Raw genomic sequence first — 230,686 nt, forward strand, 5'->3', positions numbered from 1 at the left:
ATTGTCGACCAAATCGCCCGCACTGATCAGAAATTTAGGATCGCCAATATAATCGACTGCTTTCCTAAACGTATCTGCCCACGGTTCAAAATCAGACTTATTAGAAGCCTGCGAATCCGATCCTGCAATAAAGCGGAAAGGTTGGTTAGCTGCTGTATCCGTTGTAAATGAACCAATCGAGCTCCAGCTGCCTTCTTCTCCATTGCCAACTCGGAATTTATAAGCTGTACCTGGTTTCAGCTCTCTTGCGATTGCTTTATGACTAATGAATTTCGTGAAGGTTTTGGAATCACGATCAGCTTCTGTCATAAAGGTTTCAATTTCCTCCGCCGTTCCTTTATAGCTGACTGCTCCATCTGCCGGGAAGACATTCCCTGACATTTTCGAAGCCTCAACGACTTGAACGACAGAGTCTGTCATCGTATCGGTATACCATGCTAGAGCGATACTCGTCTTGGGATCACCGTTAAATGTCATATTGATCATTTTCGGCAAGAACGGCGATTGTTGTATGCTAAAGCTCCATGCCAAATCACGAATCTGAGTCACTTCGTCTGTACCTTTGATTAATGATTTCGGAACAGAGATCGTATACGTTTTGCCATAGCTAAACTCCGGATGATTAATTTTAAGCGTGTTTCCACCTACAACTTCAAGTGAAACACCTGCTAATGGTTTATTCTCATTGTCGACAATGCTTACAGCAGATGCGGTGTCTAAAGAGATAGCCTTATTAAACTTCACGGTCAACGGCGCATCCACCGATACATTTTCAGCCTTGTCCTTTGGAAGCTTAACCAGATCAATAGTCGGTACAGGAATGGCCGAGTTATCTATACGCTCTCCTTGAACCAGAATGTTTCTGATTTTGCTGGAGCCTCCGCCTCCAATTCCATCACTATTGCCATTTGTGTTCTGTCCCGAGCTAACGACCCAGCGAAGATACAGAAGCTCCTGATCATTCGCTTCACTTGGAATCGCAACGTTTTTCAATTTGCATTCATCGTTAGGAGGGCAACTATATACTCCTTTTGTCATTTTAACCGCAGCGTTTGGCACATCCGTCCATGACGCCCGATCCGTGCTCATCTGCAGTTTAAAATCACGCGGGCCGGAGCCGGAAGAAGTTTGCTCCGATGACAAGGTTAAATTTTTAAAGCCTTTAGTCGAGATCGTAGCAAGCCAATATTTTTGGCTAAAATCACCGCTCCAGCCTTGATAACTAAGATCCTTGTTGCTCCCGCTATAGTATTCAAACGTTCCACCGACATTTTGGAACAAGGAAGCCGCTCCGTAAGCACCGCCTGTTGCTATGGAGATGCCATTATCCCCTTCATTCGGAAATATCCATTCCGCAACCTTCTCTGCTCCGTTACTCACAGCTGCTGGTTCATCCGCGGCAGCAACAAAGTTGGAGAAAGTGGTTGTCAACATGATGAACGTTAATAATATACAAGTCATTACATGAAATGATTTTTTCCGTTTGTTTCTGCTATGCATATACTTAACCTCTTTTCTTTTCCATAATGAAAACGAATGACCTAAAAGTCCATTTTTTGAATGCGCTATCATTTATATTTGGTTTTCACAATCACTCTTGGCTCCACCCCCTCATCCAGGACGACTTTGCGCTGTCTCAAAGTTTAAACGCTTTAATCTTCAAAAAAGAGTTTATCCTGTAAGGAAAGTCCTGTCAATCACTTCCAAGGATTTTTCTGCGAATTTCAGAGCTATTTACTTGTCAAATTCAAATTTCTCTCCTTATTTCGTACTTTTTCTCCCCGTTCCTATAAGAAAAACGAATTCATTAATTATTTTAAGTATAAGCGCTTAAATTATTTGTAAATTTTAATAGTGTTGACTTTTCAGATGCATAGACTTCCTAAAATGCTTAAAATATACATTAATTACTATTCGAGTTTTCGAGAAAAGGTGGGTTTAGCTGTGATGAAAATAAGAAGAGTAAGAGGTTTATCTAGTTTTATGAAAGAACGATCAAACACAAGGCTTCCCAGTACCCCCATAAAATGACTATCGTCATATTAAGAAAATTACCTTTATCACTAAATAAGGCATGCCAAAACAATTAAGATAAAAGCATCAAATCGATGAGGTGAGCGAGAAAATGAACGGAAACACTTTTTATATGATGATCACTTTTATAGCCGTTTTAGTTTTGTGGAGAAGGACGAGAAGCATGTACCGTCCTATACGTGGAAACGGGATTCGATTACTGATTCCTCTGTTATTCATAATCCCTGGCCTTTCTTTAATCTTCAACCCTAACGTGAATGAACCGGCTTGGGCATTTGGAATAGCCTTCGGGCTTGGCGTTATATTTTCCATCCCATTGATTTGGACGACTAATTACGAAGTGAGAGAAGACAATTTGATTTATTCCAAGAAAAACTGGGGATTTATCGCAGCTTTCATAGGTATTGTGTTCATACGGTTTGCTCTGCGTCAAGAATTGTCCGACTTGGATCCTCAAGGTAAAACAGCTTTATTCATGCTAGTAGCTTTCGGTTATATCATTCCGTGGAGAGTTTTTTCGTTTATCAAATTTCGGCGTGTGGCCAACCAATTGCAATTGTCTAAAATAAACTAAATTTTGGTTGCCTGTTCTTACACCTAAACTCTCTATTGCAGAATATCACTTGAATACTAAGATGATATCTCTTAATACAATAGCTGATTGAAAGTATGCTCTCTAAATGAGCACATCTGTCAGCAGCGGCTTCATATAAGCGCATAAATGCACTTAGTTAACCAACTCCTTCTCAAATCTGCTCAACTAGATGCATTTGTACTCCTATTTTCATCATTTTCATCTCATTCGTTAAAAACAAGTGCACTTCTGCGCTTATTTACACCATACTATCGGTTCACGCCCAAACCAATCACACAACATGCTACAACATGCACACTGCATACGAGAAAAACCCTTTGTGAATAACCAGTCCAATGAAATGGGAATCTTATACAGGATAAGACTGATAAGAATTTGGAGTGAGCGGAAAATGAAAACGATGACAGCGGCTGGCAGCGCTAACCTGCAAACTGGCGCGACTCAAAAAACAGTAGGCCAGTACTTGTTCGATTGTCTACAGCTGGAGGGCATTACCGAAATTTTTGGCGTTGCTGGGGACTATAACTTTACACTATTGGATACGCTGGAGCGCTATAATGGCATCCGGTTTATGAGTGGACGGAACGAATTAAATTCAGGTTATGCGGCGGATGGTTATGCAAGAGTTAAAGGCATATCCGCTCTTATTACGACTTTCGGAGTCGGAGAGCTTAGTGCTTGTAATGCGATAGCGGGAGCTAACAGCGAGCATGTGCCGCTAATTCATATAGTAGGTGCGCCTCCCGATAAGGATCAAAAGGAACATAAGCTGATGCATCACACTCTAATGGATGGAAATTTTGACGTCTTCCACAAAGTGTACGAGCAGATTACGGCTTATACTGCAGTACTGACACCTGAAAACGCTGAGATTGAAATTCCTGCCGCCATTCGTATTGCGAAGGAGAAGAAAAAGCCAGTGTACCTCGTTGTGGCTGATGATTTAGTGACCATGCCGATCATGACACGAAGTGAGCCGATACCCCCGCGTCCAATATCCAATCTGAAAACTCTTCAGGCAGCAACGGAACATGCCCGCCAACTGCTGGGGCGTGCCCAGCGGCCGGTCATTTTGGTTGATGTCAAAACCATGCGTTTCGACCTTGTAACAGCAGTTCGGCAGCTAGCCGATGCGATGAACGTACCTGTTGCTACAATGATGTTCGGCAAGGGGGCATTTGACGAAACCCATCCGAATTATATTGGGATGTACGAAGGTTCATTCGGAAGTTCTGAAGTCCAAACCACAGTAGAAAATGCTGACTGTGTCATTGCGGTAGGCATGGTATGGGCGGACAATAATACCGCGAACTTCACTGCGAAGCTAAACCCGCTCGTGACAATCAATATTCAACCGGACATGGTCAAGGTCGCAGAAGCGGAATATCCGAATGTGTTCGCAGCCGACATGCTGCTTGCGGTGCAGAATATTGGATACATAGGCCAAGGTTTAGCGGGAAAAACGACATTCCCATACGACCAAATAACTGGCAGTGCCGGTGACCCACTAACTGCAGCCATTTATTACCCACGTTTTCAAAAGATGCTGAAGGAGGGGGATATTGTGGTCGCCGAGACCGGCACGTTTTACAACGGGATGGCGCAGGTGAGACTGCCGCGCAATGCAACATACATTGCGCAAGGTGGCTGGGAGGCGATCGGTTATGCCACACCTTCCGCATACGGTGCCAACGTCGCTGCACCTGATCGGCGGGTGTTGTTATTTACAGGTGACGGCTCCTTACAATTGACAGCCCAAGAGATCAGCACCATGCTCTTTTATAAATGCAAGCCTATTATCTTCATCTTGAACAACGATGGTTACACAATCGAGAAATATTTAAATGTCAAAACAGAGAATCAACAATATAACAAAATTCCGCAATGGTCATACACTAAGCTTGCCGAAGTGTTTGGAGGCGATGCGTTTGCCGTGACAGTACGAACCTATGGAGAGCTTGATCAGGCTATAATCCAAGCGGAGAGGGAATGTACAGGAAGACTCTGTATCATTGAAATGATAGCCGCTGACCCTATGGACGCACCAGAGAATATGCGCAGGATGCGCAATTATTTGGAAATGCAAGAGAAACAACGCAGCCAGAACTAGAATAAGCAGCATCTAGTTTGCTTCTTCTTCCTTCATATACACTGTAAATAATCTCATTATAAGGCCCGATAGACTCGTGAACCAAGCTATCGGGCTTCAACTTTATTTATGGAATGATCAGAGTTAAACAATACGCTGTTACCCATTAATTGAACGTTGTAGGTCACGAATGTCCTTCCACGAAATGAGCTTGATGTTTTCCTTTAGGAAGAGCTGCTTTATATTCAAATCACAGAGTAAGCGGAATTCAATTTCCCTTTCCATACAACAGTTTGTTAATTGCTTCAGTTCTTCAGTAATGATAGACGGATGAACAGTTAACTGGGTGATACCAGGTTTTAGGTTTTTGATCATGGATACAAACTGCGCCTTCACCGTCTCGTACTCTGCATTTGTGCTAAGGCAATACGGAAGAGAAATGATATCATCAATGAGGAAAATACCGCGCCTGTCCGCTGAAGAAATTCGTTCGGAAAACCTCTCCTTTTGCTCTTCGTTTATAAACGGCTGCATTAGAATTCTTCTAGGCAAATTAAAGGGCAGTTGATACTCTTGGCATAAATCTAATGCTATATCCAAAAAATCACGTCCTGTGTTTAGACCAAAGATACTCCCTGCATGACTGTCAAGATGAGTGGGATCAATCCCTTGAGAAATCGCATATGTAATTTGAGCTCGCATTTCAAGCCTAACCTCATCCAGATCAGCATTGGACTCTAAAAATGCGATATCTGTAAAGAATTCATTAGCTGAAGTAACAAGGCTGTGGAGCGGATTCTCATGATACACAGGCTTATATCCTTGATGCTCTGAACTTGATAATGTCAAATGAATTCCGGCGTGCTCGATAGTCTGAATATCACCCTTGCTTAAAGCTTCTTTGGCTGATCGGCAGGGAATCATTATTGAAGTTGAGGTAATGGCAGCCTGTTGAAATAATGTATGAATAGCCTCATTGGTTCCCCATGTTATTCCATAATCATCCGCATTAATAATTAATAATCGATCTGATTCTTTATATCCTAATTTAGAATTCATTTACTCTCCCCCTAATTCAAGTTGAAACATGAATAAGGGCGTAAGCACATTTGTGCCTACGCCCTCAATTTATAGTTGCCTTATTTTAAGAGCCTAAATCAGGTTGATCCAAGAAGCTAACGGTGCTATCCGTCGTTCCATGCAATTCAAAGATAATAATCTCATTATCGCCTTGCTTCAATAATGGACCTGGCACATACAATCTCTTCTGCGGTCCAATATCCCAATAACGACCCAGATTGAAACCATTGATGAACACGACCCCTTTGATCCACCCTTCCAGACTGAGGAAAGTATCACATGGCTCATCCACAATTAAAGTTCCTCGGAAGAAGCTCGGTCCTGTTTGTTCCGTGATGCTCCCGAATTGCAGGCCCGATAAGTCCGTTAGCGGTAAAGTGTACGTCGTCCAATCCGACAAGAACTGGCGTCCAAAACGTACCCCTTCTGTAATCCCTTTCCGGTCTTTCATATAAGGTCCGTAATTAACTCGGCCTAAATTCTCAACAAGGATAGAGACCTCTACTCCTTCCGCAGGCACTTCAAATTCTATCTTCACATCGGTATGAACGCGGTCCAGAACACCAGCCGGCTGTCCGTTAAGGAAAATTTGTGCACGGTCATGCACGTCTTGCAAGAAAAACTGATCTTTAGGACGAGGTCCGCTAATAAACGTACGATAATGGATAAATCCGTAATCCTGCCCCAGCTTTTCCATTGTCTCAGGGTATGCTGTATAAATAGGTGCAGAGATGTTGTCCAAATTAGCCGCTAATGAAGCTTGCTCGGTCATTTCCACTTGTCCATACGCTTTCTTAGCGATAGGAGCTGGCAATTCACATGCAGGTACATCCACATATTTGGAGATAATATCGCGCACCGCATAATATTTAGCAGTCGGTTCACCGGATTCATTTAGCAAGGCATCATAATCATAGCTAGTCACTGTAGGTTCATAGCTATCCGCCGTATGGCCGTTCGCTCCGTTGTAGAAACCAAAGTTTGTTCCGCCATGGAACATATAGAAATTAACGGACCCGTTCAGACTAAGCATTTCATCAAGCACACTTGCGACATCCTCAGCGGGACGGGTATGATGCTCCTCCCCCCAATGATCAAACCAACCATTCCAATATTCCATACACATAAATGGCGCATCCGGTTGATATTGTTTAAGCTTCTCGAACGCTTCTGCTGGCCGAGACCCAAAATTCACCGTTGCCAGAACACCATCGATCATACCGCCTTGCAGCATCGCATCTTCTGGTCCATCGGAAGTGAATAGCAGAACGTCTATTCCACGAGCAATCATGCTTTCTTTTTGATGAATTAAGTAGCGTTTGTCATTGCTGTAGCTTCCATATTCATTCTCGACCTGCATCGCGATGATCGGCCCGCCATTGGTGCATAGGAGTGGTTTTAATTTCGGAAGCAGCACATCATAATAAGCATCTACATGATCTAGAAACGGCTTATGGTAGCAGCGCAGACGCATATCAGGGTCCGCCAGCAGCCAAGATGGCAATCCGCCAAATTCCCATTCCGCACAAATATAAGGCGCCGGGCGAACAATAACATGCAGCCCGATTTCTCCAGCCAGCTCAATAAAACGAACGATATCCGCCATGCCTTCAAAATAAAATTGGCCTTTCTTCGGCTCATGAAGATTCCATGGGACATACGTTTCCACGGTATTGAGCCCGCAGGCTTTTAATTTTGCAAGTCGATCTTGCCAATGCTCAGGTACAGTTCGGAAATAATGAAAAGCTCCTGAGAGGAGACGTATCGGCTGATCATTATAATAAAATGAAGATCCTGAATAATTAAATGTAGTCATTTATTTCCCGCCTTATAAAATAGTTAAATCATTAATTAAGCATAATGACTCGCTATAGCCAGATTGATTCTCTCTCTTGCCGCTAACAGCCATTCCCCACTGCCCTTTGGATAAACAGAGAACGTCAATGGTTCTTGCAAACCCTCTTCCAACAGCTTTATCGTCTGTTCTTTGCCAATTTTCTGCTCTAGCAGCTCGAGTGCGCGCAAGTCTTGCATCGCTTCATAGAGAACTTCCAAGCGAATAGACTCAATTGGCCCCTCTTCGCCAGGATAAACCAAGAAGGAATCTCCCGAAGGAAACGCAAGCTTTGCATCCGTTGACCGATAGGGATCCAGCTTCTGATCGATGGAGTACTGCGAATACCAGAAATTAAAACCCCAATGCAGAAAGCCCTTCAATCCAAACTTATACAACTGAAGCCCAATAATCCGGTTTCTAGAGGAAGGCATGTTAAAAAAACGATTGGACACTTCTTGATGCTGCGCACAGCAATAATAGGTCCATAAATCCGGAACGCCATGCTCCAGAAACGGTTCGATATGATTGTTTCCCGGAATCGGTCTTTGCACTAGACCCCGCTCATACATATCCAAATCAGACAGCGCGTCCATAATAGGATAATCAGACAAATGCTTACGCACGATCTGGCTGGCAGCCTGATAGGATTCCAATTGACTGAGGTCCGGCTCATCCGAAATATGGAACCAGCTTTGCTGATCCAGTCCATTTTCTTTCAAGTAGCGATCAAGACTTGGCAGGAATTGATCCAAGAAGCTTCGATAAGCTTCAGAGGATGCATCCGTCTCCCAGCCGAATAGCTTTTTCTCTTCTCCATGTACCGTTCCCATAATCTTTGGAGCGCATTTTGCTCCCCATTGCGTAAACAAGTGTGAAAACTCAAAGTACTTCACGTCCAGCTTCTTGCACATCGTTACCCACCGCGTAAGCTGATCAAAGCCAAATGTATAAGTATCTCCCTCCACATCAACTTTCACCAGTTGGACAGTTGGACGTTCTCCTCCAACAAGGGTATCGAGCGGCGGCGTAAAGAGTGGCGTCAATACCATGTTCATGCCGTGCTTGACCATCGCGTCCACATAACGTTCCAGAAGCGTCCAATGCGCTTCACTAAAGACTTCGACACCATACTGCGTTGCAATACAATCCACATGAAACCATTCCGTGTGAATTAACTGCTGCGCGGGCAATGCCGCAGGGATGACTGTCAATTGAAATATATCGGATACCGCTAAGGACTCCCCTTCCTCTGATTGAAAGGAGAATTGAATGGAATGAACACCCGCAGCGACAGAATCATCAAGCTCCACGCTCACCCAAATGGAACGCCACTGCTCGGGTACTGCATTAATGGATTGTTGATTCAGCTCATATAATGGATCTGGATATAGTCCCGGTGTCGTGCGCAGGACGTTATCATCTGGATTTTGGAAACAAGGCATCTCCGAAGGAGCCAGCCCAACAGATCTAATCAAAATACGTTCTGCAAGGTCGGAGTCGATGTTTACTTTTATATTTTTTAAGAGAGTATCTGAGGTGTAGGCGACTTGGAAGGAGTAGGTTTCGCCGAAAAGCGCAGAAGCGCTTTGAAAGGCTTGTTCGGTTGGCGTCTCATCTGCGAATACTTTTGTCAACGAGCTTAGTAACTTCGTCTCAAATTGAACTGGATTATTCATACATCTTGCACCTCTTTAAATTAGAATGCTTTCTGCAAAATCTTTGAGATTGATGCTGTTTCCATCCACTCTAGATTGCTCCGCCGCGAAGGCCATTAAATGGCTTTGAACGGATTGACTTGCCGAGGTAAGCCCCTCACTCTTGCCATCTTCTCTTACCAGCTTTAAGAAATCCTTGAGTAAACCCATATCACCGCCGCCGTGGCCAACATGACCTCCCATGTCTTCAAATGAGATTCGCTCAATCTTGCCGCTGCCAAAATGGATCACTTCAATTTCATTTTTCTCCATGGCGCCGCGGATTTCACCTTTGGTTCCCATAAGCTTGATTGTGCGGCTGACATCTCTAGTAAATGCGCTCATCGTAAATGCTGCAGTGACGGAATTCGCAAACTCCAAATTCACAACCTGGTGGTCAACAACATCGTTGTCACAATGATAGACGCATCTGCCGTAAGGTCCTTCCTCAAGCGCCTTATAACGCGCACTATAGCTCAGATCATTACTAATTGCCGAAGTTGGCCAATTCGTATCCTCTGTTAAATAGTAATTAGGCGCGTAGTAGAGACATTCGTCTGACACTGGACACCCGTCTAAGCAGCGTAACGGCGCTCCTGCCGGCGCTTGATCGGCTGTAAAATGTGAGAGTGATCCGAAGGAGGATACACGAACGCATTCCGAACCAGCCAACCAGAGCAAGATGTCCAGATCATGACAGGACTTCGCTAGAATCATTGGACTGGAATCCTCTTTCCGGCTCCAATTTCCTCTTACGAAGCTATGCGCTTGATGCCAGAACCCTACATTCTCATTATGCGTGATAGACATTAATTTACCAATTGTTTCTTTTTCTAATAATTCTTTAATGGTAGAGAAGAAATTCGTATAACGAAGCACATGACAAATCGAAAACACTCGATTCAACTGAGACGCCTTTTCTCCCATAAGCAAACATTCTTTGGCATCGGGAGACATCGGCTTCTCAAGCAGCACATGATAACCTGCCTCAAGTGCTTTCATTGTCGGATCGAAATGCTGTTTATCTTGCGTGCAGATGAGTACGGCATCCGCTAGTTTTGGCATAGCGAAAAAATCATCCCAGTTCTCAAAACACATATTATCTGCAATGTTATGTCTAGCCTGGAAGCTCTTCCTGCGCTCTGCAACCGGCTCTGCAACAGCTACAACTTGCAGCTCATTGGGATGAGCAAGAGCATATTCCAAATAGTTGACACCCCGCAAGCCCGCTCCAATTATGGCAACCGTAACTTTTTTCATAATTAATCTCTCCTCGATGTTGTAAGTCTATCTATTCCTTGACGCTTCCTACGGTCATGCCTTTAACAAAATACTTTTGCAAGAACGGATATACGAGCATAATGGGCAAAGCACCCATAAAAATTTGCGCATTTCGAAGTGTCTTCTCGCTTAAGTTGTCCATCACTTTAAGCTGCTCAATAGACATGGAAGACATTTGGGCATTAATCGACATAATTAATGTAGACAGATACGTTTGCAACGGATACTTTTCTGGTGAATTCAAGTAAAGAATGCCATCAAACCATGAGTTCCAATGCCCAACAATCGTGAACAAGCCAATCGTTGCGATCGATGGAAGCGATACAGGCAAATAAATTTGCCAAAGCACACGCCAGTGTCCCGCACCGTCAATTATCGCTGCCTCATCCAGTTCTCTGGGAATGGATCTGAAGAAATTCAGCATGAGCACCATATTCCATACATTCAAAGCACCCGGCAAAACGAGCGCCCAAATCGAATCAATGATGCCTGTATCTTTGACAATGATATACGTAGGAATCAAGCCGCCGCCAAAAAACATCGTTATCGCAAAGAACCATACATAAGGGGTTCTAAATTTAAACTGATGATTAGATTTCGCAAGCGGAAAAGCGGTAATAAATACAAGCAGCATATTAACAGCCGTCCCAAGCACGACCCGCTGTACGGATACCCATAATGATCGGAAGAACTCAACCTTCTCTCCCAAGTATTGATAGGCATCCAAGGAGAAGCCGACAGGCCAAAGCTTAACTTCTCCCGCCATCGCTGCCGTATTTGAGCTAAGTGAGATGGAAAGTAAATGAATAAACGGGATAATACCAAGCAGCGTGATAGCTGTTAACAACAACGTATTGAATACGACAAAAAGCTTTCTACTGATTGATGGTTTGTGTATCACTGTATTACCTCCGTTCTAGAATATTCTGTAGTTGTTAAGTTTATAAGCCGCATAGTAGGTAATGGATACTAACCCTAATGAAATGACCGATTTAAAGAGGCCGATTGCCGCTGCCGGTCCGAATTGCTGGCTGAACATCCCTAGTCGATAAACGAATGTATCAATGATATCTGCGCCTTCATAAACGGTCGGGTTATACATAATTAGAATTTGTTCGAAGCCAGCATTTAGAATTCCGCCTAAGCTTAATACGCCTAGCAAAATGAGTATCGGGGAAATGCCTGGAAGCGTAATGTGCATCACTTGCTTCCATTTGCCTGCTCCGTCAACCTCTGCTGCTTCATAAAGCGTTGCATTGATCCCTACAATGGCAGCGAGCATAACAATCATATTGTAGCCCATGCCTTTCCACACATCTGATCCAATGACAATGCCTCTGAACCAGTCATTGTCGAGCATAAACATAATCGGCTGAAATCCAATTTCGGTTAATAAGCCATTAACAGGTCCGCTCAGCGAGAACAATTCAATTACGACTCCGCCAAGCACGGTCCATGACAGAAAGAACGGAAGGAAGATGGCAGATTGAATGAAACCTGAGAACCATTTTCTTGTCACTTCATTTAGCAATAACGCAAGAATAAGAGGAACAAGCAAAAACAGGATCATTTTGAAAATCGCAATAATGATCGTATTCCAAAGCACTTGACCAAAATCCGGCAACGCAAATACGTAACGGAAATTGTCAAAGCCTACGAATTCAGATTTAAAAAAACCGGATAATGGTTCAAATTGTTGAAAAGCCATCACTAGGCCAGCCATAGGACCGTATGCATAGATCAATGTAGCAATAACACCGGGCAGTAACATCAAATGTAGTACATATTCTTTTTTCAGCGTTCTCATAGATGACCCTCCTAACCAGCTGCTAATTTTAAAGCGGGAGGAGTTGTCGACTCCTCGACTCGTCTCTCCCGCTTTTGATTGATTTAAGATTTAATTTTTCGCTTGCTCGCCGTACCATGCATTTACTTCTGCTGTAATATCATCGCCGCCTAGCGATTTCCAGCTTGCAACGAACTTATCAAATTCATCAATGGAAGCGCCCATAATGATCTTTGTAAAGGATTCCTGCATGAGCTTATCCAGCTGAGCGCCTTTCTCTACTTGTGTTTTTGTAGGAAGGCCATAGAATTCATTGTTTACAAACGCACCGCTTTCTTTAATTTTACGCGTCGTTCCCCAGCCGCCATCTTTTGCTGCACGGCTGTAATATTGACCCCAATTGACGCCTTTGGAAGCATCTTTTGTATTGCCTGCGAGGAAATCGGTTCCTGCTTTGAATACATCCGCTACATTCTTGTAGTTCTCGTCATCCAGCGTAATTTCAGTTTGTTTAGCGTCGAGTGCTTTGTTTACTTCTGTATAGATGGTTTCAATTTGAGCCGGGTTGTAGATACGTGGATTAAACCAGTTGTATACATAACCATTCTCGGCTTTGTTTTTCTCCAAATATTGTTTATTGCCCATTTCGATATAGAAGTTGATCATTTTAATTGCAGCTTCTGGATTTTTCGCTTTTTTGTTTACAGCGAAAACCTTGCCAGCGCGAATTTTCGGAACGAGTGATTTTGCTGGACCGTCCAGCCCTGGAATTTGAACAGCAATCCATTCAGCCTTCGGATCCTTGTCAATATTTAAATTAAGCGGCCAGTTCGGGTACCACCATTCTCCGTAGGAAATACCTACCTTGCCCGAAGTAAGATCTTCTACTGCTTTGTTCTCATCCTTTAGCGCAAACTCCTTATTGAGAATGCCATTTTGGTACCAAGACTGCAGCTTGCTAAGCGCCGTCTTCACCTCAGGTTGAATAAGGCCCGGTATTAGTTTATCTTCACCATTTTTGATCCAAGCCGTCTGAGCATCACCAATGGATGGGTAAGCTCCGAATCCGTTAAATAATCCTCTTACATCAAAGCCCCAGAAAAACAATGTTTTCTGCAATGAAATACCATAAGTATCATTTTGCTTGTTTTGATCTGGATCGTTTTTCACAAATGCTTCTGCAACCTTCTCCAGCTCATCGATTGTCGTAGGCGCTTGTAAGTTCAGATTATCCAGCCAATCCTTCCGAATCCAAAGCAATTGCGTGGATAGGAATGGATCTTCAAAAGCTGGAATGGCCAGCTGTTTGCCGTCTGCGTTATAAGTCTTCATTGCAAAGCCGCCATCCGATTCCATATATTTCTTAAGTGTTGGCGATGCATATTGCTCATATGCTTCTGTCAGATCAGCGAGCATATCTTGCTTTTTCAGCTTTTCGAAGTTTTTCGGGTCCAGCTCCAAAATATCAGGCAGGTCGCCCGATGCCATCGCAAGTGAGAACTTTTGTTCAAATTGGCTGGAAGGCACGGTCCATTTATATTTCACGTCAATGTTCATCATCTCTTTTAAATCTTTAAAGTAAGCATTTTGATCTGGTGTAATTCCTTTTGGCGTTCTTGAATCCTCAGGTGGATTAAATCCAAGCACTTCTGTAACCGTAACCGGTTCAGCGTATTTACCGAATGGATCTGGCGGAGTGATTTCAGTCTGGTTGTTCTCTGTTGACGGTTTTGATGTGGATGTGTTTCCTTTGTCATTTCCTTGGCTGGAGCATGCTGTAATGGCTGAAGCAGACAGCGATAACAACAAAATCATCTTCATTGTTTTATAATTTTTCATATGGAACACTTCCCCCTTTTGATAATGTTAGTAGCCCTGATCCCTGTGTTTATTATATTTCGAGAGGGAAAGCGGTTTCAATTTCACTTTTTTTACATCGCTTTTGAATTTTTTACTTATTGCGAATTTCGATACTCTTGAGGTGATAGACCCGTCATTTTTTTAAAAAAAGTCGTAAAATACGAAGCCGAGTCAAAACCCGCCTTACTCGCAATTTCATTTAACTTCAAGGAAGTATTCATCATCAGATCGATGGCAACGGTCATTTTTGTAGATTGAATGTACTCTAATAGATTATGTCCTGTGATCTGCTTGTAATAGCGAGACAAATAGGATGGATTAAAATGCACCTCGTCCGCAATAGCCGTTAGAGACACATCCTTGGACAGATTGTTATGAACATATTGATGAATTTGTTCAATAAGCAATTGTTTAAATTCTTCTTGCTTCATCTCTCCGCTCATATCGGATTCACAAGCATTCGATTTATCGTAATCAACAATAACCATTTTTTGACCAAATGCCGCTCTTTTCTGAATCATTGCACGAACAGCTTCCACCTGATGATGGAGCGTATCCCACTTTCCTAACAAATTTCCAGAAATGCCAAATGAAACCGAAGCCGAGAGAACCTCAACACATTCATTCTGTACAAGCTCAAGAATGCCTTTCATATAGGATGCGATGCCTTGCTCCTTCGTATTCTCATCTGGCCCATTCCCTCGAAAACGTCCCAATAATTCCTCATCCGCTTGAAGAATCCATAGAAGTGAGCTGCCATTGTAGATAGCTTTCTCTCTAGCTATGGAAGCCGGCAAATGATTGTCAAAAATCCGTTGCACCGATTCCAACACCTTTAAATTTTCAACCTCAAGCCGATCCACTTGTCCTACCAGGAAGAAAGCGGGGCGCTCAGCAGCAATGCCAAATTCCACTTCTGCATAAATGGACTCAGTCAATAAAGAAGGAAGCGGCTCTCCGCCAAGCATAGCTTCCATCATTTCTTTTTTGAGATAAGGCTCGGCGATTTGAATATGTCTTTGCGCCTTCTCCTGCTGCAGCTTAACGCTTTTCTCTTCTTCAAGCTTACCTATTACCTCTTTTACCGCTTGGAAAATAGGCTCAATGCCTTCTGTTTTCAAAATATAGTTTTCTACGTTTTTCTTTAACGCTTCGTATACATAATCAAATTCGCTATACCCTGTAAGAAAAATGACTCGGCATGCGGGCCAATAGTATACCATCTCATCCACCAATTGCAGGCCATTCTTCTGAGGCATACGAATATCGCTGATCAAAATATCCAGTTTCGTTTTTTTTGCTATTTCAAGCGCTTCACCAGAGGAATAGGCTTTGCATATATCCAGCTCAAAGTCTTTGTTTCCCTGAAAAAGCTGCACTAGGCCATTCACAATGACAGGCTCGTCATCTACGATTAACAATCGGTACATTATTGTGCCCCCTTATTCTCAAGATGTATGATAAGCTCCACTTTTAATCCGCCGTATTGGCTTCGGGAGACAAATAAGCCGCTGTCCGCTCCATAAATTAATTTTAGCCGATTGCTGACGTTAATTAATCCCGTTTTCTCAATCTGTTTCGTTTTGACTGCAAGCTGCTCCTGCAACTGCTCAATTTTATCATCTGTTAATAAACTGCCGTTGTCCTCTACGGTGATGCGTACGATATCATCCTGATAGCTGGCTCCAATATAGACAACTCCGTTCATCGTACCATCTTCAAAGGCATGATCAAATACATTCTCTACGATCGGCTGAATGATAAGTCTTGGAACGTAAACGGTATGCAATTGATCTGAAATCTCTGTGTATTCATACGAAATGCGGTTGGAAAAGCGAATACATTGAATTTCACAATAATCGAGCGCATGCTGAAATTCTTTGTTAAGCAGCACTTCATCAGAACCGCTCCTTGTAATGTATTGATAATAGCTTCCCAGCTTTTGGGAGAGCTCCGCCGCACTATCCGAATCGCCTACCTTACACATCATATAAATGTTAAAAAAGCTGTTGTATAAAAAATGAGGGTTAATTTGAGATTGCAGCTGCTTTAATTCCGAGTGCTGCAGCGCTATCTTTTGTTCATAGTTTTCCTTTATGGAAACCTTCAAGCGATGTGCCATCCGATTAAAGCTTTGAAATAAATAATGAAATTCATCCTTTGTCTTGGATTCGATAACTAAGTTCAGATTATCTGTTTCTATCATACGAAACGCCTTGCCTAGATTGGACAATGGGCGATGGATCATGACGTTAACGGAGAATGAATAAAGCAAAAGAATGATAATGGTAATGCTGAACAGCAGATAATACAGCGTATAAAACTGGCTTAATGATCTAGTGATTTCGTTCTGATTCACATACATAATTAATGACAGATTTAAAGAGCTTACAAAATTATGGATAACAAAATAACGGATGCCGTTTACCTTCTCCATTTTGGACATATTGTCATCTTGCTCATTAGGTAATTTAACCAGCTGTTGCTGTACAGAAATAGCTTGCTCATCTTGCGTCGTCGCAAACACACTCCCCAAACCTTCGCTCCCAAGCAAAACCTCTGACTCCTGATAAAGGGTAGTAATGGTATGCAGCTCTTCCAGCAGCTTCACTTTAGAGATTTCGATATACGACCAAATGCCATCATTATTTGCCGTCTCAATAAAGAAGATCCGATCACCATCTAGGTAAAAAGAGGGCTTAATCGCAACGCCTATAAGCTTGGAAATAAGCTCGTATTCATCATTTGGCGTATTGGTAACCCCATTCGAAATCGAGATGGTTTTCCCCTCTGAAGCAATATAAACGCCTGCATTAAGTACGTACTCGCTCGAATTCATAAGAAAGCTCAATCGATCCTTCACTTGCTCAATGAGTCTAACTTCATCATATTTCCCAAGGCTTCCTCCCCTGAAGCTAAGCTTTTGCAAATCTTCACCGTTAATAAAGCCTAATTGCTGATTGCGAATAAAATACATTTCCTTGTCCAGCTGCTTCGCATAAAAGGATGCTCCCGCTTCGGCGGAATCCAACATTGTATTTTTCGAAAACGACATGCCCTTGTAATTGACCCAAATATTCATCGAAATGAGGGGAACAAGAAATACGATAAATACGATGACAATTTTCTGATAGACGAACCACTTCGCTTTGCCAGCAGCCTGCAATTTCATAGGATATCCCCTTCTTCACCATCTAGGAAAACTTCTCGATGCTAATTAATATAACCAGAATAAAAGAGACTTGGATCAGATTGTGCAACTTATTAACGGAGGGCTTTTGCCGTTAACATTCATAAAGGAATCATACCAAGATTTTATTTAGACGCAATAGATAATTCAACCATGCCAGTCGCCTTTTGAATATAAATCCTAGAGTTCACGCCGATTTTTGGCGTACAACAAATAAAAACCCGACCTTTTATGGTCGAGTTTTTCCATGGTAGAGGCAAGGGCTGCTGCTTCCTCTTATTCCAAATTAACACTGTAATTAACAAAAAAAGGTTAGCACATCAATTGATATGCTAACCTTCCTCTATAGTACTTCAAGAGCGCACGAACCAGTCACTTCCCGCACTTTACATCTAGTAAGCCCAATTCCCTTGATGAAAGACAGGCTCGATTGTGCCGTCAGGCAGTTCTCCATCAATATCGAGATCCGCGCAACCAATCATGAAGTCAACATGTGTAAGACTTACGTTAGCGCCTCGCTCCAGCAGTTCATCTTTGGAGAGCTTCGTTCCACCTTCGAGGTTGACAGGATAAGCACTTCCCAGTGCAAAATGACAGGAAGCATTCTCGTCAATGCCTGTATTATAAAATACTCTATTCAAGTTTGAGATTGGGGAATCATGTGGCACTAATGCCATCTCTCCGAGATAGGATGCACCTTCATCCGTTTCGAGCAATGAAGTTAAATGTTCAAGTCCCGATTCGGCATCATAAGCAACCACTTTGCCTTCCTTGAACGTAAGCGTGATTCCTTCAACTAACCTGCCGTTCAAATTGAGAGGCAATGTGCTTTTTACCGTGCCGTTCACACCGGTACGATGAGGCATGGTGTACACTTCTTCAGTTGGCATATTCGCAACAAAATAAACACCTTTCTCATTTTCCCCGCCGCCGCCACGCCAAATATGTCCTTCAGGCATCTGTACTCGCAGATCCGTTCCCGGCGCGCGATAATGCAGACTCTTATAGCGTTTCGCATTAAGAAGATCCTGGCTTGTTTTCAAATGATTAATATGCTCACGCCAAGCGGCAATAGGATCATCTGTATTTACTCGTACCATGTGGAAAATAGCTTCCCACATCGCATCCACGCGCTGCTCCTCCGGAAGATCGGCATACACTTTATCCGCCCATGCACGAGTTGGCGCCTTGATCAGCGACCAGCTAATTTTGCTATTCCGCGTATACTTTGAATATTCTTCTCGCGCGACAGCCGCGGACTTGACCGCAGCCGATACTTTTGCAGAATCGATGCCGCGAAACAGCTCTGGATTAGGCACTTTAATATGCAGTATAGCTCCGCCCTCTTCAGCAAAATGCACCATGCTGTCGGCAAGCCACTGTGGATAATAATCAAAGGAATCATCTGATGCCTTCTCATACCGAACCCGAGTAATCGCATCGTCATCCCACTCTACAATGACATATTTGGCTCCTGCCTCATAAGCTTTTGCTACAATTAATCGCGTTAGTTCAGCCGTTTCAATCGGGGCATGTACGATAAGCACTTGCCCCACTTGAACGTTCACACCAACCTTAACGACTAATTCAGCATATTTGTTCAACATGAACTCAAACTTCTCCATTCATCAGTCCCCCCCTTGTCACTCGACTTCTTCCAATCCAATTTCTTTTTCCATTATAAAATCATCCATCACAAAACCATTTCCTATATCAGCCACCTGAGTACGAACTGATTTAAACCCTTTTTTCTCATACACAGCAATCGTTGTATCATTGTAACGATTTACCGTGAGCCATATCATACCTAACCCTCGATCTTTGCATATCTCTTCCAAGAACGCCATAGCCTGACTTGCATAACCTTTTCCACGATGCTCTTTGCGTATATAAAACTTGCTTAAAAACAACTTGTCTTCTTCTTGTTTTATCCCTAAGTAGCCGATATTATGGCCATGTATATTCATGAAAAAATATTCATAACCTTGATTTTCAATTTGATTCGTAATCGCATGATCGGATTGGAATTTATCCACCATATAATCAATTTGTTCTTTTGTTATAATGCTTACAAAATATTCATTCCAAATTTCCGATGCCAATTGCGCTAAAGCCGAGACTTCTTCCACTGTCTCTACTTTTGGAAAAACGAGCTCCATAAAGTTTACAAACCACCTTTTCAAATGCATGTCATAATTAATAAATTATCACATTCATCTGAATTTTTCTATTAACCGAATATTTATGTGAAGCCCTACATGAATCAATGTCAATAAATCGAGGGGGGTTCGATGGACTATTGCGTCTTAGATCTACTTAGCATTTTTTCTTTTTTTAATATTGTCTGTTCATATCTTGCAATTTTATCATCCATACGTTCTAATCCTTTTTTCATCTCTTCCATTTTTTTGGCTAGCAGTTTATGCTGCTCGATTAAAAGCTCTTTCCTAGCCCCGATGGTTTCATCACCCTGTTGATACAACGCAACATATTCAATCAAAATCTCAATAGGAAGACCTACACCACGCATGCATTTGATATATTCAACCCATCTGCAGTCTTCCTCCGTATAATCCCTGATTCCGCTTTTATTGCGGTTCACCCGTGGAATAAGCCCGACCCGTTCATAATAGCGGAGCGTGTCCGGTGATAAATCAAATTTCGCACTTGCTTCAGCTATCAACATGCAGATTTCACTCCCTAATTTAAGATCAAGAACGCCCGAAAAAAATCGATCGGGCGTTCTTGTTGTTCCTTATATTAAACACTCATTACATCGTAATAGGCCCAACGACTGGATGTGGAACATACGGCTCTTCCAGCGACGCAATTTCTTCTGGCGTTAGCTTAATGGAAACTGCAGCTGCTGCATCTTCGAGATGCGACATTTTTGTAGCGCCAATAATTGGTGCGGTTACTGGTTCTTTATGTAGTACCCAGGCTAACGCGATCTGAGCACGTGGAACGCCATGTTTTTCGGCAATGGCTGCAACCCGCTCTACAATTAATCGGTCAGTATTTGCAGTCGCATCGTATTTAGATTTTTGAACTTGGTCGGTTTCGAAACGATGCGTTGTTTCTGACCAATCACGTGTCAATCTTCCTGATGCGAGCGGGCTGTAAGGAATGACGCCAATTTTTTCTTCCTTACAAAGCGGCAGCATTTCTCTCTCTTCTTCACGGTAGATGAGGTTTAAATGATTTTGCATCGATACAAACCGAGTCCATCCATTTTTTTCAGCTACATGCAAAGCCTTTAGGAACTGCCATGCGTACATGGCTGAAGCGCCAATGTATCTTGCCTTTCCAGCCTTCACAACATCATGTAATGCTTCCATCGTTTCTTCAATGGGTGTATGGTAATCCCAGCGATGAATTTGATAAAGGTCTACATAATCTGTTCCGAGACGCTTAAGGCTCTTATCTATTTCACTCATGATTGCCTTTCGAGAAAGACCAGCACCGTTTGGGCCTTGATGCATCCGAAAATGAACCTTTGTCGCCAGAACAATTTCATCTCGATTGGCATAATCCTTTAAAGCTTGACCCACAATTTCTTCGCTTGTTCCGTCTGAATATACATTCGCAGTATCAAAAAAGTTGATGCCTAAATCCAGTGCTTTTTTTATGATTGGACGGCTGCTCGCTTCATCAAGTACCCAAGGATGCACCCACCGCTCCGCTACACCAAAGCTCATACAGCCAAGGCAAAGCCGAGATACATCCAAGCCTGTATTACCGAGTTTCACATATTCCATTTAATCGCTCCTCACTTTCAAATAGATATTGTTTCCTTCAGCTGTAGTGTACTCCTTGGAGTTAACTCCAAGTCAAGCGATTGTGCACAATAATGCCCATATGACAGGCTACATCAGTAGATACTGCAGTTTCGGGAGCCTATAAAGCTTATATTCACTGTGTTTGGCAACCGAAATGAATAATAAAATCGTATCTGATGTTTAGTAGAATCGCAAATTTATATTGGTCAAGCTAAAGCTAGTGTCGTGAATTGTATTAAATAAGCGAATATATGGGTTTCTATCTATTTATCCTGAATATTAGGTACGACCTTACTATGCTCAATAGGTGAGGAGAGGACGATTAAAGTTGTCGAGTCTCCAAATTTTCCCATTTCATTAATAACATTTTCCATGGAATGCAATGATTCGCTAATCACCTTAACCAAAAAATTGTACTGACCACTTATACGATGCATCTCAAGTACATCAAGCGAATTTTTGCAATGATCAACAAAACTTTCGCAGCTCTTCGTATGAAATAATAAGTAGGCAACAATCGATTTGTTCAATTTTTCAAGAGAAACAACAGCACGGTAATGATCAATAATGCCTTTTTCCTCCAACCTCCGCACTCTTTCTGTTACTGCTGGCTGCGACAATGCAACGGCTTTTCCTAACTCCGTCATTGAAATTCTTGCCTGATCTTGAAGAATCATAATAATGTTTTTATCCAGTTCATCGACCAAACTAGTCACTCCTTTAATTTCAATGTCAAATAACATTAATAAAACAATTTTAAAGGAAATCATGATACAACACCTTGAATTTATTATGTAAAATAGAACGATTCCATTATAACATTAATGCATAATCAACTGTTAAGCACTGAGGAGGCATAAAGATGGAATCTAATAAATTGCTTGAACAAGTTACGATTGAAAATTGGACGCTTCAATCACGTATAGTCATGGCGCCTATGACTCGTTCCTTTGCCGACAATAAGTCAGGTGTGGTTGGTCCAGATGTCGTAGAATATTACCGTAAACGGGCTGCTGATGGTATTGGTCTGATCATTACGGAGGGGATAAATCCAAGCCCAAGAGCCAAAGGAACATATGGTATATCAGGGCTATACACCAACGAGCAGATCCAAGCATGGAAAAAGGTGACTGATGCTGTTCATTTGGAAGGTGGAACGATCGTGGCGCAGCTTTGGCATGTTGGCAGGCTGACCCATCATGAATTAACGGGAGGCCTTCCTCCTCAAGCGCCATCTAGCATTGCAGCAAATGGACTCGTGCATCGGTTACGCAAACCTTATGAGATGCCTGAGGCGATGTCTCAGGACGAAATTTCCGAAGTGATTGAACAGCATGCTGCTGCTGCGAGAAATGCGATAATTGCCGGTTTTGACGGGGTTGAAATCCATGCAGCCCATGGGTATTTAATCGATCAGTTTAATTCAGAGGTTACAAACACTCGGACGGACACCTATGGCGGGGACTTATCACAGCGTTTAACATTCATGAAAGAGCTGCTAACTTCTGTAGTGACAGAAATAGGGGCGCTAAGGACTATCGTTCGTTTTTCAGAAATAAAAGATGATATTCCGAATTATAGTTGGGATAATCCCGAACAAACAATGGCTGCTTATATACAAATTTTCAAGGCATTAGGCCTTAAGATTCTTCACCCCTCAACCAACCAGTTTACTAAGATATTCACCAAAGGAATGACATTTCATCAAGCTGTGCGCGAACATTGGAATGGTACAATAATCGGAGTAGGAAATTTAGATTATGAATCTGCTGCATCTGCTATAAAAGCCGGAACCATTGATCTAGCGGCTTTCGGGCGCCCACTCCTTGCCAATCCTGATTTTGTTCAACGTCTGAAGGCCGGAACCAACTTAACACCGTATGATGCTGCACTTCATCTAAAATATCTGCTTTAATACGTTACTAAGAAATCACAATAGATTAAAAAAAACAGACTAGAATATGCGTTTGCGATAAACAGCAATCCCCCCTTCCTTAATCACCATAAAAAAACAGAAGCCGCCAGCTCATGTCTGACGGCTTTCTTCTCTGAAGCTAGTAACAACTTAAACTCACATAAATCATTCAGCTGATTAAACTCATAATAAGCACCTCAATGCCCCTTTGAAGGGAATCCGTATTCTTTAGCACGCCACGCGACTAGCAGTGCAAGAACGATAAGAATAAGCAATGACAGCGGGAAAGAACCAACACCTATAGTTTCTATAAGAATAGCGCCCAACACGCCACCAACGCCGATGGCTAGGTTCCATGCCGTCACCAGCATCGACTGGGCCACATCTGCGCTCTCGCCAGCAGCTTCAGCCATGGCTGTCTGCAGCAATGTCGCCGCGCCTCCGAACGTCAGCCCCCATACTGCAACCACTAGGTAGATCACGATCGGTTGGTTATTACTAAAGGTTAATGCGATGGATGCGATGGCGAAAGCAAGCAGGCTGTTCAAAACGAGTGGACGCAGTTTCCGGTCGATCAAGACACCGATGATCCAAATTCCAACAAGCGCTGTTATGCCGAAAATAAGCAGTACCAAGTCTACACGCTGAGAGAGTCCAGCATGAGCAAGATACGGTGCAATATAGGTATACAAGATGTTATGTGCCAGCACCCAAGCAAGAACAACAAACAGTACCGGACGTACTCCTGGCTTACCAAATACCTTATATAACGAGAGTCTTTTACCTGGCGATTCTCCTGGATAGTCCGGTAATTTCCAAACCACCCATACGACTAATATCAGAGCCATAAGTGACATAATCCCGAAGACAAAGCGCCAGCCAACGAGCGAACCAAGCCATGTTCCTGCGGGGACACCAAGCGCCAGTGCTAGAGGTGTACCCACCATGGCCACTGCCATAGCTCTTCCCTTGAGTGATTCCGACACCATGCGGCGGGCATAACCTGCTATCATGCCCCATAAGACACCCGCAGAAACGCCCGCGAAGAACCGAGCGATCAGCGTCAGTGTATAGTTGGAAGAAAAAGTGGTAACTGTGTTAAAGACGAGAAAGCCAAGAATGCACATGAGCAGCAATGGTCTTCTCCGCCAGCCGCGCGTCATGGTCGTTAGGGGAATCGCAGCCAGCAGTGAACCAAGGGCGTACAAGGTGACAAGTTGACCAGCAAAAGCCTCCGATACTCCAAGTCCATGACCTATTTGCAGCAATAAGCCAGCTGGAATCGTTTCAGTTAGGATACAAATAAACCCCGTCATCGCAAGAGCGAGTAATCCAGCCCACGGGAGACGTTCTGAAGGAACTGCGCTGGAAGCACTCTGTGTAACAGAAGCTGGGTTTGAATTCATTATGAAAGTACCTCTCTTTTATTTATGTTTGATCTCTATTTATTAAGCCCGTCATAAACAGCATCGCAAAGGTCAACGGTAAACTGACCTGACATGCCTTCGAGTGCAGTATTGGTGAACGCCACCACACTTAGACGCTGATTAGGATCAACGAACCACGAATGACCATAGGTGCCACCCATGCGCCATGTACCAGGTGATTCAGGAGTGTTTGCTGACACTGGATCCTTAAGCACCGTAATGCCTAGGCCAAAGCCCCTCCCCGGCCAGAAAGCCATTGGCAGATCACCAATCTGGTTTGTAGACATCTCATGAACAAGAGACTGTGGCAGCAGAGGAGCTCCGCCATTCCGTAATGTTTCCAGCAGCACCAAAAAATCGTCTGCGCTTCCAATCATGCCAGCACCCCCAGAAGGATAAGCCGTATCATCAAGTGCCCGGCGCGGGGAAAGACGGAAGCCCGCTGTTCCTTCTAAGAAGGGAATGCTATCGTGCTCAAGCAAAGGCCGTGGTTCTGGAACTTCATTGGTATAAGCAGTAGTAAGACGTTCTGGGTCGATTGCAATAAAGCTAGTATCGCTCATACCAATTGGCTTTGTCACAAGTGAATGCACTGCTTCGCTTAATGGTGTTCCTGTAACCTTCTCAATTACTGCGCCCAGCACATCTGTTGCGATCGAATATTTCCACTCGGTGCCTGGCGTATAAAGGAGCGGTACAGAAGCTAAACGAATCAGGTTCTCTTCCAAACTGATGCCAGGCTGATCCATACCATCCGATACGCCAGCTTGATGATAAGAGCCATTTTCTTCTTGAAAGAACCGATAGGTCAGCCCAGCAGTGTGCGTCATCAAATGACGAACCGTTAATAGGGCAAACTCACCATTTTGGAGACGTGGCTGAAAGTTTGGCAGCCAATGATCAACACGGTCATCCAGCTTGAGAAGGCCTTGCCCAACTAGTGCTAAAGCAGCCGTTGTAACGATAGGTTTAGTAACAGAAGCTAGCCGGAATAAGGCATCTTCACGCATGAGCCGGTTCATTTCACGATCGGCATAACCCGCAGCGCGGCTATAAACCACTTTCCCGTCTATCGCCACTTTAATGACAGCACCGACCAACCGCTTATCAGCAAGCGTTTGATCGATGACCTCATCGATCCGACCTGCTAATCGTTCTGAACTAAATTTGTTTGTATGCAACATACTTAGATGTTCATCCTTTCGAAATAGTTAAAGCCTATTACACTTTACTATTGTAAGTATATTATATAAAATAAGTTATCAAGCATACATAAGGGAACAAAGTTAGATTCGCCTTTTCACGGTTAAAGCCAAGCTAGTTTATAACGGATACCTTAAATTTAAAGGAGTCGATTTGTATGGACCATGTAGATAAGCAAATACTTTATCATCTCCAAAGCCAAGCGAGAATTTCTATGACTGAACTTGGAAAAAGTGTCGGTTTATCGCAGCCCGCAGTAACAGAAAGAGTAAAGCGCATGGAGGAAAAAGGGATTATCAGTGAGTATCGCACCGTTATTTCTCCTGATAAAATTGGCAAACATGCATCAGCCTACATGTTGTTTCATTCAAGAGATTGTCATGCATTCCTTGAGTTCTGCCGCTCTGCTCCTGAAGTCGTGGAATGTTACCGCATCAGCGGAGAACACAATTACTTGTTGAAAGTAATAACCGACTCCACACAAGCTCTTGAAGAGTTCGGAAATCAATGTGACAAATACGGAACCTATACAATCCTAATTGTCATGTCATCGCCTATCGATCATAAATTTCTTATCCCCGCGCTTATAGATGCCAACTCCAATATGCTGAGTTAATCCGTCCCTTTCGAAATAGAAGATATGTCCTTAACTTTGATAGCAGCAAAAAAAATGCGTCCCTAAAATTCCATTGAATAAACCTGAGGTTTGTTTCAATGTCCATTTTTAGGGATGCATTTTAGTCTGATCCAATTTTCTCTTATGTTGTGATCAAGGTGAGAGGCTTCCTCTCCTAAGCATGCTCTGCACTTTTCGTTGTGCATTGTGTTTTTCTATGTGCCAGGTACCTCGCTTACGAACCTAGCAGCTCTTATTTCGCCAATTTATTATGGATGAGAAGTTTAACGAATTCCAGAATCGTTATTTGTTGAAAAACAACTCAAAACACCCCAAACAGCATGCAATAACGTTAATACGGTTCGCTAAAACGTAGGAATAGTCGTTTTCTTCATAATAAGCGTCATACCGTTCGTTAGAGACGCAAGCAGACATGTATCGTTTAAATGCTAATTCGACAGCAAATCAGCATATTTAAATTGTAAGTGATAATGGTTATCAATTATAATGGTGAGATCGTATAGCTCTAACGTACTTCTCCCCGTTTATACGAATCCAATCTTACAGGGAGAAGGATTGGAGATGAAAGCATTATGAAACTGGAAGAACATATTTTGTTATGGAATCATGCAGCTGTAAAAATATTGGACATACGTCACGTTATTATGGAACCAGGCGAGCTGCTTGAGTCTTATCTGCTGCCGGCAAGCAGCTTTATTTATGGTGTTCGAGGCTCAGCAACTTTGCAGCTCGATGGCAATAAGCATGAAGCAAGGCGCTTTCATATGCTGCATGGCGGTAAAGGGATGCGCCTAGATATAGAGGCAAAGGAAGAATTTGAATATTATCAACTGTTCTACAAAACCGGGTATGCATTCACGGTCCGGAAAGAGCTTACACAATTAATGGAGCGTTATCATCCGTTTTCACTGCAATATGCCTTTCGGCCAGAGGAGCCGCTCGCTCTGCTCCGCTGCCTTACCCTTATGAGAAATATATGGCAAGGTGCGCATAGTTTGGATCAGCTTCATATAAAGGGACTCTTTTATCAGTTTCTGCATGAGCTTCTTCGTCAAATGGATACTCAAGGGATTGATGCGCGCAAACCGGATCTTGTATCACAAGCCATCAGGTACATAGATGAGCATTATCAAAAAAGCCTCACACTGGAATCAATTGCTGACACGCTGAATTACAGCCCACGTCATCTATCCATGCGGTTTAAGGAAGAAAAAGGGGTCAGTCCGATCCATTATTTAATTCAGGTTCGGGTAGCTCACGCCATCGAATTACTGCTTGGTACAGATGCTGATATGCAGGAAATCGCACGGGAAATCGGCTATTCGGATGTCTACTATTTCAGTCGCATTTTCAAAAAATATACTGGATTGTCACCGCTCCGCTTTCGGACATCAGAGCGGCAGCGACGAAAAATAGATGATTATCCATTTAATTTAACCAGATTATCCATTGGATCAGGCGGGATGAGGCGTTATATTGGTAACGATGATGATAATCATTATCAATATAAACGTGGAGGGTCTATACAAATGAAAAGACACACAAAACCTGGATTAGCTGTGAGCATATTGCTCAGTTTAACGCTTCTGCTAGGAGCTTGCTCAGCAGGCGGAACGAATACTGGCAATTCATCTTCGACTACTACAAATACCGCAGCTGCATCCAATGCCGCTCAAAATACGAATGGTACCGCTGGCGATAACAATCAAGCGAGTAAATCAACACGTATCGTACCTACTATAATGGGTGAAATTGAAGTGCCTGCAAATCCTAAACGCGTCGTCGTGCTTTATTTACTAGGTGACGTCGTTGCTATGGGAATTAAGCCAGTTGGTGTGTCCGATGTATTTGAAGGGGCTGCTTTTGAAAAGGATCTTGCAGGTGTGAAAATGCTGGGCAGTTGGTTTGAGCCGAACCCAGAAGCCATTATGGCGCTTGAGCCAGATCTCATTATTGTCCCTTCTGAGGATACGTATAAGAAATTAAGCCAAATTGCACCAACCATTCTTGTTCCAAATGAAAAAATGACAACGGATGAAAGACTTGCTTTGCTGGGCAAAACCTTCGGTAAGGAGCAGGAAACGCAAACCCTCCTTGACAACTTTAATACGAAGGTAAAAGAAAGCAAAGAGAAGCTCGCAGCAGCTGGCGTGCTGGACAAAACGGTAACGATTATTGAGGGCGGAAAAAAAGAAATGTCGGTCGTAACAGGCAAGCAATTTGGACGCGGCTCTCAAATTATTTATGAATATTTAGGCATGAAAGCACCAGAGATCATTCAGAAAAAAATTGATGGATCAACGAATGAAGAAGGTGATACCGTTTCTATGGAAGTCCTTCCAGAGTATATTGGCGATTATGTTGTCCGTTCTTCCTATGAAGGAATGGATGATTTGACTGTCAATCCAATTTGGAATAGCATTCCAGCTGTCAAAGAAGGCAGAATGATCGAGCTGAGCTTTAACCTCTCATATTACAGTGATATCTATTCCCTTGATGAACAGCTTGACTTTATCGTCGAACAGTTGCTGGCCACAGCAACAAAAAACTAAACCGGCATGGTCTACGTAAAAGAGCAGCTGGCTTCAAAAAGCCAGCCTACAAACACTTATTTTGCTACCATTATTTTCGTTGGATGCCTGTTAGTGCTGTTGGCTGCTGCAGCGTCCATTTCCTTCGGAGCTGCTCGAATGAACCTATCAACGGCATGGAGCGCTGTCTTTTCTTTTGATCAGAAGCTGACTGAACACCAAATTATTCGTTTCCTGCGGTTTCCCCGAACCATTGCAGATATCATCGTTGGTTCCAGCCTTGCGGTCTTAGGAGCGATTATGCAAGGAAGCACACGCAATCCGCTGGCTGATTCGGGGTTGATGGGAATAAACGCAGGAGCCGCCTTAGCTATGGCAATTGCATTAGCATTTATGCCAGGGAGCCAGTACAGCGTGCTGCTATTGGTATGCTTTATCGGAGCCGGCCTTGGCGCAGGGTTAACGTATTTAACCGCTTCTCTGAGCCGCAAGGGCATGTCACCGCAGCGGCTAGTGCTTGCGGGCATGTCAATCACGCTGCTTTTTGGAGCAATTGGTACATTTATCTCTATTAATTTTAATATCGGCCAAGCTCTTTCCTACTGGACGTCAGGAAGCGTTGCTGGGGCTACTTGGGCGGAGCTCGCACTGACAGCACCTTGGTTTGTGATAGGGTTAGCCCTATCGATGGGACTCGCCCGCTCAATTACCATCCTGAACCTAGGCGAGGAAATTGCACGGGGCGTGGGTCAACGAACCATAGTCGTCAAGCTCCTCTCTTCCCTTGCTGTTCTTCTATTGGCTGGTGTATCTGTTGTGCTCGTAGGCCCGGTCGGATTCGTAGGACTCATTGTTCCGCATATGATGCGGTTCATGGTTGGAGTCGATTATCGGTATATCATTCCTGCCTCGGCTGTATATGGCGGACTGTTTATGCTAATCGCCGATCTAATCGGCCGTTTGGTCAACCGTCCCAACGAAATGGCGCTTGGCATTATTTTCGCCATTGTCGGCGTTCCTTTCTTCTTGTTGATTTCTCGCAGGGAAAGGAGAGCGTTTGAATGAGGCAGCAACTATTACACGAAAGAAGAAATCTGCTTCTAGCAGGGCTGCTGGTGATGCTAATTGCTGGTATTCTTATCAGCATGAATACAGGGAAGATGGCGCTTCACCCCGGAGAGGTGTTGAACACTTTATTTGGACAAGGCACGGAGAGACAAAATCTTGTCGTGTTCAAGTTTCGGCTGCCGCGCATCGTATTGGCTGCGCTTGTAGGCATGGGAATGGCGATCTCTGGAGCTGTTCTCCAAGGACTTCTGCGCAACGATCTCGCTGATCCAGGGATGCTCGGCATCAACGCCGGTTCAGGGCTCATGGTTCTACTGTTCATTACGCTATTCGGCCTTTCTGGATTGTCATCTGCCTTCCTGCTTCCCGTCATGGCGTTTGTTGGAGGACTGCTGGCTGCACTTTTGATTTATATTCTTGCCTATAGGTCACGAAGCGCTCCTTCTTCCACTCGTCTCGTACTGACAGGAGCAGCAATAAATGTCGGCCTCAGCGCCTTAACCCTGTTTCTGACTCTCAAGCTCGATAATGAGCAGTATGTCTTCGCTCAGAAATGGCAGGCTGGTTATTTATGGGGGACGGAATGGCAATATATTGCGCTTCTTGCCCCATGGGTGCTGATACTTGTGTCGTATATCTGGTACAAATCATTAGTGCTCAATACATTGAATCTTGGTACTGAGATTGCTACTGGCGTAGGCGCTCACGTTAAAAAAGAATTTCTAGGGCTCGTCCTAGCCGCGGTCGCCATTGCATCGGGATGCGTCGCACTCGGAGGCTCAATCGTCTTCCTCGGGTTGATCAGTCCTCATATTGCACGCAAACTTGTTGGTCCAGACCATAAGCTATTGCTTCCTGCTTCAGCGCTCATTGGCGGCATTATTATGGTTGCGGCCGATACGATTGCCCGCACCGTTAGTTTTGGAGCTGATATTCCAGCAGGTATTATCGTTACGATCCTAAGCGTCCCCTATTTCCTATATTTATTGATGCGATAAACATGGTTAAGAAAATCGAATGTAATCAGATACATTCCCCTGATGTAAAGAAAGGAAGACCTCGGCCTACTAGGCGCGAGGTCTTCCTTTCTTCTTCAATCAATCATGAATCAGACATATCTACTAAATTTCCTCCTGCGACGCATTGCTCTTTCCGAATCGGATATTGTTAGCTATCGTGTCCTGAAACAAATAAACATCCTGAAATACCATCGAAACCTTGCGTCATAAATCGTTCGGCCCTGTGAAGACAAGTAGCCTGCTGGCCCTAAAGACAAACCATCTATGTTAGAAAATAAAATATTCAATAATGATTCTCATTTACTCATACAGTATATCAAAACTAACTACCTATGAGAACTTATTCTACTAATTAGCTCGATGAACATAACTAGAAGCACTTTGCAGCTGTTTTTTTGATATTTTCCCAAGCTGCCAATCGTATACATTACTCGCTTCAATCATGAAAATATCCAAAATATGTTAAAGGAAAAAACGCGTATTATGTCGAATTTCAATGTATGATGATACAGCTGAAAAATAAAATCACCTTCAAATATGTAGCTATTATTCTATTGTTTCTTAGCGTTCTTCTTGCCCTGCGATGGACATGGTCTGAACTATTTTCTACAGCGGAGCACCCTCGTGCTGTAAATGGCGTACTCGACATGCGCGGCTGGGACTTTAACAACTCAGCTACCATTCCCTTGGATGGCCAATGGGAGTTTTACCCTGCAAAATTAATCCATCAACAGGATGTTCAGACGCTGCAAAACCAGTTCCGTTATATTCAGGTTCCAGGTGACTGGGACAGTGTACTGACCAAAGAGGCAGACATCTCTATCGGGTACGGAACGTACCGATTGCGTATTCTAATCGATCCGCTAGAGCAGCCTGTCGCATTTTGGCTGCAAAACATACAAGCCTCATCAGGCGTAGAATTAAATGGGCTTGTTGAGAACGACTTCGGAAAACCAGCCGACAACGCTGAAGAATACACGCCCAAGAAACTCTCATACACCGCTTCCTACTTTGTAAAAGGCACCAAAGAGCTTGAACTGCTCATTCGTGTTGCTAATTATGACGATGCTTACAGCGGTGGGATTTTACACTCCATTCAATTTGGCTCTCAAGCAGCGATTGACTTTGTGCGATGGTATTCTATTGGCTTTCAGCTCGTCATATTTGTTGTTTTGCTGCTTCACGGCTTGTATGCTACTATCCTTTTCTTATTCAATCCTAAAGAAAAGAGTTTGCTTATCGTTGGTTTATTAACGCTCGCTACTGGTATTACGATCGTTGTCGGCCATGATAACCTGCTTTTGCTATGGCTGCCAATCAACTATACATGGGCGCTGAAGCTCAGGCTGCTCTCTCTGCTTTGGCATTCCTTTTTTATTTTTCTACTATTTAGAAGATTGTCTTCGGCTCCTCCGAAGAACCGATGGCTGCGAGTATTTACAGCGGCGCTCATATTTTATTCCTTGTTTCTAATTGTCGCAAGCGCACAGCTTGTAAATGGATCGGTAGCATTAAAAATATTTTCATTTTTTTATCTATTGCCCTTTGCTTGGTTTGTTTATATAACAGGAACGATGGTCTTCAGGAAGCAAACAGACAACAACGACGTTGTCTTCCTGTTGTTATCCGCGGCAGGCGTTATGTCTAGCTTTCTGTGGAGCTTAATCAACTCAAATAGCCAGGTTTCGGTTGTATATTATCCAATAGATATCATAGCAGCTATCATTGGTTTTTCTACGTACTGGTTAAAGCAATTTTTCCGTAACTCGAAGGAAAACAAAGAGCTGAACGAACAGTTAAAAAAGGCTGACAAGCTGAAAGACCAATTTCTTGCCAATACTTCACACGAACTGCGAACGCCGCTGCACGGTATTATGAATATTGCTCAAACCGTTGTAACGAAAGAGAAAGGGCAAATGAATACAAAAAGCGTTAACGATATGGAGCTGCTTATAAGAATAAGCCGCCGTATGTCGCATATGCTCGGTGATCTTCTAGATGTAGCAAGGCTGAAGGAACACGGAATTGTGCTTCAGCAGGAGCCTTTACAAATTCAATCCATCGTACCTGGCATCGTTAGCATGCTGAAATTTATGATCGAAGGCAAACCTATTCAACTGCATGTGAATATCGCTGAATCGATGCCTTGGGTCATGGCAGATGAGAAAAGGCTTGTACAAATTTTGTACAACTTATTGCACAACGCACTAAAATACACGGAAGAAGGATCAATCACCATTTCTGCGGAGATTCAGAATGGGAATGCCGTCATTCATGTCTCCGATACCGGAGTCGGCATGAATAAAGAAACGCAAGCGCGCGTCTTTCTTCCTTATGAACAAGGGATTTATGGAATCAATGATGGAAGAGGAATTGGGCTTGGTTTAAGCATTTGCAAGCAGCTGGTCGAATTGCATGGCGGAGTACTAAGTGTTCGCTCTGCGCTTGGCAAAGGTTCTGTTTTCAGCTTTCAATTACCGCTTGCCAATATGTCCAGCCTGCCTTCAGCACAGCCCTTGCTTCCTATACGCCATATAGCGGAAGGAACAGAAGAAAGCCATGGTGGATTGATTTTTCCAGACATCGCAATCGACGAAATAGCAATCTCTTCAATTAACCCGCCATTTCTGAATGATGGGAAAATGAATATACTTGCAGTGGATGACGACCCGGTTAATCTGAATGTGCTTGTTGGCATTTTATCTTCCGAGCCGTATAACATTACAACAGCTAATTCAGCACGTGAAGCGTTAGTGTTGCTAGGCAGTGGGCAGTGGGATCTATTAGTTGCCGATGTTATGATGCCACAGATGTCCGGCTACGAGTTAACGAAGAAGGTACGGGAGCAATACTCTGTATCGGAGCTTCCCATTTTGCTGTTGACTGCACGTAGTCAGCCAGCTGACATCTATACCGGATTCTCGTCTGGAGCGAATGATTATGTTACCAAGCCTGTAGATGCTCTGGAGCTCAAATACCGAATCAGGGCGCTGACTATGCTGAAGCAGTCCATTAATGAACGTTTGCGTTTAGAAGCCGCTTATCTTCAGGCACAAATCCATCCGCATTTTCTGTTTAATACCCTTAACTCCTTAATGGCGCTAAGCGATATTGATACAGACAAGATGCGTAATTTGGGCGATTCTTTTGTATCGTTTTTACGGATTAGCTTTGACTTCTTAAATACAGGGGAGCTTGTTGAGCTTTCTCACGAGCTGGAGCTTGTCGAAGCCTATTTGTATATTGAAAAAGAACGTTTCGAGGACAGGTTGACTGTCGTATGGGAAGTTGATGCCAACATCAGCTTGCTTATCCCGCCCCTTTCTATACAGCCGCTGGTTGAAAATGCGATCAAACATGGGCTTCTTAGTCAGAACAACGGCGGCACGCTGCATATACGAATCAATCGCCAGGACAGCTTCATACGAGTTGAAGTCATTGATAATGGCATAGGCATGAATGAAGAACAGGTCATTCAATTGCTCAGTCCAACGATGAAAGGAAAAGGCGGAATAGGGATTGCCAATACGAATCGACGATTGACTCAGATGTATGGTCAAGGCTTATCTATAATCAGTAAGCCTAAGGAAGGAACTACCGTGTCGTTTGTCATTCCAAACAACCGCAATCAGCAGGCTATGGATAATGATTGATTTAGCAGCTGCTAAATAACTTCATCAATACAAAAAAGACGGACAAATAGTTTCTCATTTGTTCGTCTTTTTGTTATTCGAAAAAAAATCGAAATAATAGTGATCCAAAATTTCATTAGCTCCGTTAGGCCTATTAGGAACGTAAAACAACCCCATATGAGGAGAGTGAATAATTCATGAAACTTAAAAGATTGATTGCCCCTGTACTTAGCTTATCATTATTAATCCCTGCGTTTTCTGGCGCGGCTAGCGTAAGTGCAGCGGAGCCGCTGACGCCATCATCCGAAACGCCAGCTGTAGAGCTTCGCGCGACATTGGACTACTCGCTTTCGGAGCATTTCACACTCGCGGTGGATGCGATGATCAAGAAATACGATAACTCGTTTGACGCCGCCGCGGCGCAAGCCGCTTTAGAGAAAAATGCAAAAGATATGATCCCAGCTATCACTTCTGTCTATGGAGATGACGGGGCGAAAGAGTTTGACCGCATTTTTAGCGGACATCTAAACTATACCAAAGATTATGTTACTGCTGTTAAAACGGGCAATGCCGCTGATAAAGCGATGGTCGCGCAAGAAATTGAAGAGTTCGCAGTTGAACTCGGTAACTTCCTAGGGACTGCTACTGCAGGCAAGCTGCCTGCAACGGCAGCGCAAAACGTGCTTCGTACACATGAGAAGCAGGTGCAGCAGGTGTTCGACGATTATATCGCAGGCAACTACAAGAGCTCGCTTGCCAAATATCGTGAAGGTTTAAGCTATATGTTCACGATAAGTGATGCATTGTCAGGTGCGATCGTCACTCAAATGCCTGAAAAATTTAACGGCACAAAATCGGACACTCCGGCCGGCGATCTAAGATCAGCGCTAAATTATCTCGCAGCAGAACATTATGCCCTTGCTGTGTTCAGCATGCAAAAAGGCTCCGATAAGTCCCCTGCCTACAGCGCGATAATCGAGGCCGAAAACGCCAATACATCAGGTTTGACAGCAGCCATCGCATCCGTTTATGGTGCAGCAGGCGGAGATGCCTTCAAAGCGATCTGGCTTGGTGACCATATTAACGCACAAGACGAAATCGTGAAGGCAGCTCTTGCCGGAGATGCCGATGCAAGCGCGAAAGCTAGAGCTAAGCTAAGCAAATTTTCTGTAGATTTCGGTAATTTCCTTGGCGCTGCCACAGAAGGCAAGCTTCCCGCTTCGGCTGCAACAGCTGCTGTAGCAGAGCATGAAAGACTTGTACTTGAAGCATTTGATCTCTATAGAGCCAAAGATGCAAATGGCCTGTATGTCAGCTATGACAAAGGATACAGCCTCATGTTTGGAGTAGGCAAAGCACTGGGCGGTGCCATCGTGGCTCAGAAGCCGGAACTATTCAAAGTACAGCCTCCTGTCACAAAACCGGAAAACCCGAACAATGTTCAAACCATTTGGCTTCAAATCAATGGTTACACCGCTAAAGTTAACGGCAATAATGTGAAAATGGACGTTCCGCCAACCCTTAAGAACGGAACGACGTTCGTATCGCTAAGAACATTGACTACGGCAATCGGCGCTGATTTAAAATGGAATCCATCCACTAGCACGGTTGAAGTAAAAGTAGGTGACGACAAGGTTGTCTTCTGGCTCGGCAAAGATATGGCTAGTATCAATGGAAAGAACGTCAAGCTCGATGCTTCCGTATTCGTTCATAAAGGACGCACACAAGTCCCTCTTCGTTTCATCGCGGAATTGCTAGGTTGGGACCTAAATTGGAACAAGGCTGACTGGTCAATCGTGTTGACTAAAGCCATGTAGATGTAAATACATTCCGAAACTCGCAGCATACTTGTCCTGTTCTGGTAATTCTATACCGGAACAGGATTTTTATATTATAATGAGGGGGTGTGTAAAGGGGGAACAGCTCTAGTATGTCGGATGAACTGACGGATTTACAATTAATGAAGCGTATTGGCCGCAAAGATTCCAATGCTTTGCAGCTTATATACGAAAGATATGAGCGTCCCATGTACACATTCGCCTACCGAATCGTTAAAGATTCCATGCTGGCAGAAGAAATATTACAGGAGCTATTCTTGCGAATATGGAACGCAGCAGAGAAATATGACGAAGATCAAGGTAAGCTATCCAGCTGGATGTTTACGTTAACTAGAAATATAGCGATAGATGGATTACGGCGAAGGCAAATTCGAACCTCGCAGCAGGTTGTTGAGACGGAGCAATTAAACCGAACGCCGGACGACTCGGCGGACACAGAGACTGCCGTGGAAACCAAGGTCATTGGCGAACAGATTCGTGAGGCAATGCGGAATTTAAGCCAAGATCAGCATCAAGTCGTCGAACTTATTTATTTTGGCGGATATACGCAGCAGGAAGTGTCAGTGAACTGCAACATTCCGCTCGGAACGGTTAAAAGTAGAGTTAGGCTAGCCATGAAAGCACTGAAGTTGCAGCTTGAAGATATCGGGGAGGAGGGGCAAAGTTATGAAACAAGAAACAAATCTATGCGATGATGTGGAAATGTATGCGCTTGGCGGTCTTGATGAAGCGGAGGCTAAAGCTTTCGAACAGCATCTTAAATCTTGTGCGGCATGCACCGAGCAAGTCGCGGAGCTTAAAGAAATCGTCGATATGCTGCCGCTATCGTCCGAGCCAGTCGCCGTTCCTACAGGAATGAAGGATCGGATTCTCGGTTCTATTTTACAGTCACAAGAGACGGCTGCACAGCCATTTGAACAACCTAAGTCTGCTATTCCAACTCAAGAACCCGAAAACGCAAAGCGCCCCCTCTCCGTAATTCAAGCCGACGCAAAGCGTCGAAACTACAATAGCTGGTTAAATATTGGGCTTGCGGCAGCGGTGCTTCTATTATGCGTGTATATTTTCACATTAAGAGATCAGGTGTCAGACCTCAGTAATGAGCTCACGCTCGCCCAGATGAATGATCCTCCACAGGGCTTACAGACGAATCAGGCTGTCAGCTTAAGCTCGGCGGCACAAAATATTATTGCCCAAGGCCTCGCTACCATCGTCATTGACAGCAAAGGAACACATTTGCTCGTGCAGGCCGAGAAGCTTCCGCAAATCAAGGAAAACGAAGCATTCCAGGTATGGCTGATGAAGAAAGGTCAGGACGTCGTAAACGCTGGAACCTTCTACCCCGTCGATGGAAAAGGCGGCTTGTATTTCACACTCGACCAGAACTTGAAGGGTTATGATCAAATCGCGATTACCCAAGAACCAGATGCTTTCGGTAAATTGCCGCGAGGGACTGCTGTCTTGACTGCCGAGCTTCATCTATAAGACGAATAATTGAAAATAAGCCAGCTTATTGGACTCGTGCGAAGTCCTAAAGCTGGCTTATTTTTTTGCTTAAACACCGTTTTTTTGTACTTTTTATAATCGTTTCAGCCTCCTTCACGCTTCCTTATCTAGCCAAGCGCACGCAGGACATCATCGATTTTCAGGCTATGGGCGAGGACGCCGTAATTCATCCAGCTCAGAAAATCAACCTCGAATACACGGTTATGACGTACTGCGGGAAGCGATTGCCAAAGTGGCGTCGCGTAAAGCTTCCTTTTCTCTTGTTCTGAAATTTCAAAAGTGACGAACACATTATCAGCATCGATCTGCGCGAGCAATTCTGGTGTTAGCACGGCTGTCCTTGTGCTCTTTGTCAATTGCTTTACAAGCGGATGAGGCGTCATTCCCAGGTCACTATAGAGAACGGGCCCCGTGTATCCCTTATCCGGACCGCCGTACAGCAATATTCCATTGGCTTGAATTCGCAGAAAAACGGTCGTTTGATGATGAATCGGGCGAAGCTTTTTCCGAGCAGCTTCTGCTTTTTTTTCATATTTTGCTATAATATCAACGACTTTTACGTTTTTTCCTCTCCCAATTAGATCTGCCATGATTCGCAAAGTCTCCTGCCAATCCTCCCCCTCATTGGACATTTTGTAGAGCGGAGCCTGTTCCTCCAACAGATGATGGTCCCATTTATCTGGAAAGCCGTTGTCTACCAAAATAAAGTCCGGCTTTATCGGCAGCTGAGCAGCATATTTATCGGAAATCTCTATTGCGGGAATATGCTCAAGCCCCAAATACGACTGTTTTCCCCAATTTGTTATGGAGCACTGCAGGATAGGCGTAACGCCAAGCGTTACCAGAAAATCTTCAAGAAACGGTGCGAATACACGGATCTCCTCTCGATAATGCCTTCGGTATTGTCCTGGCGATATGCCGACCGTCTTCTTGAAGCGGCGGTTAAAATAAAACTCATCGCCAAATCCGGCGTTCTGTGCAATATCGGACAAACGATCATCGGTTGCTTGCAGCAGGTGCTTCGCTTGATTAATTCGAATGCCGGATAAGTACTGCAGCGGCACCTGACCCGTTATCTCTTTGAACAAACGCGAATAGTGTGTGCGGCCAACATCGGTCAAATTAGCCAGCTGGCCCACCGACCATTCGTTGCGATAGTCATGATTTAGTCGATCAATTGTAGCTTCAACCGCTTTCCGACTGTTCTGGGCATGAGAAATGGTCAGATTGTGCATGAGAATATGTCGGAGCAATTGTTGAAAGCATATTTGTTGATCCAAATCGTCCAGCTCATCACTAGTGTCCGATAAGCTAAAGCTATTCAGCCTCTCAACCCACTCCAAGCACTGGGAAAATGGTTGGCACACCACTTCTCCTGTACATGGGAATGAAGTACTCCATTCGCTATCCGAAGCGGCCCGACCATCTTTTCCAATGTAAAGAATCTCAAAGCTCAGTTCATAATGAATGAGTCCGCTGCTGCCGACTTCATTTGTAATGGTTGCCCCTGGCTCGGAAATAAAACATTTGCCGCGCTCGAGCTGGTAACCGCATCCATCTAGAACGAGGCGCCCTCTCCCGTCCATAATGACAAACAATCGATAGCAATCATCTTTTTTCGCTTTTTGTTGTTCATAGGGTTCAGATTCCTTATATTTTACTCCGATTAAGCGATAGATTTTGCTTGGAGATGTATTCGTATTGGCGTCTGTCTCTTGCATAGATTCACAAGCCCTCCTTTCCATGAGAATGATTATCATTAAAATTACTATAAACGATAAAGAAGAGCACTTCAACTGTTCGTTGAAATGCTCTTCCGATAAAATTGTAATTATGGCGCGAATGTTACTTCAGCAAAAATTTTTCCAAATCTTTAATCTTGAGTTGGTTAGCCGTGAAAGCGCCCGTCTGCCAATAGGTCCGATCCACTTGATAAACATTTCCTTTCTTTATGGCAGGGACGCTTTGCCAAATCGGACTATCGAATAGATTTTTAATGGATTCTTGATTCTCGGCCGATGACCAAGATCCATTTGAAGTTAAAATAATGATATGGTCCGCATTAAGATCAGGAAGCTTCTCCATGGAGATCGTATCAATAAAGGCTTCCATATCCGCAACCATCTTTGGCGGAGTTAAGCCTAATTCTTTGTAAAGGATAGAACCAATAAATTTGTTCTTAATTCCAAGAAGATTGAGGTCAGTCTCACCGATATTAAGTCGCAACACAGCAACTGATTCTTCTCCAATCGCTGCTTTCAGCTTGCTTTTTGTATCCGCGATTTGCTGCTCGTAGTCCTTCACCAGCTTCTCGGCTTTCTCTTGTTCACCAATTAGATCAGCAATCTTAAGAAGAATATCGGAGGAGCTGCTCATCAAAATGTCGTCAGGCATCCGAAAGGTCGGTGCTACCTTAGAGTATTTTTCATAGATAGCTGCATCTACAAAACCATCTGTAATAATAAGATCCGGTTCTGCATCTAGCAGCGCTTCAATGCTTCCTGTTATATCAAATGGAGGAACATCTAAATTCAAATATTCCTGTTTGCCCCACATCGGATGGTACCACTGTACAACAGGCTCCACGCCAAGAGTGACTAAATAATCCTCCAAATAGATAGCAGCTATTCGCTTTGGTTTAACCGGAATTTCAACCTCGCCAAAAAAATCCTTCACTACGCGGGTTTCATTCTCATTCGTTTCCACTTCTATGCCATTCTCTGCGGCTTTGTCTGTTTGCGTATTCACAGCATTTTCTTTGTTCGCTGCTTCTTTCTTCTCATCTTGCGGCGTGCTGCATGCCGTGAGTGCCATGAAAACAATCAGTAGAGAAATGAGACCCCTTACGATGAAGCTGCGTGAACCTGTATGCCGAAACATATTTTACCCACTCCTGTATATGTATTGTCGTAACGAAATGTTTTCATTGATTATCATTCTCATTTCGTTCATGAGCAATTATATCATTATGATTTTGGGATACAATGTCCATTCTCATGCGAGTTTTTTATCCAAACATGAGATACCGAACTCGATTCGATCCTAAAAAACATGTCATCTTTATATAAAAAACAACCGCCTCTAGGCAAAATGTTTCGCCCAAAGCCGATTGTTTGTCGCAGGTAATCATTATTTTACCGCACCAGCAGTTATACCAGCTACAATGTATCTTTGAAAAAAAGCATAGACGAGTACAACAGGCACCATTGAAATTAACAGTCCTGCGAACAATGGCCCCCATTCGGTTCGGTACTGCATCTCCCCCTGCATGATCGCAATTCCAACAGGCAGTGTGTACTTGGAAGGCTCATTCACGAAGATCGTCCCCATAATGTACTCATTCCAATTGTTCAAAGCATTCATAATCAAAATAGGAATCATGCCGGATTGAGCCATCGGCAGCATAATTTGAAAAAAGGTTCTAAAATACCCCGCTCCATCAATATACGAGGCTTCCTCCAATTCCTTCGGCAGCGATTTGAAAAAACTGACCAAAACAAATACGCCAAACGGCAATGACCACGCTGTATATACAAGTACTAATCCGTTTAGTTTATTAATTAAGTACAAATCGTTTAGTAGAAAGAACAACGGAACCAGCCCTAAAATAAGAGGGATCATCATTGAGGACAAATAGACCATATACATCAACTGGCTGCCGCTGAACTTGAAACGCGCTATAACATATGCAGTTGTAGCCGATAACAAAATGGATAAACATGAGCTCATTAAAGTAATGTATACGGAATTCAAAAAATAGTCGCCAAAATGATAGGTTTTCCACACATAAGAAAAGTTGCTCCAGTAAAGCGGAAATTCAGGCAGTGACCAAGGTTTGTTCGTTAAAAATTGCGTATTATTTTTTAAAGCGCTTAGTAATGTCCAAAGCAGCGGATAAAGTACAGCCGAGGTCCACAGAAGAAGAACGAGGATGGCTGCTGTCCTAAATATTCGTGAAGGCTGACTGAAGCTCATACATGCATCTCCTCTATGAAAATTCAATGCTATCGCGTCGAAGCACTCGCTGCAAGACTAGCGTTGTTGCTAGGGATAAGATCAAGATCAATACACCAAGTGCTGCAGCGTAACCCATATGAAATTGACGGAATCCCATTTGGTACAAATAGGAACCAAGCACTTGCGTTGAATTATCTGGTCCCCCTTCCGTCATCAATAAAACCATCACGAAGGAGCCGTTTAAAGTCGTCATCACAATATGAAGAATGCTGACCTTAACCTGCTCCCAGATCAAGGGAAGCGTAATTCTCCAAAACTGTCGATTAGGCGAGGCTCCATCCATTTCAGCCGCCTCGTACAAAGAAGCAGGTATGCTAAGAATGCTGGCAACGAGCAGCAGAAAATAAAATCCTACCCCAGCCCAAATCGAGGGCCATAAGATCGACCATAATGCCGTTCCTTCTTCCCCTAGCCAAGGCCTATTGTTATGGGCATTCGTGAATATCCCAAGAAACGAATTCAGAAAGCCGATGCTCGGATTATAAACAAATCGCCATAACACACCTATAACCACAATTGAGATCAAATTCGGAAGAAAAAAGACTAATCTAAAAAACTGCTGCCCCCGCACTCTGAGCCTAGTAACTGCAACAGCGAAGAAAGTAGCTAACAGAATGATTCCAATTACTTTCCCAATGACTAGAAAATAATCGTTGCCAATCGCTCTCCATACGATCGGATCCTGAATCAGAGCCTTAAAGTTGTCCAAACCAATATAAGTCATGTGCTCAGAACTGCCAGACCAGTCAAACAAAGAGATGTATATGCCTTTGGAAATGGGAAACAGTGCAAAAAGGCAGAAGAAGAGGAACGTTGGAATAAGGAATGTAATAATGAATAGCTTTCTTTGTGCTTGACGCGACATTGACGCTCATCCTTTACCTGAAATAACTAGATTGCTAATGGCTTACTTTCTAGCCTTGGCTGCTGCTGCCTCAACCCGCTCCGTCCACTCTTCCGGTGTGATTTTGTTGATCGTTAAAGCTATCGTTGCATCACTCATCACCTTGAATACATCAGCATTAAACACAACTACAGGTGCGACAATCGTATTGTCGCTATTGTAATATTTCATAGCATTTTTGGCCGTATCTCCAGCATTGGAAGATTCCAAATCCACTTTCACGTTCATGAGAGCACCGGTTTTCTCCGCCCAGTTCAAAGACGCTTTTTTGGTGAAAATAAATTCGATGAACGCTTTGGCAGCTTCAGGATTTTTCGCTTTTTTGGCAATCGCCATCGTACTTGTGTACGGCAACGCTATGAATTTCCCGCCCTTCGCTTGGGTTATTGAAGGAACGAACCCATACTTAAAATCAGATGGCGCATCATTTTTCATTTCGCTTTCCAGCCATAGCCCATTCGGAATCATAGCAGCCTTGTGCTGTAGAAATTGCATCTGAGAATCTGTATGGTTAAGCGCAGGAGCACCTTTATCAATTAGACCCTTAGCGGAAATCTCGCTTAATTGACGAAGCGCTTTAAGAACGGGCTCGCTTTTGAAAATGCCTTCTTTCATGTCACCCATGTCTTTCAGAATTTGCCCATTATCTCCGTTCGCCGATATAATCGCTGGATATACGAAGCCGCCAAGAATGTAATCCGGATATACACCTGTATGAATATAAGGACTAATACCAGCAGCTTTTATTTTCTCACTTACCTCCAAGAAACGATCAAAGTCTGTAGGAACAGCCCATCCATTTTTCTCAAACAACGCTGCATCGTAGAATGTGCCATATGAGCCGAATACAAGCGGAATATTATAGGTTTTGCCGCCGTATTGCTCAGGGCTTGCGATCATAACATCAGTAATTTTCTCTCCGTCTACGTTGCTCGCTTCATGAATCCAATCCGATAGATCCAGAAGCTGGTCGTCTTCTACCATCTGCCTCGGATTTGATCCAGCTCCATCTATGTAAATGAGGTCCGGAGGATTGCCTTGAATCCATCTCGGTTTCATTTGATCGTTAATTTTGGGGCCAGCGGATTGCTTGATTTTCAGATCAGGATTTAGCTTCTGGAATTGATCAATAACATCAATCCACCAAGCATCCCCATAACCCCCGACAAAATATTGGATTTCAAACTCTCCCTTAAGTCCATTAGCCACTTCGGATGGCGTGTCAGAAGCTGCTGGCTTTTCCGCCTCAGCACTCCCATTACTTGAACCGCAAGCAGCAACGATAAATAAAATCATGATGAGCAGTGTTACAAATACCGGCCTTTTCATGTTCATAATAAATCTCTCCTTTTGTCATTACTCCCTTTTAAAAATGATCCCCCGCAACAGATTTCGTCACGGAGGATCATACTGCCATTAATTCAAATACAATCTATTTTGCGGGATGATTTGTTTCGCTTGAAGCGGACTCGACCAAGACAGCTTAGCGATGGCGTCTTCCGTATTGTCGTAATATTCAAGCTTAATATCATACTTCTGCCCCGCCGTTAATTGAATCGTTCCAGACCATTCCGTCGTCGCTTGATCCACCCACTTATTAATGATGAGCTGATTGTTCACCCATAGCCGAACCCCATCATCGCTGCTCGTATAAAAAGTATAGGTTCCTGTATATTGAGGCTTCACTTTGCCCGTCCATCTTACGGAGAAGGTATCTGCATCCATACTGGTCATAGGAGCCCCTAAACCCCAATCGAAGTTCACGGTTGCATCGGTTCTAGTCGCTTTTAACGAGGTGAAATCCATGTTGTTAAAGTAATTGGCAGTAAGCCCCGTTCCTTCTGCTTCTCCCGGAGGAAGCTCGCTTGCTGGCGTAAATTTAATCCAATCGTAATACGCCCGAATCGGCGTACCTGGATAGACGAACGGCCCGGTCCAGACTTCAGCAGGTCCTGCGCCTGACCATAAATTGGCCATAATATGACCTGGACTTGTAGGAAGCGCGCCTCGCGAGCCGTTCTCTGTATGCACCAAATTACCATCAACAAACCATTTGATATACGTAGGAGACCATTCGAAGGCATAGTTATGGAAGGCCAAGGAAGAGTCGAATCCAAGATCAATAATCGTGCTATGCTGGCCTACACCGTTTGTGAAGTAGTTCGCTTCCAGCTTAGTCGTATCCTTGCCTAATATTTCAATGTCAATTTCATCGTTTGACGTGTTTGTCGCTTGACCCGAATACGTAAAGAGTGCTGTAACAAGCCCTGTACCCTTAGCCGCTTTAATGCGCGCTTCAACACGACCGTATCCATATTTCACATTCGTTGCATATTCGCCGGAAGCATAATTTTTGCCAGCGCAATTGGTAGGGCAACCCGTATTGTCCAAACGAAGCGCCATAATTCCATTACTAAACTCTTGATTCGCTGCCCGCCAGCCAACGCCAAAGTCCACTCCGTTGCCCCAGCCATCCGACGTATAGAACAAATTATTGTTAATCCCATTCAACGGTTCATCAAACGCAATATCAGCAGCAGAAGTAACAGTCGGCATCATTAAAGAGAGAAGCAGCATACAGGATAAGAGCCATACCATCATTCTTTTTTTGCTATTGCTTGCCTTGTTCATCATTACACACCTCTTTCTCAGATTGGTATTGCGAAAAAAAGTGGTAAACAGGCTTTCCATTTACTCGTTTCCTCTGCTAATGCTTACTTTTCCATCCTTCCGAATGACGTCAGCACCGATCGCATCCGTTAAAACAAGCAGTGGTACGTAAGCATGGCCATTATTCAGAATGACTGGATTTTTCATCATTGTTTTTATCCCATTAATAAAAGCAACGTTCGAATTCACCTTAAAGACCATTTCGGATTTGGACAATTTGTCATTGACGATGATTTCTTGTTTAGCTGCATTCCATTTCACCGTTGCAAATAAACTTTCCATAACAAAACGAAGCGGTGCCATTTCTGTTTGTCCGATTTTGAATACTTTTAGTTCTCGTGCATCTTCAACTAGCAAATCTACTGATTTACCTTGTTTTACAGGTGTTGAAGGATCTACATTCGTTTCAGGCTGCTGCTTCGGCAGCGTATAAGCGATTCGATCCACCTCAGCGATCTGGGTTTTCCCTGGATACACATACTCGTTCGCCCAGCCATTGGTTTTGGTAGCCGGCCACATGTTCGCAATCATATAGCCAGGTGCTGAAGGGAGCTCTCCTCTCGAGCCGGTTTCCGTATGAACGAGCTTGCCATCTACATACCACTTGATTGAATCCGGCGCCCATTCAAAGGCGTAATCATGGAAATCATCCGCTGCATCAAACCCTAGAGGAATGATCGTCGAATGCATGCCAACACCTTTTGTAAAATAATTCGTTTCGAACTGCGTCGTGTTTTTACCTAAAATCTCAATATCGATCTCGTCAGCCTTACCGTCTGAATCAGCGCCATAGGTGAAAAAACCGGTTACGACTCCATCGCCTTTAACCGCTTTCATTCGAACCTCAAACTTACCGTATCCGTAGCGCTGTGTTGTAGAATATTCCCCTGAAGCATACGGTTTATCGGAGCATTGCGCTTTATCCTGTGCACACGGCTTGTCGTCAATCAACAATTTCAATTTCCCGTCTTCAAAGATGACATGATCATCTCTCCAGCCGCTCAGAAAGGTTCCGCCATTGGACCATCCGTTAGAAGCATACCAGCGATCCGAATCCTTCTGGTCCAGCAAATCTATAAATGTTTTACCTAAAGCTTCTGGTGCTTCAGCTTCCTCTGCCATAGCAGCAACCGGCATTGCGCAGAGCACAACAGCGATTATGAATGTTAGCAGCGTGGATTTAAGATTTTGTTTCACAAATGAGCCTCCCATAGTAAATTGTGCTTTTCTCCATTTTTAACCCATCCTAATTGCCGTTACCTGAGGCCCCACCTCCCAACGTAAAAGCTTAGTTTTACTTCGTTAAGTAGATGAAAAACATTCTTTACATTCGTGTCATTCCCACAGCAAGCATTTTGCAATAATAAGTTCTTTACGGTTAAATTTTACAAATAAAAAATATGCTTTTCTCCTCTTTAACGATTATAAAATGGCACTATCCAACTGTTATTTGGCACACGGCCAGATGAAGCGTAGTTTTTAGGCATAAAAAAAACCGTTCGAGTGCTGAGCTCGACGGTTTAATATGCATATAGACTTTTGCTAAGAGAACAAAAGCATTCACTGCACACTTATTTCATTGCTGCTATCCTCTGCCTTCTTAATAGGTAAAGCCATATAAATAGCAACAGCATAAAATATTATTCCTATAATCATGAACAAAATGCTGATAACATGAGGCGCTGTCATCATCGTCTCATCCATAGCAATTGCGAATTTACCGGGCGGATCACTCCATCCCGTCATTTTTCCAGCAAAATTAGCAATGGCTAGAAAGACAATACCAAATAGTAGAGTTCCAGATAGAAGGAATGTGGATCCCGCAATTAAACATACTTTTTTCATATATGATAACCTCCCGATCTGTTATGAAAAAAAGGAGAACCGCTCCAATCAAGCGAAGATCAGAATCAGATCTATTTTCATGTTACCATATATCGGAAGTTTATCCAAAGAACATTGATCATACCGATTATGATTTATTCTTTTATAACAACGAGCTATTCTTTGCTTAACCTTTTAGCCTAGTCTGCATAAATACAACTTCATCAGCTAATTTCTCGATACGCGCAATGATGTCCTCATTTGCAATTTGCTGCTGCTCATCAAAATGTTCATCATGGATATAAACATGCCCCGGTGCTACATAAGCTCTAAAATAACCAGCTATCGGCTTCAGCTGATTTTCAACTACGAGGTAATGATGACTGGTTCCTCCAGTAGCGATAAATCCCATTACTTTATTCGATATTTTGGGTACGGGAACGAGATCAAATAGATTTTTTAATACGCCGGTAATCGAAGACTGAAAAATCGGTGTGCCGATAATATAGAAATCAGCAGCTGCTATCATCTCAATTACCTTTTGTGTATCTTCATTGTAGTCGGATATATTGCTTCCGTCGCAAAATTGTACGTTTTTGTAATGCCGCATATCCAGAAAATCCACTTCAATATCCGGATATTTGTTCCGGACAACGTCTAAGCTCGCATCTACAGCCGCAGCTGTTTTTGATCCCAAAATAGTACCTGAAATGCCCAATAATTTCATCCATTTTCACGCTCCCGCAATTTTATACTGTTTTTTATTCCGTTTTCGATTAAATACTTTTTAAACTATAATGTATATTATATTGAGATCATTTGTTCTTTGTCAATGACCATATCCACAGCGTTGACATGATCTAACAGATAAGATACATTTATTATATATTTTAATATACTATATATAAATAAAAAGGGAGAGAACCTTTCGTGAGCAATGAACAACCAGATCTATTTACAGATATAACGATTATTGGCGGCGGTCCAACAGGGATGTTCGCTGCGTTTTATGCTGGGATGCGGCATGCAAGCGTGAAAATTTTGGACAGTATGCCTCAGCTCGGCGGGCAGTTGGCCGCTCTATACCCTGAGAAATATATATATGATGTTGCTGGATTCCCTAAGGTGACAGCCCAGCAGCTTATTCATAATTTACAAGAACAAATGAATCATTTCCCTGTGCAGGTTTGCCTGGAAGAGAAGGTTCAGCAGGTGATTAAGAAGGACGAGCATCATTTTGAAATCATCACCGATAAAGGAATACACTATAGTAAATCTGTCATTATTACCGGCGGCATAGGCGCATTTGAGCCGCGTCGATTAGAGCTTCCAGAAGCCAAACCTTTCGAGAACACAAACTTGCAGTATTTTATAAGTGACTTGAATCAGTATAGCGGCAAAAGGGTGATCATTAACGGAGGCGGAGATTCCGCGGTCGACTGGGCGCTTATGCTTGAACCGATTGCTGAAGAGGTTACGCTCATTCATAGGCGGGACAAGTTCCGCGCTCACGAGCACAGCGTCGAAAATCTTCTAAAATCAAAAGTGAATGTCATTACACCAGCGGAGATTACAGAGCTGCATGGGGATGAACAAATCGAGAAAATAACGATTACGTTTGGCAAAACAGGAGAAACACGCGAACTCGCATGCGACGCGCTCATCGTTAATTTTGGTTTTGTTTCCTCGCTTGGCCCCATTTTGGAATGGGGATTAGAAGTGGAGAACGGCTCTATCGTCGTTGATACTCGAATGGAAACGAATATTAAAGGGATCTTTGCAGCTGGAGACATTACAAGCTATCCCGGCAAAATAAAGCTTATTGCAGTTGGTTTCGGAGAAGCTCCTACTGCCATTAATAACGCTAAGGTTTATTTGGACCCTACCGCTAAACTCTCGCCCGGCCACAGCAGTAATCTGAAGCTTTAACCACAGAAAAAACAAGAACAGCGAGATATAAATGCTACCTCACTGTTCTTGTTTTTGTCTTTTTTTTATGGAATAGGTACATCTTTGTCCACCCTTGGCAAGACACTCGGATCTCGAAACCTCTACATCGCCCAGCATCGTTTCAAACAGCTTCAATTCACATTGGCAGGCATGCTGATATTTGGTCGCTACTTGCTCAATTGGGCAATTATTTTCTTTCAAAATAAATTGTTCATTGTTGATCTTTTCCCATTCCACCATATATCCATTCTCGTTCTGAATTTCTGCGAGTGCCTTCACTCTATCCTCAAGCTCTTTGCTTTGCATGCTCGATTCGTATTTTTTAGTCATTTTGTTTTTGCGGCCTTCAAATAACGACTCTACCGCCGACGAGCCAAGCTGATGGGTAAGCTCATCCAATAATTCAAGCGTTAAGGTATGATATTTGCGCGGGAAAAATCCGTCTGCATGCTCCGTTAAACAATAAACCGCTGTTGGTCTGCCCATCGCTTGTCTGATGGTTTTGGATGAGATAAGATTATCCCTCTCCAGCGATTGAATATGACGTCTAACGGCCATTACCGTAATTCCCAGCTCTTCCGTAAGATCCTTTGTACTTAAATTACCCTTCGTCTTCAGCAGCTGAAGAATATATTCTCTCGTAGAAAGCTGTCCTTGATCTATGTTGGTCATTCCTAATCACCTTCCGATAATTGTCATATGAAATATTTCATGTCTGAAATGAATACTGCAATAATAACATTTTCTAAAATCAATGTCTCCACTCTGCAATAATTCATCCTGCTATTCATCTTCATTTATCGGAATGGATCATCAAAATTAGATTTGATCTTTTATATACTATTATATATAATAAATTTAATAATTCAACTCCATCCTTTTTTCCAATTCTAAGCGAGGTGTATACATGATGATAGAAATAAGCGAAAAAGCAGAGTCCATTATTAATCAGATGGTTATCGATTCAGGAAATGATCGTACGTTTTTGCGAGTAGGCGTTGAAGATGGCGGCTGCAGCGGATTATCCTATAACATCAAATTAGATGATACCATTACTAATGATGACCACTCCTTGCAAACGGATCATATCAACGTGGTGTGGAACACACAGAGCGAGCCTTATTTGGCGGGGGTAAAAATTGATTATGTGGAGCAAGGCATGACTGGCGGCTTCACGATTGATAATCCCAATGCTAAAGCAACCTGCGGCTGCGGAGCTAGCTTTCGTACGGCGACCTTCAAAGGCAAACGCGAAAAATGCGATGAATAACCCTCTCCTCCCATTCGGAAAGAGGCATTTTTTTATCACACTTATTATACATTTATATTGACTAAGTATGAAATATCATTTAAGCTGTAAGTATAACTTACCAAATCAACTTATGGAGGAATGAACCATGTCACATCAATTACCTGAACTGCCTTATGCAAACAATGCTTTGGAACCACATATCGACGAGCAAACGATGATGATTCATCATGACCGCCATCATAATACGTATGTAACAAACTTAAACGCCGCTTTGGCGAACTATCCTGAGCTTCAGCAAAAAAGCTTAAATGAGCTGCTTCAAGATTTAAAAAGCGTCCCTTTAGATATTCGGACAGCCGTACAGAACAATGGCGGCGGACACGCCAACCACTCTTTATTTTGGGAATCGATTGGACCAAGTGGCGGTGGATTGCCTGCTGGTCATTTGGCAGATGCTATCGATAAAGAATTAGGCGGCTTCGACTCGTTTAAGGAGCAGTTTACGAAAGCAGCTACAACTCGTTTCGGCAGCGGGTGGGCGTGGTTAAGCGTAGATCATAAAGGCCATTTGTTCGTTTCGAGCACGCCTAATCAAGATAGTCCACTTATGGATAATCTGACTCCCATTTTAGGACTCGATGTTTGGGAGCATGCTTATTATCTGAACTATCAAAACAAACGCCCTGATTATATCTCAGCATTCTGGAATATCGTGTTATGGGATGTTGTAGCAAAACGATACGAAGCGGCTATAAAATAAGATGACATATAAAAAGCTAGGCTGCTGCATGGCAACCTAGCTTTTGTCATGCTTATGGCGACTCCAAAATGCTGCCGTCACTGCCGTCGTCAACCTTCGATTCTACGCTTGTCATTGATTTCATTAACTCCGTTACGGTCACGAATTGAAAACCCCGTTTATCCAGCTCGTACAGTATCGTCTCCAAGGCTTTGACTGTCTGCTGAGAACCAGGAATGTAATCATGCAGCAATACGATGTCTCCGTTTCTTGCGTTATTCAAAACTTTGTTTACAATTTTGTTCACGCCAGGGCTTCGCCAATCATTTGTATCTTGATGCCATGACCACATAATCGTTGTGTAACCTAATGTTTTCGCAACCTGAATTGAATTTTCATTATAATAGCCTCCGGGCGGGCGAAATAAAAGCGGCTTTTTCCCCGTCAAGGCTTCTAACGCATTTTCAGTTTTTACAATCTCATCTCGAATAGTCGCTTGGCTTATTGATTTCAAGAAGTAAACATGATTAAACGTATGATTGGCTACCTCATGCCCTTCTGCAATTTCTCGCTTAATTGTTTCCGGGTAAAGCTTCACTTTGTTGCCTAGTACAAAAAACGTTGCTTTCGCATTGTATTTCTGCAACAAATCGAGAATAACTTCCGTTGTTTTCGGATATGGCCCATCATCAAAGGTCAAAGCAATTTTCTTATCCTCAGTAGGAACCTCCCACACAATTTCCCCCCGCTTCTCATAAAAAAAACGGTCCTTTTTAATTGGTGCTGAGAAACCTACCAAAAAAACGAACATGAGCAGCAATAGCAGGCCACGCTTACTAATGGACAACGGTTTTCCTCCTAGCGGCTTATCGATATGTATGACGAGATGGATTCGGCAGCTCCATAAGGAGCTGCCGATATCAAGTCTTATTAACGGAGAGGAGCGGTTATTGCATTGCCAATATCGCGAATCATGATGGTCACGTCATTCGCTAACGTCTTCAATGGATGACCATTAGTCATGCTCGTGTTCATCGTTTGTATTTTCTTATGCATACCTTGATCGGATGTCACATGAATGTTGTACTCAGGGTATTGCCCTTTTAAGGCAGCATGCACTTGTTTCTCAATAATGGCTTTTTTGCCGATGTTATCAACATCTAGGCCTACGATTGCATCTTTATTATGAATGACGACTGTTGCTTTTTTCACACCGCTAACTTGCTTAGCACGGTTAGCTAATTGACCAGCGCTTTTATTATGATCCATTCCGAGGCGATGTACCGTTCCATCGGTGCCATTCATACGATTTGTGCCATTGAGACTGTTGGTTCCATTCATTCCATCACCGTCAATACCATAGGTGCGATTAGCACTATAAGGATTGGCGCTGTATGAATTGTTATTATTCACTAATGGATCGACACCATATGCTCTATTATCCAAATTGTTATATCTTCTATCAGTCATATTAGTGCCGTGAGGAACCATTCTTGATTCAATACGATTCATGTCGTTTTTAGCTCTCATCGATTTTTGGTTCACCGTATGGTTTTGACCACATGCCGATATCGAAAATCCAATAGCAAGCACCAAAACTGAAGTAAGAACCGGTTTTAAATGTTTTTTCACTACATAACACCTCCTGTTTGTTGATAATAAGTTGTGCTAAATGTGATCATTCATACATGGAAAAAATAATTCAAGCAGCAACGGCATTTAAGATAACCTTTTTATTCGTTTATAAAGCACCTCAGGCGTAATATCGGGACTGCCTGCATTAATGCGCGGTATTTCCAATTTATTAATCCCTTTTTTGGCCAAGCCAGGTTTTGTTGTATAGCCATAACTAACGCCTGCCCCCAGCATCGTTGGGAACAAAGTCTTAGAATAGATGCCAAAAGGATAGCTGATCGAATCCGGATTTTTCACTCCTGCTTTTTTCAGAAGGCTTATGCATGCTGCAGTGTCCTGCTTGACGCGTGATTTATGAAGCTCCAGTGCATTTTTCCCGCCGTCTTTTTTATTTACATAAGTTAATGCGCTTTTCTCCCCAACCTTCTGATGCAATTGATTGGTATGGCATTGAAAATCGATACTTGTTGATTTAGCCATCATTTGTTTTAATTGCGTGTAAGACAAATGCGGTATCGTCTTAGATGGCTTCTCTAAATAGCTTGTAATCGTAAAATTAACTGCTGGAATGGATAATTCTTTTAGGATCGGATAAGCCACTTTGTAAAAACTGTCATATCCGTCATCAAACGTGATCAATACGGCATTGCTCGGTACGGCGCCGCCAGCCAAAAAATGACGAAAGTCCTCCAGTCTAATGAACTGGTAGCCCTTGCTCCTTAAATAAATTAGCTGATCCCGAAAGAGCATCGACGAAATCGTCGAAGAGCTTGAATCTTTATCGTGAACATGATGATACATTAGAACAGCGACTTTATCCTTATATACACCTGATGAGCTCTTTGCCGAAACAGAGGAGGAACTTATAAGTATTAGAAAAGCCAGACTCAGCATGAAGGTCATTCGAAAAATGATGTTCATTTTTTCGATTTGCTCCTTTCTAATGAACTCTATATCCTCTGGAGGGTCGTAGTCATAAGGTCTGCAAAGCACCAGCAATCATACATGGTAAAAGTAGCTTCCATTCCTTAAAATAACAGGCTTCCATTCCTCCCAAGCAGGGATGTTTTTTTGCACGCAAAAAAGGAACAGTATCCGCATTCTACATAAGCGGTTAACTGTTCCCTCTACATTTGAATTTCCATCGTTTAATCCTCAACATTTCTTACATCTACAGATACATGCAATATTTGCTCACCCGTGCCTCTATATACACCTTTAACCGGAACAATATCTTTATAATCCCGCCCGTGCCCAAGCTTTACATAACGCTCTCCAACAGGATCAACGTTAGTTGGATCAAAGCTGCACCAGCCGAGTCCGGGTACAAACGCTTCAACCCAAGCATGCGAAGCTTGCTCGAAATCAGCGCTTCCTCCCTGCAAATCACCAACAAAGTGATAGCCGCTTACGTATCTGGCTGGGATGCCAAAAGCTCGGCAGCTTGCGATCATTAAATGCGCAAAATCTTGACATACGCCGCGTTTGCTCAAAAACATTTCCGATGTTTTCGTCTTTACATCTGTCGCTTCAGGATCATAAATGAACTCGCTCCTAATTTTTGTAGACAGCGCGCTTAGCCAATCGAGAACGCTGGCTTGACTACTTGAGCTTGTGCTCAAAATTTCACCAGCAAATTGTTCTACCTCAGACGTAACAGCTGTATATTCGGTCGTAAGCAAAAACTCGGTGAAACGGTTGGCAGCTTCATCTGTTCTTAACCAGTTCCATGCCTGCTCTGGTGGTCGCTTGCTTAAGTATTGTTCACGTTCCTCCGACGTTGGCGCCTGCTTCGTAACAACGGTCATAGATGTTCGAATGGTAAGCCGCTTATGGGGACCATTAACCGAGAACGCATGAACACGATTGCCAAAATAGTCCTCATAGGTGAACAAAGAGGCATTCGGTTCAATTGAAATCGCTTGCTGGTAACAGGACTGTCTTTCATTAGTGCTGGGCGTTAGTCTAATTTCATTGACACTGTCCGTCACTGACTCTGCATACTCGTACTGCGTGACATGTGAAATACTGAGCTTCATGCGCTTGCCTCCCCCATACGAAAAAAGGTTTTGGCAAAAGCCATCCCAAGCTGCTGACAAGCATCCAGCAAATGAGCAACGATCGTTCCATTCCGATCAATGACCATATCCTCTCGCTCAAGACACGCCAAATCCGCTTTCACCTTGCTTACTTGGCGGATGACTTTCTCATGTGCGGTGCGAAGCTGTTTATCCTGCAGTTCAATATGCCGCATATGTTCATCGAGGGTATGCAGTGCAAAATGAAGAGACCGCGGAAACACGCCATTAAGAACTACAAATTCAACGATCGATTCCACAGAGATGCCATCAGCATAATAACGACGAAACGCTTGATAGCCGCTAACCGAGCGCAGTACGGCCTGCAAATAAGGATATGCCCTTGCATTGTCCCAATCCTCGCCGCTAGCTGCGTTGCCCACTGCCTTAATGATGCGCAGCGTATTCTCAGAGCGCTCCAAGTATCGCCCGCATTCAATGAAATGCCATTCATTTTCCCTTGGCATGACGGATTGGCTGACCCCTTGAAAAAGCGCCGTCCATTCCTTGATTCTTCCGAAAAACAAATGTGGAGATTCACGCAGCAAATCATCCGGCTGCTTCTCCCGCAGCCACAAATAAAAAGCATTTGTTGCATCCCACATTTCACTTGGCACCTTCTCGCGCAATGTACGAAGATTGCCGCGAGCATGACTGACGCAGGAAACCAAAGAGTTTGGATTATCACGATCAAGCGTCGTGTAGAACAGAACATCACGTTCATTGTAGCTGCTATATTGCTGTTCATAAGCTTCTCGGCTGCCAAGAGCATCGACGATTCTTGCCCATTTCGAATAAGACACCATCTCATCGCCCTCCAGCTTTCCTTTTAGGCTTGGCGTGTCGTCGTCAACCTGCAGGTGGTAATGAACATCAATTAATCTAGCATGATTCTCAGCACGCTCCATGTAGCGCCCTATCCAAAACAACGCTTCTGCATTCCGGTTCAGCATAGCAATCCCTCCTGTTAATTATCGTTTTAGGACCCACGTATCCTTGACTCCGCCGCCCTGAGAAGAGTTGACCACAAGTGAACCTTCCTTCATCGCAACACGTGTTAAACCGCCCGGAATGACATGAGTCTCTTCACCCATCAAAGCAAATGCGCGCAAATCAATATGCCGGGGCGTCATGCCGCCATTCACCATAACCGGCGCTCGCGAGAGCTTCATCGTCGTCTGGGCGATATATCGCTCAGGTTCCCGCTTAATAGCTTCAGCAAATGCATGAATCTCGGGCAGGGAAGCGCTTGGACCAATCAACATGCCATAGCCTCCCGAAAGCGATGTCTCCTTCACAACGAGCTGATCCAAGTGTTCCAGCACGTAATCACGTTCCTCCTTGCGCGTTAAAATGTACGTTGGAACGTTATGCAAAAGAGGCTCTTCTCCCAAATAGTAACGAATCATGTCTGGAACATACGCATAAACGGCTTTATCGTCCGCCACGCCTGTTCCTGGCGCATTGGCGATCGCTACATTTCCGGCACGATAAGCGTTCATGAGTCCAGGTACACCAAGGAAGGAATCCGGCTGAAAGGCAAGCGGATCAAGAAAATCATCATCGATGCGTCGATAAATAACATCCACTTGACGAAGTCCGCGCAAATCACGCAAATAAATTTTGTGGTCTTTGTATACGAGGTCCCTGCCTTCAACGAGGTGAATGCCCATCTGCTGCGCCAAAAAGGTATGTTCATAATAAGCTGAATTATAAGCACCAGGAGTGAGCAGCACGATCAAGGGGTCACGCTTGCCGCTTGGAGAAAGCGCGCGAAGTGAGCTTAGAAAACAATTTAAGCTGCGGTCAATACTTTGTACTGAACTTGATAAATACAAATCATGAAATAGCTCATTCATTAACGTTCTGCCTTTAAACAAATAAGAAAAGCCTGATGGAGATCGCAAATTATCCTCCAGCACATAATATCGGCCCTTCTCATCACGAATCAAATCAATGCCCGATGCTGTAATATATACACCGCCTGGAACATGTAGACCAGCCATTTCAGGCCGAAAATAAGTATTTGAAACAATCATTTTACGAGGAATGATACCATCTGCTACAATTTTTTGTCCGTGATATACATCATGAAGGAATGCATTCAAAGCTTTGATTCGCTGCCTTACTCCTCGGTCAACGCCATCCCATTCATGCTTCGGTATGACGCGAGGGATATAATCGAACGGAATCGTTCGCTCAAGCGGCTCATTTTGCGCACCGCTGTACAGCGTGAAGGTAATTCCCTCCTCCATCATTCTTTGATTAATCGCGTTTTGCCGGACTGCAAGCTCAGTTGGATTCATTCTTCCGAATAATCGATGAACGCTTTCGTAGTGGTCACGAACTGAAAAGTCCTTATCGAACATTTCATCGTAAAAGGTCTGAGCATCGTAATATTGCGATTGCGACTGTTTGGCCGTCGACATGACAACCGCCTCCTTCATGATGGCCGCTATACCAGTTTGGTACTAGCTAGGTGAATATTCGATCAATTTTGTTGATTTAACGTTAAAAAACTTAACATTAAATCCATATTTATATCGGAATGTTAGGATAATCATACTAAATTCTGAATATTGTGTCAACTTATATAACACGAAAGCAGGAACCCTCAAGTGAGAGAATTCCTGCTTTTTCTGAGCTGCATTTCCTATTCGGATTGGTTTAATTGCTGTAAATCCTTTGTAACTTTATCAACCATATTAACGAATGAAGCCAGTTCTTGGGATCGAGCTGCTTGATTACGGGCCTCAACCGAGGTTTGCTCCGATTCAAGGCGCACTGCGGATAGCTTCTTATCGATTTCCTCAAGCTTTGACTGTATCCCTTCAAGTGCGTTTCTTGATGAAGCGGCCAGCTTGCGCACTTCATTCGCAACAACCTCGAAGCCTCTCCCATTTTCGCCAGCTCTCGCAGCTTCTATCGCAGCATTAAGACCTAACAAATGCGTCTGATCCGATATGCCTCGAATCAAAGTTCCCATTTCGTTAATGCCTTCAAGCTCTTCACGAAGCTCACCTAATAGTGTATGCGTCTTATCCTGAGATTGCGAAGTCGAAATCGCAGTTGCCGCTATCGATTGTGCACCCTCGTCCAATTCAAACATAAGTGAAGCAAGCTCCTGCACAGCACTCGTAACAGTCGTCAGCATGATGGAACGATTGTCCGCCAGCTCTTGAATCTTTTTCTGTTCATGCTGATTGTAAGCTTCAAGCACGAATTGCGAGTCCAGATTGAACAATTTCGTCAAAGCATGCACAACATCCTTCCAGCGTTCAGGAAGAACTCTTTTCAGTACGTTTGTCGATATGTCCAGATAAGTCATATATGTACCCAAATACCAGTCCGTCGTCAGTCCAATTCGGGAATGGACAGCGCCTATTTTTATGCGGTTATCAATGTAAGCTTGGTCGATTACCCCCTCGGTAAGCGACATGTAATACCATATCTGCGTTTCCTTCAAACGTTCAATGGTGCTTACATTAGAAATAATAGCTACAAGCTCCGGCTGCTGGCCTATAGTTTCATAAAACCGGTCGACCACTTCATGGACAATATTTTGAAAAATGGGCTTGCATTCCGCTAAAATCTTGAGATCCTGCTCCGTAATACCCGTGTATTCAATCTGCTTCTTGCGCTCTGCTGATAAATTAATCAAAATAGCCCGACTCCTTCGGTATATAGTAGACCACTATTACCTATTATATCGGAAAATATTCAAGAAACAGTATGATCATCTCAAATTCTTTTTAAACCTACAGGAAGAAAAGAAAAGCCGATAGACAAATGTCTATCAGCTTCTCTAATAATCAGGCCAATCATTTATCGATTAAGCAGGCTTCCTACATAACGGAGCAATTCATTTGAACATACCGAGCAGTAGCTATGCTCATCCATAAGACGTTTCGTTACTTCATTAATTCGCTTCAATTGACTCTCATCCGGTGTTTTTGTAGACGTCGTTATTTTCACAATATCCTTCAGATCAGCGAACAGCTTCTTCTCGACGGCTTCGCGCAACCGCTCATGACTCGTGAAATCAAACTTTTTCCCTTTCCGCGAATAAGACGAGATTCGAATCAAAATCTCTTCGCGGAACGCTTTTTTCGCATTTTCGGAGACGCCAATTTGCTCCTCGATGGAACGCATGAGGCGCTCATCCGGATCCATCTCTTCGCCTGTCAGCGGATCTTTAATTTTTGCCCAGTTGCAATACGATTCAATATTATCCAAGTAATTTTCAAATAAAGTGCGGGCAGATTCTTCATAGGAATATACGAATGCCTTCTGAATTTCTTTTTTCGCGAGCAGATCGTATTCCTTGCGGGCCACCGAGATGAAATTCAAGTAGCGCTCACGCTCATCCTTCGTAATGGATGGATGGTGATCCAATCCTTCCTTAAGCGCACGCAAAACATCAAGCGCATTAATACATTGTGTATCCTGCTTAATAAGCGCGCTGGAAATTCGGTTAATGACGTAGCGCGGATCAATACCTGTCATGCCTTCCTCTAAGTATTCGTTTTGCATTTCCTTCAAATCTGCTTCCTTGAACCCTTCTACTTCCTCGCCGTCGTACATCCGCATTTTCTTCACAAGATCCATGCCTTGCTTCTTCGTTTCCTTCAGCCTCGTTAAGATGGAGAAGATGGCAGCAGCACGCAGCGCATGCGGTGCGATATGGATATGGCGCATATCGCTTTGTGCGATTAGCTTCTTATAAATTTTTTCTTCGTCGGACACTCGCAAATTGTAAGGGACCGGCATAACGATCATCCTGGAATGCAAGGCCTCATTTTTCTTATTGCTTATGAACGATTTGTACTCCGATTCATTCGTATGAGCAATAATAAGCTCATCCGCGCTGATCAAAGCGAATCGGCCTGCTTTAAAGTTGCCTTCCTGCGTCAGTGAGAGCAAGTTCCATAAAAACTTCTCATCACACTTGAGCATTTCTTGAAATTCCATCAATCCGCGATTTGCCTTATTAAGCTCACCGTCAAAACGATAGGCACGAGGATCGGATTCAGATCCATACTCCGTTATCGTCGAGAAATCGATGCTTCCTGTAAGATCGGCGATATCTTGTGACTTCGGATCGGATGGGCTGAATGTGCCAATACCAACTCGGTTATCCTCAGAAATAAACACCCGCTCAACGAGTACGTTTTCAATATCGCCGCTGTATTCCGTCGTAAGCCTCATTTGGCATGAAGGGCATAGATTCCCTTCAATTCGAACACTGAGCTCTTTTTCAATATCAAGCCGAAGCTCATGGGGAATAAGATGAAGCGGATCCTCATGCATCGGGCAGCCTTTAATCGCATAAACGGCTCCACGCTCAGTTCTGGAAAATTTCTCAAGACCTTTTTTGAGCATCGTAACGATCGTGGACTTTCCTCCGCTGACCGGACCCATTAACAATAGAATCCGTTTACGAACCTCCAGCCTGCGAGCTGATGAATGGAAATATTCTTCAACCAGCTTCTCCACCGCACGATCCAGCCCAAAAATTTCTTGATCAAAAAATTTATACTGCTTGTTGCCGCCAACATCTTCCACCCCATGAGATTCAATCATTTCATAAACGCGAGAATGTGCTGTCATGGCCGGGGACGGGTCCTTCCTTAACAAATCAACGTAATCCTTGAATGTTCCTGTCCAAGCAAGTTTCTCGCTCTCAGCCTGATACTCCGATATTCGCTTGAAAATGTCCATACCGTGCCTCCTCCCATCGCTTCCGCATTCCACTTATCATTCTACGCCCGGGATTTGTCTCTAGACGCTCTATCGAGTGGTGCCAACTTTTATTGAGGTATTACATTCCTATGCTTATTCGAGGAGATAATTGCACACTATTTTTGTCCTTCATCCATCAAAAAACGACAAGTGCGCAAAATCCTTTGTTATAATGATTCATAAGCATCAATGGAAATGAACGTGGAGAGGAGTTAGTAAACGTGGCAGTAGCACGCGAAGAAGAGCTCTACAAACCTATAAAAAAGTATTATGAGCAGCTTGGGTATGCGGTAAAAAGCGAGGTCCTTCATTGCGATTTGGTCGCTATTCATCCTGAGCGAGCCGATACGATAATTGTCGAAATGAAAAAAACATTCAATCTCGCCTTGCTTTTGCAAGGGGTTGAACGTCTTCGATTAAATAGCCATGTCGTGCTGGCGGTTGAACGCAATCGAACGAAAAGCGGAGCGCACAACCAGCGCTTTGGCGATTTGACTGAACTGTGCCGAATGCTAGGACTCGGTTTTATGACCGTCACCTTCTATAAAACAAAGCCGCCGGTCATCGATTGGTTATGTCAGCCAGGCGATCCACCGCTGCGCGGAGTAAGGCGCAAGAAGCAAGCACAGCTGCTGACCGAGTTTAAGGAGCGCAGCGGCGACTATAACGTCGGCGGCAGTACAGGTCGCAAGCTTGTTACAGCATACCGCGAGAAGGCTCTGCGCTGTGCTTATGCGCTTCACACCTCGGGACCACTAGCGCCGCGCGAGGTCGCAGCCATTACTGGCTATAGACGCAGCGGCGAAACGCTGCGCAGCAATTATTACGGCTGGTTCGATCGCATTGAACGCGGCAAATACAGCCTGCGCCCTGAGGGCGCGGCTGCATTATCTGAATATAGCAATGTTATCGCTGAATGGTCAGCATCGGTTAGCTCCGCCCCGTAAATTCGCCGATCGCTTCAACAAACCGCAATACGCCTTGTTCTGTACGCGCTCCTGTATTATACGTGTAATTCAACCTTGCAGTGTTGCGCTGTGGATGATCGGCATAGAAAGAGCTGCCCGGCACAAACGCAACCCCTTTTTGAACCGCACACCGCAGGAGCGCCTCTGCATCCAAACCGTCAGGCAGCTCCAGCCATAGGAACATGCCGCCTTTCGGTTTTACCCAAGTGACGCCCTCTATTGCCTGGCGCTCAAGGAGACCATGCATCTCAAGCATACGCTCGCCGTATGACTTTGAGATAAGACGGATATGACCATCGAGATCAAACCCTTTAAGCAATTGACTTAATATTTGTTGATCGATCGTACTCGAGTGAAGATCGGCAGCTTGCTTAGCTTTGGCTACCATGTTGATGACTTCACTGTCTCCGATAGCCCAACCTGACCGCAGCGCAGGTGCTACCGTTTTAGAAAACGTACTCGTATAAAATACCGCGCCGCCCTCTACTTGTCCTTCTAATGAGAACAATGTAGGGAATTGCTCGCTCTCATCAAATTTTATGTCACCATAAGGATCATCTTCAATAATTGGCATTTCGTTTTGCTTGCAGAGAGCAAGTATTTTCTTCCTTCGCTCAACGCTCCATACACGTCCCGTTGGATTGCCGAATGTCGGAACAGCATAAAGCAGCTTCGGACGATACTCGCGAATAAGACGCTCTGCATCCTCAGGAATGATTCCATGCTCATCACTCTCCGCTGCCACTACCTTTAAACCATGAAGAGCAAATACTTGCAAGCTTGCCAAGTAAGTAGGCTTCTCTACCAAGATTACATCTCCAGGCTCTGTAAGTACGCCAACGAGCAAATCAATCGCCTGCTGCGATCCTGTCGTCAGAATCATTTGATCTGGATTAACATGCATTTGCTTAACGGCCATCCGCTCACAAAGCTGCTCCCGCAATGGCAAATACCCAGCTGTCAAACCATACTGCAATGCGCTTGCTCCTGCAGTAAATACTCTATCTGCTGCTTCGCGTACGGCTTGTACGGGGAACAGCTCCTCAGCTGGAAGTCCTCCAGCAAATGAGATCATTTCCTTTCCTTGCGTCAGCTTAAGTATATCCCTAACCGCTGAAGATTTAAGCTCTGATACTCTAGATGAAAAACGATAATTCATATTGATTGCTCCTCCTCGCAAGCTATATTGCTATGCTTATACTCTCTATGTTAACAATGTGTTCACAACTTTTAAAGTTTTCTTTTTTGCCATCGTTGGTTATAATAAAGACAGCATACTTGGAGGTGTCCCACAGATGAACTTTATTATCGTTATGACTGTGTTTGCATTGTTCATTACGGCGATGCTTACCAGCTCTTACAATGATGACAAAACAAAAGGACTATAAGCCTGCTTTATCCGCTTATAGCCAGCGCAACAAAAAAATGAAGCTTCCCGAAGAGCAACAATACTCTTCTCGGGAAGCTTCATTTCGTTATACAGCATGCAAAAACGCTGATTAGCGTTGCAGAACTGCCATTTCTTCCATACATACACCACAAACATAGCGATCCTTGAAATCACGAACTTCAACCATTGAACCGCAAAAAACACACTTTGGACGGTAACGCTCCAAAATGATATGGTCACCTTGGACGAAAATTTCAACGGGATCGCCCTCGTTCATCAAATAACGTTTACGTAATGATTTTGGAAGTACAATACGTCCGAGTTGGTCCACTTTTCTTACTACACCTGCTGGTTTCATCACTTTCACCTCTTCTGTGTCTGGTTTCGCAAGCTATTTTTGAGAAACCTCTGCGTTATAGTCTTTCGATGGCACTTCAGTATTTCCTTCCTAATTTAATAATTTCTTAATATCCTGCAATAATTCTTTTTATTAGAGCAAAAAAATTCCAAAAAATGAGAAATAAATTAACATTTTTAATCGAGTCCTGGAAAATGATTTTGTCTAAGCGCTTCATACACGATAATTGCTGCAGAATTGGACAGATTAAGTGATCGCACTTTATCCGTCATCGGCAATCTAATGCAAGTTTCTATATTCGCATCTATAAGCTCCTGTGGCAAGCCCTTTGTTTCTTTCCCGAATACAAAGAAATCGCCATCCTGATACTCGAACTGTGAATACGTCTTCTTCGCTTTCGTACTTGCGTAGAAGAATCGGCCTTGCGGATAACTTGCGAGCACCTCATCGAAGGAATCATGATACTCGATATGTACCGAGTGCCAATAATCGAGTCCTGCCCTCTTCAAAGTACGATCGTCCGTATCGAAGCCAAGTGGTCTTACCAAATGCAAAATAGTGCCGGTTGCAGCGCATGTACGAGAAATATTACCTGTATTTGCAGGAATTTCTGGTTCTACCAAAACAATATGAAATGGCATAGTTTTGTTTCTCACCTCTCATTTTGCCTATTATACACGAAAATGACGAATATTTTTACACCCACTTTACGTACCGTTAATCTCAAGCATAATTTCAACCTTCATAATAGAACCATAATAGGCGGAAACACATGGAGGAGAGCTGAATCATGCGAAAAAAAATTTTGATCGTGGATGACGAACCATCTATTTCAATGTTGATTGAATTTAACTTAAAGCTGGCAGGTTATGATGTACGTTGTGTAGGTGATGGTGAAGCTGTATTCGAAATGCTTAAACCTTTCCGTCCCGACTTAATTGTTCTAGATCTCATGCTGCCAAAGATGGATGGACTCCAAGTTTGCCGCGAGCTGCGCAAGCAAAGCAATGCTGTACCCATCGTTATGCTGACTGCACTTCAAGACGTAACCGATAAAATAGCTGGTCTTGATAATGGTGCCGATGACTATATGACTAAACCTTTTAGCCCGCAGGAGCTTGTTTCCCGTATTCAAGCTATTTTCCGCCGAGTTCAATCGCTTCCAGGCACTGCTGATGACACTACGTTCAACATTGGCCGCTTGAAGGTTCAGGTTGAACAGCGTGAAGTATTCATAGACGGCAAATCCGTTGAGCTTACGCCAAAGGAATTTGAACTGCTATTGTTCCTATGCCGCCACAAAGGAAAAGTGCTTAGTCGCCAGCAGCTGCTTCACGGCGTTTGGGATTACCATTTCCTCGGTGATACGCGAATCGTCGACGTTCATATTAGCCATCTGCGCGACAAGATCGAGAAAAACGCACGTACGCCGGAATATATTATGACTGTCCGCAATGTCGGTTATAAATTAAACGGTCCTCATATTGCTGAGAGCAGTCTTGCCCAAGCTTAATGAACTTATAACGTCCATACCCAAAAAAACAGCCTGCTTCTATATTAGAAGCAGGCTGTTTCTATTCTAGCAATTATAGGCGTGAAAACAAAACTACTTATTAACCGTTCCGTTTTTGGAAGTCAGCCATGAATTGTGCAAGCGCCTGGCAGCTCTCAAGCGGAACCGCATTGTAAGTTGAAGCTCTTAGGCCGCCAACATCGCGATGACCCTTCAAGCCTTCAAAACCTTCTTTCAACGACTCCTTAACGAACAGAGCCTCAAGCTCCTCCGTTTGAATACGGAAAGTAATATTCATAAGCGAACGGCTTTGCGGCTGAGCACAGCCCGTGTAGAAGCCGCTGCTTTGATCGATAGCGTCATAGATCAACTTCGTTTTGTCGCGGTTGTACTGATCTAGCTGAGAAACTCCGCCTTTTGCCTTGATCCACTCCAGAACCAGCTTCACCATATAAACCGAGAAAGACGGCGGTGTATTGTACAACGAGCCGCTCTTCGCATGCGTGCTGTAACGGAACATCGTTGGAATCGTTTTGTTGCTGCTCTCGATAAGATCCTTACGAATGATGACAACGGTAACGCCTGATGGACCTAGGTTTTTTTGTGCACCGGCATAAATGACGCCAAATTTGCTCACATCAATCGGTCTGCTCAAAATATCACTGGACATATCCGCAATAAGTGGCACATCACCAGTGTCAGGGAATTCTTGGAACTGCGTTCCACCGATCGTTTCATTTGATGTTAAATGTACATAGGAAGCATTGCTCGGAACTTCAATTTCTGACAAAGTCGGCATACGCATAAATTTGTCAGCTTCAGTCGAAGCGGCAATAACCGTTTCTCCGACAAGTTTCGCTTCTTTAAGCGCTTTGTCAGCCCAAGCTCCTGTCATGACGTAAGCGCCTGGCTTGCCAGGCTGCAGAAGATTCAGAGGAAGCATAGCAAACTGTGTGCTCGCGCCGCCTTGCAGCAATAAAACCTCATAGTTTTCTGGAATTCCGAACAATTCACGAAGCAGGGCTTGCGATTGATTGTTCACTTCTTCATACATTTTGCTGCGGTGAGACATTTCCATAATGGACATCCCTGCGCCCTGATAATCAACAAATTGTTCCTGGGCTTGCTTCAGCACCTCAAGTGGTATTGCGGCTGGTCCTGCATTAAAATTAAATGCTCGTGTCATCTTCGGATACCCACCTCTGTTTCTTTATTTATGATATGGATATGATAGCAATTTTGAAGGGCTGCATCAAGTGCATTCCGCATATTAAATAAATTAAAAGTCGAACGTATGACGCAATACTGTCAATAAACATTCGGATTTCGTTCACTATATCTTTACAAACGATAAAAAAACGGGTCCCAGAGGGACCCGTTTCTTATATTTCTTGAACGATTGATTAGCAATCGTAGTAAAGGCTGAACTCATGCGGATGAATACGGATTGCAACAGCTTTAGCTTCTTGACGTTTTACTGCAACGTAGTTGTCAATGAAGTCTTTAGAGAATACGCCGCCTTCAGTCAAGAAATCGGAATCTGCTTCAAGGGCATTAAGCGCCTCGTCAAGCGTTCCAGGAACGCTGCGGATTTCTTTTTTCTCTTCTTCTGGCAATTCGTAGATGTTTTTGTCGAAAGGACCGTAACCAAGAGCTACTGGATCAAGCTTGCGCTTGATGCCGTCCAAACCTGCAAGCAGCATCGCTGCAAATGCAAGGTAAGGGTTAGCCGTGTTGTCCGGTGTACGGAATTCAATACGACAGCCTTTAGGTGTTACAGCTGCAATCGGAATACGAACGGCTGCAGAACGGTTACCTTTTGAGAATACAAGGTTAACCGGCGCTTCGTAACCAGGCACAAGACGTTTGAATGAGTTCGTGCTTGGGTTAGTGATTGCGATCAAAGCTGGAGCGTGGTAAAGCACGCCGCCGATGTAGTGCATAGCCATTTCGCTTAGGTTAGCGTAAGCGCCTTTGTCATAGAACAAAGGAGTATCGCCGTTGAAGATAGAAGCATGAACGTGCATACCGCTACCGTTGTCACCGAATAGTGGCTTCGGCATGAAAGTAGCCGTTTTGCCATATTGGCGAGCTGTGTTGTGAATAATATATTTGAACTTCATAAGATTGTCGGCTGTTTTTGTCAATGTGTCAAAACGGAAGTTGATTTCTGCTTGACCAGCAGTTGCAACTTCATGGTGATGACGTTCTACGCGAAGGCCCGATTCCTGCAATAGGCGAACCATTTCGCTGCGGATGTCTTGTTGGGAGTCGATAGGAGCTACAGGAACATAGCCGCCTTTAACTGGAATTTTCGAACCAAGGTTTCCGCCCTCTTCTTTACGGTTCGTGTTCCAGCCCGCTTCCTCGGATTCAACAACATAAGAGGATGCGTTCATTGTGCTTTCATAGCGAACTTCGTCGAAAATAAAGAATTCAGGTTCTGGTGCAAAAAATGCTGTCGTACCAATACCCGTAGTTTGAAGATACTCTTCAGCCTTTTGAGCGATGCTGCGTGGGTCACGGTCATAACGATCGCCTTCAGGTGTATGAATATTACACATAACGTTCAGTGTAGGATGATCAGTGAAAGGATCAATAAATACGGATTCTGTATCCGGCATCATAACCATATCGGAATTTTCGATACCGCGGAAACCGTGGATTGATGATCCATCAAAAGCTACTCCGTTTACAAAAGTATCAGCATCAACCTCAGCAGCAGGAAGCGTGATGTGGTGAGCCTTACCTAGAAGATCCACGAAGCGGAAATCTACAAACATAATGCTGTTTTCTTTAATATTGTCCAAAACATTTTGAACTGACATTATAATTTCCTCCATTTCCGAACATTAGCGTAGTGTTGAACAAGTATTGTTCAATTATTGCTCCAAATCCATGTCGTTATTATAAAACTAGCCCTCAATCTCCGTCAATAGCTATGTAAGGTATTTTTTGAACTCATGTTAGGTATACTTACAAGTTTGTACGTTTGTTCACAAATCCTCAATAAAAAAAGCTGAGATCCTTTTATTTATAAGGCTTTTTGAGAACGGTTACACAAAAAACAAAAAAACTTTGCCATCCTAAGATGACAAAGTTTGGTTTGATGTTATGTTAGATTTTCCACTCTACAAAGGCTTCTGCTGGTGCTTTTGGCGTATCAAAATGTTTGCCTACGATCGGCGCCAGCTTCTCTAGGTCTTTCAATAGGTTAGCGAATTGGTCAGGGAACAAGGATTGTACCCCATCGCCAGTCATCGAGTTATCTGGATCGGTATGCATTTCAACAATCAATCCGTTCGCGCCAGCCGCTACTGAAGCTTTCGACATAGGCTCAACCAGCTCACGACGGCCTGTTCCATGGCTCGGGTCAGAAATTACTGGCAGATGGCTGAGAGATTGAAGCACTGGAATTGCAGATAAATCAAGCGTATTGCGCGTGTAGGTTTCGAATGTTCGGATTCCGCGTTCACACAACATGACATTTGGATTGCCGCCTGCCAAAATGTACTCCGCCGCATTCAAAAACTCGTCATAGGTTGAGCTGAATCCACGTTTAAGCAGTACAGGCGTTTGAATCGTTCCAAGCTTGCGCAGCAAATCGAAGTTTTGCATATTGCGTGTACCTACTTGAAGAATGTCCGCGTATTCTGCACATACATCCACATATTCTGGCGTCATGACCTCTGTAATCGTCAGAAGGCCGTGCTTCTTGCCCGCTTCCGCCATCATAACAAGCCCTTCCACGCCTACGCCTTGGAAGCTGTAAGGCCCTGTGCGCGGCTTGAAGGCGCCTCCGCGCAGCACCTGTCCGCCAGCCGCTTTTACTAAACGAGCAATCTCGTCGATTTGCTCCGGTGTTTCAACAGCACAAGGTCCGCCCATTATAACAAGATTGCTTCCGCCGATTTTCACGCCTTTTATGTCAATAACTGTATCATCTGGATGGAAGTCACGGCTTGCTAGCTTGTATGATTTCGAAATTTTAATAACGTTTTCCACACCTTTCATTTGACGCAAATGCTCAGCAAGCGTAGGTTCCGCTTTGCCAATAATTCCAATTACCGTGCGATCCGTACCTCTTGATACATGTGCTTGAACTCCTGCTCTTTCAATATGAGCAACAATTTCTGTAATGCGTTCTTCTGCAATATTTGAATTCGTGATAACGATCATAGGGATCACTCCTAAATTTATTGTGGGATTTGGGCAAAAAAATGTACAAACTTTTGCTTAATAAATGCATGGCATCGCACGAAGTGCGCCTCATTTTCTCATCATTCATTGGATATTCACTTTACAGCTTTTATGCTTCGTAGCTTTTAAGCTTCTACGCTTTTAACCACTAAAGTAAATATACAAGAGAAACTCATTTTCGTCAACCCCGTCATAATAAAAAAGGAGATGAAACTCATTCATGATGCTTCTTCTGCATCAATCACTCGTCTCATCTCTCTCTTCATGTTAGCTATTTATTCAGGTTTCTCTGCGGTTGCCGTTGCCGCTGGCGTCGACTTCACTCGAACATTAGGCAGCAGCTTATTCATATTGACCGTACGACGGATTTCCCATGTCTCCGGATTATTATGATCGTACTGCTCTAAATAAGTAATAACCTCTTTCGTAAGCGGCGTCGGCGTAGACGCACCAGACGTAACTGCGACACGATCGATACCTTTCAGCCATTCCTGTTCAATCTCTGACACATCGGAAACGCGGTAAGCTTTCACTCCTGCTATTTCCTCGGATACTTGTGCAAGACGGTTCGAGTTGTTGCTTCGCGGATCGCCAACTACAATTGTAAGCTGCGCTTCGCCTGCTTGCTCTGCTACCGCCTCTTGACGAACCTGAGTTGCCATGCAGATTTCATTATGAACCTCTGCAGTAGGATAACGCTCAAGTAGCTTACTAATCACATGACGAATATCCCATTGCGACATCGTCGTTTGGTTCGTTATAAGAATGCGCCCTTCCGGCACATTAAGCGCAGCAATTTCCTCTTCCTTTTCGATGAGGTGAACCTGCTCCGGCGCAACGCCGATCGCTCCTTCAGGCTCAGGATGGCCCTTCTTGCCAATATAAATAATATGATAGCCTTCCGCCGATTTATCGCGAATGAGATCATGAGTTCTCGTAACGTCAGGGCATGTCGCATCCACAACGGAAAGCCCTTTGTCACGAGCACGCTGACGCACTTCTGGCGAGACGCCATGCGCTGTAAATATAACGGTGCCTTGTTCGATTTGATCCAAAATGTCGAGTCGGTTGGCACCATCAAGCGTAATGACACCTTCCTGCTCGAATGCTTCTGTAACATGGGCATTATGGACAATCATACCTAATATATAAATAGGTCGCGGCAGCTCCAAGTTTTTGACCGTTTGCAAAGCCAGTACCATCGCGTCGACGACGCCATAGCAATAACCACGCGGTGATATTCTAACGATTTCCATTTATTGCACCTGCTTTCTGACCGGATATGCGTAACAGCTATGAATCCTTCATTTCATCCGTTGCTACTATTATAGACGAATGAGACGTGTCAGAAAAGCTAATTGGAAGCCAAATCGTAAACTTCGTTCCATTTCCTTCGCTAGTGAGCACTTCTACAGAGCCTTTATGCTCATCAATAATCCATTTTGCAATGGATAATCCAAGACCTGTACCGACGGTAACTCCCCGTGATTCGTCCGCTCGATAGAAGCGATCGAAAATATGCGGGATTTCATCTGGATTCATCCCAATCCCTGTATCTTGGATAACGAAGCCGATTTGCAAATCCGTTCTGACCGCACTCAGCTCAACCGTACCCTCCGACGTATATTTGAATGCATTCTCAATAAAAATAAATAACAGCTGCTGCAAATAATTGTGATTGGCATTGACGCGTACCCCATCCAGTGCCGATAGATCGCCCAGCTTCCATTCAGCTGTACGCGGGAGCAGCTGTGCTCTGCGCACAACCTCCTCTGTAAGCGGCAGCAGATCAAGCGGCGTCTTCTCCATCGTATAACCCGCATCTGCTCTCGCAAGCGCAAGCAGATCATTAACGAGCGTACTCATACGAATCGCCTCAGCAGATATATCGCTCATCGCTTCTTTGGACATATCCCATCGATCCGAATCCAGTGGCAGCCACTCGCCCGTATCGATATCTCTATTGGTCTCTCGAACTCGCGTCCACATCCGCTCGAGCAGCTCAATATTGCCCCGAATCGTTGTCAAAGGCGTCCTAAGCTCATGAGACGCATCAGATACGAACCTGCGCTGTGCTTTGTAAGCTTCATCAAGCTCATTGTATGCCATCTCCAAACGCGCAAGCATCACGTTTAACGTACTCACAAGCCTTCCAACTTCATCCTTCGGCCCCATGACAGGTATGCGCACACTGAGATCAGCACCATTTTCAATTTGCTCTGTAGCACGAATGACTCGTTCAATTGGACGAAGAGCCTGACGTGCAATTAACAAGCCTATAGTAAAGGCGATAAGTACAACGATTAAAGAGGCGAAAATGAGCGTCGTACGAACACTGTGCAGAAATTTTTCTTCATTGTAAGGGATTGCACCAACCTGAAGAAGCCCAACTAAAGTTCCATCATTTGTATAAATAGGACGTTGATGAATCAGCATATTGTACTTTTTCTTATTGATTTCCACTCGTTTTTCGACTACTCCCTGCTCAGGCTTATCCGATGCTTCATCATAAGGGAGAACAATTCCAAATTGATTTAAATTGTTTGACTGACTAATTGCACCTTCAATATAATTAACGATTTGAATATACATATCTTTCTCTTCAATTTGAGATTCTCGTCCCAAATTCAAATCATATTGATCCCAAAAAGTAGTTCCACCTCTAACAACAAGTTTTTGATCCTGTTTCTTTAATTGCTCCTTTAAATCAGAATAGGTATTCCAATTTAAAAAAACATAAATGGAAACGCCAAAAACAAGAAGTGTTACCGCAAGCAAACCCGAATACCAAAGCGTAAGCCTGAGCCTAATGGACATATGCTTAACCCGCCTCTCCGCGAAGCACATAACCGGTGCCGCGAACCGTCTGAATGAGTCGGTTTTTGCCTCCGTCCTCTACCTTTTGGCGCAGCATCGCGATATACACCTCCAGCACATTCGACTCCCCGCTGAAGTCATAACCCCAAATCTTTTCCATAATTGCATCTCGCGTAAGTACACGCCGAGGATTCTCCATGAATAGCAGCAGCAAATCATATTCCTTGGACGTCAACTCAATACGGCGTCCCGAGCGAATCGCTTCTCTGGCATCCATATCCAAAATCAAATCCTCATAAAGCAGTTGATTGCTTGACTGCTCGATTTTATCTGCTTTGCGGCGCAGCAAGGCGCGTGTCCGCGCAAGCAGCTCCTCCAGCGCAAACGGCTTGACCAAATAATCGTCAGCCCCAAGATCAAGCCCTTTGACTCGGTCATTGATGTCATCCTTTGCTGTCAGCATCATAATCGGTACCGCACTGCCTCCCTCGCGCACACGGCGGCAAACTTCCCAGCCATCCACTTGAGGCATCATCACATCAAGAATAAGCAGATCCGGCTCCGTCTTAAGCAGCACCTTCAGCCCTTCCATCCCATTCGAAGCGGTAGTTACCTCATAACCTTCAAACGCTAGACTTCTGCGAAGCAAAGAAATAATTTTATCATCATCATCTACAACTACAATATGCTGTCTCAACGGCATGTCCCCCTCTATTTGCAGCAAAAAGCACAGAGCCTGCTGTCTCTCTGCGCTTTTTGTTTCTATCCATCATGTAAGGCTTTATTGAGCGCCTGACGTATTTTTATCACCAATCTCAACCTTCAAGTTCATCGCACTGCCTTTGCGCAAAATGTTCAGCTCGATCTTATCGCCAACTTTTTTGGTTTTAATTTGATCAATAAGAGCTTGCGTGTTTGCGTATTTCTTGCCGTCAATGCCGACGATGACGTCGAACTGCTGCAATTCAGCCAAGTATGCTGGTGAATTATAGTATACATTACGTACAATGGAGCCTTCTACTTTATCCATGCCTAATTGCTTCGCAATATCCGCTGTTACATCCTGCAGCTCTGCACCAATGTATGGAGCGGCTGGCTTAGGAATCGTCTTGTTGTTTTTAAGATTTTCCAGCACATCTTGAATCGTGCTCGTCGGAATCGCGAAACCGATGCCTTGTGCTTGCGAGCTTACTGCCGTATTAATGCCAACGACCTCACCGTTCACATTCAGAAGCGGACCGCCAGAGTTGCCTGGGTTAATCGAAGCATCCGTTTGCAGCAAATGCTCATATTTACGCGCTCCCTGTGTATCAGGAATATCGATGGGACGTTCTTTGGCACTTAATACGCCAACAGTAACCGTATGATCGAAGCCGTATGGGTTACCGATTGCAACAACCCAGTCGCCGATATTAATCGTATCCGAGTTGCCAAGTGGAAGCGTTGGGAACGCTTTGTCGCCTGTTACTTTAAGTACCGCTAAGTCTAAGTCATAGCTTGAACCCAGCAATTCAGCCGTGAATGGCTTATCATAGCCTTGAACTATAACTTTGATTTGGTCAGATTCTCCGATTACGTGCTGATTCGTTAAAATATAGCCTGTTGAATCGAAGAAAAACCCAGTCCCAATGCCTGATTGCTGCATGTTGCCTTCTTCATTCTTTTGTCCTGCATCCGGCTGTGTCGTTCCAGGGTAATCATCGCCAAAAAATTGGCGGAAAAATGAATCATCGAGCATGTTGTTGCTATTGTTGCGTTTTGCCGTATTAACGAAGGTTTCGATTTTCACTACTGCTGGACTTGCTGTCTCGAACAATTTAGCAATGTTGTCTGGTCTATCCGCGACTGTAGCCGCACCGCCGTTGCTGGTCGTACCTGCAGAAGCAGTGGAACCCGTTCCGCTAGATTGTGTATTTGATGTTAATGCGGCTTCTTTCGTGAACCAGTTGTTTAAGTCCGCTGTATACATCAAGCTGCCTACTACGAGAACACCTGCTAGAAACGATGAAAAAATGGCCTTAAAGGAAGTCCGGCGCGGTTCCCTTACTTGCCATGGCCCTTTGGAGGACTGCGGCGATGGCGTGAACGTTCGAATTTGGGATTGCATAGGCGATTGTGATCTTGCCCGTTCAGATTCCATCGTTGAATCCGATTGTACATTCACTTCTTCTACACTGGATGCCTGTGCTTGCGTATCGTGTGTATGTGTATTGCCGTACGGCTGATCTTGAATCAGCTTAGGCTTTTCCGATCCGTAGCCAGAAGCTGAAGGATTCCCGCCTTCTTGAGAATTCGCCTTATACGGTCCATACGAATAATAATAAGATGGCTTTGCCGGCTGCTCCGATGACTCATTTGAAATAGGCTGCGCGGAGTCATTTACGCTTTCGCTGTTATCAGCTGAGCCATGTCCCTCTTCATTTTTGCGGAAAAAGTCGTCAAATCCCTTTTTGTTGTTTTGATCGTCCATGTACGTTCTCCTCCTTGAATCTTATTGCATCATGCGTCCAATTGGCATTCTATCCGGAAACATGTTATTTGATATAGTTCTATCATGCACATTCTACCTTAAAACAAACTTAAAAGGAATTTAAACAGAAATAAAAAAAACGCTCCCAAATGATTTTGGCAGCGTTTTTTTGAGTGCTTCTACGATGTGAATCAATGCGGAAAAAGCTGCTCTACTTCATTTAATGCATCCTTTGCGCGATCAATCCACTGCGGCTCTACCTCAGCATCCGGATTCGACGGTGATTGGAATTGATCAAACAGCGCTCCGACTACTCGTACCGATGCTTCCGGATCATTTCCTTCTCTGTACTCATGCTTAAGTACGTAAGGTGTACCGAGTATAATCCTCGCTTCATTATCTTTTTCCCCAACATCAATTTGACCAGCAATGACTTCAAAAGGAATGCGAAGCCAAATCTTATTCGCATCATCAAGCGCGCGGTCAAAGGAACCAGCAGCATACTCCCAGTTGCCGCCAAGCGTGAATTGCTGCGACTCCAGCAGCTCTTTCGTTTCTAAGAAATGTTGCTCCCGTGATTCCAGCACGGACGAAATGGGTATCATGAAGGCGTCTCCTTTGCACTAGCATATTTCTAATCTCTTTTTGCTAGTAGGTAGTATACCCTTCCATTTCCACCTTTATGTGCGATTAGCCCAGCCCTTGCGATGGGCCAGCACTGCAAGCTGTGTCCGGTCGTCAAGCTCACACTTCATCAATAAATTGCTGACATGTGTTTTCACTGTCTTTACACTTATATGCAGCTCTTCTGCAATTTCTTTGTTCGATTGTCCATCTGCGATAAGCAGCAGAACTTCCTTCTCACGTTCCGTTAACCCCTCATCACCAGACTGAGCGGTCTTCTGTCTTAAGCCTCTCGTTAACGCCTGCGATACGTCAGCAGTCATGACCGGCATTCCTTTGAATGCGCCGCTGATCGCATAAATAAGCTCTTCTGCAGAAACGGTTTTGAGCACGTAGCTGACAGCGCCAGCCTCTATCGCGCCATAAACCTTGTCATCTTCGAGGAAACTGGTCAGCATTACGATTTTCATATCAGGAAAATGCGAGATAATCGCCCTTGTCGCTTCAATGCCATCCATACCTGGCATCATCAAATCCATCAAAATAATATGAGGTCTATTTTCATCCGAGCTAGCCTTCAGCAAGTCAATTGCGGATTGTCCATTGCTCGCCTCTGCAATGACATGAAGCTTTGGCTCCAGCATTAGATAAGTACGAAGGCCCGTCCTTACCATATCATGATCATCCACGATCATTACTTTTATTAGTTCAGATGCATTCATTATTCATGCTCTCCCCGCTACATTTTTGGTATCGTAACCTTTACCCTCGTCCCGCTCCCAGACTTGCTCCAAATTTCGGCTGCACCGCCAAGCTTCTGTGCTCTCTCCTGCATCGTAGACAGTCCATATGAGCCGCGTCTTACCTCATCTACCTTGAAGCCAACTCCATCATCCTGCAAAATCATGCTAACCTGCCGTTCCGTATCTGCCATTGTCAGCGTGCAGCCCTTTGCGCTTGCATGCTTTACGATATTCGCCATCGCTTCTTGGACGATAAGAAAAAGCTGATGCTCCTTCGCTTCGGATAAACGCTCCTTCAAGCGCCATTCCAGCTCACCTTGCAAATTGTTTTGGCGGCAATAATCAGGGAACCACTTATCAAGCGCTTCATATAAAGTTCGACCTTCAAGCTCCATAGGCCGCAACTGAGCGATGAAATTCCTCATTTGTTTCTGAGCCAAATTAGACATATTGACGAGCTGCTCGAGCACAGAATCCGCACGTTCGCGATCAACCTGCTGCAGCTTTGGAAGCGATGAAGCGCACATATGGATAGCGAATAACTGCTGGCTTACCGTATCATGCAAATCCCTTGCCAAACGCTTGCGCTCCTCGAGCACTGCCGCTTCATTAGAAGCAGACTCCGTCATCACATACTCTTCGCCGCGTACTTGCAGCCATTTCATCTTTTCTTCCATCTGCTGAGCGAGCTCATTAAACTCGCGGTAAACCTCATTAAATGAATTATGACCGCCCTCAGTAATCCGAACACCGAAGTTGCCGTTTGATGCTTGCTTCAGCGATAAATGAAGCGTATCAATTCGGCGTCCAATGCGCTGTGCCGCCCAGTAACCGAACGCCACGCTGACAAGGAGGAAGACGGAGGCAGCCCCTAGGCGCACTTCCGTCTTATTGACTTCATCTAAGAGTCCATTCCAGACCACCGCTCCAAGTATTAGAGACACAGTTGATGCGATGACAAACATTCCGATGAGCTCCCACTTTCCGCTCCTCAAAAACCGAACCATCATACTCGAATCACCCTACCTTTGTAACACGAACATCTCCGATAAACGTGCTGACGACCAGCTTAATTTTTTTGTTAGCTTCCTGATAAGTTGGCGATTGAATATTGATATTCGTAAACAATCCGCCTTCTTTCTGGCCAAGCACCTTCACATCTCCAATAAAGGCGCTTGATACAACCTGTACGCCTACTTCGTAATCATTCGGAACGTATACCTTTACATCGCCTATAAATGAAGATACATGAATTTTGGTTTCGCCCATGGATACTTGCGCTTTTGTTAAATCAAGCACGGTATCACCGATGAAATGGGAAATATTAAGCGGCTTTAAATCCCAATAATCATGACCGATATGAATATCCCCAATAAACCCGGAGCGATTCTGCACATTGGAATCATTATGGTTCCACCACTCCACATGTTCCTTATGATTTCGTTTCCATTCTTTTTCATTTTTTTTGTATTCTGATTTATGGTGATGTTTCCATTCCTTATACTCTTTCTTGGTGGCAGAAAAATCATCATATGGTTTTTTTGAATCGCTTTCCTGCTTCTCTTCCTTAGTGTGCGTATCCACAGGCTGCTTCGTTGGATCAGGGTGAAGAGGCGGCGCTGGCGGAACAGATGCTTCATCTGTGTAAGGGCGGTATGATTTCCAATCATCTGTTGGCGGAGTTTGGCGTTTTGATCTTGGTCTCCAAATAATATTGATCCCGACCAAAATCACAACGATTGGCCAAATGTAAGGAATGATGTCGCCAATAGACCATGAGAACAAGTTTAAATTGCGTCCCAAAAATACACATCCGATTAATAGGACAATCGCGCCCCACCAGCTCGAACCCGAGCCGTACGTTCTGCTGGACAACAATCCGCGAATACCTACAATCATAATGATTACAGGCCAATAGGTAGAAAATAAATCTCCAATATCGAAGGTCACATGACCCGTTTGATTCAGTAAAAACAAGACGCCAACTGCAATGATGATTAACCCGGTGAATAACCGGTTTGCGAAGTTTCCGTTCATGCGGCACCAGCTCCTTACGATTCCATCGTCGTTTGATATTCTTAGTATAACGGACAACATGCAATAGAAAAAGGGACGACCGATTGAATTGTTAGTCAGTCTCTAGACTGAGCTTTTGTTGATTCTATCCATTTTAAACCTAACATGCGTCATGTAACATAACGCAGAGCGTTGACATTGTTAACGTATTCTATTTATAATGATGAACGGATTATGATAATAGAGACCGCTATACATGAATATTAGGATTAGGAGATGAAGAAATGGACGTTATCGAACTGTCAAAAGGACTAGATACCATCTGGGTCGTTTTGACAGCAGCCATGATCTTGCTCATGGAGGGCGGTTTCGCATTGCTTGAAGCAGGATTTGTCAGGCAGAAGAATGCCGTCAGCATCATCATGAAGGTTTTTGTCGACATCGCTTTCGGCGCACTCGTTTTTTACTTTTTTGGCTTCGCACTCATGTATGGGCAGGACGCAGGCGGAATAATCGGAACGACCGGCTTTCTCATCAACGGAGACCTGTCTCACATAAAACTAAATATTACGCACGAAACCTTTTGGTTATTCCAATGCGCATTCGTTATAGCCGTCATTTCAATCGTGTCGGGCGCAGTAGCGGAAAGAATAAATTTTAGAGCTTATATTTTACTCACTATTGCAATGACCGGCTTCATTTATCCGTTAGCCGGACACTGGGTATGGTCAAGCAGCGGCTTTCTTGGCAAGCTTGGCATGATCGATTTTGCAGGCTCCGCTGTCATTCATGCTTTAGGAGGTTTCTCCGCTCTTGCCGCAGCCATTTTCATTGGTCCGAGAATCGGTAAATTCAGTCCAGACGGCAAAGCCAATATCGTTCCGCCTTCCAACTTGCCGCTTGCTTCTGTTGGTGCATTCATTCTATGGTTTGGCTGGTTCGGGTTTAATGCAGGCAGCACACTTAGCGCTACAAACGGCTCAATCGGACATATTGCGATTACAACGATGCTCTCGGCAGCTGCAGGCGGCGCAACATGTATTCTGTTTACGATGTTCCGCTACAAGAAAGCAGATCCGCCAATGGTCATCAATGGTTCACTCGCCGGCCTCGTAGGTATTACTGCTGGCTGCGCATTCGTATCTGACATCGCTGCAATTGGGGTCGGTGCAGTATCCGGCATCGCGATGGTGCTGGTCACTGAATGGCTGGAACGCAGGCAGATCGACGATCCAGTCGGCGCCTTTGCCGTACATGGCGTCAGCGGCAGCATCGGAACAATTGCAGTCGGCTTATTCGCCCTTCCCGAGCTAACCGAAGGCGTAGGCAAAGGTTACTACGGTTTATTTTATGGCGGAGGCTTCAACTTGCTCGGTATTCAAGTATTAGGGCTCGTAATAGTTTCCTTATGGGGCTTCGCTTTAACTTGGGGCGCACTATGGCTGATCCGCAAAATTATGCCCGTTCGTGTCTCCAAGGATGAGGAGCTCATCGGCCTCGATGTTGGCATTCACGGTGTTCCCGCATACAGCCAGGAGCATGATTTCCTCGATTATGATCGCTTAAAAAACAGCAAATAAACATAAAGAACCGCCCAAGCCGGAATGGCCTGGACGGTTCTTTGCTATTATTTAGAATGATCATTCCATTAATCGTTCATCTCATTGGCCAGCTCATAGGATACCGTTACAATATCGCTTGGAGCCGATACATTCTTGATAGAGCGAGCACTTTCGATTTCCAGACGGAGCGCACGAACCTTCTCCATCGGCTTTCTTACAAAATGAATATATTCAACGGCTAGATGATGATCAGGCTTCCTGCCAGTCAGCATTCTTCGAAGTGTAGACATCGATTGATACGCGCGGTCTTCCATCAGCCTTCTTTTCTCATAACGCTCAACCATCTGTTCAATTTCAGCTATTTCCTGCTCTTTCTTAGCAACGTAAGCATCAATAAAAGGTAAAACCTCGCCCGCTTTACGATGATGGGCAGCAATTACAAAGCCTGAATGAATGATCGGATCTGTCATGAGTATTCACCTGTCTTGTCATGTTATTATTTCTTACATATGTAATCATACAACAAACCGAGGGCATTTGAAAACTGTTTTTTATTAGATCAAATTAACGGTGCGATGAGCAGAGGATAAATAAAAAGAGGAACCGATAACGGTTCCCCTTTGTTTCCTTCTCATGGCATAGCAAAAAAATATTACTTCTCAGCTTTTTGCTGAGCATTGTTTGCCGTTTGTTTGTTAGCAGCATTATTTTGGTTAAACTCTTCTGCGAATTCTGCATTGTATTGATTGTTTTGGGCTTTGTTGTTTTTGTTTTTAGCCATTGTATTCACCTCCCCGTTTCATTGATAGTATGGCATTCTTGCCGCTTATTATACGACTCATTTACGATTCTAAATACGTCTGCGGAATAGGCTTTCCAGCCTCTATAGCCAAGTTGATTTTGTTCAGCCATGCCTGCGAAAGCTTGCCCGTTCCCATACGCAGCACCTCTACATGAACGGTCCGCTTGCCCCACTGCTCGTACACCTGCTTGATCGTTTCAAAATACAAGTCGATGCGTTTTCCCTTAATCGCTGAACCCGTATCAGCCACCACGCCATAGCCATAGCCAGGTATATAGAGCAGCGTCCCAATGGGAAACAGCCTTGTATCCGCCGCAATCGTTGAGACTTGATCCCTGCGTACCTTTACGCCCGAATAGGTGATTCCGTATTGTGGATGCCCAGGCCGTTTGCCGGTCGATTCTACGCCAGCTGTGTAGCCTGTAGCAACAACTTCAACCTTTTTCGGCTTCGTGCGCGCAGCTGCCTCTGATTTGCCCAGGTTGTCGCTTTTGCTTGCAACAGGGCTTTGCTCAGGTGCTGATGCTTCAGCATGAACCGTATTGCCGCCCTTTGTATCTAAACCAATTACGATAACAGTTAGGAGCAGCAATGCCGTTAATCCTTTTTGAATATAAAAAAAGCTTGTAGCCATCTGGGTACTTCCTCCTCAGAAGAATAATGCCCCGATGGCTCAAGCTTTATGCGTTACTTATTATTGTTCTTTGTTTGCGATCTGCTTTTGCAGCTGCGAAATCAGCTCTGCAACTGGAATAGCGCCAAGATCGCCTTCACCGCGTTTCCTTACGGAGACGGCTTCAGCTTGCATTTCATTCTCGCCCACTACGAGCATATAAGGCGCTTTCTCCAGCTGAGCCTCACGAATTTTGTAGCCTAGCTTCTCATTGCGCAAATCACTTTCTACACGAATGCCGTTTTCTTGCAGCTGCTCGGCAACTTTACGCGCATATTCCTCATAAGCAGTCGATACTGGAATAACCTTCGCCTGTACTGGCGACAACCACAATGGAAGCGCGCCAGCAAAGTTCTCAAGCAAGAAAGCTGTCATTCTTTCCATTGTGCTTATAATGCCGCGGTGGATAACGACCGGACGGTGCTTCTTGCCATCATCGCCGACATATTCAAGCTCGAAACGCTCAGGAAGCAAGAAATCAAGCTGTGCAGTCGACAACGTTTCTTCTTTGCCAAGCGCCGTTTTAATTTGAACGTCAAGCTTAGGACCGTAAAATGCAGCTTCGCCTTCAGCCTCGAAGAATGGAAGCTCCAGCTCCTCAACCACTTCACGCAGCATGCGCTGTGACATTTCCCACATCTCATCATTTTGGAAATACTTTTCTGTATCCTTAGGATCACGATAAGATAAGCGGAAACGATACTCTTTAATTCCGAAATCTTCATACACTTTGCGGATCAAGTTAACCACGCGTGCAAATTCTTCTTTGATTTGATCCGGACGGCAGAAGATATGCGCATCATTTAGCGTCATGGCACGTACGCGGTGCAAGCCTGTAAGCGCGCCTGACATTTCATAGCGGTGCATTGTGCCAAGCTCAGCAATCCTAACAGGCAGGTCGCGGTAGCTGCGCATGTCGCTTTTGAACACCATCATATGGTGTGGACAGTTCATTGGACGAAGAACAAGCTCTTCGTTGTCCATAATCATTTTTGGGAACATATCCTCGCTGTAGTGCTCCCAGTGACCGGAGGTTTTATAAAGCTCCACATTTGCAAGCACTGGCGTATAAACATGCTCATAGCCCAGTCTTTCCTCAAGATCCACGATATAACGCTCCATTGTTCTGCGAAGCTTCGCGCCATTCGGCAGCCATAGCGGCAAGCCTTGGCCAACCTCACGTGAGAATGTAAACATTTTTAGCTCACGGCCTAGTTTACGGTGATCGCGTTTTTTAGCTTCCTCGAGGAAGTGAAGATGCTCATCCAATTGTGCTTTCTTAGGGAAAGCTGTTCCGTAAATACGCTGCAGCATTTTGTTTTTGGAATCTCCGCGCCAGTAGGCACCAGCTACGCTAAGCAGTTTAAATGCTTTAATACGGCCGGTAGATGGTAAATGCGGTCCACGGCATAGATCGAAGAACTCTCCTTGGTCATACATCGTAATAACCGAATCAGCAGGAAGGTCACGAATAAGCTCCAGCTTCAAGTTATCATCAAGCTCAGTGAAAATCGCAAGCGCCTCGTCTCTGCTAACTACACGACGACGAATGTCGATGTTTTGCTGAACGATTTTTTCCATTTCCTTCTCGATCTTCACAAGATCCTCTGGCGTCAACGATTGCTCCATATCAATATCATAGTAGAAGCCATCTTCGATAACCGGACCAATACCAAGCTTAACATTAGCATTGCCGTATATGCGTTTGATCGCTTGTGCCAGCAAGTGAGCTGTACTATGACGGTATACCTCAAGGCCGTCTGCCGAATCTACAGTAACGATTTCAATTGCAGCATTGTTGTCGATAGGTGTGTATACATCGACTACTTTGCCATCGATTTTTCCGGCAATTGCATTTTTACGCAAACCCGAGCTGATCGAGCCTGCTACTTCTTCAATAGTTGTGCCAGCCGCATATTCTCTTACCGCGCCATCTGGCAAAGTGATTTGAATTGTCATTTTGGTTCATCCTCCATTTTGTCCGTAAGCGAATTACGCTTCCATTCATCATTTCAAGCAAAAAAGAGCACAAAAAAAGCACGCATCCCTAAAAAAGGGACGAGTGCTTGTGTGCTCGTGGTTCCACCCTACTTCGACTGCTCTTTATTCCTAACGCAGCAGTCCTCGTATTATCTGGTAACGGAGATTTCCGGTACAGCATACTGCTATAGCGCTCAGCTTCATAAAAAACCTGCTATAGGTTGGGCCATACAGCTTCAAAGGGGTACGCCTGTGGACATTGTGGAAGGAAATTACAGCCAAGTTTCCTCTCTCTGGACCAAATATCATAAACAGACACATGTCTTTTTCATTGCCGATTACATCGTATATGTGTGTCATTATAGCTCGACTTACGCGTTTGGTCAAGGCTATAAGCTTCAAATAGACATTAATTTCGTTAATTCGTCTATGGCTGAACGAGTTCATCAAGGCTGCTGCTGCAGGATGCGCATTGCGTGCAAAGCGTGACCCGCTGGTCAAAAATCGTTTGAATCGTTCGAATCACTTGCATATCCTGCTGCCTCGTATGAATCGTAATATGCTTGGGAGATACAGCAATCAGCGAGCTGATTACCATGTCTTCAATGTTCATTTCCGTTTCAAGCATTTCGGCTACGATACGATCGGTTGGAGGGTTCGGATCAAGCGGTTGAAACTTTTCGTCATAGAGCATGAATTCATGACCGCCCTTATGCAGCAAATGCACCATAGGCAGCTTTGTATCTTGAAGAAACACAAAATATTTTAACAGGGAAATAAACTCCTGATATTGTTTATCGAGCACATACTCATCTAATGCATATTCCACGACTTCGGCTAGTTCCTTACGATAGGGCTCAAGCCTGAAGGTTGTAAACCCCTTTACATTAAGCTCCGTATTATCATGCAAAAAAAGCTCGACCTCAGCAGCCACTTTGCTTTTCCTTCTTAGGCGATCCGCATCCAAAAATCTCGTTCCGAGGCTATCCCATTCTTTCCCATGCAGCAAATCATGACAATACCGCTCAATAGCAGCTGTATCGGCTGAACTGTTATGACGATACTTTCTGCGAATAATAGCAGCAAGCATCCCCGGCTCCATCTCACTTACCACAAATTCAGCTATGGCTAGTGACGCCGCTTTATATACAATGTGACCATGCGTTTTTAACTGAAAATGTGGCAACAGCGCTAGACAGCTTATATTTTGATCCGATACCTGCTGAAACTCGATGACGGCTGTTTGCTCCGTTTTTGAGCCAATATGTAAATCGACGAGCGCTTGTTCCTTCAACAATTGAGTTAGTTTATTAACCGACTTTTGGAGACTTGCAGGTAACGATACCGTGAATAGCTCCATCAGCTCACCCCTTTCTTTCCTTATCAGTATATGGTGACGCGTTCGGGTATATACGATGAAGACATTGGAATGTAAGGGAAGCAAGCATACAAAAAAACGTTTGCCGAACCTCCCACTATGCAGCGAGAAGTTCAACAAACGTATTGATACTGCTTATATCGGTCTAAAAAGCATTAATTTTGCATAACAAAATCGAGATCTGCTTTGTCGGATTCATTGTAAACCTTCAAAATATTATATTTCGTATCCCGTTGAGCCGGAATTTTGCCGCACTCGCGAATAAGCTGAAGAATAAGTTCAATGTTCACTTTATGTGTTGTTCCAGCTGCTGAAACGACATTTTCCTCAATCATGGTGCTTCCGAAGTCATTGCAGCCATAAGACAGTGATAACTTGCCCATTTCTGGCCCCATCGTTACCCAAGAGGATTGGAAATTCGGAATATTATCAAGCATGATTCGGCTAGCTGCAACAATACGCAAATATTCCTCTGGCTTTGCTTTCTCAAGCTTCAGGTTTGTATTGTCTGGCTGGAAAGGCCACGAAATAAACGCTAGGAAACCCGTCGAATCATAATTGTTCGCGATACACTCATCTTGAGCATCACGGATGCGCAGCATATGTAATGCGCGCTCTTCAACGGTCTCGCCAAGACCATAAACCATCGTTGCAGTCGTATTCATTCCATGACGGTGTGCAGACTTCATCACATCCATCCAGTCCGTCCAAGAGCCCTTCATGCGGCTGATCTTGCGGCGAGTGCGATCGTCCAAAATTTCAGCGCCGCCGCCAGGCAAAGAATCAAGTCCAGCATCATGCAGTTGTCTAATTACTTCATCGAGGGAGAGGCCGTCTGATACAACCTTCATCTTCTGAATTTCCGCTGGAGAGAACGAATGCATCGTTATGCCCGGGTAATGCTGTTTAATTTTGCGAAGCAGATCCAAATAATACGTAAACGGCAAATCAGGATTCGTACCGCCCTGCATCAAAATTTCAGTCCCGCCCACATCGATCGTTTCTTGAATTTTGCTCAAAATCGTATCGTCAGGCAGCACATATCCCTCTTTAGAGCCTGGAGCTCGATAAAATGCGCAAAAACGGCAATAAACATCACATACGTTCGTGTAGTTTACATTTCGACCAACAACAAAAGTCGTTATTGGATCTGGATGATGCTTGAGCATGATTTGATTGGCTACATGCCCCATCTTTTCAATCTGATCCGAAGCTAATAATTCCATGCCTTCTTCGAGCGAAACACGCTCGCCGCGCAACGCTTTATCCAAAATATGGTCCAACGTTCCCATTCCGCAAGACCTCCTTATTCCCGTTCTATTTATGCTAACCATCACTTCATCCTAACATAGATCTCTAGTGCAAGTCACCCGCCGTATGATGGCATCTCGCCCTGAAATAAGGAAAAACACGGCATGTTCGTTAGAACATCCGTGCTTTCCTTTCTTTTAGTCCCATTTAGGCACGAAGCGCATTATCCAAATCTTCAATAAGATCTTCAATATCCTCTAGACCAACAGAGTAACGCACCAAGCCGTCCGTAATGCCGCGTGCATGACGCACTTCTCTCGGCATTGCTGCATGCGACATCATAGCTGGGTAAGAAAGAATGCTCTCTACGGCACCTAAGCTGACAGCTACTAAAGGAATTTGAACCTTGCTCAGCAATGATTTGGCACGCTCTCCATTTCCAACATCGAAGGATACGACAGCTCCATACCCAAGCGACTGCTTCTCATGTATCGCCCGGCCAGGGTGATTCTCTAAACCAGGATAATAAACCGCTGTTACTTCCTTATGCTCCGACAACCATTCAGCTAGTCTGCGAGCGCTTTGTTCGCTATATTCCATCCGAGCTTTCAATGTTTTCATGCCGCGCATCAACAGCCATGATTCTTGGGCGCTCAGAACCGTTCCCATTCCGTTTTGAAGCTGTTTCAAACGTTTGCCTAGACCTTCATCTGCGGTAACTGCAAGACCAGCCAGCACATCGCTATGGCCGCCTAGAAACTTTGTCGCACTGTGCAGGACGATATCGACGCCATGCTCGATTGGACGCTGATGATAAGGGGTCATAAACGTATTATCAAGCAGTGTAAGCAGTCCATGCTCTTTTGCCCAAGCTGTCGTTTCTGCAATATCTGTGATTTTGAGCGTCGGGTTGGAAGGCGTCTCCATAAATACAGCTTTTGTATTTGGCTTAAGCGCCGCCTTAACCGCTTCAAAATCCGTCATATCAACAAAAGTAGACTCAATGCCCAGGCGATCCAAAATCGTCGTTAGCAAGCGGTAAGTTCCGCCGTAGACATCCTCTGTTACGATGACATGCTCACCTGCAGAAAGCAGCAAAAACGTGGTTGAGATTGCAGCCATGCCTGATGCAAATGCGAAGCCGCGAGCCCCGCCCTCAAGCAAAGCGATATAATCCTCTAGCGCTTGGCGTGTAGGATTGCCCGAGCGGCTGTAATCATATTGCGGCGGATTGAAAATATCATGATGATGGAACGTTGAAGCTTGATAAATAGGTACGCTTGAAGCTCCTGTATGCTCGTCAATTTCTGCTCCGAAATGCAGCAGCTTCGTTGCAAACCGGCGATCTTGAGGTTGAATTTTGTCGTTGCCCATTAGTTGTTAACCTCCTCAATTTCGCGTTTGGCAGCTTCAAGTGCTTGCGCCAAGTCACTGATCAAATCATCTGCATGCTCAATTCCTACGGAGAAACGAAGCAGACGGTCGTCAACGCCTATCGCTTGACGAATTTCAAGCGGAATATCAGCATGCGTCTGAACCGCTGGGTAGGTCATCAAGGATTCAACTCCGCCCAAGCTCTCAGCAAATGCAATGAGCTTAATGTGACGAAGAATTGGCTCCACATAACGAGCGTCCTTTAATCGGAATGAGAAAATGCCAGTATTGCCGGAAGACTGTTTGTTCTGAATTTCATGGCCAGGATGGTGAGGCAATGCCGGATAATAAACATCCTCAACGGCTGAATGCTCAAGCAAATAATTAGCAATTGCGGTAGCATTAAATTGGTGACGCTCCATACGGAGCGCGAGCGTCTTCATTCCCCTCATTAGAAGCCATGAATCCTGAGGCCCGAGCACCGCTCCAATCGAATTGTGCAGGAAGGCCATCTCATCCGAGAGCTCCTTGCCTTTGGTTACAATAAGACCAGCAAGAACGTCATTGTGACCACCTAAATATTTGGTCGCGCTATGAATGATAATGTCAGCACCCAGTTCTATAGGACGTTGGAAGAAAGGCGTAAGCAGCGTATTGTCTACAATAGTAAGCAAGCCTTTTGACTTCGCCCACGCAGTTACTTTCTCAATATCCGTAATCATCATAAGCGGGTTAGTTGGCGTTTCGATAAGTACTGCTTTTGTGTTCGGCGTCCATAATGCCGCCACCGCATCAATATCGTTGGTATCCACATAAGATGCCGTCACACCAAATCTCGACATGATTCGCTCCAACAAGCGATAAGTACCGCCATATAGATCAAGAGATACGATCAAATGATCACCCTGACTAAATAAGGCGAATATCGTTTGCAGCGCGGCCATGCCGGAGCTACAGGCAAATGCCGCATCGCCAGCTTCTAATTGTGCAGCCGCTTCTTCTAATACCGCTCTGGTTGGGCTTTTGGTACGCGCATAATCAAATCCTGTACTCTGTCCCAGCTTAGGATGACGAAATGCTGTTGATTGGTACACTGGAAAACTTACCGCTCCAGTTACAGGCTCTTTAATAGATCCAATCTGTGCTAAATGGCTCTCTATCTTCATCTTTATATAGCGCTCCCTTATTATATGGTTTTAAATGCCTCCACCCAAATCATACGGTGTTTGCTGGTAAACATAATAATTAAGCCAGTTCGAGAATAATAGGTTGGCATGCGCACGCCATGTTGATAACGGCGGGTTAGCCGGGTTATCACCTGGGAAATAATTTTTTGGTACATCTATTTGGTGCCCTTTGGCTTGATCGCGATCATATTCATATTTAAGTGAAGTTGGATCATATTCGGAGTGGCCTGTGACGAAAATTTGTCTGCCGTCTTTTGAAGCCACGATGTATACGCCCGAATCCGCTGATTCCGATAAAATATCGAGGGAATCAAGCTTCTCGATGTCCTCGCGGCGTACCTCTGTGTGACGAGACTGCGGCACAAAAAACATTTCATCAAAGCCTCTCAGCAAATTAACATTGCGTTTTTCTATCGTGTGCGGGAACACACCAAACATTTTGCTGTCCAAGCTGTATTTGGGAACATTAAAGTGATGATAGAGCCCAGCTTGTGCGGCCCAACAAATATGGAAAGTTGAAGTTACGCGCCTTGCGCTCCAATCCATAATTTCTTTCAGCTCTTCCCAGTAGTTTACATCCTCGAAAGGCATATGCTCTACCGGCGCGCCTGTAATGATGAGACCATCATAATATTCATCCGAAATTTCATCGAATGTTTTATAGAAGGATTCCAAATGATCGGCTGAGGTGTTTTTTGATGTATGTGTTCTTGGATGCAGCAGTACAACCTCAACTTGTAGCGGCGTATTGCCGATAAGTCTAAGCAGCTGCGTTTCGGTTGTTTCCTTGGTAGGCATTAAGTTCAAAATCGCAATTCTGAGCGGCCTAATATCCTGATGGTAGGCGATGCTCTCATCCATGACGAAAATGTTCTCGTTGTTTAATACCTCTTTGGCTGGTAAATTGTCAGGCACTTTAATTGGCATAGGTATCACTCCTCTAGAAGCAGTATGACCGCTTGAACATGAAAAAGACCCTTTCTGCTGTGAGAAAAGGTCGTATGCTCAGTAAATAAGCCATCCGCCTCTCTCATCTCTCAGAAACATTAAAGTTTCCGCAAGAATTAGCACCGTGCGTTTTACACGCCGGTTGCCGGGCTTCATCGGGCTAGTCCCTCCGCCTGCTCTTGATAAGAAAGTAGTCTATTCAATTTTCCGCGGTTTCATTTCACCTTCACTTTAATGCATTCTGACAATTGCGTCAAGATCCTCTATTCATATCCTTGACATTTAGATGAAAAAAACGATTGTTTTTAGGCTTGAATGTAAAGCTGACGCGGGAGTATACTAGACAAGAATTATTTCATTTATTTGACTTATAAAGGGGTGCATATGGACATGGAAGGCGACCGACCGAAGCCTGAAAACTATCGAATACGGTTACTGCTGGCCAAGTCCGATTCAGCCGGCAGTTTCCTCTGAAGAAAGAAAGGAGTGACTCCGGATGAAAATCCGCCTTGTTAGCAATGGCATGTTCACCACTATTGAAGATATTAACGAAACACTTATTCCCTCGAAAGAAGGATTTTACTGGATTGACGCTGATGTGGAGGATCTTGCTATTTTACAGCCCCTATTCAGCATGCACGATCTGGCAGTTGAGGATTGCCTCAGTGAAGAGGAGCAGCGTCCAAAAATTGAAATTTACGAAAGCCATTATTTTATTGTAATCAACAGCATACGATTTGATGACGAAGAAATCTTCCTAAGGGCACTCAATATTTTCCTTGGCCGCCATTTCATTATTACGGTCACCAAGCAAAAAATTAACGAGCTTCGTTCTCTAAAGCCTGTGCTGTGGGAACAAGAGGTTAGCCGGCCCGATTATTTCTTGTATCATCTCGTCGACATTGTTGTCGATAATTATTTCCTCGTTGGCGACCGTATTGATACGCGCATCGAAGCGCTTGAAGAAGATATACTAATGCATACTAAGAAATCGCATTTGAACGAAATCATCGGGCTCCGCGGTGAAATATTGTGGCTGAGGAAAGTGCTCGGTCCACAACGCGACGTCATTGCAACGCTTAACAAAAAAGATCTGAAGCTCATTGATGATCAGCTGCAAAAATATTTCAGCGATATATACGAGAATGCCTTGAAAATTGCCGAGTCCTTCGATACGTACCGCGATCTCATGGGCAACTTACGCGAAGCTTATCAGTCCAGCGTATCCAACCGTGCCAATGAAATCATGCGCGTATTTACAGCAATTACGACTATATTCATGCCGCTGACCTTTATAACGGGCATCTATGGGATGAATTTCGATTTCATTCCAGGCCTTCACCTTCGCTTAGGATCATACATTTTACTTGGTATCATGCTGCTGCTTGGCATAAGCATGTTTTATATTTTCCGCAAAAAAGAATGGCTCTAGAGACCTGTGCCATATTCATTGCAGAGCTGCACTCGTACGGGCAATTTATGCCTAACGAGCTGCAGCCTTTTTGCTGTAATGGCCGCTATCCTTTATAATAGTAGAATATGAGTTTGAGCATTAAGTACCTATGAGAGGGGGATTGACGTGAATATTAGTCAGCTTGAAACACTCCTTACGATATCCAAAACGATGAGCTTCAGGAAAGCTGGCGAGCTGCTGAATCTCACACAGCCTGCTGTTTCGGCACAAATCAAAAGCCTTGAGGATGAATTCAAAACGATTCTCATTAATCGCAATCAGCCAGTTACGCTAACGGAACACGGACAAGTTTTTTTGGAGCATGCGGAGCAAGTTCTTTCGATCGTGGAAGAACTGAAGCAGAAGCTTTCAGATATGAACCTTACGCCGCAAGGACACATATTACTCGGAACTACGGCTTCAATAGCGATTCAGATTTTACCGCGCGTGCTATCCTATTTTCAAAACCAATTTCCTTTTATTAAAACAACGATTCATTCCATGCCCTCATCCCAAGTTATGGCCAGTGTCGAGAACGGGTCAGTCGATATAGGGATTACATATCTTTCTGAAAAAAATCCGAACGTTTCCTCCTCCGTCCTTTATTATGATACATTTGAGCTCGTCGTCCCTCCTTCCCATCCCATGAGCAGGTTGACGCATACGACAGTTGATACGCTTAAGGACATTCCAATGATTATGCTTGCTCCAGACACGCTTGGCAGGAGATTTGTCGATCAAATTTTTCGTAAATACAATATTCAACCCAATATCGTAATGGAGGTTTCCAGCAGTGAAGAAGTGAAGCGCATGGTTGAAATTAATTTAGGCGCCGCAGTCGTATCTAAACTTTCGATAGCAAATGAACTCCGTATGGGTACACTAAAAATGATAAAGGTCAACGAGCTTGAAATAAGTCATCCCGTTGGAGTGGTTTATAAATCAGGCCGTTACATCAATACCGCACTGAAGCAATTTTTAAGTGATCTAAAAGGCATGCCTGAGCATCAATTCATTAGCAGCGAATAGTCGACAAGAAGCTTCCACTAGACAAATAACTAGGAGAGATAAAAAATGAAATTCGACTTACATACCCATCATTTTAGATGCGGCCACGCCGACGGCAATATCGAGGATTATATTTTAGCCGGAATTGAAGCCGGGCTTCAGGTTATCGGCATCTCGGATCACTCCCCCTTCTTTTATCATGAGAATGATCAGCCTTCGCCAGGCATTGCAATGGCAAGAAGCGAATTCACCAATTATGTTAATGAAGTATTGCGGTTGAAGGAGCAATACGCAGGCAAAATCGAGGTTATGCTTGGAGTAGAATCGGATTTTTTTCCTAAATATGTAGACAGCTACAAAAAAGCCTATGACGGCGTGCCCTTCGATTATATCATTGGTTCTGTTCATCAAGTTGGCGACATCAGCATATTCAATCGCAATCGGTTTAAAAACTTAAATGAACAGCAGCATATTGAAGTGAAGCAAAGCTATTATGATCTTATCAAACAATCTGCACGCAGCGGCATGTTTGATATTTTGGGACATATCGACGCGATGAAGGGGTATTACCCTGCTTTCTCCGATATACCTGCTAATAAGGAAATTGACGATGCTTTGCAGACGATTGCCGAATGCGGCGTTTCCATAGAGATTAATACATCAGGCAGTACCAAAGATGTAGGCGGATGGTATCCATCGGATGCAATCTTGGAGCGAGCACTTCATTTTGGAGTCAATGTGACGTTTGGTTCGGATGCGCATAAGCCAAGCAGAGTTGGCGAAGATTGGGAGCTCGTACAGAAAAGGCTGAAGGAAATTGGCTTCTCACAGTGGGTTTTCTATCGCAAGCGCCAGCAAGTTATTGTACCGATATAAGAGCACATGAGGGGCTTTAGACAAAAAAAGTGGACCTGCACGTCGCAGGTCCCAAAAGGATATATTAAAAAGGGGGTCTTGTTTATTATAATAGCCCACTAATGTAATGAGACGATAACAGAACTATTTCATTTGTGTAACAAATTTGAGGGGTTGGAAAACGATGTGGCTCATTACAGCCATCAGCAGCGCTGTTTTATTTGGACTAGCAGGCTGGTGGATGAAAGTATCACAAATGCGGGGCGGCTCTACAAGAACGCTGCTGCTCGGATTGTATGCTTCTGGAACGTTAGGTTTTGGGGTGCATGCGGCGCTTGAAGGAACGTTTTTCTTTCTTGCTGATCCGAGGGTATGGATTGCAGGCATCATAATAGGAGCAGGCTCAGCATGGGGAAACGCTTTGTTTATGAAAGCATTGCATTTTGGACCCGCCAGCTTGACCTCTCCCCTAACGAATATGAACATTATCTTAGTTGTCGCTTTAGCGACCTTGTGGTACAACGAGCCGCTCAGCGCTTCGGAGGCAATAGGCATAACTCTGCTTCTGCTTGCTGTCGTCTTTATTGCTCATAAACGAAAGGAACCGCTCACGATTACAGAAAAAAGATGGTTCATTCTCGTCTTTTTGGCAGTCGTGCTATTTGCGCTGCGCAATGGTGGATTAAAAGTCACCGATGAATTGGATCTTCCTAGCGCCCCGATCCTGTTCATTGCTTATGCCCTCTCTCTCTGCTGGTTTCTCATCCCGGTCAAAACGACCGCTGCACGCACCTCAGAGCGAACTGGACTTTGGCTCGGTATTGTTGCGGGTCTGTTCTCATACGGTGGATTGCAGCTTTATGCAGTCGCTATTGCTACCGGACAAGCGAATCTTGCAGCGCCTATCTTTGCTACGAACAGTCTTGTCGTAGCAGCTGGCGCTATTATATTTTATAAAGAGAAGTTGACGATCCTTCAGTGGACAGCCTTTGCTTGTACCATTCTTGGGTTGATTGTTATTCGATTGTAATTCGCGAACGCTTTTCCTGTATTTTCCTAACTTTAATATAGTAAATATAATATACGATCAAACAATCGCATTCCCACTGAAATTAACTTACTTTTAGTTTGTTCGTATGGTACAATAGTATTACAAAAAGCGGGGTGATACGGTTGGATTATTCGACAATGTGCCCAAAGTATGAAGCCGCAGCCGACATTTTAGGCAAGAAGTGGACTGGCAGAATTATTCGGGTATTGCTTGGAGGACCAAAAAGGTTCAAAGAGATTAAGGAACAAATTCCCGAAATGAGCGACAAAATGCTAACGGACCGGATGAAAGAGCTTGAAACATTAACGATTATTAAACGTCAAGTTTATCCAGAAATGCCTGTACGTATTGAATATGAGCTAACCGACAAAGGCAGGGAGCTTCAGCCAGTCATTGAGTCCATTCAAACTTGGGGCGAACAATGGATGTAAGATAAAAAACCGCTTAGGCGGTTTTTTTTATTGCCTTCTCTTCTTTTATCAGGAATTGACAAAGGATTATTTATCTACTATCATTGATAATAATAATCAATATCACAATATGCAAATAAAAAACCCCCGATCAGATCGAGGGTTTCCTATAAATCAATTGGACTACATGCCAAGCCATTTTTTGAATAGATGTTTGGTTGTATCTTTATTGATTGCTGCGATTGAAGTCGTAAGCGGAATGCCCTTCGGACATGCGCGAACACAGTTTTGCGAGTTGCCGCAGCCTTCGATGCCGCCATCTGTCATAAGTGCATCCAGACGTTCTTCCTTGTTCATCTCACCTGTTGGATGAGCATTAAACAAACGAACCTGTGAAATTGCAGCAGGACCGATGAAGCTATTCCGATCATTTACGTTCGGGCACGCTTCAAGGCAAACACCGCAAGTCATACATTTGGAAAGCTCATAAGCCCATTGACGCTTCGTTTCTGCCATCCGCGGTCCAGGACCCAGATCATACGTTCCGTCGATTGGAATCCATGCCTTAACGCGTTTCAAGGCGCCAAACATCCGCTCACGGTTAATAACAAGGTCACGAACTACTGGGAATGTTTTCATTGGTTCAAGACGAATCGGCTGCTCAAGCTTATCGATCAAAGCGCTGCACGCTTGACGAGGCTTGCCGTTGATGACCATTGAGCATGCGCCGCATACTTCTTCCAAGCAGTTGGAATCCCAGCATACAGGAGCCGTGCTTGCGCCGTCTGCCTTTTTCGGATTACGTTGAATTTCCATCAGGCCGCTAATAACGTTCATATTAGCGCGGTAAGGAATTTCAAACTCTTCCGTATATGGTTTGGAATCAGGAGTATCTTGGCGAGTGATGATAAACTTAACCGATTTTGTAGCTACAGTCGTTTCAGCCATCATTATTCTCCTTTCTTCTTGTCGCTCGAGTAATCACGTTTACGCGGCTTGATCAAGCTTACGTCGATATCCTCGTAAGAAATTTGTGGACCTTCCTTCGTCCATTTCGCAATCGTCGATTTCATGAAATGCTCGTCGTCGCGTTCTTGGAAGTCTGGTTTATAATGAGCGCCGCGGCTTTCGTTGCGCAGCAATGCGCCTAGCGTCATCGCTTCAGAGAGCTCAAGCATGTTCCAAAGCTGACGAGTAAAGGCTACGCCTGCATTGTTCCATTGCGCTGTATCGTTAATGTTGATATTCGCATAACGCTGCTTCAGCTCTTTGATCTTGTGGATCGTTTGCTCCAGCTTGTCATTAAAGCGAACTACCGTCATATTGTTCGTCATCCATTCGCCTAGCTCTTTGTGAATGACATATGCATTTTCAGTACCCTTCATATTTACGATGCTGTTGTACTTGTCCGTTTGACGCTTGTTCTCGCGGTCAAATACGGAGGAAGCTACATCTTCAGCTGATTTCTTCAAGCCTTTGATATACTCAACAGCTTTTGGTCCAGCTACCATACCGCCGTAAATAGCGGATAGCAAAGAGTTCGCGCCAAGTCGATTCGCACCATGGTATTGATACTCGCACTCACCGGCTGCAAACAGACCAGGAATGTTTGTCATTTGATTGTAGTCAACCCACATGCCGCCCATTGAATAGTGAACCGCTGGGAAGATTTTCATCGGGATTTTCCGTGGATCGTCGCCCATGAATTTCTCATAGATTTCAATGATACCGCCGAGCTTAACATCAAGCTCCTTCGGATCTTTGTGAGACAAATCAAGGTAAACCATGTTTTCTTGGTTGATACCAAGCTTCTGATCTACGCACACGCTGAAAATTTCACGAGTCGCAATATCACGAGGAACAAGGTTTCCGTAAGCTGGGTATTTTTCTTCTAGGAAGTACCAAGGCTTACCGTCTTTGTACGTCCAAATCCGTCCGCCTTCACCACGCGCTGATTCCGACATCAAGCGGAGCTTGTCATCGCCTGGAATAGCTGTTGGGTGAATTTGAATGAACTCGCCGTTTGCGTAGTTAACGCCCTGCTGGTAAACTGCGCTGGCAGCTGTGCCGGTGTTGATAACAGAGTTCGTTGTTTTGCCGAAAATAATACCAGGACCGCCTGATGCAAGAATAACTGCATCTGCACGAACCGTGTGAACTTCCATCGAGCGAAGATCCTGTGCTGAAACACCGCGGCAAATGCCGTCATCGTCAACAACAGCGCCAAGGAATTCCCAGTGCTCGAATTTGTTAACTAGTCCAGCTGCTTCCCAGCGGCGAACTTGCTCATCCAGTGCATAAAGCAGCTGTTGACCTGTCGTTGCGCCTGCAAATGCTGTACGGGAATGCTTCGTGCCGCCGAAGCGACGGAAATCCAGCAAGCCTTCAGATGTACGGCTGAACATAACGCCCATCCGGTCCATCAAGTGAATGATGCCTGGTGCCGCATCACACATTGCTTTAACTGGCGGTTGGTTGGCGAGGAAATCTCCGCCGTATACGGTATCGTCGAAATGCTCCCATGGAGAATCGCCTTCTCCTTTTGTATTAACAGCGCCATTGATGCCGCCCTGTGCACATACTGAGTGGGAACGTTTGACCGGTACTAGTGAAAACAGATCAACGTGAACGCCAGCTTCTGCTGCTTTGATGGTAGCCATCAAGCCTGCAAGACCGCCGCCTACGATGATAATTTTATTTTTAGCCATAACGTTTCGCTCCTTGTCTACAAACTAACCGATATTCGTAAGTGCCAATGCAGCACTTGCAGCTTCTTTGAATTGATCTCCGCTGAACGCAATAAGCGAAAGAATAAACAATGCTGATACGACTACAAAAACGCCCATGCAAATATATGAAGAGATGCGTTGAGCTTTCGGGCCAATCGTAATGCCCCAGCTGATCAGAAACGCCCAAAGGCCGTTGCTGAAGTGGAAAACAGCTGCTAATACACCAATAACATAAAGTACGAAGTAAGTAGGGTTGCTCGCAATCTGATTCATCGTTGATCCCAGTTCCTCATGCGTGATGTTGCCGAGATAAACTTGAATCCGAGTTTGGAATACGTGCCAGAAAACGAATACAAAAGTAATTACCCCTGTAATCCGTTGTGCGGTAAATGCCCAGTTCCGGCCGTACTTAAAACGCCCCGTATTCGTGTTCGATTGGTAAGCGACATACAAGCCGTAAATACCATGAAACAATAGCGGGAGGTAAATGCCGAAAATCTCGAGCAGCGGCAGCACGGGCATGCTGTTAATGAGAGTTACGCCTTTGTCAAAGCCTTCAGGCCCGCGTTCAAACGCCTGGTAGTTAGTCAGACCATGCACGACGATAAATCCGCCGAGTGGAATGATCCCGAGAAGCGAGTGAAGCTTGCGCGAGAAATACGAATTTCCTTTCATGTCATTCCTTCTCCTTTCAAAACTGTGAGTGCTAGCATGCTTTTTCTTAAAATATAAGAATGTATCGGTTTCCCCTTTATACATTGCTTATATTCCAGCGCAAACGAGGTGCTGTGCAGCCAATGGTTGTCATCAGCAGTTTACGCTTGGCAAATCATTCTACATTGTAACCCCAGCATGTATGTCCGTCAACAAAACTCGACACATATTAGCCACACTTCCCATCCTACTCCTTTTAAGCTTATAATGGAATTGCTTATTTTTTATAATTTCTTATAACAAAATGACATAAGGGGTTTCATTCATGAATGAAGAGATGCATGTCTTTACCGTTATTGTGGAACAGTCCAGTATGAACAAGGCTTCCGCCTTACTAAACCTGTCTCAGCCTGCACTGTCTCGCAAAATTGCCAAGCTTGAGCAGGACCTAGGCTCTCCTTTGTTTCATCGCATCGGAAAACGGCTGGAGCTTACTCGAATTGGGCAATTGACCTATGAATATGCTTTGGAGCTTCGCCAGCTTCATCGCAAATATTTGCAAACCGTCTCTGAGTTCACCTCGGCTGGACATACGACCCTTACCATTGGCGCAAGCTTGACGACGCTTCAAACGACTTTGCCCGATCTCATTCAAAGCTTAACTTCTACCCATCCGGAGATCGACATTAAAGCGATTACCGGCAAGACGCATGAAATCGTATCGCTCGTGCGAGATCACAAAGCCGATATCGGCATTGTCGCCTCTAGTATTGAAGATTCAACGCTGCGGTGCATTCCGCTGTTTGAGGATCATCTATCGCTCGTGGTGCCTCGCAATCAGGTTATTACCGATAAAGGCACGCTGGGTATACAGGATGTGACCGGCATGCCGATGATCTTGTTCTCCAAAGGCACTTGGTACAGGTTGTTGACCGACGAGCTGTTTGACAAATATCATCTTCAGCCGGATGTGCGAATGGAAATTGATTCGTTTGAAGCTATCCTTCGGTTGCTGCATACTTGCCGTGCTGCGACGCTCCTGCCTCAATCGTATATGCGCAATCAACTGCTTGAAGACAATGATCTTACCGTCATTCCCATTCGAGAACTTGAAGATACAAAACGTACCACCTCGCTCATTCATGCGGACTCGGCCGCCCTCAGCCCGTCCGTTCGCCTTTGGATCAACGAGCTTGCAGCAGGCTTCCCCAGCAAAAAGGACAGCAGCTTTTAAAATAGCTGCTGTCCTTCAGCATTTCCAATATTACACTTCCAAATCCATTTCAGCCTAATCTGCCTTTTCTAATGATAAGCCTCTTCCACTACATAAAAAAATTAACGGATAACGGATGCTTCGAAGTCTTCTATTTGCTCATTTGTTCCTATAATAACCATGACATCACGAAGTGAAAGGACATCCGTTGCTGTCGGTGCAATAATGATGCCATTGGGCTTATTTATGGCTACGATGCTGCATCCAAATCTAGCTCGCGGATTAAGATCATGCAATGACTTGCCATCCAAGCATTGCGGTACAGCAAGCTCGGCGATCGTATACTCTTTGGAAAGCTCGATATAATCTAATAGATTTGGGGATACTAGCTGATGCGCAACTCGAATACCCATATCGCGCTCAGGATAGACCACGCGGTCGACACCGATTTTCTCAAGCACCCGGCCATGCAGTTCAGTCAAAGCTTTCGCTACAACTTGCTTCACTTCCAAATCCTTAAGCAGTATGGTTGTCAAAATGCTGGATTGAATGTCATCGCCAATCGCGACAACTCCGCAATCAAAGTTTCTTACACCCAAGGAGCGCAGCGCTTCTTCATCCGTACAATCAGCTGATACAGCATAGGTTAGAATACCGCTCATGTCCTGAACGGCTTCCTCATCCTTATCTATTCCAAGCACCTCATGGCCAAGCTGGACGAGTTCGCGCCCTAAGCTCGAACCAAATCTCCCTAAGCCGATGATGACAAATTGTTTCTTTTTAATTCCCACTTGCAAAGTCTCCTATCCAATCGTAATTTTGCCCTCTGGATGCCGATAAAGCTCTTTCTCTGTACGAGGCCCAAGCGCGTATGCGAGCGTCAGGGGTCCAAGTCTTCCGGCAAACATGGTTAATGCAATGACTATTTTCCCAACAAGGCTCAGCTCTGGCGTAACACCAACGGATAATCCTACTGTTCCAAATGCTGATGTCGCTTCAAACAATAGCTTTATAAAAGCTTGATCCTCCGTCATCGACAAGATCATCGTTACAATAATGACAAGCGATAAAGAGATCAAAGTAATCGTGAGTGCTTTAAAAATTCTGTCTTTGCCTAATCTGTAACGGAAAAGAACGATGTCCTCTCGTCCTCTAATCATTGCAAATACAGCGCCGACCAACGTTGCAAAGGTTGTTGTTTTGATGCCGCCGCCCGTCGAGCCGGGCGAGGCGCCAATAAACATTAATATAATGGTGAAAAACATCGTCGCTTGCCGAATAGCCGTATAATCAAGCGTATTGGCTCCTGCCGTCCGCGGCGTTACCGACTGGAAGAACGAAGACAAAATTTTCCCGCCCCAGTCCAGAGAGCCCAGTGTCTTCGAATTCGAGAATTCAAAAATAAATATGACGAGTGTCCCTACTGCAATAAGCGTTCCTGTCATAGATAGCACGACCTTACTGTGCAGTGACAGCTTGCGGTTTTTGCGGAACTCCATCAGGTCCGACATAACAACAAAGCCGAGTCCACCCGATATGATCAGCATCATAGCTGCAATATTGACGACTGGATCAGATACGTATAAGGTCAAGCTGCGATAGTTCCCAAAAATATCAAAACCAGCATTGTTAAACAATGAAACCGCATGAAAGGCTCCAAAATAAATCGCTTTGCCCAGCGGCATATCAAATGCAAACCTCGAAGCAAACAACGCAGCGCCAATAAGCTCTATTGTCAATGAATACACAATAACGCGTCTAATCAAACGCACGATGCCTTCCATGCTCGACTGGTTCATGGATTCCTGCAGCAAAAGCCGCTCACGCAGCGAAATCCTCTTGCGAAGTACGAGCGCTACCAGCGTCGCCATCGTCATAAATCCGAGTCCACCAAGCTGGAACAGGCACATTAATATGATTTGACCCCATATAGAGAAATAAGTTCCAGTATCAACGACAACTAACCCTGTTACACAGGTTGCCGAAGTTGCCGTAAACAGCGCATCTATAAAAGGCAATCTCTCACCGCTTACCGATGCAAAAGGCATGGATAATAATAAGGCACCCAGCAATATAATAAGAGCGAATCCACTTACCAAAATACGCGGGGGTGACCACTTCAAAACATTCCAACTAACCTTCATCCATTTCCCTTCTTTTTGATTATGTCATATTGTCATTTTTGTTTTTAAGCATAAAAAAAAGCACTGGAAACTCAAGTGCTCGTGCGATGAGTCCTGTTCCAATACGCCTTCGAGGTTAGCTGACGGATTCGGGCCTGGACAGGCAGCCCTATTCAGCGGAAGAAGACGATGCTTCACCGCTAAAATTCACCCCATGCTATCTAATGTTAAACTGCTTTGCTTTCAGCAGGTTCATCCATTTAGACAACTTTATGGTTCCCCCGATTTCCTTAGGAAATTCGGCTATGCTATGCAATTAGTATGACGATAACGATTATAATCCCTAAGCACTCCTGATATAAAGGTGACGTTTATGACAAACAGGACGATATTAGCTCAAATTAGGGCAATGGGACGAACCAGCACATAGCTAGCTTGCTGGACATCGTTATTTCGCATTTTTTTGAAAACAAACGGTCATTTTCATTGGATAATTTAGGGATTCATATGTTAAGGTAATAAAATGAGCTATTTATTATGAAGACAGTTGAGGTGAAACTATGATTGATTCTATTAAACCCAATGAATGGAAACGATTTATATGGGCAGCAGTTGCTTGCTTTATTATTTATGGGGCCGTACAAATCGTTCCCATGATTACGGCTATCTCATCTGGCGAAATGAATACCAAGGTCATAACGAAATCAGCGGCGGAGGATAAGGCGTCTGCATTTGTTGAAAAAGAAACAGGCTTGAAGGTGAAATCGGCTAAAGCCGTACATCAAACCGATAAAATTATGAATGGCTACTTATCTAAATATGAGCTAGTCAAAGCATATACGGATAAATATGACCCTAGGTTTCCTACAGATACGTTTCAGGTTGATCTTAAATTCGCAAGCGGCGGCAGCGGATATGTTTATCTACATATGCATAGCGGGAAAGTCGTAGCTTGGAACTTGAAGCTTGAGGGGGAACAGCTATCAGATGCAGATAAAGCAAAAGAAGCTATTGCCTTCCTAACTGCAGGAAATTTCAGCGGTACTGAATTCATAGGCGGTCAAATATTGCCTAATGGCGACTGGCAGCCTAAGCCTCCTGCAGGTTATTCCATTAAAAATGCTCATCTTAACGTATTGGTTAACGCTCTTGTCGTGAATGACCGTACGATCATTACTAAATATAAACCGATATTCGAGGCTCCATCCGATTACATAAACTATGTAAAGAAACAAGATAAAATAGCTGGATACCTTACCTCTATCGGTTATCTGTTCATGAGCTTCGTTTTATTCGTCTTAGCTATTATTTACTCCGTTTTGTATCGAAAACATACATCCTTTAAATACGGAATCGTATTAACGATCATTTATTTAATTACTTATACGATCATGAATTTAAACGTTCTGGATGGTATCCGGGCTACGCTCGGCGAGACGGATATGGCAGGCGCTACCGTTTCGATCACTGCCATCGTAAGTGTTCTGCTAGCGATTCCAATGGCAGGTTCCATTTATGTATCCATCGTTGCCGGAGACGGCCTCTGGAAGGCGCAGGGCCGCGCTTTATGGCCGCGCTTCGGTCAGAGAGGGTATGGCGATTATGTTTGGCGCAGCGTGGGCTTGTCCTATTTATTCGCGATCATCCTATTCGCAATTCAATCGGTTATCTTTATCGCCTTGAAGCTGTCCATTGGCACTTGGGAAACATCAGATGCCTCACAATCCCCATACAATATGGGCATTCTTTGGCTGATGCCCGTGCTTGCTTGGGCTGCCGCAATTGGCGAAGAAGCCGTATTCCGCTTCTTCGGTATTGGACTATTTCGCAGGTGGTTTAAAAACACGTTTGCCGCAGCACTGCTGCCTACCTTCTTCTGGGCGCTGGGCCATGTGATGTATCCTTTTTATCCGTCCACGACGAGACTGTTTGAGCTGATGATTATCGGACTGTTGTTCAGCTTTATCTTCGTCAGATACGGCTTCATTACAGCCATGTTCACCCATGCCATCTTCAACAGCGTTGCAGTTGGCCTATCCTTGCTCACTATTGGAACAGCACCGAACATAATCTCAGCTATTTTCTTCTCCGTGCTGCCGGTACTGATTGCATTTGTTCTAAAATATTTAAGTCACAAAAAAGAGAAGAAGCCGTCTATGACGACGACTCCTCCCCTAGAGCAGCTATAATTTGCGAAGCTAATTTATCACCAATAGATAGAGGCCGAAAGTCTTCGACTGAGGCCTCTTTTATTTTTTTGATCGAGCCAAAATGCTTGAGCAGCAGCTTGCGTCGTTTCTCGCCAATGCCCGGAATCGAATCAAGCTTCGACTCCACCATGGACTTGGCGCGCTGCTCGCGGTGGAATGTAATCGCAAAGCGATGCACCTCATCTTGAATGCGCTGCAGCAAATAAAACTCCTGGCTGTCCCTTGGCAAAGGAACAATCTCAGCTGGATCTCCAGTCATAAGCTGCGCTGTCTTATGCTTCGCATCCTTCACAAGACCGCAAACGGGAATGTACAACCCAAGCTCATTCTCAAGCACGTCGAGCGCCGCAGATATTTGCCCTTTGCCCCCATCGACTACAATCAGGTCCGGCGGAGCTAATTCCTCTTTCACCACACGCTCGTAGCGGCGCCGTATGACCTCGCGCATCGTTTCGTAATCATCTGGACCTTGTACTGTCTTCACCTTGTATTTGCGGTATTCCTTGCGGTCTGGCTTGCCGTCCGTAAAGACAACCATAGCCGAAACGGGATTCGTCCCCTGAATATTGGAGTTATCAAATGCCTCGATTCGGCGTACTTCATCCAGCCCTAGCCAGCCTGCAAGCGACTCTGACGCTTTAACGCTTCGTTCCTCATCTCGTTCGATGAGCCTGAATTTCTCGTCCAGCATCACCCTTGCATTATCGATAGCCATCGTTACGACCTCGCTCTTGCGTCCGCGCTGCGGCATAAGCACCTTAACCTTCAGCCAGCTGTGCAAGGATGCAATGACATCGTCAGCGTGCGTAGCTGCTGCCTCATCAACTGCTGCCACTCCGCCCGCTGATTCCACCGCTTCCAGCTCAGGCGGTATTGGCAGCAGGATTTGCTTAGGCAATGCCGGATTATCGCTATAATACTGCGTAACGAATGTCATGAAATCATCATACTCTTCCCCGTAATAAGGAAAAGTTGTGCCGTGCCGCTCAATGAGCTTACCCTGGCGCATGTACAATATTTGAACGCACATCCAGCCCTTATCTACTGCAAAACCAAAAATATCACGGTCAAGCGCATCGGACATCGTAATCTTCTGCTTCTCCATGACCGCATCGATTGCAATCAGCTGATCCCTAAGCTCCTTCGCCCGTTCAAATTCGAGCTTCTCGGCTGCTTCCTCCATCTTGCGCTGCAGCTCATTTTTCACGACATCTTGACCGCCGTTCAAAAACTTTGAAATTTCTTGAATCATCCGATCGTATTCGCTCTGCTGCACATCAAATTCACACGGTGCAATACATTGTCCTAGATGATAATACAAGCACACCTTATCTGGGAGTGTCTTACACTTGCGAAGCGGATATAGCCGGTCCAGAAGCTTCTTTGTCTGCTGAGCGGCATAAGCATTCGGATAAGGGCCAAAGTACTTGCCCTTGTCTTTAATGATACGTCTTGTGACCTCGAGCTTCGGATGTTTCTCGTTCGTAATTTTGATATAGGGGAACGTTTTATCATCCTTTAACAGGACGTTATATCTTGGATGGTATTGTTTAATTAAGTTGCATTCTAAAATGAGTGCTTCCATATTGCTAGAGGTTACAATGAATTCAAAATCACGAATTTCAGATACGAGCCGCTGCGTCTTGCCATTGTGGCTGCCGTTAAAATAAGAACGCACGCGATTTTTGAGCACTTTTGCCTTGCCTACATAAATGATGACGCCTTCGCTGTTTTTCATGAGGTAACAGCCTGATTGATCCGGGAGCAAAGCTAGTTTGTTCCGTATCGTCTCTTTTGCCTCTGCAAGCTGCTGCTCTGCCTGCTCCCGATCCGTTTGCTGATGATCCATGCTCTCGCCTCCGACTGCCATATGATTCTGTTCATATTTTATCATAACTCGGCTATACTTTGTTTTACAATTGTCACCGGTTCTGGCTTTACAACTGTTTATCTGTTTGAGTATACTAATATAAGTTGAATAAACCGATACTACATAAAGACGACCGTAAATTGGTTGTTACTTACGCAATCGGTCTTTTTCAAGGAGGACGTCAACGATGGAAAACGTAAGAGACCCGCGCGAGCATTTTAACGAAGAGCCTCGCCATGACTTGATGGACGTCGTTTTCGGCTTTGGCGGCATGCTCGGTTTAATGACCGTCATTTTCGCTGTTGCTGTAATCGTGAAATTCATCATTTCATAAGAAAAAGGAGCAGCTCGCTGCTCCTTTTTTTTGTTGCCTATCAACGATACGCGGCTGATACATCAGATATAATTCCGCTACACTTGTTACTTTCTCATTAAATAAGGATACAAGAAAATAAGTCCGAGAATATAAAGCAATAACGCAAACAACGCAGGTGAAAGATGCAAAAAATCGATATAACCGATGGATAGATGAACACTTAAGCCCGCATAGAAGCCCGGTGCTCCGCCAAGCAGCAGCGTCCACCATATCCAGCGCGTTCCCTGCTGGATTCCCCATAGCGCAATAATAAGAATGGCCAGTGCAGCACAGAACAACGCTCCGCCAAATCCTGCTCTATCATGGGCTATCAACGGGATGAGTTTCAAGTTCGCCCCATTCAGCTCGTTATGCGTCGTATTCAAATAAACCAAATCCGACTGTACGAACACCTCTGTAATCCCAACGCCTGCGATCGTTAAACCGCCTACAGCCAGCGCGAAGCCCAAAACGACAAAACAAAATTGTCCATACATCGCCAAACGCCATATTCGATCATTACGAACATTAACTGGCAAGCGATAGGGCTGATCCGGATTTTTGCGCATGGATAGCAGAAACATCGGGAACAAAAAAGCAGCAGCTAGCGCATGCAGCGGATCGAAATAACCGTAGCCAAGAAATAAGAAAAAGCTTAAAAACCCAACAATACCAGACGTCATCAAAGCCGTTCGAGCCCAGTGCAGACTATGCTTTAATCCATGTCTAGCCAGCTGAACATACAATATTCCAATTGTAATCATCGTTCCGGAAAGCGTAATTCGGTCATGAGACATAAAATGCAGCAGATGATGGTTGACGTGCTTCAGCTCGTCCAACGTCATGTCTATAAAATTCAAATCATAGGACAGCAGCACCGTAGTCGCAGCAATAATCCATGACAATATTCCGCCAATAATCATGCCGATTCCAAGCAGGAGCATCCAGCCCCAATGCTTCCAGAATGATGGAGTCACTTGCGCAGGAAGATCTCGGACCTGCTCATAAATGACAGCTTCATTAATCCGTTTTGGCAGACCAGGCCCTGCATAAATCAGTCCGCTGTGAAGTAGAACGGCGTTAGCGCCTGCTTTCAGCAGATCTAACGCATCCTGCGGCTCATGCACGCCCCCGCCCGCTTTGATTAGCAAGTGGGAACAGTATTCCTTTCGCAGCAGCTTTATTTTGGCCAAAGTAAACGCCTTGGCCTCTTTACCCACGCTTGCGCCATAGCCCTCGTTGTTATCTTCGCAGATTGCTTCTCCAATGACCACGCCTCTCCAAACTCCCTCTGCTGCGTGGATCAGCGAGATTAGGCTGTCATTAGAAAAGTCAGGCGGAACATAAATAAACAAAGGTTTATTAGCATGCGGTTGTGCGGAAGCGTATCCGGCTATACCTTTCAAAATAGTGTGGGCTTCTTCGAGGCTCCTTGATGAATGCAGGACATCAACATAAAAACCAACCGCACCCGCTGCACTTAGCCGCACCAGCATGCTTTTAAGCTCGATTAGAGCCTGCTCGCAAGAAGCATGCGGCATTGGAGCAATTCTCGCAAGCTGCGGCAACGAATGTCCTGGCTTTCCCATACGCTCAGCATACTGCTCTACACCGTCGTTTTCATAATAATCTGGATATCGAATGGTTTCATTTAGGATGTCATTCGTTATAGGCTTATCACTCTTAATTTGCTTGACGGTTATAGGACCATGCTCGATAAAACCAAATCCAAACTGAGCCAGCGCTTTATGCGCCACTCCTTGCGGATCTAGACCGCCTGACAATCCCACACTTGTAGTTAAGGGAATGCCTGCTAGCTTCTGCTCCAAGTGAGGTGATGGCTCCATATGCCCAAGTGTACGAATAACAAAAGTACCGCCTGGGATGCTGCTCAGCGTACCCATTGCTTTTAGAGTCAGTGTTCTGCTAAGCCTAGAAGGAAGCCTGAATAAAAGAGGTCGAAACAAGGACTGATAGGACCAATCCGGCATTAATATTCTCCTTATGGATACTTTTCTTCCAGTATACAACAAACCCAATGCCTGCGCGGCATTGGGTTTGTTGTATATTTATCGAATCTATTAGGGAGCTACTGCACAATTCTAAGCGCTTCGCCCGTTGATGAATTGTCCCGCTGCTTCGATTGCTGTGAAGATTCGGACGGAACCTGCTGCTTCTGAGAGGGACCATCATAACGTGTTCTTTCCGTCCGGTCGATCTGTACAATTCTTCCATCATGAACAGTGATCGTTACATGCCCATAATTAAGACCCGTTACTTGTTCAGAAATACGCTCCAGCCATTGCGCATCTAACTCTAGCGGTTTTGCCATTTCAAACCCCTCCATTATTGTCATTTATTCAGCTTTCTCCGCTGGCTTCTGCGTGCCAGACTTCCACTCTACAATGCTCTTCACGATCATCGTTACAACCGCTAGCATGACGAGCAAAGAAGCAACGGCGAATGAGGCCGAAAATTGATATTCGTTGTACAAAATCTCAATATGCAGCGGCAGCGTATTCGTTTCTCCGCGGATATGGCCGGATACGACAGATACAGCGCCGAACTCGCCCATTGCTCGTGCGTTACACAAAATAACGCCATACAATAGTCCCCACTTGATGTTTGGCAAAGTAACCTTCCAAAAGATTTGCCAGCCTTTAGCGCCTAAGCTTGCAGCTGCTTCCTCTTCTTGGACGCCCTGCGCTTGCATCAACGGAATAAGCTCGCGAGCAACAAAGGGGACCGTAACAAACACGGTTGCAAGTACGATTCCAGGAACTGCAAATATAATTTGGATGCCACGCTCATCGAGCCAAGGACCAAAAAAGCCCTGTGCGCCAAATAACAGCACATAGATCAATCCAGAAATGACTGGCGACACAGCAAACGGCAAATCGATTAACGTAATTAAAATATTTTTACCGCGAAAGCGAAATTTACTGATCGCCCAGGCCGCAGCAATACCAAAGACCGTATTCACAGGAACTGCGATTAATGCAACGATAAGCGTGAGCTTAAGCGCTGACAAAGCATCCGGCTCTGTAATCGAATCAATGTATACGCCTACACCTTTTTTTAATGCTTCAACAAATACCGATGCCAGCGGCAGCAGGACAACTAATCCAAGAAACAGCATCGCAATGATAATAAGCAGCCATTTGACGGGACCTGATTCTGTAATATGCCTCGGACGTTTGGAAGCTTCTGCATTCGTGTGTACTGTAATTGCTCCAGCCATTTGTATGAGCTCCCTTCTTAGTCTGATACTGTGCGGCGATTCATTCGCCACTGCAGTAAATTAATGACTAGCAGCATCAGGAAGGATACAACGAGCATTACGAGTGCAATAGCAGTAGCGCCAGCGTAATCGTATTGCTCCAGCTTCGTCATGATGAGCAGTGGAGTTATTTCTGTTTTCAGCGGCATATTGCCCGATATGAACACGACCGAGCCATATTCTCCGATACCTCTTGCAAATGCTAGAGCAAAACCAGTTAGTAGTGCTGGCAACAGCTCAGGCAAGATGACCTTCCAAAAGGTTCTTAAACGATAGGCTCCGAGCATAACTGCCGCTTCTTCCGTTTCTTTCTCCATATCCTGCAGCACCGGCTGTACCGTACGAACAACAAACGGAAGTCCAATAAATATTAGTGCGATGGTGATACCGAGCGGGGAGTAAGCAACCTTGACGCCGAGCGGTTCAAGCAATGAGCCAATCCAACCATTCGGTGCATAGATCGCAGTTAAAGCAATGCCAGCCACTGCAGTTGGCAGTGCAAATGGCAGATCCACTAAACTGTCGACGATTTTTTTGCCTGGAAACTGATAACGAACGAGCACCCAAGCGATTAATAGGCCAAATACTGCATTTACAAGTCCGGCAAAAAATGCGGTTAGAAAGCTGACTCGATAAGAGGCAACGACACGAGCATTCGTAACCGTGCTCCAGAATTCCGACCAGCTGAGCTCTGCCGTTTTGAAAAAAACGGCAGTCAGCGGAATCAATACAATAATGCTAAGGTAAAACAATGTGAATCCAAGCGACAAACCAAAACCCGGCAGTACGTTACGGGGCTTGGAACCTTTCATGTGAAGTCAGCTCCAATCTTGTTTATGCTTTGCATTATGAGCCTGGTGTGTAAATTTTGTCGAAAATGCCGCCGTCTGCAAAGTGTTTGGTTTGCGCTTCTTTCCAGCCGCCAAAATCTTTATCAATCGTGAGCAATTCTAGAGTTTTGAATTGATCTGCATACTTTGCAGCAACTGTCTCCGAAATTGGACGGTAGTAGTTTTTAGCTGCAATTTCTTGGCCTTCTTCTGTGTAAAGGTATTTCAAGTAAGCTTCCGCTACTTCACGAGTTCCGCGCTCGTCTACCACTTTATCAACTACAGCAACTGGAGGTTCAGCAAGAATACTTAAAGAAGGATATACGATTTCGAATTTGTCTGGACCAAGCTCATTGATCGATAGGAAAGCCTCATTCTCCCAAGCAAGCAGTACATCGCCAATGCCGCGTTCTACAAACGTTGTTGTTGAACCGCGTGCACCGGAATCCAGAACAGGTACATGCTTAAATAATTGTGTAACGAACTCTTGTGCTTTTGCTTCGTCATTTCCATTTTGCTTAAGCGCATAACCCCATGCAGCAAGATAGTTCCAGCGAGCTCCGCCAGATGTTTTAGGATTTGGAGTAATAACTTCAACTTTGTCCTTGATTAGATCGTTCCAATCCTTAATGCCTTTTGGGTTTCCTTTACGAACTAAAAATACGATTGTTGATGTATAAGGAGCGCTGTTGTGCTCAAACTTTGATTGCCAATCCGCATTAATTAGCCCTGGCTCAACGATTGCATCGATGTCATAACCAAGTGCAAGTGTTACAACATCCGCCTTCAAGCCATCAATAACTGCGCGGCCTTGTTTACCAGACCCGCCATGCGATTGTTTAATCGTCACGTCTTGACCTGTTTCCGCTTTCCAATGTTTCGAGAATGCCGCGTTAAATGCTACATAAAGCTCGCGAGTAGGATCGTAGGATACATTCAAAAGCTCAACTGGCGGTTTTGGTTTATCCGTAGGTGCGTCTGTTGCAGCTGTATTAGTTGCCTCGTTAGTAGGCTTATTCGTTTCTTTGTTTGTTTTGTTGTTGCCGCCTTGACCGCAAGCAGCCAATACAAGCACTAATGCCAATAGAATAACAACGGAACGAACATGAGTAATTTTCTTCATCTTTCCATACACCCCTTTTTTAAATTAACAGGCTTTCAGAAACATTTATGAAGTTTACTTCCTGTGAGGATGTTTCTCCTGGATAGGTGTTTACTCCGGTTCGTCCGGTCGGAAAACATTATTCCTACCTGCTTAGTTGGTTATGGAAGAATCTTACCAGCGAGCCCCACTTTCTGTCAATACTTAATTTCAAATAATTGATAAGTCCTATAAGAAAGCTTTATATGCTAGCAGAACGCACGACACAGTATAAAAACAGCGCTCATTCTGAATACGCTTTCAACCATACTGAGATAAAGCTTGATGCTGCTGCCAGCCTTAAACAAAAATAAAAGCTTTGGTCAACAAATTCCTCGAATAGGAATCCGTTAACCAAAGCTTTAATCAATTATTTTTGTCCGCGCTTGTTTTCACCGGTAACCATGACAACTTCAACGTAAGGCCGTATACGGTCCATTATACGCTGTCCCTTATGCAGCTCATCGCCATCCTTGCTCGTGAAGCTAAAATGCCTCTCCAGCGCCTCCAGCTCGTAGTTGGAGGTGTAGAACGTTGGCTTGCGCTGCATCCGATAATTCAAGATCGCGCCTAGTACATGATCGCGAACCCATGGATTTAAATTTTCTGCGCCCATATCATCAAAGATAAGCAGGTCGGTTTCCTTCATCATCTCGACCGTTTCCTTCAGCTTGCCGGGCTCATGCATGAGCGTCTTCAGATCTTCTACAAAATCAGGCATGTAGACGATCACACCGGAATATCCAGCCTTCGCAAGCTCATGAAGCAAATAACACATTAAAAATGTTTTGCCTGTACCAAAGCGGCCTGCCAAATACAAGCCTTCCTCCTGCAAGCCATGCTCTTTCGTGCGATCGATATATTTCTGAACCTGCCCAACCGCCTTTGCACGCTCAAGATCTCTCGTAATAATCTCAGCTGACGAGTAGCCGCGCTGCAGCGCCTTCTCGTCTATGTAGAAGCTTCTGATCCGGCTTCTAATCTGATCCTCATTCTGACGAGCGTTAAATTTCTTGCATGCTACCTTACGGTCATATAACTGCGTTAGACCATTCACCGTATCAGAACTAAGCAGCGTATAGTGGCCTTCAAAATCATTCGGGCAATTGTCTAAGCCCGGACAATTGGTACAGTTCCTGTATTCCGTCACATATTGATAAACCCGATTCAAATTAAGACGGATTGTCTGCTCATCCAAATCCGGATATTTAACGCGAAGCTTCTCAACAAGCGGTTCTGCAAGCAGCTCAGTCAGCTTATGCTCCGCCTTTTCCGTAAAGGCTTTGCCGGAAGGCCAAGCCTTCAGCAATTCGCCCATCGACTCCATCATCTGCTTACACCGCCTTTATCATTTACCGTCTAATTTCCGAGCCAGCTTCAACAGCTCTTCAAGCTCATCGGCCGAAACTGCCGAAGCCGATTGATCTTCCTGTACGATTGGAATAGAAGGCTTACGGGATGTGCCCCTGCTGCCTCCGCTTCTGGAGCCGCCTTTCGAGCCGTTATAGCCTCCGCCAGCGTAACTGGTCGCAGCTTCCTTGCGGCGCTCCTTATCCTGCTCCACCTGCGCTTGCTCTCGCACATAAAGCACTGCTTTCTCGAATGTATCGATTTGTTTCACAAGCATGTTCGATGCTACGGCGTCCAAAAATGTTTTTGTCACCCGCTGCGCATCGTTAGCTCCGATAACATAATGTATAAGTACGTTTATAACGGGGGCAGCTAATTTATAATTGAGGTCGATGCGTTCAAACACTCGTTCAATCCAATCCGGTACTGCTCCGGGGAAAAAGCGCTGAAGAAACCGTGTATGTGGTTCATTTCGCATCAGCATATTATATTGCTGAACATCACAGCGGCCGCTAAGCTGATTTGGAACTTGCAAATAATGCTGCTCTTGCACTTCGTATTCCTCGGTCAATTCATCAGGATCAACCGTCTCCTCGTCCGCAACAACTTGCGTGCGTGACAGCGCTCGCTGCCGTTCGCCTTCCCGCTTCTTGTCCTGCCTATAAAATTGATTAGCCCGCAGTTGAAGCTCATCAACATTAAGTGTGCCGCTCTCTCCAAAAATGCCATCCTCATCAAGTAAACGACATATATCCACTACAGCCAAATTATATTTGTAAGCTACATAGTTCACCTGCGAGAGTTGTTCTTCATCACTTCGCAGCCGCTCCACGAACCGCCGATTTGCGGAATTACGAGGAAAACGCAAAATAATTTCTCCATAAGGTATGCCTGCTGTTGCTTGTGCCGGCCTAGCGGCTGATTGCCGCGATGGCGCAACCTCTGTCAACGCTTGCTCAAGCTCATTATCTACGGACTGCATATTAAGCTTAAACAGCTCATAGAAAGGCACTGATATATTTTCTTTCGTTAATTTCGCTCCTGCCAGCTCATCCGGTTCATTAGCGCCAAATGATTCTCGAAGCGAGATTACCGCATACTTGCCAACCTTATCGCGCAAGAGCATCGTTAAATGCATGTTGCGAAAAAATTCGACTGGCGACAACGGCTGCGACATCTCATATTCATAAATAACATCTGCATTATCAGGAACGCCTAATCGTGACGTTTGCAGCAATCCAACAGCCTCCAGCTTCGAAGCCTGCTCGATAAGATGCTTGCGTCCGCGCTCGTTCATCTCCAGCCCTAAGCCAAGAAATAGCTTGCGCTGCGGCTCAATCGAAGAATAGCCCGAGGTGCCTTCGGCAATGCCATGATACAGCTGCTGGTAAAATGCGACGGCAAATGCGCCAATCATCGGCTGATAGATTAGCGACAGCATTTTGTAGTCGAGGCTGCTTAGCGAAAAATCGCGAAAAATGTAATATCGGTGGTGTTCCGTGTACTGCAATATATTATTGATGCGCATAGCATCAGCTCCATCCTTCACTAACATTCTATCATTTTAACATAAAAACCGATGTTCAGGACGAGTCGGAAAATAGAAAAATCCCCCGAAGGAGGGATTTTTTTTTCAAATATAAGAAGGCATATCATTCGTTCCTTCTGCTTATCTTATATTTCTCCGTCAAAGCTGCTTCAGCATCCAGTGGACGCTGAAGGCGTTTTTGCTTGGCTTAAAACATTTTGTAGCCGCCCTTGCGCAGCGCCTGAATCGCCCATCCGCTTACGTATGCGCCGATTAGCGCTCCAATTACCGGTATGTAATCAAAAACCGTGTAGTGAGCAAAGTTTTCAATCGTCGTTGACGCCGACTGATCCCAAGGAGCCCAAATGCCTAATACAATTAATGCGATAACAAATAAATATATCGGGAACCACGTTGTTTTTAACAACATATTCAAAATAAAGCCAATGCCGAACATCATAACTAAAAACAGCACGGTTGCAATAATTAATTGAAGCATCAAAACTTCCCCTTTCACACTCTCGTTTATTAGTTTAATTAATGGTTAGATGGAAGTCAATTATATGAGGACAAATGTCACAAGACCGCCATTTGCTCACTCCGCCCTCCTTACGATACAATGATTAGAGCATCATTATGGAGCTTGAAGGGAGCATTTATACGATGAGTGAAGCAGCACAAACATTAGAAGGCTGGTACGCGCTGCATGATTTTCGCAGTGTGGATTGGACCGCTTGGCGCTTAGCCGATGAAAGTGAACGCAGCCGCGCGCTGGACGAGCTGCAAACGTTTTTGCAGCAATGGACCACAGTGGAGGAAAATAAAGAAGGCAGTACAGCCGTTTATTCCATCGTTGGTCAAAAAGCAGACTTCGTATTCATGCATTTGCGTGAAACACTAGAGGAGCTTAACGAACTTGAAACGGCGTTTAACAAAACAACGTTCGCAAGCTTTACATATCCGGTATTTTCATATGTCAGCATTGTAGAGCTGAGCAACTACATGGCACAACCGGGCTCTGATCCGATGCAAAACCCGGATATTATCGCTCGATTGAAGCCGACGCTGCCAAAAGCAAACCACATCTGCTTCTATCCGATGAACAAGCGCCGAGATGGACAAGACAACTGGTACATGCTCGCAATGGACGAGCGTAAAACGTTGATGCGCAGCCACGGGATGATCGGTCGTCAATACGCTGGCAAAGTTAAACAAATCATTACCGGCTCTGTCGGCTTCGACAACTGGGAATGGGGCGTTACACTGTTCGCCGACGATGCGTTGCAATTCAAGAAGCTGATTTATGAAATGCGCTTTGATGAAGTGAGCGCTCGTTACGCTGACTTCGGCGATTTTTATGTTGGCAATTTCTTGAACGCAGAAAAATTCCAAGCTTTGCTGAAAATATAATAGAAAGAAGCCCAAGCCTTTTCTTCAAATGGCTTGGGCTTCTTTTTTTTCCGAGAGAATCAACTGAATGAAAAAGGCTTCCGCCTTGGAGCAGTTTCGTTGCTACTCCAATGAGCGAAAGCCTTTATTTTAATTATCGTCGTCGTCATCTTCGTCATTATTTTCAAGACCAAGCCGCTTCGCTTCCAAATACTCTTGCGTAGCTCGGTCACGAGCGCGGCCTTTGTCCTTCAACCGCTCGATCGCCGGCTGAATAAGGAGGTCAACTTCCTTTTGCACCGTATAGGCCAAGTCGTATCGTGTTTGCGATTCTAAGAAGGAGCCGACTTCCATCAATGCATTGTAACGATCCAGCTCATCTCTGGTCAGCAATCCGCGGACTTGTACGCTGCAATGTCTCATTATAGAAACTTCCCTTTGCGAAGTACAAGCGAAATGCCGCCGATGATGAACAGGTAACGAAGGTCGATCGCTTTTTTCAGCCAAGCGGCTACGCGGCCTTTATATTTTTTGCCAAAAGCTACTCCGATTGCTTCGCCTTTGCCAAGTGAGGCTACCGTTCCTTTGTTGCTGAACGTGAAGCTCTTCGGCGGTTGATTGCGAATGGAAGCGACAAGGTTATGTGCGCATACGACACCTTGCTGCATTGCAATTTGAGCAGTCGGCGGATAAGGACGGCCTTCTGGATTAAACATCAGCGAGTTGTCGCCAACGATATAAATGTTCTCATTGCTCGGCGAGCGAAGGAATTCATCCACCTTCACGCGTCCGCGCATCGTTTCGAAGCCAGCTTCCTCAATGAGGCGATTGCCGCGAATACCGCCAGTCCAGATCACGGTAGCCGACTTGATTTCTTCGCCTTCGCCAACGATAACACCCTCTGGCGAGCACTCCTTAATGGCTGTGCCAATCCGGAACGTAACACCCTTCTTGGTCAACACATCCATCCCATACTCTACGAGCTCAGGATCAAAGCCTGGCAGCGCCGTTGGTGCTGCTTCGATGTTGTAGATTTTTACAAGCGCAGGATCTACGTCAAATTGCTTGCACAGCTCAGGAATACGGTCGGAGAGTTCTCCAACAAACTCGATTCCCGTAAAGCCTGCACCGCCAACAACAAACGTCAAATAATCCGTACGATGCGGCTCACGTTTGAAGCGCGCGAATTGGTACTCGATATGCTCGCGAATCAAACGAACAGAGTTGATGCTGCGAATATTCATTGCATGTTCGCCTAAGCCTGGAATTCCGAAAGTCTCAGGCTCGCCTCCAAGACCAATGACCAAATAATCATAAGACAAAGTACCGTCTTCAAGAATCACTTTTTTATCTTGCGGACGAATTTGAACGACCGTTGATTTCACGAAGTCGATTTTAAATTCATCGATCAATTTCGAAATGCTCACCCGTGCATTTTCTGGATTATCCGTGCCTGCCGCTGGCATATGAAGATGTGTTGTAATATAGTGGTAATCATGTTTATTAACTAACGTAACGTCAGCTTCATTGTAATTTAATTCTTTTTGCAGACGAAGTGCGGTCAAAATGCCGCCGTACCCTGCGCCAAGAATAACAATTTTAGGTATGTTACTCATCGTTTAATCCCATCCATTCCTTATTTATCTTTGTATTTATACTTTGTGAAAAATTACACATGCTAAACCGAATATTTATAATGATGAGTTCAGTGTGTTCTAATTAAAGTGCTTTTATCAATGAGCCTATGGCATTAAACCGACAACTTTCGACGTTTTATGCAACCACTCCCATGCATAACATACATCAGAAATTCTACAGAGTTTTCGGGCAAAGTTCAAGGGCAAAATATACGAAATTGTTTAGAACTCTATACAAATTAAATATTTCCTTCTTATATCTGGAAAGTTTATAATTGAAGTCGTAAAGCTTAAAACGTGGAGGTGGCTACAATGTCAAACCCTGAATCAGCAGTAGATCCCGTCGATATTTTAATCATCGGAGGCGGGCCTGCAGGAATGTTTGCTGCTTTCTATGGCGGTATGCGCCAAGCTTCAGTTAAGCTCATCGAAAGCATGCCCCAGCTAGGCGGTCAGCTTGCAGCGCTTTATCCTGAAAAATACATTTATGATGTTGCTGGATTTCCTAAGGTAACGGCACAAGAACTAGTTGACCGTCTACGAGAGCAGCTTACTCATTTTCAGCAGGAAATCTGCCTTGAGGAAAAGGTATTAAACGTAAACAAGCTTGATGAACGTCTCTTTGAAATTATAACAGACAAAACAAAACATTATGCTAAAGCGGTCATTATTACTGCCGGTGTTGGTGCATTTGAGCCGCGGAGGCTTGAATTGCCTGAGGCCGCTGGATTTGAGAAGAAAAACCTTCATTATTTTGTGGGTGATTTGCAGCGTTTTCAGGGGAAAAAGGTGTTGATAAGCGGCGGCGGCGACTCAGCCGTTGACTGGTCGCTCATGCTGGAGCCCATTGCTGAGAGCGTTACGCTAATTCATCGTCGTGACAAATTCAGAGCGCATGAGCATAGCGTTGAGAATTTAATGAATTCGAAAGTTAACATCCTTACACCAAAAGAAATTACAGCGCTTCATGGTGAGGAGAGCATTACGAAAGTCACGTTATCCGACGTCAAAACATTAGAGACAATTGAGCTTGAAGTCGATGCCGTCATCGTCAACTTTGGTTTTATTTCCTCACTCGGTCCGATTGCTGACTGGGGTATTCAAATTCAAGGCGGGTCGATTATCGTTGATACCCGTATGGAAACGAATATTGCTGGAATCTTTGCAGCCGGCGATGTGACTACTTATCCCGGTAAGCTTAAGCTGATCGCTGTTGGTTTCGGAGAAGCCCCTACTGCTATTAACAACGCTAAGGTTTATGTTGATCCCGGAGCAAAGCTGTCCCCAGGACATAGCAGCAACATGAAGCTTTAGCGCATTTATATTGATCATAACGGTAAAAAAATAAACATAAGGGTATCCTAACCTTGGCTTAGCTCATTCATACACCTATTGCATTCATATGCACGGTGAGCCTAGGAGGATACCCTTATGTTTTGTCCTGTTTGTAATGGCTTTCAATATTTGCATGTTCGCTGCTCCTCTTGCGATAGCGCAGTTATCGATTGCGGTCGTGCATCTGATCTGACGAGCCCTTACGCTCCCTATGAACAGATCGCAGACGAGCCGCTCATAAATAGTGTGCATGTGCAAAACTCTTTATCTTGCAAGCATCTTGTATATTGTCAGGCCTGCAAGCTTACTGCCGAGGTTTGGGTGAAGGAAATGTAGTCGCTCTGCTATCTTGAAGAATCGCGACTTTTTATGCTGTAATTTTGATGTTTTCTGGTTTGAGTCGTCTGCGTGTCATTTCGATGGCTAACATTCGAATAAACTCGGGTTCCAATTCAAACTGCACAGCTGCATAATAAGTGTCTACTAACATTTCGTCAGACAGTAGCTCCATACTACACACCCTTTCTTCCATACTTTGGTTACTACTTTTTCATAGTAGCATGGCACTATTAGAAGGACAACAGTCCCGGTTATACACAAGATGTTGTGGATACGATGTGAATAGCATGTGTATATACGTCGAATTTTAAGCATTATCAAGGTGGATAATGTGGATAGAGTTATCCACAGGTCTTTTTTACATCCTCTCAATAAAAAACTTTAATCGCTTTATATGAATCTATTAATGGAATATATTGAAACCTCTCCCTATTTCCTACACTAGCCCACATACAATCACATAAAAAAAGCCCCAATGGGGGCTCATATGAGAAATGATTCCTTACCAATTAAATTCATATTGCTCATTTTCGATCCATGAGGAAGTCGTATAGTCTCTGCCGCGCACAATAATCTTATTTGCGTACACATCAACCTGATAACCTTGGCTGCCCTCTTTGTACTCATCCTCATTCGTCCATAAATAAGCGACAGATGCCGTATTAAATATGGTCGCCGTTTCACCTTTTCCTTCAAAGCAGGTATGTCCAGCTTCCAGCTCCCAATGGGTATGTCCGTTAAACATGATTGTCTGAGGATGCTTTTTCAGTATTGCTTTCAATTCTTTGTCCTGAGTTACACCATACCAGCCCTGCTCCTCGAGCGAGCCGGCAACCGTATCCTTCAGCGGCTGATGCAGGAACAAAAATACCGGCTTTGATGCTGATGCCTGCTCACCAAGACGCTCATCAAGCCAGTCAAGCTGCTCTGTACTCAAATAGGCGAAATCCTTTAATCCTTGCTCCGAGCCAAGAAAAATAAAATGATAGCCCTCCAGCCATCTATCATAATATGGGCCTTTCATGCCGGTGCTAGATTCATAGAGTTTAAGCTGACTGCTCCATTCACCTAAAAAAATATCATGATTGCCATACGTAAGCAGCATCTCTGGCAGTCCTGCTTTGTTTGCTTCCCAAATGCGGGTAAACTCCTCATATTCAGGTCGGAGTCCATGATCCGTCACATCTCCAACATGCATTATGCCTATACTGTTAGAAGCATGTGCCGCAATATCAAGAAGCGCTTGCTCGAAATGCTTATTGTGAATATGATCCCGGTCATTCGTAACATGGGTGTCCGTAATGACTTGAAAACTAATAATTGGAGATAGCATTTTATTCCTCTCCCTTTCTGCTTGCATTTAATGGTTTTTTACACTCATATTCAAGCCCACTACTCCAACAACGATAACAGCGATCCAGAGCAATGAGGTAATAGGCAGCTTTTCATGAAAAATCGTAACGCTGACAATCGTAATGAGAATAATGCCAATACCTGACCAGATCGCATAAGCAACACTCACATTCATATAAGATAGAGCGAAGTTTAGCATCGTGAAGCTGACACCATAAAATAAAAACATGAGTATAGAGGGCCAAAATCGTGAAAAGCCCGCTGAATATTTCATTGAAACGGTTCCCGACAGCTCTAATACGATAGCGAGAAGAAGAAATGTCCATCCCCAGCCCATTTCACTCTTCATTCACTCGTCTCCTACTCGTTAGCTCGCTATAAGAAGCAATAACTTCATCTGCATTAGGAAGCGTCTTGTGGACGCGAGATCCTTCGGCAACATCTGCGATACCAACTTTTACGCAAGCTCCAGCCGCAAGTCCCATCCGCATATCTCCATTAGTGTCGCCTATAATCGCAGCCTCCGAACAATCAATTCCAAGCTTCTGGCAGGCCAACTGCATCATATCCGGAAACGGCTTGCCTCGCTCAACCAAATCAGTGCCGATTACGACATCAAAATAATTGCGAATTCCAAGCCACTCCAAATGTTTATTTGCAGCCTCCGTTTCATCAGCAGTGACAACGCCAAGTCTAATGCCATGCTCTCTGCAGCTATCCAGAAAATCAATGCTTCCAGGCAGCGGGAGAGCTGGGCGCGAGAGCTCCAGCTCAATATCCGCTTGCTTCTTGCAATGCTGAACAAGCTCCATCGCTTCGGCCCACGATACGCCTTGGCTGTACAACTGCCAAGCAAGCACTGCATACAAGTCATTCATCGTGCCCATAGCAAGCGGGCCATTTCGATCATAATCGATGATCATGTTGTCAGCATCATGTTTCGTGCCCCAAAGGCTAGGAATTCGATCAAGCTGAAAAGGAATTCCACGGTGCTCTAGCTGATTCTTTAGCTCAATGAATATGAACTCGCTCCAGCTGCCCCACATCCCGATGAAATCCAGCAGCGTTCCATCCTTGTCAAACAAGATACCTGACACCTTGTATGCTCGATTATTTATCATTAAGTCAGGCATATTCGCCATTCCTCCTATTTTAATCTGTCGAGCTCCTTCTGTGCTGCTTCCTTCGCTTCCTTGAGCGCTTTCTCGGCAGAAACATTTCCGATTTGCACTTTATCAGCTGCAATCTTAAGCGCATCGTTTATTTTGCCGCCTGTCGGGTCCTGGAATGGCGCAGATGCATGAGCTGCCTGCATAAGCGGCACTTTAATTTGAGGGTTTTTCTGGCTGAATGCTTTGTATTCCTCGTCCTCAAGTGCGGATGAGCGAACTGCGATATAGCCCGTACCAATCGACCATGATGCGGTATTTTTCGTTTCAGAGAAGAACGTAAGCCATTTGTATGCCGCCTCTTTTTGTTCTTCACTAACGCCAGCTGGAATGCCTGCCATAATTGCACTTGCAACAGGTTTGCCTGCACCTATGCCGTCCCAGCCCGGTTGCTCCATTGCCCCAACGATATTGAAATCAAGATCACCTTGATCGCCGCTTGAGCCCGTATAGCCTGCAGCTTGTCCCTTCATAACATCGTCGATCGTTTTGTACCAATATTCCCATCCTTGGCCGCCGGAGTGGATCGTCATCACTTTATCTTCATGAATCCATTTGCGGAATATCTCCCATGTCTCTACCCATTCCGGAGAGTCAATCATCACGGTTTTGCCATCATCACTTAGAACGGTTCCGCCTTTGCCTAATACTGCATCCATCATATTTTCCATGCCCCACATCGGCTCCCAGCCGTAGAAGCTTGTTTTTCCATTCGCTTTAATCGCCATCTTCGACGCCGAAGCAGCTAAGCTTTCCCATGTCTTAAAATCTTCTGTTGTAAGTCCGTTCTTCTCAAGTGCGTCCTTGCGATAATACATGACCTGCGTCGTGCCATACATCGGTAGGAAATATTGTTTGCCGTCCAGCTGTCCTTGCTCAAGAAATGTTTGTACAAAGTCTTCTTTATTGAAAGAAGAGTCAGCACCAATTAATTCGCTCATGTCAGCGAATAATCCTTTTTTTGCCCAGTTCATATTAGAGGAAAGAACTGCAGCAGGCGCTTGCTTCGCTGCAATCGCAGCTTGAAGCTTCTGCTCGGTTTCGGAGTAATCCGCTTGGGCGATCCCTTTCACGATTACCTCCTGCTGCGAGTTGTTGAATAAGTCGATTTTTTCCTTCATCGTTTCGCCAAGCTTGCCGCCAAGCCCATACCAGAACTCAATCGTAACTGGCTCTTTAGGAGCAGGAGCTTCGTTTGCCTCATTGGTTGGATCTGCATTAGCTCCATTATTCGTTTTCGTATTTCCTGCTGTTTGTCCACATGCTGCCAGTACCGCAAAACTGGTTACCATCATCAGAGCTAACCCTTGCTTCATTTTCAACATTGTAATTGATTCCTCCACTCGATTTGTATAAAACAACAAGCAATGCCTATTTTCTACCCTTTGTTCACGCCAACTGACATATTGAAGCTTTTCATAATCGTCTTCTGCGCAAAAAGAAACAGCACAAGCAGCGGGATAATCGTAAAAGAACTTGCCGCCATAATAAGCGGCCACTTCAAGCCATAGGCTCCTCCTTCCACAAAGAAGCTTCTAAGGCCGGCCGAGACTAGCTGCAGATTCGGATTTTTCGTGATCAGCATCGGCCAAAAATAGTTATTATAATGTTCAATGAACGTGATAAGAGCGAGCACAATGAAGGATGAACGCGTCACCGGAATAAGAATCGACCATAAAATCCGCATTGATGACGCACCATCGATTTGCCCTGCTTCTACCAGTTCATGCGACACCTGTAAAAAAGCTTGTCTGATTAAAAAAATGGAAAAGACGCTGACGCAGTTGGATAAAATAAGGCCAGCATAGGAATCGAGCAGGTGGAGCTTGGCCAAAATCATATAGCTCGGCAAGTACACCGCTGTGCTAGGAATCATATAACCAAGCATTATGATTGCTGTGATGGCTTTCTTCAATCGAAATCGCATATGCGTCAAAGCATAAGCCATCATCGCAGAATTCAGTGCCTGCAGCAGAACGATGACTGAAGCTACGAGAATGCTATTCGTTAAATACCGCCAGAAAGGCGCTTCTAGCCAAGCCGCCAAAAAATTGCTCCACTGAGGAGAACTTGGCCAGAAGGTGGGCGGGAATTGCCATATTTCATCATTTGTTTTGAGCGCGCTTGTAATCATCCAATAGAATGGAAAGGCCATAACGGCACTGAAGAGCAGCAATAACAAATGCCTGATCGTACGTTGAAAAACATTTTGAGCTTGCATAACAATATTTCTCCTCTCCATCGGTTGACGATTATGGGCTGTAATGAACGGTTTTACGGCTGATGGCAAAGGATACGATCGACAGCACCATACAGATAGCTACGAGCACAACCGCCACAGAGGAAGCTTCTCCGATATCAAACGACTCAAAAGCCGATTGATAATACATATATAGAAGCGTTCTTGTTGAACCGGCCGGGCCACCCTGCGTTAACACGTTAATTTGGTCATAAGCTTGCAGCGCCGATATCGTTTGTACAATAAAAAGAAAAAAGGTCGTTGGCGATATTAGCGGAATCGTAATATATCGAAGCTTGCTCCAGCTTCCCGCCCCGTCCAGCTCTCCAGCCTGCAACAGCTCTCGCGGCAAATTTTGCAAGGCGACTAAGAAAAACACCATCGACCAGCCCATCAGCTTCCAGATGGTAACGATCAGCACCCCTGCAAGTGCCCATCTCGTATCTTGAAGCCAGCCAATTCCGTCAAAGCCGAACCATCTCAGCACCGTATTGGCCATTCCTACTTTAGGCTCGAATATCCAAGACCATACAATAGATACAGCAACCGTTGGTGTAACCCAAGGAGAGAACAATAACGTCCGGTATATAACCGAGCCCTTCATCTTCCGGTTTAGCAACAACGCAAGCGTGAGTCCAAAAGCCATCACCGGAAGCACGCTTCCAAGACAAAAGAGGAGAGTTACGGCAAGCGATTGATAGAATGCTGAATTACTGAATAAATAAATATAGTTTTCAAAGCCTACAAATGTTTTAACGGGACTCATAAAATCCCAATCCGTAAAGCTCAAATAAAAAATAGTTCCCAGCGGGATCAACCAAAATACAATCAATGGAATCATAGCCGGCAGCGTGAACAATAGAGCCTTCCATTCCTTAGCCATATCGCGTTTTATCATCTCCTGGTTATCGTACAATTTTTCCTTAATGTTTGCTATAATTATCATTAATAACTCATTTTCACCTCTATTGTTCAAAAATTATTGTACACTCAGTGTAGAACAGCCACATTATCTGAACGTTAACGTCTGATAAAGATCTTGTAAAAGAGTTGTTTTCCTGAAAGATTCACTTTCATCTAATATTGTTGCTGTATAATGAATCATAAAATCTTAATCTTGTAGGTGATGTTGTGAAAAGAGCTTCCACCAGCGATCAGAATAGTTTGCCCACGACTCAGGAGCAAATAAGAGGAAAAATAATAGACGCTATTGCCCAGACGATGGACTTATATGGTGCTAATTATTCATTCGGACAGCTTTACGGCATCATGTTTTTTGAAGATAAACCAATGACACTTGAAGAAATGAAGCAGCAAATGAATATGAGCAAAAGCAATATGAGCTATGCCGTTCGATCCTTGATGGATTCAAAGATGATAATGAAATTGGATGAAAAACTGGAACGCAAAGATTTATATGTAGCGGAGACTGACTTTTTCCAAGCCTTCCAAAACTTCTTTGCAGCTAAGCTGCAGCGCGAAATCGATGTCATGCTCGGTGCAATAAATGAGGTTATTCCTCCGTTGTCTGAAATTATCTTAGATATTGATACGGAGGCTGAGGAGCGGCTCCTATGCCTAAAGGACTTGAACAAACTGCGCCATGGTATTGAGTATTACAGCTGGCTTCAGCAATTCGTCGACGGGCTTCGTAACGGAGAGTTTTTCCGCCAAAATGAGACCAAGCACGATCTTTAGCTATGATTAAAGCAAAAACGGCTTCGGCACCCTCTGGATGCTGAAGCCGCTTTGACGGAGAAATATAAGAGAAGTATGAGAATATAATCTACTTTCTTATATTGAACAAAAGGATGCTAAGAAGTGATTTCCACTTCTACGCATCCTTTTGTTTGCCTATTATTGCGGCCTTGTATTCACTTCAAATATCCATATTTTACCTTGTTTATCAATGCCGTAATCAAACCCTAGCTGGCCAATTCCGGGGTACTTGGCTTCAAGCACATTTGTCGATAATACGGTAAGCTCACGCATCTTCCGCTTCTTTTCCCCTACCTGTGCTGAAGATAGGGATCTGCTAATCCCGTCTGCTGCTGAAACCAATGTGCCGCCTCGGCATAAATTAGTTACGAACAGCCCTTTTCTAGCAATTCGCCCTACAATTGCACGATAGACCCAGCCGTTATCCGTCTTCACATATTTTACTCGGTAATCAATAGGCCTGCCGTCCACCGTTGCCAAATATATCCCTTTTTGAATAATATAAGCACGGCCTCTACGCTCATTGTTAAGCGATCCTACTAAACCCGCAAAACTAGCGAATCGTTTCGTCTGCGAATAATAAGTATAGGTATACCCATCACCGTCTCGCGTAACCTTAATAACGCCGTGTCCGCCAGCACCGACTACTGGCTTAACAACAACCATTTGATGTGTATCCAACATGCTTCTGAGGTTATTGGCCGTAAATCTCCGTGTTGGAGGAATATGCGGTGCGATGCTGGAATGAGAGAGCAGTATTGCCGTCTTAGCCCATTTGCTAGCTAATTGCCTACCCTGATTATCACCCAATGAAAACTATCCCCTTTCCTACCTCTTCATCCATAGCATATGACAGTACACTATCTGTCTCTTGGATGAATGACATAGGTTAGGAGCCTTTATTACCAAGCTTACCAACAATCGCTAGCCATTTGCCTCGTTTCGTATCCGTAGAACCTTTCACTGGACCAATATTCGTAATCCGTACTGGATTAATTCCACAAAATTGAAGTGTTGCTTTCTTCATTGCGCGATGCCCTGGCTGACCATATACAAAGCGGTTGTACCATACTGGCGTATCCAGTGTAACGATCAAGCGAGCTGTTTTGCCAGACAACAGCTTATCCCAAAATATAGAGCCTTCACGATATTTAAAAGCGAAACCTGGCAGCAGCACCCGATCCAAAAAACCTTTGAGCAAAGCCGGCAGCGTCCCCCACCAAGTCGGATAAATAAAGACGAGATGATCCGCCCACTTAATCGATGCTTGAGCTTCTAGCAAATCCGGTTCAAGCTCTGTACGCTTCGCATAGCCGAAGGCAAGATTAGGATTAAAGCTTAGCTCATGCAGATGTATGATTCGAACCTCTGCGCCGCCCTGCACCGCGCCGTCAGCATAAGCCTTTGCCAAAGAGCTGCAATAGCTGGTAGGGTTGGGATTTCCTTGAATGATAAGTATCTTTTTGTTTGAGCTCACTTTGGCTCCACCACCGTTTCAGTTACTAAAATAATTGTAAGAAATCTAATCATCGGTACTTATCCTTGTCGTGATTCTCTTTGACACTATTCAGAAGTTCCGTCTTGTAAAATGAACAGCATAAATGTATAAAAATCTTCTTTCTCGAATGCACGAGCTGGTGATGAAAGCGTGTCGGCTAACATAATGTTCCGAACGCACATGCCGTATGACAGCATTACGCCTTGCTCCGCAGCTTTACGCGCATCTACGGTTTGAGCAATGAGACCCTCTTTTTGTCCGCTTTCTATCCACTCTAGCAAGGTCGCTGTTGAACGCTCGTGAAATTGCTGCAGCACATTTGCAATACCTGGCTTATCCTTCTGACTAAGCAAATAAGTTAAGATTTGATTAGCTACACTATCCTTCTGCTGAAGCTGATCAAGCCCCTCAGTAATAGCAAGCAATGGAGCTGTAAGACTGCAGCTTTTCTCTATCGTTAGCAGGAAGGAATCATTAATGAGCTCTACTTGCGAAGCCAATATAAGTCCAAAAAGCTCCTCCTTGCTTTTTACATAATGATAGATGGCACCTTTGGACAATCCGGTACTAAGCATAATTTGCTGCAATGTGGTATGTCGGCAGCCTTTTTCCTGAATGAGCTGCTCTGCTGTTTCCAACAATAATTTATAACTCGCGTTTGCAGTGTAATCTACCATAAGCAGCCTCCTTTATTATTACTTGTTTATTATTAGTTGCAATCGACGATAACTTATATAGAAGGTCAGCAGACCGTCGGTCGGTTTGTTGATATCTTTATAATACATACCGCTGGTCGGTTTGTAAAGTGGTACTCTATTTTTTCTTTTCACAAAAAAAACCGGCAAGCAATCTATTTAGGATTGTTTGCCGGTTTTCATTAGTTTATTTACCTGATTGTTTCTCGAGTGCTGCCTTTAGCTTATCTGCCAAGCTATTGGACATTGACGTATTATCACTGTACTGTTCAATCAGTTTCTGGTTTTGCTTGCGATTCACTTTGCCGCTTTGCTTATCGCCAAGCATTTCGATGACATTGCATGGTTTGCATTGTGCAAATTTCCCTGCTTTGCCGTCTTTAATTTCCATTTTCTTATGGCATTGCGGGCAGCGCTTATTGGAGAGCGTTGGCTCTGCTGAACGGCGATAGCCGCATTCACGATCTGAGCAGACGAGCGATTTGCCTCGTTTTCCGTTAATTTCGAGCAACGGCTTCTCGCATTCAGGACAGCGTGAATGGGTCAAATTATGCGGTTTATATTCCTTCGTCTCAGCAATAACCTCAGAAACCCATTTCGCAGCCTGCTGTCTAACATTTTTCATAAAGGCAGCCGGGTCGCCTTTACCTTTCGCAATACGCTCCAACTCCTGCTCCCATTTTGCTGTTAAATCAGGACTTCTGAGCTCGTTTACTACGAGTTCAATCAGCTGCTTTCCTTTTCCCGTTGGCATCAGCTTGTTTTGCGTCCGAGTTATCGTATCTGTTCCGAGCAGTTTTTCAATAATATCAGCTCTTGTTGCCGGTGTTCCAAGACTGTGCTTCTCCATGCGAGTAAGCAGTGTCGCTTCTGTATAGCGTGCTGGCGGCATTGTGCGAAGCTCGCGCACCTTTTCCTGCTTCACAGGGAGCGATTGTCCGATGGATAGCGGCGGAAGCAGCTGAGCAGGCTGTCCGTCGGATTTCCCTTGACCTGATCCCGCTCCGTCGTCGTCATCATCATCTTGAACGGAAGAATAAGCATCTGATTGATAAATTTCCTTCCAGCCCTTTTCTTTCTCGATCTTCCCTTTTGCGTATAACATATCTTTGCCTACAGCAAGCACGACACTCGTCTCATCGTAACGATAAGGTCCATAAAATAATGAAATAAACCGTTTTACGATTAAATCATATAATCTGCGCTCATCATTGCTAAGAGCAGACAAGTTTACGAATTGTTCTGTAGGAATAATAGCATGATGGTCTGTTACTTTACTGTCATCTACAATCCGCTTCGTTATCGGAAGCTGCATTCTGACAAGCTTGCGAGCCAGCTGTGTGTATGGGCCAACAGCAGAGATACTCTCTAAACGACCCTTTAAGGTTGGAACCATATCGCTCGACAAATATCTGGAATCTGTACGCGGATATGTAACCAGCTTATGCTGCTCGTAAAGCTTCTGAAGCACGTTAGACGTTTGTTTGGCCGAGAAGCCCAGACGTTTATTGGCATCTCGCTGCAGCTCAGTAAGGTCATAGGCCTGAGGATGCGGCTCTGATTTCTCCAAGGTGCGAAGCTTGCTTACCTTTGCTGTTCCCTGCTTGATACGAGCGGCGATCGCATCAGCATCAGCACGGCTCCATACTCTTCCATCGTGTGCATCCTGCTCCCGCCAATGCGCAGAGAATGAGCCAAAATCAGCGGACACATTCCAATATGGCTGCGATTGAAACGATTGTATTTCTTGTTCCCGCTCCATCAGCATGGCAAGCGTTGGCGTTTGCACGCGTCCAGCTGCTAGCTGTGCGTTGTATTTGGTCGTTAATGCTCTCGTTACGTTTAATCCAATCAACCAATCCGCTTCTGCTCGGCAAACGGCCGAAGCATACAAATTGTTATAGTCCTTGCCTGGCTTTAAAGTGTTGAAGCCGTCCTTTATCGCTTTGTCCGTCTGAGATGAAATCCAAAGACGCTTAAACGGCTTGCGCCAATGAACAAGCTCCATAATCCAGCGAGCGACTAACTCGCCTTCTCGGCCAGCATCCGTAGCGATGATAAGCTCACTAATATCTTGCCGTTTACATAGCTGAGCTACTGTACGATATTGCTGTGATGTTTCTTTCATAATTTTTAAATTCATTTTTGGCGGAAGCAGCGGCAAATCTTCCAAATTCCAAGTTTTATATTTCGGATCGTAATCCTCAGGTTCAGCCAGTGTCACCAAATGTCCCAGCGCCCAAGTTACAACATATTTAGGGCCTTCCATGTAGCCTTTATGTTTCTGTCCGCAGCCGAGTACACGGGCTATTTCCTTCGCCACACTCGGTTTTTCTGCCAGTACAAGCGATTTCATTCGGATTATTCGCTCCATTCCATTTAGATGCCTCATTCGCATCAATCATTATGACGAAACGATACCATAGGCTCGCAGCCTGCGCAACGCCTGCAGCCTTAACTCCCAGCATGCTGTAAAACGTTTTTGCATCGATTTCGCATCCTTCCTATCGTATTGAAACACTTGGCGATTAGCAATCTATTCCTGCTATTCTTGTGAATTTTACTGCTATAATCTCGGTGTGATATAGTAGGTTCAGCTTATAAGAAAGCAGATTAAGAGCTAGGGAGCGTTGATGGATGAAGCTGCGTGTTGTTGCTATTGTTTTTGGTGTTTTGCTCTTATACAGCGGCATTTCCTTCTATATTGGCTGGAATGGGTGGCTGTTCTTATCTCATTTATTTCATTTCGAAAATGCGACAGTGTATACGATCATTGCTAGTGTCATTGCATTTTCGTACATTATCGGCCGGCTCGTTTACCGTGCGCCTTTTAAACCGGTTGCCGAGATATTGAAGCTGATTGGTTCCTACTGGTTTGCCGTATTGGAATACGCCGTAATCATTTTGCCGCCTGCCAATGTTGTTGCCCTTATCTTAAAAGCAGCTGGCGCTGAAAAATCAATCTATATTGTAGGTGTAGGCGGACTGACCTTGCTTATTATGGCTGTACTCCTTATCCGCGGTTCATGGAATGCATGGAGCCCAATTGTTCGAACCTATCACGTTCAAGTGCCAAAACCTGCTGGAAAATTGAAGAAATTGCGAATCGCCATGGCTTCTGATCTTCATTTGGGTACAATCGTAGGCAATCGGCATTTAGTTAGGCTGGTGAACAAGGTTGAAGAAATTAAGCCGGATCTTATCCTGCTTCCTGGTGATATTCTTGATGATGATATTGAGCCTTTTCTTCGCAAAAACATGTCAACTGAACTTGGCAAGCTCAAAGCGCCACTAGGCGTTTACGCCGTAACTGGAAATCACGAATACATTGGACGGAAAGTGCCGGAATTTATTGCGGCAATGGATGCAATCGGCATTCGTGTCCTTATGGACGAGACGGCGCTCATTGCTGACAGCTTCTATGTCATCGGTCGTAAAGATAAGGCGGCTGCGGGATTCAGCGGCAAAGGAAGGCTGCCTATTCAGGAGCTTGTCGCTCCTCTAGATCAATCCAGGCCGCTGATCATGCTCGATCATCAGCCTTCCGACATCGCAAGCGCAGCAGATAACGGCATCGACATCTCCGTATCCGGCCACACCCATCGCGGCCAGATGATGCCTAATCATCTGATTACGAGAAAGCTGTTTGAGCTCGATTGGGGTTATTTAAAAAAAGGCGGACTGCATGCCATCGTATCATCAGGCTTCGGAACTTGGGGACCACCGGTACGAATTGGCAGCCGGTCTGAGGTCATTCATATAGAGGTAGAATTCACAACCGTTTAAAAGGTTAACGAAAATAGCGGCAGCAATGATGTAAACCACTCTCATTTCCGGCTATCCAGCCTATGACGAGGGTATACACACAATTGCTGCCGCTATTTTTATATCTTTATTGTAGACTCCGTGTTGCGTCTATAACGGTGTGAATCCGCTAATTAACGATTAATCTACATCAGCTATTCGCCATTCAGCACCTTTTTCCTTGCTCTTATGGAACACATACACTGAACTTCCGCTGCTATCTTCATTATTTCTGATCTCCGAAACTTGAACGACAGCCTCAAACAACGACTTTTGCTCTTTTATAGCTATGGGTTGTTCGACCTTTATGCTTGTAATGGTGAATCCTGTAATCCCACTTGATCCTTCGCGTGACTTGCGTGCACTATCCGTGTACAAGTTTAAAAAATCATCCCATTTTTTCTCATGCAAATACTTTATTCGCAAATTAATTAGCTCGATAAGCGGCTTCTCTTCTTCCGTGAAAGCTGAGCTTTCCAAATACGCTGGCTCGAGTACTTCGTTATTCGGCGACTCAGACGACTGCATAGGAATGGGAGTGGAAGACTCGATTATAGGTGATGGCGACATGCTCTGCGTAATCTGCTGTTCTCCGTCTACTTGCTCGTCTGCTCCTTCTTTGCCAGAACCACTCACCGAATACGCATCTTCCAGCAAAGTCCAAATCTTCTTCGTGGATGATTTCCCTAATCGATAAAGCGTTCCAGTATCACCTGGCTTCATGAAATTCCCATGCTCGCTGCTCTTCGATATCCAAAGCAGGTAACGCGAGTCCCCTAAGATTACAGAATAGGGTGGTGCCGCGATATCGACCTTTCCCTTCATCTGCTTACCAAATCGGAATGCATATTCGAATGCTCGAATCGACTCTCGATCCTCCCACACCACTTGCGAGGTCGGCTCTGCCTGCTCGAAATCAAGCATGCGCTGAACGGTAACCTGATTCTCATTTACCCGAAACAAAAACATCAAAATTGCAGCAGCCACAACTACGACGCCAATCAGAATGATGTAACCACGCTTCAAATGCACACTTCCTTTCTCCAAAAAAATTCAACCATTGCTACCTGTTATTTCGTGTCCGATATAGTAAATAGATAAATCGAGTGCGATAACCATTATGACGAAGGTCCATGGTAAAAGGTTCCATACATAGGTCCAGCTTGTTCCACAAACTGTTCCGGTCACCCAAATATAGGAGAATCCGGAAGAATAGGCAGGAATAAACACAAGCATAAATGTAGTCATCGCCGACAATAAGAAAGCCACACCTATGCCGACTAATACGAGGGAAAAGGAATTTACACCTTTTTTCCAAGCAATCAAATAAACCATCATTCGGCAAATGATCATGGCCGAGCAGGACGCAAGAAAAAAGCTTGCTTCGGTTACAAAACAAGGAAAATGGGTAATCATAAGACTGCTGCCAATTAATTGTCGCCTTTATGGAAATAGTGAACATACCTTTACGTAGTATTCTACGATCGATTGCAGTTCCAATGTGATGAGCGTATCAACATCCCATTAGTAAAAACAATGCACTTAAGCACATTATCCCGATTCTAGAGAATGGGACCCTTGGGGCTCCATTGGGCGTGAATATATGATTCGTGAGATGAAACGTTATTTCATCAAAAACGCTACTATTGCATATTGACAAATAATTATTTTTGTGTTATAATATAACATTTTACTATTTACATACATTTTAACTACTGGTACGATGTTACTTGAAAAGAGCAACTCACCTGCAGCAAAAACTTCTAAACAGTAGCGGAGGGTTAAAATGAACATTGCAAGCGGCGTTAATATGATGCCAATATCAGCGGTCATGATGGGTCGAATGGAAACGATTTATCCCACTTTAATTTGGGATAACGACACCGTGATCTTAGTGGATACTGGCTATCCGGGGCAGCTGCCATTAATAAAGGAGCAAATGGAGCGTGCTGGACTTGCGTTTGAGCGTCTTAACAAAATCATTATTACCCATCAAGACCTTGACCACATTGGAAGCTTGCCTGCGATTTTGCAGGAATTGCCTCATAAGGCGGAGGTGCTTGCGGACAAAGTAGAAGCTCCTTACATTCAAGGTGAAGCACATTTGCTCAAAGTTACACCAGAATCGATTGAGCAAGCTGTCAAAGCCTTGCCGGCAGAGGTGCCTGAGGAATGGCGAGCCGCATTCAGGAAGACGCTTGAAAATCCGCCCAAAGCGAATGTCGATGTTATCATTACAGATGGGCAACAATTGCCGTATTGCGGAGGAATTATCGTCATTGGCACACCTGGGCATACGCCCGGACATCTTAGCCTTTATCATACTGCTAGCAAAACGTTAATTGCAGCTGATGCCTTGATCGTTGAAAACGACCAGTTGCTAGGACCGACACCACATTATTGCCTCGACCCGGATACCGCAAAAAAATCCATCAAAAAATTAACGCAATACGACATAAACACAGTCATCTGCTACCATGGCGGATTATATTCTGATCATGTGAATGAGCGGATTTTAGAGCTCGCTGCCGAATAGCGAATAAGGAGCTGCCAACGCAATCGACGTTGACAGCTCCACAGCTCCCTTTTATATATGTCTACAATCCGCCAGCCAGCGCTTTTTTCAAAAACTGTCCTGTATAGGAAGCAGCAATAGCCGCTACTTGCTCTGGCGTTCCTGCTGCGACAAGATTGCCGCCTGTTGCACCGCCTTCGGGCCCTATATCGATGACCCAATCGGATTCCCGGATAAGTTCCAAGCAATGCTCAACCAGAATGACCGTATTGCCGGCATCCACTAATTTATTGAGTAGAGCAAGCAGCCGTTCAACGTCCGCTAGATGCAAACCCGTTGTTGGCTCATCCAGCAAATAAAGGGTATGTTTGTTCGATCTCTTGTTCAGCTCCCTAGCCAGCTTAATGCGCTGACCCTCTCCACCCGACAATGTTTTTACCGACTGCCCCCATTGCAGATAACCTAACCCCACTTCACACAGCAGCTCGGTCATGCTCGCAATCTTTGCTTTATTTTTAAACACAGCTCGGCTCTCTTCAACCGTCATATTAAGCAAATCCGATATCGAATAACCCTCGTAGGTGACTCTCAGCACTTCATCTTTGAATCGTTTTCCTTTGCAAGCCGTGCAGCGAATTTCAAGATTAGGGAGAAAACTCATGTCTACCGATAATACGCCAAGTCCTTGGCAAGTCTCGCAGCGTCCCCCTGGTGTATTAAATGAAAAATGCTTCGAGGTAAGCTGATTGCGCTTCGCCTCTGGCAGCCCTGCATATAAATTTCGCAGCTGTGTAAATACTTCTGTATAAGTCGCAATATTTGAGCGCTGCATACGGCCTAATGGTGACTGATCGACCGTAATTTGATTTCCGATATGCTCAAAGCCCGCAATGCTGTCGCAGCCTGCAATACGTGGTTTCCCCTGCCCTCCCTCCGCAAGCAAATCAAATAACAAGGTCGATTTGCCTGAGCCAGACACTCCCGTCACCGAGATGAGACAGCCAAGCGGAAAAGCAACGTCAAACCCTTTCAAATTACGAGCATGTGCATGGACAATCGACAGCTGTTTACCGTCGCCTGACCTTCTTGTCCGTACCGCCGCTGGCAAGCTTTCCTGACGCAAATAGGTACCTGTAACGGAACTCTCACTTGCGATCAGCTCCTCCAAGCTGCCTTCGCCAACGACGGTACCACCTAAATATCCTGCTCCTGGACCGATATCGATAATATGATCTGCAGCTCTCATGACCTCGATATCATGCTCAATAACGAGTACCGTGTTGCCCAAATCACGCAGCTGCATGAGAACGCGAAGCAAACCTGCTGTATCGCGCGGATGTAGACCTGTTGTTGGCTCATCCAATATATAGAGCACCCCAGTAAGTCCAGACCCAAGAAGTGACGCTAATCGCAGACGCTGAGCTTCCCCGCCTGAGAGGGAGACGGTCTGTCGATCCAGAGATAAATAACTAAGGCCAACATCGATGATTCTCTCCAAACGTATCGGCATATCAGTCATGACAGGCGCAAGCAGCGGCCGTCCCTGTGGAGGCACAGCATCCTGAAGCTGCTTGGTCCAAGAAAGCAAATCCTCCAATGACCAAGTGGATACTTCTGATATCGAAGCCCCTGCCACTAAAGCTGACCGGCTTTCTTTTTTTAGACGCATGCCCTTGCAATCCGTACACCCATCTTGCTTAAAATAATCGTTTTCCTTTTCTGCTGCCCCTTGCTCGCTTTCCTTCTCTTTATATCTTCTCCACATTCCAGTTACAATGCCTTCAAACTTGCCTTTTCCGACTGTTTTTGGCGGCGCAGCAAGAGGAAAATGTCTCATGAATGCATCGCTCTCCACGCCGTAATAAAGCAGATCACGCTGGATTTCCGTATAATCCTTTAATGGCAGGTCGAGATCAAATGTAAATCCATAATGGTCTCCTGCAGCCTTTAAAATGACAGCATAATATTCGAGTTGTACTTCGTACAAGTAAGTCACACAGCCGCTGCGGAAACTCAGCTCTTGATTGAATACCGCTTCTAAGTCAAGCGTGGCAACATGTCCTAACCCACTGCAGGTTTCGCAGGCTCCCTCCGGCTTATTGAAAGAAAAGTGAGCCATTCCGAGCTTCTCATGTTCCTTATCGCAGCCCGGGCATACGATCGTCTGGCGTCCCTCCTCTTCCTCTGCAGCTGCGATATCATTCTCTTCATCGAATACAGGCGGTATAGTTGTATCGCAGCTGCTGCATATACGGCTGCTAAGCCTGGAGTAGACAAAACGCAAATACGTATAAATATCTGTAACCGTACCCACCGTAGAACGCGGATTGCGATTGGTGACGTGCTGACCGATGCTGATGGAAGGAGAAAGTCCAGCTATCGATTCCACCTTCGGCTTGCTTATGGAATCCGACACCATCCCCATTGACTCCATATACTGCCTCTGACATTCCCTTTGCAGCGTGTCCATGGCAAGCGTTGATTTGCCGGAGCCTGAGGGCCCTGTCAACACAACCAATTTGTATTTGGGGATTGAGAGTGAAATGTTTTTCAAGTTATTTTCGCGTGCACCTGTAATGACTATCGTATCGTTCATGCATGTCCTCCTCATTGACAATAAATTTTTGGGGTAAGCAACGCTTCGCCTATTTAGAGCGCTTTTCCAGCATTTATTCCAGCATACTACATTGATGCAAGTGAGAAGGTTAGGCAAATAAACACCCTATTTAAACCCGTTTCGTTGACAAAAAGGTTCCCATGGTTGTTTAATGTTTTTAGAAAAGGTTCGGAGGTGTTTTTTGTGATGATTCGGCCGATCGACATTGCCAGGAGATTAAATATTAGTACGAACGCGTTGAGACACTACGAGGATTGGGGCATCATTCCGCCGGTTGAACGAGGGACAAACGGTTATCGCATATATACAGCAGAACACGTCGCTTACTTTGAGTGCATAAGAGCGATGAATGAAGGTTTTGGAATGACGCTTACCAAAGAAGTGATGATTAAACTGATCCATGGCGAGATTGATGAGGCGTTATGGCTTGTAAACAGCGCACAGGCAGAGCTTCACCGTGACAAAACGATCGCCGATAAAACGATTCTTGCGCTGGAGACCGATGAAATTCATTTGCTGCATAAAGCAAGGAAAAGAAAAGGGATGACCATTGGGGAAGTATCCGAGGCAACAACCATACCAAGTTCCGCTATTCGCCACTGGGAGAAGATGGGTCTCCTTGTTGTTAATCGCAACAAGGAAAATGGCTACCGCATCTTCAGTCCAGCAAACCTGCGTCAAATCTTAATTATTCGCACCTTCAAGGCGGCGGTATGGTCGCTTGAGATCATTCAGCAGGTGCTGAAAGAGGTAGACGATAACCAGGTAGAAAATGCGATAAAAATAGCGCGTGAATCGATGCAATTTCTAAATCGAGTCAATAGAAACCAACTGCTCGGAGCCCATTCTTTGTATAAGCTTCTGCTCGCCATTGAACAAAAACATTAATCATTAGCCCAGATCGCTGACATAGGAAGCTGCACTTGAGCGAAGCAGATCGATTAAATCCTCGTTCATGTATTCGAATTCATCTGGTATATGAAGACAAATTAACTGCTTGCCCGAAAGCTCATGGCCAAACTTGCTTTGCAGCCTTCGAATATGTTTTTTCTCCATTGCAAAAATATAATCAGCCCAGCCAATATGACCTGCTGTCACCTTAATCCGGGCATTCTCTTCCGTACCAGCGGACCTCACCTCATTACCGCCAACACCTTGAAAAATCGTTTCCGCAGTCAAGCTTCGCCACTTGTTTCTGCTGCATACAAACAGTAGGTTTATCGAGAACACACTCCTAATTCATTTTAATTTTATTGGTCAACCAGTTCAAGCAAATTACTCAGCTCATGATATAACTCCAGCTCCGACAATACGCGCTTGCAGCGTCTGAGCATCCGTCTGTCTTCCAAAATTAATTTCTTGTGCTGCGCATCACGAAGGAAAGCAAGCTTTCTCTCCGGGCTTGCCTCTTCAACCATTGCATCGAGCGCCCGCCTATCATCCCAATCAATAGAGAGCGGCCCTTCAGCGGTATAATCAACCTGACCCAAAAGCGGTACAACACCAATCGAATCCAGCGTTTGCATGCAAATCGCTTGCGCCCTTTCCTCACGTACACTTTGTATATACTGTTCCAAGTCAGTAATTTCACGCAGTCCAAAAAGCTCTTTCAGCCTTTGCAGCGCCGCTGAATGCTCATCCGCCAAGCTTTCTTTTTTCTGCTCTCGCAGCTTTTTAAAGAAATCATCAAATGTCGCAGGGTTATTATATAGTAGACTTCTATCTGTAATAATAAGACGAAGGAAATCCTTAATATTTTTGGCAACAAGCCATATTTCTGAATCAAAATCCATTGGCGATACGACAGCTATATAAGCTTGCTCCAAATCTTTGACAGCTCCGAAATCCGTTACAAAACAATAATGAATGCCATCACAACCAGAGCTGGCGAAAGGAATAAAATCGGGCGGCGTACATGGATAGCGGAGGTCATATTTTTGCATGATAAGCCCCAGCTCTAGATCCATTGTTATTCCGAGTTCAGTCTCAAGCTCGTACAGCTGATTAATCGCCTGCGGCACCTCATAGTTGCCATATTGCCGATGAACACGCGGCTTATCCCATTTTTGTTCCGTTTTGACGATCGGCCCAAACGATATTTCCGATGGCAAATTTGCCCTATCGATGCTGGCGTAGGCTTGAATGATATCCGGTACGTATTCACGAGTCAGTTTATGCCCAGACAGAATTTGGTACAGCTGCGTAAGGTCATCTTCTCCCCACGCCGACAAGCTCTCCAACGATATCCCGCCCTTATGACCGGATAAACGCAGAATAATCGCATCAAACTGTGCGCGGTTATCCTCCTTTACGAACGCATATTCTTCCAAAATGAAAGCAATCATCGAATGTTTATCCATGCTCAGCTCCATCTCCCTATCGTAAAACCGATTAAGTATTTTAGGCATTTAATGCTAATTATACCAAATGAACCAGCTGAAAAACTACATATTCATCCTAGTCCAGCTCTCGATATTGGAAATAGCAGCGATTGAAAGCTTGTTCTCGTCCTCTTTTAAACGCAGCTCAAGCTTTGTTTCATAGAGATCGAGCTCAAATAATTGCTCAATATGATAAACTCCTTTTGACAGATTCGAGCTGTATACAGCCATGGCAACCGCAATTGCCGTTTGTGCTGTAATTTCGGCCTCCTCTGTACCCTGCAGCCCATATTCGATTAACGTCTCCACTCCTGATTTAACACCGTAACCTGTGATCTTTACCGCGTAACGAGCAGAACCGACTCGAAGCTTACCGAGCAATTGAATCGCCAAACTTCTCATCGGTTTTAATCGCAGCAGACGATCGAATCCTAATCCCTTAAAGAGTGCTATCGTGCTGGTGACGATCCGCGAATCAAAGCATAACCTCGTAGAAACTGATGGTACGCCTAATGTATGAGGTAGTGTTTCTTGGTCGGAAAATGGGAAGCGATAGGCTGTTCGGACTTTTAAATCAGCGCCAAAATCTGTTTTAAGCCCTTCCGTAAAGCTGCTGACTCTTCGTGCGCTGCCTGATTCCGTAATATGAAATGACCGTGAGAGACTATCGACTGTCCATTCGATTGCTGCTTTGCCATGCGCGTCTCCAAGACCCAGCATAATGCCGATATCAATCCGTTGCACTTCATCCATCGACTGCACGGCCTTAAGCGCCAGCAGATTCGTCAGGCCTGGCGCCAGCCCGACGCTTAATACAGCGGTTCCTTGCTGATCGTTCACGCTTTTATTCAATTGCTCCATCGCTGCAAAAAAAGCACCATTCGCCGATACGTCTACATAGTCCGTCCCAGCGAGCAAACAAGCTTCCGCAAAGGCAGTGTCCATCTGATCCAAACACATCACAACAAGCTTTACTCGTTCAAGCTGTTGCTTCTTAAGCGGTTCTTTCACTGAAATGCGAAGCGGCTTTACCTTCCCGCCCCCGCTCTGGCAAAATTGCTCAGCTCGCGCTAGACTTCTGCCTGCCGCATACACGTTGCCTGGATAATGAATCGCAAGCTGATTGCATATTTTCCCGCCAACATGGCCGTAACCGCCTACTACAATGATGTCTGTTTTCATAGCTGTCCCCTTACCCTCTCTTAAATCAACATAGCCGTCTAATATATAAGCAGCAGCAAAGCTGTTCATCATCCCATCCATTATGTAAAATGAATTAAGAATTATTCTCAATTATAGTGGAGATAAAATAAACAACCATCCCATAAATGTGGGATTTCGAATACAGAAATAAAGGAGATTGCGTATGTCTTTAACTATAGATACGGTCAAGCAGCGATTAAATAAGTTGTCCGTTGCATCAATAACATCAAAGGCTTATCGCGAAGCGGCCTTATCCATCATCAGAGAAGCCGTGCCTTATGCTGGAGCCTGCTGCACTTCTGTTGATCCGATGACTCTGCTCTCGATCGGGGCGACAACAGATGAGGCTGTGGAGGCAATTCATCATCAATTATTTGAATATGAATATTTGCATGAGGATTACAACAGCTATGAGCAGTTAGCCCAGGCAGAAATGACAGCAGCCTCCTTAAGCGAAGCCACTGAGGGCCACTTGGGACGAAGCGGTCGTTACCAAGAGGTTCTGCTGCCTGCTGGATTCGGAGACGAGCTGCGTGCTGCTTTGCTTTGTGAGGGTTCATGCTGGGGATATTTGACGTTGTTCCGTAAGTCAGGAGAGCCTTTTTTCCTTGAGTCTGAAATTTTGTTTATCGTCGCTGTCGCTCCGATTTTAGCCAAAACATTAAAAAAATACGCTTTGGAGCTTCCGTCGACCGAGGGTGTTGCAGGCTTAGAGGAGCCTGGCTTCTTGGTGCTGTCCGAGCAGCTTCAATTCAATTCCTCCAATGATGCTGCCCGCCGCTGGCTTTCCGCCTTAAGAGGCTTAGAGCAAATAGAAGGCGATACACTGCCAAGACCAATCAGAGCTGTTTGCTCTCGGGCGCTGGCGAAGCCAGCCTCTTCTGCGGATGAAACAAAGTCAGCAAAAGTATGTATTCGGATGCCGAGCGGTCATTATTTATCCTTGCATGCGAGTAGGCTGGATGGAACAAATGGTTTGACCCAGCTTGCGGTATTTATCGAGCCGGCTAAACCATCCGATATTGTTCCGCTTATATCAGAAGCATACGCCCTTTCTTCTCGCGAGAAGGAGGTTATAGAGCGGATCATCAAAGCATTTTCAACTAAAGAAATTGCTGAATCTCTTCATATTTCTGCCTATACCGTTCAAGACCATTTAAAGTCGATTTTCACAAAAACGGGGGTAAACAGCCGGCGTGAGCTTTTATGGGAACTGTTTTCCCGTCATAACTAATAACCCGAGGTTGATGTCATCTTCAAGGGGGCTTACAAACTGAGAACGAGATGCTGGCTAACCCTCCTCAGATCACAGCTCTAACGAACTGTATCATGCTTATTGTGAACAAAATTCCATGTTTTGAATTTTAACGAACCCTATTAACGTTATAGCATGCTGTATTGGATGTTTTGAGCTGTTTTTCTCGAAATAATTACGCTGGAGTTCGCTACACTTTTATTTCAAGACAAATGGTTTAAATACGAGTTGCTGAGTTCGTTAACTGAAAATAGTGGTGCAATCCAAATGGTAGGTGAACGCAGCGCCAGCAGAGCAGCGCTTAGGGATTCACGCAGTCTAAGCTCGATTAACAAAACAAAGCAGGGGCTGTCCAAAACGCAGATAAATCTACGTTTAAGACAACCCCTGCATTACTTGCCTATTGCTCCAGATTACCCTTGTTCGATCACACTTGGGTCCATATACACTAGTTCCCATAGATGATTATTTATATCTTGAAAGCTCCAGTTATACATAAATCCATGGTCTATTGGATCTTTAGCAGGTTTACCGCCAGCTTCCAAAGCCTTATTCACAATCTCATCCACTTGCTCTTTGCTTTCGGCGGATAATGTCAGTATGACCTCAGCTGTTTTTGATGGATCTGCAATTTCTTTATCAATAAACGTTTGGAAGTACTGCTCAACCAGCAGCATAGCAAAAATATTAGGTCCGATGATCATACAGGTAGCTTTCTCATCCGTAAATTGGGGGTTGAACTCAAACCCTAATTTAGTAAAAAAATCGACTGTCTTATTTAGATCTTTAATCGGTAAATTCACAAAGATGTTTGCGGACTGAAAAGCCATAACCTATCACCTCTTAATTAGAATGCCCTGCATGTGAATCATCACTATCATAATAACCTATATTCTAGCTTTATTTCTAGTGAATGATAGTTTGACGATTGTTTTTTCATACCAATACACGCTCATTAATAAGCCGTTTCTTGCTTACTTCTCTGTTTTGCCTTCAAAAAACAAAGGACGCTTGCATTCATTAGTTCTCTCCAGCTTGTCAATTTCGACTCCGATTTCCTGAAGCCAAACCTCATCACCTGTCATGCTCGCCATATAGCCAAAATTATATTGTTCGGCAAGTCTTTGTGCGTACTTGGCATTCAATTTCATGCAGGCGTTTAGCTCTGAGCTTTCTTGCTCCGTTAAGCTCCGTTTCTCCTGCAGCAGCCACAGCTCAGCAAGGCGCCAATGAACATTCATCATATCGATCATTCCCATCGTTCTATTAATGACCTTCACCTCTATTCTTTCCCAGTCGTAGCCAAAATAATCTCCTTGCTATTAAAACTCACAAAAAATTAGTAGATTTGCTATAAAAAAAAAGAGTCCGTCCCTAAAGGTCGCTCGCGACCTAAAGAAACAGACTCACTATTTCAGTAATCCTTCATTACAACACTCACTTATTAAAGCATCGTATACCGCGTTTCACGGAACGAAGCTTCACCTGCGCCCACCAGACCAGGCAAGCCTGCAAGGCTGGATACAGCACCTGCAAATACGACTTGATCGTCCAGTCGAATGGTCAAGCAGCCGTTAACGACCGTACTCGAAAGCGTATGCCAGACTGTCCAATCGAAGTCTGCCGCATCTAAAGTAACGCTGGACAAAACAGATGCCTCTCCATCAATGCATGACGATACGGTTACCGAACTGGCGGTACGATTCAACACTGCTTGTACCGAGTTGCGCTCATCCGTATAAGCGGCATAGATGCCATATTCGGAACCACGCTTCACGAGAATATCGGTATCAAAACGGTAAGCTTCGCTTGAGGCAGCATCACCTAGTTTGTCCAATAACCAAGCTGTACGCAGCCCTTGCTTGCTGCGGCAGTGAAGCTCGCCGCCGCTGACACGGCAGATGCCATCACCGCTCGTCCGCTCAAGCTGCTCAGCAAATGCAGTGCTGCTCGCATCCGTTAACGCCAAATGGCGCGTTACCTCAAAACCTGCAAAGGAAGCTGCTGTATAGCGCGTTTGCAAACCTACGCTGCCGCTGGCAATCGGGAATCGCTTATCTATAACGGTAACCTCATCAAGCTGAATACAATAGTTGTCTCCCGTTTTCTCCACACGCAGCAAATGGTATACGGCGAAGTTAAAGCTCTCTGGCAAAGCATGCTCGATTGCTTCATGCTGAATGCCTTTATAGACGGCATGAGCGCGCAATACTCTTCGTCCGACATCCAATAAGACCGACACATAATTGCTTTCGTCCTGATATGCGGCATAAATGCCATATAAACCGCCGGTATGATCCTTCGACCATTTCACGCTTGCTTCAAGAACATAGTGGCTGTATGCAGACTTCGTGACCGCCCCGGCGATAACAGCACGGTTCATCTGAAGCGCTTCGCCATTTGCTCTTGTCCAGCTTCCCGCAGCTGCTTGCCACAACTCGCCTAGTCCTTCTTCACTACCGTCAAATAAATCACGGAATGTTGGCTGCGCCGGCGCTGTCTGCGGCGTATAAGTCGGGCCGGCAATATAGAGCCGATCACCGCTCCAAAGCAGAGGATCTGCTCGCATCGTCCGCTGCTCACGGTCCATGTCAAGAACATCGTCAGCATTCCGGCCGTGGTAAAACACCCATGAATCTACGTTGTTTGGAGCTCTCACCACGGAATTGTGGCCTACGCCCTCGACACCATCATTTTTGCGAAGAAGCGGCTCATATTGATCATCGGAAGGAAATTTGTTCCATTCCAGGCCATGAAGCGGCTGGCCTTTGCTGCCGTCTGCCACCGAATAACCTAAAAAATAATTCGGGCGTACATATGCATTTCCGCTGTACATCATATAGTGCCTAGTGCCGCGCTTCAAATAAAAAGCACCCTCAATCGTATGCCAGTCACGGTTGTCGCCAAACCGATTTTCCTCATAGATTTCCTCATCAATGGTAGGCAATACGACAATTTGCGGATCACCGGCTGGCGTAACCATATCCAGCATTTTATCGACCAAGATGACTGTGCCCGCACGATCACGATCTACGCCTGAATATTCATTATTGGAGTAAAACATATAATAATCGCCTTGCTCGTCCTTCACGACATGCGCATCCAATGAAAACGTGTCATAAAACGTTCGCACGTATTCGAATGGGCCTTCCGGCGTATCTGAAACAGCAACCATCAATCGCTCTTCATGCACATCATCCTCCGAAATCGGCATAGATGATACGTATAAGTAAAAGCGGCCATTCTCATATACAGTTGCTGGCGCCCAATATTCCTTATGCCCTTCCAGCTGAAATCCATAGCCTAAGTGCTCCCAGCTTACAAGATCACTGGAGCGCAGCACAACTACGCCAGCTTTCGCGGTTGCATAGGTATAATAACGACCGTTAAATTTCAAAAGGTAAGGATCGGGATGCACGAGCGTCAGCGGCTCCTGCTGCCCTGCGCCCGCTTCGATCTTCAGCGGATTCAAATACGATGCGCCGCCATGATGCGGCAGTCCGATGTTTTTAGCCATAATAATAGTCCTCCTCCAGCTTATCTAATAGCTCATTAATTAGCTTTTTACAGCACCTGCCGTTAAGCCTGATTTCATTGCATTCTGACCGAACATATAAACAATAATTGAAGGAATAGTCATCAAAATAAGCGCTGCATAAAGCTGTGCGACCATTTCTGGCGTCTGATTTGTTGTACCCGTAAAAAATTGCGTAGCCAGCGTAACGGTATACATCTCTTCATCACGAATGAGGAGCAGCGGAATGATATAGTCATTCCATGAGTAGATAAACGTAAGCACTGCAATATTAATAATAGCTGGAATGCCAAGCGGGATCATGATCGTTCTGTACATTCGGAAGGATGTGCAGCCATCAATCATGCCCGCTTCCAGAATCGCATTCGGAATGGAATCGAAATAGTTTTTGAGAATAAGAAGCATGAACGGTGCGTTGAATGCGACCAATGGCAAAATGACGCCAGAATAGCTATTCATAATGCCAAGTGTTTTTGCTGTAAAAAAGAGCGGTGACATGACCGCTGTCGCAGGAATAGCCAAGCAGGCAACCAGCGAATAAAACAGGACGTTTTTCATTTTGAATTGCATTTTTGAGAATGCATAAGCAGCCAGTGTAGCTAGCAAACCTACTGCGAGAGTTGTGCATACCGCGATAAAAAAGCTATTGAAAACGACTAGGAAATAATTGACCTTTGGGTGATTGATAACGGCAAGATAATTGCCAAACCCATTGATGCCGAGCGATTTAATGACGGATTGTACAAGCGGATACAACCAAACGACCGCAACTATGGCTAACACGGCTTGAATGATCCATTTATCTAATTTGCGTAAATTAATAAACATTTGAGCTCACCCCTTACGGTTATAAATCACGTTGTTGACGGTTCGTATACTGAATTTGCAGCACGGCAAGTATGAGAGCGATGATGAGAATGGTCACTCCTGCAGCAGCGGACATCCCGCCATTAAACTCCTCAATCGCCTTCTTATACACATAGGTAGTCAGAAACTCTGTCGAGCGCCCCGGTCCGCCGCCAGTAAGCAGCGATACGATGTCGAACGTTTTGAGCGAGCCGACAATACCAAGAATGACGAGTGTAGACGTTGTGCCGCCAACGAGCGGAACCGTAATTTTGAACAGCGTCCTCCAGAAGCCGGAGCCGTCAATTTTTGCTGATTCATAGATTTCATCTGGAATGGCTAGAAGCGCTGAATAATAAAGCGTCATACTAAAGCCCATCCATTCAAAAATATTGACGATAATGATCGACATGAGCGCATATTTGGGATCGCCAAGCCAGGATACAGCTAGAAAATCTAGCCCCAAAGCGCGCAATCCTTCATTTAGACTGCCGAAGTTTGTATCCATAATGATACGGAATATAGCTGCAATAATGATCGGTGCCATAATGGTCGGTATGAAATAGACCGATCTGAAGATGGAATGGCCCCGCAGCTTCGCGCGAAGCAGTATCGCCAGCATTAACCCAAGCGCCGCTTGAATGCCCACTGTAAAAATAAAGAACACGAGATTATTCCGCAGTGCGATATGGTAGGACTTATCGTCAAACAGCTTGATATAGTTATCAAAGCCGATATATTTCATCTCCGAGTCAATGCCGTTCCATGAATGAAAGCTCGTATAAACCGTAAATCCTATGCAATAGTACAAAAATAAACCCGATACGATAAGAATTGGTAAAATATATAAATAAGCTCTCCATCCGGAAAGAACAGAACGATTGCCGTTCATGGTGTATCACCCCTTCATTTACCTATCTAATATCCGATTTTGAGTATAAGAAAGAGCATGAATACCAACACGCATATCCATGCTCTTTATCTGCTCTAAATCTTATTGCTTGCTAAAGTTCGAATCTACTTGCGGTCGATGCCGTCAGAAACCTTCTGGATATCTTTAAGCGAGGTTTCAATGCTTTTACCTGCTGCAACATCCTGCATCGCTACACCAATCGCATTCGTAAGCTCAGGGTAATCAAGCAGACGTTTGCCTACTGCATTTTCGATTGCATCTTTCACCGTTTTGATCGCTTCACGCTCGGATTCGAATTTAAATTGATCAAGCGATTGAATTTCAACGCCAATCTTAGCTGGTGATCCTTGAATGAAATCAGCCATAATTTGTTGGCCTTCGCCTTGTGTCATAAACTCAAGCAGCTTCCAAGCCGCTTCCTTGTTTTTGGAGTTCTTGTTGATTGAAAGTGCTGTATCTACGCTGGCAACCGCTTTGGATTCGTTTGGTCCGATTTGCGGAAGCAAGAAAATGCCCGTTTCATCGTTTTCAATCGCTGTTCCGTCTTTCTCTCCGCCTGGAAGGCTGAAGCCTGCATGCCAAGAACCAGTCAAGAACATCGCTGCTTTACCAGAATAGAAGTATTGGTCACGAGCATCTGGGTAAGTAGACAAGCCCAAAGCTCCGTCTTGCATTACTTTATCAGTGAATAGCTTGCTCCATGCTGTCATTGTGTCGACGAAAGCTTGATCGGTCCAAGCTACTTTGCCTTGCTCTGCTTCATAGATTTTGCCTGGCGCGTATTGATTGCTAAGCGCTACGAACATATCAACGTCATGCCAAATGTCCTTCGCTCCGAAAGCTACAGGCACGATGCCGTTGCCTTTCTCACGAATAGTCGCATTTACAGACAACCACTCTTCATACGTTGCCGGCACTTTTGTAATGCCCAATTTATCAAAAATCGTTTTGTTATAAAGAACAAATTCTTGGCCAGTCAAGTTAAGCGGCAGTGCAACCATTGTGCCGTCTTTTGCTCTTACTTGATCGATAGAAGCTTTAACGAACTTGTCCTGCCAGCCAGTACCCCAGTTCGTATCCGCAAGCGCTTCGATAGGCTCTAGCGTGTTGGCATATTGGTTCAGCATGCCTCCAACTTGCATACCAAGAAGATCCGGACCTTCGTTGGCAGCCATCGCTACTTGAAGCTTCTTCTGAAAGTCTGTTTGCTCGCCGCGCCAGTAATCTACTTTAATGTTCGGGTTAGCTGCTTCAAATGCCGCAATCGCTTTCTCCGCTTGTACATCCGTAGGAACCCAAGACCAGAAAGTAACCGTTTGCTGTTCCGTAGAAGTTGATCCACTATTCTTGCCGTTGTTTGTGTCTGTGTTTTTGCTGCCGCAAGCAGCAGCCGTCAATGTTAAACAAATGGATAATGCCAATACAAGCGCAAATCTAAAAGATAATTTTTTCATTGTTCCATCTCCCCTTAGATGTATGTTTGTCATCTTGCCTCTTCATCATAGAAAAGAAGAGCCCACACGTGGACTCCATTATTTTTACATTTACTCTATCTTTTTTACTTTTCACTCAAATAATCTTATTTTTGTTGTTTTTCATATTCGATTGGCGTGTTTCCAGTAGTTTTTTTGAATACCGTAAAGAAATAATTGTAATTGTTAAAGCCAACCTGCTTTACAACATCCTTTAAATCAACATCGCCTGACCTGATCAGCAGCTTAGCTTGTTCCACTCGCACATGGTTGACATAATCAGAGAAGCCTTGACCGCATTCCTCCTTGAACATCCGGCTCAAATAAGAGGAATTGACTCCAATGACATCTGCGGCCTCCTGCAAAGTGATTGGCTCTGAGAATTTTTTCCGAACCCACTCCATAGTGCGGCGGGTATTTTCAGAATAAAGATTGTCATGCACATACGGACGAAGCGCCTCGACAGCTTCTTATACACCCCAACAATCCATTCCTTCAGATCGGAGAGCGTATCAAATTTACCAATCGCCAGGTAAGGATTCTGGTCGCCTTCGAACAAATCCTGATCTGCAATGCCAGCTTCCTTCGCCTTGCGATTAACAAGATGAATGAGTTCTACCGCAACCATTTGAGCCGTTTTATGCGGTGCACGCGCTTCATTCATTCTAGTAAACAGCTCTTCGATTTTGATGACCAGATCCTTTTCATTGGATGCTGCGAGAAGCGACAGCAATGTTCGCTCCAGCTTCACATCTACGGAGAAGCTTGCTCCAGAGTCAGCCCCTGCCTTTCGCTGTATCCCCGGCCAAATGACGACATCGCCGCCCTCATAAAACCTCTCCTGCAGCGCTTTGTCCGTCTCATTGAAGTATTCATGCAGCACATTCACCTTGCTGCACATTTCACTTACGCTGAAGCTTAACATCAGGTTAAGCTGCCGTTTGGCGCTCAATCTGATTCGGGAGAGCGCTTCCGAAATAATCGTGTGCCAAATAAATTTGCTGTTCGTATCAAATGAAAATAAAATAGCAAACTTCCCATTTTCGATCGGCGTCATATAAGCGTTTCCTGTATCTGCAAGGATATTGTCGGTAATATCCATAAAAGTGCCCATAATATAGTCAAGCTCTTTGGCGTTAAATTTATCATGAAGCATGCCGCGGCTATCCCACTCTGCAACGACGACGGTGAGCATCCGCAGGTTCAGAGCTAAATCAAGCTTGTCCATCTGCAAGAGAAGCTCTTCTTCGCTATTGTATGTGTACTGAACAAGACTTCGAATGAACCCCCTGATCAGCGTTGTTTGATTCTGCTGAATTTGCCGCTGCAAATCCAGCGTCTTCGCCTGCTCCTCCTGCTCTATCGCAAACCGCTCCCGTGCGCTTGCAAGGGCAGCAGCCAATGTTTCTGCATCCAGCTCATGCTTCAAAATATAGTCGACAGCGCCCTTTTTCATACTGTTCTTCACATAATGAACATCGCTGTAGCTGCTGATCGCTATCACTTGAATATGCGGATAATGCTCCTCCATATAACTGATCAGCTCTAAACCATCCATTCCCGGCATACTCATGTCCGTAATGACGATTTCAGGCTTGCGTTCATCCAGAAGCTTGATCGCTGCATAGCCGCCGCTGGCTTCTCCGCATAAATTAAAGCTGCCCGCTTCCCAGTTCATGATGTTTTTCAGCTTGCTCAACATAGGCAGATCGTCATCGACCAGCAAAACATTAATCATGCTTGTTGTCTCCCTTCACTTCAATCGGAATACGCACAGTTACCGTCGTGAATAAACCGGGCACGCTCTCGATTTGCAGGCCATAGCCTATTCCATAATGGAGCTTCATTCTCTGCTGTACATTTACAAGCCCAATACCGCTAAATCTAGACCGATTTTTTTCAGTGACTTTATTAAAAATAGTTTCCAATCGCTCTTGCTCGATGCCTACTCCATTGTCTGACACCTGTATTACGATATGTCCATCATCCTCATATCCTTTAACCGTGAGCTGTCCTCTTCCCTTAAGCGGCTCTAAGCCATGAATGAGGGCATTCTCAACAATAGGCTGCAGCAAAAACTTCAACATACGCACCTGCAAAATCTCTTCCTCGATGTCGAATACAGCGACAAACTTATCGTAATAACGAAACTGCTGAATATTCAAATAATGCTCCAAATATTGCTGTTCCTCTTGAACGGTAACATACTCTCCGCCTTTGCCCATGCTGCTATGTAGGAGTGTAACGAGAGAGGTAACTAGCTGCTTAATATTGTCGGCTTTCTGTACATCTGCCAGCCATTTGATTTGATTTAGTGTATTGAATAAAAAATGAGGATTGATCTGCGCCTGAAGCGCTTTAAACTCAAGAATCCGTTTCTGCTCCTCCGTTTGCTTCACATCATCAAGCAGCAGCCGCAAGTTGGTAACCATCGCGTTAAAGCCATGGCTCAGCTCCTCCACTTCATCGCCTGATGATATTGCAATAGGATCAGATAAATTGCCCTCGCTGACCTTCTTCATGGCCTGCCTTAAACGGCCGATATTAATCGTAATTTGATTGGACAAAATCGTAGCAACAAAAAGGGCAACAATGAGGGTCACCATAGGAATAATCATAATCGTATTGGCTGCTTTTCTGCTCTCTGCGAGCAGCTCACCCTGCGGAATTAGCCCCACTGTCGTCCAATTTGTAAAATCGGAAGTATGATAAATAACAAGATGCTTCTCTCCGTTTATGTTCATGCTTAGCTTGCCCGAGCTGCCCTTCAGCTCAGGGAGCACATCTGCATAAGCTGTATCTGAAATCGGCTGATTAATATCCTTGTTGCGCGGCGAGTAGACAAAATTCCCTTTTTCATCAATCAGAAACAGCTGACTTTTATTAGGCAGAGGGGTATTGAAAATACGCTCAACAACCTCATAACTAAAATCAACCATGACGTAACCTGCCGCCTCCGAGCCGTCCATGATTGCCCTCGCAATAGAAACGACGTTTTGGTTCACATAGGAAGACACATAATTAAGTTTTTTATTGGAATGAGTCGTAATAAATATTTTATTCCCTCTTTGCTCGAGCAGCTGCTCGAACCAGCTCGACTCCATAAATTCATTGGTTGGAACCGTGGCCCCCTGCGAGTAGCTGCGGCCTCCCAAACTCGCTACTTGTATGCTCGATATGTAATATTTGTAGCCATATAAACTAGAAATGAAGTTATCAAGCTTACGATCCTTCTCGAGTCGATTAATTAAACTTTCAGAGGGATCAGGCAAAAGCACATCAATCACGTTGGGCCGGTTAAGAGAAATAATCGTACTAATATAATCGATGTCCTTGAGAGTAAGCTCGAAGCTTTTATTTGCATCCAAAATGGTACGGGACATAAAGCTCTCAGCCGAATCGCGCTGGCTATCATAATATTTGTTGTACCACAACACGCTAACTATCGTCAGCGAAACAATGATTACTACAGAGAAGCTTGTGAATATCTTGGTGCGAATGCCGATTCTCATTCCAAATCTCCAATTCTATACATTTAGGCTTTTGGACTATATGATACTCCTCAACCTCGGACAGGACAAGCATGCTTTAAAAAAAGGAAAAGCTGATCGCATCGTTGCGACCAGCTTTTCTTGGCTTTCTATTCGAACAAGCTGACTGCCTTGCCCCGCACTTCTTCGAGCATCTTCTTTCGGGCTGCATCATCAATTTGCGGCACGCTGCCAAAAAATATATGGCCAACTGACTTGATGCCGCAAAATTCATAAATACCCGTATCCGAAGTTTTTTTCAGCCCATCGTACATGCCAGTCCGGCTGTAAATCTCCGAAGGCGTTCCATGTGTATTAATAATAAGCCCCTTCTTGCCCGCAAGCAGCTTGCTGATCGTTCCATCCTCACCATACGCATAAGCGAAACCATACGAGAATACTCGATCAATGTATCCTTTAATAAGTGCGGGCAGCCCCGTCCACCAAATAGGATATACCATCGTAAAAGCATCCGCCCATTTCACATGCTCTTGCTCCGTTTTAATATCCAAAGGTGTGTTGCCTTCGTGCAGCGCCTCAAAATCGCTGGCTTTGAGCACAGGGTCAAATCGCATCGCGTACAAATCTCGGACGACGACCTCATGGCCTTGCTCCTTTAATGATTCAATAAAAGCATCCACAATGGCGTTATTAAAGCTGTCTGGATTAGGATGACAATAGACGATTAAGTGCTTCATAAAAAGGCTGCACCTCCGTAAGTATATAGACATCAGTCCGCATTAGTGTTGCCTAATCATCTTGCAATATGTAATGCCTAAATGCTCTCTTTTCAAATGAAAGCTTGCTTTGGTTTGTTTGCCCGCTTCTAGGCATTCGCACAGTCCAATCGCAAGGGATTGGCATAGGTATAGACAGAAACCATGTATTTTAGGCTTGGAGGAATAGTTATGCACTCGTCTTTCCATACACATAGGTACCAGCCAGATCGGTTAGCAACAGACGAATATTTGCTCGACATGAAACAAGGAGATGTAACTGGTGACGGTATACCTGATCAGATTTATTTAATTGGTCATAAACCGGATGGACCATCCGGTATATTCGCAGATCATATTACGCTAGTCATTCAAGATGGGTATTCACAGCAGCGAACAGTCGTTCCTTTACAAAATAATGCCGGTTATAACGCTGTCCTGCTGCTGGGCGACTTTGATAAAAATCAAATACCTGACATTTTGATCAGTATCGATTCCGGAGGAAGCGGCGGTTACGGCATTTTCTACATTTACTCCTTCGCTCACCATGCGCTTCACAAGCTGTTTGATTCAGACAGCTACAATCAACAATACAAATTTCGAGTCCAGTATGAAGATATGTACAAAGTATCGGTATCAAGTGCTCAGCTTGATTTGCTGTTTATAATTGATATAAGCAGCAAAGGGGCCGCTTATTTAGCCACTTATTACAACGAAAACGGAACGCTGAAGCAACCTCTGCAAGGTGAAGTGCTGGCTATCGCAGCATTAAACCCAATTATTACAGCCGAAAACCGTGCATCCTTTGATCTGCAGGCTCTTCAGCGCATCATTGGACCTACAAACGCTGATACGCTCGGTTATGTAGAGAATCTGCTGACATGGAATGGAAACAGGTTTGATTCCTCTAGATTAAACGTCGCTATAATCGGTAGTCCGCTCCAATCACATTTTTAACTTTTTTCAGATTGAATCGCTGACAATGATCGTTCGCCCAATCGTTGCTAGGTATTTCTGCATAACATGCATTAGCCCAATTGATAAGGAGTGATTTTGCATGGCATTTATGCCTCCAATAGGCCCTCAGGGGCCAATGGGACCGATGGGGCCTTTCGGACCATTTGGACCGCAAGGTCCGCAAGGTCCACAAGGACCGATGGGACCAGGACAACAAGGTCAACCAGGTATGTCGGGTCCGACCGCTCCGCCTCCACAATTCACGCCGCCGCAGCCAGCTGTTTCGTCATTTGCAATTGATCCAGGAGCTATTTCCGGCTGTTTGTTCCGCAACACTTACGTATGGATGGAGAATGGTCATGGTTTCTGGTTTTTCCCTGTATTTGTTGGACGTACATCTGTCTCCGGTTTCCGTTGGTTCGGAAGATCATGGGGTTACACCGGTATAGATTTACGGAGAATCAGCTCTTTCACTTGCTTCTAAATGTTCATATGAACATAAAAAAAACGACTTCTCCTCATTTTCTGAGGAAAAAGCCGTTTTTTTAATTTTATTATGCGTTTGCCCCGCGAAGCATGCTCTTCATGTAGCTGCTGCATGCGGTTATGAAGTACAACGTCTGCATCACGATATAAATGCCTATAACGACGAAAGAGTAAATCCAGTTAGATGATTCCATAATGTTGTCGAGTGCTTTCATCGCGAACAAGGCGTGACAAATGCCAACAATGACGGGAACAAAGAAGACGATGCCGACCTGCGTTACAACAATTTTGCGAATCTCGCCCTTCGTCATGCCGATGCGGACTAAAGCTTTAAACTGGGCTTGGTCTTCTTGCAGCTCGGTGAATAGCTTGAAATAAATCATGCTTCCCGATGCAATGAAGAATAGCAAACTAATGAACATACCGATGAATAAAGTCAAAGAAACCGTTTGATTCATTTCTTGCAGCGTTTTTACACGGCTAAAATCGGTTTGGGATTGAAATTGTTCTGGCACAAGCTTACTAAGCCTCTCAACCGTAGCTGCTGTTTTCTCCCAATTGCTTAATTCATAGCCATACATCACATAAAGCTCATCTTCTGGCACACTCGATAGCAGCTTCATGTAAGAAAAATCGTCCATAACGAAAGTAAAATAGTTGCTTTCGAGATAATTCATAACATGAGCTTCTACCGAGCCGCTAATGTCGAATGCCGCTTCCTTGCCATTAATGCTGCCTTTTACAATACCTGCTTGTTCTCTTTCTTTTGATAAAAAGGACTTTATAAGCGTTAGCTTGCCATTCTCAGGCTGAATGCTCGGCTGACCCGTCAATGCTGCAAGCTTGTTATAGTCTGTAGCTGAAATTACCAAAGCATCATAATCATAATCACGGGCCTCTTCATCTCCCCATTTAACCGAAAAGCGATTCAACAGTACGCCAGCTGCCTTTGCTTCACGCACAATTTTGTAGCCGTCCTCTTTGACTACTTGTCTAAGCTTACCTGGGTCAATAACCTCATGTGTATTCAAGCCTTTTTCACTATAAGCTAATGAGAAAGGAGAGTATTCTATCATATTTTTTTTGGCACCGATGTTCATCACATATACCGTCCCAAGGGCAGTCATAACGATCGCGCTAAGAATAGATACAATAAATAAAATACGCGCATTATCCTTAATCTTATAGCCAAGCTGTGCGAACACGATCATATTGGTCCGTTTATAATAGATCGATGATCTTTTTTGAATATAGCGGAGCAGCAAAATGCTCAGCTGAGTAAAGAGAAAGTACGTCCCGATAACGACAGTAATTAGTATTGGCAAGGCTAAAAGCATGAAATTCCCGTCGTTCATAACCAAAGCCATGCTATATGCAGCCGATAAGCAAACGACAGAAATAGCAACCAGCCAAGGCGAGAATACGAGCTGTCCTTTTGGCTTGCGAGCCGCTTTCAGCAAATCAATAATTTCGGTTCGTCCAATGCGAAGTGCTGTCCAAATGGAGATCAGCATGAACAGAACAAAAAATCCGCCTGCCGTTAAGCCAATGGCTTTGATTGGAGCCGCAAAAGATATCGCTTCCTGCAAATTAAGAAGCACCGTTAGAGCCATAAAAAATAGCTTGCTGAACAGCATGCCAAGACCGATGCCTACAGCAATGGCCAGCGCAGCGATGGCTGCATTCTCGTAAATAACAAGCTTTCGAAGCTGAACTTTTGTCATCCCGAATAAAGAGAACAAACCAAATTCCTGCTGCCTCGTTTTGAGAAATGCTGAATTAGAATAGAGCACAAACAAAAACGAGAATATGACGATAATATATTCACAAAACACCATGCCTGTACGAATTTTTGATGCCGCCATAATGTGGCCGCTCGTTACTTCTGGATGGTATAGAAACGCTGCATAAATATAAAAGATCATAACGGAAAAGACACTGCTCAGGAAAAATGCGCTGTACGATCGCCAGTTGCCCCGAATGTTACTAAGCGCGAGCGAACGGAACGTCATCGAAATTACCTCCCAGCACGCTGAGCGCATCTAGTATTTGTTGGAAAAACGCTTGCCTGTTCGAGCCGCGGCGAATTTCCGAGAAAAACTTGCCGTCCTTGATGAATACGATGCGCTGGCAGTAGCTCGCAGAGAATGGATCATGCGTTACCATCAATACGGTCGCCTTAAAACGCTCATTCATGTCCTTCAGGGAATCCATAACATCCTTAGCTGATTTGGAATCGAGATTGCCCGTCAACTCATCTGCAAGCACGAGCGAAGGCTGATGAATAATAGCACGGGCGATTGCTGCGCGCTGCTTCTGGCCGCCAGACACCTCATACGTCCGCTTATTCAAGATTTGTTTGATTTGCAGCAATTCAGCGAGCGAATCCAGTTTTTGTTCAATTAGCTTCGGTGCCATGCCCTCCATTACGAGCGGCAAAATGATGTTTTCTTTGATCGATAATGTGTCTAGCAAGTTAAAATCCTGAAAGACGAAACCGAGCTCGCGGCGGCGAAATAAGGCCAGCTTCTTATCCGTTAGCTTACTTGGGTTTACGCCGTTGATTTCAATTAAACCAGAGGTTGGTCGATCGATCGTGGACAATAAATTCAGCAGAGTTGTTTTTCCGCTGCCCGACGGCCCCATTACCCCTACGAATTCTCCCGCTTCCACTTGCAGCTCTATATCCTCAAGCGCTTTGTAAGCGACGTTGCCTTTACTGCTGTATATTTTGCCAAGCCCTTCTGCTTTTAGTACGCTCATTGCTTTGTTCCTCCCCAGATCTATCTGTAATGTGCTTCATTACCGTTAGTATAGACGAGGGGAAGAGGTTAAACCCATCGATTTCCCTTTCATTCACACCCTGCCAACCTTACAAATTTGTCACCTAACCTGAGCTTCCGTTACCTCCGCTGCCCATAATATGAATGCCGCGCGGTTTGAATGAGACACTGACCGTCGTACTTTCTCCGAGAACCGAGGAAACAGTCATCTCATGACCTAACCGATTACATACCTGCTTAGCCAAATAAAGCCCCATTCCAGTTGACTCGCCCGCCGTTCGTCCATTCTCACCTGTGAAGAAAGGATCAAAGATGCGTGGAAGATCATGCGGCGCAATACCAATGCCTTCATCGATCACCTGCAGCCTGCCTCCTCCGCCACTGAACGCTTCCAATTGAAAGAGCAGTTTTTTGCCGCCTTCTTTGCTTTTACTATATTTGATTGCGTTGCTAATGAACTGATTGAGCACGAAGTTCATCCATTTCTCATCCGTTTCCACGAATGCTTCCCCCTCGACACGAGGAAAAATGGAGTAACGGATGCAAAGCTTCTTATGGGCGTTGATGACCGAGCGCACAAGTTCATGAAGCGCTACCTGCTTGACATGCAGGTCGATTTCAAACTTATCCAGTCGAGCTGTATACAGCATCATCTCAAGCCCCCGCGTCATCCGATCGGATTCCTCCTGCATACTTAGCGCCAGCTGCTGCTGTTCCTGCTGCGAGGACGAGTTCTGCTGCAAAACCTCCTGAGCGAGCAAATCGATGACAGATACGGGCGTCTTCATATGATGCACCCATTGCAGCACAAAATGATTATGTATTTCCTGCTGCCTTCGATATTTGCCAAGCTCGTTCAAATAAGCCCTGCTCTGCTCCTCCAGCATTTTAGCGACAAGCTTCTGCTCTTGTGTCACAGTAGCTTGTACGATTGTTGAAGCTTGCAGTTCTTCTGACCGTGCAATCGCCTCTAACATTTGCTTAAAGTACGTGCGCTGCCGCAAATAATCGACGACCAGCCACGTCCCTAGCAAAAATAAAGCAATAACAATAAAATAATAAATCGTACCCAGCTCGACTAACCCTGGGTAGCGCTCACGCTCAAGGAGAAGCAAGCTGACGGCGAGTAAAATAATTAAACAAACCATAAATATAAATAACAGACGATCACGTAAAAATAACGCCAGCGATAAGCCTCTCATCGTGACGTTTCTCCTACTGCATTTTCTATTACGAGCTTATAGCCCTGTCCCCGCACCGTTTCAATCGCTTTAGGAAGCCCAAGCTCCTCCAGCTTTTTCCGAAGTCTGGTCACATTGACCGTAAGCGTATTATCATCGACGAATTGCACATCGTCCCAAAGCGCTTCAAGCAGCTGCTCGCGCGAAACAACCATGCCATGCCGCTTCATCAAGCATTCAGCCAGCAGCTGCTCGTTTTTTGTCAGCTCAATGCGGCAGTCTCTCCACTCAAGCTCATTACGGTTCAAGTAAAGACGGAGGTCGCCAGCTGACAGCTCCCCTGCTTGCGAGGCAACGCCCGTTTCTGTTGCTGCAGACCCGGATGCCGCATATTCCCCGTAAGCTCGCCTTAGCACACTCTTCACCTTCGCCATTAATAAATCCAAATGGATAGGCTTTGTAATATAATCATCGCCGCCGTTCTCTATAGCCATAACTTGATCCATCTCGCCAGCACGCGCAGAAATAAAAATAATAGGGAGGCTTGAACGTGTTCGAATTTGTCTGCACCAATAATAACCATCATAGTAAGGCAAATTAATATCGAGCAAAATGACATGCGGATCAAAAGCCTCCAGCTCCGGCATAATTTCTCGAAACTGCGTAACAACGGCTGCCTCAAATCCGTATTTATCCATATTTTTTTTGAGGATTGAAGCAATTTTATCGTCGTCCTCTATGATGAAAATTCGATACATGAAATTCCTCCTATAAGTTTACGCCTTTTCCTTCCAAATTCTTATCTTTAGGAACAATAAGCTTCACCTTTGCTCCTTTGCCAGGCTCCGAAACAATATCTAAATAACCGCCGATGCTGCGAGCTCTCTCCTCCATGCTGAACAAGCCTACACCGTGGCCGATGCGATCAGGACTGAAACCGAGCCCTTGATCTGTTACGCTGACGACGACTTCTTCCTCCAGCTCCTCAACCACCACTTCAGCTTCGCCTACATCGGCATACTTCGCGATATTCGTTAATGCTTCTTGAATGACACGATAAATAGCTGTTTCTTTCATAATGCCCAGCCTGCTCTTTAAATTGCATGTGAGCGTCAATCGAATGCCAAAATGCTGTGAATAATTGTCCACATAAGTTCTAATTGCCGGAACGACACCTAAATCATCGAGAACCGATGGCCTCAGCTCCCAAGCCAAACCACGAATATCCTCCATCACGCCAGATACATCGCTGCGAAGCGCGCCCAGCTCAGAAATGTCATCATGATCGCCGATGATGCGGTCAAGCTGAATAAGCAGCGAAAAGAGACTTTGGCCAATCCCGTCATGCAGCTCTCTCGATATTCGTTTTCGCTCTTCCTCTTGAATTTCAATTACCTTAACCATCATTTCCTTCAGCTCTTGCTCAGCCCGCTTCCGCTGCGTCACTTCACTGCGAATGGCTAAATATTGATAAGGGTTGCCCGCTTCATCAACGAAGGGAACAATCGTCGTGTTAACCCAGTAGTAGCTGCCATCCTTGGCACGATTTTTTATTTCGCCACGCCATACTTCGCCTCTTGAAATAACCTCCCACAGCGTGCGGAAGAAATCGCGCCCATGAAATCCGGAGTTGATAATCCGATGATCCTTGCCTATCAACTCTTCACGGCTGTACTTAGAAATTTCACAAAATTTATCGTTTACATATTCAATGCGCCCTTTATGATCCGTTACCGCAACGATTGACGATTCATCCAGCGCAAACTTCACATCTGCAAGCTGCTTAAGTGATTGATTAACTTGCGTAAGCATCGACTTATCGTCAATCTCATCCTCCAGAACGGATAGAAGATAATCGACGTCTGACCCAATCATTCGCCGAAAGTTGTTACCGCCATGCTTAATCAAAATGCAGCAGCCCCTTCTCTAGCGCAAACTTAATGAGCTCCGGCCTTGTTCTAAGCCCGAGCTTATCCATGACATGGCTTTTGTGAGTCTCGACTGTCTTTACGCTGATAATTAAACTTTCCGCTATTTCCTTATTTGAATACCCTTTGGCGATCCAGCCCAAAATCTCCTTTTCACGCTCAGATAGCGTGTTGTAAGGGCTGTTGTCCTCCCCGCCTTGCTTCAGCTTGATGAGATATTCACTCATCAACCGCTTGGTAGCCGTAGGATAAAGATACGCATTTCCTTGCGCTACCGACTGGATAGCTGATATGAGCTCATCATGAGGCGCATTTTTCAAAATATAGCCTGAAGCTCCGATATGAATCGCACGGAACAAATATTCGTCATCGTCATGCATCGTCAAAATAAGAACCGCCGTCTCAGGCAGCAGCTTCTTCAGCTCCGTCGTTGCTGTCATCCCGTCTTTGCCATGCGGCATACTTAGATCCATCAATACGACATCCGGCACTAATTGCTGTGCCATCTGAATGGCTTCGTCCCCTTCCGAAGCTTCCCCTACTACTTCGATATCATGCTTGCCGTGAAGCAGCATCGCTAGACCCGATCTGACCATGGCATGATCATCACAAATAAGCAGCTTAATCATCTTATTCTCCCCTCACTGGAATGATACCTCAGTCGATATGAGTCTATCATTTCTTTTATCTATACTAGTATAGCTTACATTAGGCAGTGAATTGTATTTACAGTCAAAAAAAGCCATCATCAAACGAGCATTGATGAGAGCTCTACTGTAATATGTGAAGCCTTCTCGAGCTCTTCGGCGACATAGGTCTTCTCCGAGCGTCTACCGATAAGCAGAACGCCGCAGATGCCTTTAGGCGTTTGAATGGGTACGCTTGCAGCAATGCGCAGCTGCTCCGTCAGCAGAATCGGCTCTCCTAACTTGAACCGCACCGTATCGGTCATAGCCGAGCTTGTGCTTGCGGTTCTGCCGGAGCGTATCGCAGTACCGGACAAACCCGCAGACGACTTCTGCTCAACAAGCGGTGTGCGCTCACTTATACTGCCTGATGCCTTGGACCAGCGCAGTTTACGTTTGCCCGTATCGATCAAGCCGAGTATAGCGAAATCGCTGCCTGTCTCCCTCTTCAATCGCTCGATGTATGCAGCGATTTCCGCTTCTATCGTCTTCATCCTCATTCCTCCTTCAGGAAATACAAGCAATCTCTAACCTTATTATAAAGCTAAGCAAATGCTTTGTATGTCAGGGAATTCCCTGAATTAATGCCATCCAAACCATCATTACCTTAAGTGCACAGTGATTTCGGCATAGAAAAAAGGAGCCCTTTTACAGGCTCCTTCTTCGACGGTGTTTGATCGTACGAGTCTTCACATCTAACACTTCACATTGTTAAGATTACTTGGGCACCGCTTGTACACATTCCGTTTTAATGGATTGCGCTTAGCGTGTGTGTTCAGAGATGCTCTGCGACACAACCCCTCGCTTTCATAAAAGCTTAGTGATTAAATAAGTTCCTCCTGCAGCCCTAGCACCAAAAGGTCCAACGGAACCACACCTCTCTTCACACCGTCAAATATAATATGCACATCATTTTACTGCCTTATACCTGTTTTGAAAAATTTTTTGATGTCTGCATTCAATCCCATTATTATTAGAAGTTCTCCTGCAATTGAACAACAATAAGGCTGGATGACTCTTTCTCTGCATCATGTTGAGCGCTCTTCTGCTCCGCTTCATTTTTATTCAGCAAATAGAACATTTCACCTGCAAAAAATACGATCGTAAAACCAATCACTAACATTAGCTTAATCGTCGTCGCTTTATTTCTTTTCATCATTTCATTTTTTTCGGTTTTCATGGTTGTCCATGTTCTCTTGTCCTTTATTGCCGTGCTCGCCAGGTGACCGCAAGCACATTGGATCGGTGAATGGAACGCATAGCCTTCTGAGGAAATCGTATAGTTGTCTGTTTGAACTGTATGCTTTCTATTGCATGATGTGCAGCCTACCTCAATAAACTGTCTATAATCACGAATAAATTTCATGCGCTGTTATCCCCCAAGATGATCGATTTATAGACTCAAAGCCAAACCGACAACAAAAAAAACTTCCGGAATGCATATGAATTTCATACGCATTTCGGAAGATAACATTCACCGCTCGTTATTAGCACTCGCCTGCTGCAGCTGGTTTTCCTGCATCCTTCGCTGTGCGGAACGATGAACCGCAGCCGCAAGTTGCACTTGCATTCGGGTTCTCGATCGTAAAGCCGCCGCCCATTGCCGATTCCTTAAAATCGATAACAAGACCAGTTAAGTATTTGACGCTTTCTCCATCTACAACCACTTTAAGGCCTTCCATATCTAAAGCCTTATCGCCTTCATGCTCTTCATCGTCAAAGCCCATGCCGTAAGAGAAACCACTGCAGCCGCCTTCTTTTACGCCAATGCGCAAAAACATTTCAGGGCCGCCCTCTTCAGCAAGCATTTCTTTTATTTTGTCAGATGCTGTATCACTGATTGTGATCATGCTACATCCCTCCGTTTATCCATCATTCGTTTTAATTGCTGATTACTTTTCACTTACTTATTTGTAGTATACTCCAGTTTGTTCAGTTGCTCAATAGAAGCATGCCCATAAATGAAATTTACAATTTGTGTAAATGCCAATACTTTTCTTATTGCCCCTGCTACGTATGAGGTTTATAATAGTTACAGCTTCTTTAATCGGAAAAGAAAGTTATTTTTTTCACAAACTACTTAAATCAGGAGGCTTAGCCATGAACGTTATAATACCGACAGAGGATACTAAGATGCAGCACATTATTGAAAAAGTGCGTCATGGGCAGCGTTTAACGCTTGAAGATGGTGTTTTCTTATATCAATCAGACGATCTGCTTACAATTGGACAGCTCGCAAATGAAGTTGCCCTGCGTAAAAATGGCAAGAAGGTTTATTTTATTGAAAACATGAGTCTTTACTTTACGAACGTATGTGAAGCCCATTGTGCATTTTGCAACTTCCGCAAGGATGAAGGCGAGGAAGGCTCCTACACGCTTAGCGGCGAGCAAATGATTGAATATGTAGAACAGCATTTCCACCCTGGCGTTCGGGAATTTCATATCGTAGGCGGTCATAATCCGAATGTTCCTTTCCAATATTATGTAGATTCTTTGAAAGCATTAAATGAGCGTTATCCCGACGTAACTCTTAAGGCTTATACTGCAGCGGAGATCGACTTTTTCTCCCGAATCAGCGGCTTGACTTACCGCGAGGTGCTTGAGGAGCTCATGAAAGCCGGCTTGAAGTCGCTAACAGGCGGAGGCGCAGAAATATTATCAGATCATTACCGCAAAAAAATGCGTGTAGACAAAGCCGATGTTACCCAATATTTGCAGGTTCACCGGACTGCCCATGAACTAGGCCTGCGCACGCACACAACCATGCTATATGGTTCAATTGAAACGAAAGAAGACCGCATCCGCCACATGATGCATATTCGTGATCTTCAAGACGAAACAAACGGCTTCCAAGTATTTATTCCGCTTTCCATGCAGCCGATTAATCCAAGAGCTGGCATTCGCAGACGTAATTCAGCATTCGAGGATCTTAAGACGATTGCAATTAGCCGTTTGATGCTTGACAACTTCCAGCATATTAAAGCTTACTTTATTAACATTGGTGTACAGCTTACTCAAGTCGCATTAACGATGGGAGCATCGGATGCGCATGGCACGATTGTGAAGGAAAAAATCAGCCATGCTGCAGGTGCCCTAACTCCTGAAGGCATAACGCGCGAAGATCTCATTTGGCTCATTAAAGGCGCAGGACGAATTCCGGTAGAACGTGATACTTTTTACAATGAAATTAAAGTTTACGAGTGAGTAATCTACAACACGAACGCACAAAATAGACCATCATCTAGAAACGTGGAGTTGGAAATCATATGAGAAAACTTATTATTTTGGGCGGAGGTTATGGCGGTCTTGCCATAGCTAACGAGCTCTTAGAAAAACAGTTGCCGATTGATGTTTCCATCGTACTGATTGACCGAATGCCTTTTCAAGGATTAAAAACGGAATATTACGCGCTTGCTGCAGGAACCGTTTCAGACCTGGAGCTTCGCGTAAAGTTTCCGGTTGATCCAAGAATTTCACTCGCTTACGGCGAGGTCACCGATGTGGATATGGAGCTGAAGCTTGTTCATATCGAAGGTCAAGAATCAATGGAATATGAATGGCTTGTGATCGGCCTTGGATGTACGGATAAATATCATGGGATTGAAGGCGCTGAGCAGTATTCTACGAGCATTCAGACCTTCTCATCCGCTAGACAAACCTACGCTCAGCTCAATGACGTTAAACCCTATGGCCAAGTGTCCATTGTAGGCGGCGGGCTAAGCGGTGTCGAGGTTGCAGCGGAACTGCGCGAGAGTCGTCCTGATCTTAACATTCGCATTTTGGATCGCGGGCCTAAGGTGCTCTCGGCTTTCCCGAGCAAGCTGCAATCCTTTGTAGCGGAATGGTTCGGAGAGCATCATGTTGAAATGCGCGGCCATGTCGGACTTACAAAAGTCGAAGGCGGCATTTTGCATGATGGCAATTCTTCAACGCCTATTTATACAGACGTAACGGTATGGACAGCAGGCATCCAGCCTGTACCGCTTGTGCAGCGAATGGAATTGCCGAAGGATAATCAAGGCAGACTTATCATTAATGAATACCATCAATTGCCGGATCATACCGATGTATTTATCGTTGGTGACTGCGCGGCACTGCCGCTGTCGCCAAGCGGTCAAGCCGCAGGTGCCCAAGGCAAGCAAATTGCCGAGGTCCTGCAGGCTATCTGGCATGATAAGACACCTCGTCTTGGCAAAATCAAGCTAAAAGGCGTTCTCGGTTCACTTGGCAAAAAAAGCGGCTTCGGCTTGATGGGCGGAACCGCGATTATGGGCCGTGTGCCGCGCCTTGTTAAGAGTGGAGTGCTTTGGAGATCTAAACGTCACCTTGGCTAGTACATGGTATTACAAATCATCGAGCAGCTTATCCAGCGCATCTTGATCTGCCTTTTGCTGCTCAATGGCTTTCAAAATATTGTCGTACAGCTCGTCTACCGAGTCTGCGGATACGATTGCACCCTCAACTAACGCAAATGGGTTCAAATAACATTCGCCGCAGTTGCCTAAGCAGCCATATTCGGTTACTTCGTATTCATCATTTTGCTCAAATAATTGCATTATACGATCAGTGCCGTGGTGCATATTACTGGCACAAAACTCAATCATTGTTTTAAACATGAGGCCTCACCTAACTTTACTAAGTTACTATCCATTTTCAATTGCTTCACTTTGTACTATAATAGGGGAGAAAGGAGATGATTGCAATGAGTGAACAAGTACAAGACACAATGTACGATGAAGTATTGGACGTACTCGATAAGCTTCGTCCGTTTTTGCAGCGCGACGGCGGCGATGTTGAACTAGTCGATGTTGAAGGCGGCATCATCAAGCTTCGCCTAATGGGTGCATGCGGAAGCTGCCCAAGCTCGACGATCACGCTTAAAGCGGGTATCGAACGCGCACTTCTCGAAGAAGTTGAAGGTGTAATCGAAGTCGTTCAAGTATTCTAAAAATATAAGAACGAATCATGATTGCTCTAGGCATGACAAATGATGAAGAGTCTTATCGACAGCATAGGAGCTAGCTCCGAAGCTTAACGATAAGACTCTTTTTTTTAATTCCTATAAGATCAGAACATCCCTTTAATATTGGCGACGATTGGATCGAAGCCGCCTGTGACATCAATTACATTGCCCGTCAAGAAATTCGATTGCCGGTCACATAGAAACAGCACCACGCGCGCTACATCCTCCCCAGTACCCGGACGTCCAATCGGCGATTCTTTATCGTAGTCTTCCTCAACCTCGGCTATAGATCGTTCCTTGTTGACGCCCCGAATATCTCCAGGCCCGATTAAATTAACCGTAATGCCATGCGGTGCCTCTTCGACTGCTAATGACTTCGTAAACGAGACAAGTCCTGTCTTCGCTGCGGCATATACCGCTCGATGCGGCCAAGCCCGCGCTTCTCCTGCATGTCCGAAGCCAAAGTGAACGATACGTCCCCATTTGCGCTCACGCATGCCTGGCAGCAGGCGATGATCCAGCAGCATAACGCCTAACAAATTGCCGTGGAGCAGTCTAATAATAGTCTCTTCATCATATTCGCTGAATAGACGCCGCTTGCGGACAAATGGGCCTGCGTTGTTGACCAGTATATCTACGCCGCCAAACGAGCGCTCAGCCTCGTCAGCAAGCCGCTCAACGCCCTCAGTCGTAGCAATATCAGCCTGCACGGTAATTGCCTTTACACCAAGCTGCTCGATCTGTGCCTTTACCTGCTGTGCTTCAAGCTCGCTCTCGTAGTAGTTAATGACAACATTGCAGCCTTGCTCAGCAAGCTGGAGCGCCGTTCGTTTGCCGAGTCCCTTAGCGCTGCCTGTTACTAATGCTGTTTTCCCTTTGAGTCCCACGAGTTTTCCCCCCTCGGGATTATGGTTGCTTGTTTCGCATCAATCCGCATGCGTATTGATACGTGAGCAGTAGCGACTCCATCGCTAAATATAGACCCTGCGTCAAATCAGCGGATTGCTCTGCTACATTTTCCAGCTTGATCTCTTCACCGTACATACGGCTGCTTTGAATAAGATCATCTTGCATCTCCGAGTTCATAAAATGAATCTCGGTATTTCTGCGCTTGCGCATCCTTGTTGTTGATTCCTTGTATTTCTCCTTCACATCATTCAGCTTCCAAGTAAGCCCTGGATGAGCTTTCTTCTCCCTCATGTTGCGCAAAACGGTGAAATAGGAAAAATGCGGCTTGATCCGCTCCGTTCTCATATCGAGCAGCTCATTAAGGAACGTACCAAGCTTATCCAGCAAAGAAAATACACGGATAAAAGCGTTTTTATCAAAGTAGATATAACGATTATAATGGATACGTTCCTCATCTGTCATTTGTTTGAGAGATGAGGAAGTAATTTTATGTTGGAAATGAAGGGCGACATAATGGCTTTGCTCTAGCTCGTCCAATGAAGAACGAAGTCCAAGAGTCCAAATCTCATATTTTCGCAGCTTTTGAACGTCAGCTCCGTTCTCGGCCATTTTTTTGGACAAAATGGAGATGAACTGATCCATGAAACGATACGTTTCTGCAAGGGTTCCTTCCGCTTTTCTTAAGGGTTCATCAAACAGGAAACGCAGCATCATCGAACAGTCCCTTCTACATTTACATGCTTACAGCTGACTTTGATCATTTCAAATGCTTTTACTATCCTTTGCGCCCTTCTCTGAGGCGCCATGAACGAATTAATATGTCCATTAATAATCCAAACAATCCGGTTACAATCAGATTGTGCAATAAATTGGTGAACAGAAACCACTCTGAGTTTGTAATCGTAGCTGTCAAAAGTGCGCCGCTGAAAATTTGAGTAATGACAAGTCCGAGCGTCCACGCAGCAGGCTTCGTTAATCCAGCTCCGCCATGGCTGACCTTACGAATATGGAGATACAATCCTGCAAGGCTTATACCTAGCAGCAAAGCAGCCACACGGTGGATAAATACCGCTCCTGTTGCTCCGCTAATCTCTGGAATTACTTCACCGTTACAAAGCGGCCAGCCTAGACATCCGCCGCCAGACTCCGTATGCCGAATGAATGCTCCCAAATATACAACAACGTAACAAAAGATAGCGGTAAGCAGGACGCGAGGGAAAATTGAGCGCGGTACTTTAAACTCCACTGGCGGTCCGTCTTTCGCTCTAAACGTCCAAATGACTAACAACAGTGTTGCTGCAAAAGCGATTAATGAAATACCAAAATGTATGGCCATAATAGGTGGCGATTGAGGCCACATGACGGCGGCCGCCCCCATTAACGCTTGGATGATTGTGAATAACAATGCACCGCCCGCATAAAAAAGTGGCTCCTTGTAGCTTTTTCGGTTTTGCCTAAATTTACGGAACATTGCAACGGCAGTAGCGAGAACAAGAAGACCTTCAAAACCTGTCACAAGCCGATGTGAATATTCAATCATGGATTCGATTGTATAAGCAGGAATAAATTTGCCATGACACAAAGGCCAGTCATCACCGCAGCCTCGTCCAGAATCCGTATTCGTCACTAATGCTCCGCCGAGCAGTACAAGAAGCATTCCGATGCACGCAGCGAGAGCTAACGCGCGAAAACGCCCGGTTACCATAATAAAATCACCTTATTTCATGTTTTAATAACAGTTCAATTATAGCCATAAAAAAAGGCAAAAGCCATGTTGAAAATGTGACACTTCAAGTAGAAGCACTGAAAAAAAGGAAAGCCCGCGCTGAGAGAATGAATTCTCTAAGGCGCGGACTAACGATTACTTTTGAGCCAGCGCATCGCTGACTTGGATGGCACGATCGACGAATTCCTCGATTTCCTCGCGTGATTTGCGTAGCTTGCTAACGAATCTAACTAGCTCCTTGCTTTCACGGAAAGCGATAAAGCTCGGTATGCCCAGTATGTTCAGTTCGGAGCAAAGATCAGGTAGATCGTCGCGATCCAGCTCGATGAAAGTAACCTTGCCCTCATAATGACGTTCTAAATCCGGCATAAACGGATCGATAAAATGGCAATCCTTGCACCAAGTCGTCTTAAATACTGCAATCGTGAGCCCTTCGCTTGCCACTGCTTCGCGGAAAGCCTCATCTGTCGTTAACTTTTTCATCTCGCACCTCTGCACATCGTTGTATTTAACATGATCTTATGCTGCTTAGACTTCCCGATCCAGCGTAAATATTCTCATGTCTTCGCCCATGTCGACCCAGCCAATCTTTGCTTTTAATGCTGCAGCCAAATTACGCGCTGGAACATAAGTCGTACCATTAATAACGGTTACCGGGAACGCCCATTTTACATTTTTACCGTTAACGACGGCTGTATCGCTGTCATTTTTTAAAACAATGGTCGTATTTGTAGCTCCATCATTAACTTTTAAGCTTTTTGTTTTTGCGTCATACGTCAGGGTAGCACCCAACTGCTCAACCGTATCGCGGAGAGGAATAATTGTAATATTGTCGGCAGTCAAAATGACAGGATTATAATAATCAGAAGGATACCATGTGATGTTCTGCTTGCCGATATGCAATTTATTTTTCAATAAATCATAAGCAAATGATTTTTCATCAAATTGCTTCAATACTTGATAACCTTGCATGCCAAAAAGCTTATCTACAGAAATATCCGTCTTGGATGCTACAGGCGCATCTGCCTTTACATCGCCGTTTACATTCCAAGTTTCGCTTTCAACCTTGATTGTCAGCCCTTTAACCGGCAAAATACCGTATTCTAGATCCATTGTTGGAACATAAGAAAGCTCATAGGCTTGCTTCCGAATATCTAGCTTATTATCGAAATAAACATCTGCTTTGATGGTTAAGTCCTTGCTGAAAATTTCATCTAATGTTTCATCCGGCTCTTCCTCAAGCAGCTTCAGCTCGCCCTGCAGCTCCGATAAGAGAAGAGCGATAGCGTCCGTTGCTTCCTTGATCGCTTCCTTAGGATCCTGAGCATCTAATCCGCTGCCTTCAAATGGGTTAATCGTACCTGCAGCTGCCCATACATTTGGATTGCTCTGAAGAATCTCAAACACGCCTGTTATCATCTTGTCTAAACCAGCACGATCAGCAACAAGTGCATCAACATATTTTTTCACCCATGCCCAAATTTCAGGACCATCGAGGTCAACATGCACTTTCATCAATGAAGTCGGTGAACCATTAATGGATTCATTTACTGGCTTCACTTCAATTCGTTCTGGATTTGGCAGGTTATGTATAACATACGAGCCAATGGTATCCAGCATCTGGTGGCCAAGCGCAGTTAGCGCCGCTTCATCAACAGCCGGAGCTTCAGCAGATGCTGCTCCCGCTGGCAATCCCGTCAAATCTGATACCCCTGTCAAACCAAGCAAGCCCTCGCTCGTCAAATCAAGCACAAAAGGATGCTTTGCTCCCTCAAGCTCCATCACAGCAAGTTTGTCAGACATTTTCAATGAAAATTTAATGCTTGCCGCTTCTCCAAAAACGAGGCTTCCATCCATGGAGATATTTGAGCTGTCCTGCGCTTTAACATGATCCAGTTGAAGCTTCATATTGGAAACCAGCTTCATCATGGCAAGTTCCTCTTCAGGAGCACCTTCATAGGCTTCCTCATCTAGCAAGAGCTTAAATTCTAGCGATTGCTTGCTTTCACTTGAAGTAACTTTAAGCGAGTTTTTGAGCGCCGTATTAAAATCAAGATTGGAAACCGCTTGACAACCGGCAACGAAAATAAGTGTTAAAGCTAATAAAAGAATCAATAACTTGCTTGGTCTTGCAAAAAATGATTTCATCCACTCGTCTCCTTTGTTATCGAACATCAATAAGCAGGTTATTGTTATTCACAAACTCTACTCATTGTACAGGAGACTCTATTTGTTGTAAATGTATGGAAAGCACTAGTTTTGTCGAATTTTCAAGCCTTTTACAAGCAGCCATTACGACTGTTTTGTTTGGATTTCCACTTGCTTTGTATCACGACGCCAATTGATTTTCCAATCATAATAATTTGCAATGTCTCGCAACGCAATCATTTGCACCTCAGTACCAGATTTCTCGGAGAAATGGATGCCAGGAAACTCTTTCTCGTCAATAAACAGCTTAGCAGAATGATCGCCCTTCAACTTACGGAAAAGCTCATCTTCGGTTTCACCTGCTCTTGCCCCATTGATTCGGAAGCCATTGTGATGAAACTTAGAGTTAATGCCTTCTTTCGTCGTAAACGTAATAGGTATACCTACCGCTTTGGTCAGCTCCAGAACTGCTTCACTATAAGCACCATATGGAAACGCAAGCGCACTCACCTTATTGCCGAATTCACTCTTCAGCCGATCCTCAGCCCTAAGCAAATCTTTTTTCAACCGTTCAACGTACTCCGCCTTTGTTTCCATCTTTTTCTTTTGTTTATCATAATTAAGCTTGGACATGACAGGCGCTTCATTTCCGTGTTCATTCACTGCTCCATAACGATGCATATCAAAGGTGTGGCTCATAAAGCTCATTCCCGCTTGCTGCATTTCCCTCATCTGATCCCAAGTCAGCTTAGGCGTTCCCGGCTTCGTACGGTCATCGATCGTCGAGACGATTACAAAATTGACAGCAGGATAACCGTATTCCTTCAGAATCGGATAAGCAAGCTTATAAAAGCTTTCATAGCCGTCGTCAAATGTAATCAACAGCGCATTGTCCGGCACATGGCCTTTTCCTTGCATGAAGTTAATATATTGTTCAATAGTAATAACTTGAAAGCCGTTTTGCTTCACAAGCTGCATTTGTTTTTTAAACCGCTCCACAGTAATTATGCCATCAGACTGAGGTTTTATTGCGATATCATGATACATAAGAACAGCGACCTGCTCTGAATAATAAACACTCTTGTTACTAGAAGACATATTGAATAAATCATACTGCTTGTCAAACGCTTGCTCCAAATATTGCGCCGACACCATCAAGCGGTCGTTTTGAATCATAGCAGGTGCTTGGCCCTCTAGCTTTGTACCATTTACTATCAATTGAACACTGTTTACCTCGTTCTCATTTGAACATCCGGTCAGCAGCCATCCAACCATCATAGCGACAGCAATGACGATTGCTAGCGCTGCTTTTTTCTTTTGATCCATTATGATTTCCCCCTCAACTACCCAACTAATGGATAGTGTAGAGGAGAAATCTTATCGACTGCGTTTATAGCCGCTTAACATATGCTTAAAGAAATCTTAAGTTTCAAGATGCGCCAACGGGAAGCTCATCTCGAATATCGTTTCCTTTGTGGAACTGCTAACCGATATTCGTCCATTTTGCGCTTCGATAATACTTTTGGTAATCGCAAGTCCAAGCCCCGTTCCTCCAGACCCCGACTCAGAAGATCTTGACCTGTCAACACGGTAGAAGCGGTCAAAAATAAATGGAACATCTTGTGCCGGAATTTGCTCGCCGTAATTAATGACTCGAATGACAGCTCGATCCTCTATATTCTCGATCTGCAAATCGATAATTTTGCCTGAGCTGCCATATTGAATGGCGTTGGTCATTAAATTATCGAAGGCGCGCGCCAGCATATTCCCGTCTGCCATAATGAACAATGTATTTTCCTTTGTTTGAATATTGCAGGTCATCTTCGCCTTCTCTAGGCTTGGAACAAACTCCTCGGTAAGCTGAAGTGCGAAGCCGACAATGTCTAGTTCATCAAGCTCCAGCGGCATGCCGTTGTTTAGCTTTGTGTATTCAAACAGATCATCGATCAATCGTTTCAGATGCTTCGATTTCTCATAGGCGATGTTAACGAAATATCGAAGCTCTACCTCATCCTGATAACGATCCTGATCGATCAGTTCAAGGAATCCTAAAATGGACGTAAGCGGTGTGCGCAGATCATGAGATACACCCGTAATTAAATCATTTTTTGATTTCTCGGCATTTCGCTCATCCTGCAGCAGCTGATTGAATTGCTGGCCTAGTCCATTTATGCTGCTTGCTATTTCTCCAAGCTCATCCGACGCTTTGACAGGAATAACATAATCAAGCTCCCCAGCACCCAGCTGCTGCAGGCCAAATCGGATTTCCTTCAAATAGTTAATCATGTTCCTGCTTGTCCAGAAAAATAACGCTAGAAAAAGCAGACATCCAAAAATAGCAATGACAGGGGCAGAACCAATATTGTTTACGATCCAAATTAATGTACGATTATACGATGTGTATTGCATAAGAAAATAGGCAAGCAAATGTCCTGCAATGACGCAGCATAACATAAGACCTAAGCTTTGTAAGAAAGCAATGATAAAGGATAAGCGAATGGTACGGAAAAACTTATAACCCTTCTGATTATCACTCGCCCCGCGCTGGTCAAGCTTCCTGTAGCCAATTACAAAGATCAATAAACCCGCAACAGCTGCGATTGGCTTTGATCCGATGTTCTCAATTGCCCATATAATTGTCTTGTCGTATGGCTTTATATCTAACATAAACCACAGCAGCATCCAGCCAATCACAGCAAACAGCACCGCTGCTCCTAAACTTGCTGCAGCTGCCTTTAAGTTGAATTTTTTCTTTTTCTTCATCATTTCAGCACCTTCATTTGCGAGGTTTGCATCTAAATAGGCAGGTGGAAGACGTGGTTCACACGTTGCCTATAGCGCATCCATTTTATAGCCTATTCCCCAAACGGTTTTGATAAATCTCGGATTTTGGGCGTCCTTCTCAATTTTCTCTCGAATTTTACGGATGTGAACCATAACGGTGTTTTTGGATTCCATAAAAGGCTCGTTCCAAGCGCTCTCATATATCTTGTCCATGCTGAGGACGATACCGCGATTGACTGCTAGCAGGGTAAGAATAGAAAACTCACGAGGCGTCAGTTTAATTTCCTGCCGATCAACGGTTACCGTATGTGTAGCTGTATTTATAATGAGATCATCGATGATGATTTCATTGTCATTATGACTCGCTTTCGAATGAAATTGCTTCGCTCTGCGGATATGAGATTTGACGCTGGCGAGCAGTACCAGAGGGCTGAATGGCTTCGTGACATATTCGTCCGCACCGAGGCTAAGACCCGATATTTTATCAATATCCTGCGATTTGGCGGACAGCATAATAATCGGAATATGGTTTTGCTCGCGAATTTTCATGCATGCTTCAAGCCCGTCCATAACAGGCATCATCACATCAAGTATAATAAGATCCACCTTATGCGTATTAAGCTTCTCCAGCGCTTCAAGCCCATTGGATGCCTTTAGCATCGTAAACCCTTCATTTTTAAAATAAATTTCCATTAAGCTTAATATTTCCTTCTCATCATCTACCATAAGTATCGTTTCTCTATTCATGTCTCTGTACTCCCTCCTGCGGTGTGCTACTTATTAAATATAACATGATCTGTATCCATTGGTTCATTTATGCATGTTACAGAGTGGCGCAGCAAATAAAAAAGGAGCAGACTTCGCTTAATGGCGTAAGAAAGCTCCCCTTTATCATTGATTCCTTACTCCGTTTTGGACGATGCCTCGCTGCTTTCACCAGCAGCTGCGCCATCCGCCCGTTCAGCATCTTCTTTAGCAAGCATTTCTTGGCCTTTAACCTGCAAAATACTAAGTGCAGAGTTTAAATCCTGTGCGTCTTCCTTCACCTTTTTCATCTCTTCCTTAACCGCCTTTGTGAATTCCTCGTAGAAGGTGTCAGGCAGCTTGTCAAAATTTTTGTAGCCATTAAAAGAACTAGGCTTTAAATCATAAAATGCAGCATAATTATGCCCTTCAACATCCGTAATATATTTGGTGCGAACCGGCAAACCATTGTAGTTGTTCGACTTTGATTTTACTCTCGCATAATCATCGCTTGTCACATAGTTAAGAAAATCCCATGCAACCTCCTTGTTTGGAGAGTCTGCTCGAATTGCAAATAAATTATTAAATGACATCATATTCGATTCATCTGGACTTTGCTGTCCGATTGGAGCTGTCGCGATGTCCCAATTTTTTACGATCTTATCTTTTAGGCTTGGATAGTCGCTTGCCTGCTTGATTTGGTTCGTGTAACCAACGTCTTGAATCGTCATCGCCAAACGGCCGGACAGGAAAGGATCTGATAACAGGTAATCCTCATAGGACTGTGACATCGCTCCCGCTTGGCTGCTCATACTTTCAAAATAAAGCGCGTTTGAGTCTACTGCATCCAGCGCCTGCTGAAATACATTTTTCCACGAATCCGTATGTATGGTCATTTGCTTTTGCCCAGCATTCACATAGCTAACCTTTTCAGACTCTGCCAGCATGATGGCCAAATCAAACAGCTCCTCGCGATATCCCACTTTCAAACCGTATACCCGCTCCTTCATATCACCGCCCGTAGGGAAACGCCTCGCCAATTGTATCGTTTCATTCCAGCTCATTCGGTTTCGCGGAAGCTCAATTTTGTATTTTTCAAATAAATCCTTGTTGTAGTAAATAACCTGGCTGTAGAAGCTAGGCGCTAAACCGTATAATTTGCCGCCGCCCTGCTCCTTCAAATAGTCAAGCATACCAGGAATCAATCCCTCGGTTTCGTACTTTTCCTTCTCCATAACAGCATCGAGATCATACAGCTTGCCTTCTTGTGACAGCTTTTGGTACCTCTCTGCATCCAGCATTAAAATATCAGGCTGTTTTTCTTCTATAAATTTGTTAAACGCAGTATCGTAATCTGTATTTTCTTCACTATACATCGACTGATTGCTAATGACTTCAATTTCAACATTTGGATATAATGCCGAGAACACCATACCATAATCTTGAAAGAACATGCCTTCATCGTAATACATGACCTTCAGTGACGACTGCTTCATTTTATTACTATCCTTATTGTCTCCTCCAAAGCTGCAGCCAGTTGCCACTAATGCCAAAACAACGACTGATAAAACAAACCTTGACCTTGCTTTCATCTTCCGTTTCTCTCCCTCTCCGCTTATCCCTAATATGTATCCATATCCTACTGATTTATAGTCTAGAGGAAAAAACTTACTAATTCTCTCTGCTATTTCTTAACATTAGCTTAATGAATGCTTAAGTTTTTCAAAGTTTTCGAAGCAGTAAGGGAGCTCTAACGAAAAAAAGGACACATCCCCCTATAAGGGCTGTGTCCTTTCTTCCATAAAAACTTATGATTATACCGCTTTTTTGTAAAATGGCTTTAAAACAATCCCGAGTAATTTGCGGAGCGGCCCTGGGAACGAGCGCACATCCTCTGGTGTGATAACACGAAGCGCAGCGAGCAATATGAGATAAAGTGAACCTACAACAACAGATGCAACAGCTGCTGCCAAGAAATAGGAAAGCTTATCAGCCCATGCTCCCGTAATAGCCAGCACCCCGTACTCAGCTCCCCAGCCTGCGAGGGCAGGTACAGCAATTGCGATCAAATAGGCCATCCATTTGCCGCCTAGCACGTTCAAGTTAACGTCCTTATTAATGCTTCTTAAATTCAAGTACGTAATGACAACGAAACAAATCGTAGATCCAATAATAAATCCATAGACGCCAAGCAAAGGAGCAAGCGCCAGACTGAACACCACTTTAAGCGCCAAACCAATAAACGTATGGTTCATCGGCAGCTTAGGCTTGTTGAGTCCGTATAGGATCGAATTCGAAATCATCATTGTAATTTGGAAGATCGCTCCGGCTGTAAGCATCGCTACCGTCCCGCTTCCGCTTGGAGTCGTAAACAACAGTCCAGTTACGGAATAAGAGGCTACTGCCAGCAGCAGCGCAACCGGTACGCCTGTAAACAACACAATCCGCATGACGAGCGAGGATTGACGCTGCACTTCCTTCATATTATTCAAGGCAAATGCCGAGGAAATGATCGGTATAATAGACGCGCCAAGCGCAATCGCAAGAATCGGAGGTATACCTGCTATCCCCATCGCCTTCGTGGAGTAATCCGCCAACGCTTTTGTTGCTGAATTTTCATTATAAAAGGATTCCGTCAATCGCATAAATATCGTTATATCAAAAAAGTACAATAGCTGTACCGTCATCGCCGTTACGACAGCAGGAATGGAAGTGCCGAATATTTCTTTATAAATGGTCCGATAAGGTAGGTTGGAGCTTGTCTTTGCCGACTTATCCTTCACATTTATAGCGGATTTGGCATGCTCCGATTGATCTTGTTTTTTCAGCTTCCGCCAAAACCACATCATAACCGAAAATGCACCAATACTTCCGAGCACAGAACCAAACGCAATAGCTGCAGCGCCGTACTTATCTCCCCAGCCCCAGCCGAGTACGATCAGGGCTAGTCCAATTCCACCGATAAGCCTTAAAATTTGTTCCATGATTTGAGAAATACCGCCTGCGGACATGATCTGCCGACCTTGGAAGTAACCTCGCATCATCGCAATAATAGGAAATAGCAGCAGCGCAGGCGCTATAGCTTGCAGCGATAAAGCTGCATCCGGCACCTTCGAGAACCGTTCATAAGCTGGTGCAAAAACAAACATCGCAGTGGCAAGCAATATCCCTGTCACTGCTCCAAACATTAATGCCGCTCGATAAATTCGTTTGGCTTCATCGGGGCGGCCAAGCGCATAGCGCTGAGAAATCATACGACTAATCGATAGCGGTATGCCGCCCGTCGCAATCGTTAGCAGTAATAAGTAAATCGTATTCGCTGAGTTGAATGCCGCCTGTCCGGCAGCTCCCAGCATATATTCGAGCGGAATCCGCTGGAACAAGCCGAGAAACCGGACGACCAGCGCTGCGGCTGCCAGTATAATTGTGCCTTTAATTAATGAGTCTTTTTTTAGCATAATGGTCTGTCAAAGTCTCCCTATCCTTTATTTCCAATGGGCTCCAGCGGCTGATGATTGCCGCGTACGGGCACTGCTGCATGAGATGGAGAAGCCCAACGCACACCATTTTGAATCACTTGCAGCACTTGCGGGTTATAGTAGGTTGGATAAGTCTCATGCCCCGGACGGAAGTAAAAGATTTTGCCTTGGCCGCGGTTAAAGGTACAGCCGCTGCGGAACACCTCGCCGCCTTCAAACCAGCTCACAAAAACAAGCTCATCCGGCGCTGGGATGTCAAAATGCTCACCATACATTTCCTCATGCTCCAGCGTAATGTATTCCGGCAAGCCGGCTGCTATCGGATGCGCTGGATTTACGACCCAAATTCTTTCCTTCTCGCCCACTTCACGCCATTTGAGATCACAGCTTGTACCCATCAGCTTTTTGAAAATTTTTGAGAAGTGACCCGAGTGCAGCACGATTAAGCCCATGCCTGTGAGTACGCGCTGTTGAACACGATCTACAATGGCGTCATCCACCTGGTCATGCCCCATATGTCCCCACCATATTAGAACATCCGTATTGGCTAGGCGCTCTTCTGTAAGGCCATGCTCCGGCTCCTCAAGCGTTGCTGTCGATACTTCGATATCTCCACTTGCGACCCCTTTGGCTAAAGCTTGATGAATGCCATCTGGATATACATTTTTGACTTCCTCATGAATCTTCTCATGCAAAAACTCATTCCATACGGTTACTTTAATCATTGAGCTATCCACCTTTTATTCATTTCATTAAAAGACGAGCCATAGGACAAACACCACGATCATCGCCAGCTGCAAAATTACCTTCACGACTACGCTTGAAAACAATCCTACAACTGAACCTAAACCAACCTTGAGCGATTTGTCAAAACGTGTTCCGATAATCATCTCACCAATGACGGCACCCACAAAAGGACCGATAATAAGGCCAAGTGCTGGGATAACGAAAGGACCAAAGATAAGACCAATTGTACTGCCGATCACTGAGGCTCGCGAGCCTCCAAATCGTTTGACGCCCCAGGCGCTAACCGCATAATCGGCGACAAACAGCACGATTAAAGTTACCGTCTGAATGAACCAGAACCAAAAACCAAATTCACTAAACGAGAAAAATAAGCCATAAACAAAAAATGCGCCATAAATGGCAAGAGCTCCCGGAAGAATCGGATAAATAGCTCCTGCCATCCCTACTACAAATAATAGAATAACTAATGTCCAGCCTAAAATATCCATACGTTTCTCATCCCTTCAGAAGGTAACGTCTAATCACTTCTGCAACTCCATGCTCATTATTCGTAAAAGTAATGAAGTCAGCAGCTTCCTTGACCGTTTCCTGCGCATTGCCCATCGCTACGCCTAAGCCAGCTTCGCGAATCGCCGCAATATCGTTCAAGCTATCGCCAACAGCAATAACTTGCGACATCTCGATGTTAAGCAAGCCGCAAAGCTCTTGAAGTGCGCTTGCCTTTGAAACGCCGAGCGGATTAAGCTCCAAATTAAATGGAGATGAATTCGTAATCTCAAGCGCTCCCCAGCTTTGTACTTCAGCCAGCAGCTTCTCCCTGATGCTGTCATCCTCTGTGTAATAGCCGAATTTCAACCAGTGATGTGATGCATAATCATCAGCAGGCGTAATCCATTTCTCTTTATTGTAAATTTCATCAGCTGTATACGCCCAGAACCACGGCTCGCCATGTGCGAGAGCAAGCTCATGCAGCCTTTGCACGTAAACGTGGCTTAGATGAGTACGTTTATGAAGCACATGCGGACGATGCCAAATCTCACTGCCGTTTACTGTGATCATAGGTGTTTCCAGCTTCAATTGCTCAGCGTAAGGCAATGCACTGCGAAAACCTCTACCCGTTGAGAAACTGACAATAACTCCAGCATCAAGTGCTTTTTGAATCCATTCAGCATTTTCTGTACTAATTTCACTCTGTTCATTTAACAATGTTCCGTCCATATCAAGCGCAAGCAATTTATAATCTCCCAATATTGTGCCTCCTCGTAAATGCCGTATCGTTGTTGTACCTAACTAGTAAATTATTTTAGCACATTTACGACAGATTCCAAATGAAAGTCACTCTAAAAAACACGAATTCATCATACTTGCTCAGAAAAAAGGAGCAGCCTCCGCTAATTTGCGTAAGCATGCTCCCCATCTCTTAACTTACTCCGTTGTTTCAATTGTAGTAACAGAACCACTGCTTTCCGAAGTTCCAGCTCCTTCAGCACCTTCAGTAGGTACAGGATCTTCCTTCAACAGCATTTCTTGGCCTTTCACCTGCAAAATGTCAAGCGCCGCATCAAGTTCCTGTTCCTTTTTCTTCACTTTTTCAAGCTCTTGGCTGGCTGCGCCTCTAAATTCTCCCCAGAAGCTTTGTGGCAGCTTGTCAAAATCCTTATAGCTATTAAAGGTACTTGGCTTCAAATCATAAAATGCCGCAAAATTATGCCCTTCTGTATCCGTAATATATTTCGTGCGGACAGGCAATCCATTATAATTGTTCGACTTCGACTTAACTCTTGCAAAGTCCTCACTCGTTACATAGCTAAGGAATTTCCACGCAGCGTCCTTACTCGGTGATTCTGAGCGAATGGAGAAAATATTGTTGAAAGACATCATGCTTGACTGATCCGGATTTTGTTGTCCAACCGGAACTGTTACAATATCCCAGTTTTTCACGATCTTATCTTTTACTTTCTCATTCTCTGCCGCTTGCTTGATTTGATTGATGAAATTAATATCGCCCATCGTCATCGCCAATCGGCCCGCTATGAAGGGATCGCTTAACAAATAGTCCTCATAGGTTTGCGACATCGCTTCGTCGCCACCTTGATTACGCATGCTGTCAAAATAAAGCGCGTTCGAATCCAATGCATCAATGGCTTGCTTAAATGCATTTTTCCATGAATCTGTGTTTATCGTCATTTGTTTTTGCGAAGCATTCACATAATTAACGTTTTCTGAATTAGCAAGAATGCTTGCCATTTCAAATAAATCTTCGCTGTAGCCCATTTTCAGCCCGTATACGCGTTCCTTTTTGTCACCATCAGTAGGGAAGCGGCGTGCCAATTGTATCGTCTGGTCCCAGCTCATGCGATTGGTCGGCGGCTCGATTTGGTATTTCTCAAACAAATCCTTGTTGTAGAACATAACTTGACTATAAAAGCTTGGCGTCATGCCAAAAACCTGTCCGCCGCCATTTTCTCTCAAATAATCAATCATGCCGGGAATCAAGCCCTCTGTATTATACTTTTCCTTCTCCATAACCGGATCAAGATCATAAAGCTTGCCGTCAAGTGCCAGCTTTTTGTATTGATCGGTATCAAGCATTAAAATATCTGGCTGCTCCTCCGTAATAAACTTGTCGAGTGCAGCATCCATATCCTTGTTTTCGCTTTGATACATTTTCCTATTTTCTACGACTTGAATTTCAATATTTGGATATAATGCCGAGAACACCATGCCATACTCCTGAAAGAAAGAACCTTCATCGTAATACATAATTTTCAGCGTTGACTGTTCATTTTCTTTTTGTTCGTTTTTGCCCCCAAAGCTGCAACCGGTTACCAATAATGTAAAAACTACTAGCGGTATGACGAATTTTGACAACACTTTCATGTTCAATTTTCTCTCCTCTTCAGTTTCCTCCTAATATGTACCAATTACATTACGTTTCTTTTTGGATAAAAGTTGCAGTTATACACCTTTTTTTGAAATAAATATGAAAAAAGCATCCATTAAGGATGCTTTTCGCAATTATTATGCTAACTTTCTTAGACGCAATTTCTTGATTACAATGCCATGTGAGGGCGAGAACAAAAATGCGATAACGAACAATAATGCAGCTGCGCACACCATACAGCCAGCGATTGAAGCATCTAATAAAACAGCTGTACCATACCCGATGAATGTACTAGCTACGCCGGCTGCTACACTCAAAACGATCATAAGGCCGAGCCGATCTGTCAGTAAATAAGCGGTAGATGCCGGGATAATCAGCAGTCCTACAACGAGTATAGCTCCAACGCTTTCAAAGGAGCTGACGGTAGCCATCGATACGAGACCCATTAATAAATAATGAAAGATAGCTACAGGTATGCCGATTGCAGCCGCAAGGGCAGGATCAAACGCGCATAACTTGAATTGTTTATAGAACAAAACGATAACTGACGTTATGATCAGCAGTGTTGTGCCGAGCAGCCAGACGGCTTTCGGGCCCATATTTACGCCGCCAAGCTCCCAAATATTCCAGTGTACATACGCAATCTCACCGTACAAAATCGCATCCTGGTCCAAATGCACCTGACGAGCATACAAGCTTACGAGAACGACGCCAATGGCGAATAATGCTGTAAAGACAACGCCGATCGAAGCATCGGATTGAATGCCGCTTTGCTGAAACATTTGAATAAGAAAGGTCGTCAGCAATCCGCATAATAGTGCTGCGAACATCATTAGCAGCGAATCGCGCGAGCCACTGAGCAAAAACGCGATAACGATACCAGGCATGACGGAGTGGCTAATCGCATCACCGATCATCGCCATTTTGCGCAAAACAAGAAATACACCTAGAATACCGCAGCAGCTTGCTACTAGAGCACCTGTAAGCAAGATCCAGAAGTCGCTCATAATGCCGCCTCCTTCTTCACTTTGCCCTCTAGCAGCATATCGGAGTCACGATTATAGCTTTGCTTCACTCTTTGGCGCACCAGCCTTTTTGCAAGTAATCCGCGCTGTGGACCAAATAGAATGGAAATGCAGAAGAGCAATGTTGCTGCCAGCACCGTAACAGGTCCCGTTGGCAAGTTAGACACCGATGCGCTAATCCAAGTGCCTGCAGCACCGCTAACTGCACCGAATATACCTGATAATACAACCATGAGCCCAAGGCGATCCGTCCAGTATCTAGCCGATACGGCCGGTGTAATAAGCAGCGCAGCTACGAGTACGACACCTACCGCTTGAATACCCGCTACTACAGCAACGACGATTAGAAGCATGAGCAGCTGCTCAAGAAAGGCTACGGGATAACCGATGCCTCTTGCAAACCCGGGATCAAAAGAAATAATTTTAAACTGTTTAAAGAGCAGCGTGCAAACCGTAATAAGTGACACACATACGACCGTCATCGTAATAACGTCAGATGCAATCATGGATGCCGCCTGCCCAAACAGAAATTTATCCAATCCGGCTTGATTGCCATAGCTGCCATGCTGGATAAGTGTAAGCAGTACGATACCGAGGCCAAAAAATCCTGACAATACGATACCCATCGCTGCATCCTGTTTAAGCTTAGAGTTACGAGTAATATATCCAATACCGAACGTTGCGATAAGACCAGATATGCCTGCTCCTATGAGAAACAGTCCAATCGATTTAACGCCAGTAAGCATGAATGCAATGCATATGCCTGGCAATGCCGCATGGGCTAACGTATCGCCCATTAAGCTTTGTTTCCTAAGATACGAGAAGCAGCCGATCACTCCACTGCTTAAGCCAAGCAGCGTACAGCCTAGAAAAATCCATTGCATATTCGGATCGGTCAGCATCAACCATATTCTATCCATGAATTACTCACCCTTTCCGTCAAAACGTGACGGAGACTGCATGCTGCGATCAAGAAACGCCAGTCTGCCGCCGTAAGTACGCTGTAATTTCTCCTGCGTAAAGGTTTGCTCTGTTTTGCCGAATGCTTGAAGCTCTACATTCAGGAGCAGTACCGAATCAAAATAATCTTGCACAGTCGCAAGATCATGATGGACAACGATAACCGTTTTCCCTTGCAGCTTCAGCTCCTGCAGCAATGTGATAATGGCTTTCTCTGTCGCCGCATCCACGCCTGCAAATGGTTCATCCATAAAGTACAGCTTCGCATCCTGCGCCAATGCACGCGCTAGAAACACGCGCTGCTGCTGTCCGCCAGAGAGCTGACTGATTTGCCTGCCCGCATAATCGGCCATTCCAACCTTGTTCAGGCACTCCAGTGCAATCGCCTTATCCTTCGCGCTTGGGCGGCGGAACCAGCCTAAATGACCATAACGGCCCATAAGTACAACATCAAGCGCATTCGTTGGAAAATCCCAATCCACCGATTCTCGCTGCGGGACATATCCGATCATTTTCCGCTGCTGCTTATAAGACTTGCCGTATACTAACACTTCTCCGCCAATGCTCGGTATGAGGCCAAGTGCCGCCTTCATCAGTGTCGACTTACCTGCGCCATTGGGTCCGATTACCCCGACGAGCTCACCTTCACTTACTTCGAACGATACGTTCCGAAGCACTGGCTTCTTCTGATAAGCAACGCTTAGTCCTTTAATCGTAAGCGGTGCAATTTGTTTCGTATTTTGCTTGGCAGCTGTTGTAGATTGGTTCATTTTTATCACTCACTTTCCTTGCCTTTTTTATGTGCTATTTCAAAGCGGCTACAATCGTATCCACGTTATGCTTCACCATTCCGATATAAGTGCCTTCAAACGTACCGGCATCTCCCATTGCGTCGGAGTATAGCTCGCCGCCAATTTTCACCTCATGGCCTAAGCTTCTTGCCCCTTCTATGACCGATTCAATTGATTTTTTCGGAACGCTGGATTCGATAAAAACAGCTTTTATTTTTTTCTCAACTAAGTAGTCGCGCAGCTTGCTAACATCCTTTGAGCCGTACTCCGACATCGTATTCATACCTTGCAAACCCGTGACAGTTAGACCATACGCTTCGCCAAAATATCCAAATGCATCGTGTGCTGTTACTAAAATGCGGTCTGCCTCTGGAATATGTGCAATTTGCTCTCTCGCATAATTGTCCAGCTCCTCCAGCTGCTTGATGTAGGCTGCTGCATGCTCTTTGTAGTAATCAGCATGGACCGCATCCTTCTCCATCAGTGTGTCGCGGATCACCTCTGTTGTAGAAATCCAAAGCTTCACATTGAACCAAATATGCGGATCATGCATGCCAGCCCCTTGCCCTGGGGCAGAGTGCAGCTGATCTTCCGTCAAATATTTGGAGACGGCTACCGTCGGCTTGCGCTTCTCCAATTTCTCGAACATCTCGGCCATCTTGCCCTCTAAGTGCAAGCCGTTATAAAAAATAATGTCCGCATTATCCAGCTTCCGCACGTCTCCTTGAGATGCCTTGTATAGATGGGGGTCAATCCCTGCCCCCATCAATCCGCTAACATCGACATACTCACCGCCTACCTGCTGCACTACGTCCGTGATCATTCCTGTTGTTGTCGTAATTTTCAATTTCCCATCGCTCGTTCCTTGCTGCCCGCAAGCTGAGGTTACCATTGCCGTCATCGCCAGAAAAACGATAACCATAATAAATCTCCGAAGAGCAGAATTTGTCTTGTACGTTTTACGCATTGTGCTACCTCCTTCATCCCTGTCATTTTTTATATGCTCTAAAGTTTGCCCTTATGAATCTTAGTTTACCTAATGCCTTTTTTTTAATAATACACAAAAATGTTTCACCAGTGCAACATTTATTTTAAAATGGGCGATTTCCACAGCAAAAAAGACAGATCGGAGTTGATGCTCCGACCTGCCTTTTTGATGTTTTTAGACCACTATTCGTTTGTTCCTGTTCCTGTATCAGTTCCTGCATTAGCAATATCCGTTGAATTATTAGCCGTGTTGCCAGCAGCATCATTTGTAGCTGGCGCCTTCTTCTTCGGCACGCCGTACAAACCAATTTCCTCGTCATAAGCATCAAAAATCTTACGAGCAATTGGAGATGCTCCATAACTCCCGAATCCACCATCAGGTACAACAACAGCTACAGCAAGCTTCGGTTTATCGGCAGGCGCATAGGCGATAAATACCGCATTTTCTGCAGTCCGCCCTTTTACTGATTGCTGTGACGTACCTGTCTTACGGTTATAGGTGTAATCCACGCCTTCAAAACCTTGCGAGCTAACCTTCGACATGCCTAGCTCAACTTCTTTCCAGTATTCAATCGGGTAATTTACTTCATTCAAAATGACAGGCGTATAGCCTTGAATAATATTTCCATCTGCATCCTTAATTTCGTTTACAAATTGCGGCTTCATTCGTTTGCCGCGATTAGCAAGCATTGCAGTATATTGCGCGAGCTGCAAGGTTGTATACCGCCCTTGCTGACCGAAGGAGGCTTGAACGAGCGCTGATTGCGAACTGGCATTTTTCGCCTCGTTAAAGTACTCAATAACGCCCTTCGTTTCGTTAGGCAAATCGCTTTCCGTCAGGACGCCAAGACCAAATTGCTTCATGTATTCGTCCCAAATTTCTACGCCGTTCTTGCCATTTTGCGAGTCTCTTCTATAAAGCTTATCCCCAACCATAGCTGCCATAAACGTATTGGAAGAATGCTGAATAGCTTGGGCTCCATCAATGTAGCCATAAGATTTGAATTGGGAGTTACGGATATATGTCTCGTACCCTGTTCTACCATACGAGAATCTCCCATTATCTAAATAAGTACTTGACGTCTTAAACAATTTCTCATTTAATCCAACAAGAACGGATAATGGCTTCAATACAGAACCCGAAGGAAGGATAGAAGAAGGATGCTCATTGCGCTCTTCTTCAGAATACTTGCCATATACCGTTCGAATCGTACCGTTCGATAAGATATTCTGGAAGTTCTCGTAATCCTCTTTGCTAATACGGCCGCCTGACCAAATATTAGGATCATAATCCGGCATACTCGCCATCGCCACGATTTTACCTGTATCAACTTCCATCGCTACTGCGAATCCGGTTTGTGCATATTTGGCACGCTCATATTTGTTTGTAGACGTTGATATTTTTTTGAGCTGATCCATAATTGCTGTTTCCGTCGTTAACTGTACGTTTTTGTTAATGGTTAAATAAAGGTCCGACCCCTTCGTAGGGTTCGTTATTTCCATAGGTCCGATAATACGCTCCGCGTTGTTAACGGGATAGGTTTTCAAACCATTTTTGCCGCGCAGCACGTCCTGATACATCCGCTCAAGACCGTCGAAGCCAACGTCCTCTTCATCCAAATATCTCAGCGTAGGATCTTCCTCAGTCGTCTTTTCCTTGTAGAAGTCTACGTTTTCGCGAACGGTATTAAACTTCTTCAAATACCCGACAAGCTGCACCGAAATCGAATCTTTATCATAGTTCCGAACGCTTTCCTCCATGATATCTACACCTTTGAACGCCGTGCGATTTTCCATGAAATAAGCCACTTCTTTATTCGTGAGGCCGGATTTAATCCGCCGCGGGGTCGAGATATTATTCCGCTTAAAATCAAGATCCATCTGGCGAATAATATCGTCAACCGTCATCGCCTTGGCAGGATCGCCAAGCTTTGTAAATATTTCATAAAGCTTCTGCGCCATTTCTTTTGCACTTGCAGTCGCTTTCTCCAGCTTAAGCTCAGGCTGAATCGTGAAATAAATAGACTGGGTCGAAGTCGAATACGCAATTGCATGACCCGTAGCGTCGTAAATATTGCCCCTAATCGGCGGAATCTTCACGCTGCGTGTACTTTTGCCGATCCCTTCAGCACTTAGCGTCGGCCCTTCAACAAACTGTAAAATGGCTAGCCTTACAATCAAAACACTAAACAATGCGAACGTAATAAAGAAAAATAAGTTCAATCGAAACGAAAAATGACGTCGATTTATAATTTCCCGTTTCTGCGGATCATCTTGCATGTCTAATCACCTCATAACCTTCTCATTTTGAGCTATGCATCACGTATGTGAGTATCGTCAAATGCCGGCGGATTAAACCAATTCCCGGTATTTGCCCAAGTAGCATCCAGTGGAATCCAGCCATTATCCCCTTCGCTGATTCGCACCTCATTCCAAGCATGTGGACCGAAGCCTCCCTTACCGTTAGCTCCCATTCCAGTTACAACCCGTACCTCTAGACCTGCTGACCTAGCCATTACAGCATATAAACGAGCTATATCTATACATACGCCTTTGCGCGTATCAAATGTTTCGGGAGGTGTCTGTTCCTTCCAAATTCCCTGCTCTTCATAATTCCGAGCTTTGTCCCAATCGTAAGCAATTCTTGTTCCAAGAAAGTCATATAGCTTTCTCGCCTTATCCTCATTCGTTTGCGCATCCTTGGTCACATAAAGAGCAGCTTTCTCAATCTCAGCTGGGATGGCGTAATCAATAATCTCATATTTTCGTTGTAAAATTTGTTTGAACTGCGCTTCAACCGCTTGGGCGAGCACGGGTCCTTGCCCTGCTAGAACGTCTCCGGCAACTGGACTCAGCCACGAAGCCGCTTTGGTATAAACCGTCGATTCGGAAATTTTGTCGACATACCAGCCATTTGGCACAAGGGACACATAAACGAATAAAAGAACGACGAATACAAATGAACGACCCGCTCCGTGAGCAGCACCAATTAAAGCCCCTATGGCACGGCTAGCACTTCGCCTGCCTTGCAAGTGAGCCATAGGCTCTTCCTTGCCGCTCCTCAGAACGCCTTCTACTGCTTTCTCCAGCAAAGGCTCAATAGAAGCTGCCAATGCCCGCAGCAGTAAATAACCGAGCAGGAACAAGACGCCATAGCGCAGCAATGCAAAATCCCTCAAACTCGTAAGCAGCGTGTACCATGCTTGCTCCACCCCGCTGAGGTCATGAAGAGGAACCTTCACCTTGCTAGTCAACCACTTCGCTACAGCTGGTGACAATGTATTCGTAAGCTGTGCTGCCAGTACCAAACATACGATAACTGCTAAACCTTCCCAAACAAAAAAGAAAAGACGCCTCGCAGATCCCGATGCGCCTCTCCTCATCCCCTGTATAAGAGAGCCAATTAGCAATAGAAGCACAATGATAGCAATTGGCTCCGGCTCTCTAAATAATTGATCCCAGCTTGTCATCGGCATTACCCGTTCTGCTTCGCTTGGTCGATGAAGGTTTGTATCGTATTATCGAGCTCCCACTTGCCGAGCGCCGTTCCACGGAATGAAATGGCAACCTCATTCGCACCCGGCTCTCCGGTAAGCTCTACATTTTTAGTTTTCACTGTAAAGGTTCCATCCCCGTTATTCACGAAAGTAGCATCCTTTGCTTCGCCTACCATTGCATTAACGGCTTCCTGTTTTACTGTATCTGCAACCTTAGTGCCAATCTCTTTCAAATCATCCATAGTGTAGCCGCTATATACGACAATACCAAGCACGATTGCCACCACAAGTGCCCATTTAACTACAGTTTTCACGATGCGGATAATAATTAATAACAAAATAAGCGCAATAACCAGCACAAGCCAATGTTCTTTAAAAAAAGCTGTCCAAGTGTCCCAATCATAGGTCGAAAAATTCAAAAAATCCAATTGCGATCCCCTCCATTATACCTCGTACAAAATCCCATTACAAAATATTATAACCTACGGAATATAGGGCGTAAACGCTCGTTTCCTTTTTATGCAGACATATCCTGTCCCAATTAGACGTACAAGTATATAAGAATGTAATTGGCAAGGAGGGTCAGCTCTGTGAAAACCGCGGTTTGGCTGTACTTATTTTTGTTTATCGCTTTTTTTGATTTGCATGCGCAATACCCCATTTTAACACCTTTTGCCATCTCTTTAGGTGCAGCGCCTTCCTTCATCGGACTCATGATGGGCATGTACTCCATTACGCATTTGCCTGGAAATCTCATTGCAGGCTTTGGCGTTGACCGTTATGGCAGCAGATTGTTTATCGTGTTCAGCCTTATGGCAGCCGGAATTGTTCTCCTGTTTCAATCACATGTAACTAATCCTTGGCAGCTCCTCACGCTCCGCTCCATCAGCGGTTTTGTGCTTGCATTTCTGTCTCCTGCTTGCTTGTCCCTGCTTGCAAGAATAACGAGCGATCGAACGGAGCAAGGAAAGCTTATGGCTGGCAATGGACTCGTTCATACACTAGCATCAGTCGTATCTCCAGCAGCAGGAGCGTATCTCGTTGCAAAAATTGGATTTTCAACTGCTTTTACGCTGCTTGGATGGGTTCTGATCGTAACATCTGTCTGCGCTCTGTTCTTTATTAAAGAAGTTCGCCAGAAGGTAGAGCAAACGGAAGCTGAGGGCAACGACGGGAAAAAGAAAACGAAGCTGCCGCTTGAACCTGCAGTGCCTATTCCTTGGCTCGTCTACCTGCTGCCTGTTGCAATAAGCTGCGCGCAGGGTATCCTATCGTTCGAGCTGCCGCTGCTTGCCAAAACGCAGGAAGCGATGATGACGACCGGACTTTTATTTTCCGTTATCAGTATCGGCGCACTCGTCACATTAAGCATGCTGTTTCTGAACCGCGTATCCGCGTATTTGCGAACTTTGTGGGGCTCGCTCATTCTTGCCATTATTTACTTTGGCATTGCATCCGATATACCGGCACCTCTAACATTGATGCTGCTTTTTGTCGGTATGGCGAAAGGAGTCATTTTGCCCGCGCTGTCCACCTTATTAATTGAGCTTAGCGGCGGAGCACGTTACGGCCGTACTTTTTCCGTATTATCCATCGCCTTCTCCATCGGAGCGTTTATCGGACCGATGGCGGCAGGACAGCTTCGCAATTATATATCGCCTTACTACATAGCATTTATTGCATTGATGATAGCAGTCGCTCTGCTCCCGCTGCGTATTTCCCGTTCACTTTCTTCCCGCACCCATTTTTCGTAGGCATAGGTAAATGCACAGGGCTAATTTCCCATCATGTCATATGCTGTACTATGACAGGTGACTAGTTAGAACAGCTAAGCTCAGCTGTTTGCATTCATCCTTCTAACACTACGGAAACGAGGTGACCCCATATATGTCTGCAAATGTAAGTTCAGAAAATCGTGGTTATGGCCACGGCGGTTTCTCAAACCTTGGCATTATCCTTGTATTGTTTATCCTGCTCGTAATTATAGCTTGCACTTGCCTCTACTAGTAAAATAATAAACGGTCTGCAAACTGCAGACCGTTTATTCATTTTCAAACGAAAAAACCGATCATTCCCGATCTCGGTAAAATTGATGATTGGTGGTAAACTATACATATGCTTCATGACCCTGCTCTACATTCACTACGCGAGGTGACTTCCATGGATATAGCCATTATCGTAGAAGGAAAAAATGACAAGGCAAGACTTAAGCGCGTCCTTCATCAAGATGTACCGATTTTCTGCACCTTCGGCACGCCCGGTTCCGAGCAATTGGACAAGCTTAGAAAACAAATTGGCAAAAGCCAAGCTTATATTTTCACCGACAATGATTCCTCTGGAAAACGGATTCGCTTCTTATTGCGCGACGTATTTCCAGATGCAGAGCATATTTATACCCGCAGAGGTTATTCAGGCGTAGAGCATACGCCAGAGGAATATTTAATTGAGCAATTAGAAAAAGCGGGCCTCGATGCGCATATCCTGTACCCTGCGCAGAGTCCCACTTCTATTTGGAGCAAAGATGAATTTTAAAGCACCTTGTTTAATTGATTTACGATTTCCTCAGCCGTCAAATCTTCTTTGCTGCCATCAATCCATTTGCGAATTTGACCGTCCTTATCCACAATCGTAATTACATTGGAGTGAGAGAAGGAGCCATCCTCATTTTTAATGACGCCAATGCCAAAATCTCTAGCAATTTGCATCGTGTTAGATTCATCGCCCCGCAGGAAACGCCAACCATTAAGATCAGCAAAATTCCGCTTTGCAAAATCACGAATGACTTCAGGTGTATCCCGTACTGGATCAAACGTAATCGAGATGAGCTCTGCTTTAGTGCCGAGCTTGCCTTCCTCTTTAAGCTGCTCCTGTACCTGCGACAGCAAGAAGGTAGTAGGCGGACAAACATCTGGACAATTAGCGAAATAGAAATATACAATTCGCGCCTTACCATTTGTTGAAGCGAGTGTTACCTTCTGATCATCCAGATCTGTCAGCTCAAACGCTGGCGCAGCCTTCTCGATTGGAAGAGTCTGCTTCTCCGGCATGCCGTACGTAATAAATAAATAAATTCCCATTGCTGCGCAAAGCGCAAGTACCGCAATTTTGAAGCTATGTTTTTTGACAAAATCCACGCCAGTCACTCCTTAAGACGATAATTATGATCCCGTCGTATTAAGAATCATAACGATAAATATAACCATTAAATAATTGACCGAGATAAGAAAATTGGTTTTCGCCCATTTGTCGGTATCCTTGGCTTTTGGCCCGCGCAACGTATGGATAAGCCAGATTAAGCCGCCTGCAACGGATATAACCAAGAAGAAAATACCAACGTAACCGTAGGAGTAAAACAATATGCCCGTTGGCAAAAGCAATACGATGTAAGGAATCATTTGAAACTTCGTACGTTTGATTCCTTTCACGACAGGCAGCAATGGAAAACCTGCTGCGCGATATTCTTCTACCCTTCTAATGGCAAGCGACCAGAAATGAGCAGGCTGCCACAGAAACATCAGAGCAAACAATATCCAAGCACCCGCATCGATTTCACCTGTTACCGCGCAATAACCGATAACCGGCGGCATCGCGCCAGAGATGCCTCCAACCGATGTACTCCAAGTTGAAGTACGCTTGAGCCACATCGTGTAAACCACAATATAAACACCCCAGCCTAGCAGTCCGAGCCAACCCGATAATGGGTTAACGAGCAGGAAGAGAACAGCTAGTCCAACAACCCCCAAAATAATACCATAAGCCAGAACAGAGCCTGGCGTCATTCGACCGGTAGGAAGCGCGCGATCCTTCGTACGTTCCATTTTCAAATCAAGTTCCCGATCCCAATAATTATTAATCACGGTTGCTGACGCTATCGTCAACGTTGAGCCGATAATCGCCCATATAAGCAATAGAACGTTAATGTCCCATTTGGAAGCAACCATGAAACCACCTATCGCAGCGAATACATTAAGTCGAAGTAGCCGCGGTTTTGTCAATGCAATCCAGTCTTTAAGCACGAAGCTAGCCTCCCAAGTTATGCGACAAGACGCTGATGGCGTCTATCATCCATTGATGAATCGTTTTTAATCATACCGAAAAAAGAACACGATGACAACGTTCGACGGTTTTGTTCATCATTTTGCCACGTAAATTGTGACAAATCATTTAGTAACCAAATGGGCGGGTGCACAATACAATAACTATGTAGTTTGATGCCTATGCCGAACAGCACATCAAACCGTCCTAAAGTCTACGAAAGGAAGTGATCTGTCAATTCCATGGCTGTCATCAAAACCAATTCCGAAGATACGAAGATGCTCGCTAGGCTCATGCGAGCGGAAGCAGAGGGCGAGGGCGAGCTCGGCATGCTTATGGTAGGCAACGTTGGCGTAAACCGTGTACTAGGAAATTGTATCGACTTTAGAAATCTTCGGTCCATCCCAGACATGGTCTATCAAAGTCCTGGCGGTTTCGAAGCAATCACCAAAAGCTACTTTTATCAAAGCGCTCGTGATAAAGATATTCGATTAGCAAAGCGGGTCATTAACGGCGAACGTCAGCACCCGGCTTCTAATGCATTATGGTTTTTCCGCCCAGCAGGCAGCTGCCCTGATACGTGGTGGGATCAGGCCAACAGCGGAAGGTATAAGAAACATTGCTTCTTCGTTCCAACGCCAGAGGATTGTCCGGCCGTTTATTAAAACTATTTCTAAAGTATGAAAGTGAGGAAATTCTAAATGTCTAATGGTTATGGTTACAAAAATCAAGTAAGCCCCGCAAATACAGGTCCTGTTCAAGGATTCGGCTACGGCGGATATGGTCAATATCAATATCCAATGGGCATGGGGATGCAGCAGCCGATGGGCATGCAACAGCCAACTACGCTCCCAGCCAACTTTCAAACCCAACAAGCACAAGTCATTCCTCCAAATGTGCCAAGCGGATCGTTTATTACGCCACAAGGCGGCACCATCGTTTCGATGCCTTCCGTTGAAGAATCCTATGTAGAAAACATTTTGCGTCTGAACCGCGGCAAAATGGCAACTTTTTATATGACTTACGAAAACAATCGTGAGTGGAACGCCAAGATTTTTAAAGGAATCATCGAAGCTGCTGGACGTGATCATATCGTTATTAGCGATCCAACGACTGGTATGCGCTACTTACTTTTGACGCTTAATCTTGATTATGTAACATTCGATGAGCCGATTGCTTATGAATATCCATTCCAAGGCGGAGTAGTAAGCTCTTCCACTCCACTTGGCATGGCTACTCTCGGCACAGCAAATTCTAGCCGTTAATCGCTGCTTCGCCCTTTAGATGTGCTGGCTTAAACGTCCAAATGTGCATTTTCGCAGCTCCCCCAACAATAAAGCTCGAAATATGCATCCAAGAGGAACGCTCACTGCAGCGTTCTTTTTTGATTTGCTCTACTTGCTCGCAGGTAGCTGCGTTCCATACCTCTACAAATAAACCCGGCTGATCTGTTCCTTCATATAATTGTACATCGTGTCCTTCCTTTAGCAGCGAAGCTGTGTAGTCAAGATATTGTGCCCGAAATTCTGGTGAAACACGATATTCTGCAAAACAAATGTACATTTGCCTTCAGTCTCCTTTAGATTATATTGATAAAGTTGCTCCCTTCCGCCGATACTACATCTAATTATCGATTGGGGAGGACTTGTCATGGACACAGGCACACATCTTATCATGGGCATCGGTTTAGGGGGACTTGCCGCAATTGATCCCGTGGTAGCAGCAAATCCAGCCATTCACACCGCTGTATTGCTCGGCACAGTTATCGGATCGCAAGCGCCCGATTTAGATGGCCTACTTCGTTTAAAAGGCAATGCGATTTACATTCGCAATCATCGCGGCATTTCTCACTCCTTGCCGGCTATCGCCATTTGGACTGCGCTAATTACCGGCCTCCTCCAATTGTTTTACCGCGGCTCGCTCCCTTGGCTGCATATTGGGGGCTGGGTGCTGCTCGCCGTATGCGTGCATGTATTCACCGATTTATTTAATACTTACGGCACTCAAGCGATGCGGCCCTTCACGGACAAATGGATCTCTTGGAACATTATACACATATTTGATCCCATCATTTTCACAACGCATGTCATAGCTATTTTACTGTGGGCAGGCGGATTCGTAAATCCAGCTTCAATATTCCCGCTTATGTACTTGTTTCTAGCCATTTATTTTGTATGGCGGACAGTTACCTCCAGAAGTACGCTGCAACGGATGAAGACGCTGGACACTGAATATCATGAAGGCGATGCTTATATCGTCATTCCAACGATTTCTCTAACGATATGGAATGTAGTCAAGCAAGTTAAAAATGGCGGATTCGCGATTGGAAATTTACGCAATAACAATTTAGTATGGATTGATTATGTGGAATGCTCTGATCACCCGGCAGTCGCCAAATCCAAAAACGATCCCGCCATTCGATCCTTTTTATATTTCACCAGCTTTGCCTGCGCAGACGTTCGGGAGCATTCATGGGGATATGAGGTCAGATGGTGCGACGTACGATATCGCCATCGCAAGCAATACCCATTCGTTGGCGTTCTGCTTATGAATAAAAAGGATGAGACCATTGGCTCTTATGTCGGCTGGCTTAGCGATGAACGTTTATTGAAAAGATTGCGCATGGATACTTTTTAGTATTGACGTTAGAAAGCCCTTTGCTTCAAAATAGAGGGGGCTTTCTTTTTTTTGTTTTATATTATAGAAGAAAGTCGATCAGCCCTGTGCTAAAATGATGGTTACCATAATAAAAAGCCCAAGGATTACCCTTGGGCTTCATTTCATCACTGTGTATTAGAAGCGATTAACGGGAGCCGCCTGACAATTGTTGTTCAGCAATTTGAACAAGCTTTTTCGTAATATAACCACCTAGGGAGCCTGCATCACGAGTTGAAACATTACCGTAGTAGCCATCTTGAGGAATTTGTACGCCCAGTTCTTGCGCTGCCTCAAGTTTCATTTGTTGTAATGCTGCAGTTGCTTGTGGAACAACAAGTTGATTTCTGCTTCCTGCCATAATGTATTTCTCCTTTCGTCCTCTGCACTTTGATGTGTGTTGCAAGCTTGCAAGCTTATTATGCGCACCATCAAAGAATCTATTCTTAAACCATTAAAATATATTGACGATTTATTAAGGAGAGAAAACAAGATGTCCAAACCGCTTTCTTTGTTCTTTTCCGTACTAGCTATCGTATTTATGAGCGCTATGGCTATCTCCATCAGCTATAATGGCTGGTTTGTATTATTGTTTGGTTTGTTGAGCCTTTTCACTATAGGAGCCGGCTTTATTACAAAAGCTCGCTTGCGCAGAAAAAAACAAGGCTGACGCTATGGGGCGTCAGCCTTGTAAGTACCTAAAAGATTAGCCGCGAGGCGGCAGAAAACCCATAAGCTCTTTCACGTCTGCAAGTGTACGATCTGCGACCAAGGAAGCCTTTTCTGCGCCTTGCTTCAAGATTTGATGAATCTCGCCTGAACTGCGAATTTCATTATATCTAGCTTGCAGCGGTTCTATAACCGCAACCACCTGCTCCGCAAGATCCTTCTTGAAAGGTCCATAACCTTGCCCCTCATAACGAGCCTCGATATCTTCAATGCTCATATTTGCACAATGAGCATAAATACTCATTAGATTGCTAATCTCAGGTTTATTTGCTGGATCGTATTTCACTTCGCGGCCTGAATCTGTTGTCGCTCTGCTAATTTTTTTGCGAATCACATCTGGAGAATCAAGCAGCGCAATGAAGCTTCCTACATTTGGATTGCTTTTGCTCATTTTTTTGCTGGCATCATCAAGCGACATTACCCTAGCGCCTACTTTCGGAATATAAGGCTCCGGTATCGTAAAGTATTTGCCAAACCTTGTATTGAAGCGATGCGCCAAATCACGAGTAAGCTCCAAATGCTGCTTCTGATCGTCGCCAACTGGTACAAGATCCGCATTATAAACCAATATATCGGCAGCCATCAGCGTCGGATAGACGAACAGCCCCGCCCCAACAGAATCTTTGCCTGCAGATTTATCTTTGAACTGCGTCATTCTTTCCAGCTCGCCCATGTTGGCAAGCGTTGTAAACAACCATCCAAGCTCAGCATGCGCGCGAACATGCGATTGTACAAATACATTCGCTTTGAGCGGATCTATGCCTGCAGCAATAAATAATGCGGCTACCGCTTCCGTTTGTTCTCTTAAGGCAGCCGGCTCCTGTGGAACCGAAATCGCATGCAAATCAACGATCATAAAAAAGCATTCTTCTGTATGCTGCAGCTTTACGAAGTTTTGCATGGCGCCAATGTAGTTTCCAAGTGTAAGCTGACCGCTTGGCTGAATACCGGAGAGTACTTTTTTCATAATGCTTCGACCTCTTTCTTGTCAATTTTAGTCTAAAAAAAACGCAAAAAATCCCCCGCCGCAAGGGACGAGGGACCGTGGTGCCACCCTAATTCGCTTATGGTACGCTTTGTTATACAATCGAAGCGCATTAAAAATCCCATAAGCCTTGTTGCTCCGTAACGGGGAGCGTCCGTACAAACATCTTCGGCTGCTCGTGCAGCCAGTTTCCGTTCATAGGCTCCGGGGCCCATTCAGCATCGTTGTTTGCACCGGTTCGCAGCAACCACCGGCTCTCTGTACGCAATCCAATCGAGCTTACTTATTCCCATCATTGCATTTAAAACGATTATACATCTGTAATCGTTAATGTCAAGCGATACGAAAGTTGTCCTATCCCGCATCGATACCGCATAAGCTATAGTCATAATCGTAATCCTTACATAAAGAAAGGATATTGGACTATGGCAAAATTTCTATACCGCATCTGTACGCCATTGCTTGGAGTAGGCTGCTTGATCATGCTCGCCCTTATCGTAACCAATCGAGAGCTTCCCACACATCTTTTTAGTATCGCTAATTTGCAATCCTTCAAAATATTATTTATAAGCATTATTTTAGAAGCATTTCCATTTATCCTGCTCGGGGTGATCTTTTCTGCAATTCTGCAAGTCTTCGTTTCGGACGAGCTCATTCAAAAATTCATGCCCAAAAACCCAGTAATGGGAGTTCTCTTTGGGGCGCTGCTAGGCATTTTATTCCCATTATGTGAATGCGGAATGATACCGGTTGTCAGGCGGCTTATTCGCAAAGGCATGCCTGCTTATATCGGAATCGTTTATTTATTGGCAGGCCCCGTCGTTAATCCAATCGTTTTTGCATCAACCTTTGCTGCTTTTCGAACGACGCCAGAAATGGCTTACGCACGAATGATATTAGCCTTTGTCATTGCCGTTATCATCGGCTTGCTCCTTTATAAATTTATGCGCAGCAGTCCGCTCAAATTAGCTCAACCGTTTCATTTAATCAAGCAGGGTCATACACATAGCCACAATCACACCCATATTCATGAGCATGGGACAAGCGGTACTGGATTCCGTGGAAGAGCCGCCTCAACCCTATCACATGCTTCAAACGAGTTTTTTGAAATGGGCAAATATTTTATTTTCGGAGCAATGTTGACCGCCATTATTCAAACGGTTATTGATCGCAGCACCTTTGAGGCATTTGCTGATCAGCCTTTATTTTCATATCTTTTCATGATGGGCTTTGCTTTTATATTATCAATCTGCTCCACTTCAGATGCTTTCATTGCTTCATCGTTCAGCGGCATGTTTGATTTTGGACCGCTGCTTGCTTTTCTTGTATTCGGCCCAATGATCGATCTTAAAAATACATTAATGCTGCTAACGACATTCCGTATTAAATTCGTATTTATTCTCATTGTACTAACCGCGGCGCTAACCTTCATCGGCGCTTGGATAATGGAGGCGCTGCTATGATTCATCATCTTTTACGTGCCGCCATTCTTACAGGTTTTGCTCTGTTTATTCTCTACTTGGATCAAACGGGTGAAATGGCCCTTTATATCGCTCCAAAAATGGAGGTATACGTAAAGCTGTCAGCGTTAGGCCTCTATGCAGCAGCTATTTATCAAGTCTATGCCGCTTTACAGAAACGTATCGGAAATCAAACGCCAAGCTGTGATTGCGAGCACGAGCCATCTCCATCCGTGTTCAAAAACATCATCATTTATGGGTTGTTTATTTTTCCGCTGCTGCTCGGTTTTCTCGTTCCGACCGGGACGCTTGGGAGCGATATTGCTTCAAAAAAAGGGATCAGCTTATCTGGAATTTCAACAGCTGAAGAGAATGGTGCCGGAATCGATGCCTTTTATCCTTTCGATGGCTATATGGAAGCACATACAGCATACGCGAAGAAGCTGTACAGCCAACCACTTATCCGTGTACCGGATACTCAATTTATTGAGACGTTGACGACATTTGATCTCTTTCGAGAGAAACTTATCGGTAAAGAAGTTGAAATTTCGGGGTTTATTTACCACGAGGACGAGATGGGCAAGGAGCGATTTGCGGTCAGTAGATTTGCAATGAATTGTTGTTCAGCCGACGCTATGCCTTATGGACTTATGGTATCTTGGCCAAAAGCGATGGATTACGCCGACGATGAATGGGTGACGGTGACAGGAAGGTTAACGACATCAACTTATATGAATCATGTTGTCATGACTTTAGAAGCCCAGCGGCTTGAACGAATCAAGGTTCCAGAGTCACCTTATGTGTATCCTGATCTTGATTTCGGACAATAAAATGAGGAGCTGACGGATGCCCGTCAGCTCTTTTTTTCTTCTATACGTAATTTTGTTTATTGTGAATCCCATAAATCATTTCTTTTCGGATAATAGCGAGAATTCCAATTGGCCATATTGTAATTAGATTCAAAAAGTATGCTTGCCGACCAAGAATTAGCGCTTGAACGAACGGAAAAATCATATAAAATTTCGCCATGCGACCAGTCTTTCCTAAACTTAAGCGATTCAATGGCCATTTGTTTAAATGCCTGTACCTGAACAGCTGTCAGTCCTTTATCAACACTCTCGAACTTTCCATTTTTGCATTCGATTGGATGGTGCCTAACCCCAAATTTACCCACCGCATTGTTCCGAATATGTATTAATACTGTACCAGCCGTAGCGTTTGTCAGTTCACTTTCAAGCTGACGAAACACGAATTCAACTTGACGAGCGAGAGCTGCAGATTCCGTTTGCATACTTATTATCCTCCTTTATGATTTATTAGGCATGAGTTTCCATTTAGGTCTCAACGCATATTATATAGTCCATTTCTATCATTATCAATATACTAAACAACATTATTTTTGTTTATTTGATATTATTCGACTCTCATTTAATGACTATATAACTTATTTTTACATAATTAAAGAAAGACCATCTCATTACATCTAAATAAAATGAACCTTGCGAACTAAAATAATATTTTTAATTTAATTTTTCATTCTAATTTCAAGTTGCTTTTCTTTCTTACTTAGGAGTTATGTACCATGCAGTCTAAACCATCAATTAATTATAAAAACGATTTCTAATTACCGATAATGGTATCATTTTCTATTTATTGTTACACCGAAAACGTATTTAGTATTTTCCGAAGTGCCGCATGCGGTCATTATTTATCTATTTTTTATGAATCGACAATTATAGACCAATTTCGCAGCTGGTGCTATAATATGGATATTCTATTAAAAGGAGCGCTTACATAATGATCCAATGGTACTATTCGCTTTCCGTGCGCAATAAGCTGCTGATTACTTCTTACCTAAATTTAGCAGTGTTTGCCCTCATTATGCTTGTCATATTATCAGTATCAGGCGGCTCGCTTATCGCTGGAATTATTTTCACAATCATTATGGCAATCGCTACGCTTCCACTCGTTTCATTCATCGAGAGATCCATCAATAATTCATTTGATGAAATTAAAGGAACTGCGCTTCGTATTTCCAAAGGTGATTTCACTCAAAAAATCGACACAACGTCTTCATCAGCTTTAGGCGAGCTTGGACATTCGTTTAACAGTATGATTGATAAACTTCGCGACATTCTTACGGAAACGACGAACATCATCCGTCATGTGTCCGATACAAGTCACAGCATTTTTGACAAAAATAATAATATTCAAATCGCGATGCAGCAGGTTGCTGCTTCCGCAAACGAGCTTGCTACTGGCGCAAACGAAATTTCCGAGGACGTATCGGAGATGAGCGAATCCATTACTGAGATCGAAGAGAAAGTTTCCGATTACGCTACCTCAACAAAGGAAATGAACACACGCTCTGAGCAAACGCTTCAGCTCGTAGATAAAGGCATGAAGGCTCTTGATATTCAAGCCGACGGCATGCGCCGCAACGTTGAGGCAACCGAGAAAGTATCAGCTACAATTGAAGATCTAGCCCGCAAAGCAAGAGGCATTAGTGCAATTACGACGACTATTTCCGATTTGGCTGAGCAAACGAACCTGCTTTCATTGAATGCCTCTATCGAGGCCGCAAGAGCAGGCGAGCACGGACGAGGCTTTGCCGTTGTTGCACAGGAAGTCCGCAAGCTTGCTGAGGAATCCAGCGCTTCAACTAAACAAGTATTCAACCTAGTGAAAAGTATTGACGAGGGTATCAAGCAAACGATCAGCAATATGAAAACAAACGAAGAGGTCGTTAAGCTGCAAACCGAGCATATTAAGGAATCCGAAGTCGTATTCTCAGAAATTGTTCAAAGTGTTCAATTTATTACGGATAAAATTTATGTTTTCTCCCAAGAAAGCGACGCTATGCTTGAGAGTGCCCGCAAAATTTCCGGAGCCATCCAAAATATATCCGCGATTACGCAGCAATCGGCTGCTGGCACGGAGCAAGTATCCGCTTCGATGAATGAGCAGATTGCATCTGTACAAGCGGTGGTAGAAGAAACCGAACGCATGCGTACAATGGCGGCTCAGCTGCTCAGAACCATTAATGTTTTCAAAATGAAATAATCAATTTTTTGATTGCTTATCTCGCAACAAAAAAAAGACCATAATCCTTCCATTCAGAATGGATGATTATGGTCTTTCTTATTTTACGCCTGCTGCTTGCAGCGATATTCTTCACGCTGTTCTGCACGAACACTTTCTTTAACCCTTGGGCAAGTATAACAATAATAGCCGCCATCAACTAAGTAATACAAGCAGCAAGCTGCTTTCAGCCGAACTTGCTTATCTTTGTCTCCCAACGACTCTGTCATACGGAATTTCACATCAAGCGGATTTTTGCTTCTGCCGAAAACCTCGCCATCAAGCGATTTGACCATATTGAAATGAGTCACAATGCTTAGCTTTACCTGTTCATCTGCTTCGGCACTCAGCATTCTGTCATACCCATATTCAAGCGAGGTAGGAAGCTGGCTCCAGAGCATGCCTACTTTCAACGTTCCTACCTTCGCAATCAAGTCAAACACAGGACGTATCGTATGCTCAAACAAAGAGCTGATTTTATCCTTAATCCACATTTCTTGTTCTTCCAAAGGTAGTGGAGCCGCTACAAATTCAGAGTTATGTAAGTAAAAGCTGACAGCAATATATTCATGATTGTTATATTCAGCCTTGTATATTTGAACCGTTAAATTGTTAAGTGATAAATCCGGCGCTTGTTTCAAAACAGACAACGTATAAAGCAAGCCCAGCATAGGCCCGCGAAACCAACCTGCCATGTACACTTCCCCTACGGAAGGGTCCATGCCTTTAACTAGCGGTGTATAGAAAGCTAATAATTGCTTCAATTTATTCTCATCCAACAGATCTATTGCAGGGCAGGTAAACAGAAGATTTTCTCGTTTATTTACCGTTAAATCATAGCTGTCCTCCAACATCGCAAACAACGCTTCATTCATTGATGTTCTCGTCCTTCCATAACATGAATGTACAATAATAAACGATACGATTTATTATACAACGGACGAAAATGATTATCAATTGCATTTCATTATCTCATTGTGACAGTTAACTCACCAAGCTGCTCGATTTCCACGGTTACCACATCACCTGATTTTAAATAGACCCTTTGATCTCTCGGGTATCCGATTACTACCCCTTCCGGAGTGCCTGTTAATATGATATCGCCAGGTACGAGTGTCATATGCTTAGAAATGTAACTAATTATAGATCGGCAAGAAAAAATCATATCTTCCGTATTCGAATGCTGCTTTTGAACACCGTTTACGCGGCAAGAAATAGTGAGCTTATCCGGATCATTTACTTCATCTGCCGTTACGATATAAGGACCAATTGGTGCAAATCCGTCGCAGCTTTTGCCAAGCATCCACTGCGATGTACGGCGCTGCAGGTTCCTCGCTGACAAATCGTTAGCGCAGCTATAGCCAAAAACATAATCAAGCGCATCCGCTTCTTCGATGTTTTTTGCCGTTTTTCCTATAATGATCGCAAGCTCAGCTTCATAATCCACCTCATTGCTCGTAAGCGGCAGCTCCACCTTATCACCATGTGCACTCAGGGCATTGGCAAATTTATTAAACAAAATAGGGGTGGTCGGAATTTCAGCTTTCGTCTCCTCTGCATGCTTGCGGTAATTTAAACCGACGCAAATTATTTTTTGCGGGTTCGAAACGACCGGTGCGTAAGCGAAATTTGTGTCCTCAAGCACATACATGTGGTTGTTAGTTGCAACGACAGCCTCAATAACCGCTTGAAGTTCCGCTAATGCTGTTTTACCGCCTCTTATAACTTCTTCTATAGAAAGAGGAGCTGGAATATCCAGAGCTTGAGAGGCCATTTTAATATCAATAATTCCTAAGTCAACCTGCACGCCGAGTCTTAGTTGATCGGATTGCTTAAACTGCAATAATTTCATAAATGATAACCTCCCTGCCATGAATTGGTGAACTATGTTTAGTTTAAGCCTCTCTTTTTTTAAAGTAAAGCGCATGAAAGTATGCAGCATGGGTAAAATAGCGGCACGGCTTGTTTACAATCAATCATGGGGACTGATGCAAATGTGGAAAACACCACATAAAATGGGGAAGACTGTGGCGGGCATTGCTTTAATCGGTTGTATGCTGCTTAACCTATCAACCGATTCCTATGCTTCAGCTGCCGATAAGCAGCAAATAGCTCAGTTCAAACCTGCAAAAGAATCAAAAAAACGAAAAACGGCTGTCGTGTCTTGGGATAGGCTTCATAGGCAATTTCCCAATACCTTTCTCCTTAATGGGCCTCGTAATAAGAAAAGAGTTGCGCTAACGTTTGATGATGTGCCCGATCCAAGATATACACCAGCTATTTTGGATATATTAGCGGAGCATGATGTTTGCGCTACTTTTTTTATTGTAGGAAATCGTGCTGCCAAATACCCTGCATTAGTAAAGCGGATACATAACGAAGGGCATGTCATTGGTAATCACTCTTATGACCATGCTATTTTTTCAAAGCTTACTTTAACGAAGTATCAGAAGCAAATTTGGCGAACGGACACCATAATAAAAAATATAGTCGGATATTCTCCTCATTTTATACGACCGCCATACGGAGAACTGCTGCCTCAGCAAGTAAGATGGAGCAAGCAGGCTGGTTTTGCTATCGTCAACTGGGATGTGGATTCCATAGATTGGAAGAACAATCCTAGCAGCGCATTGGTGCTGCAAAATATAAAAAGAACACTTCAACCTGGATCGATTATTTTACAGCACGCAGGCGGAGGAGTCGGCCAAAACTTATCCGGCACGGTTGCTGCACTCCCGAAGCTCATCCAATTGCTGGAAAGCAAAGGGTATGAGCTCGTTACATTGCCTGAGCTCGTCGGACAATCCAAAGCCCGTTAAGTTTTCTGTACAAAAAAGGCAATCCCTCATGAAGAGTGGATTGCCTTTTCCATCTATATTTTTATTCAAGAACGAATACTTTCACGTTTTGGATACCAAAAGACATGGCTTGGCTTGTTGAGCCTGGTACAAAAATATCAACGCGATTGCCTTTAATCGAACCGCCAATATCTGTTGCTGTTGCAATCATACCGCCTTGCGGCAAACCATTATAGGAATACCCTGTCACATAAAGCTTTGTGCCAAGAGGTATCATTTTCGGATCTACGGCAATCGTACCAACCTGGAGCTTGTCTCCAAAGTAGTCGACTGCTCCCCACTTGCCATTCTCAGATGCTGCTGCTGTATAAGCCGTAGCTTGTACGAGAAGCGCTTTCGAGTAAGCGTATTCTTTACCATTCATGGCTTTAACTGTTTTTGCGGAGTCGTCAGCTGCTGAATTCATCGTTGCCGGTTTCTTCTCTACAGAAGCTTCTGTGGAAGGTATCGTAAGCTTTAAACCTTTATAAAGGTTAAGCGGATCTATCTTAGGATTAGCTTCCATTAGTGTATCCAAAGGTACACTGTACTGCTTGGATAGCTTCCAGAATGTATCATTGTCATTCGCTGTATGTGTTTTCGAAGCTGCACTTACTGTTCCTGCTGCCATCATAACCGATAATCCTACTACTGCTGCTGCTAATGTACGTTTTTTAAACATGGGGTAAATCCTCCTGTGCGTTCCCGAAGTTTCACAACTTCGATCACGTGATTATAAATCTTGTTAAGGGCGGTTGTCCGCCCCTAACGTATTGCTTGCTGTTTTCTAAGGTCTAAGGAAAGACTAGCCGATAAACATTTGAACCCATTCGCCGTTTACATAACCAACGCCGATTTTTGTAAAGTTGCCGCTAAGAATGTTTGCTTTGTGACCTGGGCTGTTCATCCAAGCAGTCATAACATCTTGTGGTGTTTTTTGACCAGAAGCAATGTTCTCACCAGCATAAGAATAAGTCACTCCGAAAGAACGCATCATATCAAATGGAGATCCGTATGTCGGCGATGTGTGGCTGAAGTAGTTGTTAACGTCCATATCTCTTGCTTTCTCTGACGCTACTTTCGTAAGAAGCGTATCGCTCTTCAAAGCGGACAAGCCAACTTTAGCACGTTCCTTATTCACTAAGTCGACAACTTGTGATTGATAAGCACTCAAATTGGAAGCTCCTGTGTCGGTACCTGTGCCTGGTTTTGTTTCAGTTCCTGTGCCAGTTCCTGGTTTTGTTACTGTTCCAGTACCTGTTCCTGGTTTTGTTACTGTTCCAGTACCTGTTCCTGGTTTTGTTACTGTTCCAGTACCTGTTCCTGGTTTTGTTACTGTTCCAGTACCTGTTCCCGGTTTTGTTACTGTTCCAGTACCTGTTCCCGGTTTTGTTACTGTTCCAGTGCCTGTTCCCGGATTAGTGTTACCGCCTGTTGTAGGCCATTGAATGAAGCTGCCATTCAAAAGCTTGCTAATATCTATTCCATATTTATCACCGATCTGTTTGATCGTATCTTGGCTAATGAGGCATGGTTGTTGAATCGTGGAGAAAGTTTTCACAGCCGGTGCTGCACCTGCCGTTGGAGCCGTAAAACCTGCGCCGATCACCGTTGCTGCGATTATGCCAGCGACACCTACACGTATTGGTTGCATCTTCATGAATGAATCCTCCTAATAAGATAAGTTTTTGTAAAAAAGCGTCTGACGACTGAAGCTTTTTCAGCTGCGCATTCGTTTTGTTTGCGCATCGTTCTTCCTGACGCCACTTATCTTACCATGGGGTTTTTGGTGTTTCATGACACAAAAACTGGTAATCGTGTGAAAATAGCTAGCAAAACAGTACCATTACTGCTTTATGAGAATATGCTCATCACCGTTTTTTGCTGCTTTTAGAGCTGTCCGCTAGCTTTTCGAAGCTCATTTGCGAGCCGATGAATTTCATCTTTCTCCGCTTTTGTGGTTGCTGCAAACCATGCTGGAGAGAGCCAAGTAGAGATAATTTTGTTAGCATCCGCTGCGTTCATATCAACATCCCTCCAGTCGCGAACAAGCTCTAAGAAAGCCGCTTTGTTAACTGAACTTCCTGGACATGTTTTCGCTGGATTCATTTCGCGATGAAACAAAATTTGACTGTCTGGCAGCTTCCACATGGCAGCAATTTGACTTGTCAGCTTAACGGCTGAAGCAAGCTGAGCACCTTCCAGCTTCTCAGCTCCAACATCAAAATTACCGATCATCTCGAACATAAACGGATGTATGCGGTCTGGATCAGGGTCATTGTAGCCAACAGCAGAGGCCGGCGCCTCCAGAAGAGAACGACCCTCCCATATATAGCCGTCAGGGTCGATCGTTGCGTGCTGGGCGATATCACCCCAATTTTGTGTAATCGCATGAAACCGCCACATCCCTTGAATGATTTTCATTTTATCCGCAGCTCTGCGATAATCCACAATAGTCGGCTTCCATGTTCCATGCACATGAATCTGCGAAAACTTCACTTTTGATACGAATGGTTTCAAATACTCAACATACTCCGCAAAAGTAAACCTTTGAAAATATTTGCGCTCTACGACCATTCCGTTTCGCATCCCCTCGATAAACAATTGCTATATTTTATGCGATACATGAATGAATCGAGACGGCAAACACATAAAAAAAAGCAAGCCATGGATAAATTCCACGACTTGCTTCTTGTTTATAAATCTATTTTTGCTTATCGAGTGCCGAGTTTGATGTTGCCCGTCTCCGACTCCATGCTTATTTTGATATCACCGCTGCCGATTACACCTTCAATGTGATTTTCCGTTTCCTTGTTAACTGAGAAACCATCCCAATCCACCTTGCTGTTTCCGGTATCCTTCTTGATACTTATAAAAGCCGAAGCAGGCTGTTTATTTGCATTTACGATAATATTCCCGGTATCCGTCTTAATTGTAAGATCGCTGCGCAATTCGTCTGTTTCAACTCGTACATTTCCCGTATCAGATTCTGCTTTTAGGATGCCTTTTCCGTCCGCTATATTAATGTTTCCAGTATCCGTTTTAAATTCAAGCTCCTGAGCCGTGTAATTCGTTAATTTTATATTGCCGGTATCTGATTTTAATTTCATTTTGTCAGCTTCCATCTGATCCACTACAATGTTTCCTGTATCGGTTTCAATATCAACTGAGCTCCATAGCTTTGCAGGCACCTCAATCGTCAGCTTCAAGTTAACGATAGAAATACCGAATGTAAAACGATCCTTCGTATTCGCCTCAATATTAAGCGTATCCCCTTTAGGAGCTGCCGTTAGGATGACGTCTCCAGCAAGCTTTTCACTTACATCTCCTTCAAGTCTCACTTTAATATCATCTGCTGTGCCGGGAACGAAGGTTATATTAAACGTATCCGTCTCCGCATGGATTGAGCGAATGGACGATGCATCAATCGTTTTTTCCTGCAAAAAAGGTTCGCCCTGAAATTTCGTTACAATTTCATCTTTATCGAATACAAAAAACGCGCATAGTACTCCTATGCCAAGCAAAATTAATGCGAATGCCGCTAATTTTTTCATTTGTTATTCCCCTTTACAATTCTTGTATTGAATTTCAAATATTTTAAGGTCATTTTATAGAAGGAAGTTGTAAGTGCCTTTAAGCCGATGATGAGTAATATCGTAATTGAGCTTGTAATCAAGCCTATCGTCAATGCCTGCGGCTTAGTGAATGTACCGTTCCACAAGCTCTCTGCCATGATTCCGATACCGCCTACGCCAATACCCAAAGCTGCCGCCCATAAAGCAACAATGACCGACGCCAGAGCCAGATAGGGGCCTAGAACGAATATAATATTGAATAAACCAAGGCTTGCTGTTGCAAATACAGCTTTTGAGAGCTTTCCGAAGCCCTTGTTCGTCTCTGCCTGATTAACTCGGTATCCTAGCAGCATCTCGTTCGCAATCATCCTTGGATCTCCCAGCTCGCTTGCTGCTTGCTCCTCGGTTTGACCATTCTCTACCGCTTGCTGAAAATGAAGATAATAATCGTACAGCCATTCCTTCCGCTGCGGCTCTGGAATGACTTTGAGCATGCTCTCAAGCTCCAACATATATCGATCTCTTGTCGTCATGGTCTTAAACCTTCCTCTACAATTTCATTTACGGATTGCGTGAAACTTTCCCATTCTGCAATTAATTTGCGCATATGACTCCAGCCCTCTGCTGTTAATTGATAATATTTCCTAGGCGGGCCTTCAGTTGATTCCTTCAAGTAGGTTGAGAAATAGCCGTCCTGTGTCAATCTGCTTAGTAATGGATATACGCTTCCGACAGCTACTTCAAACTTCTCGGAAATTTTAACAGCCAGCTCATAGCCGTATCGATCTCCCCTTGTCGCAAGCACAAGAACGCATATTTCAAGCACGCCCTTTTTAAATTGAATGTTCATTTCGTGTCCTCCATCATTGAAGTTCTAATTCTTCGGTACTGTATGTGGAAAGATACTAAGCATAACTTACTATTAATCAATACAGTATAGCATTGTACAGCAATTCCGTCTTTTGTATAATTTACCACATGCTATTCTACAATGCAAGATAGTGTGCAAAAAAGAATACCTCCAACCTTACGGCTTGCGCACGTCGGTTGAAGGCATTCCTGTACATGAATTAGTTTACGCTAATGAATTTGCCTGTTGCTTGTGACTCAAATGCACACAAGATAACTTTCAAAGAAGCACGGCCATCTTCACCGCTTACAGCAGGTGTTGTGTTCGTAAGAATGCTTTCCAAGAAAGCATTGACTACGCCGCTTGTCTCTTGCTTATCGTTAGTCGAGATTGCGCCTACTTTATGCTTCTCAACTGTGCCGTTGCGCAGCTCCACGATTACTTGATCGTCAGGATGCGTACCGATTTTCATAACGCCGTTCTCGCACCACAAAATAGTGCTGTTGTCCTCACCCTTATAGTAAGTCCAGCTTGCTACAAGCGTGCCGATTGCACCGCTCTTCATACGAAGCAAGCATGATGCGTTATCATCAACATCGGTATCCTTATCAAGCGTGCCAACAAATCCAGCTACTTCTGAAACTTCGTCGTCAAGCATCCAGCGAATAAGATCGGATTTATGAACGCCAAGATCGCCCATTGCGCCCATAATAGCTTCTGGCTTACGGAAGAACCAGCTTTCTGCGCCATCGATGCTCCAGCCATCTGGACCAGGGTGACCAAATGATGTGCGGAATGTAAGTACTTTGCCTAGAATGCCGGATTGCAACACTTGCTTCGCTTTAACATGCGGCGGCATGAAGCGTTGGTTATGACCAACCATCAAGTGAACGCCGTTTTTCTTAGCTGCTTCAATCATCGCTTCCGCTTCTTCATCTGTTACAGCCATTGGTTTCTCAACTAGAACATGAGCGCCCGCATTAGCTGCAGTAATTGACATTGAAGCATGCAATGCATTTGGCGTACATACGCTTACTGCATCAGGTTTGATTTCTGCAAGCATCGTTTCGAAATCAGCAAACGCTTTGCCGCCATGCAAATTTGCATAGTGTTCTGCGCGCTCGATAATTGGATCTACGAATGCAACAAGCTCAACATTCTCATGAGCTGCATATTCCGGGATATGACGGTATTTCGAAATCGATCCGCAACCTATAACTGCTACACGTACTTTAGACATGAATATTTTCCCCTATCTATGATTAATTAGATTATTATTTGTTCAAAAAATTTGTTTTCAACCATTCCATGCTTTCTGCAACAGCTTCAATCGGAGGATTCGCACAAGTGTCCTGCTCAACAATAATCCATTCTACAGATGCTTTCGAGGCAGCATCAATAATAGGAAGAAGCGGCAAATCGCCACGTCCAAGCTCTACTGTATCGATTTGTTGGCCCTTCTCACCAGCGCGGAAGTCCTTCAAATGAAGAAGCGGCAGACGTCCTGCGTATTTTGCAATGTAAGCAAGCGGGTCAACACCGGAGTATTGTACCCAACCGATATCCATTTCAACTTGTAGATATTGCGGATCAATCCGCTCATACAATGCGTCAAATACGATTTGGCCGTCGATTTCAACTTCAAATTCAAATTCATGGTTGTGATAAGCAAAAGAAATGCCTGCTTCACGGAAACGCTTACCATACTCTTCAAATTTTACGAGATGTCCGCGCCATGCTTCTGTATCACGAGCATCTACCGGCAACCAAGGACAAATGGCATATTTAGCTCCAATGGTTTGAAGATAAGCAATTTCCTCATCAAGATTGCCTTCAAGCAGATGCAAGCCAACGTGGCTGCCGATTGCTTTCAGATTCAATTCTTGAAGCAGATCGCGCATGTCTTCAGCTTTGATATCACCGTATCCTGCAAATTCTACGCCCTCATAGCCCATTGCTGCAACCTTGCGAAGCGTGCCTTCAAAATCTTGTGCGGTAGCGTCTCTTAACGTGTACAATTGCAAACCAATATTCATTCGTGACATGTGAGCTGCACTCCCTTATATTTATTATTTGATGTATTTGATTTTGTTTTCTGATCTTTATTATATCGACAGTCCTATGCGAAAACCAGTTGTATTATTAGTCTTTTCTTATGCGATTTTGGTCAATGCTCGTACAATGGCACTATAAAAGGGGCAGCTTCGGCCTAGCCTGCATACGGCTGTGACGAAGCTGCCTCTTAATTGTTTAGATATGAATAGTAAACGCCAGCTGCTTCGAGCCAGCTGCAATGTGCAGAACTGTATCCTTCACATCAGCTTTTACCCCTTCGACTGAACGAATTGGACCTAGCCCTTTCAGTTCCAACGAGAATGCTTTGCCGCTGCCCTCTAATTGAACAGTGATCGCCTCGCCTTGGCGTGTTGCCGAGATCGTCAATTCTGTATCGCCTTTGGTATTGCGCACAGCCGTTGCAGCTGTTTTTCCGTCTTCCAGATTATGAAGCTCAAACTGGACGCCATCCGCATAATCATAATCTGGTTTAACCTCATTCGCTCCAAGCGCAATAATGGAATTAGGGCGAACGAATAGTGGAAGGCTAAAGAAGTCATATTTCTCTTTACGCCATGAGCCTCCTTCTACAATTTCTCCAGATAACAGATGAGTCCATTTTCCAGCTGGCAAATAATAAGTGACATGGCCCTGCTCGTTGAAAATAGGAGCTACCAGGATAGAGTCGCCCAGCATGTATTGGCGGTCCAGCATTTCGCTGGTCGGATCTTCTGGGAACTCAAGCACCATGGCACGCATCGAAGGCAAGCCCAGCTCAGTTGCTTGAACAGCTGTATTAAATAAGTAAGGCATGATCCGGCATTTCAGCTTCGTGAAGAAGCGAGTAACATCTACCGCTTCCGTATCGTATGCCCAAGGCACTCTATACGATTTGCTTCCGTGCAAGCGGCTATGGCTGGACAGCAGTCCAAAGGCTAACCAACGTTTGAATACATGCTCTGGCGCAGTATTCTCGAATCCGCCAATATCGTGGCTCCAGAAACCAAAGCCCGACATCCCGAGCGACAAGCCGCCGCGCAAGCTCTCCGCCATGGACTCATAGTCCGCATAACAGTCACCGCCCCAATGTACGGGGAATTTCTGGCCGCCTGCCGTAGCTGAACGGGCAAACAAAGCGGCTTCGTTTCGGCCAAGCTTCTCTTCCAGCACTTCAAATACGACTTTGTTATAAAGCTGAGTATAGTAATTGTGCATTTTCATCGGATCGGAGCCGTCAAAATAAGCGACATCGGTCGGAATACGCTCACCGAAGTCGGTTTTAAAGCTGTCCACACCCATGTCGACCAGCTCACGCAAATAACTTGCGTACCACTCGCATGCTGCTGGGTTAGTGAAATCAACGAGCGCCATGCCTGGCTGCCACAAATCCCATTGCCACACATCGCCGTTTGGCTTTTTCACCAAATAGCCATTTTGTTTGCCTTCCTCGAACAAACGCGAACGCTGAGCGATATAAGGATTGATCCATACGCAAATTTTAAGCCCTTTTTCTTTAAGGCGTGACAGCATACCGACAGGGTCTGGGAATACCCGCTCATCCCATTTGAAATCCGTCCAATGAAACTCACGCATCCAGAAACAGTCGAAGTGGAACACATGCAATGGAAGATCACGTTCTGCCATGCCATCGACGAATGAATTAACTGTTGCTTCATCATAGTTAGTCGTAAATGAAGTGGTAAGCCATAATCCAAATGTCCATGCCGGCGGCAGCGCTGGCTTGCCAGTCAAATCTGTATATTTATGAAGAACATCCTTCATGCTCGGACCATCGATAATGAAATATTCGAGTGATTCTCCTGATACACTGAATTGTACCTTTTTCACTTTTTCCGAAGCAATCTCGAATGATACCAGCTCTGGATGATTGACGAATACACCATATCCCTTATTGGTCATGTAGAAAGGAATATTTTTGTACGATTGCTCCGAGCTTGTGCCCCCGTCTTTGTTCCAGAGATCTACTACTTGTCCGTTTCTTACGAAAGGCGTGAAGCGCTCGCCAAGGCCATATACCCACTCACCAACACCAACATCCAATTCTTCGCGCATAAACGTATTGCCGTTGTCTTCTTTAATGTAGGCCATCGATTTTTGCGTACTTCCCGTAATCCGCTCGCCCGCGCGATAGAAATCCACCGCCCATACGGCTCCTTTACGGATATGAACGCTAAGGCTGCCGCTAGTTAGAACAGCCCGCTCATCGTTTTCTTCGATGACAACATGGTCGCCAGTTTGCGAGGACAGCTCGAATACTGGGCCACGCTCCCGAACACCTGCATGATGCACAAGCTTAACGCCAATAATGCCTGGCAGCGGAGAATGAAAATGGACCGTTAATAACATCGTATCCAGCATATTAGAGCGATTATAGATAGGTTGTGGCGAAGCATAAGCAGTTAGTTTGCCATCCTTTTGCTCGAAATCATGGACTTGTACAGCCCCTAATACTTTGTATTCATCACGAATGAGCCAGTTGCCGTCTGTAAATTTCATCGACTGAACCAACCTTCCTGTTTAGTTTTATTTGCAATCCTATATATTTGCATTATACTGATAATTAATCGAATAATTCTAACAGAATACTGCTCATCTATAGCACTATTTTGACGATATGCCTCTATGGAATGGCAACTAACTCGCATCAAGCACAGGAGGCCTCTCAAAATGGATCAAACAACTAGGCACGCCTTAAAAGAAGACCGGCTGCATGGCGACAATATGTTCCCGCTTGCCGCCTACTGGATTGAACATGAAGAGGCTGGCGTCCCCGTTCTGGATTGTCATTGGCATGCTGAAGCGGAGTTTTTTTATGTACTTGAAGGTGAAGTGCTGTTCCAGGTTGATACCGATTATTTCATTGTAAAAGCAGGCGAAGCTGTTTTTATAGACGGTGGCGACATTCATGCTGGTCATGCACAAGGTGATAATGCCTGTTCTTTTTGCGCCATCGTGTTCGACACTCATTTGCTCGCCAGTGCCAGCTATGATGCCGTACAGGAACGATTTATTTCACCGCTTCAGGACAAGAAAAAGACGTTTCCTAGACATATTCAGCCAAAAACAGAATGGGAAATCGCGCTGCTTCAGCATTTGCAATGCATTATGAACGTATGCCAAAGTCAGAAGCCTGGTCATGAGACCGCGGTGAAGGGTCACTTTTATTTAATGCTTCATGAAATTGCCGCGCAAAGCAAATTTTGCAACAGAAGTGAAACAAGCAATGCCGACTCTACAAAAATTGACAGACTGAAGACCGCTATTATTTATATGCAAAATCATTTCCAGCGCCCTATACGGATCGCAGAAATTGCTGATCAAATTCCGATGAGCGAAGGTCAGTTTTGCCGCTTCTTCAAGACGATGACCAGACAAACGCCAATTGAGTATTTGAATGCTTATCGAATTAGACAAGCAACGGAGCTGCTTCTGAAGCCAGAGCTCAAAATAGCAGCTGTAGCGCTTGATGTAGGATTCGATCATATTAGTTATTTCGTCAAAGTTTTTCGCAAAATGATGAAATGCACGCCTTCCCAGTTTCGCAAAAAACAGCTTGAATCGTCGGATCGTCGTCCATAATAAGAAAAAACGTGTATGATTTGGTCATTTACTCAAAAGTTACAGCTTTGTAACCAAATACTCACCGAATTTTAAGAATTATTTAATAATTGTACGTTACACTATAAAAAAAAATCCTTCGCGGGATGGAGGTCCATACTATGAAAACGATGCTGATGTTCCAAAATAAAACGATACCTGTCTATTTAACAGATACAAATAAGCAAGCCATTGAGAAATTGACCGCAGTACTTAACCGTAAACTGACAACAGGCAAAAACGCACTTAAAACATGTATCAAATCGCTAATTAGCGTAGAAATTGTAGGCAGTGAGGCAACGCTTCATTCTTATTTCGAACGTGACACTCTAACCATTTCCCTATATTAATCTAGACTTCCCATATACCGAAATACGAAGAGGGTGATCCTTTTGGTCTATACAGGCCATTAGGACACCCTCTTCTTTTGTTTACAACGTTCAAACGTTTTAATTAGTAAACATTTGAGTTGTGTAATTAACTTTCGAATTATATAATGTTAGCAAACATAACGGAATGAGGATCAATCGATGAACATAGAGGTTAACAGCCGCAATATCAAATTTCTTGAATGCTTTGCATCGGACACAAGAGTGAAGATTATTGAATTATTAAATATTAAACCAATGAACATTAAAGAAATAGCTGAAGCGCTAGGCATTTCGTCAGCCATTGTGACTAAACATATTCAGAAGCTAGAAGAAGCATCCATTATTACGACAGAAAGTGTGCCCAGCACGAGAGGCCGCCAGAAGGTGTGCCATCTCACACTCGATTCTGCTACGCTGCAATTTCGTGTGAAGGAGCAAACCATTCAAAATAGGTATGCCGTATCCATTCCAATTGGTCAATATTCCTCTTATGAAGTAAAACCTACTTGCGGACTGACATCGGACACCAAAATTATCGGCATGGTGGATGACCCGCGCTACTTCTCCGATCCTGAGCATGTGAAGGCATGCCATCTGTGGTTCGGAAGCGGCTATATTGAATATCGCATTCCTAATTATTTAGTAGGAAAACAATCGGCAAAAAGCATTTCCATATCGCTTGAAATATGCTCGGAAGCACCGCATTACAACGAGAACTGGCCTTCCGATCTTTCCTTTTATATTAATGACATCTTGCTCGGAGTATGGACTTGTCCAGGAGACTTCGGTGCAGTAAAGGGTGTGTATACGCCTAGCTGGTGGGATTTGGGGACTCAGCATGGCTTGCTGAAACAAATAACCATCGACTCAGGTGGCTCCTTCATCGATGGCATTCGGATGTCTGATCGGACGATAACGGATCTTGATGTTGGCTTTGGCGACGACATCAGATTCCGTATATGTGCGCCGGAGACGGCAACCCACAGCGGAGGATTAAGCATGTTCGGCAAACAATTCGGAAATTATGATCAGGACATTCAAGTTTACGTCGCCTACTAGCAGCTAGTTCTGCATAACATTCGGCTTGATATGGATATCTTCACGGTATTCTTTTGGCGACATACCGGTTTCATTGCGAAACACACGGTTAAAATGACGGATATTCGTGAAGCCCGTGTGTTCAGCTATCGTAGCAATTTTATTATCGGTTTGAACCATTTGCCGCTTCGCTTCAAAGATTCGAATCTCAGTAAGCCGCTCAACGAATGATTTCCCGGTTTGCTTCTTGAACAAGGTGCTGAAATATGCTGCATTTAAATAGACGGAATCGGCTACCTCTTTAAGCGTCAGCGCCTTGGAATAATGCTGTTCAATATATCGAATCGATTTTTCAATGGGATCATGCTCAGGCTGCGCCGTACTCTCAGCGATACATAAGGCTAAACGAACGAGCAGCTGTGAGCATGCATCCATAAGCTCTTCTCTGGAAGAGATCGAGCAAATATCAAAAAGAACGGTTTTCATATCCTTCATACCCAGCCACTGCTTCGTTAGCCGCAGCCGCCCTGCTGCTTCATAATAATGAATGAGCAGCTTGCACAGCTGCTGATGCACGGTTTCCGGCGTTTTGGCATCAAGGCAAAGCTCACTTACGAAAGCATGGGCTGCCGCCGCGACCTGTTCCAGCTTCCCCTCATTCATGGCCAGATCCAGCTTCTCCCACGACCATGTTTTCAGCTCACCTTTGAAACGGTCATCCGTGCCTAAATCACCGTAGACTAACACTTTATCTCCGCCAACGATGAGCCTGTGAAGCAAAGCAATTTCCGCTTCGTTGTACGCATCGGATATCGATTTAAAGCCTTTTGCCACCTGGCCTATGCCGATCGTAACCGTCATATTCGATAAGCTTGTAATTTGTCTGCGAATCGTCTCGCCTATTTCCCGCACGGCAGCCATCGCTAGGTCGCTGTCCTCAATATTTAGCAGCGCCGCTACTTCTGTCTCCGACATGATGAAACAAAAGCCATTTGTTCTCCTGCTCAGCACTTCTTGCACGAGCTGTTGAATATATAATTGAAACAAAGAAGGATCAGCTTGATTATACCGCTCACTGCCGATTGAATTTTTGTCTAATTTCACAACCATGCATGTGAAGAAAGGTTGATGAAAGTCAATCCCAATGGTCCGAAGCAGCTCCAAATCTGCTTCATTTACGCTGCCCTTCAGAAGGCCGGTTAACAGATGTTCACTGACATGCTGCCTAATCCGGTGCTCATCACGATGGGGGTTGCTGACGGGAATCGCTTGGCTAAGCTGCACTTTCTCTTTAAGCATTTTAAGCACCTTATCCAGCTCTTCGCGCTCAATCGGCTTCATCATATAATCCTTCGCGCCTTGCCTCATCGATTGCTGAATATAGACAAAATCATCAAAACCGCTGATTACGACGCATAACACATGCGGAAAACGCTCCTTCATCATCTGCTGCAATTGAATGCCATCCATGCGAGGCATCCGAATATCCGTCAGAATAGCTTCTGGCTCAAGCTCCTCCACCAGCTGCAATGCTTCATAACCATCCCGCGCTTCACCAACGACCTCCCATTCCGGGTCGAGTTCTATTATCATTTTGCGCAAGCCTTTTCGAAATATCGATTCATCATCTACAATAACGATTCTAGGCATGAGCATCCCCTTTCATTTGATCAGGCTTCTCAAATACAGCAGGAAAAGTCATCGTAACTTTCAAGCCTTGATATGGCATGCTCTCCAGCATTAAACCATACGATTCACCATAATGAAGAACAATTCTGCGATGGACATTTAATAATCCATTGCCGGAGCTGCCTCCTAAATCCTTCGAATGCTGCAGCCGACGGCGAATATCCGCGAGCTGCTCCTCCGTCATTCCAATGCCATCGTCTTCAATGACAATACGCAGCACGTTTTCTTCAATTTTGCAGGTTAATGTAATTCGCCCATTGCCCACACCCTGATCGATGCCATGGTTAATGGCGTTCTCGACAATCGGTTGAATAATTAAGGGAATGACCGTACAGGTCAAAGAAGCTTCGTCTCGGTCTAATCGAAAATCGATCCGATCCTCATAGCGCATTTTTTGAATCGTCATGTAACCCAAGACATGTCCCAGCTCATCCTCAAGGTTGACATGTTCTTTCTGGCTGCTCAAGCTGTAACGCAGCAGCCTGCTTAAATTATTCGTCATTTTGACAACCTCTTGATTGCCGTCGACTTCTGCATACATACTGATCGATCCAAGCGTATTATACAAAAAATGCGGATTGATTTTGCTTTGCAAAGCCGCAATCTGCGCATCCTTCTCGCGAATCTCTGTCTCATAAAGCAAGTAACCAAGCTCGCTTAGCTTGGATACCATCGTATTGAACGCTTTGCCCAAATGGCCAACTTCATCCCATTGCTTGACGGGAAAAGATACGAGAAGATCGCCGCGTTCCACCTTGCGCATGAGCCTAATCAAACCCCGCAGCGGCTCTGTTATTCGAAACGCAAGGAATACCGACATAAGCATAGCAAGGCCCATACAGATGACACCAAACAGAATAATAGAATTCCGCATAATTAAACTGTCCTTCATCAGCTCCGACACCGGAACGATTCCAACTGTCGTCCAATTGGTGATCGATGACGTCACGTAAGAAACGAGCTGCCGCTCTCCGTTAAGTGCAGCATGTGTAACCCCTTCCGGCGCTTTATCCTTATAAAGGCCTCCCAAAGCCTCTTGCGGCATCGTTCGATTTTTACCGACAACGACTCCACCGTCTTGATCCATAATATATAAAGCTTCCTTCGTTCCGAGCGTAACCTGCGATATCATCTTATGAATAACCGTTGGATCTACATCAATAACGATATAACCAAGCTTTTTCCCGCTATCAAAGCTGCGCAGCTCCCTTGCAATAGAGAACACGGGGTATACCGTTCCGCTGGTAGAATGAATATTGTGGGTTGTAATAAAAATGGATTGTCCGTTGCCGCCCTTCTCGTTTTGGAGCCACTGCGCATTCTCATCTAATCGATACGTCGTGACATATTGGCTTTCCGGCAGTACAACATAGGATGCACCGCTTTCCCCAAATAACGAGACGCCTACAATATCAATACGGCCGTTCAGAAATACTTGGGAGACAAAGCTGTTTAATTGCTTAATCTCTTCCAGTGATAAAGCCTGACCCTGCTCTCGCTTGCTCTCTAGAAAAGCTGTAATTTGCTCATATTGATAGGGCATAAGCGTCAAACGATCTAATTCTGCCATATAAGTATCCAGATTTAGCGTCAGCTGCTTCATGGTCTGCAGTTGATAGTCGCCGACCTTCTGCTCAAGCGTCGAAGCAAACCGAGTGAAGGCGAAATACCCCATAACGCTGAGTGGAAGCACGATGAGTATAAAGTTTATGAGGATGAGCTTTCGTGCCAGCTCCTGATTTTTGAACCACCCAATCACCGAGAGTACCCGCTTCATAGCTATCTCCTTACTTCCTCAGCTCGATGTTCACCCTTTTCACGGCTGCTTGCAGCGTTTCCTCAGGCGTTTGCTCCGAATAATTCATTTTTTCAAATTCTTGAATTAAAATTTCAACGATCGACCATTGCCGGACATGGCGCGGCCAATAAGCTACATAGTTTGCGGAAGCTGCATAGGAGCTTCTGTAATTCAAGCTGTTAAACGGTTCGCTGGCAACGACCTTTGTCATGCTTGGCACATGGCCCGCTTCCGCCCACATCGCACCATTTTCTACACACCATTTAACAAAAGTAAGCGCCGCTCGCTTCTTCTCATCCGTCATCCCATGCTTGGTCGGTATGGCAATGGTGTGCGAATCCCCCCATACCGCAGCGCGGTCGAACAGCGCAGGCATTGGAATTACACCAAAGTCCAAATTTTTTGCTTTCTCAAATGCACCCGTTCCCCACATCCCTGTAATTAGCACCGCAGCTTTTCCATCATAAAAAAGCTTGAATGCATCATTAATATCAGGCGGAATAAGCTCTTTCTTGTACAAATCATTCAAATAGCTTAGTGCTTGCAGCGCTTGCGGATTGTTGAATACGGCAGCACTTGCATCCTCATTATAGAAGCTGCCCCCGCCGTCTATTTGGTTATAAAGGCTCCACCAAAGCCAAACGGAATCAATCCGAGTACTCGGCTGAGCCATCGGCGCAATGTCGGCTGGTATCGAAGACTTAAGCTTCTGCAGGAAGGCTTCAAATCCCGCAGCTCCTGCTCCGATCAATGGCTTATCCGCCTCATCAATTAGACCCGCTTTACGCAAATAGGTTTTATTGTAAAACATAACAAGCGCATGCGTATCAAGCGGCACGGCGTAAGGGATTCCGTCATACATGGTAGAATCGAGAATATTGCGATTAAAGCCCGACCAGTCAAGTCCGATCTGCTTAGCAGGCTCTGTCAGATTCTCAATATAGCCGTTCTGAACGAACTGCGGCAAACTTGTCTGATGCAAAATCGCAAGCTCCGGCGCGTTGCCAGACATTATCGCCGTTTTTAGCCTCGTGTAATAGTCATCCAATCGAGAGTTTACTTGCACAACGTTAATCGTCGGATTCTCTTCATTAAATCGTGTGACCATTTCCGTCATAAACTGATTGTCGCCGCCGCTAAACGGCGTCCAGTACTCAAGCCTTATAGCCTCAGGCTTCGTCTCTTCATTCTTCTGATCTGCTTCTTGCTCGGAGGCGCAGCTTGTCAAGGCAATGACCAGGAGACCGATTAGTGTATAGGAGACCCACTGCGCGCTCCATTTTTTTATATTCATGTCTAGCGCCTCCGTTGCCTGAGTTGTTAGTTAGTTTCTATCGGATACAATATCGATATAATCGATTTCAAGCTGCCCAGTCGCATTTCCAAATTGCAAAGCATTGTCATCCATCTTCAGCTTTACGCTTACGGTTATCTGCTGCACTGCATCTGCCTCGCTTGCGGGAATGCTTATCTTTTGGACACGTCCGCCATTTACCTTCAGCTCCAGCATCTGCTTGCTTCCAGTCCCATTAGCCACACTTAAATGTAAAGCATATTTCCCATCCATCGGAACTCTAACATGATCAAATCGAATCGCGTCCTTATCACTCGCTGCCAATTGAACAGAACGGCCATTCGATTTTGTCGAGCTTTCAATAAGCTCACTGTCTGATGAAAACTGCGCGTACTCCGCTTCAAAACGTGGAATTTCAATCGCCGAGATCAGATTAGCTGCCTGGTTTCCTATAAAAGAAAGGTTGTTTTGCCCTTCGTTCAGCGCAATTGAAGCATATACATATCCCACTTCATTTGGCTTAGTAGGTGGAAGTAAAATTTCTGCACCAGCCGCATCATTCACATTAACCTGAATACGCTGCTCTGTTTCCGCATCGTTTGTGTAATGGACTAATAATGGGGCATCCGTATCAAGTGACGAGGATATCCCGCTGAAAGCTAAGCTATCTTTATCAGCTGCTGCATGCTCTGCGCGGATTAATCCTGTGCCCGCTGGTACTTCAATTGGTGTAGCAAGCGATAATGGAGAACCAAAGACTGGCAAACCATCCTTCTGCCATTCAATCCGCTGGGCACGCGCCTTCCGATTATTCCAGCCGTCCCCTTGACCGCTTGTCGCATGATAGACGATCCAATCCTCAGTTCCGTCTGGCGAGGAAACAAACGTATTGTGTCCAGGACCGTAAACCTCAGCGTCTCCATCCATTTGCATAAGCGGCTGCTCAGCTTTTGTCCATTTCGCCGGATCAAGTGGATCTGCTCCCAGCTCTAGTGACAATAAACCGATGCTATAGAACGGTGTCCAGCTGCCCGCACCAGAATAAGCAATCCATACACGGCCGTCTTTTTTCAAAATCGCTTGGCCCTCATTAATGAACGGAGGTCCGCCTGCTCTCTCCCATTCCAAATCCGGCTCGCTAAGCAATACTCGCGGTCCACTTATCGTGTAAGGATTGCTCATCGGTGCAATGTACGTATTTTGTTGTACATTTAAATCGCCTTCCCAGCCCGACCATACAAAATACAGCTGGCCCTCATGCTCAAGCGCGAGGCCGTCAATAGCCCATTTGTTTGTCGAATCCGTCACTTGACCTTTAAACGCATAGCTGCCCATCGGATCGCTGGCCTCCGCTTCGAGAGCATACATGCGATGGTTTTCATTTTCACCGTTATCTGCTGCAAAATAGATATAAAACTTTCCTTGAATATATTGAATTTCCGGTGCCCACAAATTTGCCGAATACATCGTATCTACAGGCGGGTACCATACCACCTTCCGCCCTGCCTGATTGAAGTCGAGCGATCGCGATTTCATAATCATAATATCCGTTCCGTTATGCGTAAACGTCATATAATAAAATCCATTGACATAAATGATGCTCGGATCTGGTGTGTCCATAGATGCTAACGTATTTTTGAACGTTCCACCATGCCCATTATAAGCTCCCGCAGCCGTAGTGTCATGATTCGTTTTATTCAAGATCCAAGCCCCCAAAATAATAATAATTACCGCAATCATAGAAGTGATCAGAGTTATACGCTTACGATTAAGTTTCATGCCATTCCCTCCGCTTACTCGCCAACATGGACAGAAAGAGACCTTATCGGTCTCCTCTCCTTGCCATATCGGTGTAATCATTGATTATTTCACTGCCGATTGTGTGATAGCTCTCACAAAGGAACGCTGTCCAAGAATGAACACAATAACGACTGGCAGCGTTGCGACTGTCGTCATCGCCATAAGCTTGCCGTAGCTTTGGGTATAGCTTCCTGTTGCCATCATCGCTATGCCCGCTGTGATCGTGCGCATCTCTGGTGATGTTGTCGCATAAAGCGGCCATACAAAATCGTTATAGATCCCCATAAAAGTGAAGATGGCTAATGTCACCATAATAGAAACGGCGGATGGCAATAAAATACGAGCATAAATTTGCCACTTGTTCGCTCCGTCAATTCGCGCCGCTTCTTCGATTTCCTTTGGAAAGGAAGCGAAAAACTGATAGAGCAAAAAGACGCCAAACGCTCCCGCTGTTGCCGGCAAAATCAGTGCGGGATACGTATTGATTAAATTGAGGGCATTAAATTCCAAATACATGGGCAGAAACGTGAGCACGCCAGGAATCATAAGTGAAGCGATAAATAAGGAAAGCATAATTCTGCGAAGCGGCAAATCGTTTAATCTCGCCAATGCGTAAGCCGCCATAGAATCGATAATGAGTACGAGAATGGTGCCAATGAGCCCAACCGACAAGGAGTTAACAATCCAGCGCGTAATGGGTACGTTCATTAATTCACCGGTCAAGCCTAGTACGAAGTTATCGATCGTTGGTTTTATCGGAAAAAAGTTCATTTTCCCAGACAATGCTTCGAAATCATTTTTAAACGATGTTGAAATCATCCAAACGAGCGGGAGGAGGAAAAATACCGCAATGATTATGGCAAGCACGATAAGCCATAACTTTCTAGTCTTTACCATTTAAACCTCTCCCTTTCTGCCGCTCGTCAGCTTGAACTGTACGATGGATATAAAAATAATGAGCAGTGCCATAACGATCGCCATCGCTGAAGCTGAACCTACTTCTTTGCGTAAAAAGGCTTGATCCAGCACATTGATGAGCAGCACCTTCGTCGTATCGCCGGGTCCGCCCCGTGTTAATAAATAAGGCTGCGCATAAATATTAAAGGAAGCAATCGTCGATGTAATCATAATGAACAGCATAACCGGACGAATCGACGGTAGCGTTATTTTCGTAAATTTATTCCATGCATTTGCCCCATCTATCGAAGCAGCTTCATAGAAATCCTCTGGCACTTCATTCAGTGCATTAATAAAAATAATCATATTGAAGCCAATTGTCCACCAAAGCGTCGTCACAATAAGTGAAATCCACGCCCATGGCGTATCCGTTAGCCAAGGAATGCTGTTGATGCCAAGCTTCGCAAGCATACTATTGAGAAAACCGGCATTCGTATCGAACATCATCAGCCAAATGACCGCCATAACGGAAGCTGACAACGCGTACGGAAGAAAATAAAAGGTACGAAACAAACCGCGTATTTTGGCAGGCAGCGCATTAACCAGCATCGCTAATGACAAGCCAACAATAATTAAGAGTGGAACGGAAAATAAGACAAACTGAGCGGTTACCCACAACCCTCTAAAAAAAATATCGTTGAGATACGTGCCTGGCGTGAAAATTTTGATGTAGTTGGCAAGTCCAACAAATTCATGTTCCTTCGATAGCAGCTCGAAATTTTGAAGGCTTATATATACGCCGTACAGAATCGGGAACAGCAAAAAAATACTGAACGCTGCTAAGTATGGCAGTACGAATAAAAAAGAAGTGAATCGTGATGCAAATGTCGTTTTCAATCGGAGTCCCCCTGACGCTTTCCATATTTTCTAGCACAAGCAATCGCAGCTTAGAAGATGGGAACGGACTCTGCTATTCCCATCCTCCTCGCTGCTTACGATTATTTATTTTTTCATTGCTTGCTTCGATTTGGCTGCCGCATCATCAAGAGCCTTTTGTGCATCTTTTTTGCCAAGCAATGCATTGTTCAGCTCGCCCCAGATTGGCTCAGAGATCGTGCCCCAGTTCAATACATTTGGCGCAAATTGCACATAAGAAAATGCCGATGCTACATTGTTTTGGAACGTTAGCGCTTTAAACGCGTCACTCTCAAGCATTGGTTTCGATGCCAGCGCTTGACCGGATTCCGCCCAGTCCATGGAATTTGTGGATACGTATTTCAAGAAATCGCCGATACCTGCTGTTTTGGCTGCATCCGTTACGCTTTTTGGAATAACGAAGCCATGGGAGCCTGCGAATACCGCTTGCTTCGCTTTACCGATTTGTGGAACAGGCGCAACGCCATAATTTAATCCTGCTTCATCAAATTGTGATTTCATCCACGGGCCGTTGAATTGGATCGCATTTTTTCCTTGCAGGAACAATGTATTTTCGCCGTCTTGTTGAACATTCCCAGGCGAAACGCCGTTATCCACCATGCCGCGCAGCCATTGAACCATTTCAACCGCTTCCGGAGAGTTGTAGGCTACGTCTGTTCCGTTCCAAAGCTCGCCGCCATTTTGCCATACTAGTGTTGGGAAAATGAACTGCTGCGGCCACAAGGTTGGAACAACATAACCGTAAACGCCTTTTTCTTTGTCCGTCAGCTTCTGAACGGCATCATCAAACTCTGTACGGTTCGTTGGAGCCGCAGAAATGCCCGCTTTATCGAACAAATCCTTGTTGTAATACATCACAAGCGGATGGATATCAAGCGGAATGGAAAACCACTTGCCATCGAGCGTCGAATACGTCGTTGCTGCATCTGCAAAGTCCGCTTTATTGATGCCTGCACCCGATGCAATCTCATCGATCGGCTGCAATTGATCTTTGCTGGCGTAAGTTGGTACTTGGTCAACGTGCATAATCATCATGTCCGGGCTTTCTTTGCCTGTGCTTAGCGCTACGTCCAATTGCTTGTAATATTCGCCGTTTGGCTGAATAACGAAATTCACTTTATATTGATCTTGCGAGCCGTTATATTTGTCTACGATTTTTTTCATGAACGGGCCATCCGAACCAGAGAATGGTGACCAGAACAAAATTTCTGTCTTTTTGCCGCTGCCGGCGCTTTTACCGCCGTCTGCTGGCTTCTCTCCGCCATCCTTATTGCCGCTGCAGCCAGCTGCAACCAGCGCAATGATTGTGACCATCAGAAGCAGCATTGAAAACTTATTGCGTGCTTTACTCATTTTTTTGTCCCCCTAAAAATGATATTGGATAGACTTGGTGTCTTCCGTGGTTTCATCATAAGCGGAGGGGCAGAGCAAACATATGCCGCATTTATAGATGATATGGACATATTTTTGGATAGCTGCAGCTACCGAATGTGTGTACACAGCAAAAAAAGGCCAACCAGTAAGCTCTGGTTGACCTAATAATAGGAAGGGACTTAGGAAGAACGATGATGTCCTCCCCTTATTATACTTATAGCTTATGAACCGAATAAGCCTTATTTAAAGCATTCTTAATGGATTAACATTCTAATGAACTCCAGAATCGTTATTTCGAAGAAAGCAGCTCATGATACCCTGTAAACCATAATATAACGTTACTACGGTTCGTTAAAATGAAAGAAAAGCCCTTTTCTGCATCATAAGCATAATACAGTTCGTTAGAGAAACCAGCGAGCAGACTAGTTTTGAGATCGCCTACTTCTAATGTTGGTGGAACGACTAAATTAGCATTAACGCTGCAGGTGCTTCGCTTTCGGAGGGTGCATTAGTTGCTGCATTGCTATTTGTGTTATTCGTACCGCCGCAGGCGGATACGAGGACAGATAGCTATTGCGTTGTTGTCTGCTGCTCCTGCTGCCTTGGCTGTCTTCCGCCGCCAGCGCCTCCGCCAAAACCACCAATACCTCCCGTGCGAACAGTAATGGATTCTGCAATCTGCGTATCGTCAGTTAGCATAATAGACAAAATATCATCGGCTTTTAGATCTGCCAGCGCTATTTCTTTCTCTACCATTTGTTCATTCTCGAAGGTGACTGTCATAATTTTAGTCGTATCAGTCACCTGAATGTCCACCGTCTCCTCTGAGAACATAGCGTCCATATTCATCCTGCCGCCACCCTCTGAAGCCGTTCCATCACCAGCAGGTGGTTGCGGAGCCTCACCTTCTGCTGGAAGTTCAGCGCCTTCTGGAGGCTGCTGCCCCTCGCCCGCTCCAGGCATATTGCCCGTTCCATCCCCTTGCGGCGGACCGCCTTGTCCCATAGCCGATTTGTAGAGGGTGATCGTTTGGCCATCCACCGATTTCACTTTACCCATCAAATCCGCTTGAGCCCCCATCTGCCCCATGCCCGCTCTGGCTCCATTCCGCTGTACTTTGCCCTGAGCATCCACTTGCTGATCGGATGATACCTGTTCGTCCTGAGCTCCGCAGCCTGCCAAAGCAGCAGCGATAACAACAGCGCTAAGCATCACTTTCCATTTGTTCATATCGTTCATCTCCTACGAATATGTAATGAATAGCTTCTATTCAAAACATTCTAGCATTCGATTATGAACATGAGATGAACGGAAACTGAAGCGAAAATTAACCTTTTTGAGTAAGCGGATTCCGCTTCCAATTGCCTGATATAAATAGAAACGTACCAATCCATCCACATATAGAAGCAATAACCAGCAGCAGCGACAGAGATACACTATGCGAAAGCGATGTGCTTAAAGTCGGCCCAATCGTTCCTCGAATGCCAAAAAGCATCAAATGCAGTCCGAAAACCATTGCTTCCCGGCCAGGCGCCAGTCGGAAGACAAATGCTAATATGCCGATATCCCAAATCGCTTCCCCGATTCCTTGTATCGCATTGCCGGTTATGACCGCAGCATAGCTGCCCCAAAGTCCATATAACATCGGCACTATAGCGTAAGCTGCAATGCCGCATAACAGCGTATATTTAATATCGATGCGATCGATCATCCAGCCCGCTATCCAGAACGTAAGCAGCAGCGCTGTAAAATAAGCGACACGAGCATAACCAATTTGCAAATTGGAAAGCTGAAGCACATCTACCTGTATAATTTGATACAACGGATTTGCAAACATATTGCCAAACCCGGTAAGTGTAGTCGCAGCTAAAAAAACAGCTAACGTTCGATTTTCTTTAATAAGCTTCCACTGCTCCTGAAGCGGGAACCGGCTCGTTTTTTTCAGAGAAGCAGGTTTATCAGGAGCTTTCTGTACAGGCAGCTTCAGTGTATTAAATAGACTTATAGAGAGAAAACCCGCAATGGAAGCTGCAATGAGTGGACCTGACGGCCCAAAGGCATCCGACCAGCTGCCAACAAAGTAAGCAAGCGGGATCATAATAATCCCCATTGCCACCCGCACATACCCCATTAGTCTTCCGCGCAAATCAGAAGGATACATACGCGATACTAATGCCGCATACGCAGGAGCCTGAACGCCCATTAACAGCTGAAATACAAGCGCAGCCACTACATACAAGGATGGATAAGCGAAAAAAGCCGGCAACAGCAGCAGTAATCTGCCGATGGCATTAGGAATGACGACGAACGGTTTTGGGTTATTCGCTTTCTCAATCCAAGACGCCCAAAATGGTGAAAACAATAAACCAACGGCAGGTGCTGCTGACAATAATCCAACTTGAAAATTGCTTGCTCCTTGTTGAATCGCGAATGCTACATAGAACTGGTTCATTACGACATTAAATAAGCTAAAAAGACAGGACGCACCTAAATCGATGCGGGCATTTCTCCATACATTTGCAGTCATTGGCATACCGAACTTCATGATTCGCGAACTTTCCTTGGCCTCGGATTCCATTTGGGCAGCTACCTTCTTCTCTAGGTTGATGATATACGCACGGAGGACCCCTTGCGCTGCAAAGGATCCTCTCTCAAGCACTTCATTCGATTGGATATTACTACACTCCTCACTTTTTGTACAGCATTAGTTGATCAAAAAAGCATGCGCTTCCAAATGGCACTGATACGTTCGGTTCTTTCTAATATTCCTGTAGTATGATAGACTTTTTCTCAAAGGTTCACAGTCATTTTCATATCATTGGAGGGTATTACGTGAGTATTGCAGTAGGAATTGATATTGGTGGAACAAAAATAGCATTTGGCTTCGTAGACGAGCAAGGAAACGTTATAGCGAAAGGTTCATTAAAAACTAATCTGCAGATCACGCCCGCAGACATGCTTGCGCAGGTTGCAGACGCGGTAAAGCAGCTGGCCGAGCAAAATGGGCTATCACTAGAGACGCTTAAAGGAGTCGGCGTAGGCGCGCCCGGCCCGCTTAATACGATCAAGGGTGAGCTGACTTGTCCTCCAAACTTAAAAAGCTGGTGGGGTTTCCCCGTTGTAGAGGCATTGCAAGCCCATCTGCCGCTTCCGATTAAGATGGAGAATGATGCAACCGCTGCTGCCCTTGCTGAGAAATGGGTCGGCGCTGCACAGGATTCCGAGCATTTCATCTTTATTACGATAAGCACAGGCATTGGCGCCGGCATCTTTATGCATGGCAAGCTGCTTACTGGATCAACAGGAAATGCCGGCGATGCTGGCTTTATGATTATGGATCAAGCCGGTACGCCATGGGAAGTCGTTGCTTCCGGTACAGCCGTTGCCCGTCAAGCGACGGAGCTGCTCGGCCGAGACGTTTCTTCCAAAGAAGCATTTGAGCTGGCGGCGCAAGGCGACCCCCAAATGTCCGAGCTGGTTAACCGTGTATTCAAAACAATCGGTATGGGCTGTGTATCGCTAATCAATATTCTTGATCCGAACAAAATCGTTATCGGCGGCGGCGTATCACAAGTAGGCGAACCACTTTTTGCAGCCGTTAGAGACTATGTTTCCAAAAACGCGCTTAACCCATCAGGCAGGGAAACGGCTATCGTACCCGCGAAGCTTCAGCAGGACGCTGGACTAATCGGCGCTGCCGCATTAATTCAACAAGCTTACTAAGCGGTTGAAAATAGAGAAGGAGCTGCTGTTCGAGGCTATAAGCCTTGTACAGCAGCTCCTTTTTTGCGTGATGAATGAATAGAGTTATATTTGAACTTTTGGTTACTCCGTTACCTATTTTCATTAAAATAGTTTACAGCCTAATTGTAATGGACGTTTAGTCCATACCGCAGTTCGATAGCGTCATATCATACCCTATATAGTTTAATAATTAGGGAGGTATGAATGAGCTTGGGAAATCCACTCGCAACAAAGAAGAAAACAATTCGTATATGCCCAATAAAAAGAAAGAAAAAGCACAAAAAGATCATTAATTTCAAGAAGAAACCTCATGCTGCTTATCAACATGACTCACAAGAATTTCGAGGGTCACAAGGTTCGCAAGGGCCTTCTGGACCTCAAGGCAGACAAGGTCTTCAAGGTCTTCAAGGTGCTCAAGGACCTCAGGGACCTCAGGGACCTCAAGGTCTTCAAGGTGCCCAAGGACCTCAAGGGCCTCAAGGAGAATCGGGATCTATTATCGTCCCTTCTATTCTCATTTTACCAGCTGCCCAAAGATTTTTTTATAAGATGACCTCAGATGCCGAATCCCCATTCACTATTCCAGCTGATGATTTTACAAACGATGAGGGAGTTTTCATAACTGCTTTTGTAGGCAATGGTCCAAATAGCTATAGCAACCTCTATATTAATGGGATACTGCAAGCAAGCGGTTTGTATATCATTAATGATAATAATTTGAACATTAGTCTCGATAATCAAACTATTTATTCGGGTACACCAATCATTCTCGAAACCGTTACATTCTCGGCTATAGTTGTTCCTTAGTTCAATCTATTAAACTCCGCGATTCAGACCTTCCCTTTTTCGATTACTAGCATAAGTTAGTAGAGAGAAGAGAGGTGATATAAGTGCCAATCACAAAACCATTCATGGCTGCCAGAAGATTTAGTGCCACAGCAGGGGACGGAACTGGAGTCGGTGCTGCGTATAATATTCTTGCAACAGCAACAACGAATGACACCGGTACAGCTGCAACAGCATTTCCAACTGCTCCCGCCTACTACAATCTTTATATTAATGCACAGATTCAAACTGCAGACACATCAACAGTTACGACTACTGCTATTACCATACCAGACGGTGATACACTCGATCCTTTGACTCCAATTGTAATCGAATTTGTTGTAAACTAACCTAATTTGTTGACTTGGTGCCGACAATACTTTTTTTATATTGTCGGCATTATTTTTCATTAGAGGTTATTAATTCCTTACATAGCTTCTAATCATAAATAAGGAGTTGAATATGAATGCCGATCATTTACCCTATTTCTCCCCCAATAGGTTCCGGATATATTTATAATATCAGCGCTCAAACTGTTCCTGTGGAGGCAGATATTATTTTTGATACAAGTGTTATTTTCACACCCGTTATTACGCATTCCCCTGGAACCAGTCAGATTACCGTTTCCACCCCTGGAAATTATGAAGTTACTTTTTCAGTGCCGGGAGTAGAACCGAATCAATTCGCCTTATTCTCAAATGGTACGCTAGTTACAGGATCCATATATGGTTCAGGAGCTGGTACTCAGCAAAATAATGGGCAGTCTATTATGGCTCTAGCGGCTGGAAGTATTCTCACACTGCGAAATCATAGTTCAACTGCTGCCGTTACGCTGCAAACTCTGACCGGTGGCACTCAAACAAATGTAAATGCTTCTGTTATAATCAAAAAATTAAGTTGATTTCTAATCCACAACCTCACGAGGATGTGGATTTTTCTTTCCTGCAAAATAAATTAACTTTATAATTTTTGCTAATGGCATCGACTATTTATAGCATTTGCCTATAACGCTTATTTTCTTTATATATTAGACCAATAAAATATTTGGCTATATGATAGATTGAATCATACAAATGGTTTCCATATTACGCAGTTATTGAGGAAAAAATAAATCAGTAACACAGGGGAGGTTAACCACATGTCGATTTATAATTTTCAAGCGATCTCCATTTTCGGAGAAACAGTAAAGCTGTCATCCTACCGTGGAAAAGTTATCTTGATCGTCAACACGGCAAGCAAATGCAGTTATTCACGTCAATTCAATGATCTGCAGGTGTTATACGAAAAATATCAGGAACAAGGATTCGAAATTCTCGCTTTTCCTAGCAACCAATTCAACGAGAAAGAGCCAGGCAGCAATTCGGAAGTGAAGCAATTTTGCGAGGTCAACTACAAAGTTACGTTCCCGCTGTTTGAGAAAACGAATGTGAGAGGAGCATCAGCTCTTCCATTATTTCAATATCTGACGCAGCAAGCTCCGTTCCAAGGCTTCGACACAGAGACTGCGAGCGGACAATGGATGCAGCAGTTCCTGCAGGAGAAATACCCAGAAATATATGCTGGGGACGGGATCAAGTGGAATTTTTCCAAGTTTTTAATTAATCGCGACGGATTTGTTCAAGAAAGATTCGAATCCACGATAGAGCCCATCGCTATTGAGCCTGCCATCATATCGCTTCTATGTACCTAAGGAGTAAGCCAGTGAGAACATATTCGGAAAGTCTAGGAGGATAAACGGATGGGGATAGAATGGTACGATCGAATTGCACGAAAAAATGGCGGATATCGAAGCAATGCGGTATTTACGATCGAAGGCATTTCAGCTGAGCAATTATTTGAAGAAAGATTGGTTGAAATGCTGCCTGCATTTGATACGGTTCTTGATGCGGGTTGCGGACACGGAGATTTTACACTAAAAATGTCACGTCATGCTAAGTCGATTGTTGGATTTGATAATTCAATTGAAATGATTAAGATTGCCAACTCCATGAAAGATGAGAGCCAAGCTCATAATATATCATTTATTTACGCGACTACAAAAACCGATTTGCCATTCACCGACGGGCAATTTGATTTTATTTACGATAGG

At 44.5% G+C, this 230,686-nt stretch carries 215 protein-coding genes, 2 riboswitches and 1 other annotated feature (2 of these 218 only partly in view); of the genes, 57 read left to right on the forward strand and 158 right to left on the reverse strand.

The window, feature by feature from the left end; all coding sequences use genetic code 11:
• On the reverse strand, window positions 1-1,500 hold the 5' portion of the coding sequence (locus tag MHH56_RS24800) for a glycosyl hydrolase family 8 (RefSeq protein ID WP_339204330.1). The gene continues 3,942 nt to the left of window position 1, outside the view; only the first 1,500 of its 5,442 coding nucleotides appear in the window; the start codon lies at window positions 1,498-1,500; its stop codon lies beyond the left edge, outside the window.
• Window positions 1,501-2,125: 625 nt separating this feature from the next.
• Here MHH56_RS24800 and MHH56_RS24805 point away from each other — a divergent pair.
• Together MHH56_RS24805 and MHH56_RS24810 are read left to right on the forward strand one after the other, a co-directional pair.
• A complete protein-coding gene (locus tag MHH56_RS24805) occupies window positions 2,126-2,608 on the forward strand; it encodes a cytochrome c biogenesis protein CcdC (RefSeq protein ID WP_339204331.1) in 483 nt (160 codons plus the stop codon).
• Between the two features lie 412 nt (window positions 2,609-3,020).
• Window positions 3,021-4,739, forward strand: coding sequence for a thiamine pyrophosphate-binding protein (locus tag MHH56_RS24810; protein ID WP_339204332.1), 1,719 nt, complete (start codon window positions 3,021-3,023; stop codon window positions 4,737-4,739).
• A gap of 138 nt (window positions 4,740-4,877) precedes the next feature.
• Here the strand turns inward: MHH56_RS24810 and MHH56_RS24815 are convergent, their stop codons facing one another.
• From MHH56_RS24815 to MHH56_RS24880, 14 genes are all read right to left on the reverse strand, one after another.
• Window positions 4,878-5,777, reverse strand: coding sequence for a polysaccharide deacetylase family protein (locus MHH56_RS24815; RefSeq protein ID WP_339204333.1), 900 nt, complete (start codon window positions 5,775-5,777; stop codon window positions 4,878-4,880).
• Window positions 5,778-5,862: 85 nt separating this feature from the next.
• The gene (locus tag MHH56_RS24820; RefSeq protein WP_339204334.1) at window positions 5,863-7,614 is read right to left on the reverse strand and encodes a beta-galactosidase family protein; all 1,752 of its coding nucleotides are present in this window, start codon (window positions 7,612-7,614) and stop codon (window positions 5,863-5,865) included.
• Window positions 7,615-7,649: 35 nt separating this feature from the next.
• A complete protein-coding gene (locus MHH56_RS24825) occupies window positions 7,650-9,311 on the reverse strand; it encodes a DUF4091 domain-containing protein (protein ID WP_339204336.1) in 1,662 nt (553 codons plus the stop codon).
• A 15-nt stretch (window positions 9,312-9,326) separates the two neighbouring features.
• Window positions 9,327-10,589 (reverse strand): Gfo/Idh/MocA family oxidoreductase, encoded by a 1,263-nt coding sequence (locus tag MHH56_RS24830; RefSeq protein ID WP_339204337.1) that lies wholly within the window; start codon window positions 10,587-10,589, stop codon window positions 9,327-9,329.
• 31 nt (window positions 10,590-10,620) lie between these two features.
• The gene (locus MHH56_RS24835; protein WP_339209725.1) at window positions 10,621-11,508 is read right to left on the reverse strand and encodes a carbohydrate ABC transporter permease; all 888 of its coding nucleotides are present in this window, start codon (window positions 11,506-11,508) and stop codon (window positions 10,621-10,623) included.
• 18 nt (window positions 11,509-11,526) lie between these two features.
• Entirely contained in the window at window positions 11,527-12,417 is an 891-nt protein-coding gene (locus tag MHH56_RS24840) for an ABC transporter permease subunit (protein ID WP_076267643.1), read from the reverse strand.
• A 90-nt stretch (window positions 12,418-12,507) separates the two neighbouring features.
• Complete coding sequence (locus MHH56_RS24845; protein WP_339204338.1) at window positions 12,508-14,235, reverse strand: extracellular solute-binding protein; 1,728 nt, start codon at window positions 14,233-14,235, stop codon at window positions 12,508-12,510.
• Window positions 14,236-14,351: 116 nt separating this feature from the next.
• Entirely contained in the window at window positions 14,352-15,686 is a 1,335-nt protein-coding gene (locus tag MHH56_RS24850; protein WP_339204339.1) for a helix-turn-helix domain-containing protein, read from the reverse strand.
• On the reverse strand, window positions 15,686-17,428 hold the full coding sequence (locus MHH56_RS24855; RefSeq protein WP_339204340.1) for a histidine kinase: 1,743 nt from the start codon (window positions 17,426-17,428) through the stop codon (window positions 15,686-15,688). The genes MHH56_RS24850 and MHH56_RS24855 overlap by 1 nt, the downstream gene beginning before the upstream one ends.
• Before the next feature lie 410 nt (window positions 17,429-17,838).
• A complete protein-coding gene (locus MHH56_RS24860; RefSeq protein ID WP_339204341.1) occupies window positions 17,839-19,071 on the reverse strand; it encodes an aminopeptidase in 1,233 nt (410 codons plus the stop codon).
• A gap of 18 nt (window positions 19,072-19,089) precedes the next feature.
• Window positions 19,090-19,605, reverse strand: a complete 516-nt coding sequence (locus MHH56_RS24865; protein WP_339204342.1) for a GNAT family N-acetyltransferase — start codon at window positions 19,603-19,605, stop codon at window positions 19,090-19,092.
• A 137-nt stretch (window positions 19,606-19,742) separates the two neighbouring features.
• A complete protein-coding gene (locus MHH56_RS24870; RefSeq protein ID WP_339204343.1) occupies window positions 19,743-20,132 on the reverse strand; it encodes a MerR family transcriptional regulator in 390 nt (129 codons plus the stop codon).
• An 85-nt stretch (window positions 20,133-20,217) separates the two neighbouring features.
• Window positions 20,218-21,204 (reverse strand): aldo/keto reductase, encoded by a 987-nt coding sequence (locus MHH56_RS24875; protein WP_339204344.1) that lies wholly within the window; start codon window positions 21,202-21,204, stop codon window positions 20,218-20,220.
• A 284-nt stretch (window positions 21,205-21,488) separates the two neighbouring features.
• Window positions 21,489-21,968 carry an Lrp/AsnC family transcriptional regulator gene (locus MHH56_RS24880; RefSeq protein WP_339209727.1) on the reverse strand — a complete coding sequence of 160 codons (480 nt, stop codon included), beginning with the start codon at window positions 21,966-21,968 and terminating at the stop codon, window positions 21,489-21,491.
• Window positions 21,969-22,087: 119 nt separating this feature from the next.
• On the opposite strand from MHH56_RS24880, the gene MHH56_RS24885 reads away from it, so the two are divergent.
• On the forward strand, window positions 22,088-23,140 hold the full coding sequence (locus MHH56_RS24885) for an alkene reductase (protein ID WP_339204345.1): 1,053 nt from the start codon (window positions 22,088-22,090) through the stop codon (window positions 23,138-23,140).
• A 197-nt stretch (window positions 23,141-23,337) separates the two neighbouring features.
• Here the strand turns inward: MHH56_RS24885 and MHH56_RS24890 are convergent, their stop codons facing one another.
• Both MHH56_RS24890 and MHH56_RS24895 read right to left on the reverse strand, forming a co-directional pair.
• Window positions 23,338-24,546, reverse strand: coding sequence for an MFS transporter (locus MHH56_RS24890; RefSeq protein WP_339204346.1), 1,209 nt, complete (start codon window positions 24,544-24,546; stop codon window positions 23,338-23,340).
• A 35-nt stretch (window positions 24,547-24,581) separates the two neighbouring features.
• On the reverse strand, window positions 24,582-25,751 hold the full coding sequence (locus MHH56_RS24895) for a serine hydrolase domain-containing protein (protein WP_339204347.1): 1,170 nt from the start codon (window positions 25,749-25,751) through the stop codon (window positions 24,582-24,584).
• A 176-nt stretch (window positions 25,752-25,927) separates the two neighbouring features.
• On the opposite strand from MHH56_RS24895, the gene MHH56_RS24900 reads away from it, so the two are divergent.
• From MHH56_RS24900 to MHH56_RS24935, 8 genes are all read left to right on the forward strand, one after another.
• Complete coding sequence (locus MHH56_RS24900; RefSeq protein WP_339204348.1) at window positions 25,928-26,386, forward strand: Lrp/AsnC family transcriptional regulator; 459 nt, start codon at window positions 25,928-25,930, stop codon at window positions 26,384-26,386.
• Between the two features lie 593 nt (window positions 26,387-26,979).
• Window positions 26,980-28,959 (forward strand): AraC family transcriptional regulator, encoded by a 1,980-nt coding sequence (locus MHH56_RS24905; protein ID WP_339204349.1) that lies wholly within the window; start codon window positions 26,980-26,982, stop codon window positions 28,957-28,959.
• Window positions 28,960-28,965: 6 nt separating this feature from the next.
• Window positions 28,966-30,003, forward strand: a complete 1,038-nt coding sequence (locus MHH56_RS24910) for an iron ABC transporter permease (protein ID WP_339204350.1) — start codon at window positions 28,966-28,968, stop codon at window positions 30,001-30,003.
• The gene (locus MHH56_RS24915; protein ID WP_339204351.1) at window positions 30,000-31,004 is read left to right on the forward strand and encodes an iron ABC transporter permease; all 1,005 of its coding nucleotides are present in this window, start codon (window positions 30,000-30,002) and stop codon (window positions 31,002-31,004) included. The genes MHH56_RS24910 and MHH56_RS24915 overlap by 4 nt, the downstream gene beginning before the upstream one ends.
• 521 nt (window positions 31,005-31,525) lie before the next feature.
• Window positions 31,526-34,678 (forward strand): ATP-binding protein, encoded by a 3,153-nt coding sequence (locus tag MHH56_RS24920; protein ID WP_339204352.1) that lies wholly within the window; start codon window positions 31,526-31,528, stop codon window positions 34,676-34,678.
• Between the two features lie 176 nt (window positions 34,679-34,854).
• The gene (locus MHH56_RS24925; protein ID WP_339204353.1) at window positions 34,855-36,474 is read left to right on the forward strand and encodes a copper amine oxidase N-terminal domain-containing protein; all 1,620 of its coding nucleotides are present in this window, start codon (window positions 34,855-34,857) and stop codon (window positions 36,472-36,474) included.
• 113 nt (window positions 36,475-36,587) lie between these two features.
• The gene (locus MHH56_RS24930) at window positions 36,588-37,190 is read left to right on the forward strand and encodes a sigma-70 family RNA polymerase sigma factor (protein WP_339204354.1); all 603 of its coding nucleotides are present in this window, start codon (window positions 36,588-36,590) and stop codon (window positions 37,188-37,190) included.
• Window positions 37,162-37,980, forward strand: a complete 819-nt coding sequence (locus tag MHH56_RS24935; RefSeq protein ID WP_339204355.1) for an anti-sigma factor — start codon at window positions 37,162-37,164, stop codon at window positions 37,978-37,980. Before MHH56_RS24930 ends, MHH56_RS24935 begins: the two co-directional genes overlap by 29 nt.
• Before the next feature lie 128 nt (window positions 37,981-38,108).
• Here MHH56_RS24935 and MHH56_RS24940 read toward each other — a convergent pair whose 3' ends face one another.
• From MHH56_RS24940 to MHH56_RS24980, 9 genes are all read right to left on the reverse strand, one after another.
• The gene (locus MHH56_RS24940; protein ID WP_339204356.1) at window positions 38,109-39,722 is read right to left on the reverse strand and encodes an AraC family transcriptional regulator; all 1,614 of its coding nucleotides are present in this window, start codon (window positions 39,720-39,722) and stop codon (window positions 38,109-38,111) included.
• Between the two features lie 124 nt (window positions 39,723-39,846).
• Window positions 39,847-40,881, reverse strand: a complete 1,035-nt coding sequence (locus tag MHH56_RS24945) for an ABC transporter substrate-binding protein (protein WP_339204358.1) — start codon at window positions 40,879-40,881, stop codon at window positions 39,847-39,849.
• A 249-nt stretch (window positions 40,882-41,130) separates the two neighbouring features.
• Entirely contained in the window at window positions 41,131-41,976 is an 846-nt protein-coding gene (locus tag MHH56_RS24950; protein WP_339204359.1) for a carbohydrate ABC transporter permease, read from the reverse strand.
• Window positions 41,977-41,989: 13 nt separating this feature from the next.
• On the reverse strand, window positions 41,990-42,883 hold the full coding sequence (locus tag MHH56_RS24955; protein ID WP_339204360.1) for a sugar ABC transporter permease: 894 nt from the start codon (window positions 42,881-42,883) through the stop codon (window positions 41,990-41,992).
• 42 nt (window positions 42,884-42,925) lie between these two features.
• Window positions 42,926-44,257: an extracellular solute-binding protein gene (locus MHH56_RS24960; protein WP_339204361.1), complete on the reverse strand. Its 1,332-nt coding sequence runs from the start codon at window positions 44,255-44,257 to the stop codon at window positions 42,926-42,928.
• An 81-nt stretch (window positions 44,258-44,338) separates the two neighbouring features.
• Window positions 44,339-45,556, reverse strand: a complete 1,218-nt coding sequence (locus tag MHH56_RS24965; RefSeq protein WP_339204362.1) for a family 16 glycosylhydrolase — start codon at window positions 45,554-45,556, stop codon at window positions 44,339-44,341.
• Window positions 45,557-45,613: 57 nt separating this feature from the next.
• Window positions 45,614-46,789: a family 16 glycosylhydrolase gene (locus tag MHH56_RS24970; RefSeq protein ID WP_339204363.1), complete on the reverse strand. Its 1,176-nt coding sequence runs from the start codon at window positions 46,787-46,789 to the stop codon at window positions 45,614-45,616.
• Window positions 46,790-47,152: 363 nt separating this feature from the next.
• Window positions 47,153-47,437, reverse strand: coding sequence for a hypothetical protein (locus MHH56_RS24975; RefSeq protein ID WP_339204364.1), 285 nt, complete (start codon window positions 47,435-47,437; stop codon window positions 47,153-47,155).
• A 166-nt stretch (window positions 47,438-47,603) separates the two neighbouring features.
• The gene (locus tag MHH56_RS24980) at window positions 47,604-48,143 is read right to left on the reverse strand and encodes an NADPH-dependent FMN reductase (RefSeq protein WP_339204365.1); all 540 of its coding nucleotides are present in this window, start codon (window positions 48,141-48,143) and stop codon (window positions 47,604-47,606) included.
• A 203-nt stretch (window positions 48,144-48,346) separates the two neighbouring features.
• On the opposite strand from MHH56_RS24980, the gene MHH56_RS24985 reads away from it, so the two are divergent.
• Window positions 48,347-49,345: an NAD(P)/FAD-dependent oxidoreductase gene (locus MHH56_RS24985; protein ID WP_339204366.1), complete on the forward strand. Its 999-nt coding sequence runs from the start codon at window positions 48,347-48,349 to the stop codon at window positions 49,343-49,345.
• 39 nt (window positions 49,346-49,384) lie between these two features.
• On the opposite strand, the gene MHH56_RS24990 is transcribed toward MHH56_RS24985, so the two are convergent.
• A complete protein-coding gene (locus MHH56_RS24990; RefSeq protein WP_339204367.1) occupies window positions 49,385-50,038 on the reverse strand; it encodes a metalloregulator ArsR/SmtB family transcription factor in 654 nt (217 codons plus the stop codon).
• 235 nt (window positions 50,039-50,273) lie between these two features.
• Here MHH56_RS24990 and MHH56_RS24995 point away from each other — a divergent pair, with 235 nt between their 5' ends.
• A complete protein-coding gene (locus tag MHH56_RS24995; RefSeq protein WP_339204368.1) occupies window positions 50,274-50,636 on the forward strand; it encodes an iron-sulfur cluster assembly accessory protein in 363 nt (120 codons plus the stop codon).
• 127 nt (window positions 50,637-50,763) lie between these two features.
• Window positions 50,764-51,378, forward strand: coding sequence for a superoxide dismutase (locus MHH56_RS25000; protein WP_339204369.1), 615 nt, complete (start codon window positions 50,764-50,766; stop codon window positions 51,376-51,378).
• A gap of 52 nt (window positions 51,379-51,430) precedes the next feature.
• Here MHH56_RS25000 and MHH56_RS25005 read toward each other — a convergent pair whose 3' ends face one another.
• The 8 genes from MHH56_RS25005 to MHH56_RS25040 form a co-directional block, all read right to left on the reverse strand.
• Entirely contained in the window at window positions 51,431-52,204 is a 774-nt protein-coding gene (locus MHH56_RS25005) for a polysaccharide deacetylase family protein (RefSeq protein ID WP_339204370.1), read from the reverse strand.
• Window positions 52,205-52,287: 83 nt separating this feature from the next.
• Window positions 52,288-52,989: a YhcN/YlaJ family sporulation lipoprotein gene (locus tag MHH56_RS25010; protein ID WP_339204371.1), complete on the reverse strand. Its 702-nt coding sequence runs from the start codon at window positions 52,987-52,989 to the stop codon at window positions 52,288-52,290.
• An 87-nt stretch (window positions 52,990-53,076) separates the two neighbouring features.
• A complete protein-coding gene (locus tag MHH56_RS25015; protein ID WP_339204372.1) occupies window positions 53,077-53,913 on the reverse strand; it encodes a polysaccharide deacetylase family protein in 837 nt (278 codons plus the stop codon).
• 227 nt (window positions 53,914-54,140) lie between these two features.
• Window positions 54,141-55,031: a transglutaminase family protein gene (locus MHH56_RS25020; protein ID WP_339204373.1), complete on the reverse strand. Its 891-nt coding sequence runs from the start codon at window positions 55,029-55,031 to the stop codon at window positions 54,141-54,143.
• On the reverse strand, window positions 55,028-56,023 hold the full coding sequence (locus tag MHH56_RS25025) for an alpha-E domain-containing protein (RefSeq protein WP_339204374.1): 996 nt from the start codon (window positions 56,021-56,023) through the stop codon (window positions 55,028-55,030). The genes MHH56_RS25020 and MHH56_RS25025 overlap by 4 nt, the downstream gene beginning before the upstream one ends.
• 18 nt (window positions 56,024-56,041) lie before the next feature.
• On the reverse strand, window positions 56,042-57,499 hold the full coding sequence (locus tag MHH56_RS25030) for a circularly permuted type 2 ATP-grasp protein (protein WP_339204375.1): 1,458 nt from the start codon (window positions 57,497-57,499) through the stop codon (window positions 56,042-56,044).
• A 224-nt stretch (window positions 57,500-57,723) separates the two neighbouring features.
• On the reverse strand, window positions 57,724-58,731 hold the full coding sequence (locus tag MHH56_RS25035) for a globin-coupled sensor protein (RefSeq protein ID WP_339204376.1): 1,008 nt from the start codon (window positions 58,729-58,731) through the stop codon (window positions 57,724-57,726).
• Between the two features lie 164 nt (window positions 58,732-58,895).
• Window positions 58,896-60,791, reverse strand: a complete 1,896-nt coding sequence (locus tag MHH56_RS25040; protein WP_339204377.1) for a PrkA family serine protein kinase — start codon at window positions 60,789-60,791, stop codon at window positions 58,896-58,898.
• A 242-nt stretch (window positions 60,792-61,033) separates the two neighbouring features.
• Here MHH56_RS25040 and MHH56_RS25045 point away from each other — a divergent pair, with 242 nt between their 5' ends.
• On the forward strand, window positions 61,034-61,759 hold the full coding sequence (locus MHH56_RS25045) for a DUF2161 family putative PD-(D/E)XK-type phosphodiesterase (RefSeq protein ID WP_339204379.1): 726 nt from the start codon (window positions 61,034-61,036) through the stop codon (window positions 61,757-61,759).
• Here MHH56_RS25045 and MHH56_RS25050 read toward each other — a convergent pair.
• From MHH56_RS25050 to trmL, 3 genes are all read right to left on the reverse strand, one after another.
• The gene (locus MHH56_RS25050; RefSeq protein WP_339204380.1) at window positions 61,743-62,939 is read right to left on the reverse strand and encodes a PLP-dependent aminotransferase family protein; all 1,197 of its coding nucleotides are present in this window, start codon (window positions 62,937-62,939) and stop codon (window positions 61,743-61,745) included. The two genes, MHH56_RS25045 and MHH56_RS25050, sit on opposite strands and share 17 nt — an antisense overlap.
• A 340-nt stretch (window positions 62,940-63,279) precedes the next feature.
• On the reverse strand, window positions 63,280-63,528 hold the full coding sequence (locus MHH56_RS25055) for an AbrB/MazE/SpoVT family DNA-binding domain-containing protein (RefSeq protein ID WP_054023539.1): 249 nt from the start codon (window positions 63,526-63,528) through the stop codon (window positions 63,280-63,282).
• Between the two features lie 176 nt (window positions 63,529-63,704).
• Entirely contained in the window at window positions 63,705-64,169 is a 465-nt protein-coding gene (gene trmL, locus MHH56_RS25060; protein ID WP_339204382.1) for a tRNA (uridine(34)/cytosine(34)/5-carboxymethylaminomethyluridine(34)-2'-O)-methyltransferase TrmL, read from the reverse strand.
• A gap of 149 nt (window positions 64,170-64,318) precedes the next feature.
• On the opposite strand from trmL, the gene MHH56_RS25065 reads away from it, so the two are divergent.
• Window positions 64,319-65,041, forward strand: a complete 723-nt coding sequence (locus tag MHH56_RS25065) for a response regulator transcription factor (protein WP_076267607.1) — start codon at window positions 64,319-64,321, stop codon at window positions 65,039-65,041.
• 100 nt (window positions 65,042-65,141) lie between these two features.
• Here the strand turns inward: MHH56_RS25065 and serC are convergent, their stop codons facing one another.
• The 11 genes from serC to liaF form a co-directional block, all read right to left on the reverse strand.
• On the reverse strand, window positions 65,142-66,227 hold the full coding sequence (gene serC, locus MHH56_RS25070; RefSeq protein WP_339204384.1) for a 3-phosphoserine/phosphohydroxythreonine transaminase: 1,086 nt from the start codon (window positions 66,225-66,227) through the stop codon (window positions 65,142-65,144).
• Between the two features lie 217 nt (window positions 66,228-66,444).
• On the reverse strand, window positions 66,445-67,869 hold the full coding sequence (gene glnA / locus MHH56_RS25075; RefSeq protein WP_076267605.1) for a type I glutamate--ammonia ligase: 1,425 nt from the start codon (window positions 67,867-67,869) through the stop codon (window positions 66,445-66,447).
• 289 nt (window positions 67,870-68,158) lie between these two features.
• Window positions 68,159-69,220, reverse strand: coding sequence for a 3-deoxy-7-phosphoheptulonate synthase (gene aroF, locus MHH56_RS25080; protein WP_339204385.1), 1,062 nt, complete (start codon window positions 69,218-69,220; stop codon window positions 68,159-68,161).
• Window positions 69,221-69,516: 296 nt separating this feature from the next.
• Complete coding sequence (locus tag MHH56_RS25085) at window positions 69,517-70,497, reverse strand: 4-hydroxy-3-methylbut-2-enyl diphosphate reductase (RefSeq protein WP_339204386.1); 981 nt, start codon at window positions 70,495-70,497, stop codon at window positions 69,517-69,519.
• A 37-nt stretch (window positions 70,498-70,534) separates the two neighbouring features.
• Entirely contained in the window at window positions 70,535-72,058 is a 1,524-nt protein-coding gene (locus MHH56_RS25090) for a HAMP domain-containing sensor histidine kinase (protein WP_339204387.1), read from the reverse strand.
• 4 nt (window positions 72,059-72,062) lie between these two features.
• Complete coding sequence (locus MHH56_RS25095; protein WP_339204388.1) at window positions 72,063-72,755, reverse strand: response regulator transcription factor; 693 nt, start codon at window positions 72,753-72,755, stop codon at window positions 72,063-72,065.
• Between the two features lie 84 nt (window positions 72,756-72,839).
• A complete protein-coding gene (locus MHH56_RS25100) occupies window positions 72,840-74,528 on the reverse strand; it encodes a trypsin-like peptidase domain-containing protein (protein ID WP_339204389.1) in 1,689 nt (562 codons plus the stop codon).
• A 191-nt stretch (window positions 74,529-74,719) separates the two neighbouring features.
• Window positions 74,720-75,133 carry a YugN family protein gene (locus tag MHH56_RS25105; RefSeq protein WP_339204391.1) on the reverse strand — a complete coding sequence of 138 codons (414 nt, stop codon included), beginning with the start codon at window positions 75,131-75,133 and terminating at the stop codon, window positions 74,720-74,722.
• 75 nt (window positions 75,134-75,208) lie between these two features.
• Window positions 75,209-75,874 carry a response regulator transcription factor gene (locus MHH56_RS25110; RefSeq protein ID WP_076267598.1) on the reverse strand — a complete coding sequence of 222 codons (666 nt, stop codon included), beginning with the start codon at window positions 75,872-75,874 and terminating at the stop codon, window positions 75,209-75,211.
• 17 nt (window positions 75,875-75,891) lie between these two features.
• Entirely contained in the window at window positions 75,892-76,905 is a 1,014-nt protein-coding gene (locus MHH56_RS25115; protein WP_339204393.1) for a sensor histidine kinase, read from the reverse strand.
• A 7-nt stretch (window positions 76,906-76,912) separates the two neighbouring features.
• A complete protein-coding gene (liaF, locus tag MHH56_RS25120) occupies window positions 76,913-77,932 on the reverse strand; it encodes a cell wall-active antibiotics response protein LiaF (protein ID WP_339204394.1) in 1,020 nt (339 codons plus the stop codon).
• 263 nt (window positions 77,933-78,195) lie between these two features.
• On the opposite strand from liaF, the gene MHH56_RS25125 reads away from it, so the two are divergent.
• A complete protein-coding gene (locus MHH56_RS25125; RefSeq protein ID WP_339204395.1) occupies window positions 78,196-79,491 on the forward strand; it encodes an ammonium transporter in 1,296 nt (431 codons plus the stop codon).
• Between the two features lie 68 nt (window positions 79,492-79,559).
• Here MHH56_RS25125 and MHH56_RS25130 read toward each other — a convergent pair whose 3' ends face one another.
• The 9 genes from MHH56_RS25130 to metA form a co-directional block, all read right to left on the reverse strand.
• Window positions 79,560-79,943, reverse strand: coding sequence for a hypothetical protein (locus MHH56_RS25130; protein WP_339204396.1), 384 nt, complete (start codon window positions 79,941-79,943; stop codon window positions 79,560-79,562).
• A 182-nt stretch (window positions 79,944-80,125) separates the two neighbouring features.
• Window positions 80,126-80,254 carry a hypothetical protein gene (locus MHH56_RS25135; RefSeq protein ID WP_339204398.1) on the reverse strand — a complete coding sequence of 43 codons (129 nt, stop codon included), beginning with the start codon at window positions 80,252-80,254 and terminating at the stop codon, window positions 80,126-80,128.
• Between the two features lie 61 nt (window positions 80,255-80,315).
• Complete coding sequence (locus MHH56_RS25140; protein WP_339209728.1) at window positions 80,316-80,849, reverse strand: 3D domain-containing protein; 534 nt, start codon at window positions 80,847-80,849, stop codon at window positions 80,316-80,318.
• 120 nt (window positions 80,850-80,969) lie between these two features.
• Window positions 80,970-82,907 carry a threonine--tRNA ligase gene (gene thrS, locus MHH56_RS25145; RefSeq protein WP_339204399.1) on the reverse strand — a complete coding sequence of 646 codons (1,938 nt, stop codon included), beginning with the start codon at window positions 82,905-82,907 and terminating at the stop codon, window positions 80,970-80,972.
• A gap of 448 nt (window positions 82,908-83,355) precedes the next feature.
• A complete protein-coding gene (locus tag MHH56_RS25150) occupies window positions 83,356-84,288 on the reverse strand; it encodes a putative sporulation protein YtxC (RefSeq protein ID WP_339204400.1) in 933 nt (310 codons plus the stop codon).
• Window positions 84,289-84,461: 173 nt separating this feature from the next.
• On the reverse strand, window positions 84,462-85,598 hold the full coding sequence (gene mqnC, locus MHH56_RS25155) for a cyclic dehypoxanthinyl futalosine synthase (protein WP_339204401.1): 1,137 nt from the start codon (window positions 85,596-85,598) through the stop codon (window positions 84,462-84,464).
• A gap of 166 nt (window positions 85,599-85,764) precedes the next feature.
• A complete protein-coding gene (locus tag MHH56_RS25160) occupies window positions 85,765-86,931 on the reverse strand; it encodes an aminotransferase class I/II-fold pyridoxal phosphate-dependent enzyme (protein WP_339204402.1) in 1,167 nt (388 codons plus the stop codon).
• Entirely contained in the window at window positions 86,931-88,097 is a 1,167-nt protein-coding gene (locus tag MHH56_RS25165) for an aminotransferase class I/II-fold pyridoxal phosphate-dependent enzyme (RefSeq protein ID WP_339204403.1), read from the reverse strand. Before MHH56_RS25165 ends, MHH56_RS25160 begins: the two co-directional genes overlap by 1 nt.
• Before the next feature lie 30 nt (window positions 88,098-88,127).
• Window positions 88,128-89,045: a homoserine O-succinyltransferase gene (metA, locus tag MHH56_RS25170; RefSeq protein WP_339204404.1), complete on the reverse strand. Its 918-nt coding sequence runs from the start codon at window positions 89,043-89,045 to the stop codon at window positions 88,128-88,130.
• Between the two features lie 100 nt (window positions 89,046-89,145).
• Window positions 89,146-89,255: riboswitch (SAM riboswitch) on the reverse strand.
• A gap of 307 nt (window positions 89,256-89,562) precedes the next feature.
• On the opposite strand from metA, the gene corA reads away from it, so the two are divergent.
• The 5 genes from corA (at window position 89,563) to MHH56_RS25195 (ending at window position 93,864) form a co-directional block, all read left to right on the forward strand.
• Complete coding sequence (corA, locus tag MHH56_RS25175; protein ID WP_076267586.1) at window positions 89,563-90,498, forward strand: magnesium/cobalt transporter CorA; 936 nt, start codon at window positions 89,563-89,565, stop codon at window positions 90,496-90,498.
• A gap of 147 nt (window positions 90,499-90,645) precedes the next feature.
• Entirely contained in the window at window positions 90,646-91,548 is a 903-nt protein-coding gene (locus tag MHH56_RS25180) for a LysR family transcriptional regulator (RefSeq protein ID WP_076267585.1), read from the forward strand.
• A 45-nt stretch (window positions 91,549-91,593) separates the two neighbouring features.
• Window positions 91,594-92,403, forward strand: coding sequence for a histidinol-phosphatase (locus tag MHH56_RS25185; RefSeq protein WP_339204405.1), 810 nt, complete (start codon window positions 91,594-91,596; stop codon window positions 92,401-92,403).
• Window positions 92,404-92,566: 163 nt separating this feature from the next.
• A complete protein-coding gene (locus MHH56_RS25190; protein ID WP_339204407.1) occupies window positions 92,567-93,412 on the forward strand; it encodes a DMT family transporter in 846 nt (281 codons plus the stop codon).
• A gap of 143 nt (window positions 93,413-93,555) precedes the next feature.
• A complete protein-coding gene (locus MHH56_RS25195; protein WP_076267582.1) occupies window positions 93,556-93,864 on the forward strand; it encodes a helix-turn-helix domain-containing protein in 309 nt (102 codons plus the stop codon).
• Window positions 93,865-94,026: 162 nt separating this feature from the next.
• Here the strand turns inward: MHH56_RS25195 and sdhB are convergent, their stop codons facing one another.
• Genes sdhB through MHH56_RS25210 form a run of 3 tightly spaced genes read right to left on the reverse strand, consistent with a single transcriptional unit; the run spans window position 94,027 to window position 97,247 of the window.
• Window positions 94,027-94,791 carry a succinate dehydrogenase iron-sulfur subunit gene (sdhB, locus tag MHH56_RS25200; protein WP_076267581.1) on the reverse strand — a complete coding sequence of 255 codons (765 nt, stop codon included), beginning with the start codon at window positions 94,789-94,791 and terminating at the stop codon, window positions 94,027-94,029.
• A gap of 2 nt (window positions 94,792-94,793) precedes the next feature.
• The gene (gene sdhA, locus MHH56_RS25205) at window positions 94,794-96,551 is read right to left on the reverse strand and encodes a succinate dehydrogenase flavoprotein subunit (RefSeq protein ID WP_076267580.1); all 1,758 of its coding nucleotides are present in this window, start codon (window positions 96,549-96,551) and stop codon (window positions 94,794-94,796) included.
• A 24-nt stretch (window positions 96,552-96,575) separates the two neighbouring features.
• Window positions 96,576-97,247 (reverse strand): succinate dehydrogenase cytochrome b558 subunit, encoded by a 672-nt coding sequence (locus MHH56_RS25210; protein ID WP_339204410.1) that lies wholly within the window; start codon window positions 97,245-97,247, stop codon window positions 96,576-96,578.
• Between the two features lie 304 nt (window positions 97,248-97,551).
• Between MHH56_RS25210 and MHH56_RS25215 the strand changes: the two genes are divergently transcribed.
• Window positions 97,552-98,460: a LysR family transcriptional regulator gene (locus tag MHH56_RS25215; RefSeq protein ID WP_076267578.1), complete on the forward strand. Its 909-nt coding sequence runs from the start codon at window positions 97,552-97,554 to the stop codon at window positions 98,458-98,460.
• A gap of 101 nt (window positions 98,461-98,561) precedes the next feature.
• Here MHH56_RS25215 and MHH56_RS25220 read toward each other — a convergent pair whose 3' ends face one another.
• Together MHH56_RS25220 and MHH56_RS25225 are read right to left on the reverse strand one after the other, a co-directional pair.
• A complete protein-coding gene (locus tag MHH56_RS25220) occupies window positions 98,562-99,224 on the reverse strand; it encodes a TrkA family potassium uptake protein (protein ID WP_076267751.1) in 663 nt (220 codons plus the stop codon).
• Between the two features lie 18 nt (window positions 99,225-99,242).
• On the reverse strand, window positions 99,243-100,583 hold the full coding sequence (locus MHH56_RS25225; protein ID WP_339204413.1) for a TrkH family potassium uptake protein: 1,341 nt from the start codon (window positions 100,581-100,583) through the stop codon (window positions 99,243-99,245).
• Window positions 100,584-100,672: 89 nt separating this feature from the next.
• Window positions 100,673-100,877, reverse strand: a riboswitch (cyclic di-AMP (ydaO/yuaA leader).
• A 245-nt stretch (window positions 100,878-101,122) separates the two neighbouring features.
• Between MHH56_RS25225 and MHH56_RS25230 the strand changes: the two genes are divergently transcribed.
• A complete protein-coding gene (locus tag MHH56_RS25230) occupies window positions 101,123-102,751 on the forward strand; it encodes a CPBP family intramembrane glutamic endopeptidase (RefSeq protein WP_339204415.1) in 1,629 nt (542 codons plus the stop codon).
• Here the strand turns inward: MHH56_RS25230 and uvrC are convergent.
• On the reverse strand, window positions 102,717-104,621 hold the full coding sequence (uvrC, locus tag MHH56_RS25235; RefSeq protein WP_339204416.1) for an excinuclease ABC subunit UvrC: 1,905 nt from the start codon (window positions 104,619-104,621) through the stop codon (window positions 102,717-102,719). The two genes, MHH56_RS25230 and uvrC, sit on opposite strands and share 35 nt — an antisense overlap.
• Before the next feature lie 208 nt (window positions 104,622-104,829).
• Here uvrC and MHH56_RS25240 point away from each other — a divergent pair, with 208 nt between their 5' ends.
• A complete protein-coding gene (locus MHH56_RS25240) occupies window positions 104,830-104,976 on the forward strand; it encodes a YqzM family protein (RefSeq protein ID WP_144376731.1) in 147 nt (48 codons plus the stop codon).
• Between the two features lie 86 nt (window positions 104,977-105,062).
• On the opposite strand, the gene MHH56_RS25245 is transcribed toward MHH56_RS25240, so the two are convergent.
• The 8 genes from MHH56_RS25245 to MHH56_RS25280 form a co-directional block, all read right to left on the reverse strand.
• Complete coding sequence (locus tag MHH56_RS25245; protein WP_339204417.1) at window positions 105,063-106,988, reverse strand: hypothetical protein; 1,926 nt, start codon at window positions 106,986-106,988, stop codon at window positions 105,063-105,065.
• Between the two features lie 98 nt (window positions 106,989-107,086).
• Window positions 107,087-107,329 (reverse strand): YezD family protein, encoded by a 243-nt coding sequence (locus tag MHH56_RS25250; protein WP_076267573.1) that lies wholly within the window; start codon window positions 107,327-107,329, stop codon window positions 107,087-107,089.
• A 24-nt stretch (window positions 107,330-107,353) separates the two neighbouring features.
• Complete coding sequence (gene cysW / locus MHH56_RS25255) at window positions 107,354-108,238, reverse strand: sulfate ABC transporter permease subunit CysW (RefSeq protein WP_339204419.1); 885 nt, start codon at window positions 108,236-108,238, stop codon at window positions 107,354-107,356.
• Between the two features lie 17 nt (window positions 108,239-108,255).
• A complete protein-coding gene (gene cysT / locus MHH56_RS25260) occupies window positions 108,256-109,089 on the reverse strand; it encodes a sulfate ABC transporter permease subunit CysT (RefSeq protein WP_076267571.1) in 834 nt (277 codons plus the stop codon).
• Between the two features lie 34 nt (window positions 109,090-109,123).
• The gene (locus MHH56_RS25265) at window positions 109,124-110,230 is read right to left on the reverse strand and encodes a sulfate ABC transporter substrate-binding protein (RefSeq protein WP_076267570.1); all 1,107 of its coding nucleotides are present in this window, start codon (window positions 110,228-110,230) and stop codon (window positions 109,124-109,126) included.
• 388 nt (window positions 110,231-110,618) lie between these two features.
• Window positions 110,619-111,575 (reverse strand): primosomal protein DnaI, encoded by a 957-nt coding sequence (gene dnaI / locus MHH56_RS25270; protein ID WP_076267750.1) that lies wholly within the window; start codon window positions 111,573-111,575, stop codon window positions 110,619-110,621.
• Window positions 111,576-111,596: 21 nt separating this feature from the next.
• Window positions 111,597-113,126 (reverse strand): helicase DnaB, encoded by a 1,530-nt coding sequence (locus tag MHH56_RS25275; protein ID WP_339204420.1) that lies wholly within the window; start codon window positions 113,124-113,126, stop codon window positions 111,597-111,599.
• Window positions 113,127-113,334: 208 nt separating this feature from the next.
• Entirely contained in the window at window positions 113,335-113,625 is a 291-nt protein-coding gene (locus MHH56_RS25280; RefSeq protein ID WP_076267568.1) for a YuiB family protein, read from the reverse strand.
• 164 nt (window positions 113,626-113,789) lie between these two features.
• Here MHH56_RS25280 and hemQ point away from each other — a divergent pair, with 164 nt between their 5' ends.
• Window positions 113,790-114,536: a hydrogen peroxide-dependent heme synthase gene (hemQ, locus tag MHH56_RS25285; RefSeq protein WP_076267749.1), complete on the forward strand. Its 747-nt coding sequence runs from the start codon at window positions 113,790-113,792 to the stop codon at window positions 114,534-114,536.
• A 129-nt stretch (window positions 114,537-114,665) separates the two neighbouring features.
• On the opposite strand, the gene MHH56_RS25290 is transcribed toward hemQ, so the two are convergent.
• Window positions 114,666-114,938 carry a hypothetical protein gene (locus MHH56_RS25290; protein WP_076267567.1) on the reverse strand — a complete coding sequence of 91 codons (273 nt, stop codon included), beginning with the start codon at window positions 114,936-114,938 and terminating at the stop codon, window positions 114,666-114,668.
• Window positions 114,938-116,131, reverse strand: a complete 1,194-nt coding sequence (locus MHH56_RS25295; RefSeq protein WP_076267566.1) for an NAD(P)/FAD-dependent oxidoreductase — start codon at window positions 116,129-116,131, stop codon at window positions 114,938-114,940. Before MHH56_RS25295 ends, MHH56_RS25290 begins: the two co-directional genes overlap by 1 nt.
• A gap of 333 nt (window positions 116,132-116,464) precedes the next feature.
• On the opposite strand from MHH56_RS25295, the gene MHH56_RS25300 reads away from it, so the two are divergent.
• Window positions 116,465-117,466: an NAD(P)/FAD-dependent oxidoreductase gene (locus MHH56_RS25300; protein WP_076267565.1), complete on the forward strand. Its 1,002-nt coding sequence runs from the start codon at window positions 116,465-116,467 to the stop codon at window positions 117,464-117,466.
• A gap of 117 nt (window positions 117,467-117,583) precedes the next feature.
• Complete coding sequence (locus MHH56_RS25305; protein ID WP_339204421.1) at window positions 117,584-117,823, forward strand: hypothetical protein; 240 nt, start codon at window positions 117,584-117,586, stop codon at window positions 117,821-117,823.
• A gap of 31 nt (window positions 117,824-117,854) precedes the next feature.
• On the opposite strand, the gene sda is transcribed toward MHH56_RS25305, so the two are convergent.
• The 7 genes from sda to MHH56_RS25340 form a co-directional block, all read right to left on the reverse strand.
• Complete coding sequence (gene sda, locus MHH56_RS25310; protein WP_076267563.1) at window positions 117,855-117,998, reverse strand: sporulation histidine kinase inhibitor Sda; 144 nt, start codon at window positions 117,996-117,998, stop codon at window positions 117,855-117,857.
• A gap of 330 nt (window positions 117,999-118,328) precedes the next feature.
• Complete coding sequence (locus MHH56_RS25315) at window positions 118,329-119,159, reverse strand: metallophosphoesterase (protein ID WP_339204423.1); 831 nt, start codon at window positions 119,157-119,159, stop codon at window positions 118,329-118,331.
• Between the two features lie 27 nt (window positions 119,160-119,186).
• Window positions 119,187-119,528 carry a multidrug efflux SMR transporter gene (locus tag MHH56_RS25320; RefSeq protein ID WP_339204424.1) on the reverse strand — a complete coding sequence of 114 codons (342 nt, stop codon included), beginning with the start codon at window positions 119,526-119,528 and terminating at the stop codon, window positions 119,187-119,189.
• Window positions 119,518-120,312 carry an HAD family hydrolase gene (locus MHH56_RS25325; protein ID WP_339204425.1) on the reverse strand — a complete coding sequence of 265 codons (795 nt, stop codon included), beginning with the start codon at window positions 120,310-120,312 and terminating at the stop codon, window positions 119,518-119,520. The genes MHH56_RS25320 and MHH56_RS25325 overlap by 11 nt, the downstream gene beginning before the upstream one ends.
• Window positions 120,313-120,326: 14 nt before the next feature.
• The gene (locus tag MHH56_RS25330) at window positions 120,327-121,673 is read right to left on the reverse strand and encodes an extracellular solute-binding protein (RefSeq protein ID WP_339204426.1); all 1,347 of its coding nucleotides are present in this window, start codon (window positions 121,671-121,673) and stop codon (window positions 120,327-120,329) included.
• A 53-nt stretch (window positions 121,674-121,726) separates the two neighbouring features.
• Entirely contained in the window at window positions 121,727-122,569 is an 843-nt protein-coding gene (locus MHH56_RS25335) for a carbohydrate ABC transporter permease (protein ID WP_339204427.1), read from the reverse strand.
• A 31-nt stretch (window positions 122,570-122,600) separates the two neighbouring features.
• Window positions 122,601-123,485, reverse strand: coding sequence for a sugar ABC transporter permease (locus MHH56_RS25340; RefSeq protein ID WP_339204428.1), 885 nt, complete (start codon window positions 123,483-123,485; stop codon window positions 122,601-122,603).
• A 323-nt stretch (window positions 123,486-123,808) separates the two neighbouring features.
• Between MHH56_RS25340 and MHH56_RS25345 the strand changes: the two genes are divergently transcribed.
• Entirely contained in the window at window positions 123,809-124,285 is a 477-nt protein-coding gene (locus tag MHH56_RS25345; protein ID WP_339209729.1) for a transcriptional regulator, read from the forward strand.
• A gap of 159 nt (window positions 124,286-124,444) precedes the next feature.
• Here the strand turns inward: MHH56_RS25345 and MHH56_RS25350 are convergent, their stop codons facing one another.
• The 4 genes from MHH56_RS25350 to MHH56_RS25365 all read right to left on the reverse strand — a co-directional run bounded on the left by MHH56_RS25350 (window position 124,445) and on the right by MHH56_RS25365 (window position 128,855).
• Window positions 124,445-125,116 (reverse strand): YheC/YheD family protein, encoded by a 672-nt coding sequence (locus MHH56_RS25350; RefSeq protein ID WP_339204429.1) that lies wholly within the window; start codon window positions 125,114-125,116, stop codon window positions 124,445-124,447.
• Window positions 125,117-125,195: 79 nt separating this feature from the next.
• Complete coding sequence (locus MHH56_RS25355) at window positions 125,196-125,783, reverse strand: NAD(P)H-dependent oxidoreductase (RefSeq protein WP_339204430.1); 588 nt, start codon at window positions 125,781-125,783, stop codon at window positions 125,196-125,198.
• Between the two features lie 86 nt (window positions 125,784-125,869).
• Window positions 125,870-126,481: a TetR/AcrR family transcriptional regulator gene (locus tag MHH56_RS25360; RefSeq protein WP_339204431.1), complete on the reverse strand. Its 612-nt coding sequence runs from the start codon at window positions 126,479-126,481 to the stop codon at window positions 125,870-125,872.
• A 205-nt stretch (window positions 126,482-126,686) separates the two neighbouring features.
• A complete protein-coding gene (locus tag MHH56_RS25365; protein ID WP_339209730.1) occupies window positions 126,687-128,855 on the reverse strand; it encodes a DNA topoisomerase III in 2,169 nt (722 codons plus the stop codon).
• Between the two features lie 281 nt (window positions 128,856-129,136).
• On the opposite strand from MHH56_RS25365, the gene MHH56_RS25370 reads away from it, so the two are divergent.
• Complete coding sequence (locus tag MHH56_RS25370) at window positions 129,137-130,285, forward strand: metallophosphoesterase (RefSeq protein ID WP_339204432.1); 1,149 nt, start codon at window positions 129,137-129,139, stop codon at window positions 130,283-130,285.
• Between the two features lie 159 nt (window positions 130,286-130,444).
• Here the strand turns inward: MHH56_RS25370 and MHH56_RS25375 are convergent, their stop codons facing one another.
• Together MHH56_RS25375 and MHH56_RS25380 are read right to left on the reverse strand one after the other, a co-directional pair.
• Window positions 130,445-131,329, reverse strand: coding sequence for a hypothetical protein (locus MHH56_RS25375; protein ID WP_339204434.1), 885 nt, complete (start codon window positions 131,327-131,329; stop codon window positions 130,445-130,447).
• A 27-nt stretch (window positions 131,330-131,356) separates the two neighbouring features.
• Window positions 131,357-131,719 carry an iron chelate uptake ABC transporter family permease subunit gene (locus MHH56_RS25380; RefSeq protein ID WP_339204435.1) on the reverse strand — a complete coding sequence of 121 codons (363 nt, stop codon included), beginning with the start codon at window positions 131,717-131,719 and terminating at the stop codon, window positions 131,357-131,359.
• A 370-nt stretch (window positions 131,720-132,089) separates the two neighbouring features.
• Between MHH56_RS25380 and MHH56_RS25385 the strand changes: the two genes are divergently transcribed.
• Window positions 132,090-132,839: an MBL fold metallo-hydrolase gene (locus tag MHH56_RS25385; RefSeq protein ID WP_076267549.1), complete on the forward strand. Its 750-nt coding sequence runs from the start codon at window positions 132,090-132,092 to the stop codon at window positions 132,837-132,839.
• A gap of 61 nt (window positions 132,840-132,900) precedes the next feature.
• Here the strand turns inward: MHH56_RS25385 and uvrA are convergent, their stop codons facing one another.
• Window positions 132,901-135,414: an excinuclease ABC subunit UvrA gene (uvrA, locus tag MHH56_RS25390; protein WP_339204436.1), complete on the reverse strand. Its 2,514-nt coding sequence runs from the start codon at window positions 135,412-135,414 to the stop codon at window positions 132,901-132,903.
• 207 nt (window positions 135,415-135,621) lie between these two features.
• On the opposite strand from uvrA, the gene MHH56_RS25395 reads away from it, so the two are divergent.
• Window positions 135,622-136,323, forward strand: coding sequence for a MerR family transcriptional regulator (locus MHH56_RS25395; protein ID WP_339209731.1), 702 nt, complete (start codon window positions 135,622-135,624; stop codon window positions 136,321-136,323).
• 3 nt (window positions 136,324-136,326) lie between these two features.
• On the opposite strand, the gene MHH56_RS25400 is transcribed toward MHH56_RS25395, so the two are convergent.
• The 3 genes from MHH56_RS25400 to MHH56_RS25410 form a co-directional block, all read right to left on the reverse strand.
• Window positions 136,327-136,656 carry a protein tyrosine phosphatase gene (locus MHH56_RS25400; RefSeq protein WP_339209732.1) on the reverse strand — a complete coding sequence of 110 codons (330 nt, stop codon included), beginning with the start codon at window positions 136,654-136,656 and terminating at the stop codon, window positions 136,327-136,329.
• Between the two features lie 29 nt (window positions 136,657-136,685).
• On the reverse strand, window positions 136,686-137,795 hold the full coding sequence (locus MHH56_RS25405) for a hypothetical protein (RefSeq protein WP_339204437.1): 1,110 nt from the start codon (window positions 137,793-137,795) through the stop codon (window positions 136,686-136,688).
• 84 nt (window positions 137,796-137,879) lie between these two features.
• The gene (locus tag MHH56_RS25410; protein WP_339204438.1) at window positions 137,880-139,079 is read right to left on the reverse strand and encodes a saccharopine dehydrogenase NADP-binding domain-containing protein; all 1,200 of its coding nucleotides are present in this window, start codon (window positions 139,077-139,079) and stop codon (window positions 137,880-137,882) included.
• Window positions 139,080-139,182: 103 nt separating this feature from the next.
• Here MHH56_RS25410 and MHH56_RS25415 point away from each other — a divergent pair, with 103 nt between their 5' ends.
• The gene (locus MHH56_RS25415) at window positions 139,183-140,253 is read left to right on the forward strand and encodes a helix-turn-helix transcriptional regulator (protein WP_339204440.1); all 1,071 of its coding nucleotides are present in this window, start codon (window positions 139,183-139,185) and stop codon (window positions 140,251-140,253) included.
• Between the two features lie 434 nt (window positions 140,254-140,687).
• Here MHH56_RS25415 and MHH56_RS25420 read toward each other — a convergent pair whose 3' ends face one another.
• The 10 genes from MHH56_RS25420 to MHH56_RS25465 form a co-directional block, all read right to left on the reverse strand.
• The gene (locus MHH56_RS25420; RefSeq protein ID WP_076267544.1) at window positions 140,688-141,104 is read right to left on the reverse strand and encodes a VOC family protein; all 417 of its coding nucleotides are present in this window, start codon (window positions 141,102-141,104) and stop codon (window positions 140,688-140,690) included.
• A 144-nt stretch (window positions 141,105-141,248) separates the two neighbouring features.
• The gene (locus MHH56_RS25425; protein WP_339204441.1) at window positions 141,249-141,554 is read right to left on the reverse strand and encodes a hypothetical protein; all 306 of its coding nucleotides are present in this window, start codon (window positions 141,552-141,554) and stop codon (window positions 141,249-141,251) included.
• 164 nt (window positions 141,555-141,718) lie between these two features.
• Window positions 141,719-143,791: a glycoside hydrolase family 43 protein gene (locus MHH56_RS25430; protein ID WP_339204442.1), complete on the reverse strand. Its 2,073-nt coding sequence runs from the start codon at window positions 143,789-143,791 to the stop codon at window positions 141,719-141,721.
• Window positions 143,792-143,830: 39 nt separating this feature from the next.
• Window positions 143,831-144,637, reverse strand: coding sequence for a carbohydrate ABC transporter permease (locus MHH56_RS25435; RefSeq protein ID WP_339204443.1), 807 nt, complete (start codon window positions 144,635-144,637; stop codon window positions 143,831-143,833).
• A 19-nt stretch (window positions 144,638-144,656) separates the two neighbouring features.
• Window positions 144,657-145,547, reverse strand: coding sequence for a sugar ABC transporter permease (locus MHH56_RS25440; RefSeq protein WP_339204444.1), 891 nt, complete (start codon window positions 145,545-145,547; stop codon window positions 144,657-144,659).
• 125 nt (window positions 145,548-145,672) lie between these two features.
• Window positions 145,673-147,022, reverse strand: coding sequence for a sugar ABC transporter substrate-binding protein (locus tag MHH56_RS25445; protein WP_339204445.1), 1,350 nt, complete (start codon window positions 147,020-147,022; stop codon window positions 145,673-145,675).
• 125 nt (window positions 147,023-147,147) lie between these two features.
• Window positions 147,148-147,354, reverse strand: a complete 207-nt coding sequence (locus MHH56_RS25450) for a helix-turn-helix transcriptional regulator (RefSeq protein WP_339209733.1) — start codon at window positions 147,352-147,354, stop codon at window positions 147,148-147,150.
• Between the two features lie 5 nt (window positions 147,355-147,359).
• Entirely contained in the window at window positions 147,360-148,778 is a 1,419-nt protein-coding gene (locus tag MHH56_RS25455; RefSeq protein ID WP_339204446.1) for a response regulator, read from the reverse strand.
• The gene (locus MHH56_RS25460; protein WP_339204447.1) at window positions 148,771-150,552 is read right to left on the reverse strand and encodes a sensor histidine kinase; all 1,782 of its coding nucleotides are present in this window, start codon (window positions 150,550-150,552) and stop codon (window positions 148,771-148,773) included. Before MHH56_RS25460 ends, MHH56_RS25455 begins: the two co-directional genes overlap by 8 nt.
• A gap of 128 nt (window positions 150,553-150,680) precedes the next feature.
• A complete protein-coding gene (locus tag MHH56_RS25465; RefSeq protein ID WP_339204448.1) occupies window positions 150,681-151,268 on the reverse strand; it encodes an NAD(P)H-dependent oxidoreductase in 588 nt (195 codons plus the stop codon).
• Window positions 151,269-151,478: 210 nt separating this feature from the next.
• Here MHH56_RS25465 and MHH56_RS25470 point away from each other — a divergent pair, with 210 nt between their 5' ends.
• On the forward strand, window positions 151,479-152,243 hold the full coding sequence (locus MHH56_RS25470) for a VCBS repeat-containing protein (protein ID WP_339204449.1): 765 nt from the start codon (window positions 151,479-151,481) through the stop codon (window positions 152,241-152,243).
• Between the two features lie 100 nt (window positions 152,244-152,343).
• Complete coding sequence (locus MHH56_RS25475) at window positions 152,344-152,727, forward strand: collagen-like protein (protein ID WP_339204450.1); 384 nt, start codon at window positions 152,344-152,346, stop codon at window positions 152,725-152,727.
• A 70-nt stretch (window positions 152,728-152,797) separates the two neighbouring features.
• Here the strand turns inward: MHH56_RS25475 and MHH56_RS25480 are convergent, their stop codons facing one another.
• The 9 genes from MHH56_RS25480 to erpA form a co-directional block, all read right to left on the reverse strand.
• Window positions 152,798-154,741 (reverse strand): ABC transporter permease, encoded by a 1,944-nt coding sequence (locus MHH56_RS25480; protein ID WP_339204451.1) that lies wholly within the window; start codon window positions 154,739-154,741, stop codon window positions 152,798-152,800.
• Window positions 154,716-155,492, reverse strand: a complete 777-nt coding sequence (locus MHH56_RS25485; protein ID WP_339204452.1) for an ABC transporter ATP-binding protein — start codon at window positions 155,490-155,492, stop codon at window positions 154,716-154,718. Before MHH56_RS25485 ends, MHH56_RS25480 begins: the two co-directional genes overlap by 26 nt.
• A gap of 124 nt (window positions 155,493-155,616) precedes the next feature.
• Window positions 155,617-156,714, reverse strand: coding sequence for a sensor histidine kinase (locus MHH56_RS25490; RefSeq protein WP_339204453.1), 1,098 nt, complete (start codon window positions 156,712-156,714; stop codon window positions 155,617-155,619).
• The gene (locus MHH56_RS25495) at window positions 156,711-157,451 is read right to left on the reverse strand and encodes a response regulator transcription factor (protein WP_339204454.1); all 741 of its coding nucleotides are present in this window, start codon (window positions 157,449-157,451) and stop codon (window positions 156,711-156,713) included. The genes MHH56_RS25490 and MHH56_RS25495 overlap by 4 nt, the downstream gene beginning before the upstream one ends.
• Before the next feature lie 10 nt (window positions 157,452-157,461).
• The gene (locus MHH56_RS25500; RefSeq protein WP_339209734.1) at window positions 157,462-158,505 is read right to left on the reverse strand and encodes a PAS domain-containing sensor histidine kinase; all 1,044 of its coding nucleotides are present in this window, start codon (window positions 158,503-158,505) and stop codon (window positions 157,462-157,464) included.
• Window positions 158,506-158,593: 88 nt separating this feature from the next.
• Complete coding sequence (locus MHH56_RS25505) at window positions 158,594-159,250, reverse strand: response regulator transcription factor (RefSeq protein WP_339204455.1); 657 nt, start codon at window positions 159,248-159,250, stop codon at window positions 158,594-158,596.
• A gap of 119 nt (window positions 159,251-159,369) precedes the next feature.
• The gene (locus MHH56_RS25510) at window positions 159,370-159,801 is read right to left on the reverse strand and encodes a GAF domain-containing protein (protein ID WP_076267530.1); all 432 of its coding nucleotides are present in this window, start codon (window positions 159,799-159,801) and stop codon (window positions 159,370-159,372) included.
• 479 nt (window positions 159,802-160,280) lie between these two features.
• Window positions 160,281-160,673: a hypothetical protein gene (locus MHH56_RS25515; RefSeq protein WP_339204457.1), complete on the reverse strand. Its 393-nt coding sequence runs from the start codon at window positions 160,671-160,673 to the stop codon at window positions 160,281-160,283.
• Between the two features lie 121 nt (window positions 160,674-160,794).
• Window positions 160,795-161,157, reverse strand: a complete 363-nt coding sequence (erpA, locus tag MHH56_RS25520; protein ID WP_339204459.1) for an iron-sulfur cluster insertion protein ErpA — start codon at window positions 161,155-161,157, stop codon at window positions 160,795-160,797.
• Between the two features lie 250 nt (window positions 161,158-161,407).
• Between erpA and mqnE the strand changes: the two genes are divergently transcribed.
• The gene (mqnE, locus tag MHH56_RS25525; protein WP_076267527.1) at window positions 161,408-162,511 is read left to right on the forward strand and encodes an aminofutalosine synthase MqnE; all 1,104 of its coding nucleotides are present in this window, start codon (window positions 161,408-161,410) and stop codon (window positions 162,509-162,511) included.
• Between the two features lie 62 nt (window positions 162,512-162,573).
• Window positions 162,574-163,641: an FAD-dependent oxidoreductase gene (locus MHH56_RS25530; RefSeq protein ID WP_339204460.1), complete on the forward strand. Its 1,068-nt coding sequence runs from the start codon at window positions 162,574-162,576 to the stop codon at window positions 163,639-163,641.
• Between the two features lie 9 nt (window positions 163,642-163,650).
• Here MHH56_RS25530 and MHH56_RS25535 read toward each other — a convergent pair whose 3' ends face one another.
• A complete protein-coding gene (locus tag MHH56_RS25535; protein WP_339204462.1) occupies window positions 163,651-163,923 on the reverse strand; it encodes a YuzB family protein in 273 nt (90 codons plus the stop codon).
• Window positions 163,924-164,009: 86 nt separating this feature from the next.
• Here MHH56_RS25535 and MHH56_RS25540 point away from each other — a divergent pair, with 86 nt between their 5' ends.
• Window positions 164,010-164,255: a NifU family protein gene (locus tag MHH56_RS25540; protein ID WP_054026871.1), complete on the forward strand. Its 246-nt coding sequence runs from the start codon at window positions 164,010-164,012 to the stop codon at window positions 164,253-164,255.
• 119 nt (window positions 164,256-164,374) lie between these two features.
• On the opposite strand, the gene MHH56_RS25545 is transcribed toward MHH56_RS25540, so the two are convergent.
• The 21 genes from MHH56_RS25545 to MHH56_RS25645 all read right to left on the reverse strand — a co-directional run bounded on the left by MHH56_RS25545 (window position 164,375) and on the right by MHH56_RS25645 (window position 187,379).
• Window positions 164,375-165,157 (reverse strand): SDR family oxidoreductase, encoded by a 783-nt coding sequence (locus MHH56_RS25545; RefSeq protein WP_076267524.1) that lies wholly within the window; start codon window positions 165,155-165,157, stop codon window positions 164,375-164,377.
• Between the two features lie 19 nt (window positions 165,158-165,176).
• On the reverse strand, window positions 165,177-165,893 hold the full coding sequence (locus tag MHH56_RS25550) for a Cthe_2314 family HEPN domain-containing protein (protein WP_339204464.1): 717 nt from the start codon (window positions 165,891-165,893) through the stop codon (window positions 165,177-165,179).
• Window positions 165,894-165,954: 61 nt separating this feature from the next.
• Window positions 165,955-166,884, reverse strand: coding sequence for a COX15/CtaA family protein (locus tag MHH56_RS25555; protein WP_339204465.1), 930 nt, complete (start codon window positions 166,882-166,884; stop codon window positions 165,955-165,957).
• Between the two features lie 156 nt (window positions 166,885-167,040).
• On the reverse strand, window positions 167,041-167,388 hold the full coding sequence (locus MHH56_RS25560) for a thioredoxin family protein (protein ID WP_339204466.1): 348 nt from the start codon (window positions 167,386-167,388) through the stop codon (window positions 167,041-167,043).
• A gap of 45 nt (window positions 167,389-167,433) precedes the next feature.
• Window positions 167,434-169,053, reverse strand: coding sequence for a copper amine oxidase N-terminal domain-containing protein (locus MHH56_RS25565; RefSeq protein WP_339204467.1), 1,620 nt, complete (start codon window positions 169,051-169,053; stop codon window positions 167,434-167,436).
• A gap of 144 nt (window positions 169,054-169,197) precedes the next feature.
• On the reverse strand, window positions 169,198-170,379 hold the full coding sequence (locus tag MHH56_RS25570) for a polysaccharide deacetylase family protein (protein WP_339204468.1): 1,182 nt from the start codon (window positions 170,377-170,379) through the stop codon (window positions 169,198-169,200).
• A 96-nt stretch (window positions 170,380-170,475) separates the two neighbouring features.
• Window positions 170,476-171,819 carry a HAMP domain-containing sensor histidine kinase gene (locus MHH56_RS25575; protein WP_339204470.1) on the reverse strand — a complete coding sequence of 448 codons (1,344 nt, stop codon included), beginning with the start codon at window positions 171,817-171,819 and terminating at the stop codon, window positions 170,476-170,478.
• Window positions 171,820-171,885: 66 nt separating this feature from the next.
• Complete coding sequence (locus MHH56_RS25580) at window positions 171,886-172,584, reverse strand: response regulator transcription factor (protein WP_339204471.1); 699 nt, start codon at window positions 172,582-172,584, stop codon at window positions 171,886-171,888.
• 155 nt (window positions 172,585-172,739) lie between these two features.
• On the reverse strand, window positions 172,740-174,173 hold the full coding sequence (locus MHH56_RS25585) for an extracellular solute-binding protein (protein WP_339204472.1): 1,434 nt from the start codon (window positions 174,171-174,173) through the stop codon (window positions 172,740-172,742).
• A gap of 222 nt (window positions 174,174-174,395) precedes the next feature.
• Window positions 174,396-176,039, reverse strand: a complete 1,644-nt coding sequence (locus MHH56_RS25590) for a polysaccharide biosynthesis protein (protein ID WP_339204473.1) — start codon at window positions 176,037-176,039, stop codon at window positions 174,396-174,398.
• Between the two features lie 20 nt (window positions 176,040-176,059).
• On the reverse strand, window positions 176,060-176,785 hold the full coding sequence (locus MHH56_RS25595; RefSeq protein WP_339204474.1) for a ThuA domain-containing protein: 726 nt from the start codon (window positions 176,783-176,785) through the stop codon (window positions 176,060-176,062).
• Between the two features lie 27 nt (window positions 176,786-176,812).
• Window positions 176,813-177,295, reverse strand: coding sequence for a DUF456 family protein (locus MHH56_RS25600; RefSeq protein WP_076267515.1), 483 nt, complete (start codon window positions 177,293-177,295; stop codon window positions 176,813-176,815).
• Between the two features lie 7 nt (window positions 177,296-177,302).
• Window positions 177,303-178,055 (reverse strand): Cof-type HAD-IIB family hydrolase, encoded by a 753-nt coding sequence (locus MHH56_RS25605; RefSeq protein WP_339204476.1) that lies wholly within the window; start codon window positions 178,053-178,055, stop codon window positions 177,303-177,305.
• A 177-nt stretch (window positions 178,056-178,232) separates the two neighbouring features.
• On the reverse strand, window positions 178,233-179,687 hold the full coding sequence (locus tag MHH56_RS25610; protein ID WP_339204477.1) for an extracellular solute-binding protein: 1,455 nt from the start codon (window positions 179,685-179,687) through the stop codon (window positions 178,233-178,235).
• A gap of 141 nt (window positions 179,688-179,828) precedes the next feature.
• On the reverse strand, window positions 179,829-180,698 hold the full coding sequence (locus MHH56_RS25615) for a metal ABC transporter permease (RefSeq protein WP_339204478.1): 870 nt from the start codon (window positions 180,696-180,698) through the stop codon (window positions 179,829-179,831).
• Window positions 180,695-181,636: a metal ABC transporter permease gene (locus tag MHH56_RS25620; protein WP_339204479.1), complete on the reverse strand. Its 942-nt coding sequence runs from the start codon at window positions 181,634-181,636 to the stop codon at window positions 180,695-180,697. The genes MHH56_RS25615 and MHH56_RS25620 overlap by 4 nt, the downstream gene beginning before the upstream one ends.
• A gap of 3 nt (window positions 181,637-181,639) precedes the next feature.
• A complete protein-coding gene (locus tag MHH56_RS25625) occupies window positions 181,640-182,446 on the reverse strand; it encodes a metal ABC transporter ATP-binding protein (RefSeq protein WP_339204480.1) in 807 nt (268 codons plus the stop codon).
• A gap of 34 nt (window positions 182,447-182,480) precedes the next feature.
• Complete coding sequence (locus MHH56_RS25630; RefSeq protein ID WP_339204481.1) at window positions 182,481-183,434, reverse strand: zinc ABC transporter substrate-binding protein; 954 nt, start codon at window positions 183,432-183,434, stop codon at window positions 182,481-182,483.
• 203 nt (window positions 183,435-183,637) lie between these two features.
• On the reverse strand, window positions 183,638-185,734 hold the full coding sequence (locus tag MHH56_RS25635) for a penicillin-binding transpeptidase domain-containing protein (RefSeq protein WP_339204482.1): 2,097 nt from the start codon (window positions 185,732-185,734) through the stop codon (window positions 183,638-183,640).
• A 32-nt stretch (window positions 185,735-185,766) separates the two neighbouring features.
• Window positions 185,767-186,930 (reverse strand): transglutaminase-like domain-containing protein, encoded by a 1,164-nt coding sequence (locus MHH56_RS25640; RefSeq protein ID WP_339204483.1) that lies wholly within the window; start codon window positions 186,928-186,930, stop codon window positions 185,767-185,769.
• Entirely contained in the window at window positions 186,930-187,379 is a 450-nt protein-coding gene (locus MHH56_RS25645) for a hypothetical protein (protein WP_339204484.1), read from the reverse strand. Before MHH56_RS25645 ends, MHH56_RS25640 begins: the two co-directional genes overlap by 1 nt.
• Window positions 187,380-187,541: 162 nt before the next feature.
• Here MHH56_RS25645 and MHH56_RS25650 point away from each other — a divergent pair, with 162 nt between their 5' ends.
• A complete protein-coding gene (locus tag MHH56_RS25650; RefSeq protein WP_339204485.1) occupies window positions 187,542-188,705 on the forward strand; it encodes an MFS transporter in 1,164 nt (387 codons plus the stop codon).
• A 406-nt stretch (window positions 188,706-189,111) separates the two neighbouring features.
• Window positions 189,112-189,483, forward strand: coding sequence for a toprim domain-containing protein (locus MHH56_RS25655; RefSeq protein ID WP_339204486.1), 372 nt, complete (start codon window positions 189,112-189,114; stop codon window positions 189,481-189,483).
• Here the strand turns inward: MHH56_RS25655 and MHH56_RS25660 are convergent.
• Together MHH56_RS25660 and cyoE are read right to left on the reverse strand one after the other, a co-directional pair.
• Window positions 189,480-190,085: an SCO family protein gene (locus tag MHH56_RS25660; protein ID WP_339204487.1), complete on the reverse strand. Its 606-nt coding sequence runs from the start codon at window positions 190,083-190,085 to the stop codon at window positions 189,480-189,482. The two genes, MHH56_RS25655 and MHH56_RS25660, sit on opposite strands and share 4 nt — an antisense overlap.
• Window positions 190,086-190,109: 24 nt before the next feature.
• Entirely contained in the window at window positions 190,110-190,967 is an 858-nt protein-coding gene (gene cyoE, locus MHH56_RS25665) for a heme o synthase (protein WP_339204488.1), read from the reverse strand.
• Between the two features lie 261 nt (window positions 190,968-191,228).
• Here cyoE and MHH56_RS25670 point away from each other — a divergent pair, with 261 nt between their 5' ends.
• A complete protein-coding gene (locus MHH56_RS25670) occupies window positions 191,229-191,651 on the forward strand; it encodes a cell wall hydrolase (protein WP_076267501.1) in 423 nt (140 codons plus the stop codon).
• Between the two features lie 165 nt (window positions 191,652-191,816).
• Entirely contained in the window at window positions 191,817-192,251 is a 435-nt protein-coding gene (gene gerQ / locus MHH56_RS25675) for a spore coat protein GerQ (RefSeq protein ID WP_256710866.1), read from the forward strand.
• Here gerQ and MHH56_RS25680 read toward each other — a convergent pair.
• The gene (locus tag MHH56_RS25680) at window positions 192,241-192,549 is read right to left on the reverse strand and encodes a hypothetical protein (RefSeq protein ID WP_339204490.1); all 309 of its coding nucleotides are present in this window, start codon (window positions 192,547-192,549) and stop codon (window positions 192,241-192,243) included. The genes gerQ and MHH56_RS25680 overlap by 11 nt on opposite strands.
• Window positions 192,550-192,636: 87 nt before the next feature.
• On the opposite strand from MHH56_RS25680, the gene MHH56_RS25685 reads away from it, so the two are divergent.
• The gene (locus MHH56_RS25685) at window positions 192,637-193,623 is read left to right on the forward strand and encodes a metal-dependent hydrolase (protein ID WP_339204491.1); all 987 of its coding nucleotides are present in this window, start codon (window positions 192,637-192,639) and stop codon (window positions 193,621-193,623) included.
• Between the two features lie 166 nt (window positions 193,624-193,789).
• Here MHH56_RS25685 and MHH56_RS25690 read toward each other — a convergent pair whose 3' ends face one another.
• Window positions 193,790-194,002 (reverse strand): alpha/beta-type small acid-soluble spore protein, encoded by a 213-nt coding sequence (locus tag MHH56_RS25690; protein WP_054023438.1) that lies wholly within the window; start codon window positions 194,000-194,002, stop codon window positions 193,790-193,792.
• 132 nt (window positions 194,003-194,134) lie between these two features.
• Here MHH56_RS25690 and MHH56_RS25695 point away from each other — a divergent pair, with 132 nt between their 5' ends.
• Window positions 194,135-194,311 carry a DUF5325 family protein gene (locus MHH56_RS25695; protein WP_179089778.1) on the forward strand — a complete coding sequence of 59 codons (177 nt, stop codon included), beginning with the start codon at window positions 194,135-194,137 and terminating at the stop codon, window positions 194,309-194,311.
• A gap of 36 nt (window positions 194,312-194,347) precedes the next feature.
• Here the strand turns inward: MHH56_RS25695 and trpS are convergent, their stop codons facing one another.
• On the reverse strand, window positions 194,348-195,337 hold the full coding sequence (gene trpS / locus MHH56_RS25700; RefSeq protein WP_339204492.1) for a tryptophan--tRNA ligase: 990 nt from the start codon (window positions 195,335-195,337) through the stop codon (window positions 194,348-194,350).
• A gap of 60 nt (window positions 195,338-195,397) precedes the next feature.
• Window positions 195,398-195,660: a binding site (T-box leader), on the reverse strand.
• 120 nt (window positions 195,661-195,780) lie between these two features.
• Here trpS and MHH56_RS25705 point away from each other — a divergent pair.
• Window positions 195,781-196,818, forward strand: coding sequence for a permease (locus MHH56_RS25705; RefSeq protein WP_339204493.1), 1,038 nt, complete (start codon window positions 195,781-195,783; stop codon window positions 196,816-196,818).
• A complete protein-coding gene (locus MHH56_RS25710) occupies window positions 196,815-197,645 on the forward strand; it encodes a TIGR03943 family protein (RefSeq protein ID WP_339204494.1) in 831 nt (276 codons plus the stop codon). Before MHH56_RS25705 ends, MHH56_RS25710 begins: the two co-directional genes overlap by 4 nt.
• Before the next feature lie 56 nt (window positions 197,646-197,701).
• On the opposite strand, the gene MHH56_RS25715 is transcribed toward MHH56_RS25710, so the two are convergent.
• Complete coding sequence (locus MHH56_RS25715) at window positions 197,702-198,106, reverse strand: O-methyltransferase (protein WP_076267494.1); 405 nt, start codon at window positions 198,104-198,106, stop codon at window positions 197,702-197,704.
• Between the two features lie 506 nt (window positions 198,107-198,612).
• Here MHH56_RS25715 and MHH56_RS25720 point away from each other — a divergent pair.
• Window positions 198,613-199,878, forward strand: a complete 1,266-nt coding sequence (locus MHH56_RS25720) for a methyl-accepting chemotaxis protein (RefSeq protein WP_339204495.1) — start codon at window positions 198,613-198,615, stop codon at window positions 199,876-199,878.
• An 83-nt stretch (window positions 199,879-199,961) separates the two neighbouring features.
• Here the strand turns inward: MHH56_RS25720 and MHH56_RS25725 are convergent, their stop codons facing one another.
• Window positions 199,962-200,771 carry a (2Fe-2S)-binding protein gene (locus MHH56_RS25725; RefSeq protein WP_339204496.1) on the reverse strand — a complete coding sequence of 270 codons (810 nt, stop codon included), beginning with the start codon at window positions 200,769-200,771 and terminating at the stop codon, window positions 199,962-199,964.
• Between the two features lie 92 nt (window positions 200,772-200,863).
• Window positions 200,864-201,748: a fumarylacetoacetate hydrolase family protein gene (locus tag MHH56_RS25730; protein ID WP_339204497.1), complete on the reverse strand. Its 885-nt coding sequence runs from the start codon at window positions 201,746-201,748 to the stop codon at window positions 200,864-200,866.
• Between the two features lie 136 nt (window positions 201,749-201,884).
• Between MHH56_RS25730 and MHH56_RS25735 the strand changes: the two genes are divergently transcribed.
• Window positions 201,885-202,715 (forward strand): polysaccharide deacetylase family protein, encoded by an 831-nt coding sequence (locus MHH56_RS25735; protein ID WP_339204498.1) that lies wholly within the window; start codon window positions 201,885-201,887, stop codon window positions 202,713-202,715.
• A gap of 61 nt (window positions 202,716-202,776) precedes the next feature.
• Here the strand turns inward: MHH56_RS25735 and MHH56_RS25740 are convergent, their stop codons facing one another.
• The 9 genes from MHH56_RS25740 to yicI all read right to left on the reverse strand — a co-directional run bounded on the left by MHH56_RS25740 (window position 202,777) and on the right by yicI (window position 211,730).
• On the reverse strand, window positions 202,777-203,415 hold the full coding sequence (locus MHH56_RS25740) for a 3D domain-containing protein (RefSeq protein ID WP_339204499.1): 639 nt from the start codon (window positions 203,413-203,415) through the stop codon (window positions 202,777-202,779).
• Window positions 203,416-203,538: 123 nt separating this feature from the next.
• Entirely contained in the window at window positions 203,539-204,393 is an 855-nt protein-coding gene (locus MHH56_RS25745) for a CAP domain-containing protein (protein WP_339204500.1), read from the reverse strand.
• A gap of 230 nt (window positions 204,394-204,623) precedes the next feature.
• The gene (locus MHH56_RS25750; protein ID WP_339204501.1) at window positions 204,624-205,310 is read right to left on the reverse strand and encodes a peptidoglycan recognition family protein; all 687 of its coding nucleotides are present in this window, start codon (window positions 205,308-205,310) and stop codon (window positions 204,624-204,626) included.
• 137 nt (window positions 205,311-205,447) lie between these two features.
• Window positions 205,448-206,287 carry a DUF4097 family beta strand repeat-containing protein gene (locus MHH56_RS25755; RefSeq protein WP_339204502.1) on the reverse strand — a complete coding sequence of 280 codons (840 nt, stop codon included), beginning with the start codon at window positions 206,285-206,287 and terminating at the stop codon, window positions 205,448-205,450.
• Window positions 206,284-206,841 carry a DUF1700 domain-containing protein gene (locus tag MHH56_RS25760; RefSeq protein ID WP_339204503.1) on the reverse strand — a complete coding sequence of 186 codons (558 nt, stop codon included), beginning with the start codon at window positions 206,839-206,841 and terminating at the stop codon, window positions 206,284-206,286. Before MHH56_RS25760 ends, MHH56_RS25755 begins: the two co-directional genes overlap by 4 nt.
• Window positions 206,838-207,158: a PadR family transcriptional regulator gene (locus tag MHH56_RS25765; RefSeq protein WP_076267484.1), complete on the reverse strand. Its 321-nt coding sequence runs from the start codon at window positions 207,156-207,158 to the stop codon at window positions 206,838-206,840. Before MHH56_RS25765 ends, MHH56_RS25760 begins: the two co-directional genes overlap by 4 nt.
• A gap of 220 nt (window positions 207,159-207,378) precedes the next feature.
• A complete protein-coding gene (locus MHH56_RS25770; protein WP_076267483.1) occupies window positions 207,379-208,398 on the reverse strand; it encodes a Gfo/Idh/MocA family oxidoreductase in 1,020 nt (339 codons plus the stop codon).
• A gap of 34 nt (window positions 208,399-208,432) precedes the next feature.
• Window positions 208,433-209,203 (reverse strand): sugar phosphate isomerase/epimerase, encoded by a 771-nt coding sequence (locus MHH56_RS25775; RefSeq protein WP_339204504.1) that lies wholly within the window; start codon window positions 209,201-209,203, stop codon window positions 208,433-208,435.
• 205 nt (window positions 209,204-209,408) lie between these two features.
• The gene (yicI, locus tag MHH56_RS25780; protein ID WP_339204505.1) at window positions 209,409-211,730 is read right to left on the reverse strand and encodes an alpha-xylosidase; all 2,322 of its coding nucleotides are present in this window, start codon (window positions 211,728-211,730) and stop codon (window positions 209,409-209,411) included.
• A 171-nt stretch (window positions 211,731-211,901) separates the two neighbouring features.
• Between yicI and MHH56_RS25785 the strand changes: the two genes are divergently transcribed.
• From MHH56_RS25785 to MHH56_RS25795, 3 genes are all read left to right on the forward strand, one after another.
• Complete coding sequence (locus MHH56_RS25785) at window positions 211,902-212,813, forward strand: AraC family transcriptional regulator (RefSeq protein WP_339204506.1); 912 nt, start codon at window positions 211,902-211,904, stop codon at window positions 212,811-212,813.
• Between the two features lie 140 nt (window positions 212,814-212,953).
• The gene (locus MHH56_RS25790) at window positions 212,954-213,181 is read left to right on the forward strand and encodes a hypothetical protein (RefSeq protein WP_053372108.1); all 228 of its coding nucleotides are present in this window, start codon (window positions 212,954-212,956) and stop codon (window positions 213,179-213,181) included.
• 180 nt (window positions 213,182-213,361) lie between these two features.
• The gene (locus MHH56_RS25795) at window positions 213,362-214,261 is read left to right on the forward strand and encodes an ArsR family transcriptional regulator (RefSeq protein ID WP_339204507.1); all 900 of its coding nucleotides are present in this window, start codon (window positions 213,362-213,364) and stop codon (window positions 214,259-214,261) included.
• Between the two features lie 3 nt (window positions 214,262-214,264).
• Here MHH56_RS25795 and MHH56_RS25800 read toward each other — a convergent pair whose 3' ends face one another.
• The 9 genes from MHH56_RS25800 to MHH56_RS25840 form a co-directional block, all read right to left on the reverse strand.
• Complete coding sequence (locus tag MHH56_RS25800) at window positions 214,265-215,890, reverse strand: response regulator (protein WP_339204508.1); 1,626 nt, start codon at window positions 215,888-215,890, stop codon at window positions 214,265-214,267.
• Window positions 215,883-217,706 carry a sensor histidine kinase gene (locus tag MHH56_RS25805; protein WP_339204509.1) on the reverse strand — a complete coding sequence of 608 codons (1,824 nt, stop codon included), beginning with the start codon at window positions 217,704-217,706 and terminating at the stop codon, window positions 215,883-215,885. The genes MHH56_RS25800 and MHH56_RS25805 overlap by 8 nt, the downstream gene beginning before the upstream one ends.
• 10 nt (window positions 217,707-217,716) lie before the next feature.
• Window positions 217,717-219,021, reverse strand: a complete 1,305-nt coding sequence (locus MHH56_RS25810) for an ABC transporter substrate-binding protein (RefSeq protein ID WP_339204510.1) — start codon at window positions 219,019-219,021, stop codon at window positions 217,717-217,719.
• Window positions 219,022-219,051: 30 nt separating this feature from the next.
• On the reverse strand, window positions 219,052-220,800 hold the full coding sequence (locus MHH56_RS25815; protein ID WP_339204512.1) for a family 43 glycosylhydrolase: 1,749 nt from the start codon (window positions 220,798-220,800) through the stop codon (window positions 219,052-219,054).
• A gap of 84 nt (window positions 220,801-220,884) precedes the next feature.
• Entirely contained in the window at window positions 220,885-221,718 is an 834-nt protein-coding gene (locus MHH56_RS25820) for a carbohydrate ABC transporter permease (RefSeq protein ID WP_339204513.1), read from the reverse strand.
• Complete coding sequence (locus MHH56_RS25825; protein ID WP_339204514.1) at window positions 221,719-222,615, reverse strand: sugar ABC transporter permease; 897 nt, start codon at window positions 222,613-222,615, stop codon at window positions 221,719-221,721.
• A 105-nt stretch (window positions 222,616-222,720) separates the two neighbouring features.
• Entirely contained in the window at window positions 222,721-224,007 is a 1,287-nt protein-coding gene (locus MHH56_RS25830; protein ID WP_339204515.1) for an ABC transporter substrate-binding protein, read from the reverse strand.
• A gap of 591 nt (window positions 224,008-224,598) precedes the next feature.
• Window positions 224,599-225,258, reverse strand: a complete 660-nt coding sequence (locus MHH56_RS25835) for a hypothetical protein (RefSeq protein WP_339204516.1) — start codon at window positions 225,256-225,258, stop codon at window positions 224,599-224,601.
• Window positions 225,259-225,355: 97 nt separating this feature from the next.
• On the reverse strand, window positions 225,356-226,687 hold the full coding sequence (locus MHH56_RS25840; RefSeq protein ID WP_339204517.1) for an MFS transporter: 1,332 nt from the start codon (window positions 226,685-226,687) through the stop codon (window positions 225,356-225,358).
• Between the two features lie 173 nt (window positions 226,688-226,860).
• On the opposite strand from MHH56_RS25840, the gene MHH56_RS25845 reads away from it, so the two are divergent.
• The 6 genes from MHH56_RS25845 to MHH56_RS25870 form a co-directional block, all read left to right on the forward strand.
• Complete coding sequence (locus MHH56_RS25845; protein ID WP_339204518.1) at window positions 226,861-227,751, forward strand: ROK family protein; 891 nt, start codon at window positions 226,861-226,863, stop codon at window positions 227,749-227,751.
• A 225-nt stretch (window positions 227,752-227,976) separates the two neighbouring features.
• Window positions 227,977-228,579 (forward strand): DUF4183 domain-containing protein, encoded by a 603-nt coding sequence (locus tag MHH56_RS25850; RefSeq protein ID WP_339204519.1) that lies wholly within the window; start codon window positions 227,977-227,979, stop codon window positions 228,577-228,579.
• An 83-nt stretch (window positions 228,580-228,662) separates the two neighbouring features.
• Window positions 228,663-228,947, forward strand: a complete 285-nt coding sequence (locus MHH56_RS25855) for a DUF4183 domain-containing protein (RefSeq protein WP_076267468.1) — start codon at window positions 228,663-228,665, stop codon at window positions 228,945-228,947.
• A gap of 116 nt (window positions 228,948-229,063) precedes the next feature.
• Window positions 229,064-229,498, forward strand: coding sequence for a collagen-like protein (locus MHH56_RS25860; protein WP_339204520.1), 435 nt, complete (start codon window positions 229,064-229,066; stop codon window positions 229,496-229,498).
• A 237-nt stretch (window positions 229,499-229,735) separates the two neighbouring features.
• Window positions 229,736-230,287 (forward strand): glutathione peroxidase, encoded by a 552-nt coding sequence (locus tag MHH56_RS25865; RefSeq protein WP_339204521.1) that lies wholly within the window; start codon window positions 229,736-229,738, stop codon window positions 230,285-230,287.
• 48 nt (window positions 230,288-230,335) lie between these two features.
• Window positions 230,336-230,686, forward strand: partial view of a class I SAM-dependent methyltransferase gene (locus tag MHH56_RS25870; protein WP_339204522.1) — the 5' portion only. It continues 330 nt past the right edge of the window; 351 of the gene's 681 nt are visible here — the first part of the coding sequence; it begins with the start codon at window positions 230,336-230,338; its stop codon lies beyond the right edge, outside the window.

The organism is Paenibacillus sp. FSL K6-3182 (assembly GCF_037976325.1).
GTDB lineage: Bacteria > Bacillota > Bacilli > Paenibacillales > Paenibacillaceae > Pristimantibacillus.

Bases quoted from the DNA above. Each gene is read 5' to 3' on its own strand.
- MHH56_RS25485 (WP_339204452.1), bottom strand. From the start codon at position 155,492: ATGAGCGTACTAAAAGCAGAAGGGCTTGGCAAAATATACAGCAGTAAA.
- MHH56_RS25535 (WP_339204462.1), bottom strand. From the start codon at position 163,923: ATGTTTAAAACAATGATTGAGTTTTGTGCCAGTAATATGCACCACGGC.
- MHH56_RS24940 (WP_339204356.1), bottom strand. From the start codon at position 39,722: ATGCAAGAGACAGACGCCAATACGAATACATCTCCAAGCAAAATCTAT.
- MHH56_RS24920 (WP_339204352.1), top strand. From the start codon at position 31,526: ATGATGATACAGCTGAAAAATAAAATCACCTTCAAATATGTAGCTATT.
- MHH56_RS25365 (WP_339209730.1), bottom strand. From the start codon at position 128,855: ATGAAATCGCTTGTACTGGCAGAAAAACCGAGTGTGGCGAAGGAAATA.
- MHH56_RS24820 (WP_339204334.1), bottom strand. From the start codon at position 7,614: ATGACTACATTTAATTATTCAGGATCTTCATTTTATTATAATGATCAG.
- sdhA (WP_076267580.1), bottom strand. From the start codon at position 96,551: ATGGCTAAAAATAAAATTATCATCGTAGGCGGCGGTCTTGCAGGCTTG.
- MHH56_RS25360 (WP_339204431.1), bottom strand. From the start codon at position 126,481: ATGGTAGATTACACTGCAAACGCGAGTTATAAATTATTGTTGGAAACA.
- MHH56_RS25495 (WP_339204454.1), bottom strand. From the start codon at position 157,451: ATGTATCGAATTTTCATCATAGAGGACGACGATAAAATTGCTTCAATC.
- mqnC (WP_339204401.1), bottom strand. From the start codon at position 85,598: ATGGGAACGTTGGACCATATTTTGGATAAAGCGTTGCGCGGCGAGCGT.
- MHH56_RS24995 (WP_339204368.1), top strand. From the start codon at position 50,274: ATGATGATAGAAATAAGCGAAAAAGCAGAGTCCATTATTAATCAGATG.
- MHH56_RS25480 (WP_339204451.1), bottom strand. From the start codon at position 154,741: ATGACGTTCCGTTCGCTCGCGCTTAGTAACATTCGGGGCAACTGGCGA.
- MHH56_RS25540 (WP_054026871.1), top strand. From the start codon at position 164,010: ATGAGTGAACAAGTACAAGACACAATGTACGATGAAGTATTGGACGTA.
- MHH56_RS25740 (WP_339204499.1), bottom strand. From the start codon at position 203,415: ATGTTTAAAAAACGTACATTAGCAGCAGCAGTAGTAGGATTATCGGTT.
- MHH56_RS25030 (WP_339204375.1), bottom strand. From the start codon at position 57,499: ATGTCGACGGCCAAACAGTCGCAATCGCAATATTACGATGCTCAGACC.
- MHH56_RS24990 (WP_339204367.1), bottom strand. From the start codon at position 50,038: ATGACCAACATAGATCAAGGACAGCTTTCTACGAGAGAATATATTCTT.
- MHH56_RS25090 (WP_339204387.1), bottom strand. From the start codon at position 72,058: ATGTCCATTAGGCTCAGGCTTACGCTTTGGTATTCGGGTTTGCTTGCG.
- MHH56_RS25860 (WP_339204520.1), top strand. From the start codon at position 229,064: ATGCCGATCATTTACCCTATTTCTCCCCCAATAGGTTCCGGATATATT.
- MHH56_RS25405 (WP_339204437.1), bottom strand. From the start codon at position 137,795: ATGGATAAACATTCGATGATTGCTTTCATTTTGGAAGAATATGCGTTC.
- MHH56_RS25785 (WP_339204506.1), top strand. From the start codon at position 211,902: ATGGATCAAACAACTAGGCACGCCTTAAAAGAAGACCGGCTGCATGGC.
- MHH56_RS24930 (WP_339204354.1), top strand. From the start codon at position 36,588: ATGTCGGATGAACTGACGGATTTACAATTAATGAAGCGTATTGGCCGC.
- MHH56_RS25025 (WP_339204374.1), bottom strand. From the start codon at position 56,023: ATGCTGAACCGGAATGCAGAAGCGTTGTTTTGGATAGGGCGCTACATG.
- MHH56_RS24840 (WP_076267643.1), bottom strand. From the start codon at position 12,417: ATGAGAACGCTGAAAAAAGAATATGTACTACATTTGATGTTACTGCCC.
- corA (WP_076267586.1), top strand. From the start codon at position 89,563: ATGAAAATCCGCCTTGTTAGCAATGGCATGTTCACCACTATTGAAGAT.
- MHH56_RS24900 (WP_339204348.1), top strand. From the start codon at position 25,928: ATGGACCATGTAGATAAGCAAATACTTTATCATCTCCAAAGCCAAGCG.
- MHH56_RS25320 (WP_339204424.1), bottom strand. From the start codon at position 119,528: ATGAAGAGTGAAATGGGCTGGGGATGGACATTTCTTCTTCTCGCTATC.
- MHH56_RS25445 (WP_339204445.1), bottom strand. From the start codon at position 147,022: ATGAAAAAATTATCTTTTAGATTTGCGCTTGTATTGGCATTATCCATT.
- MHH56_RS25110 (WP_076267598.1), bottom strand. From the start codon at position 75,874: ATGAATGCATCTGAACTAATAAAAGTAATGATCGTGGATGATCATGAT.
- MHH56_RS25630 (WP_339204481.1), bottom strand. From the start codon at position 183,434: ATGCGTAAAACGTACAAGACAAATTCTGCTCTTCGGAGATTTATTATG.
- MHH56_RS25595 (WP_339204474.1), bottom strand. From the start codon at position 176,785: ATGATTAAAGTAACCGTATGGAATGAGTTTTTGCATGAGAAGATTCAT.
- MHH56_RS25440 (WP_339204444.1), bottom strand. From the start codon at position 145,547: ATGAACGGCAATCGTTCTGTTCTTTCCGGATGGAGAGCTTATTTATAT.
- MHH56_RS25490 (WP_339204453.1), bottom strand. From the start codon at position 156,714: ATGAGAGGCTTATCGCTGGCGTTATTTTTACGTGATCGTCTGTTATTT.
- MHH56_RS25530 (WP_339204460.1), top strand. From the start codon at position 162,574: ATGAGAAAACTTATTATTTTGGGCGGAGGTTATGGCGGTCTTGCCATA.
- cysW (WP_339204419.1), bottom strand. From the start codon at position 108,238: ATGGCTGGAGCAATTACAGTACACACGAATGCAGAAGCTTCCAAACGT.
- MHH56_RS25160 (WP_339204402.1), bottom strand. From the start codon at position 86,931: ATGGGCAACGACAAAATTCAACCTCAAGATCGCCGGTTTGCAACGAAG.
- MHH56_RS25770 (WP_076267483.1), bottom strand. From the start codon at position 208,398: ATGTCTAAAGTACGTGTAGCAGTTATAGGTTGCGGATCGATTTCGAAA.
- MHH56_RS25265 (WP_076267570.1), bottom strand. From the start codon at position 110,230: ATGAAGAAAATTACTCATGTTCGTTCCGTTGTTATTCTATTGGCATTA.
- MHH56_RS24860 (WP_339204341.1), bottom strand. From the start codon at position 19,071: ATGGAGAAGTTTGAGTTCATGTTGAACAAATATGCTGAATTAGTCGTT.
- MHH56_RS25550 (WP_339204464.1), bottom strand. From the start codon at position 165,893: ATGATGCTGCGTTTCCTGTTTGATGAACCCTTAAGAAAAGCGGAAGGA.
- MHH56_RS24825 (WP_339204336.1), bottom strand. From the start codon at position 9,311: ATGAATAATCCAGTTCAATTTGAGACGAAGTTACTAAGCTCGTTGACA.
- MHH56_RS25720 (WP_339204495.1), top strand. From the start codon at position 198,613: ATGATCCAATGGTACTATTCGCTTTCCGTGCGCAATAAGCTGCTGATT.
- trpS (WP_339204492.1), bottom strand. From the start codon at position 195,337: ATGAAAAAAGTACTCTCCGGTATTCAGCCAAGCGGTCAGCTTACACTT.
- MHH56_RS24965 (WP_339204362.1), bottom strand. From the start codon at position 45,556: ATGATGAACAAGGCAAGCAATAGCAAAAAAAGAATGATGGTATGGCTC.
- MHH56_RS25240 (WP_144376731.1), top strand. From the start codon at position 104,830: ATGGAAAACGTAAGAGACCCGCGCGAGCATTTTAACGAAGAGCCTCGC.
- MHH56_RS25435 (WP_339204443.1), bottom strand. From the start codon at position 144,637: ATGTTTATTAATTTACGCAAATTAGATAAATGGATCATTCAAGCCGTG.
- trmL (WP_339204382.1), bottom strand. From the start codon at position 64,169: ATGCCATTTCATATTGTTTTGGTAGAACCAGAAATTCCTGCAAATACA.
- liaF (WP_339204394.1), bottom strand. From the start codon at position 77,932: ATGAACGGAAACTTCGCAAACCGGTTATTCACCGGGTTAATCATCATT.
- MHH56_RS24850 (WP_339204339.1), bottom strand. From the start codon at position 15,686: ATGTACCGATTGTTAATCGTAGATGACGAGCCTGTCATTGTGAATGGC.
- thrS (WP_339204399.1), bottom strand. From the start codon at position 82,907: ATGACAATTCAAATCACTTTGCCAGATGGCGCGGTAAGAGAATATGCG.
- MHH56_RS25020 (WP_339204373.1), bottom strand. From the start codon at position 55,031: ATGAAGCTCAGTATTTCACATGTCACGCAGTACGAGTATGCAGAGTCA.
- MHH56_RS25745 (WP_339204500.1), bottom strand. From the start codon at position 204,393: ATGAAGATGCAACCAATACGTGTAGGTGTCGCTGGCATAATCGCAGCA.
- MHH56_RS25230 (WP_339204415.1), top strand. From the start codon at position 101,123: ATGATTGATTCTATTAAACCCAATGAATGGAAACGATTTATATGGGCA.
- MHH56_RS25340 (WP_339204428.1), bottom strand. From the start codon at position 123,485: ATGATAAAACGCGATATGGCTAAGGAATGGAAGGCTCTATTGTTCACG.
- MHH56_RS25640 (WP_339204483.1), bottom strand. From the start codon at position 186,930: ATGCCGATGACAAGCTGGGATCAATTATTTAGAGAGCCGGAGCCAATT.
- MHH56_RS25280 (WP_076267568.1), bottom strand. From the start codon at position 113,625: ATGCTTCAATTAATTATTGCAACCGTGCTGTTTTTAGTTATGATGTTC.
- MHH56_RS25460 (WP_339204447.1), bottom strand. From the start codon at position 150,552: ATGAGAATCGGCATTCGCACCAAGATATTCACAAGCTTCTCTGTAGTA.
- MHH56_RS24875 (WP_339204344.1), bottom strand. From the start codon at position 21,204: ATGGAATATGTGAAACTCGGTAATACAGGCTTGGATGTATCTCGGCTT.
- MHH56_RS24955 (WP_339204360.1), bottom strand. From the start codon at position 42,883: ATGTCGCGTCAAGCACAAAGAAAGCTATTCATTATTACATTCCTTATT.
- aroF (WP_339204385.1), bottom strand. From the start codon at position 69,220: ATGATCGTTATCACGAATTCAAATATTGCAGAAGAACGCATTACAGAA.
- MHH56_RS25410 (WP_339204438.1), bottom strand. From the start codon at position 139,079: ATGGATGGGATGATGAACAGCTTTGCTGCTGCTTATATATTAGACGGC.
- MHH56_RS24830 (WP_339204337.1), bottom strand. From the start codon at position 10,589: ATGAAAAAAGTTACGGTTGCCATAATTGGAGCGGGCTTGCGGGGTGTC.
- mqnE (WP_076267527.1), top strand. From the start codon at position 161,408: ATGAACGTTATAATACCGACAGAGGATACTAAGATGCAGCACATTATT.
- MHH56_RS24885 (WP_339204345.1), top strand. From the start codon at position 22,088: ATGGAATCTAATAAATTGCTTGAACAAGTTACGATTGAAAATTGGACG.
- MHH56_RS24870 (WP_339204343.1), bottom strand. From the start codon at position 20,132: ATGTTGATAGCTGAAGCAAGTGCGAAATTTGATTTATCACCGGACACG.
- MHH56_RS24935 (WP_339204355.1), top strand. From the start codon at position 37,162: ATGAAACAAGAAACAAATCTATGCGATGATGTGGAAATGTATGCGCTT.
- MHH56_RS25865 (WP_339204521.1), top strand. From the start codon at position 229,736: ATGTCGATTTATAATTTTCAAGCGATCTCCATTTTCGGAGAAACAGTA.
- MHH56_RS25725 (WP_339204496.1), bottom strand. From the start codon at position 200,771: ATGAATGAAGCGTTGTTTGCGATGTTGGAGGACAGCTATGATTTAACG.
- MHH56_RS25590 (WP_339204473.1), bottom strand. From the start codon at position 176,039: ATGCTAAAAAAAGACTCATTAATTAAAGGCACAATTATACTGGCAGCC.
- MHH56_RS25835 (WP_339204516.1), bottom strand. From the start codon at position 225,258: ATGAACAAATGGAAAGTGATGCTTAGCGCTGTTGTTATCGCTGCTGCT.
- MHH56_RS25385 (WP_076267549.1), top strand. From the start codon at position 132,090: ATGAACATTGCAAGCGGCGTTAATATGATGCCAATATCAGCGGTCATG.
- uvrA (WP_339204436.1), bottom strand. From the start codon at position 135,414: ATGAACGATACGATAGTCATTACAGGTGCACGCGAAAATAACTTGAAA.
- MHH56_RS25555 (WP_339204465.1), bottom strand. From the start codon at position 166,884: ATGGTAACCGGGCGTTTTCGCGCGTTAGCTCTCGCTGCGTGCATCGGA.
- MHH56_RS25450 (WP_339209733.1), bottom strand. From the start codon at position 147,354: ATGTTCAAGGAGGAATGCGGTCAAGGCTTCTCTGATTATGTCAACCAT.
- MHH56_RS24815 (WP_339204333.1), bottom strand. From the start codon at position 5,777: ATGAATTCTAAATTAGGATATAAAGAATCAGATCGATTATTAATTATT.
- MHH56_RS25465 (WP_339204448.1), bottom strand. From the start codon at position 151,268: ATGAAGCACTTAATCGTCTATTGTCATCCTAATCCAGACAGCTTTAAT.
- MHH56_RS25370 (WP_339204432.1), top strand. From the start codon at position 129,137: ATGAAGCTGCGTGTTGTTGCTATTGTTTTTGGTGTTTTGCTCTTATAC.
- MHH56_RS25395 (WP_339209731.1), top strand. From the start codon at position 135,622: ATGATTCGGCCGATCGACATTGCCAGGAGATTAAATATTAGTACGAAC.
- MHH56_RS25115 (WP_339204393.1), bottom strand. From the start codon at position 76,905: ATGATGGTTCGGTTTTTGAGGAGCGGAAAGTGGGAGCTCATCGGAATG.
- MHH56_RS25275 (WP_339204420.1), bottom strand. From the start codon at position 113,126: ATGCGCATCAATAATATATTGCAGTACACGGAACACCACCGATATTAC.
- MHH56_RS25500 (WP_339209734.1), bottom strand. From the start codon at position 158,505: ATGCTTACGCAAGTTAATCAATCACTTAAGCAGCTTGCAGATGTGAAG.
- metA (WP_339204404.1), bottom strand. From the start codon at position 89,045: ATGCCAATTAAAGTGCCTGACAATTTACCAGCCAAAGAGGTATTAAAC.
- MHH56_RS25250 (WP_076267573.1), bottom strand. From the start codon at position 107,329: ATGGCAAAACCGCTAGAGTTAGATGCGCAATGGCTGGAGCGTATTTCT.
- MHH56_RS24950 (WP_339204359.1), bottom strand. From the start codon at position 41,976: ATGAGCTTCAGTCAGCCTTCACGAATATTTAGGACAGCAGCCATCCTC.
- yicI (WP_339204505.1), bottom strand. From the start codon at position 211,730: ATGAAATTTACAGACGGCAACTGGCTCATTCGTGATGAATACAAAGTA.
- MHH56_RS25600 (WP_076267515.1), bottom strand. From the start codon at position 177,295: ATGGATATTTTAGGCTGGACATTAGTTATTCTATTATTTGTAGTAGGG.
- MHH56_RS25290 (WP_076267567.1), bottom strand. From the start codon at position 114,938: ATGAGACATTGCAGCGTACAAGTCCGCGGATTGCTGACCAGAGATGAG.
- cysT (WP_076267571.1), bottom strand. From the start codon at position 109,089: ATGAAAGGTTCCAAGCCCCGTAACGTACTGCCGGGTTTTGGTTTGTCG.
- hemQ (WP_076267749.1), top strand. From the start codon at position 113,790: ATGAGTGAAGCAGCACAAACATTAGAAGGCTGGTACGCGCTGCATGAT.
- MHH56_RS25565 (WP_339204467.1), bottom strand. From the start codon at position 169,053: ATGAAATCATTTTTTGCAAGACCAAGCAAGTTATTGATTCTTTTATTA.
- MHH56_RS25735 (WP_339204498.1), top strand. From the start codon at position 201,885: ATGCAAATGTGGAAAACACCACATAAAATGGGGAAGACTGTGGCGGGC.
- MHH56_RS25000 (WP_339204369.1), top strand. From the start codon at position 50,764: ATGTCACATCAATTACCTGAACTGCCTTATGCAAACAATGCTTTGGAA.
- MHH56_RS25325 (WP_339204425.1), bottom strand. From the start codon at position 120,312: ATGCCTGACTTAATGATAAATAATCGAGCATACAAGGTGTCAGGTATC.
- MHH56_RS24855 (WP_339204340.1), bottom strand. From the start codon at position 17,428: ATGAAATTGCAGGCTGCTGGCAAAGCGAAGTGGTTCGTCTATCAGAAA.
- MHH56_RS25305 (WP_339204421.1), top strand. From the start codon at position 117,584: ATGTTTTGTCCTGTTTGTAATGGCTTTCAATATTTGCATGTTCGCTGC.
- MHH56_RS25580 (WP_339204471.1), bottom strand. From the start codon at position 172,584: ATGAATAGAGAAACGATACTTATGGTAGATGATGAGAAGGAAATATTA.
- MHH56_RS25775 (WP_339204504.1), bottom strand. From the start codon at position 209,203: ATGTCACGAATGAATATTGGTTTGCAATTGTACACGTTAAGAGACGCT.
- MHH56_RS25820 (WP_339204513.1), bottom strand. From the start codon at position 221,718: ATGGTAAAGACTAGAAAGTTATGGCTTATCGTGCTTGCCATAATCATT.
- MHH56_RS25455 (WP_339204446.1), bottom strand. From the start codon at position 148,778: ATGATTAATGTTTTGCTGGTCGATGACGATCTGCCTATGTTGAGCAAG.
- MHH56_RS25420 (WP_076267544.1), bottom strand. From the start codon at position 141,104: ATGGCTTTTCAGTCCGCAAACATCTTTGTGAATTTACCGATTAAAGAT.
- MHH56_RS24810 (WP_339204332.1), top strand. From the start codon at position 3,021: ATGAAAACGATGACAGCGGCTGGCAGCGCTAACCTGCAAACTGGCGCG.
- MHH56_RS24880 (WP_339209727.1), bottom strand. From the start codon at position 21,968: ATGTTATTTGACATTGAAATTAAAGGAGTGACTAGTTTGGTCGATGAA.
- MHH56_RS24960 (WP_339204361.1), bottom strand. From the start codon at position 44,257: ATGAACATGAAAAGGCCGGTATTTGTAACACTGCTCATCATGATTTTA.
- MHH56_RS25215 (WP_076267578.1), top strand. From the start codon at position 97,552: ATGAATGAAGAGATGCATGTCTTTACCGTTATTGTGGAACAGTCCAGT.
- MHH56_RS25655 (WP_339204486.1), top strand. From the start codon at position 189,112: ATGGATATAGCCATTATCGTAGAAGGAAAAAATGACAAGGCAAGACTT.
- MHH56_RS25710 (WP_339204494.1), top strand. From the start codon at position 196,815: ATGATTCATCATCTTTTACGTGCCGCCATTCTTACAGGTTTTGCTCTG.
- MHH56_RS25185 (WP_339204405.1), top strand. From the start codon at position 91,594: ATGAAATTCGACTTACATACCCATCATTTTAGATGCGGCCACGCCGAC.
- MHH56_RS24905 (WP_339204349.1), top strand. From the start codon at position 26,980: ATGAAACTGGAAGAACATATTTTGTTATGGAATCATGCAGCTGTAAAA.
- sdhB (WP_076267581.1), bottom strand. From the start codon at position 94,791: ATGGCTGAAACGACTGTAGCTACAAAATCGGTTAAGTTTATCATCACT.
- erpA (WP_339204459.1), bottom strand. From the start codon at position 161,157: ATGATCACAATCAGTGATACAGCATCTGACAAAATAAAAGAAATGCTT.
- MHH56_RS25570 (WP_339204468.1), bottom strand. From the start codon at position 170,379: ATGGATCAAAAGAAAAAAGCAGCGCTAGCAATCGTCATTGCTGTCGCT.
- MHH56_RS25685 (WP_339204491.1), top strand. From the start codon at position 192,637: ATGGACACAGGCACACATCTTATCATGGGCATCGGTTTAGGGGGACTT.
- MHH56_RS24980 (WP_339204365.1), bottom strand. From the start codon at position 48,143: ATGAAATTATTGGGCATTTCAGGTACTATTTTGGGATCAAAAACAGCT.
- MHH56_RS25210 (WP_339204410.1), bottom strand. From the start codon at position 97,247: ATGAAAGGAAATTCGTATTTCTCGCGCAAGCTTCACTCGCTTCTCGGG.
- MHH56_RS25510 (WP_076267530.1), bottom strand. From the start codon at position 159,801: ATGAAGACGATAGAAGCGGAAATCGCTGCATACATCGAGCGATTGAAG.
- MHH56_RS25330 (WP_339204426.1), bottom strand. From the start codon at position 121,673: ATGTTGAAAATGAAGCAAGGGTTAGCTCTGATGATGGTAACCAGTTTT.
- MHH56_RS25670 (WP_076267501.1), top strand. From the start codon at position 191,229: ATGGCTGTCATCAAAACCAATTCCGAAGATACGAAGATGCTCGCTAGG.
- MHH56_RS25800 (WP_339204508.1), bottom strand. From the start codon at position 215,890: ATGCCTAGAATCGTTATTGTAGATGATGAATCGATATTTCGAAAAGGC.
- MHH56_RS25345 (WP_339209729.1), top strand. From the start codon at position 123,809: ATGGACTTATATGGTGCTAATTATTCATTCGGACAGCTTTACGGCATC.
- MHH56_RS25295 (WP_076267566.1), bottom strand. From the start codon at position 116,131: ATGAGTAACATACCTAAAATTGTTATTCTTGGCGCAGGGTACGGCGGC.
- glnA (WP_076267605.1), bottom strand. From the start codon at position 67,869: ATGTCAGTTCAAAATGTTTTGGACAATATTAAAGAAAACAGCATTATG.
- MHH56_RS25615 (WP_339204478.1), bottom strand. From the start codon at position 180,698: ATGAGCGACTTCTGGATCTTGCTTACAGGTGCTCTAGTAGCAAGCTGC.
- MHH56_RS25750 (WP_339204501.1), bottom strand. From the start codon at position 205,310: ATGGTCGTAGAGCGCAAATATTTTCAAAGGTTTACTTTTGCGGAGTAT.
- MHH56_RS24865 (WP_339204342.1), bottom strand. From the start codon at position 19,605: ATGGAGCTCGTTTTTCCAAAAGTAGAGACAGTGGAAGAAGTCTCGGCT.
- MHH56_RS25470 (WP_339204449.1), top strand. From the start codon at position 151,479: ATGCACTCGTCTTTCCATACACATAGGTACCAGCCAGATCGGTTAGCA.
- MHH56_RS25105 (WP_339204391.1), bottom strand. From the start codon at position 75,133: ATGATACCCATTTCGTCCGTGCTGGAATCACGGGAGCAACATTTCTTA.
- MHH56_RS25575 (WP_339204470.1), bottom strand. From the start codon at position 171,819: ATGATGAAGAAAAAGAAAAAATTCAACTTAAAGGCAGCTGCAGCAAGT.
- MHH56_RS25415 (WP_339204440.1), top strand. From the start codon at position 139,183: ATGTCTTTAACTATAGATACGGTCAAGCAGCGATTAAATAAGTTGTCC.
- uvrC (WP_339204416.1), bottom strand. From the start codon at position 104,621: ATGGATCATCAGCAAACGGATCGGGAGCAGGCAGAGCAGCAGCTTGCA.
- MHH56_RS24910 (WP_339204350.1), top strand. From the start codon at position 28,966: ATGGTCTACGTAAAAGAGCAGCTGGCTTCAAAAAGCCAGCCTACAAAC.
- MHH56_RS25065 (WP_076267607.1), top strand. From the start codon at position 64,319: ATGCGAAAAAAAATTTTGATCGTGGATGACGAACCATCTATTTCAATG.
- MHH56_RS25150 (WP_339204400.1), bottom strand. From the start codon at position 84,288: ATGGAGCTATTCACGGTATCGTTACCTGCAAGTCTCCAAAAGTCGGTT.
- MHH56_RS25165 (WP_339204403.1), bottom strand. From the start codon at position 88,097: ATGAAGATAGAGAGCCATTTAGCACAGATTGGATCTATTAAAGAGCCT.
- MHH56_RS25635 (WP_339204482.1), bottom strand. From the start codon at position 185,734: ATGCAAGATGATCCGCAGAAACGGGAAATTATAAATCGACGTCATTTT.
- gerQ (WP_256710866.1), top strand. From the start codon at position 191,817: ATGCAACAGCCAACTACGCTCCCAGCCAACTTTCAAACCCAACAAGCA.
- MHH56_RS25505 (WP_339204455.1), bottom strand. From the start codon at position 159,250: ATGATTAAGCTGCTTATTTGTGATGATCATGCCATGGTCAGATCGGGT.
- MHH56_RS25695 (WP_179089778.1), top strand. From the start codon at position 194,135: ATGTCCAAACCGCTTTCTTTGTTCTTTTCCGTACTAGCTATCGTATTT.
- MHH56_RS25850 (WP_339204519.1), top strand. From the start codon at position 227,977: ATGAGCTTGGGAAATCCACTCGCAACAAAGAAGAAAACAATTCGTATA.
- MHH56_RS25190 (WP_339204407.1), top strand. From the start codon at position 92,567: ATGTGGCTCATTACAGCCATCAGCAGCGCTGTTTTATTTGGACTAGCA.
- MHH56_RS25585 (WP_339204472.1), bottom strand. From the start codon at position 174,173: ATGAAAGCAAGGTCAAGGTTTGTTTTATCAGTCGTTGTTTTGGCATTA.
- MHH56_RS25300 (WP_076267565.1), top strand. From the start codon at position 116,465: ATGTCAAACCCTGAATCAGCAGTAGATCCCGTCGATATTTTAATCATC.
- MHH56_RS25245 (WP_339204417.1), bottom strand. From the start codon at position 106,988: ATGCCGGATTGGTCCTATCAGTCCTTGTTTCGACCTCTTTTATTCAGG.
- dnaI (WP_076267750.1), bottom strand. From the start codon at position 111,575: ATGGAGTCGATGGGCGAATTGCTGAAGGCTTGGCCTTCCGGCAAAGCC.
- MHH56_RS25760 (WP_339204503.1), bottom strand. From the start codon at position 206,841: ATGACGACAAGAGATCGATATATGTTGGAGCTTGAGAGCATGCTCAAA.
- MHH56_RS25815 (WP_339204512.1), bottom strand. From the start codon at position 220,800: ATGAAACTTAATCGTAAGCGTATAACTCTGATCACTTCTATGATTGCG.
- MHH56_RS25515 (WP_339204457.1), bottom strand. From the start codon at position 160,673: ATGAAATTTATTCGTGATTATAGACAGTTTATTGAGGTAGGCTGCACA.
- MHH56_RS24925 (WP_339204353.1), top strand. From the start codon at position 34,855: ATGAAACTTAAAAGATTGATTGCCCCTGTACTTAGCTTATCATTATTA.
- MHH56_RS24895 (WP_339204347.1), bottom strand. From the start codon at position 25,751: ATGTTGCATACAAACAAATTTAGTTCAGAACGATTAGCAGGTCGGATC.
- MHH56_RS25810 (WP_339204510.1), bottom strand. From the start codon at position 219,021: ATGAATATAAAAAAATGGAGCGCGCAGTGGGTCTCCTATACACTAATC.
- sda (WP_076267563.1), bottom strand. From the start codon at position 117,998: ATGGAGCTACTGTCTGACGAAATGTTAGTAGACACTTATTATGCAGCT.
- MHH56_RS25610 (WP_339204477.1), bottom strand. From the start codon at position 179,687: ATGAAAGTGTTGTCAAAATTCGTCATACCGCTAGTAGTTTTTACATTA.
- MHH56_RS24845 (WP_339204338.1), bottom strand. From the start codon at position 14,235: ATGAAAAATTATAAAACAATGAAGATGATTTTGTTGTTATCGCTGTCT.
- MHH56_RS24805 (WP_339204331.1), top strand. From the start codon at position 2,126: ATGAACGGAAACACTTTTTATATGATGATCACTTTTATAGCCGTTTTA.
- MHH56_RS24890 (WP_339204346.1), bottom strand. From the start codon at position 24,546: ATGAATTCAAACCCAGCTTCTGTTACACAGAGTGCTTCCAGCGCAGTT.
- MHH56_RS25335 (WP_339204427.1), bottom strand. From the start codon at position 122,569: ATGCAAGCTCAAAATGTTTTTCAACGTACGATCAGGCATTTGTTATTG.
- MHH56_RS25130 (WP_339204396.1), bottom strand. From the start codon at position 79,943: ATGACAGATCCGATCATTCATTCAGGCTTTGTAATTGCTGCCCATCAT.
- serC (WP_339204384.1), bottom strand. From the start codon at position 66,227: ATGACACGAGCATTTAATTTTAATGCAGGACCAGCCGCAATACCACTT.
- MHH56_RS25055 (WP_054023539.1), bottom strand. From the start codon at position 63,528: ATGAAACCAGCAGGTGTAGTAAGAAAAGTGGACCAACTCGGACGTATT.
- MHH56_RS25125 (WP_339204395.1), top strand. From the start codon at position 78,196: ATGGACGTTATCGAACTGTCAAAAGGACTAGATACCATCTGGGTCGTT.
- MHH56_RS24945 (WP_339204358.1), bottom strand. From the start codon at position 40,881: ATGTTTCGGCATACAGGTTCACGCAGCTTCATCGTAAGGGGTCTCATT.
- MHH56_RS25690 (WP_054023438.1), bottom strand. From the start codon at position 194,002: ATGGCAGGAAGCAGAAATCAACTTGTTGTTCCACAAGCAACTGCAGCA.
- MHH56_RS25705 (WP_339204493.1), top strand. From the start codon at position 195,781: ATGGCAAAATTTCTATACCGCATCTGTACGCCATTGCTTGGAGTAGGC.
- MHH56_RS25430 (WP_339204442.1), bottom strand. From the start codon at position 143,791: ATGGCTAAAAACATCGGACTGCCGCATCATGGCGGCGCATCGTATTTG.
- MHH56_RS25315 (WP_339204423.1), bottom strand. From the start codon at position 119,159: ATGCTATCTCCAATTATTAGTTTTCAAGTCATTACGGACACCCATGTT.
- MHH56_RS25765 (WP_076267484.1), bottom strand. From the start codon at position 207,158: ATGAACATTCAATTTAAAAAGGGCGTGCTTGAAATATGCGTTCTTGTG.
- MHH56_RS25100 (WP_339204389.1), bottom strand. From the start codon at position 74,528: ATGGACGATCAAAACAACAAAAAGGGATTTGACGACTTTTTCCGCAAA.
- MHH56_RS25040 (WP_339204377.1), bottom strand. From the start codon at position 60,791: ATGGACATTTTCAAGCGAATATCGGAGTATCAGGCTGAGAGCGAGAAA.
- MHH56_RS25015 (WP_339204372.1), bottom strand. From the start codon at position 53,913: ATGAACATCATTTTTCGAATGACCTTCATGCTGAGTCTGGCTTTTCTA.
- MHH56_RS25680 (WP_339204490.1), bottom strand. From the start codon at position 192,549: ATGTACATTTGTTTTGCAGAATATCGTGTTTCACCAGAATTTCGGGCA.
- MHH56_RS25730 (WP_339204497.1), bottom strand. From the start codon at position 201,748: ATGAAATTATTGCAGTTTAAGCAATCCGATCAACTAAGACTCGGCGTG.
- MHH56_RS25830 (WP_339204515.1), bottom strand. From the start codon at position 224,007: ATGAGTAAAGCACGCAATAAGTTTTCAATGCTGCTTCTGATGGTCACA.
- MHH56_RS25225 (WP_339204413.1), bottom strand. From the start codon at position 100,583: ATGAAGGTTAGTTGGAATGTTTTGAAGTGGTCACCCCCGCGTATTTTG.
- MHH56_RS25790 (WP_053372108.1), top strand. From the start codon at position 212,954: ATGAAAACGATGCTGATGTTCCAAAATAAAACGATACCTGTCTATTTA.
- MHH56_RS25795 (WP_339204507.1), top strand. From the start codon at position 213,362: ATGAACATAGAGGTTAACAGCCGCAATATCAAATTTCTTGAATGCTTT.
- MHH56_RS25135 (WP_339204398.1), bottom strand. From the start codon at position 80,254: ATGGCTAAAAACAAAAACAACAAAGCCCAAAACAATCAATACAATGCA.
- MHH56_RS25560 (WP_339204466.1), bottom strand. From the start codon at position 167,388: ATGAAAAAGTTAACGACAGATGAGGCTTTCCGCGAAGCAGTGGCAAGC.
- MHH56_RS24975 (WP_339204364.1), bottom strand. From the start codon at position 47,437: ATGAAAAAAGTATGTTTAATTGCGGGATCCACATTCCTTCTATCTGGA.
- MHH56_RS25475 (WP_339204450.1), top strand. From the start codon at position 152,344: ATGGCATTTATGCCTCCAATAGGCCCTCAGGGGCCAATGGGACCGATG.
- MHH56_RS25380 (WP_339204435.1), bottom strand. From the start codon at position 131,719: ATGATTACCCATTTTCCTTGTTTTGTAACCGAAGCAAGCTTTTTTCTT.
- MHH56_RS25050 (WP_339204380.1), bottom strand. From the start codon at position 62,939: ATGAATTATCGTTTTTCATCTAGAGTATCAGAGCTTAAATCTTCAGCG.
- MHH56_RS24915 (WP_339204351.1), top strand. From the start codon at position 30,000: ATGAGGCAGCAACTATTACACGAAAGAAGAAATCTGCTTCTAGCAGGG.
- MHH56_RS25755 (WP_339204502.1), bottom strand. From the start codon at position 206,287: ATGAAAAAATTAGCGGCATTCGCATTAATTTTGCTTGGCATAGGAGTA.
- MHH56_RS25625 (WP_339204480.1), bottom strand. From the start codon at position 182,446: ATGAACCAATCTACAACAGCTGCCAAGCAAAATACGAAACAAATTGCA.
- MHH56_RS25085 (WP_339204386.1), bottom strand. From the start codon at position 70,497: ATGGAAATCGTTAGAATATCACCGCGTGGTTATTGCTATGGCGTCGTC.
- MHH56_RS25715 (WP_076267494.1), bottom strand. From the start codon at position 198,106: ATGCAAACGGAATCTGCAGCTCTCGCTCGTCAAGTTGAATTCGTGTTT.
- MHH56_RS25620 (WP_339204479.1), bottom strand. From the start codon at position 181,636: ATGGATAGAATATGGTTGATGCTGACCGATCCGAATATGCAATGGATT.
- MHH56_RS25805 (WP_339204509.1), bottom strand. From the start codon at position 217,706: ATGAAGCGGGTACTCTCGGTGATTGGGTGGTTCAAAAATCAGGAGCTG.